The following is a 202,491-nucleotide window of genomic DNA, read 5'->3' as shown; positions in this document are numbered from 1 at the left end:
GGTGGCGGCACGGTGTCGGGCGACGATGCGCCTGCGGCCCGCTGCACGGGGGCTGGCGACGGCGCGGTGACGGGCGACGAAGCAGCGGCGGACGGCGCGGCGCTGGCGCTGGCGGGAGCCGGGTTGGATGGCATCAACTGCCAGGCGGCAGCCGCCGTAATCGCGGCGCCGGTCAGGACGCCAGCGGCTGCAAGGCGCCACGGCCGCGCGCGCGCCGCTGGCGCGCCCTCCCCTGCAAACACCTCCTCCGCCGCGCGCCGCAAGATGGTGGCATTCACCTGCGCGCGATTTTCAACATAAGCCCCCAGCAAGGAGCGGTCGCATAAGAGGTTGATACGGCGTGGCACACCCTTGCTCAATTGATGCACGCGCCGCAGCAGACCGCGCGGGAACAGCTCCACCGCCCCGGCGCCTGCAACTGCCAGGCGGTGCTGGATATAGCTCCCCACCTCAGCCTCCGACAAAGGCCCCAGGTGATAGCGCGCAATCACGCGCTGCGCCAGTTGTTCGAGTTCAGGCCGCGCCAGTATGCCGCGCAACTCCGGCTGCCCGATCAGGATAATCTGCAGCAGCTTGCGTTCACTGGTCTCCAGGTTGGTCAGCAAACGCAGTTGTTCCAGCACATCCGACGACAGGTTCTGCGCCTCATCGATGACCAGCACGTTATTCAAGCCCGCCGCGTGCGACGACAGCAGGTAGGCATTGATCGCATCCACATACGCTTTGACGCTGTGTGCTCCCGCGCCGAGCACAATACGGAACTCATCGCACACCGACTGCAACAGTTCCGCCACCGTCAGTTTCGGATTGAAGATATAGGCTAGCCGGCAATCCGCCGGAATCTGCTCCATGAAGCAGCGGCACACCGTAGTCTTGCCCGCGCCGATCTCGCCGGTGAGCAGCACGAAGCCGCCGCCGCTGCCTACGCCATACAGCAGGTGCGCCAGCGCCTCGCGGTGCCGTTCGCTCATGAACAGGTAGCGCGGGTCCGGGGCAATCGAGAAAGGCAGCTGTTTAAGGTTGAAGTATTGCGTGTACATGGTCGGCGCTTAGCGCAGCGCAGGTGGCAAGGGCTTGAATTTGGCGCAGTATATCTTGGAGCGCGTGTTGAAATAGACGATCCGGCTGCCCGGCTTGGACTCCCGCACCGGATAGCGCGAAGCGTCGATTTTCGCATACGAGAACCCGTCCTGGCGCTGGATCGCCTTCTCCAGTTCCTCCGGCGTGGTGTCGGTCACCGCGCCGACAAAGCGGTAAGGGAAGCTTTCATCGCTGACGATCACCTCCAGCACCGGCACGCCCCACAGAATCGCTTCCTCGGTGCGGAACCAATACGCCCCGCCCTCGCGCTTGTACGGCGGCCCGAAATGCTGGCTCAGGTAATCGAAGTAGTAGCGGTTGGAGGTCTGGTCGCGGCACAGCAAGCCGTTACCCAGCACCACGCCGAAATGGGATGGCGGCGCGGCATGCGTCAGGGTGGTCGCGGCCAGCAGGCCAGCGCAAAGGAGTCGCAGTCCCGGCATCACTTACAGCTTCTGCATCCAGGCGCGGTTGGCACTGATCTTGGCTTTGGCGGCGGGAGGCAACGCTTCGTAACAGCCCGGGTATTGCTTCAAAGAACCTTCGCGGATTTCCTTCTGCAAACCATTGATCAGGAACACGTATACCGTTCCACCCTGGTCGGTCGCCTTGGTTCCTAAGTACTTGATCATAAGTCTCTCTCCTGACGAGCATTATGACATTTCAAGGGGAAAGCACAACTTTTTGGATCAAGCCGTGTGCATTTCGGCCTTGGAAAAATGCAGTTCGTTCCCCGTTTTTGCGCGTCTGTCTTTTTCCCGGCCCGGCCCGGGGCCAATTGCCCTATCGTTGCACCATCCCAACCTGGACAGTGATAATCAAAATGAAAAAGCTGATCACCTACGGCGCCGCCTTCTCCCTGATCGCCCTCGGCGTCTCGAGCCTGCACGCCACGCCCTCGGACACCGAGAAAAAAGCCGACAACACGCCGACCCGCGAAAACCGTCCGGTGACAGCCTTCAGCCGCATCGAAGTGAACGGTCCTTACAAGGTATTGGTCAACGCGCAAGGCGCGCCGGCGGTGGAGGTCAGCGGCCCGAAACGCCAGGTGGAACAGCTGGAAACCGTGGTCCAGGGCGACACCCTGCACATCCGCCCGCTGCGCCGCAACCACTGGGTCTTCAGCTTTGGCAAACAGCGCGAACCGGTGATCGTGAAGATCAGCGCCAGCGGCCTGGCCGCCCTGAGCTCCAGCGGCAGCGGCGACGTGGAACTGGAACGGGTCGACAGCCGCGAGTTCAAGCTGATCAGCACCGGCCCTGGCGACCTGAGCGTGTCGGGCAGCGCGGCCGAGCTGACCGTCAAGGCCAGCGGCAGCGGCGACCTGCACCTGCACCGCATGCGCACCACCAACCTGAACCTGGTGATGACCGGTCCGGGCGACGTGACCGCGCCGGCCATTACCGGCGACTTGAACGCGGTACTGTCCGGCTCGGGCGACCTGGAAGCCAGCGACGTGCGCGCCAACAAGATCAATGCCTCGGTCAGCGGCCCGGGCAATGTGGAGCTGCGCGGCAGCAGCCGCGACATCCGCGTCGACCTGTCCGGTTCGGGCGACCTGGAAGCATGCAGCCTGCAGGTGGAGAACGTGAGCGCCATCCTGAACGGCCCTGGCAGCGCCTGCCTGAGCGGCAATATCAAGAAATTCGACGCCGAAGTGCACGGCTCGGGCGACCTGGAGGCGCGCGGCCTGCAAACGCAGAACACCCGCGTCAGCCTGAGCGGCCCCGGCGGCATGAACCTGTCCGGCAGCAGCGCCACCCTGAATGCCGATGTCAGCGGCTCCGGCGACCTCGACGCCAAGCAGCTCAAAGTGGCCAAGGCAGTCACGCGCAGCAAGGGCCCGGGCAATATCTACCTGAGCAAGGTGAGCGACTCGCTGGATGCCGATGTGCGCGGTTCGGGCGAGCTGCAGGCCGAGCCGGAATGCAAGGAGGTGAAGGTCAGCATGAGCGGCCCCGGCGGCGTGCAACTGCGCGGCTGGACCAGCACCCTGAACGTGCAAATGTCCGGCAGCGGCAGCCTGGATGCGCGCGACATGCTGGCCAAACAGGCCGAAGTCAATGTGCGCGGCCCCGGCAATGCCACCGTGAACGTGCAAGGCAAGGTGGCGGCGCAAGGCCAGCAACTGGTTTCCGATAAACAGCGTGTGGTGACGATCGACCGTCGCGGCGCCCACACCGAATGATTGACGACATCGCTGCTGACGCCTGCGGCGCCGGCAGCGATTAGCTTTTTCCTCCCGCCCGGCCCCTGGCCGGGTTTTTTTCGTCCATACCAAAAAGCATACCATTACCCATCCACACCATGTCCTTTGCAATCAAGGACTTAAGCTCTAGTGGTGTGGTATCAATGCGAACCGAAACAATACCAGTTAAATACCTGTTGACAAGCTGGTGTGCTGCCAATATAGTCGCCACAGTCCTTTTCATCCCGTGAAAAAATGATTGAATTCCTGATAGGCGTCGATGGTGGCGGCAGCGGCACGCGGGTGCGCCTGGCGCGCGCCGATGGGCAATTGCTGGGCGAAGGCCAAGCCGGCCCGTCCGGCCTGCTGCATGGTATTAAGAATGCCTGGGCCGCTGTCGAGGAAGCGATCAGCCGCGCCTTCGCCGCCGCCGGCTTGCCGCCCGCGCCGCGCGAGCGCGTCGCCGTCGGCCTCGGCCTGGCCGGCGTCCACAATAAACAATGGGCTGCCAACTTTGTCGCCGCCAATCCCGGCTATGCCGCCGTGGCGCTGGAGACGGACGCCTTCACCACCGTGCTGGGCGCCCACGAGGGCCGGCCCGGCGCCATCATCGCGCTGGGCACTGGCAGCGTGGGCGAAATCCTGCATGCCGACGGCACCCGCCACGAAGTGGGCGGCTGGGGCTTCCCGGCCGGCGACGAGGCAAGCGGCGCCTGGATCGGGCTCAAAGCCATCAACCATATCCAGCAAGTGCTGGACCGCCGCGTGCCCGGCAGCGCCTTTGCCGACGCCGTGATCGAAGCCTGCGGCGGCAACCGCGAGCGGATCCAGGTCTGGCTGGCGAACGCCTCGCAAACCGCCTACGCCCAGCTGGCGCGCCTGGTCCTGCAGCATGCCGACAGCAACGCCACCGCGCGCGGCATCCTGGTCGAGGCGGGCCAGCAAGTGGCCTTGATCGCGCACGGCCTGGACGCCAGCGGCACCTTGCCGATCGCCCTGTGCGGCGGGCTCGGTGAGCCGATGCGCGCCTACCTGCCGCCGGCCCTGCTGCAACGCATTGTTCCACCCAAGGGCGATTCGGCCGCGGGTGGCTTACGCCTGATCCAACAACACTTGAAGGAGTAGCCCGTGCTATCCCAGTTGAGCGAGTTCCGGCCCGATCCCGACAGCGATACCCCGTTGTATATGCAGTTGGCGAACCAGCTGTCCGACGGCATCGCCAGCGGCGACTGGCGCGCCAACGAAGCGCTGCCGTCCGAACGGGTGCTGTCGGACATGCTCAACATCTCGCGGGTGACGGCGCGCAAGGCGATCGACATGCTGTGCGCACGCGGCATGCTGACGCGGCGGCGCGGTTCGGGCACCTACATCACGCCCAAGCTGGAACAGCCGCTGTCGCGCCTGACCAGTTTTTCCGAGGAGCTGCGCCAGCGCGGCTTTACCGCCGGCTCGCGCTGGCTGCAGCGCGAAATCGGCATGGCGGCGCCGATCGAACTGCTGTCGCTCGGCCTGTCGCCGAGTATGCCGGTGGCGCGCCTGAAGCGCCTGCGCACGGCGGACGAGGTGGTGATGGCGATCGAAACCTCGACCATTCCGGCCCTGTACATGCCCGACCCGGCCAACGTCAGCGGCTCCCTGTACGGCTACCTGGAAGCCACCGGCAATGTGCCGATGCGCGCGCTGCAGCACATCCGCGCCATCAACGCCAATGCCGAACAGGCGCGCCTGGCCAATATCGCGCCCGGCACCGCCATGCTGCACATCACGCGCGTGAGCTACCTGGACAACGGCGCGGCGGTGGAATTGACCCACTCCTACTGCCGCAGTGACTATTATGAATTCGTAGCGGAGTCGCGTCGATGAACGAGGCAATCAAAGGCAATATCCTGACACCGTCGGGCTGGCTGAACGGCACCATCAGCTTCGGCGAGCGCATTGCGGGCGTTGCCGGCAACAGCGCCGACCCGGCGCACAACAGCGACGACTATATCCTGCCGGGCTTTATCGACCTGCACGTGCACGGCGGCGCCGGCAAGGACGTGATGGAAGGCGGCGACAGCGTGCACGCGATTGCCGCCATTCACGCCCGCCACGGCACCACCTCCATGCTGGCCACCACCATGACCGCGCCGCCGGAAGACATCGACCTGGCGCTGGCCGCGATCGGCAAGGCCGTGCGCCAGCGCGGCAAGGGCGAGGCGCGCGTGCTGGGCGCCCACCTGGAAGGCCCGTATATCAATAGCGGCAAGCTGGGCGCGCAGCCGAACTTCGCGCGCGCCGCCTCGCTGGAAGAAGTGCACCGCCTGGAACAACTGGCGCCGCTGCGCGTGATCACCGTGGCGCCGGAGATTTCGGGCCACCTGGACCTGGTGCGCGACCTGGCCGGGCACGGCGTGCGCGTGCAGATCGGCCACACCCTCGGCTCCTACGAGGAAGGCGTGGCCGCGCTGGACCACGGCGCCACCGGCTTCACCCACCTGTTCAACGCCATGAGCGGCCTGCACCACCGCGAGCCCGGCATGGTCGGCGCGGCCCTGGCCCACGCGGAATATGCGGAGCTGATTCCGGACCTGCTGCACGTGCATCCCGGTGCGATCAAAGGCGCGCTGCGCGCCATCCCGCGCCTGTACTGCGTGACCGATTCCACCGCCGCCACCGGCATGCCGGACGGCGAGTACATGCTGGGCCGCCATATCGTGCACAAGTGCATGGGCGGCGTGCGCCTGCCCGACGGCACCCTGGCCGGCTCCACCTTGACGCTGGACCAGGCCCTGCGCAACCTGGTCGGGCTGGGCCTCGACCTGGCCGACGCCTCCCAACGAGTTTCCACCCATGCGGCCGACTACCTCGGCCTGCAGGACCGCGGCCGCCTGGCGCCCGGTGCGTATGCCGACCTGGTCGTGATGGACCGGGACCTGAAACTGAAAGCCGTTTATATCGAAGGAGAACGTTGTGACCTCAATGATGCTTAAAGAAGCCCTGTCGGCCGCCGACTGCGTGGAACAGCAGTTAGCGAACGACAGCGACCGCTACGCGGAGCTGGGCCGCAAACTGAGGAGCACACCGTTCACCTCCGCCCTGACCGTGGCGCGCGGCAGCTCGGACCACGCCTGCAACTACATCGCCTACCTGATCATGTCGCGCCTGGGCCGCGTGGTCGCCTCGCTGCCGATGTCCCTGGTCACGCTGCACAAATCGCCGCTGATCACGCGCGACACGCTGGTGGTCTCGGTCTCGCAATCGGGCCAGAGCCCGGACGTGGTGGAACCGATCCGCTACTTCCGCGACGGCGGCGCCACCACCGTGGCCCTGGTCAACGACGCCGATTCGCCGCTGGCGCACAGCGCCGAATGGGCCATGCCGCTGCGCGCTGGCAAGGAGCAATCGGTCGCCGCGACCAAGAGCTTCATCACCTCGCTGGTGGCCGGCGCACGCATGGTGGCGCACTGGCAGAACGACCCCGAATTGCTGGACGGCCTGGCCGCCCTGCCGCAAGCGCTGCGCGCCGCCTGCCAGGTGGACTGGACGCCCGCCATTGAAGTGCTGGCGCCGGCGCGCAACATCATGGTGGTGGGACGCGGCATCAGCTTCCCGGTGGCGCTGGAAGCGTCGCTGAAGTTCAAGGAAACCTCGGCCCTGCAGGCGGAAGCCTTCTCCGGCGCCGAGATCAAGCACGGCCCCATGGCCCTGATCGAAGAAGGCTACCCGCTGCTGATCTTCGCCACCCGCGGCCCGACCCAGGCCGGCCTACTGGCGTTGGCGGAAGACATGCGCGGACGCGGCGCGCGCGTGCTGCTGGCGGCGCCGGAAGACGTGGCGCAACGCGACCTGACCCTGCCGGTGGCGGCCACCCCGGACCTCGACCCGATCGTGGCGATCCAGGCCTTCTACGTGATGGCGGCCCAACTGTCCGCCGCGCGCGGCCTGGACCCGGACCGTCCACGCCACCTGAACAAAGTCACCAAAACGCATTGACCCACCGGCGCGGCCATCGATGAAGAACAGACTCCTGCTAGCTGCATTGATGGCCGTGGCCAGCGCCGCCGGCGCCGCCGCGCCGCAGCAGCACATCGAGTTCTGGACCTTCAGCATGAAGCCGCGTTTCACGCCGTACTTTGAAGGCGTGGTGCAGCGCTACCAGGCCGCCAATCCCGGCGTGCGCGTGGAATGGGTCGACTTCCCCTGGGACATTATCCAGACCAAGCTGGTGACACGCATCGTCGCCGGCAAGCCGCCCGCCCTGGTCAATCTCAATGTGCCCTGGGCCGAAGAATTCGCCCGCGACGGCTTGCTGACACCGGTCGACAGCCTGCTCGGCGCCGAACGCACGCGCTACCTGCCGAGCGCCCTGCAGGACTTGTCCTTCGGCGGCAAGACCTACGGCTTCCCCATGTACAGCAATGTCGCGGTGATCGCCTACAACCGCGAGATCTTCCAGGCCGCCGGCATTGCCCACGCACCGCGCAACCTCGACGAGCAGCTCGCCTTCGCGCGCCAGATCGCCCAGCGCACCGGCAAGGCCGGCCTGTGCCCCGCCCTGTCCAAGGTCGACGGCCTGATGCTGCAGCAAGGCCTGCCCGTGCTGGCGGGCGGCCGCGCCGTCTTCAACTCCCCCGCCCATGTCGCCTTCGTACGCAAGCTGGCCGACACCTACCGCGTCGGCGGCCTGCTGAAAGACGGCCTGTTCGCCGAAGACAATTTCCCGCCCGCCGTGGAAGCCTACAAAAGCGGCCGGCTGGGCATGCTGCTGGCGCCGCCGACAGCGCTGAAACGCATCCAGGCCGACGCGCGCGAGGTGTACGCCATCACCGGCGTCGCCCCCGCTCCGCTCGGGCCGACCGGCATTGCCGACGGCGGCTGGCTGATCCACTTCGGCGTGCCCGCGCGGGTACCGGCGAAAGACCTGCCTGGCATCGGCAAGTTCGCCCGTTTCCTCACCAGCGACGAGAACCAGCTCGAATTCGCGCGCCAGGCCAGCGTCTTCCCGGCCTCCGCGCGCGCCGCCAACGACCCCTTCTTCACCGCCGTGCCGCCCAACGCCGGCGCCGCCGAAAAAGCCGTCGCCGCCGGCGCCGTCTCCATGCCCCACTCGCGCACCATGTACGTCGCCGGCGTCGAAGACTACGACGAGCTGCGCCGCGCGTTGGTGAAAGCCGTGGAAGCCGGCGTCACCGGCCGCCAGGACATCCAGCAAGCCCTCGACGCCGCGGTGGCCATCTGGAACCGTAAGCTAAAGGCGGCGGAGGCCGCGCCATGAGCCGCGTGCCTGTTAGCCGTACGTTTGCTGCCTGGCTGTTCCTGGCGCCGGCGCTGGTGCTGCTGGCGGTCTTTGCGTTCTGGCCGGTGCTGTTCGGGTCGGTACTGGCGTTTACCGACTTCTCGCTGGTGCGGCCGACGCATTGGGTGGGCTTCGATAATTTCCGCTACATCTTCAATAACGAGATGTTCGTCACCGGGTTGAAAAATTCGCTGGTCTTCCTGCTCATCGTCCCTTGCGTCCAACTGGGCGCGCTGGGGTTGGCGGTGCTGGTGAACACGCAGCTGCCCGGTATCCGTTTGTTCCGCGCCGCCTACTATGTGCCAGTGGTGACCACCGTTTCGGTGGTGGGCATCATGTGGGGCTTCATGTTCCATGAGCATGGCGCGCTCAATTACATCCTCGGCACCCATATCGGCTGGCTGCAGGACGATACCTTTGCGCTGGCGGCCATCATGTTCGTCACGCTGTGGCGCGGACTGGGGTGGTATATGGTGATGTACCTGGCCGCCCTGCAGTCGGTGCCGCAAGAGATGCAGGAAGCGGCGATCCTGGACGGCGCCTCGCGCTGGCAGCGGTTCTGGCACATCACCGTGCCCATGCTGCGCCCGACCATCATGGTCTGCACCATCCTTTCCGTGCTGGGTGCTTTGAAGGCTTACCAGGAGGTGGACGTGCTGACCCAGGGCGGTCCGATGAACTCCACTTTCACTGCCCTGTACTACGCCTACGACCAGGGCCTGAAGCACCTCAAGCTGCCGCGCGCCCTGGCCGCCAGCTTCATCGTCTCCCTGATCTGCATCGGCATCGCCCTGCTTTGCCTGCGCTACCTGAAGCCGAAGCACCGATGAAGAAGGCCGTCCAATACTTTGTGCTGGGGGCCATTGCGCTGCTATGCATCTTCCCTTTCTGGTGGACGCTGGTGACGGCGCTCTCCACCGAGGGCAATATCTTCGCCTTCCCGCCGACGTTCTGGCCGAAAGAGCCGTCGCTGGAGAACTTCGTGGAAGTGTTCCGCGTGATCCCGATCTGGTCCTTCCTCAAGAACTCGATCCTGATCACGCTCTTCACCGTGCTGTGGAAGCTGGTGCTCTGCTCCATGGCCGCCTATCCGCTGGCGCGCCTGCATTTCAAGGGCCGCAAGCTGGTCTTCGGGCTGATCGTGGCCACCATGGTGCTGCCGTCGGAAGTCAATTTCCTGGTCAACTTCATCACGGTGACCGAACTTGGGCTGGTGGACACCTACACCGGCGTGATCCTGCCGAATGTGGTGAACGCGGTCGCCATCCTGCTGCTCAAGCAAGCTTTCGAGGAGGTACCGCAGGACCTGATCGATGCGGCCCGCGTCGATGGCGCGTCCGAGTGGACCATCTTCACCAAAATCATGCTGCCGCTGATCGCGCCCTGGCTGGCCACGGTCGGCATCCTGACCGCGGTCGAGGCATGGAACGAATACATCTGGCCGTCCATCGTCATGAGCAAGCCGGACGAATTCCCGCTGTCGGTGGGCGTGCTGTACCTGCGCGGCACCTTTGGCAGCAGCACGCGCGTCATCGCGGCGGGTACCATCATCACCATCGTGCCGACCCTGGCGGCATTCCTATTCACCCAACGTTACTTCATGCGCGGCATGGACGGAGCAGTTAAATGAGCACACAAGAACTACGAAAAATCGCGGGACAACTGATCATGATCCGCTTCCCTGGCACAGTGCTGGAGCAGGCCACGGTGGACTTCATCCGCGCCAACGGCATCCGCGGCGTGTGCCTGTTCCGCGGCAATATGACCGACTCCGTCCAGCTGGCCAAGCTCACCGCCGACCTGCGCGAAGCGATGGGCCCGAACTCGCTGATCGCCATCGACCAGGAAGGCGGCGCCGTGGTGCGTTCGACCTGGGTGCCGGCGCCGCCGGCCGCCATGGGCCTGGGCGCGGCCGATGATGCCGACCTGGCCTACCGCACCGGCGCCGCCGTGGCGCGCGCCGCCAAGTCGCTCGGCTTTAACTGGAACTTCGCGCCCGTGCTGGACCTGAACAACAATCCGGACAACCCGGTGATCGCCGAGCGCTCCTTCGGCGCCGAGCCGCAGCGCGCGGTGGAACTGGCCATGGCCTGGATGGCGGGCAGCCATGCCGAGGGCGTGGCCTGCTGCGTCAAGCACTTCCCCGGCCACGGCGACACCCACGTCGATTCGCACCGCGATCTGCCGACCGTCGACAAGGCCCTGCCGGAGCTGGACGCGCTGGAGCTGGCGCCGTTCCGCGCCGCCGCCCCGGTGGCGCCGGCCATGATGACGGCCCACATCGTCTATCCGGCCATCGACGCCGAGAATCCGGCCACCATGTCGCCCGCCATCCTGGACGGCATCCTGCGCCAGCAGTGGAACTACAAAGGCGTGATCATCACCGACGGCATGGACATGCACGCCATCGCCGGCCGTTACGGCGTCGGCAATGCCGCCGTGCGCGCGCTGGTCGCCGGCGCCGACATGGTGATGGCCCTGGGCACCACCGAAACCCAGAACGAAACCCTGGACGCGATCGCCGCCGCCCTGGCCGACGGTTCGCTGTCGCAGGCCGCCGTAGAGGAGCGCCTGGCGCGCCTGGACGCGCTGGCGCAAGCCTACCCTTGCCAGCAGCGCTCCTACAAGGAAGACGCGGCCGACCGCGTCATCATGGCCGAAGGCTGGCGCCGCAGCCTGACCGCGCGCGGCAATCCGCAACGCCCGGCCGCAGGCAGCAAGCTGCGCCTGGTGGTGCGGCAGGACGTGGTGAGTGACGGCGTGTCGGAAGCCGGTGTACCGGCAGCCGCCGTCGCCGCCTCGCTCGGCAAACTGTACGACGTGGAACTGGTCACCTTCGCCGACGCCAACACCTTCGACTGGTCGGCGCTGCCGCAGGATGGCCGCTTCACCGTGCTGGCGTCGACCTCGCGCCTGCGCTACGGCGACAACGCCCGCAACAACTGGAAGCCGGACCTGCACCTGGCGCTGTGGAACCCGTACCAGGCGCTCGACATCCAGTCGCCGGCCCTGATGACCTACGGCTTCGCCGCGCCCGCGCTGGAAGCCGTCAACGCCTGGCTGTCGGGCGAACTGGAAGCCACCGGCCGCTGCCCGGTTCCCGGCTTCGCTTAAGGAGAGACGATGGACGCCGTACGCCGCACCCCGCTGAAGTGGATTCCCACGCTGTACCTGGCGCAGGGCCTGCCCTACTTCGCCATTGCCCTGGTCTTCGGCCAGATGATGAAGAGCATGGGAATGAGCAACGCCGAAATCAGCCATTGGGCCGCGCTGCTGGGCGGCGCATGGATCTTCAAGCCGCTCTGGAGTCCCTTCCTGGAACTGGCGCCCAACAAGAAGATCGTGGTGGTTGCCCTGCAGCTGCTGGTCGGCATTTGCCTCGGCCTGGTCGGCCTGGCGCTGCAATTCCCGTTCTGGCTCACCGCCTGCGTGGTGGTGCTGTTCCTGGCGTCCGTCTCCTCCGCCACGCATGACATCTCCTGCGACGGCCTGTACATCTCCAGCCTGACCGAGAAGCAGCAGGCGCAGTACGCCGGCTGGATCGGCACCTTCTTCAACGCCGGCCGTTTCCTGGCGCAAGGCGGCTTGCTGATGCTGGCCGGCTACCTGGAAACGACCCAGGGCATCACGGCTGCCTGGACCATCGTGTTCGGCATCCTCGGCCTGACCATGTGCGCACTGGGCGGCTACAACGCCTGGGCCCTGCCGCTCAGTCCCAACACCAAGCTGGAAGACCACACCTTCGGCGGCGTCGCGCGCACCCTGAAGGAAGTGATCATCGACTACTTCCGCAAGCCCGGCATCTGGGTCTCGATCCTGTTCATCATCCTGTTCCGCGCCGGCGAGGCGCAGGTGCAGACCATCGGCCCGCTGTTCCTGCGCGAAGCGCGCGAGCTGGGCGGCCTGGGACTGAGCACCGCCGAAGTGGGCGCGGTGTACGGCACCACCGGCACCATCGCCTTCATCATCGGCTCCATCCTGGGCGGCTACTTCACCTCCTGGCTGACCCTGCGCCGCGCGATCCTGTTCCTGATCCTGGCCATGAACCTGCCGAATGCGGTGTTCTACTACCTGTCGCACGCCCTGCCGACCGACCTGACCAGCATCGGCATTGCCCTTAGCATCGAGATGTTCGGCTACGGCTTCGGCTTCGTCGGCGTCATCCTGTACATGATGCAGGTGGTCGCGCCGGGCAAGTACACCACCGCGCACTACGCGTTTTCCACCGGCGTGATGCAGCTCGGCTTCGTGCTGTTCCGCTGGGTCAGCGGCGACATCCAGATGGCGCTCGGCTACAAGACCTTCTTCGTCTGGGTCTTGCTGGCCGCCATTCCGGTCGCCATCCTGTCGCAGTTCATCCCGATGGAGTCGCGCGAAAAGAGCAAGGCCGACGCCGTGCCGGAAGCGGCCTGAGATGGCGGCAGTCTCCCTGCGCGGCATCGCCAAGCGTTACGGCGACAACCAGCCCGTCATCCGCGGCATCGACCTCGATATCGCGGATGGCGAGTTCACCGTCTTTGTCGGCCCTTCCGGCTGCGGCAAGTCCACCCTGCTGCGCATGATCGCCGGGCTGGAAGACATCAGTGAAGGCGAGCTGCATATCGGCGGCAAGCTGGCCAACCAGGTGCCGCCCGCCCAGCGCGGCCTGGCCATGGTGTTCCAGTCTTACGCCCTGTACCCGCACATGACGGTGTTTGAAAACATGGCCTTCGGCCTCAAGCTGTCCGGCATGCCGGCCGCCGAGCTGCGCGCGGCCGTCGAACGCGCCGCCGCCACGCTGCAGATCGGCCACCTGCTCGAACGCAAGCCGAAGGAACTGTCCGGCGGCCAGCGCCAGCGCGTCGCCATCGGCCGCGCCATCGTGCGCAAGCCGCAGCTGTTCCTGTTCGACGAACCGCTGTCCAACCTGGATGCCGGGCTGCGCGTGCAAATGCGCCTGGAGATCGGCCGCCTGCAGCAGGAGCTCGGCACCACCACCATCTACGTCACCCACGACCAGGTGGAAGCGATGACCCTGGGCCAGCGCATCGTCGTCTTCAACGGCGGCCGCATCGAGCAGGCGGGCACGCCGCACGCCCTGTACAACGCGCCGGCCAACCTGTTCGTGGCCGGCTTCCTCGGCTCGCCGCGCATGAATTTCATCCCGGCCGAAGTGGTGGCGCTGGGCGCCGCCCATGTGGCCGTGCTGCTGCCGGGCGGCGCGATCGTGGAAGTGGCGGCGCTGCCGGGCGACGTGCAGCGCGGCGCGCGGCTGGCGCTGGGCGTGCGTCCGGAACACCTGCAGTTGCGGCGGGAGGCTTACAATGCCGCCGAGGTCGCGGTCAGCCACGTGGAATACCTGGGCGACCAGTCGATCGTGTACGCCCGCCTGCCCGGCATGGCGGAAGCACTGGCCGCCAAAGTGGCACCGGATGCGGCACCGCCCGCGCCCGGTACCCAGGCCAGCCTGTTCCTGCCGCCCGAGCGCTGCATGCTGTTCGGCGCGGACGGCAGCGCTTTCGCCAGGGCGTGAGAAATCGTTACAATTGGCTACTTCAGAAAACCTGTCCCGTGCCGAAATTATGGGAAAATAGAAGTTTGCCTCAACCCAAACAAGGATCACCTACCATGACCCAATACCGTTTCGCACGTATCGGCTTGCTGCTGGCAGCCATTGGCCTGTCCGCTGGCCCGGCGCTGGTGCAAACCGCCCACGCGCAAGACAAAAAGGAAATCGCCGGCGCGCAGCAGGAAACCGTGCGCAAGGAAATGTACAAATTCCTGGACGGTAAAGTCCTGACCCCGCTGTTGGAAGGGAAAAAGTACGCCGAGGTGACGGCCCTGCTGGACCAGGCCGACGCCATGCAGAATAAGACCCCGTACGAGCAGTACGTCATCAACCGCACCCGCCTGGCGGTTGCATTCGGCACCAACGACCGCCCGAAACTGATCGAAATGCTGGAATACGCCACCGCGTCCGGCCGCATGGAGAAGGCGGAGAACGCGCGTTTCACCCAGGCGCTGGCGGGCTACTACCAGGAAGACAAGAACTACCCGAAAGTCATCGAAAAGCTGAGCAAGTACCATGAGCTGAGCGGCGACCCGAAAGTGCCGCGCCAGATCATGCGCATCCGCTTCGAGTCCGGCGACCACAAGGGCGTGCAGTCCGACCTGCTGAAGCAACTGGACAACGCGATCAAAACCAACCAGCCGATGAGCCGCGATGAGCTGCACATGCTGGCGGACGCGTCGCACCGCCTGAAGGACAAAGCGGCCTACCTGACCGCGCTGGAAGGCCTGGTGCGCTGGCACCCGCGCGACAGCTACTGGTCGGACATGCTGTACCGCACCCGCGGCAAGGAAAACTACTCGACCCGCTTCTCGGCCGACATCGTGCGCCTGCAGAAAGTGGCCACCACCAAGATGGAAGAGCAGGACTACGTCGAGCTGGCGGAAGTCGACCAGCTGGAAGGCCAGTTCATCGAAGGCAAGGCCGTGCTGGACGCCGGCATCGCCAACGGCACCGTCAAGATGAACGACAAGATCAAGAAGCTCAAGGCCCAGCTGGACAAGCAGGCTGCCGACGACACCAAGAGCATTGCCGCTTCCGAAGCCGCAGCGCGCAAGGCCAAGAACGGCATCGGCCTGGTCAACCTGGGCTACGCCTTCGTCACCATGGGCCAGTATGACAAGGGCATCGCCCTGATCCAGGAAGGCATCGCCAAGGGCGGCCTGAAAAACGCCGAAGACGCCAAGCTGCGCCTGGGCTACTCCTACGCCATGGCCGGCAAGAAGGAAGAAGCGATCAAGATCCTGGAAACCGTGCAGGGCGCGGACGGCCGCGCCGACCTGGCACGCTACTGGATCCTGTGGGTCAACCGTCCATACCCAGCGACTGTGGGCGAAGACGACAAGCAGGGTTAATCCTGCCGTCCTGACCGACGCACAAGCGGGAATGGCCCAGGGGCCTTCCCGCTTTTTTTACGACTAGAGGGAGCCGATGCAGCGACTGGCAAGCCTGGATGCGTTCCGGGGTTTCATCATCCTTGCGATGATCTGGGTGAATTACATTGCCGGCATGCGCGGCTCGCCGGCGTGGCTGCAGCACACCGGCCCGCAGGCCGACGGCATTACCGTGCCGGACCTGGTGTTCCCCGGTTTCCTCTTCATCGTGGGCGTGGCGATCCCGCTTGCCCTGCGCCGCGCCGCTGCCGACGGCCTGAGCGCGCGCCTGTTCGGCAAACTGCTATGGCGCTCGGCCAGCCTGATGCTGGCCGGCGTCGTGCTGCTCAATGCGGAGCGCTACGATGCGGCGGCGGCAGCGCTGCCGCGCTCCTGGTACTACCTGCTGTTTTACGCCGCCATGATCCTGGTGTGGCGGCATGACGGCGCTGCGGCTGGCGGCGGCCGTGCCTGGCCGAAATGGCTGGGCGGCGCCCTGATGGCGGCTCTGGTGCTGGTTTTTCCCGGCGGTCTGCAGCACGGCTGGTGGGGCATCCTCGGCATGATCGGCTGGGCCTACCTGGCCTGCAGCCTGGCCTTTGTGCTGGCCGGCGGCGGCAGCGCGCCGCTGGCCGGCGTATTCGCCGCCATGCTCGCGCTCTACCTGGGCGGCACCGCCGGTGCGCTGGACTGGCTGCCCGCCGGCTTGCGCGAATTCGTCAGCATCCCGCAGGTACTCGGCTCCACCGCCGCCAATGTGATGGCGGGCGTCCTGGTCGGCAACCTGTTCCGCGCCGAGCTGCCGCACCGCCTGCGCATGCGGCAGATGGCGTGGATGGCGCTGGCCTTCCTGGCCGCCGGGCTGCTGCTGCGCCCCTACCACGGCATCAACAAGATCCACGCAACGGCATCCTACACGCTGGTGTGCGCCGCCATCATGCTGGCGCTCTTCATCCTGTTCTACTGGCTGATCGATGCGCGCCGGCGCGACACGCAGCCGGTCCCGCGCGCTGCCGCCTGGCTGCTGCCGGCCGGCAGCAACGCCCTGCTGGCCTACATCCTGCCGGACCTGTTCGAGCAGGCGGCTGCCGTGCTGCACATTCCGCGCTTCTGGTGGCCTTTCCTGGACAGCGGCGGCCCGGCCGGCCTGGCCAACGCCGCCGCCATGACAGCGCTGATGCTGGCCCTGGTGACGCTGGCCAACCGCGCCGGGCTGCGCCTGAAGTTCTAGACCTTGATGTAGATGCGCTTGCGGTCGAGCAGGTAGCCGGCCAGCCAGCAGGCCAGCGTGAACAGCAGCGCAAAAGCCAGCGACGCCGCCTGCGGGCTGCCCACCGGCGCCAGCGTCGCCGCCAGCGGCGCGTACCAGCCGCCCTTGTCCAGCGCCACCACGGCCACTTGCGACAGCAGGTAGATGAACAGCGTGTTCTTGCCGAACACTTCGAAGAAGTAGGTCCAGCCGCGCGCCCCGCGCACCTCGATCACCCATGCCAGTGCGGCCAGCACCAGCAGCGCGCTGCCGGTCGACAGCAGCACATAGCTGCCGGTCCATAGCTTCTTATTCACCGGCAGCAGCGGCGCCCAGCACAGCGCCAGCACCGACAGCGCCAGTCCGGCCGCCGCCAGCGTGGCGAGCGAGCGCCCGGTCGCGCCGCGTGCGCGCAGGTAGCAGCCGGCGAAATAGCCCGCGATCACATTCACCGTGGCCGGCAAGGTGCCGAGCAGGCCTTCCGGGTCGAACGGTATGCCCTCGCCCTGGTACAGGTGGTCTGCGCCGAACAGCCACAGGTCGACGGCACGGGCGGCGTTGCCTTGCAGGCTGTAGTCGCCGAATCGCGCCAGCACCAGCCAATGGCCCAACAGCGCTGCGGCACTGAACGCCAGCGCGCCGCGCGCGCCCAGATAGTGCAGCACCAGCGCCGCGATCCCGAAGCACAGACCGATGCGCTGCAATACCCCTGGCAGGCGCACCTCGCTCAAGGAGCCGCCCAGCTTGGGCAGCAGGCATAGCGCCAGCCCCAGCGCCATGATGATGGCGCTGCGCTTGCCGATCTTCGCCAGCACGGCGCGCTCGCCCATGCCCGCGTAGCGCGGCAGCGTGAACGCCAGCGCATTGCCCACCACGAACAGGAAGCTCGGGAACACCCAGTCCGTCGGCGTAAAGCCATGCCAGGGCGCATGCAATAGCGGCGCGTAGACATGGCTCCAGCTGCCCGGCGTGTTCACGATGATCATCAACGCCACCGTCAGGCCGCGCAGCACATCGAGCGACAGGTAGCGCGCCGCCGGCGCAGCGGCAGTGCTCATCGCCCCGCCTCGCGCGCTGGCGGCAACGCTTGCTGCGGCACGGGCACCAGCACGCGCTGGTAGGCGCCGGCCGGCACGTCAGGCATGGTGCTGCAGGCCGGGTCCGCGCCTTGGGTCGGCTTGCTGCACGGCTTATCCCGGTCCAGCGACCAGAAATGCACGCCCGCCATGCCCATCTTGCGCACCGCCGCCACCGTGGCGCGTGCATCGTCCAGCGTGTACACGTTTTCCACCACATCGTTCACGCCGATCATCGGCGTCAGCGCAATCTGCGCGAACGGCACGCCGTACTTGCGGTGTACGTTCTGCGCCGCCTGCAGCGCCGACGCGCCCATATCGCAGCGCCCGCGCCGCACCACGCACACCTTGCGGCTGGCGGGCCCGTAGTCCATCACCATCAGGTTCAGCACATAGTCTTTCACGCCATGCTTGCGCAAGGCCGCCAGCACCTGCTCGCCGGTCGCGTTCAGGCTGCGCCGGCTACCGTCCGATGCGGCATGGGTGGCAATGGTGAAGCTGTAGCGCCACTGTGGATGCGACTTCTGCACATTGGCGATGCGCAGCACCAGCGAATCGATCTGCGCGGCCGTCTGGCCATGCTCGATATCGAAATCAAAGCCGACCAGCTGCGGCGACTTGTAGCGCGAGACAAAAGCGTCCATGCCCTTGTCGCTGGCGCAGGTGAAGGCGTTGCCCTGCCCGCCCGTGGACACGATATAGCCCACGCCGGCCTGCGCAAAGCGCGCCACATTGTCTGCCGCCACTTGCGCGCCATCGAGCTCGCCCCAGCGCTCCTCGCCGCACTCGCCGCTGGCAAAGGCCCAGACCTGGGCGCCATGCGCCGGGTCCCACGGCGACAGGTATTTATAGGGACTGTGCACCACTGCGGGCGCCGCCGCCGCCGTGCCGGAAACGGCGGCCAACACCGCCAGGAAGATATTGCGCATTCACGCTCCAGATACAAAAAAGGCAGGGCCCCGTGGGAACCCTGCCGTAAGTGTTACACCTTTGGGAGTCTTACATCTTACCGCGCACGCCGAAGAAGATCTGCTTGCCGTTCTTATAGAACGCGCGCGGCTGATTCTTGCTGGAGGCGTACGACTTCAGGGTCGGATCGTTCAGGTCCTTGCCTTCCAGCGACAGCGTGATGTTCTCGGTCACGTTGTAGTTGAAGGCTGCGGACAGGGTGCCAACGTCGTCCTGGTAGATCGCGCTGTTGCGGTCCAGGCCATTCAGGAAGGCCGAGCGCCAGCTGTAGTTGACACGCGCGCTGAACTTGCTGGTCTCGTAGTACACGCCAGCGTTGTACGAGTTCTTCGAGGTGCCGATCATGCTGCAGTCGCCCAGGTCCGCGCACGCCGATTTCGGCGCCTTGCCGGTTTCCTTGCCGTCGGCGTAGGTGTAGTTCGCGTTCACGCCGAAGCCGTTGCCGAAGTCCTGCACGTACTGCAGTTCCACGCCGCGCACACGAGCCTTGGTATTCACTGCGGAGCTCATGTTGTAGGTGGCGATCCTGCCGATCGACTGGTTGTAGAAGTCCGCCTTGGAGGAACCGAAGGTCACGTACGAACCCATGTTCATGTTGTAGATGTTCATGCCGATCAGCGACTTCGGCTTGAAGTACCACTCCAGGCCCACATCCACATTGTTCGACATGATCGGACGCAGGGCCGGGTTGCCGCCGGAGCCCGAGAAGGTCAGGTCGTTCAGGCTCAGCGCGCCCAGCGAACCGAAGTCAGGACGGGCCAGGGTGCGGCTGGCAGCGCCGCGCAGTTTCAGGTCCGGCGCCAGGTCGGTATGCAGGTTAATGCTTGGCAGGATGTCGGTGTAGCTGCGCGAGGTGTGGGTCGGGTTCCACACGGTGTTCGGCGAACCGTTGTCGACATCGATCTCGGTCTTCACGAAGCGCACGCCGACGTTGCCGCCGATGCCACCGAAGTCCAGGTCACCCATCACGTAGGCCGCGTGCGCTTTTTCCTTGATCAGGAATTCGCTCTGGTACGCGTGGTTCGGGAAGGTGATGTACTTGTCGCCCCAGGCCTTCATCGATGCCGCATCGAAAGTCCATGCCTTGTTCAGCAGGTTAGGCAGCGGGCTGTCCGGGAAGCTGGTCAGGCCGGTCGGACGGTTCGCCAGTTGCGACGCCGCCGGAGCGATGGTGCCGCCCAGCCAGGTCAGCGAGCGCTCGTGGGAAGCCGAACGCACGCCGAAGTGCAGGGTTGGCACATTGTTCCATTGGGTCTTGTACTGGCCGTCGATCTGGCCGTAGGTTTCCTTGTCCTTCGCGGTCACGTCGGACGCCCAGCCGCCGAAGAAGTCGGCGCCGGTGCGCGGCGAGAAGGTGCCGGCGTTGTCCACGGTCACGGTGGCCGGAGCGTTCAGGCCATAGGTGGTCAGGGTGGCGCCGGAGTATGCCTGCCATGCCTCATAGGCATAGTCGCGGGCGTAGCCGGTGCCGCGGGTGGTGCCGACCTGGCCCTTGAATTTCAGGTCCTGGTTCGGACGGTAGTTGAAGTCGAAGTTGACGAACTTGGAGTCGCTGTAGGAGCCTGGACGGGCGATGATGTCCTGCACCGAGGTGCCCATCTTCGAGCAGTCCGCCACCGGGCAGGTGCTTGGGAAGGTGATCGAGGTGATGGTATCGCCGGTCACGGTCCACTTGGAAGGGATCACGCCGCCCACGCCGGACCAGTTATTGGTCAGCGGCTGGTATGGTGCCAGCATGAAGTTGGCGTTCACGTTGTCCGCATCCAGGCGGGTGTAGAAGGCGTTGATGTCGAAGTCGAACTCTTTGTTCACCTTGACCTGCACGTCGATCATGCCGCCCTTGCGCTCACGTTCCTGGTTGAACATGGCGGTACCGGTCAGCAGCGAGATCCACTTGTCCTTCACTTCCGGATTGGCGGCCACCCACTGCGGCGCGTAGCCCGCGCTCAGCTTGTCCCACCACAGGAATTCCTGGCCGATACGGCGCAGGGTGCGCTTCTCGTCGAACACCTGGACCAGCACGCCCAGGTTGTTCTCTTCGTTTTTCCAGTTACCCAGCACGCTGAACTGCGCATCGGTCTTCTTCGAGCCTTCGCTGTACACGCCGGTCAGCGCGCCCATCACAGTCAGGCGCTCCTTGAAGCTCAGTGGCTTGCGGGTTTCGATATCAACGTTACCGGAGGCGCCGCCTTCGATCAGGTTGGCCTGCGAGGATTTGTTCACGGTCACGCGGCCGATCAGCTCGGACGGGAACATCGAGTAGCTGACCGAACGGCCGCCATTGGTGATGTTGGTGATGTACCAGTCGCCGCTCGAGACGGTATGGCCGTTCAGGGTGGTCAGCGCCAGGTTGGATGGCGTGCCTTTCAGGCTGACGCGGTCGTTCTCGCCGAAGCCGCCTTCGGAACCGCCGGCGGTCGCCACGGATACGCCAGGCACGCGCTGCAGCGAGTCGGCGACGCTCTTGTCCGGCATCTTGCCCACGTCTTCTGCCGTGATCACTTCAACCAGCGAATCGGAATTGCGCTTCTGGTTGATCGATTGCGCGAGTGCGGCGCGCACGCCGGTCACGACCACGACATTCTGCTCAGTGTTCTGGGCAGCTTGCTGCGCTTGCGCCATGCCCGTGGTGGCGATCAGGATGGCGACTGCGGTCGCGATCGGTGTCATATTGCGGTTCATTTACTCCCCCTAAGTATGGGCTCGTCTCAAAGCCCGGTCTGATAGTACCTGTGATGAAACACGTCTAAAACCAATTGGACGCCAATATACCGCGATCAAATACCAGAACACTACCAATTTTCATATTTTTTTCGCATGTTGTACTGAAAAGACATACCACTTTGGCCAGGAAAGCCCGTTGTTAGCGCTATCTCATAGGAGGTGTTGATTTGACGCAATGCGTACCGCTGGGCGGACGGTCTTTTTTGGTATTATCAAGCGCACTATCACGGGAGACGGAATGACAACGCTCGCACAGATCATGCAAGACCTGGTGCAGACCAGTAGCCAACCGCTCTATCAGCTGCTGCAACGCGCCCTGCGCGAAGCCATCAACTCCCAGCTCTACGGTCCCGACGAGGCGCTGCCCGCCGAACGCGTGCTGGCGGCCGACCTGAATATCTCCCGCATCACCGTGCGCAAGGCCATCGACGGCCTGGTGGAGGAAGGCTTGCTGGTGCGCCGCCCGGGCTCGGGCAACTTCATCAACACCCGCATTGAAAAGAACTTCGCCAAGCTGACGTCGTTCTCGGAAGACATGCGCTCGCGCGGGCGCACGCCGCGCAGCGTGTGGCTGAAAAAGGCGGAAGGCACGGTGACGCCGGAGGAAGCGCTGCGCCTGCGTTTAAGCCCGGGCGCGCCGGTGTACCGCTACCACCGCATCCGCTTTGCGGACGACGTGCCGATGTGCGTCGAGTACGCCACCATCGTGGCCAGCGCCCTGCCCTCGCTGGAGTCGGTGGACCTGTCGATGTACGAGGCGCTGGAGGCGGCCGGCCACCGCCCGGTGCGCGCCCTGCAGCGCCTGTCCGCCCTGCTGCTGACGGGCGAGCAGGCGCGCTTGCTGCAAGCCAGGGAAGGCGACGCCGGCCTGGCGGTGGAGCGCCTCGGTTTCCTGCGCGACGGCCGCGCCGTGGAGTTCTGCCGCTCCATCTTCCGCGGCGACATGTACGACTTCGTCGCCGAACTCAGCACGCCTTAGCGTTTCGCTTTCGCCGCGTCGGCGGCGATCACCACCGTCAGCTTGGCGGGGTCGATGTGCTTGCGGAAGGCGGCGCTCACCTGCGGCGCTGTCAGCGCCCTCAGTTTTGCTTCGTACTCCTTGCTCCATACGAAGGTGCGCCCCAAATAGCGCAAGTGCGACCAGGCGCCGGCCACCACATCATCGCGCGAGCGGTTCTGCAAACGCTGCTGCATCAGGCCCGACTTGGCGCCCGCCACCTCGGCCGGGGTGAAGCCCTGTTTCACCGCGCGCTCCAGTTCCTGGCGGATGGCCGCTTCCAGCTTGGCCATATTCTGCGGCGCCGCGATGGCGTCGATGCTGAAGCCGCCCGCGTTATCCAGCTCGCCCGCTTCAAGGCCGGAGCCGCCGCCGTAAGACAGGCCGTCCTTCTGGCGGATGCGGTCCATCAGGCGCGACTTCAGGCCGCCATTGCCGAAGATGTAGTTGGCCAGCTCCAGCGCCGGATAGTCCGGATCATCGGTGCGCAACGCCAGGTTCAGGTGCGCAGAAAACACCCCGTTCTCCTTGTCCGGCGCGTCCAGCATGATGCGGGTCGGCGCCTTCTCCACATGCTTGTCCAGGATCGGCGCATACGACGCCTTGCTCTGCCAGCCGGCCAGCTCCTCGCCCGCCACCTTAAGCAATTCGGCCTTGTCGAAATCGCCCACCACCGACAGCTCGCCTTGCGACGCGCCGTAGAAGGCGCTGTGGTAGGCCTTCAGGTCCTCCAGCTTGAGCGCCTTGATGGCCGCCAGCTGTTCGTCCAGCGTCAGCACGCTGCGCGGGTCGCCTTTCGGCCAGTGGTCGAAATACTCGGACAGCGCGCGTCCCGCCACCGCTTGCGGATCGTTGCGGCCAGCCTCCAGGCCGACGATCCACTGCTGGCGCATCTGCTCGAATTCCGCCTCCGGGAAGGCGGGCTCCTTCAGCACGTGCGCCTGCAGCCGCAAGGCCGCCGCCAGGTGCTCGCGCGTGGTTTCAAAGTGGTACAAGCCGCCCGACATCTTCAGCTTCGACATGGCATCGGCCAATTGCGCGCGCGTATAGCGGCTGGTGCCGCGCGTCAGCATCTGGTCGGTCGCCGCCGCCACTATCTGCTGGCCGAACTGGTTCTTCTCATCGCCCCAGCGCAAGCGCAGGTCCACCACCACCGTCTCGCCCCGGTTGCGCTTGGGCAGCAAGGCCAGTTTCAGGCCGCCCAGCTCCCTCAGCTCGGTGCGCGCCATGATGTTGTCCTGGCTCGGGTCGAACACTTCCGAACTCAGCACGCTGGCCTTGCCCTTGTAATCCTTGAGCAGCTCGGCCGCCGGCGGCGCCGCGCCGATCTCCGCGCGCTGCGGCGCATCGTCCGGAATGAAAGTGCCCACCACGCGGTTATCGCGCTTCAGGTAGCGCCCCGCCGCCGCCGCCACTTGCGCCGGCGTGATCGCGGCCAGGCCGTCGCGTCCCTGGAACAGCAAACGCCAATCGCCCAGCGCAATATGCTCGCTGAGCGCCACCCCCACCTGCTGCGGGTTATTCAGTGCCTTCTCGATCGAATTGGCGTATTCGCGCCGCGTGCGCTCCATCTCCTCTGCGCTCGGCGCCGCCTGCGCAAAGCCCTCCACCGCGGCGATCAGCTCATCGCGCACCGGCTCCACCGGCTGCCCCATCTTCACCACGGCGCCGAACACTTGCAGGCTGGGCGCAAAGCCGGGCTGGCTGAAGGCGAACACCTGCGCCGCCTTGCCGCTCTCCACCAGCTGCTTGTGCAGGCGGCCGTTCGGCGTGTCGCCCAGCACGTGGTTCATGAACGCCAGCGGATCGGCGTCGGCGTGCAGGCCGGATGGAACCTTGTACCCCACCAGCACAATCTGCACGTCGCCCTTGCGCCGCACCACGTACTGGCGCTCGCCGTCCTGGGTCGGCTCCACGGTCCAGAATTTGGGCAGCGCGCGCTTCGGTTTCGGGATGACGCCGAAGGTCTTGCTGATCCAGGCCAGCGTCTGCGAAGGGTCGAATTTGCCCGCCACCAGCAGCACCGCATTATCGGGCTGGTAGTAGGTGCGGTAGAAGGACTGCAGGTTCTCGATCCTGACGTTCTCGATATCGCTGCGGTTGCCGATGGTGGAGCGCCCGTAGCTGTGCCAGTCGTAGGCCACGCTCTCCATACGCTTGTACAGCACGCCGAACGGATCGTTCTCGCCGCTCTCGTACTCATTGCGCACCACGGTCATTTCCGAATCCAGGTCCTTCTTCGCGATGAAGGAGCGCGTCATGCGCTCGGCCTCCATGTCGAGCGCCCACTTCAGGTTGTCGGGCGAGGCCTGGAACACTTCGTAATAATTGGTGCGGTCGAGCGAAGTCGTGCCGTTATAGTCCATGCCGCGATCGGCGAACTGCTGCGGGATATTGCGATGGCGCGGCGTGCCCTTGAACAGCAAGTGCTCCAGCAGGTGGGCCATGCCGGTCTCGCCATAATTCTCATGGCGCGAGCCGACCAGGTACGTCACGTTGACGGTGACCGTCGGCTTGGAGGCATCGGGGAACAGCAGGACTTTCAGTCCATTGGACAGGCGGTATTCGGTGATGCCCTCGACGGCGGGGCCTTTGACTACGCCGGCGGGCAGCGTCTGCGCGCAGGCGGTGGATGCGGTCAGCAGCAGCGCTGCGACATAGCGGATTTGCATGGTGTCCTGCTCATCTTGGCAAAACACCTATGCTACGACATTCAGGCTGGTTCGTCAGGTAGCAGGCAGGCTTCGACCACCTGCAGTTTGTTATCCTTGGCGAATTCCTTGACGAAGTTATAAGCCATCGGTTGCAGGTCGCGCAGGCCTTCGTTGACCACAACGGCTTTGACGCCATTAACCATGGTCGGGGTGACATACGGCGAGAACTGGAGGTGGGCGTGGCGGCCGCCGGAGCCTTCCGGGCGGAAGCACGCCAGCACGCCAGCCAGTCGTTCCGCCCAATCGCTGGGGCGGAATTGCTTGCCGTCGGTGGTAAGCCCAAGAATGAAGAACTCGCTGGCCATATACCTGAAACCAAGTTGCTGTGAGGAACCCCGGTATTATATCTTATAGAAGACCTGAGCGGGGTTCCGGCATCAGGCCATTTTAGCCCAGCCACACAGCCCCGGACAGCAGAAGCAGCAACATCATCCACAGCAACAACGCTCGCCACACCAGGCCGACCGTGCTTTGCAGGGCGCGCACGCCCGGCTCGTCGCCCGGCAGCTGGTCCACTTCCATATCGCTGATATCGACCGTGGCCGCATCCGACGGGATGAGCTTGGCCGCGTTTTCATTCGGGGTACCCAGGCGCACGCCCATGGCGCCGCCGCCGGCCGCGAGGATGATGCCGATGGCCTCGTCCTTCCAGCGGTGGGCGAAGTTGCGCCAGGCGTAGATCGCATCCTCAAAGTTGCCGACCACGGCGAAAGCAATGGCGGTCAGGCGCGCCGGGATCCAGTCGATCCAGTAAAAGGCCTTGGCGGCGAACTCGCCGAACGCTTCCTGCCGCATATGCTCCGGCTCATTCCAGGCGCGCGCCAGGTATTCCGACACGCGGTACAGGATGGCGCCGCAAGGGCCCAGCGGCATCAGGAACCAGAAGAACACACCAAACACATTGCGGTGGGTGGTGACCAGCGCCTTCTCCACGGCGATGCGGGAAATCTCGCTCACTTCCATGCCCACCGTGTCGATCTTGCACCACTCGGCCAGCAGCGCGCGCGCCTGGCTTTCGTCGCCGGCGTTCAGGGCCAGCTGGATCGAGGTGAAGTAATGGCTGTAATGGCGGAAGCCCAAGGTCAGGTAAATGATCAGCACATTCCACGCGAACGCGGCCAGCACCAGGTTGTAGCGCAGCAGCAGCCAGTACACCAGGCCGGCCGGCAGGGTCAGCGCGCCGATCAGCAGGAACCAGCCCAGGCGGCCATGGCTCGCGTGCCCGGCGTTGAACCACTGCTCCATGCGCACGGCCAGGCGCTTGAACTCCGCCCAGACGGGATTGTCGGCACGCAAGGGCTTCAGTTGTTCAAACAATAAGGCCACGAGAATGGAGAGGAAAGTCATCTAAATCCTTTTGAATAGCAATACCGCAATGCCCGCTACGATAGCTTATGCGCGCAAGAAATGAAACAGGTTGCGCAGCATGCCAGCTGTTGCGCCCCAGATAAAATAGTTTTGATAGGGCATGGCGTAGAAATGCCGCCGCCCATTCGGCAGGTCGACTGCCAGCAGCTGGTGGTTGGCGCCATCCATCAGGAAGGGAAACGGCACCTCGAAGATTTCCGCCACCTCGTCCGGGTCCGCCCTCAGCTCGAACGGCGGCGCCACCAGGCCCACCACCGGCGTCACCGCATAACCGGTGCCGGTGTAGTACACCGGCAAGGTGCCGATCACATCGATATGGCGCCGCGCCAGGCCGATCTCCTCCTCCGTCTCGCGCAATGCGGTGTCGACGGCGTCGGCATCGCTCTCCTCCGCCCGGCCGCCGGGGAAGGCAATCTGGCCGGCGTGGTCGTTCAGGTGCGCGGTGCGCATGGTCAGCAGCAAGGAGACGCCCTCCTCCCGCAACACCAGCGGCACCAGCACCGAAGCCGGCGTCGGCGCGCCGCGATGCAGGCCCAGCGGCGGCTCAGACGGCTCGGGCGCCCAGTCCGGCGGCGCCGCAAAGCGCTGGCGCAGCCAATCCGGCGCCAGGCGTTCCAGCAGCACGGCGGCCTCGCCGGCAATCGCGTCAATCGGGAGTTGGGTCGGGTCGAAAAGGGTTTTGGCCATACGCGGCATTGTACCAACTGGCCCTACCCGCACAGTTGTTGCGCTCTCGACAAAGAGTTCTCGCAGGTAGGCTTGGGCGACCGGCCAGAGGGACGACTGGCCGACGAGCTGGTTGCCATCACCCTGCGCGGCGGCCATGAACAATGGGTTCTCGTGCATGTCGAAGTCCAGGCCCAGCACGACGAAGCGCTTGCACGTCGCGTGCTGGCATACAACTACCGCATCTTCGAGCAGTTTCAGCGGCCCGTCGCCAGCCTGGTGGTGCTGGCCGACGAGAGCCCCGGCTGGCGCCCGGACTCTTTTCACACGCACATCCTGGGGACCGAAATGGGCATCCGCTTTGCCACCGCCAAACTGCTGGACTTTGTGGGCCGGGAAAAGGAATTAGGCAGATCCCACAATCCTTTTGCGCTGGTCACGCAAGCCCATCTACGCACCCAGCAAACCCAGCACAACCCGGCCGAACGCTTTGCCGCCAAATGGCAACTGACCAAACTACTCTTGCAGCATGCCTGGAGCAAGAAGCGCATAATAATTCTGTTCAAAGTGATTAACTGGATGATGACCTTGCCGGAGCCACTGCAGTTGCGCTACCGGCGAGCCGTTCGTCAGCTGGAAAGGACAAGCCAAATGGAATGGATTGACCCCTACGATCAAATTCGCATGAACAAGGCGGCGGAGAAGGCAAAGAAAGCTGAGGAAAAAGCCGGACAGCGAGGATTTAAACTTGGCCGGGAAGAAGGCCGAGCAATTGGCCTGGCACAGGGCCGGGAAGAAGGCCGGGAAGAGGGCCGGCAAGAAGGAGCTGCCATTGTATTGGAACGGCAACTCACTCATCGCTTCGGCCCCTTGCCGAAAACGGTCAAGAACAAGCTGGCAAAGGCAAGTATTGAGCAGTTGGCTGCATGGAGTGAATCCATCCTGGAAGCGCAATCACTGCGCCAGGTGTTCAAATAAAAAAAGGACGCCCGAAGGCGCCCTTTTCCGAATCCAATACCGAAGTATCGATTACGCTGCTGGAGCCGCTTTGCGGTTCGGCAGTTTTTCCTTGATACGTGCGGACTTGCCCGAACGCTCGCGCAGGTAGTACAGCTTGGCGCGACGTACGTCACCGCGGCGTTTCACTTCGATCGAAGCGATCAGCGGGGAGTACAGCTGGAAGGTACGCTCAACGCCTTCGCCGGACGAGATCTTACGAACGATGAAGTTCGAGTTCAGGCCACGGTTACGGCGAGCGATCACAACGCCTTCGTATGCCTGGGCGCGCTTGCGGGTGCCTTCGACTACGTTCACGTTAACGACCACGGTGTCACCAGGGGCGAACTCAGGGATGTTCTTGCCCAGGCGAGCGATTTCTTCTTGTTCCAGTTGCTGGATCAGGTTCATTTCATGCTCCTATAACCATCTTGCCGGCGCCATCAAGGATGCCCGGTAGAGGATGGGGTTAAACACGGCAGGCAACATGCCTGCCACGGTACAACAGCGGGTTTACAAACCCGCCAGAAACTTTTCGTCCTTCTTCGAGAGCATGCCCGCCTCGCGTGCCTTGACCAGCAGGTCGGGCCGCTTGCGCGCCGTCGCTTCCAGCATGCGCTCACGGCGCCACTTCTCGATTTCAGCATGGTTGCCGCCCATCAGGACCGGGGGCACGCTCACGCCTTCGTAATTCTCAGGCCGCGTATAGTGCGGCGAATCCAGCAAGCCGTTGACGAACGAGTCCTCGACTGCCGAAGCATCGGTATTCAGCACGCCTGGCAGTTGGCGCACCACGGCATCCATCAGGGCCATGGCAGGCAGCTCGCCGCCGGACAGCACGAAATCGCCGAGGCTGATTTCTTCATCCACGCAACGGTCCAGCAAACGCTGGTCCACTGCTTCATACCGGCCGCACAAGATGACCAGGCCGGGTTCCTGCTTCAACTGCATCACGCGTTCGTGGGTCAGCTGCTTGCCTTGCGGCGACATGTAGACCACGCGCGGCGCCGGCAGGCCGGACACGACCTGGCGCTGTTTCGCAGCCTGGATCGTTTCCTCCAGCGGCTTGGCCAGCATCACCATTCCAGGACCGCCGCCATACGGGCGGTCATCCACGGTGCGGTGGTTATCGGTGGTGAAATCGCGCGGATTCCACAACGACAGGCCCCAGCGCTTCTGCTCGAACGCACGGCGGGTCACGCCGGACTGCGTCAAAGCAGCGAACATCTCGGGAAACAGGGAAATAACGTCGAATTGCATTGTGCGGTTCCGGATTAGTAATCCAGGCCCCAGTCCACGATGATTTTCTTCGCGTCCTTGTCCACCTTGATAACAAACTGGCTTACAAACGGGATCAGGCGCTCCTGCGCCTTACCATCGGCTTCGTACTCGACGCGCAGGATGGACTGAGGTCCATTGCTCATCATGTCGCCCACCGTGCCAAGGCTCTCGCCCTGCTGGTTCTCTACCGCCAGGCCGAGCAAGTCGCCCCAGTAGTATTCATCCTCTTGCAGCTGCGGGAAATCGGCACGCGAAACAAAGACTGCGGCACCTTTCAGTGCTTCCGCCTCATTGCGGTCCGTCATACCGACGATGGTCGTGACAACGTCGCCACCATGCAGCTTAGCCCGCTTGACTTCTACGTCACGCAGGCTTGGCTTATCAAGCCACCATGTGGTGGCATGCAGCAGCGCATCTGCTTCGGAGTTGAAGGGCCGGACACGGACCCCGCCAGTGATGCCATAAGCACCGAAAACAAAGCCGACCTGAACCAGGTCAGCCGGGGCTTGCGCCCCAGATGCGGTCTTGCTGCTCAAAGCTGAAATTAAGCAGCTTTCTGGGTTGCAACCAGCTTGGCAACAGCTGGGGACAGCTGTGCGCCAACGCCTTGCCAGTAAGCCAGACGGTCAGCAGCAACACGGAAGGTTTCTGCTTGGCCGGTAGCCATTGGGTTGAAGAAGCCGATACGTTCTACGAAACGGCCGTCACGACGATTGCGGGAATCGGTTGCAACGATGTTGTAGAAAGGACGCTTCTTGGCGCCACCACGAGCTAAACGAATAACGACCATAATATTTCCAAAAAAGAGTGCTGAGTCGGATAAAGCCGCAAATTATAGCGCGCTTTCACTCCGACCGGCAAGATTAATCAAATTGGTGGGGATTTGGACAGTCCGTGATTATCCCCCGTTCCAGGCTCGGCGGCAACAGCTTTGTTGTGCGATACTGCCGGTTTTTCGGACTTCCCGGCGGCAATCATGTCTGTTTTACACAAAAACAAAACCTTCGCCACCCTGCTCGCCGCCGTCACCGGCGGCCTGGGCCTGCACCGCTTCTACCTGCGCGGCCTGGGCGACAAATGGGGCTGGCTGCACGCCGCCAGCCTACTGGGAGTGGCTGCCGTATTCTCGGTCTGGCCGAAAGCCGATCCCTACTTCCTGCTGCTGCCGCTGATCCTGTCGATCCTGATCGGCTTCCTCGAAGCCCTCGTCCTCGGCCTGATGCCCGATGAAAAATGGGACGCCACCTTCAACCCCGGCAGCGGCAAGCCAAGCAATTCCAAATGGCCGCTGGCCGTGCTCCTGGTCGCCACCCTGATGGTCGGCGCCTTCAGCCTGATCGGCGCCCTCGCCCGCCTGTTCGACCTGCTCTACACTGGCGGCGCCTACGGCTGATCTACCGCAACGTCTTGTCACAATTATGCATTCCATTCGGAAACTGTTGACCTATACTTCCAGTCACCACAACCGTTTTTGGAGCACACAATGAAATTAACTAAATTCCTCTTGCCAGCCATCCTGGCTGTAACGGTTACCGGCGCTCACGCGCAACCGAAAAAAGTATGCGCTGAATGCGGCACCGTGACCGCAGTCAAAGTCGTTGAGAAAGATGGCGAAGGCGGCGCGACCGGCATGATCGCTGGCGGCGTGGCCGGCGCCCTGCTGGGCAACCAGGTCGGCAGCGGCAGCGGCAAGACCATCGCCACCGTGGCCGGCGCTGCCGGCGGCGCCTATGCCGGCAAGCATATCGAAGGCAAGATGAACAAGGTCAAGGAATGGCACGTGACCGTCAAGTATGAAACCGGCAAAACCGGCAACGTCGTACTGAAGCAAGACCCGAACCTGCGCAATGGCGACAAGGTCAAGCGCAGCAACGGTCAGTTGAACCGCATCTAAGTCCTGCGCGACAGTAGCAAACCCATCCCCGCGCCGGCCAGCAGGCCGGCGCAAGTCCGATTGAACACTCGTTTGCCACGCGGCTGCGCGAACCAGCGCTGCATGCGCGCGCCCATCCAGGCATACGCTGCCAACGCCAGCACTTCCAACAGCAAGAACAGTGCGCCCAGCACAAAGAACTGCGCGCCCACCGCGCCAGCGGGGTCGACGAATTGCGGCAAAAAGGCGGTGAAGATGAGAATCGCTTTCGGGTTGCCGGCAGCCACCAGGAACTCCTGTCGCGCCAGCTGCAGCCAGCTTGCCGTCGGCGCTGCGCCGCCTTGCGCGCCCTCAGCCGGTTGCGCGCGCCACAGCTGCCACGCCAGGTAGAACAGGTAAATCGCGCCGGCGGTCTTGATCCCGTAGAACAGCAGTTCCGAAGTGTGCAGCACCGCTGCCAGTCCGGCGGAAGCCAGCGCAATCATGCCCGCGAACGCGAGGAGCCGTCCGGCGCCGGCCAGACAGGAACGGCGAAAGCCGTAGCGCGTGGCATTGCTGACGGAAAGCAGGTTGTTCGGCCCCGGCGCCATATTGAGCGCAAAGCAGGCGAGCACGAACAGCAGCAGCGTGGATGCGTCCATTTATCATCTCCTGAGCGTGAGTTTTTAGTTAATATACAACGCCTCCGGCGCAGCCGCGCATGGATGTACATTTAGGAGATTGAATGAAGTTGATAGCAGCACTGGCCGCCGCGCTGGCGGTATCGCTGGCGCAGGCGCAAACGTTGGCGATCACCATCGATGACGGGCCGAACCTCGCCGCCACGCCGCGCCTGTCCGCACTGGAGCGCAACCAGGCTATGCTGGCCGCATTGGCGAAGCACCGTGTGCAAGCTGCCTTGTTTGTGACCTCCGGCTTTGGCGCCGATACCGCGCCGGGCTTGCCGCTGCTGCAGGCGTGGAGCAAGGCCGGTCATGCCATCGGCAATCATACCGTGACCCACCCTGACCTGGAGAAGGTCAGCCTGGCGGAATATCAGAAAGAAGTACTGGCGTGCGATCGCTTGATCAGCACCTTGCCCGGCTACCAGAAGTGGCTGCGCTTCACCTATCTGCGCGAGGGCAATACGCCGGAAAAAATCGAGGGGATGCGCAGCTTCCTGCGTGAAAAAGGCTATCGCAATGCGCACGTTTCCATCGACACCAGCGACTGGCGCCTGAACGAGGCGCTGGAAGAGGTGCTGACGCAGAACCCCAAGGCGGACGTCAGCGCCATTCGCAGCGCCTACCTGGCCCACATCAAGCAGCGCATGCTGGCCTACCGCGAGCTTTCGCACACCCTGCAAGGCCGCGATATCGCGCAAGTGATGCTGCTGCACCATAACCTGATCAACGCCATGTGGCTGGATGATGTGCTGGCGCAGGCGAAGGACATGGGCTGGAAAATCATCACACCGGCCGAGGCCTATGCCGACCCGGTGTACACGCTGGAGCCGGTGCGCAAGGCGGCCGGGCAAAGCATGCTGCTGTCGCTGGGCCGTACGCTCGGCCGGGGCTGGATGCCAGGCGGCGCGCGCCTGATGGACGATGGCGACTACGAAATCGGGCAGCTGCGCGCCAATGGCACACTGCCCGCGCAGGTGAAAAAATAGTCGTCTGTTTTTCGGTTGTGGCGCGGGCGGGAGCACCGCTAAGCTCCTGCCATCCCCACTCGCAACCGGAATACCACATGTCTCCATTCTTCTCCCCTACCCCGCTCCTGCTGGCGAATGCCTGGGACGTGCCCAGCGCCATCGCGGCCCGTGAGGCGGGCTACCACGCCATCGGCACTTCCAGCGCGGCCATCGCGGCCATGCTGGGCTATGACGACGGCGAACAAATGCCGTTCGAGGAAATGCTGTTGATCGTGCGCCGCATCCGCGCCAGCAGCGCCCTGCCGCTGAGTGTCGATATCGAGGCCGGCTACGGCGCGGACACGGCGCAAGTCGTGGCCAATGTCGCGCGCCTGGTGGAGCTGGGTGTGGCCGGCATCAATATCGAGGACAGCCGCAGCGTCGCCGGGCGGCGCGAACTGCTGCCGGCCGGTGAACTGGCCGGGCGCCTGGCAGCCCTGCGCGGCGCTTTCCCAGGCCTGTTCCTCAACGCGCGCACCGACGCCTATCTGCTGGCCCGCGCCGATGCCCTGCCGGAGACGATCGCGCGCGGCCGCCAATATGCCGCCGCCGGGGCCGATGGGCTCTTCGCGCCGTGCATGACCGCGCCCGGCGATATCCGCGAGGTGGCGGGTACAATCCCATGTGCACTGAACGTGCTATGCATGCCAGGCTTGCCGGATTTCGCCATGCTGGCGCAGTTGGGCGTGCGCCGTATCAGCATGGGCAACTTCGTGCATGGCGCCGCGACGGCGCGCTTGCAGGAAGTGCTCTGCGCCATCCGCAGCCAACACTCTTTTGCGCCATTGTTCTCCGATGAAATTCACTGATCCGGCCGATATCCAACGCTGCTATCAGGCCCTGGTTGTGCGCTCGGCCGCACATGTGGGAGCCTTCTACGCGGCGGTGCGCACCACCGGCATCTTCTGCCTGCCCACCTGCCGGGCGCGCAAGCCGAAAGCGGAAAACGTCGACTTCTTCACCGACATCAAGGAGCCGCTGGCCCTGGGTTTCCGTCCCTGCAAAGTGTGCCGCCCGACTGAGAACGCGCCGGACGTGCCGCCGCAGGTGGCGCGCGCGGTGGCCCTGGTGCGCGAGCAGCCAAAGCGCCGCATCCAGGACGGCGAGCTGCGCGAACTGGGGATCAGCCCGGAGCTGGTGCGGCGTTGGTTCCAGAAGCATCACGGTTTCAGCTTCCAGGCCTACCAGCGCATGCTGCGCATTAACCTGGCGATGGCGGAGTTGAAGGAGGGCCGCAACGCGACCGACGTGGCGCTCGATAGCGGCTACGAGTCCCTGAGCGGCTTCGCCTATACCTACAAAAAGATGACCGGGGCCGCGCCGAGCCAGCCGGCGCGGCAACTGGTGCTGCACCGTTTCCCGACTCCCCTCGGGCCGATGTTCGTCTGCGCCAGCGAGAACGGGGTGTGCCTGCTGGAGTTCACGGACCGGCGCATGCTGGAGACGGAGTTGCGCGACCTGCAGCGCTCCTTCCGGGCGCGCATCCTGGCGGGCGAGAACGCGCATACGCGCCAGGCGGTCGCGGAAATTGGCGAGTACTTCGCGGGCCAGCGCCGCTTGTTCAGCGTGGCGCTTGACGCGCCAGGCAGCGCCTTCCAGCGCGGCGTGTGGGATGCCCTAAGGGCGATGGAGTTTGGGGAGGTGACGCACTATGCCGATCTGGCCTCGCGCATCGGCATGCCGAATTCGGTGCGGGCGGTGGCTGGGGCGAATGGGGCGAACCGGATTGCGATCATCATTCCTTGCCACCGGATCATCGGGAAGGACGGATCGCTGACGGGGTATGGCGGGGGATTGGCGCGCAAGGAGTGGCTTCTGGCGCGTGAGGGGCAAAACCGGCAAACCGGTGTCTGACCCGCTGGGTCAGACACCGCACTACCGGTTTAGAACTGCTCGACTTCCAGGCCCAGCACGCCGGCGCTGCCGTCGACGATGGCGGCGCGCATGCCGCTGGAACCGGACAGGATGTGGTCCGCGAAGAAGCGCGCGGTCACGATCTTGGCGTGGTAGAAGGCTGCGTCGCCTTCGCCAGCAGCCAGTTTCTTCTGCGCTACCAGCGCCGCGCGGCCCATCTGCCAGCCGCCCAGCACAATGCCGGCCAGCTTCAGGTACAGCACGGAACCGGCGAACACGCACTTGATGTCGGACTTGACGTGGTTGACCACGAAGTCGATCACCGCTTCCAGGTCGTCCGCACCCCGCTCCAGGTGCTTGCGGATTGCCGCGAATTCCGGCGAGTTCACTTGCGCCAGTTCGCCTGCGGTGGCGCGCACCTGCGCCACCAGCGACTTGGCCAGCGCGCCGCCGTCGCGCACGGTCTTGCGGCCGATCAGGTCATTGGCCTGGATCGCGGTGGTGCCTTCATAAATGGTCAGGATCTTGGCGTCGCGGTAGTGCTGCGCCGCACCGGTTTCCTCGATGAAGCCCATGCCGCCGTGTACTTGCACGCCGTCGCGCGCGACGTTTTCAGACATCTCGGTCGACCAGCCCTTGACGATCGGCACCAGGTACTCGTACACCGCCTGGTTATGCGCGCGCACCTCGGCGTCGGCGTGGTGATGCGCCACGTCGTGGATGCCGGCCGCCACGTAGGCCAGCGCACGCGCCGCTTCGGTCTGGGCACGCATCGACATCAGCATGCGGCGCACGTCCGGGTGGTGGATGATCGCCACGCCGGCCGGCGAGCCGTTCAGGTCGCGCGACTGCACGCGGTCCTTGGCGAAGGCCACGGCCTGCTGGTAGGCGTTTTCCGCCAGGCCAACGCCCTGCATGCCGACGCCGAAACGGGCCGCGTTCATCATGATGAACATGTACTCCAGGCCGCGGTTCTCTTCGCCCACCAGGTAGCCCACGGCGCCGCCGTTGTCGCCGAACTGCAGCACGGCGGTCGGCGAGGCCTTGATGCCCAGCTTGTGTTCAATCGATACGCAATGCGCGTCGTTGCGCGCACCCAGCGAGCCGTCGGCGTTGACCATGAACTTCGGCACGATAAACAGCGAGATGCCTTTCACGCCCGGCGGCGCGTCGGGAGTACGCGCCAGCACCAGGTGGATGATGTTCTCGGCCATGTCGTGCTCACCGTAGGTGATGAAGATCTTGGTGCCGAATACCTTATAGGTGCCATCGCCCTGCGGCACGGCGCGGCTGCGCACTGCGGCCAGGTCGGAGCCGGCTTGCGGCTCGGTCAGGTTCATGGTGCCGGTCCATTTGCCGGTCACCAGCGGCTCCAGGTAGGTCGCCTTCTGCTCATCGGAACCGGCGGTCATCAGCGCCTCGATGGCGCCGTCGGACAGCAGCGCCACCAGCGCGAACGACAGGTTCGCGCCGTGCAGCATTTCCACGCATGGGGTGCCGATCAGCTTGGGCAGGCCCTGGCCGCCGAAGTCGGTCGGGTGCTGCAGGCCTTGCCAGCCGGCTTCCGCGAACTGTTTGAAGGCTTCCTTGAAGCCTTTCGAGGTAGTGACCTTGCCGTCGTGCCAGAAGCTCGGCTCTTTGTCGCCGGCGTGGTTCAGCGGGGCGATCACGCCGCTCACGAACTTCGCGTTTTCTTCCAGCACGGCTTCCGCGGTTTCCGCGTTTGCATCTTCGCAGCCTGGCAGCGCGGACACGCCTTCCAGGTTGGCCAGTTCGTTCATCACGAACAGCATATCTTTCATTGGGGCTTGATAGCTCATGACACCTCTCCAAGGTAGTAAAAGGGCCACTTGCGTGGCCCCGGTACTCAGTCCTTTTTCAGGACGTTTTTTTGATTAACCCAGTTCTTTAACCAGTTGCGGAACGATCTCGAACAGATCACCCACGATGCCGTAGTCGGCAACGGAGAAGATCGGCGCTTCTGGATCTTTGTTCACAGCGACGATGACCTTGGAGTCCTTCATGCCGGCCAAGTGCTGGATCGCGCCGGAGATACCAACGGCAATGTACAGCGAAGGAGCCACGATCTTGCCGGTCTGGCCAACCTGCCAGTCGTTCGGCACAAAGCCTGCATCCACTGCAGCGCGCGATGCGCCCATGGCGGCGTTCAGCTTGTCAGCCAGCGGTTCCAGGATCTTGAAGGCATCTGCGGAGCCCATGCCGCGGCCACCGGAAACGATGATCTTGGCAGCGGTCAGTTCCGGACGGTCCGACTTGGCCAGTTCACGGCCAACGAAAGCGGACTTGCCGAAATCGGCGGCGGCAGCCACGGTTTCCACGGCAGCGGAACCGCCTTCGGCGGCAGCAGCGTCGAAGCCGGTGGTACGTACGGTGATGACTTTGACTTTGTCCGACGATTGCACGTAGGCGATCGCGTTACCGGCGTAGATCGGGCGCTCGAAGGTATCAGGCGCGTCCACTTTGGTGATTTCGGAGATCTGCGCCACGTCCAGTTTGGCGGCAACGCGCGGCAGGATGTTTTTGCCGTAGGCGGTTGCAGGCGCCAGGATGTGCGAGTAAGAGCCCGCGACAGCCAGGATCTGCTCGGAGACGTTTTCAGCCAGGCCGTCGGCGAAGTGCGCAGCGTCGGCGTGCAGCACTTTGGTGACGCCGGCGATTTTCGCGGCGGCAGCGGCGGCGGCGCCGGCGTTGGAGCCTGCGACCAGCACGTGGACTTCGCCCGCGCACTTGGCGGCGGCGGTTACGGTGTGGTGGGTGCTGCCCTTCAGGCTAGCGTTGTCGTGTTCAGCGATTACGAGTGCGACCATGATGGAAGAATCCTTTGAAAATATTTAGATGACTTTAGCTTCGGTGCGCAGTTTCGACACCAGGGTCGCCACGTCAGGCACTTTGATACCAGCGGAACGCTTGGCTGGCTCGGTCACTTTCAGGGTTTTCAGGCGCGGGGTCACGTCGACGCCCAGTGCTTCCGGGGTCACGGTATCCAGCGGCTTCTTCTTCGCCTTCATGATGTTAGGCAGGGTCACGTAGCGCGGCTCGTTCAGGCGCAGGTCGGTGGTCACAATGGCTGGCAGTTGCAGCGCCACGGTTTCCAGACCGCCGTCCACTTCGCGGGTCACGGTGACTTTGCCGTCGGCCAGTTCAACCTTGGAAGCGAAGGTCGCTTGCGGCCAGCCCAGCAGCGCAGCCAGCATCTGGCCGGTCTGGTTGGAGTCGTCGTCGATCGCCTGTTTGCCCAGGATGATCAGTTGCGGTTGTTCTTTGTCGGCCACGGCCTTCAGCAGCTTGGCCACGCCCAGCGGCTCCAGCTCAACGGCGGTCTCGATCAGGATGCCGCGGTCGGCGCCGATCGCCATACCGGTGCGCAGGGTTTCCTGGCACTGGGCCACACCGGCGGAGACGGCAACCACTTCGGTTACTTTGCCCGCTTCTTTCAGGCGGGTCGCTTCTTCCAGCGCGATTTCGTCGAACGGGTTCATCGACATTTTGACGTTGGCGATATCCACGCCGGTGCCATCGGATTTGACGCGCACTTTCACGTTGTAGTCGACGACGCGCTTGACAGGTACCAGGACTTTCATAGGTGTGCCTTTGAAAAAGTGATAAGTAAATTAGTGGGCTAGATTATATTGGAATTCGATCAGTCTTATCGAATAAAAGCACGGTCGTGCGTTTTTTAAGTACAATCCGGCGCCGAAAAATCAGCAACCGGAAGGATACCGCAAATTTTACTTGCGGCGCATTAGGAAAGTAAATTCCGTGCCCTGCTGCACGTGCGACAGCAATGCATTGCCCGTTTGCTTGGCAAACGCCTGGAAGTCGCGCACGGAGCCGGGGTCGGTGGCCACGATACGCAGGACCTGACCGCTCTCCAGTTCAGCCAATGCTTTCTTGGCCTTCAGGATAGGCAACGGGCAATTCAGCCCACGGGCATCGAGGTCCTTATGAAATTCCATGGTCTCGGACTCGTGAGTAAGAGTTTCGCTCATCAATATCTCGCTTCTGTACTACTGATTTCCGACAGTCTACTCCAATTTTGGGCGTCTGACGCACTGCACCAAAATAGTTAATGTTGCGTTGCAAAATCACAACGACATTTCAATGTCGGCAAGGCCCACCCTAGAGCGAGCGGGCCTCGAGCAGTTGTTAGATACGCGACTCCACCCATGCTGCAACGCCACCGAGCGCACCTGGGAGTGCGTCCGGATTGGTGCCGCCGGCCTGCGCCATGTCTGGGCGGCCGCCGCCCTTGCCGCCCACTTGCTGGGCCACGAAGTTGACCAGCTCGCCCGCCTTGACCTTGCCGATGGAATCGGCGGTCACGCCGGCGATCAGGCTCACCTTGCCGTCGGAGACGGAAGCCAGCACGATGGCGGCGGACTTCAGCTTGTCTTTCAGCTTGTCCATGGTTTCGCGCAGCGCGTTCACGTCGGCGCCTTCCATGGTCGCGGCCAGCACTTTCAGGCCCTTCACGTCGACTGCTTGATTGACCAGCTCATCGCCCTGGCCGGAAGCCAGTTTCGACTTCAGTGCCGCCAGTTCCTTCTCCAGCGATTTCACCTGCTCCTGCACCGCGCCGATCTTGGCGGTCAGTTCTTCCGGGTTGGACTTCAGTGCCGCGGCGGCTTCGTTCAGTTTGCGGGCCATCGACTGCACCAGCGCCAGCGCGCCTTCGCCGGTCACCGCTTCCACGCGGCGGATACCGGCCGCAACGCCGCCTTCCGACACGATCTTGAACAGGCCGATATCGCCGGTGCGGTGCACGTGCACGCCGCCGCACAGCTCTTTGGAGGAGCCGATATCCATCACGCGCACTTCGTCGCCATACTTCTCGCCGAACAGCGCCATGGCGCCGTGCTTCACAGCGTCGTCGAAGGACATATTGTGCGACTGGGTGGCGGCATTGGCCAGGATCTCGGCGTTGACGATCGCTTCCACCTTGGCGATTTCCTCGGCGGTCAGCGGCGCGGTGTGCGAGAAGTCGAAACGCGCCTTGTCCGGATCAACCAGCGAGCCTTTCTGCGCCACATGGGAGCCCAGCACTTCGCGCAGGGCCTTGTGCATCAGGTGGGTCGCAGAGTGGTTGCGGATGGTGCGGCCGCGCGCATGCTGGTCCACTTCCGCGCCGACAGCGTCGCCCACTTTCAGCGCGCCGGAGGCCAGCACGCCGTGGTGGCCGAACACGTCCGGCTGGATTTTCAGGGTGTCTTCCACTGCGAACTTGGCGCCAGCGGACTGGATCAGGCCCTGGTCGCCCACCTGGCCGCCGGATTCGGCGTAGAACGGGGTGGTGTCCAGCACCACGATGCCCTGCTCGCCCGCTTTCAGTTCCTGCACTGGTGCGCCGTTGGCGTACAGTGCCACCACTTTCGAGTTGTGCGCCAGCTGGTCGTAACCGACGAACTTGTTTTTCTCGCCGCTGTATTCAACGTTGGCAGCCATTTTCTTGAACTTGCCGCCTTCGCGCGCCTTCTGCTTCTGCGCTTCCATCGCCACGGCGAAGCCGGCTTCGTCCAGGGTGATCTCGCGTTCGCGGCAGATGTCGGCGGTCAGGTCGAGCGGGAAGCCGTAGGTGTCGTACAGGGTGAAGGCGGTGGCGCCGTCCAGGTTTTTTGGATCCTTGGCCAGCTGCGCTTCCAGGATCTTCATGCCGTTTTCCAGGGTCTCGCCGAAGCGCTCTTCCTCAGCCTTCAGCACCTGTGCCACGCGGTCCTTGGCCTCCGCCAGCTCTGGGTACGCGCCGCCCATTTCCTTGTTCAGGTCTTCCACCAGCTTGTAGAAGAAGGCCTTGGTCTGGCCCAGCTTGTGGCCGTGGCGCAGCGCGCGGCGCACGATGCGGCGCAGCACATAGCCGTGGCCTTCCGAGCCAGGGATGATGCCGTCGACGATCATGAAAGCGGCAGCGCGGATGTGGTCGGCGATCACGCGCAGCGATTTGTTTTCCAGGTCGGTCGCGCCGGTTTCGCGCGCGGCCGCCTTGATCAGGGCCTGGAAGGAATCGATCTCATAGTTCGAGTGCACGTGCTGCAGCACGGCGGCCAGGCGCTCCATGCCCATGCCGGTATCGACGCAAGGCTTCGGCAGCTTGTGCATCACGCCCGCTTCGTCGCGGTTGAACTGCATGAACACCAGGTTCCAGATTTCGATGAAGCGGTCGCCGTCTTCTTCCGCCGAGCCAGGAGGGCCGCCGTAGATGTCGGCGCCGTGGTCGTAGAAGATCTCGGTGCAAGGACCGCACGGGCCGGTGTCGGCCATCTGCCAGAAGTTATCCGACGCGTAGCGCGAACCCTTGTTGTCGCCGATGCGGATGATGCGCTCTTTCGGCACGCCAATCTCGTTGGCCCAGATGTCGTATGCCTCGTCATCCTCGATGTAGACGGTGACGGTCAGCTTTTCCGGCGGCAGGCCGTAGACCTTGGTCAGCAGCTCCCACGCGTACTGGATCGCATCGCGCTTGAAATAGTCGCCGAAGCTGAAGTTACCCAGCATCTCGAAGAAGGTGTGGTGGCGCGCGGTATAACCGACGTTTTCCAGGTCATTGTGCTTGCCGCCGGCGCGCACGCAGCGCTGCACGGTGGTGGCACGGGAATACGGGCGCACGTCCTGGCCCAGGAACACATCCTTGAACTGCACCATGCCGGAATTGGTCAACAGCAGGGTTGGGTCGTTGCCTGGCACCAGCGGGCTGGAACGGACAATCGTGTGACCCTTGGATTCGAAGAATTTCAGGAACTTTTCGCGAATTTCAGCAGATTTCATGTCGTAAAAGGATAGGTTGCAGGCTGAGGCAAAGGGTTGATTATACGTGAAGCGCCCGCCGATGGAAAAAATGGGGACGTACCCTATTTTTCCAAGAAAAATAGGGTACGTCCCCATTTTTTTCCATCGGCTAGGCGAAGTCGGGGCCGATCAGGTCGATGCGGTCGGTGCAGAAACCGTCCACGCCCCAGGGCAGGATTTCCCGCGCGCGCTCCGGCGTATTGACGGTATAGCAGAACAGGCCAAAGCCCTCTGCTTTGACCGCCGCCGCCAGTTCCGGCGTCAGGTGCTTGTGGTTGGTGTGGATCGCCACGGCGCCCAGCGCGCGCGCCGTGTGCGCCCAATTGGCGGGAATTTTGTCAAATAAACAAGCTCGCGGCAGGTCGGGCGCCGCATCGCGCGCCGCTGCCAGGGCGGCCATGCTGAAAGACGACAGCAGCGGCAACTGGGCCGGATCGCCGGCCGCCACTTCCGCCGCGAAACGGGCGCGCGCGGTCTGCGCCACCCAGCGGCCGGTTTCCAGCTCGTGGCCCTCGGCCGGCTTGATCTCGATATTCATCCAGATCTTGTGCTCTTTGCAGTAATCCACCCACTCCAGGAACAGGGGCACCGGCTCGCCACGGAACTCCGGCGCGAACCAGCGGCCGGCATCCATCTTGGCCAACTCCGCCGCGCTGAAATTGGGCACATAGCCATCGCCGTACAGCGTGCGGCCGAAATGCGGGTCATGCATGACCACGCCAATGCCATCGGAAGACAGCATGACGTCGAACTCCACCGCGCGAAAGCCATAAGCCAGCCCGGCGCGCAGGCCGGCAATGGTGTTTTCCGGCGCCAGCGTACCGCCGCCGCGATGCGCAAGGATTTTTGGATAGGACCACATGGAATAAGACACTAACACGGTTGGATGCGTTAAGCTAACGCTCCCTAAAAACAGTAGGAAGCAGACAACATGACCCCGAAGGCTCTTGGACACATCCGCGTACTGGACTTAAGCCGCGTACTGGCCGGCCCCTGGTGCTCGCAGAACCTGGCCGACCTGGGCGCGGACGTGATCAAGATCGAGCGTCCGGGCGCCGGCGACGACACGCGCGCCTGGGGTCCGCCCTACGCCAAGGACGCCTCCGGCGCCGACACCACCGAGGCGGCTTATTACCTGTCCGCCAACCGCGGCAAGCGCTCGGTCACCTGCGACATTTCCAAGCCCGAAGGCCAGGCCCTGATCCGCGACCTCGCGCGCCACGCCGACGTGGTGCTGGAGAACTATAAAGTCGGCCAGCTGAAGAAATACGGCCTGGACTACGAGTCGCTGAAAGCCGTCAAGCCGGACCTGGTGTACTGCTCCGTGACCGGCTTCGGCCAGGACGGCCCCTACGCCCACCGCGCCGGCTACGACTTCCTGATCCAGGGCATGGGCGGATTGATGTCCGTGACCGGCGAGCGCGACGACCTGCCCGGCGGCGGCCCGCAAAAAGCCGGCGTCGCCCTGACCGACCTGATGACCGGCATGTACTCCACCATCGCCATCCTGGCCGCGCTGACCCACCGCGACCGCAGCGGCGAAGGCCAGTACATCGACATGGCCCTGCTCGACGTGCAAGTCGCAATGCTGGCCAATATGGGTTCGAACTACCTGAATAGCGGCAAGGCGCCCAAGCGCTGGGGCAACGCCCACGCCAACATCGTCCCCTACCAGACCTTTGCCTGTGCCGACGGCTACATCATCGTCGCCACCGGCAACGACGGCCAGTACCAGAAGTTTGTCGAAACCGGCGGCCGCGCCGACCTCGCCACGCACGAACGCTACGCCACCAATCCGCTGCGCGTGAAGAACCGCGACGAGCTGGTGCCCATCCTGGCCGAGATGGTGAAGACCCAGGGCCGCGACTGGTGGATTGAACGCCTGGAAGCGGTCGGCGTGCCCTGCGGCCCGATCAACGACCTGCACGACGTGTTCCAGAACCCGCAAGTGCAAGCGCGCGGCCTGGTGATGGAAGCGCCGCACCCGACGGCAGGCAAGGTCAAGCTGGTGCGCAGCCCCATGCGCCTGAGCGCCAGCCCGGCCGCAACCGACATGGCCCCGCCCCTGCTCGGCCAGCACACCGACGAAGTACTGCGCCAGGTCCTCGGCCGCAGCGACGCCGAGATCGCCGACCTCCGCAGCAAAAACATCCTCTAAAAAAATGTCCACCGTGGGGTCAGGAAGAAAAGTGGACATTTTCACGGAAATGTCCACCTTTCTTCCTGACCCCACGGTGGACAATTACCTTAATGCAGGTGTTGCTTGAAGTCGAACAGTTCGCGGTGCATGTGGTTGACGGCGGCTTTCATTTCGGGGGTCACCTGCATGCGTTCGCTGGCGCAGACGCGCCGGGCGCGCGCGCCGAGCAGTTCCATGTCGTGCACCAGCTTGGGGACGTCGGCGTAGTCTTCACTCACCAGCATTTCGCTGATGTCGTCCGAGCGGCGGTCCAGCTTCTGGATCGTGTCGCGCAGCTCGCCAGTCAGGTTGCGCTCGGCCGACAGGTGGTGCGCGGCTTGGCCCACGGCGTGTTGGATGTTGCTGAGCCTGATACGGATTTCGCGGTCGTGCATCATGATCGTCTCCTCCTACAAAACGGCACCCAGCGTGCCGGTGGGACTTGGAGACCGGTTCCTTACTGCAGTTCCGTTACCCTGCCCCGGCTTTGATCTGGCTCAACATTGCTTCGATTGGCGTCAACCGGCGCAGGTGTAGTGCTATGGCAACCGCCGCCAGCAGGCAGGAACCCAGCAGCGCAACCACCCCGCCCCACCCCGCGCGCGCCCACAACACGCCCGCCGCCACGCCAATCACGCTCGATCCGAGATAATAGAAAAATAGATACAGTGCCGAAGCCAGCGCTTGGGCGCCACTGGAGCGTGCGCGGCGGCCAACCCAGCTGCTGGTCATGGAGTGCGCCGCGAAAAACGCGAAAGTGAACAAGGCCATGCCTGCCACCACCAGCGGCAAGGACGCCGATATGGTCAGCAGGATGCCGGCCAGCATCAGCCCCAGCACCAGGTAAAGCACGCCCTTGCGTCCATAGCGGTCGGCCAGCTTGCCAGCCCAGACAGAACTGAAAATCCCCAGCAGGTAAAGCAGCGAAATACCGCCCACCACGCTTTGTCGCAGCTCGAACGGGGCGGCCAGCAGGCGGTAGCCAATATAGTTGTAGGCGCTGACCATGCAACCCATCAACAGGAAGGCAAGTGCGAACAGCCAAGGCAGGCCATCGTCGGCAAAATGACGGCGCATGCCATTTGGCATGGCGCGCCAGCCGGCGGCGGAAGGTCGGAAGCGGCGCGACCCGGGCAGGCTGCGCCAGAATTCGAGCGCGGCAAGCACGCCAGCCACGCCCATGCCCACCAGCGCCACGCGCCAGGAGTAAAAGTCGCTCAACACGGACACCGCCATGCGGCCCATCATGCCGCCGAACGCACTGCCGCTGATATACAAGCCCATGGAGAGGCCCAGCTGCTCGGGCTCGATCTCTTCGCCCAGGTAGGCCATGGCAACCGCTGGCATGCCCCCCAGCGCTACACCGAGCAAGGTGCGCGCCGCCAGCAACTGGCCATAACTGCTGGCCATGGCGCACAACAGGGTCATCAGGGCAGCGATGGCGAGCGCGGCCACCATCAGGGGCTTGCGGCCAATGCGGTCGGACACGGCGCTGGAGGCAAGCAGCGTCAGCGCCATGGCGGCAGTCGAAATCGAGAGCGACAGGCTGCTTTGCGCCGGCGTCAACGCGAACTCGTGGGATAGCAACGGCATCAGCGGTTGCACACAGTACAACAGTGCGAAGCAGGAAAAGCCGCCGAAGAACATGGCGCGGTTGGTGGGGTGGCTAAGGGCTTTCATGATGAATCCATCTTAGGATTGCCCTGTAATACAGTCCAATATATATTTCAGTCGTTATTAATCGCTTTTGAATATTATGGAACTGCGTCACCTGCGCTATTTCGTGGCCGTGGCCGAGGAGCTCAGCTTCACGCGGGCGGCCGAGCGCTTGCACATCGGCCAGCCGCCCCTGTCGCAGCAAATCCAGGCGCTGGAGGCGGAAGTGGGCGCGCGCCTGTTCGAGCGCAGCAAGCGCTGGGTGCGTCTGACTGAGGCGGGCAAGCTGTTCCTGGAGGATGCACGTGCCATCCTGGCGCGTTCGGAAAAGGCGGCGGAGCGGGCGCGCCGCGCGCAGCGCGGCGAGGCGGGCGAACTGCGCGTGGGTTTCACCTTCTCCACGCCGTTCACGCCCTTGTTCGCGCGCGCCATCCGGCGCTACCGCCAGCTCTATCCGGACGTGGCGCTGACCCTGCACGAGATGACCACCCTGCACCAGCTCGATGCGATCGAGGCCCGCAAGCTGGATCTTGGCTTCGTGCGGCCACCGGAAGTGGCGCTGCCGGCGACCCTGGCGCTGACCACGCTGCGGCACGACGCACTGCTGGTGGTGCTGGCCAGCGATTCGCCGCTGGCGCGCAAGCGCAAGGTGAAGGTGGCGGACCTGGCAGCACTGCCGTGGGTGATGTATCCGAAGGAGTCGGGCGTCGGTATCAACCACGCAATCTTCAGCATGTGCCGCGCGGCGGGTTTTGTTCCGCAGGTGGCGATGGAGGCGCGCGAGGCGGCCACTATCATTGGGCTGGTGGCAGCGGGGATCGGCGTATCGGTACTGCCGTCGCCGTTCCAGGGCATGCATATGGAAGGCGTCGCCTACCGCCATCTCGACGATGAGCGCGCGACCACATCCCTGCAACTGGCCCAGCGTAAAAACGAAAAAAGCCTCCTGGTGGAGGCTTTTGTGCGCGAGGCCCTGGCCGGGACTCAGTCGTAATCGGCGTCCAGCTCGGAACCGGCGTAGTTCTCCAGCTCCGTCCACAGCGTCTTCATGGCGAAGCGGCCGGGCAGCTTTTGCAGCACCGTGCAGCTGCGGCGGTACAGGTCGATGCGATGCAGCAGCACGGCGTGGTGCTGCTCCGGCACCGCCGCCACCAGTGCGGCGAAACCGGCCTCGTAGTCCGGCTTGGCCTTGCGCACCGCTTTCACGAAACGCTCGAACTCCTTCTGGCCGGTGCGCGCCACGATGCGGCCGCCGCCCTCCACCGCGAAGATGATGGCCAGCGCGATCACGCCTTCCGCATTCAAGTCCACATCCTTGATGGCGCCTTCGGCGTTATGGCGGCGTAGCCAGTTCGCCAGGCGCACCACGGCTTGCACTTCCTGGCGCTGCTTCAACTGGGTCTGGTACTTGGACGGGCCGTCCCAGTTGGCGCCCGGTTCGGTGTAGCAGATGTCGAAGAACAGGTCGCGCAGGCGGCGTTGGGCGTACATCGGGTCGTTGTCGTATTCGCCGATCAGCGTGTCTTCCGGCATTGCGGCCAAATCCTTCAACTGGCGGAAGCCAGCCTGGAAGGCCAGCTCGGCGCCTTGCTCCACCAGGTAGTCCAGCGCCAGCTCGTCGGAGTCGACGGTCAGCATTTCCTCCAGCCCGAGCGACACGCCACCGATGGTCAGGTTGACCGCGCGCTGGATGCCTTCCGCCGTACGGTTGTTGGTGAATTTGTCCGCCACCATGGCCGTGATGCCGCTCAACTCTTCCGCCAGGATGACGGCCGCGTCTTCGCGGTCGTCGCCCGGCAGCAGTTTGATGGCGCGCGTCAGGCGCGGCAGGCTTTCTTTGACGAGTGCGGGCAGCATCAGCCGAAGATCCCCGTGCCGATCGAGCGGCGCGCGCGTTCGCGGCCGGCGCCACTGCGGGTGGTGGTCGGCACTTGCTTGCGCAGGCGGTACAGCAGCTCTTTGGTGGAGCGCTGCAGGTGCTCCGGCTCCGCGTCCGGATCGTCGCTGAACTCGGCATCGGCCAGGTCGGCGCTGTGGCGGAATTCCGGGAACAGCTCGAACAGGGCGCGGTCCCAGCCGTCCTCGTTGGCCTGCGCCAGCGCCACGGCGACCGGCACGATGTCGTTGTCCGACGAGGTCTGTCCGCTCAGGTAGGAGCCCTTGGAAATCACCTCGCCCGCCACTTCCAGCACCTCTTTCGGCGCCAGCGAGAACAGGATGGCGAAGGCGGTGCAGCCCCAGTCGGTGGCCGAAGCTTCCTTCAGCAGCTCGGCGCGGCGCTCTTCGTCCTCGGTGCCGAAGATCACGCCGTGCATGTGCGCGAACAGCGATTCTGCGATGCGTTCGGGATCGTCTTCGATCATATCGTCCGGCCAGGTGGCGGCGATATAGGCCAGGCTTTCGGCCCATTGCTTGGGCGGCACCAGCAGGGTCGCCAGCGACAGCTTGCCGCCGTCAAAACCGGACATATGCAGCGCGGTCACGTGCGGCGGCAGCTCCTGCAGCACTTCCACCACGGCCAGGTCGCCGTGGGTGTCGGCCGCTTCGGCAAAGGCGCGCTCGGCGTGCTCCAGGGAGCCGGCCAGCACGAGTTCGGTGACCTGCTTGCGAATGGCTGGCAGATTCTTGTCGGTCATGCTCAATCCTCCTGCTGGTCAAAGATGCCGGTGAAGTCGTCGGTCGCGACGTCGTCCGCGTAATCGTCTTCATCATCGCCGTCGTCGCCTTCTGCCAGGCGGTCGAGCGAAGTGTCCTCGTCGTCCCACATGCGCGGGTGCTTGTGCAGCAGCGCCGTGATGATGGCCTGGCGCGCCAGGTCGGGGTGGTTCTCTTCCAGCGCTTCCAGCAGGCCTTCCGCTTTCGGGCAGCTGGCCGCGCCGAACACGCGCGCCGGGTCGCCGTACTCGAAGTCCTCAGCGTCGGCCAGGGCGGCTTTCGGGTCGTGGAATTCGATCACGTCCACCAGCGCAAAGGCCATCATGTTCAAATCGTCGATGCCGCCGCCGTTGATATATTCGGTGCGCAGGGCGTCGACCATCTTCTTGTAGTTCTTGTGGTCAGGCGGATCGCCGAGGATGCCCTCGATCTGCCCTTCCAGTTCGCGCGCCTGGTAGGCGAACTCTGGGTGTACTTTTCTCATTTGCTGCTACTTTCTTGATTCAGGCGGCGGGAATGGTCACGCCGTTGACGCTGAAGATGGAACGCCACTGTTGGTAGGCTTCCTCTTCCGGGTCGATGATGATGCGGTGGTGCACACTCTGGTTGTACTCTTCCCGTTTCTCCGGGTCGGACAACACTTCGTAAGCTTTGACGATGGCCTTGAAGCGGGCGTCGGCGCCCGGTTCCTGGTTGCGGTCCGGGTGGAAGCGCATGGCCAGGGAACGGTAGACCTTCTTGATTTCCTCGTCAGAGGCGTTGGGCGCGACACCGAGCACATTGTACAAATTTTCCATAAAGCAACTCCGGGCCGGTTTTTAAACGCGTAAGGACGAATTATCCTATAAAATGCCCTGTTTACGCTGAACATCACCCCAAAACCGGGAAACCAGGGTACGGCCCCAGGGCCGGCCTCTGCCAAACCTGGGGTCCGGCCCTGGCGGCCGTACCCTGGTTTCCCGGTTTCCTGGTTTAAACCAAGAACATACATGAGCAACGACAAGAAACCTGCTGCCCCGGCCCCTGCGCCGAATTTCCTGCGCAATATCGTTGAAGCCGACCTGGCTGCCGGCACCCATACCCGCGACGGCCTGCCGCCGGTGATCACCCGCTTCCCGCCGGAGCCGAATGGCTACCTGCACGTCGGCCACGCCAAGTCCATCTACACCAATTTCGGCCTGGCGCGCGACTTCGGCGGCCGCTGCCACCTGCGTTTCGACGACACCAACCCTGAAAAAGAAGAACAGGAATACGTCGACTCCATCATCGACAGCGTGCGCTGGCTCGGTTTCGACTGGGACTATAAAGGCCCGGTCGGCGCCGGCAACCACCTGTATTTCGCCTCCGACTACTTCGACAAGCTGTACGAGATGGCCGAATACCTGATCAAGGTCGGCAAGGCTTACGTCGACAGCCAGAGCGCGGAAGAAATGAAGAACACGCGCGGCGGCTTCGGCGTGGCCGGCACCAACTCGCCATTCCGCAACCGCTCGGTGGAAGAAAACCTGCAGCTGTTCCGCGATATGAAGGCGGGCAAGTTCAAGGACGGCGAGCACCTGCTGCGCGCCAAGATCAGCGAAGACGCCATGTCCTCGCCGAACATGAATATGCGCGACCCGGCGATCTACCGTATCCGCCACGCCCACCACCACCGCACGGGCGACGACTGGTGCATCTACCCGATGTACGACTACACCCACCCGATTTCGGACGCGCTGGAGAACATCACCCACTCCATCTGCACCCTGGAATTCCAGGACCACCGCCCGTTCTACGACTGGCTGCTGGAAGTGCTGTCCGAGGGCGGCTTCTTCAAGAAGCCGGTGCCGCACCAGTACGAATTCGCGCGCCTGAACCTGACCTACATCGTCACCTCCAAGCGCAAGCTGCGCCAGATGGTGGAAGAAGGCATCGTGGACGGCTGGGACGACCCGCGCCTGCCGACCATGGCCGGCATGCGCCGCCGCGGCTTCACCCCGGAAGGCATCCAGCTGATGTGCGAGCGCACCGGTGTCACCAAGTCCGACGGCTGGATCGACTTCGGCGTGCTGGAAGGCGCCGTGCGTGAAGACCTTGACCCGAAAGCGCCGCGCGCCATCGCCGTGCTGCGCCCGCTGAAGCTGATCGTCGAGAACTTCCCGCAAGGCCAATCGGTCGAATGCACCTCGCCGGTCCACCCGCACCACCCAGAGCTGGGCCACCGCACCTTCCCGTTCACGCGCGAGCTGTGGATCGAGGAAGAGGACTTCATGGAGACCCCGACCAAGGGCTACTTCCGCTTCACCCCGCCGGTCGGCGACCAGCCGGGGGCGCGCGTGCGCCTGAAATACGGCTTTGTGGCCGAATGCACCGGCTACGACAAGGACGAAAACGGCAAGGTCACCGCCGTGCGCGTGAAGTACTTCGAGGACTCCAAGTCCGGCACCCCGGGCGCCGACACCTACAAGGTCAAGGGCAACATCACCTGGGTCAGCGCCGAAGCCGCGCTGCCAGCCGAAGTACGCCTGTACGACCGCCTGTTCACCGAAGAAAAGCCGGACGCCGGCGGCAAGGACTTCAAGGAGTTCCTGAACCCGAAAGCGCTGGAAATCGTGCAAGCCTACCTGGAGCCGGGCCTGAAGGACGCCGCCGCCGAGCAGCGCTACCAGTTTGAGCGCCACGGCTACTTCGTGGCCGACCGCGTGCTGTCCCAGCCAGGCAAGCCGGTCTTCAACCGCATCGTGACCTTGAAGGACAGCTGGGCCAAGTAAGCCGGTCGAGCGCCACCATTAAAGCCGCCTTTCCAGGCGGCTTTTTTTATGTCTGTCGGGAAGTTTTACAGCAGAGTCAAGCCATCAGGAGAAGTTGCTTAAGAATCAGATAGTTGATACCCCGGCACACAGTTTGCTTCTTGCAAGTTACCTAAACAATTATTCTTGAGGGGACTGATGTCATGAAACGATTGATCAAGCAATGCGCACTGGTTGCCGCCCTTGCCACCGCGTCCCTGGGCCAGGCGCAAGCCGGCGTCATGGATTTCACTGGTATGGCTAGCTTCAACAACTTCTCGCAAAACGGCATGAACATGAGTTCCAACTCGGTCTGGAACTGGCCCGGTGCCGATATGGCGCACATGGATGGCGGCGTGGCCACCTTCGTGCTGGCGAGTGCAGGCGACTTTAACCTGATCAGTATCGATATGGTCAGCAACGGCGGCAGCGGGCCAGCGCGTTTCTCCGCGTATAACAATGGCTCCTTGCTGGGTTCAATCGATATTGCCTCCAACGCCGGCACGTTCGCGTTTGGCGCCCTGTTCAGCGGCATCGACGAGGTCCAGGTGTCGGTCCCCGGTAGCCACTTTACTTTCGATAACGTTACCTGGCGCGAGGGCCAGGCCGCGCAGGACGTACCTGAGCCAAGCAGCGTCGCCTTGCTCGGCCTCGGCCTGCTGGCCGCTTGCAGCCTGCGCCGCCGTCGCAGCTGAAAAGCCACTGCATAGGAACACAAAATGCCCTGGACAAACAGGGCATTTTTTCATATTAGTTTGATTTCAATCAAAGTGGCATTTTCACAACTTGACCAAAGGTTACAAAAATTCTTATAGTCAATGAATGAGCCGCCAACCGCCACGCTTATTCACCCCTTCGCAGCCTTTGTGGTGGCTTGGCATCGCAATCTCGCTCGGGGTCGGAATAGGTCTGTACAGCATTGCCACCCGCTCCGTCGAAAGCAGCGCGCGGGAACGCTTCGACCACCAGGCCCATAACACCCAGTTTAATATCAACACCAGCATCAAGGCCTACACCGACGTGCTGCGCGCCGCCGCCAGCTACTTTCAGGCCGGCGGCCAGGTGACGCGCGAAACCTTCCACCGCTATGTGCGAGGGCTGGACCTGGAGCGCAACTACCCGGCCATCGACAATATCAACTTCGCCGAGTACTACACCGACGCCCTGCGCCCGGCGGCGGAGGCGCGCCAGCAGGGCATCGCCGAGCAGGACTATCCGGCCTTCGCGCGCCACCCGGCCGGCGTGCGGCGCGAATATGCGGTACTGACCATGATCGAGCCGCTGCAAGGTTTCCGCGACCGCTACGGCCTGGATATCGCCGCCCGTCCCGGCGTGGCCGAGGCGCTGTTCCGGGCGCGCGACCAGGGCATCATGAGCAGCTCGGGCCAGCCGATCCCGCTGCGCAGCGCGCCCAGCCACATTGGCATGGCCATGCGCATCCCGATTTACCGCAACGGCATGCCCGCCAGCACGGTCGAGGAACGGCGCGCGGCCTGCCTTGGCTCGGTCGGCCTGGGTTTCAGCGTGCCGCGTCTGGTCGGCAGCGCCCTGGTGGAAATGCCGCTGCGCGCGGTGCGCGTGACGCTGCGCGACAGCAGTGTCGCCTTGCAGCCTGCCACCCTGCTGTTTGACAGCCATCCGGGCCAGCCCGCCGCCGGCAACGGGCATTTCGTCAGCGAGCTGCCGGTGCAATTCCATGGCCGCACCTGGCATGCCCGGTTCAGCGTGCCCAAGCAGGAGCTGTACTCGCGCTTCGACCAGTTCATGCCGCTGCTGGCGGGCAGCCTGGGCTTCGGCGCCAGCATCCTGATTTATGCGCTGTTCGTCACCCTCGCCTCCTCGCGCCGGCGCGCGCTGAAGATGGCGCGCGCCATGACGCGCGAACTGCGCGACAGCCAGGCGCGCCTGCAGTTGTCGCACCACCGCCTGCGCCGCCTGGCCGCGCACGCCGACCATATCAAGGAAGAGGAACGCAAACGCATCGCGCGCGAAATCCACGACGACCTGGGACAGAACCTGCTGGCCCTGCGCATCGAGGCCGACATCCTGGCCACGCGCACCGAGAAAAGCCATCCGCGCCTGCATGCGCGGGCGTGCGCCACCCTGCACCAGATCGACAACACCATCCGCAGCGTGCGCCACATCATCAACGACCTGCGGCCCAATGTGCTGGACCTGGGCCTGTCGGCGGCGGTCGAATGGCAGATCGCGCAATTCCGCCAGCGCTCCGGCATCAAGTGCGAGTTCATTGAAGAGGCCAAGGCCGACCACGGGGTGGATGACCACTGCGCCACCGCCTTCTTCCGCGTGCTGCAGGAATCCCTGAGCAATATCCATCAGCATGCCGGTGCCAGCATGGTGCGGGTCGAGCTGCAGCAATCGCATGGCATGCTGCGCATGACCATAACCGACAACGGCATCGGCATCGAAACGGCGTCCCGGCACAAGGCCGGCTCATTCGGCCTGGTGGGCATCGAGGAGCGCATCAGCCTGCTGGGCGGCAGCTGTTCGATCAACAGCCTGGTTCATGGCGGCACCACGGTCAGCATTGCGGTGCCGATCGGTTTCCGCGTGGCGCCGATGGAGGATATGCGGCTAAGTGCTTAGGCATATTTACCACGCACTAGGAAAAGACCGAACCGATGTTGATGGATATCAAACTCTCTTTCCAACCCTCAGCAAAAATGCAGATGTAACATTTAACAGTGCGACAAGCTATTGATTTGAAAGGGTCATCGCTTGTGTTGTTTAAGGATCGCTCAATTGAATTGTTACTTGCATTAGAGGTTGCGCTGTCTATACTTGAGCTAGTTGATACACATCAACATCGCGTTCCCAGCTCCGAACGCTCAGACGCCCAAGCGACAGCTCCAGCCCCTCAGAACGGCGTCTTTCTCTCTCACTGGTAAATTAGCTCGCTCACTTTTATAGGGAATGTCACTCATGATTTCTGCTGAAAGCTTTAAGGCCATCGCCGACCTCGATCTGGAACCAATCAAAGTGAAACTGATGCACGAGGAGTCCGGCGAAGGCTGGTCGCTGGAAAAAGTTAATGCCGTCGAATTCGAGTATCGCCGCTTCCTGTACCTGATGAAGACCTTCCCCAACGAGCAGACCGCTCCGCTGATGGACGTGGACATCTTCTGGCACTACCACATCCTCGATACGATGAAGTACTTCATCGACTGCGAAAACGTGTTCGGCTACTACCTGCACCACTTCCCATACATCGGCCTGCGCGGCGAGGATGACGAGGCGGCGCACGAGCGCGTGGGCAACCGCATGAAAGAACTGTACGAAGAAACCTTCGGCGAAGCCTACCTGCGCGGCGCTGAACCCGCCGACGCCGCCTACTCCGGCCGCGTGGCCGCCGACGCGCAGACCGCCTACTCGGGCCGCGTCGCCGCCGACGCCAAGACCGCCTACTCGGGCCGCGTCGCCGCCGACGCCAAGACCGCCTACTCGGGCCGCGTGTCCGCCGACGCCAAGACCGCCTACTCGGGCCGTGTCGCCGTCGACGCCAAGACCGCCTACTCGGGCCGTGTCGCCGCCGACGCCAAGACCGCTTACTCGGGTCGTGTCGCCGCCAACACCCAGACCGCCTACTCGGGCCGGGTGGCCGCGGAAACGCAAACCGCCTACTCGGGCCGCGTGGCAGTTGCGGCGCAGACCGCCTACTCCGGGCGCGTCGGCAGCAGCGAAACGCAAGCGGCAGCAGTGAGCAAGTTCTACGGCGAGCGCCCACGCCTGGCAAGCGCATAAACGCAGCGCCGCGTAAACGACAACGGCCGCCCAAGGGCGGCCGTTTTATTTACCCGAAGGCGAGCGATCAGTGAGCCATCAGCTCACGCAGTTCACGGATGGAGAAATCGCTGATTTCGTGCATGCGGATCAGGATCGTCGCGCCGATTGGCAGGGTGTTATGACGGATCTTGCTGATAACAGGTGGAGCAACCTCGAGCGCGCGGGACAGGGCGGCATCATTTTTCAGCTGCAGCTTTTCGATGATGGCATCCAGCACACGGTTCGGATTGTAAGTCGGCGAAGCGGTAATTTCTTTCAGAGAGCTCATGGCTATTACTTTATCAACATGTTGCAACCTAGCAACAAAATAATTGGCGGAATTTTCGACAAAGAGCGCCAGAAAAAGCCGTTATTGACGCAATTTTCGGCACACGGACGGTATGATACACCGTTTTATTGCCGTTCGCTTAACGGACGGCAACTTTTGTGAGATTTTGATAGATTCTAGCGCGCAATGCTGTGCTAGGAAATAAGATAGTTTAATAAAAAACTACTTTTGATCATTTCTTGCCAAAGTAAATGCCATGAGTGGCAGGCAGCACCAGGTAAACGTTATCCAAACCAGGGCGGGCGGCAAATACATCAGGGCGGCCGGCAAGGGCGCCGGGTCTGCGCGCCAGTCCAGGCGGCGCCGGATTTCCTCGGGGGAAGGTGGCGGCAGGTGGGCCTGGCCGCGCTGGGCCAGGTAAACGCGTACTTGCTCCTTGGTGGGATGGCTATACATGGCGCCCTCCTTGGCAGACATTGGCACAAGATAACGCCATTCGTTTCACTGGCGCTTGATGCATCTCAAGGCCGCTGCGACATCCGGATACAGCAGCCGCACCTGCAATTCTTCCTTCAGGCGCCGGTTCGCCAGGCGGCGCGACTCGGACATGAAGGACAACAATGTTGGCGTCACCGCCTGCGCCAGTTCCGCACGTCCCAGGCGCGGGGGGCGCGGCAAGCCGAAATGATCGGCCACCATGTCGAAATAGTCCCCCATTTTGAGCTCCGTGTCATCAACAGCGTGATAGATGCGGTTGCCCACGCCACGCCGCAGCGCCGCCAGCACCACCCGCGCCAGGTCGTCGGCATGGATATGGTTGGTGTAGACATCGTCCTCCGCACGCAAGGCCGGCGTGCCCTGTTCCAGGCGCTTCAACGGCAAGCGGTCGGCGCCATAAATACCCGGCACGCGCAGGATGGCCAGGCGCCCGCGCGCGCGCCGGGCCCAGGCCCGCAGCACCTGCTCCGCGTCGACCCGGCGCAGCGCGCGCGCATTGCGCGGCGCCACCGTCTGCGTTTCATCGGCCCAGCGTCCGCCCAGGTCGCCGTACACGCCGGTGGTGCTGACATAAACCACCTGCGCCCTCTCAGGTAAAATGGCGGTCACATTGCGGGTGCGCCGGTCTTGCTGGCCCTCGCCCGGCGGCGGCGCCAGGTGCACGATATGGTGCGCCAGCCCCGCCAGGCGGCGCAGCGAATCGGGCTGGTCGAGGTTGGCCAGCACGGGCACGGCGCCCGCCGCACGCAGTTCGGCAAAGCGTTCGCGCTGGCTGGTTACGGCAAATACGCGGTAATGCGCGCGCACCAGGGGCAGCAAACGCATGCCCACATCGCCGCAGCCGATGATCAGCAGGCGCGGCTTGTTGAATTTTTTACTGATTTCCATATTTAAGATTGTATGTCTTTCCAAATTACTGTTCAGCCAAGCGGCCACCAATTCAGCTGTGAAGAAGACGAAACCGTCCTGGCGGCTGCCATGCGCGCCGGTGTGGGCCTGCCCTACGGCTGCAAAAATGGCGCCTGCAGCTCCTGCAAAGGCAAGGTGGTATCGGGTTCCGTCAGCCACAAGGCGCACCAGCGCCGCGCCCTGAGCGAGGAAGAGGAAGCCGGCGGCATGTCCCTGTTCTGCTGCGCCGTGCCGCATTCCGACCTGGTGCTGGAAGCGCGCGAAGTAGCCGGCAGCGGCGAGCATCCGATCAAGAAAATGCCGACCCGCGTCAACGCGCTGGAAAAAATGGCGCCGGACGTGATGGTACTGACGCTGCAACTGCCTGCCAACGAGACCTTCCAGTATAAGGCCGGCCAGTACCTTGAATTCCTGCTGCGCGACGGCAAGCGCCGCGCCTACTCGATCGCCACCGCGCCGGAAGGCGGCGCGATCACCCTGCATATCCGCCATATGCCGGGCGGCCTGTTCACCGACCAGGTGTTCAGCACCATGAAGGAGCGCGACATCCTGCGCTTTGAAGGCCCGCTCGGCACCTTCTTCGTGCGCGACGACTCCGACAAGCCGATGGTGCTGCTGGCATCCGGCACCGGCTTCGCGCCGATCAAGGCGATTGTCGAACACGAACGCGCCAGCGGCTCCAAGCGTCCAATGACGTTGTACTGGGGCGGCCGCCGCCCGCAGGACCTGTACATGGACGCGCTGTGCCGCCAGTGGGCGCAGGAAATCCCGAACTTCAGCTACGTGCCGGTGGTGTCGGACGCGCTGCCGGAGGAAAACTGGAGCGGGCGCACCGGCTTCGTGCACCAGGCTGTGATTGATGACCTGCCGGATATGTCGGGCCACCAGGTATATGCCTGCGGCGCGCCGATCGTGGTGGAATCGGCCAAGCGCGATTTCGTCAAGCTGTGCAAGCTGCCGCTGGATGAGTTCTTTGCCGATGCCTTCACTTCCGAAGCCGACCTGCAACAACCATAAGCCTTCACCCCATGCGCTGCGTGCCGTGGGGCGCGCAGCGCACCACAGCACGCAACTATGTCATCTAACGGCTTCTCCGTCCTCCGCCACCGCAACTTTGCTTTCTACCTGTCCGCCCGCCTGCTCGGCACCATCGCCGTGCAAATGCAGAACGTCGCCATCGGCTGGCAAGTCTACGCCCAGACCAAGAACCTGTACTACCTCGGCCTGATCGGCCTGGCGCAGTTCGCGCCCTTCCTGCTGCTGATCCTGTACGCCGGCCACGCCGCCGACCGCTATAACCGCCGCAACATCATCGCCACCTGCCTCGGCGCCCAGCTGCTATGCGGCCTGGGTTTGCTGGCCTACACCAGCAGCGGTTTCGAAGCCGTGTGGCCGATCTTCGCCGTGCTGGTGCTGTACGGCAGCGCGCGCGCCTTCATGAGCCCCGCCACCCAGGCGGTGCTGGTGAACATGGTGCCGACCGAAGACTTCAGCCGCGCCGTGGCGCTCTCCAGCTCCACCTTCCAGGTCGCCGTCATCCTCGGCCCCACCCTGGGCGGCCTGCTGTACATCTACGGCCCCACCGCCGTCTACACCGTCACCTCCCTGATGCTGCTGGCGGCCGTGGTGCTGATGTGCCTGACCCGCCCCGCCCCGCAAGCCACGCGCAAGGAACCGGCCACCTGGCACAGCGTACTGGAAGGCCTGCGCTTCGTCTGGTCGCGCCCCATCATGCTCGGCGCCATTTCGCTCGACCTGTTCGCCGTGCTGTTCGGCGGCGTGACCGCCCTGCTGCCCGCGCTGGCGCACGACGTGCTGCACGTCGGCCCCACCGGCCTCGGACTGCTGCGCACCGCGCCCGGCGCCGGCGCCGCCATCATTTCCATCGCGCTCGCTTTCTGGCCCATCACGCGCCGCGTCGGCGCCTGGATGTTCGGCGGCGTCGCCCTCTACGGCGTATGCACCGTGATCCTCGGCTTCACCAGCAACTTCGGCCTGGCCCTCGCCTGCCTGCTGCTGCTCGGCGCCGGCGACATGATCAGCGTCTACGTGCGCCACCTGCTGGTGCAGTTCGAAACGCCGGACGCCATCCGCGGCCGCGTGAGCGCCGTCAACGCCGTTTTCATCGGCGCCTCCAACGAGCTCGGGGAGTTCGAATCCGGCATCACCGCCGGCTGGCTCGGGCTCACGCGCGCCGTAGTGTTCGGCGGCGCCGCCACGCTGGCCGTCACCGGCATCTGGGCCTGGCGCTTCCCCATCCTGTCGCGCATGGACCGCTTCCCCCACCACAAGGAGTAAGATGGCGCGCATGCGCTACCACCTGTTCCGCAGCCGCCCCCACCTGAGCGCCGCCATCGTGATCGGCGCAGTGGCCGGCGCCTTCCTGCCCGCGCACTGGTCGCCGCTGGTGCGCGCATTGACCGCCTGGGATATCGCGGTCTGGATCTACCTGTTCAGCGTCGGCTGGATGATGCTGCGCGCCGACCATCGCCAGGTGAAGCGCATCGCCGCCAGACAGGACGAGCGCGCCGCCACCATCCTCGCCAGCCTGGTGGTGGCCACGGTCATGAGCATCGTCGCCATCAGCAGCGAGCTGGCAAGCCTGCGCGTCATGCCGGCCAGCGAGCGCGGCCCGCACTACGCCTTCGTGGTGGTGACCCTGATCGGCTCCTGGTTCCTGGTCGGTACCCTGTTTTGCTTCCACTACGCGCACCTGTACTACAACGCGCGCGGCCACCAGCGCCCGTTGGCCTTCCCCGGCGGCGAAACCCAGCCCGACTACTGGGATTTCCTGTATTTCTCATTCACCATCGCGGTCGCCGCCCAAACCTCCGACGTGGCCGTGCAATCGGCCGCCCTGCGCAAGCTGGTGCTGGCGCAATCGGTGCTGAGCTTCTTCTTCAATCTTCTTATCCTGGGTTTATTCGTGAATATGGCAGCCTCGCTCATGTAGGCGTATGATGGAATCGCGTGGAAACACGTTCTAGCTAACAAACGGGAGCAGCATATGCAAATCAATGTGAACACCGACAAAACCATCGAACGTACCGCAGGACTGGACGACCATGTACGCGAAGTCGTCAAAACTGCACTCAACCGGTTCGGCGAGCACATCGGACGCGTCGACGTCCACCTCAGCGCAGGCAATGCCCAGAAGTCCTCGGATGGCGACATCCGCTGCATGATCGAAGCACGCGTCACCGGCTATCAGCCGATCGCCGTCACCGACCACGACGCCACCCTCCACCAATCCATCAACGGCGCGGCAGACAAGCTGCAACGGGCCATCGACAGCGCCCTGGGCCGACTGAGCGACAGCAAGCGCCATAGCGCGCAGCCGAACTTCGAAGAAGCCGAAGAATAAACCTTAACCTGCGGCGGCAGCCAGGCTTTGCAGGTAGCGGATACCAGGCAAGGCACGGCTGCCATACCAGGACATCATCTCCCCATCCACCAGTTGCACCGGCTTGCCGATCTGGCGCTCCAGCGCGTCCACGTGCTCTTCCGTGAAACGGTAAGGCTCGGACGACAGCAGCACCTGGTCGATATCGCGCAGCAGTCCATCGCTCCACTGGAAGCTCGGGTAACGCACACTGCCAATGTCCGGAATCGACCAGCCGATCAGCGCCAGCATGCGCGCGATATAGGTATCGCGCGAAATGGTCATCCACGGATCTTTCCAGATGCAGTACAGCACGCGTTGCGGACGCCCCTTCGGCGCCGTTGCCAGCGCCGCCAGCTCGGCCTCGAACGCGCGGCACCACGCCTCCGCCTTCTCCTGCGCACAGAAGATGCCGCCCATCAGCCGCACCATCTCCAGGTTATCGCGCGGCGCGATTGGATGCGTGACCACGATATGCGGCACGAATTCCGCCAGCAGGTCGACGGTCGGCTTCTCGTTCTCGTCGATATTCACCACCAGGTGGGTCGGCGCCAGCTTGCGGATTTTCTCGATGTTGACATCCTTGGTGCCGCCGATCTTGGGAATGTCGCGTACCACCTGCGCCGGATGGATGCAGAAACCCGTGCGTCCCACCAGTTGCGGCGCCAGGCCCAGCTCGCACAAAAGCTCGGTAATGGACGGCACCAGCGACACAATGCGCGCATTGGGAGCGGCCGCGTGTTGCGTGCCGAGGATATCGGTGTAATTCATGGCCGATATTGAACCACACTTGGGCTATCATTAACACCTGTTACGTCTGCAGCAAGAAAGTACATCGTGAAAGCAATCGGCACCTTCGGCACCTCCGCCTACCAGATCCAGGCCTTGCAACTGTTCCGCGGCGCCGACAGCCTGCGTCTTGCCCCGCTGCTGAAAGATTGCCCGATCATCCAGCTCGAGCAAGGCGACGTGGTCACTGACGCCCAGCGTGCGCGCATGTACGTCGTGCTGCGCGGCGCCCTCTCCGTGGCGGCCGACACGCGCACCGGCATGTCCGACGGCACCATCAGCAAAGTGCTGCCCGGCGAAAGCGTGGGCGAGCAAGCCGTGCTCGACGAAGAAGCCAACCAGGCCAGCATCACCGCCCTCGAACAAAGCGAACTGCTGGTGCTGGAAGCCGAACTTGCCTGGCAGCTGATCGACGCCGCCAACGGCGTCGCCCGCAACCTGCTGCGCCTGCTCTCCTTCCGCATCCGCGCCGCCAACGCCATGATGCGCAAGCGCCAGAAGCTGGGCGAGTTCTATCGGCAAATGTCGATGGTGGACGGCCTGACCAACCTGTACAACCGCGCCTGGCTCAATGACTTTTTGCCGCAGCTGGTCGCCAGCGCCCAGGCCACCGGCCAGCCGCTGTCGCTGATCATGCTCGACATCGACCACTTCAAGAAATTCAACGACAGCCACGGCCACCTGCAAGGCGACCACGCCCTGCGCACCGCCGCGCAAGTGCTGACCGGCGCCTTGCGCCCGACCGATTTCGCCGTGCGCTACGGCGGTGAAGAGATGATGGTGGTGCTGCCCGACACCAATGTGCAGGTAGCCGAAGCCGTCGCCGGCCGTCTGTGCCAGCGCATGCGCGACGCCGTCGTCTTCAGCGACATGCGCCTGCCGCTGCCGCACATCACCAGCTCCTTCGGCGTTGCCGCGCTGGCCGATGGCCAGGACGACATCGCCCTCATCGCCAGCGCCGACGCCGCCCTCTACCGCGCCAAAGAAGCCGGCCGCAACCGCGTCATGGTCGGCTAAATTCGGGGTCAGGTCTGACAATCGGACAATTTGCTGCGCAAATTGTCCGATTGTCAGACCTGACCCCGAATTTAAGCATCGTCTTTCGGACCGCCCTGGTTGGCGACAAAGTCATCCAGCCCCTTCATCACCAGTGCGTAGGTCTTGTCGATGTTGGAGGCAATATCGCCGTTCAGCACTTGCAAGCCCTGCAGGATGTCGCGCGCTTCCTTGAAGCCCTTTTCGATGCCGCCCTTGATCGTGTCCATGAACTTGTTCAGGGCCTGGTCGCCCTCCAGGTCCGAGTTCTGTTTCTGGAAAGCGCTGAAAAAGGCGGTCGAGAGTGATACGATGCGTCCCGCCGTGCCTTCGGGCGAGTTGTCCTGGCTCGTGGCATTCTGGATCGCATCCGGCCCGAAATCGGCCTGCAATTGCTCATTGATCGAGGTAATCGCGGATTTATATACCAGCGCCAGCGGGTCGTTCTCCGAATTCAGCGAAATGGAGGCCGATTCTTGCAGAATCGACACATTCAGCTGCAGCTTGGCACGCGTGGACGCGGAAATGGCCGTATCACTGCTCGCCGTGGCGGGCGTGGCGCGGGTACTAACGGAAATGGAATTTGACACAACAGTCCTCCTTGCCTCAGCATTCGATAACGAGAACCAACAATTGCACCATGAGTAACCATACCTTCCTGTGGCATGACTACGAAACCTTCGGCGCCGTGCCACGCCGTGACCGCCCCGCCCAGTTTGCCGCCATCCGTACCGACGCTGAGTTGAACGAAATCGGCGAGCCGATCATGCTGTTCTGCCAGCCGGCCAACGACTACCTGCCCGACCCGACCGCTTGCCTGATCACCGGCATTACCCCGCAGCAAGCTTTGCAGCAGGGCGTGCCGGAACACAAGTTCGCGGCAACGGTCGAGAAGGCCTTTTCCGAGCCCGGCACCATCGGCGTAGGCTACAACACAATCCGTTTCGACGACGAAGTCACGCGTTTCTTGTTCTGGCGCAACCTGATCGACCCTTATGCGCGCGAATGGCAGAACCAGTGCGGGCGCTGGGACTTGCTGGACGTGGTGCGCATGACTTATGCGCTGCGTCCGGAAGGCATCGAGTGGCCTATCAATGATAACGGCAAGCCAAGCTTTAAACTTGAGCACTTGACCAAAGCTAACGGCCTGGTGCACGAGGCGGCGCACGATGCCTTGTCGGACGTGCGTGCCACCATCGCGCTGGCGCGATTGATCCGCAGCAAGCATCCGAAACTGTTCGACTTCTGCCTGGCGCTGCACAAGAAGGACCGCGTGGCGGAGGAAATCGGCCTGCACCTGGCGCCCAACCTGCGCCAGCCCTTCCTGCACGTGTCGGGCATGTTCCCGGCCGAGCGCGGCTGCCTGGCCCTGGTGTGGCCGCTGGCGGCGCATCCGACCAACAAGAACGAGCTGCTGGTGTGGGATTGCTCGTACGATCCGCAGGAGCTGTTCGCGCTCGATGCGGAAACCATCCGCATCCGCCTGTTCACCCGCAATGACGCCATGCCGGAGGGGATGACGCGCTTGCCGATCAAGAGCATCCACATCAACAAGTCGCCGATGCTGGTGTCGAACCTGAGGACGCTGCGGCCGGAACTGGCTGAGCGCTGGGGCCTGGACCTGGAGACGGCGCGCGCGCATGCGGCGCGCGCGGCGGCGGGGCCGGATATGGCGGCGATCTGGGAGCAGGTGTTCTGGCGTCCCGCCAGCGAGGCGGCGGATGTGGATGAGGATCTGTACGGCGGCTTTGTCGGCAATGGCGATAGGCGTTTGCTGGAGTCGCTGCGGCGGGAGCCGCCCGCCAAGCTGGCGACGGCGGCGCCGCAATTTCAGGATGAGCGCTTGGCTGAGCTGCTGTTCCGCTACCGCGCGCGCAACTTCCCGCAGACCTTGTCCGAGGAAGAGCATGAGCATTGGGAGCAGCACCGCGCGGCGCGTTTGTTCGAGGGCGCTGGCGGGGCGCGTACGGTCGATGAACTGTTCTCGGAGCTGGACCGCCTTGGCGCGGAGACCGCTGAGGATGGGCAGCAGGTGCTGGCCGCCCTTTACGACTATGTGGAGATGATTGCGCCCGAGCGCTACTAAAACCGGTACAGCGGTGTCTGACCCTGAGGGTCAGGCACCGGTTTGCCGGCTTTATCGGTGTTAAGCGCGATGCGCGTTAATCGCGTCGCGCGTCTCCAGCGCCACGCGGCGCGCCGCTGCCGCGAAATCCTCACCGCCCTGCGGCGCCGCGTACAGGATCGCACGCGAAGAATTGATCATCATGCCGGTGCCGTTATAGGTACGGCCAGCCTTGACAGTCGCCTCAATATCCCCGCCCTGCGCGCCGATCCCCGGCACCAGCAGCGGCATATCGCCCACAATCGCTCGCACCTGCGCCAGTTCTTCCGGGAAGGTAGCGCCCACCACCAGCGCGCACTGGCCGTTGGCGTTCCACTTCTCCGCCACCAGCTTCGCCACATGCTGGTACAGCGGCTTGCCGTCCACCTTCAGGAACTGCAGGTCCGAACCGCCCGCGTTCGATGTACGGCACAGGATGATCACACCGCGATCGCTCCACTCCATATACGGCTCAACCGAATCAGAGCCCATATACGGATTCACGGTCACCGCGTCCGCCTGGTAGCGGTCGAAGGCTTCCCGCGCGTATTGCTTGGCGGTAGCGCCGATGTCGCCGCGCTTGGCGTCCAGGATCATCGGGATGTGCGGGTAGTTCGCCTTGGCGTAGGCGCAGATCTTCTCCAGCTGGTCTTCCGCGCCCAGCGCGGCGAAATACGCGATCTGCGGCTTGAACGAGCAGGCCAGGTCGGCGGTGGCGTCGATGATCTCGGTGCAGAACTGGTAGATGCCCTGCGGGTTGTTCTGGAACTGCGCGGGCAGGCGCGCCATGTCCGGGTCCAGGCCAACGCACAGCAGAGAGTCATTGGCTGCCCAGGCAGCGCTTAATTTTTCGATGAATGTCACAGCGGGCCTCTTTCTTTTTTGCGTTGCAAACCCACTATTATAACGGGAGCGCCCAGCGCGCCATTTGCGTGTATATTTCGATAATACGTTCCAGGGAGCGAAGAATGCGAAAATTTCTTGCTGTAGGGCTGCTGGCGGCGGTGTTCCTGTCCGGCTGCGGTTACAACGACTTCCAGGCCAAGGACGAAGCGGTCAAGGCACAGTGGGGCGAAGTGGTCAACCAGTACCAGCGCCGCGCGGACCTGATCCCCAACCTGGTGAATACCGTCAAAGGTTATGCCGCCCATGAGCGGGAAACGCTGGAGGCGGTGACCAAGGCGCGCGCCTCGGCCACCAGCATGCAGGTGACGCCGGAGGTGCTCAACAATCCGGGCGCCTTGCAGAAATTCCAACAGGTGCAGGGCGAGTTGTCTTCCGCCCTGTCGCGGCTGATGGTGGTGGCGGAAAAGTATCCCGACCTGAAGGCGGACGCCAGCTTCCGCGACCTGCAGTCGCAATTGGAGGGCACGGAGAACCGCATCACCGTGGCGCGCCAGCGCTATATCGCCTCGGTGCAGGACTTTAACGTGCTGGCGCGGCGCTTCCCCACCAATCTCACGGCCATGATGTTCGGCTACGAGTTGAAGCCCAGCTTCACCGTCGAAAACGAAAAATCCATTTCAACCGCTCCCACAGTGGACTTCAACAAGAAGTAAGGTGCCACGATGGCTACCCGTCAAACGCGCGGTGGCGGCAAAGGTTCCAGCCGCGATGAGGACCGGTCGATCGATCCCTTGCTCGATCGCGACATGGCGCGCCGCTCCGGGGGACTAGCCGAACACGCGCGGCGCTGGCCGCTTGGCTCGCCGTGGCTGCGGATTGCGCTGGGGCTGGCCCTGGTCGTGCTGCTGGTGCTGGGGGTGGCAGGCGCCTCGGCGTATGCGGCCGATGCGGGCTTCGTCGCGGTTCCGGCCAAGGCGGCGCGCGTGACCGACCAGGCGGGGATGCTGACGGCGCAGCAGCGCTCCTCGCTGGAGGCCGTACTGGCCGACTACGAGCGCAAGTCGGGCAGCCAGATTGCGGTGTTGCTGTTGCCCTCCACCGCACCGGAAGCGATCGAGCAATACAGCATCCGCGTGGCCGATGCGTGGAAGCTGGGGCGGCGCGGGGTCGATGACGGCGTGCTGCTGGTGGTGGCGAAGGATAATCCGTCGTCGTTGCGCCGCCTGCGGATCGAAGCGGGACGCGGGGTGCAGGGGACGCTGACGGACGCGCAGTCCAAACGCGTTCTGCAGGATGTGATTGCGCCGCATTTCCGGCAGAACGACTTTTACGGCGGGCTGGCGGCTGGCGTGAGCGCGATTGCGACTTTATTGGATAAGGAGCGCCTTCCCGCGCCCGCCGGCGGCACGCCCGGCGTCCAAGGCGGCGTGGCCGGGATGGCGGACGCGGCCGGCGCGGGCGCCATCCCGGGCGCTGCGGGCGGCGCGCGCGATGCAGGCGCAGCGCGCGACGGCGCGGATGGCGCTAGCGGCTGGTCGCTGGGCTGGGCCTTGCCGCTACTGCTGTTTGGCGTTTTCGTCCTGCTGCCGATGCTGCGCGGCGGGCGCCGGCGCGGCTTGCGCCGCGGGGGCTGGGGATCGGATGCCACCGGCGTGCTGCTCGGCGCCGCCCTGGGCAACGCCCTGAGTGCGGCCAGCCGTGGCGGCAGCGGCGGCAGTTGGGGCGGCGGCGACTTCGGCGGCGGCGGCTTCGGCGGCGGTGGCGGCACATTTGACGGCGGCGGCGCCTCGGGAGACTGGTGATGACGACAATGCCGACAAGCTTCCTTGGCCGCTGCAAGCGCGCCTGGCGCCACGCCACCAGCGGCACGGCCGCCGGCAAACGCGCCTTCCCGCCCGCAACGCTGGCGGCGATCGAACAAGCCATCGCCCTGGGGGAACAGCGCCACCGCGCGGAAATCCGCCTGATCGTGGAACCGGGTCTGGACCTGAAAGAAGCCTTCAACAACACCACGAACCGTCAGCGCGCCCGCGCCTTGTTCGCGCAATACGGCGTGTGGGACACGGAAGAAAACTGCGGCGTCCTCATTTACATCAACCTCGCCGCGCGCGAAGTCGACATCGTGGCCGACCGCCACGTCGGCAAGCTGGTGGCCGACTCCGAATGGCAAACCATCTGCCGCACCATGACCAGCGGCTACGCCCAGGGCGACTACCACGCCAGCACGCTGTCCGCGCTGGAACAGCTGAACACACTGTTGGCGCGCCACTACCCCGCCAGCGGGGAGCGCCAAAACCAGCTGCCCAACGACGCCGTCATCCTCTAAAATTAGCTTCCTCACCAAAAGTGGAAGCAACAATGAAACTCACGAATAAAGTAGCCATCGTCACCGGCGCCACCCAGGGGATCGGCCTGGCCTGCGCCCAGCGCCTGATCACCGAAGGCGCCAAGGTCATGCTGGTGGACATCAAGCCGGAAGGCGCCCAAGCCGCCGAGGCGCTGGGCGACCAGGCGCGCTTCTTCGCCGCCGACGTCAGCCAGAAGGCCGACGTGGACGCCATGGTGGCCGCCACCCTCGCCGCCTTCGGCCGTGTGGACATCCTGGTCAACAATGCCGGCGTCACCCACAAATGCAGCTTTCTCGACCTGGCGGAGGCAGATTTCGACCGCGTGCTGGGCATCAACCTCAAATCCATGTTCCTGTGCGGCCAGGCGGTCGCGCGCGAAATGGTCAAGCAGCAAAGCGGCTGCATTATCAATATGTCAAGTGTGAATTCGGAGCTGGCGATCCCGGACCAGGTGCCGTATGTGGTGTCGAAGGGTGGCGTCAACCAGCTGACCAAGGTCATGTCGCTCAACCTGGCGCCCTACGGCATCCGCGTCAACGGCATCGGCCCCGGCACCATCCTGACCGAACTGGCGAAACAGGCGGTCCTGGCCAGCCCGGAAGCGAAACGCACCATTTTGTCGCGCACTCCTTTGGGGCGCTGCGGCGAGCCGGAAGAAGTGGCGTCGATCTGCGCCTTCCTCGCCAGCGACGACGCCAGTTACATGACCGGCCAGACCCTGTTTGTGGATGGCGGCCGCATGGCGCTGAACTACGTTGTACCAGTTAAAGAATAGTTAATCGAATAGTTATATCAAATTTGAATAACGATTATCGAAAATGAAAATTGGACTGATATGTGGCGCTGCACCATAATAGCGCATGTCTCCACTATTCTCCTCCAAGAAAATAGTTTAAGCCCGCTTTAACCAGCGGGCTTTTTTTTTGTCAATTTTTGTCCACATCCGTTCCTGACCCCGAAGTGGACATTACAATTGGCTAGCGAGGGGGTGACGGTGGACCGACTGTTGAACCAACTAAAACTGTGGCAGCGCTTTGCGCTACTGGGCCTGATGGGCGTGCTGCTGGTCGCGCCGCCTTTTTATCTCTTCCTGGCTGAGAACAGCCGCAACATCGCATTCTCTTCTACCGAACAAGGCGGGCTGAAACCCGGGGCGCAGGCGCTGGCCTTGCTGCAGATGATGCAGCAGCACCGCGGCTTGTCGGCGGCCTTTGTCGGCGGCGGGCAGCTGGCGCAGGAGCGCAGCGCCAAGGAGGCGGAGGTCAACCGGCTCTTGTTGGGCATGTCCAGCCTGCTGGCCGAGGGCGGCGGCCAGGACCGGCGCATGCTGTCGCGCATCGGCGATGAGTGGGCGCGCCTGGCGCGCGAGGTCAGCACACGCAGCCTGGATACCGTGGAAAGCTATGAGCGCCATACTGCGCTGTGCGAGTACACCCTGCTCTTCATCGAGCAATTGGCCGACCAGTCGGGCCTGTCGCTCGACCCCGATCCCGACTCCTATTACCTGATGCGCGCCGTTTATTTCGATCTGCCGCGCGTGGCGGAAAACCTGGGCCAGATGCGCGCGCGCGGGGCGGGCTTGCTGGCGACGCGCAAGATCGATATCGAGCAGCGCGCCATCATGTATAGCTTGCTCAGCAAGGCGCGCCAGGCCAGCGAGGGCATGCAGCGCACGCTGGGCAAGGCGTATGCGGCCAGTCCGGTCCTGAAGCAGCGGCTCGATGCGCCGGTGTCCGCTGCCGTTGCGGCGGCGGCGGAAGTGACGGAACTGGCGCGCAGCCGCATCGTGCTGGCCGAGAAGCTGGAGTATGCGGCGCCGGACTATATCGCCGCCACCACGCGCGCCATCGACCAGCAATTCAGCGCCGCCGATGCGGCGCACGCGCAACTAGGCGACCATATCGCGCAGCGCCTGCAGCAGCAGCGCGCGACACGCCAGCAGCTGGCGGGCGCGGTGCTCGCCGTGGCGCTGCTGGCGATCCTGGTCGGCTACGCGATCAGCCACCATCTGATCCGCCAGATCGGCGGCGAGCCGGCGCATGTGTGCCAGGTGCTGCAGCAGGTGGCGCAGGGTGAGCTGACGCAGCGCGTGCAGCTGCGCGCACAGGATCGCGGCAGCCTGGCGTATATGGTGCAGGACATGGCGCAGCGCCTGCATGCCACCGTCACCAGCGTGCGTCAGGCGGCCGATGCGCTGGCCAACGCCGCGGCCCAGGCCAGCGCCACCGCGCAGGCCCTCAGCACCAGCTCCACCGAACAGGCGGCCAGCGTGGAGCAGACCAGCGCGTCGATCGAGGAGATGAGCGCATCCATCTTCCAGAACCATGAGAACTCGCGCATCACCGACGAGATGGCGACGCGCGTGGCGGGCTATGCGGTGCAGGGCGGCGAGGCGGTGGCGCGCACGGTGGGCGCCATGCAGCAGATCACGCGCGAGATCGCCATCATCGACGATATCGCTTACCAGACCAACCTGCTGGCCTTGAATGCCGCCATCGAAGCTGCGCGCGCGGGCGAACATGGGCGCGGCTTCGCCGTCGTTGCGGCGGAAGTGCGCAAGCTGGCCGAACGCAGCCAGGCGGCGGCGCAGGAAATCAGCGGGGTGGCGCAGGACAGCGTGGCGGTGGCCGACCAGGCCGGCAAGCTGTTGAAGGAGATCGTGCCCGGCATCGGCCGCACATCCGAGCTGGTGCAGGAAATCACGGCGGCGTCGCGCGAGCAAAGTAGCGGCGCCAGCCAGATCAGCGAGGCCATCAACCAGCTCAGCGAAACCACGCAGCGCAATGCGGCGGCGGCGGAACAGCTGGCCGCGACGGCGGAAGAACTGGCCAGCCAGGCCGAAGTCCTGCTTGATGCGGCGGCCTTCTTCAAGGTCTGAGCAAAACTTGTTCTATGTCATGGCGCCGTCATACAGGCGCCCTATAATGGCTACATCTGACACACACGCAACGGATATGCGTGGTGGCAGAAGGTGCGCCGGCCATGTGCTGGCGCATCGGCTTTTGGGGCCTGTTTTTTTTGCGCCCTGTGGTATCTTCCCACCCATGCAAAAATTCCTGACCCTGCTGTTCCTCAGCGACGCGTACGCGCGCCTGCGCTTCTGGGGCGCCCTCTTCCTGTTCACCCTCAATTGCATCATCGGTTCGATTCCCGGCGCGCGCGCCGAAGCGGCGCAGTATGCGAGCGGGCTGGTGCTGCACAGCTTTGGCTATTCGGTGCTGGCCTTCCTGCTGTTCACCGGCTGCCAGGGCCAGGCGCCGCAGCGCGCGCTCAAAGCTGTGTTCGGCGTGGCCATCCTCGGTGCGATCGATGAGTTCGTGCAGTCCTTCTTCCCTTACCGCCACGGCTCGGTTGACGACTGGCTGGTGGATATGGCTGCGGCCATCATTGCCGCCACCCTGATGTGGGCCTTGTGGAGCTTGCGCAAACGCCCCGCCGCTTGACGTGCGTCAGCCATCGGTCGAACGGCGTACACTTCCCCGGCGCGCAGACCTTACGTGACTTCTCAGGGAGGATGTATGAAACTAACCGCAATTTTGCTGGTCAGCCTGGCTATGGCTGGCTGCACCACGGACAGCAGCAAAAAAACCGCTAGCATGGATGAAGGCAGCACCCTGGCCGCGAGCGAGAACACCGCTTCCGCCGGCTGGGATGGCATCGTGCAGTCGATTGACTCCGCAGGCTCCTTGTCCGCGGGTGGTGCTATGGGGGCCACTGCCGCCGGCGCCGCGGGCGGCTACCGTGTGACCGTGCGCAAGGCCGACGGCACATTGGAAACCGTGACCGTGGACGCCATGCCCGGCTACCGCGTTGGCGATAGCGTGCGTTACTCCAATGGGGCCCTGAACAGCAGCCCGAAATACTAGTAGACCTTGTCGACCTGGTAGCCGTGCTGGCGCAGTAGCGCCGGCACGCCATTGTCGCCCACCAGATGCAACAGGCCGATGCCGATGAAGGCGTCGCCCTTGCGCATGATCGCTTCGATGCTGGCCGCCATTTCGGGATTGCGCTTGCCCAGCAAAGTGCGGTCCATAAAACGGGCCGATACGCTGTCGCCCGTGGTCAGCTCGTGCGTCAGGGCCGCGATGCGCGCCGCGTCCGCCGCGCCCCATGCTTCCACCAGGCCGGCGGATTTGCGCAACGCGCCGCCGCTGTCGATGTCATCGATATTTTCCAGCAGGTAGGCTTCCTGCTGCGCGTCGTCCAGCGCGCCGAACAGGCCTAGCTGGTAATCGGCGTTCTCCAGCTCCAGCAAGGGTTTCTTGCGCGCGTTGGAGAGCAGGAAGCCCTCCACGCCCATGCCGCGATTGAAGCCGCTCTTTTCGATTTCCTGGCCCACCAGGATGTTCGCCACCACCCACGGGCGGTAATGCTCGACGCTTTTCAGCGGCAGCTTGACCTTGGCCAGCGCCGCCTGCAGTTTGCGCAGCGCCTCCGGCGACAAGTGGTCGCGGATGGTTTGGCCCGCCGGGTACTGGCCGTGGCGCGCCAGCGCCTGGAAGTAGTCGTCGCTGGCGCGCACGTCAAGCTCCAGCACCAGCGCACTGGATTTGGCCAGCGCCTCGGTCACTTCGGGTTCAAGCGGGAAGAAGTCCTGTTTGCCGACATGGATAGTGCCGAACAGGTAAGAGATTTTGCCTTCGTGATGCACGCGGTACAGCGCGCCGCGACGCGGCACCTCGCTGGACAGCATGGCATCCGCAGGCGCGGCGACGTGCGCCGGCGGGATACTCATATCCATACTGTGGGCCGACAGGGAAAATGACAATACGGTCAGGAAGGCAAGCTTGCGGAACATGGCATCTGATCTAAAGATGCCTGTAGCGCAGCCAGGCATGGGCTGAGGCTTCCGCGACGAAAGCCTTGTTGCCCATGGTAATGCAGGTTACTGCCGTGCGGCAATCTTTATTTCGCCAACTCCACCAGCACCGCGGTGTACATTTCCAGGTTGAGCAGTAATTGCTTTTCCGTTATGTGCTCATGCTCGGAGTGGCCGGTGTAGACCTTGCCCGGCATGGTGGGACCGAAGCTGACGGCACGCGGGAACAGGCGCGAATTGGTGCCGCCGCCGACTGAAACCGGCTGTGGGTCCTGGATGCCGGTGTAGTGGGAGAACACCTTCATCAGCGTCGGCAAATGCGGTGCGTTGTCCTGCACCCATGGCTCGCCGATTTGCGCCTGCAAGGTGGCGCGCACCTGGTTTTGCTCCCTCCACGCTTCAAATGCGGTGTTGATTTCCGCCGTCAGGTCGGCTGTTGTTTTTCCGCGCGGGCGGCGCAGGTTAATACCCAACACCAGGCCTTGTTCGTTCGCTTTCAGGGTGGTCGGCGAGACCGTCATTGGTCCCATGAAGTCGTCGCTGTAGGCAATCTTGCCGAACTTGTCACCTGTCAGGCCGGTGCCGATCATGTCGTTGACGAAATCCACCATCAGGCCGGCCTGGCTGCCGCGCCAGCGCTGCACGGCCAGCGCGTCGGCCAGCATGGCAATCGCGTTCACACCGTCTTCCGGTTTGGAGGAATGCGCGGACAAGCCTTTGGCGGTGACGCTCAGGCGCTTGCCTTGCCACGCGTACTGGTAGCTCATGCCCGGCTGCTGCGCGGCGCGGGCGCGGATTGCCTGTTCCAGCGCGCCGTCCGCGTTGTCGATATCGGCACGCGCGTCTTCCGGGATCTGGCTGTCGAAGAAGCCGCCGCTGAAGTGGCTCACCAGCGCCGTGCTGCCCGGCGCCGCGCCCATCTCGGGGATGGTGACGCGCACGGCGCCCCAGCCCTTTTCCGCCGTCACGGCAGGGTATTCGGCGTCGATGGTGATATTGGTTTGCGGCGGCGTGTGGGTTTTCAGGAATGCTTGCAGCGGCGCCCAGTCCGATTCCTCCGCCATATAGATGTAAAGCTCGATGCGCTTTTTCAGCGGCACATTGCGGTCCTTGATCGCCTTCATCGCGTACATGGCGGTGGCGATCGGGCCTTTGTCATCCTCGGTGCCGCGTCCCAGCAGCAGGCCCGGTTCGCTGGTGCGATCGAGCTTGAACGGGGACTGCTTCCATTTGCTTGGGTCCACCGGCTGCACGTCGCCGTGCGTGATCACGCCGACCCGCTCCTTGCCCTGCCCCAGGCCCACGATCATGATGTAGCCATGGTCGGCGTAATCCAGGCCCAGGCGCGCGGCTTCCTGCTTGATGAAACGTTTGAAGCCGATGTGCTGCGGGTTCTTTTCAAACGGCACCTTGGGGTCGGCCACAGTGTTGAAGCTGACCATGGCGGCCAGGCTGTCGATCACTTTCGCACTATAGGCCTGGCGCGCGTGGCGCGCCGTGGCGGCGGCGGTGTCGCTGACAGTTGCTGCGGCGTGGGCGGTGGCGTTGGCGTTGGCCAGCATGGCGGCCAGTACTAGTTTCTTGAGCATTGTGCTTACTGATAGTTGGACAGGATTTTGTTGATGGCGCCTTCACGCAGCAGTTGCGAGATGGCGGCGTCGATTTCTTGCAAGGGGATCTTGCTGCGCGCGGACACTGCGCAGCGGGTCAGCTGGTGCATCACCACCAGCGGCGGGTGGGCATTGAGATTCATGCCGAGCCGCCGCTGGTAATCATGGATCGCTTTATCGACCACGATGTGCTGCACCCGGCCAAGCTTGAATTTTTGCAGGTTGGCGACCGAGGATGTCACGTCGGAGCGCACAAATTCCGCGCCCAGCGCCTGGTCAAGCTCCGGGTAGGCAAATCCCAGCACGGTGCCGATTGGCTGGCCACGCACATCGGCCAGGGAGGCCGGCCGTGGAGCGCTGAGTGACGTGAGCAGCAAATCCGATTGCGGGAAGAAGGGCTGCGTCCAGGCGTGCTTGCCTTCCAGCCAATCGGGCTGGTAGGTGCACAGGATGTCGGCGCGCCCCGATGCCAGCGCGCTATCGAGCCGCTTGCGCGGCAGCACCTGCACCACCAGTTTGCGGTGCAGTTTCTGCGCCAGCGCCCTGCCCAGGTCCATGTGCACGCCGCCATGCAGTTTGCCGTCGCGGATATCGGCCATGGGCATATCCACGCTGCTGGCAACCAGTACGACCACAGGCTCCGCAGGGACTGCTGCGGTGGCCAGGAAGCTCAGTAGCAGTGTGCAGAGGACTTTCATTTTACTGGTAGTCGGACAGGATCTTGCTAATTGTGCCCTCGGCGACCAGTTGCGAGATGGCGTGGTCCACGTCGGCCAGCGCAACGCTGCTCTTTGACGACAAGGCGCAACGCGTCAGGTATTGCTTGATCAGCAGCGGCTTGTGCGCATTCAGCTTCTCGCCTTTGCGCAGCTGGTAGTCGTAGAAGGCTTTGATGGTGGCGACGTAGTGGATGCGGCCGACGGCGAGCTTGCGCAGGTTGATGGCATTGGTGGTCACGTCGATACGCTGGAAGCGGCGGCCCAGCGCAGCTTCAAACTCAGGGTAGGTGTAGCCAAGCACGGTGCCGACCGGTTTGCCGGCGAGGTCCGACAGCGATTGCGGCCTGGCTGCGGCCAGCGCGGATACCAGCAATTCCGTTTGCGGGAAAAATGGTTGCGTCCACTGGAAATGCCCGGGCAGCCATTCCGGCAGGTACAGGCATAGCAGGTCGCCCCGTCCCGTTTCCAGTGCTTGGGCAATGCGTTTGCGCGGCAGGACCTGCACCACCAGCTGGCGATTGAGCTTGCGCGCCAAGGCTTGCGCCAGGTCGCGGTGGATGCCGCCGCGCAGCTGGGCATCGTCGATGTCGGCCAGCGGCATCTCCGTGCTGGTGTCGACCAGCACCACCAACTGGCTGGCTTGCGCCGGTCCCATGGTCAACAATGCCAGCAACAGTTGGTAAATAACTTTCATGCCGGAATATTAACTCACCGGCTGTGTTTTTGGCATGCGGGGCGCGCTGCGCCGCATGTGCCCAGCGCCTGAGTTCACCCTGCATTGGCAGGCTGCCTTGGTTACGCGACACCGGCGGAGGAAGAGCGCTGTTACGCAGCTGTTGCAGCCTATTGCGCGCTTTAGCATAAGTTTTCCGGCGCAAGGTAGAGGTGTGCATCTAATCTTTTTACCTCCCCTGCGGCGTGAAACATGCGTAAACTGGGTAATAAAAGAGCAAGGACGAACGTTCGTCCGCATAATCAGGAGACGACAACGATGCATAAAATCGCGGTCACGATCGCGGTCCTGGCCATCGGCACGCGCCGCCACAACGTGCTGGCGCCCTGACCGCACGCCTGGGCCATGAGCTACTCTTCGGCTCTTCACCTGGTACGCGGCGTGAAGTCGCGCTTATCGCATTCCGGCGTACAGGCGGAGGAACTGTTTGCGCAGGCCGGCCTGGATGAAGGCGACGGCCTGGCCTGCGACGCGCTGACCTTGTCGGACAAGTTAAGCCATTTGTGGGAGCTGCTGGCCGAGCATTCGGGCGACCCGCTGATCGGCCTCAAGGTCTCCACCCCGCACCGGCTTGGCTGGCTGGGCGTGATGGGGCACATCATGCTGCTGTCGCCCACCGTGCAAAGCACCATTGAGCGCTGCCACGGCCATACGCGGGTCGGCATCCTGCTGCCTGGCTTGCACCGCAGCGTGCCGCGCCAGCGCTACGACTTTGTGTGGTGCGTGTTGCTGCGCACGTTGCGCTGCGCCTCAGGGCGCGACGATGCGGTGCCGGTGGCGGTGGAGTATGCCTTTCCCGAACCGGCCAATGCGGACTTCTTCCACAGCACCTTCGGCTGTCCGGTGCATTTCAACCGGCCGCACAATGTGATGGAGTTTTCCGACGCCGACATGGTGGCGGCACTGCCCAATGGCGGCATGCCGCAGGCCGGGCCGACGGGCGGCGCGCCGGTGCTGGCGCAGCTGGCGGAGGCGCATCCGCCGGCCTTTACTGCGCGCGTACAGGAGATCCTGGCGTCCCTGCTGCCCAAAGGGCCGCCGCATCGCGAGCACGTGGCGGCTTTGATGGCGATGAGCGAGCGCACCTTGCAGCGGCGCCTGGCGGAAGAAGGCACCAGCTTCTCCGCCCTGGTGGACGAGACGCGCCGGGCGTTGGCGCGGCAGTCGCTCGAGGCGGGCGAGCTGTCTTTGAAGATGCTCAGCTTCCAGCTGGGCTTTTCTGAACCAAGCGCCTTCTACCGGGCCTGCAAGCGCTGGTTCGGCACCACCCCGTCCGAGCTTGCCAATCATGGGGGAAAAGGGCTGGTGTAGGGCCCGCGCCTGGGCCAGGCGCGCGCCGAACGGCAAACTCACTCCACGCAGCGATAGACGCCGCGCATCTTGCTGCGCTGCTCGGGCGTCAACTGCGCATCGGTCGCCTTGTAGATATAGTTCTCCTCCTCCCGCACCAGGAGGAAACTGCCGTCCGCCTGTTCGCTCCACACCAGATAGCCGCAATAGGTATCCGCATTGGCGAAACGGCCCGTGAAATCCACTGCCGCATAAGTCGCCGGCGCACCGCTTTGGGAACTGCGGTAAATGGTCACTTTTTTCAGCTCGCGCTGCTGCACCGGCCCCGCCTTCGCCGCCGCACCAGCCGCGCGGCTGCGCCACGCCTCAAAGCTGGCATCCTGGCGCGCCGCTGGCCCCAGGCGCAGCCACGCCTCGCGGTAGCGCTGCGCATCCTTATCGGCGAAATAGGCCTTGCTCAACTCCTCCACCCGCGCCTTTTGCGAAGCACTGGGCTTCCACGGCGTCGCGGCGGAAGGCTTGGGCGCAGTGAGCGCCTCCTGCAGGGCCGCGTTCACGCGCCGGAACTCATCGGCCAGCGCATCGCACGCCTCGCGGGCGCCCTGGCATAGGGTATTCATCTTGATGAGCGGCTGGCCATCCGCATTGACCACGGTGCGCCGCACCACAGCCGGATAAGCCGGATGCCACTCCGGCGCGAAGGACCACAGGGTGCCATTGGCTTTGTCGTCGGCGATCGTCCAGCCCTCCTGCACCGTGACGGCGACACCCGGGCGCGCTTTCAATGCGTCCAGCGCCGCCGCGACGGACGGGTAGCCAATGCTGTTGGCGCTGGCGGCAACGGCAAGCGACAGGAACATAATTTTCACCATGCGTTGCAATATAGACCACGGCGCGCGCGCAGGTCAATTATGGTAGCATCGCGCGGTCTTACCACTATCCCAATGCCAAGATGCCCTCCGCACCGCGCCTGTCCGATGTCGTCGCCACCGAGCTTGAAACCCGCATCCTCGAAGGATCGCTGAAACCTGGCGACCGCCTGCCGGCGGAACGCGAACTGGCGATAGAACTGGGCGTCTCGCGCCCCTCGCTGCGCGGCGCGCTGCAGTCGCTGGTGGCGAAAGGCTTGCTGGTCACGCGCCATGGCGGCGGCACCTTCGTCACCGACTCGATGCAGGCCGCCTTCACCGACCCGTGGCAGCAGATGCTGAAAGACCATCCCGACATCCACGGCGACATGCTGGAGTTCCGCCACATGCTGGAAGGCCAGGCTGCGCAACTCGCGGCCGAACGCGCCACGGACGAAGACTTCGAACGCATCCGCAGCTGCTACGAGGCGCTGGAGCAGGCGTTTCAAGGGCAGGACATGGAAAAGTGCATCGAAACCGACGTCGCCTTCCACCAGGCGATTGCCGAAGCGTCGCACAATGTGCTGATCGGGCACCTGAGTTCCAGCCTGCACAAGGTGATGCAGGGGCATGTGGAGAGCAACCTGGCCTACCTGAACGAACGCCCGGACCTGTGGGCGCAGTTGCGCGAACAGCACCGCACCATCTGGGAAGCGGTGCGCGAACGGCGCATGGAAGTGGCGGTGCGCGCCGCGCACCAGCACCTGGATTTCGTGCAGCTGACCATGCGCGAAACCATGAAGAATGAAGAACGCCGCAGCGCGGCAACGCGGCGGCTGGGCGCCGCCGCGTAAGCTGCTTTACTTGGCGCGCGCCTTGCCGAAGGCCTCGCCTGCCTTCCACTCCGGCATCTTCGGCGCATCCGCCACCGCGCGGCCCAGGTTCAGGGTGAACTGCGCCATTTGCGTCATGCCCGCCATGCTCCAGGCCGGATCGTATTCATCGCTGACCTGGTGGTAGCTCTTGCGGTAAGCCGCGCGCATCTGCTCCGCCTTCTGCTTGTCGCCCAGGTAGTCGCTGCCCGAAGTGATCGAGAACGCCGGCACGCCCGCCTTGGCAAAGCTGAAGTGGTCGGAGCGGAAGTAGCCGCCCGCCAGGTCCGGCTTCTCCTTGGCGATCACCATCTTCATGCCCTTGGCGGTGGCTTCCGCCATCTTGCCCAGGTCGGTGCGCTCGCTGCCGGCGGTACCGATATCGCGCGTGGTGCCGATCCAGTTCAGCGAATCGAGGTTCAGGTTGGCCGCGGTTTTCGCCAGCGGCCACAGTGGCGCCTCGGCGTAGGCCGCGCTGCCCAGCAGGCCCTGCTCTTCCGCCGCCACCCACAGGAACATCTGGCTGCGCTTGGCGGGCGCCTTCACCGCTTCCTGCGCCATGGCCAGCAAGGCGGCGGTGCCGGAAGCGTTGTCGACGGCGCCGTTGTAGATGGTGTCGCCGCTGCTGCCCTGCTTGCCCAGGTGGTCCCAGTGCGCGGTATAGATCACCACTTCGTCCTTCAGTTTCGGATCGGTGCCCGGCACCACGCCGGCCACGTTGAACTGGTCCACCAGGCGCACTTCCGCCTTCATGTCGCCCACGACCTTCGCTTTCAGCGCCACCGGCTGGAAGTCCTTGCGTTCAGCGGCGGCGCGCAGCTGGTCCAGGTCCAGGCCGGACGCCTTGAACAGGGCCACGGCCGCGTCGTTGGTCAGCCAGCCTTGCAGCTCGGTGCCCGGCGTGCCTTGCGCCAGCTGGAAGCGTTCCACGCCGTCCCAGCTATTTTTTACCACGCTGTAGCCGTAGGAGGCGGAAGCATCGGTGTGAATCAGCAGCGCGCCAATGGCGCCCTTGCGCTTGGCTTCCTCGAACTTATAGGTCCAGCGGCCGTAGTAAGTCAGGGCCTTGCCGCCGAAACGGTTCGGTGCTTCCGCCGTCGGCATCGGGTCGTTCACCATCATCACGATGACCTTGCCCTTCACGTCCTGGCCCTTGTAATCGTCCCAGCCCTCTTCCGACGCGGTGATGCCGTAGCCCACGAACACCAGGTCCGCGTTGAAGCTATGGGCCGCCTTGGCGTCGCCCGGCGCATATACCCAGTCCTTGCCGAAGCTGGCCGGCAGCGCCGCGCCGTTCGCTTCCAGGCGCAGGTTCGAGGCCGCCGCGTCGGTCTTGACGCCCGCGATCTTCACCAGCTGGCGGTAGCTGCTGCCGTTGCCCGGCTTCAGGCCCACGGCCATGGCCTGGTTTTCCAGGTAGGAGACGGTCAGGTCGCCGCCGCGCTGGCCGGTGCCGCGCCCTTCCAGCAGGTCGCTGGAAAGGAAGGCCAGGTGCGCGCGCAAAGGCGCTTCCTGCACGACCGGCTGCACGGCCTTGTTGGCGGCAACGGCAGGCAGCGCCAGCGCAATGCTGGCGGCCAGGGTGAAGTTTGTGAGAGTTTTCATGTCTTTGGCTTTTGTTTGTCCATAGGGTCGGCTGATGGCCGCGCGGGGCATTCTATCGGATTTGCGGCAGGCGCCAAGCTGCAGCGCAGCATGCGGGATGATATGCTACGCGCCGTATGAAGAATTCGCCTTACATCGGCCGCTTTGCGCCCTCCCCGACTGGCCCGCTGCACCTGGGTTCCCTGGTGGCGGCCATGGCCAGCTACCTCGACGCCAGGTTGCATGGCGGCCAATGGCTGGTGCGGGTGGAGGACGTGGACAAGGACCGCAACGTGGCCGGTGCGGACCAGCACATCCTGGCCTCGCTGCAGCGCTGCGGCATGCAATGGGACGGCGACGTCACCTGGCAAACGCAACGCGAGGACTTGTACCAGGCGGCCCTGCGCCAGCTGGGCGACAACATCTATCCCTGCGCCTGCTCACGGCGCGAGATCGCCGACTCGCAGCTGCGCCTGGGCCAGGCCGGCCTGCCCAACCTGGTCTACCCCGGCACCTGCCGCGATGGCCTGGCGCCGGGCCGCACGCCACGCGCGCTGCGCCTGCGCACGCCGCAAGAGCCGCATTGCATCATCCATTTCCACGACCGTTTCGCCGGCGAGGTAAGCCAGGACATTAGCGCCGAAGTGGGCGATTTCGTGGTGCGCCGCGCCGACGGCTTCTGGGCCTACCAGCTGGCGGTGGTGGTGGACGACGGCGCGCAGGGCATCACCGATATCGTGCGTGGCGCCGACCTGCTGGACTCCACGCCGCGCCAGCTGTTCTTGCAGCAGCTGCTTGGCTTGCCGCAGCCGCGCTACCTGCACGTGCCGGTGGTGCTGAATGCCGACGGCGAGAAACTATCGAAACAAACCGGCGCGCAAGCTTTCGATAACGGGGCGCCGGCCGCCAGCCTGCTCGGCAGCGCCCTGCTGCCGGCCGCCCGCTTCCTCGGCCTGCAGGTGCAAGCCGACAGCATCGAGCGCTTCTGGCGCGCCGCCATTCCCGCCTGGGAAGCGCTGCTGCGCGCCCATGGTGAAACGCCGCACAGACCGTAAGCCGCCCGCCGCGCACACTGGCCGCACCGACTTGAAGGAGGTGCGCCATGCCGCCATTCCCGCTTTCCCGCGCCATCGGCACAGTTGGCACCATCTGCGCCCTGTGCGCCGCCATCCCGTCCGCCCAGGCGGAACAGCCCCTGCACCGCTGCTTCGACGCGCAAGGTGTGCTCATGTTGAGCGACCGTCCCTGCGAAACCACGATGGGGGCGGTACGGCGCAGCGTGCCCGAAAAAGAATACTTCGTGCTGCCGCCATCCGAACAAGGACGCGGCCATTGGATCCGCAAGGCGCCGATGCGCGAGGCGCCGAAAATTGATGTGGAAACCCTGCGCCTGGCGCGCCAGGCACTCGAGCTGCGCGACAAAATTGCCAGCGCGCGCTAGCCTAGCCCTCGTCATCCCCCTGCGGCAGCAAGAGCATGCAGCCGGCTGCCGCGCCATGCACGATGGGCAGCAAGAGCAAGGTCAGCTGGGTTGGCGCTTGCGCATCGCTCGCCGCAAAATAAGTGAGCGCCACCGCCATCACGATCGGCGCCAGCGGCAGCACGGCGGCGGACAAAGTCGCCGGGTTCAGGCGGCGCACCGCCAGCAGATTCAACAGCAACGCCACCAGGTAGAAGGTGCGGCACACCCATTCGGCGCGCGACGAAGCGAAGTGCAAGCCCGCAAGCATCCCCTGCATCAGCAAGCCGAGCAGCAACGTCAGCAACAGCGCGGGTAAAGCAGAGCGTTCCATGATCACTTTGAGCCTCCCATTGACACTGGAAATAGCGAAGCAATTTCTGCGCCACATCTATTAGTCAAGGGAAACGCCGTAAACCGACAGATTTCTGTAAGGAATTTCGACATCGAACGGTTGAACCTTGGCGGCACGGTATAATAGCCGGCTTGTCTTTTGGATATCGGTTTGTCAGAGATGAAGATGCACCCTACGCAAGACCCGCGCCCCGCCGTTGTTCTGTTGCACAGCTCGCTCAGCTCACGCAGCCAATGGGCTGCCCTGATGGCCGAACAAGAGTCCAATTACCGCTTCATCGCGATTGATCTGTTGGGCTATGGCAAGTCCGCCTTCCCGACGGAAGCCGCCGCCGCCGGCTACACCCTGGCCCATGAAGCCGACGCGGTGGCCGCCGCCCTCGCCTCGCACCTCGACGCCGGCGAACCCTTCCACCTGGTCGGCCACTCCTACGGCGGCGCCACCGCCCTGCGCCTGGCGCGCCAGATGCGCGAGCGCGTGCTGTCGCTGGCCGTGTTCGAGCCGGTCGCCTTCCACCTGCTGTCGGCGCAAGACGCCGGCCGCCAGGAAATCGAAGCCGTGGTCGCGCGCATCGGCGCCGCCGCCTCGGCGGAAGACGCCACCCGCACCTTCATCGATTACTGGAACCGCGACGGCGCCTTCGACAGCCTGCCGGACGTGCAGCGCGCCCGTTTCACCGCCGGCATTGCCAAGGTCAAGCTGGACTTCGTCGCCCTGCTGGGCGAACCGGCCACCACTGCCGACATGGCGCAACTGGACGTGCCAGCCCTGGTGCTGGCCGGCGCCAAAGGCCCCGCCTCCACGCGCCGCGTGGCCGAGACCCTGGCCGCCGCCCTGCCGCAAGCGCAATTCGCCCTGACTGCGGGCGGCCACATGGCGCCGATCACGCACGCCGCCACCGTCAATGAAGTGCTGATGGGCTTCCTAGAAACCAGTTGCTCCCCCGATAGTATTGTTCGATAATAATCGGATAATTTTTCGGGGGCGGCATCATGAGCGATACACGCTACAACCAGCAACTGGCAATCCAGGTCGACAAGGGCATTGAACTGCTGGCGCAAATGGGCGCCGCCAACGCCTGGATTTACATGCAAAGCAAACAGGTCCCGCGCAGCGTCATCCTGCGCGTGCTGGCCTACCCTGACCAGCGCCGCCAATAAGATTCGGGGTCAGGTCTGACAATCGGACAAAAGCTGCCCTTGGGCAGCTTTTGTCCGATTGTCAGACCTGACCCCGAATCTTGCGCACCGCCTGAATGACCCGCTGCTTGGCCGCATCCGGCCGCTTGCCGCTGCGCCAGGCCACCATCGCTTCCCATTCCCAATGCGGCAAGTCCGCGATCGTCAGCTTGACCAGGTTGCCCAAAGCGAGCTGGCGCGCGGCCGCCATTTCCGGCATGAAGGTCAAAAACCCGTGCTCCAGCGCCAGCTCGATGGCGGCGCTGGCGGGCTGGATGGCGTGGATCGCGCTGTCGCTGCGGCGGTGCGGGCGCAGCATTCGTATCAACTCGTCGCACCCTTCGCCCCAGAACTGCGGCGCCAGGCGCGCATTGGCCACGTCGGCCAGTTTCAGCTGTTTGCGCCGCGTCAGCGGGTGACCGCGCCGCACCACGGCGACAATCGGCGATACCTGCAGCCGCTCCAGCTGGATGCCGGCGATGGCGGGGCACTTCAACACGAAACCCAGTTGCGCGCTGCCAGTCAGCAGCCGGTCCATGATCACGGGCGAGTGGTCGGTGGTGCAGCGCACTTCCAGCGGGGCATCGGCCAGTTCCAGCAGCAAGGGCCCGAACACCAGCGACGTCAGCGAGGGCACGCAGGCCAGCGTGACCTGCGGCAGCGCGGGCGCGCCCTGCACCGCCAGTTTGCCCGCCGCGATCGCGCCCAGCGCCTGCTGCGCCGACGGCAGGAAGGTCAGGCAGGCCGGCGTCGGCGTGGCGCCGCGCCGGTGGCGCGCGAACAGCTGCACGCCGAGTTGATCTTCCAGCGCCGCCACCCGCTGGCTGACCTGCGGCTGCGACCAGCGGCGGTGCGCCGCGGCCAGGCTGAAACTGCCCGATTCCACGATTTCCACCAGCAAGGAAAGGTCGTCGATGCTCATAGCCATAACAAAATCCAATACGAAATATCATGAGATAGCGGCTTCTATTATGTCTTAACCCTGCCTAAACTGTCAGCACTACTCAAGAGGGGGCGGCATGGCGGCAGCACGGGCAAGGCGGTTGGGCAAGCGGTTCCTGATGTTCGACCACATGCTGGTGGTGGCCGGCTTCTACCTGGTGTTCCCCATCATCGGCCTGCATTTCGTCGGCGAACTCGGTTGGGCCGCCGCCGCCGTCGGCCTGGCGCTGGGCGTGCGCCAGGTGTCGCAGCAAGGCCTGGGCCTGTTCGGCGGCTCGCTCTCGGACCGCTTCGGCGCCAAGCCGATGATCATTGCCGGCATGCTGCTGCGCGCGCTCGGTTTCGCGCTGATGGCCTTCGCCGCCAACCCCGCATGGCTGCTCTTGTCCTGCGTGCTGTCCGGCCTGGGCGGCGCCCTGTTCGATCCCGCGCGCGCGGCACTGGTGGTCAAGCTCACGCGCCCGGCCGAACGCCCGCGCTTCTTCTCGCTGCTGATGATGCAGGAAAGCGTGGCCGCCGTATCGGGCGCCCTGCTCGGCACCATGCTGCTGGGACTGGACTTCCGCTGGGTGGCGCTGGGCGGCTGCCTGGTGTTCGTGCTGGCCGCGCTGGCCAACCATCTGCTGCTGCCCGCCTACCGCGCCGCCACGCCGGGCACCTCGGCCCTGACCGCCATGCGCACGCCGCTGCGCGACCGCCCTTACCTGCTGCTGGTGCTGACCTTGAGCGGCTACTACATCCTGACGGTGCAGCTGATGCTGCTGGTGCCGGTCACGCTGACCGAGCTGGCAGGCACGCCGCGCGCCGTGGCCTGGATGTACGCGATGGATGCGCTGCTGGCCCTTGTCCTGCTCTACCCGCTGGCGCGCCTGGGCGAGCGCTACCTGTCGCTCGAGGCGCGCCTGCTGATCGGCATCGGCATCATGTGCTGCGGCGTGCTGGCCATGGCCGTCACGCGCGGCCTGGCGCCGATGTTCGCCTGCGTCGCCGTGTTCTATACCGGTTCGCTGGTGGCCGAACCGGCGCGCGAATCGCTGGTGTCGCGCTACGCCCAGCCTTCGGCGCGCGCCAGCTATATGGGCCTGAGCCGCTTCGGCCTGGCGCTGGGCGGCTTGTTCGGCTACACGGCGGGCGGCTGGCTGCTGGACTGGAGCCGCGCCGTGCGCACGCCGGCCCTGCCCTGGCTGGTGCTGGCCGCCATCGGCCTGGTCACCTTGTGCGCGCTGGCTTTCCGCGCCGCGCCCGTGCGGCAGCCGACATAGATATCTGATAACTCAATACATCGCCGCGTTTTCTTCATACCTCGGGAAAGGCTTTGAAGACTAATCTCCCTGCTCACCAAACCACAAAAAAGGGGAGACACAATGCGGCATCTATTCAGCAGCAGCGTAGCGCTTGGCCTGGGCATGCTGGTCCACGCGGCCCACGCGCAAGACGATATCCAGCGCGTTCACATCACCGGTTCCAGCATCAAGCGCATAGCAGCGGAAGGCGCGCTGCCCGTGCAAACCCTGACGCGGGCGCAGATCGACCAGAGCGGCGTGACCTCGGTGGCCGACCTGGTGGCGATGCTGCCCGCCATGCAGGGCTTCACCACCGCATCATCCTCCGTCAACGGCGGCGGCAGCGGCGTGCAGACCGCATCGCTGCACGGCATCGGCGAAGGCTATACGCTGGTGCTGCTGAATGGCCGCCGCATGGCGCCCGCCACCTCGGGCAGCACCGTCAACCTGGCCGGCATCCCGCTATCCGCCGTGGAGCGGGTGGAAATCCTGGCCGACGGCGCCAGCACCCTGTACGGCTCGGACGCCATAGCCGGCGTGGTCAACTTCATCCTCAAGAAAGACCAGCAGGCGCTGGTGATCGAGGCGGGCTTGAACCGGCCGCAGGACAGCGGCGGACGCTCGCACAACATCAGCATCACCAAAGGCTGGGGCGATTTCGATAAAGACGGCTACAACCTGATGCTGTCCGCCGCGCGCGACGAGCAGCGCGCCCTGCACGTGAGCCAGCGCGAGTTCAGCCAAAGCGGCGTTATCCCCTTCACCCAGGACGGCAAGCGCTATGCCCTGTACCGCCTGAGCACCAACGCCCAGCCGGGCCGCGCCACCGTGCGCTACCTGGATGCGGCGGGCCAGCCGAACTCCGTGGTCTTCACACCCGACTACCTGGCCACCGGCAAGTGCAATGGCATGCGCCTGTACCTGGTCGAGCAAGCCTGCCAGTTCGACTTCACCAGCCTGGTGCAGGCGCTGCCCGAGCACAAGCGCGATAGCCTGTTCGGCTCCGCCAACGTCAAGCTGGGCGAACGCACGACACTGTTCGCGGAGCTGGTCGGCGCGCGCTTCGACAGCATCGCCCAGTACGCGCCGCTGGCGAACGGCTACAGCGTACCGGTGGGCAGCATCATGTACAACAAGTCGGTAGCGCCCTACCTGGAGCGCCTTGGCATCAGCCCGGGCCAGGTCAGTGGCGCCTCCATGAACGTGCGCCTGCTCGACGCCGGCGGCCGCACCAACGACTTCCGCACCGACGTGCGCCACCTCACGCTGGGACTGGATGGCAGCCTGGCCAAGTGGGACTACACGGTCAGCTACACCCACTCGCAAAACAAGGCCAGCGACAGCGCGGTCGGCGGCTACGTCGACAACGCCAAGTTCCAGGCACTGTTGGACAGCGGCGCCTACGATCCCTTCGCCCCGGCAGGCAAAGGCGAGGCGATCCTGGCGCCCATCGTCCTGCACAAGCAAGTCAGCGCCACCGACTCGCGGCTTGATGTATTCAACGCGCGCGGTTCGACCTCGCTATTCGCCCTGCCCGGCGGCAGCGCGCAGCTGGGCGTTGGCGCCGACGCCAGCCGCCAGTCCTACCAGTACGATCCGGACCTGAGCTTCTCCCCCGGCTCCAAGCCGGTGGACGCGCACCGCCGCAACTGGGGCAGCTATGCCGAACTGCTGCTGCCGCTGGCCAAACAGCTCGACCTGACCGCCGCCGCGCGCTACGACAGCTATAGCGCCGTCTCCAATGCCTACAGCGACAGCGGCAGCCAGGGCAACGCCGCCAGCAAAGCCACCTACAAGCTCGCGCTGCGCTACCGGCCGCTGGAATCGCTGCTGCTGCGCGCCTCCTACGGCACCGGTTTCAAGGTGGCCGACCTGACCAGCATCGTCAACCCGTTGCAAGACGGCGGCGCCTCCGGCTTCCACACCTGCCCCATCACCAACCGCAGCGACCCGCGCTTTGCGCTGTGCTTCCCCGGCTCCACCGAATACACCCTGCTCACCGGCGGCAACCCATTCAAAGGCGAGGCTGGCCTGAAGCCGGAGCAATCGAAGCAATCCTCCATCGGCCTGCGCTTCGAACCGGTCAGCCAGCTCTCGCTTGGCCTGGACTGGTGGGACGTGCGCCTGACCAACCAGATCCAGACCCTGTCGGAAGACGTGGTGTTCGATAACCCGGCCCAATACGACGCCCTGTTCCGCACCTACTACAACCCGATCCAGAAGCTGAACGTGCTGGCCGCCGCGCTCACCCCGTTCAACCTGGCCAGCTCGCGCTTCCAGGGTGTCGACTGGGACCACACGCTCAAGCTGCCGACCGCCGTCGGCAAACTGGGCGTGCACTGGAGCGGCACCTATATGCTCAAGTCCGAACAGGAAGCGCCGGACGCCGGCATCGAAGAAAACATTGGCCGCTTCAACTCCTACGCCAACGTCACCTTCCGCGTCATCTCGCGCCTGGCCGCCACCCTGGCCACCAGCGAACGCTGGGCCCACACCGCCGCCCTGCAATACCGCTCCGGCTACACCGACCAGGTGTACAGCGCCGGTGCCGCCACCGTGGTGGAGTTGAAGGACGACGGCAGCGCCGGCTCCTTCGTCGCCATGCGGCGCCGGGTATCCTCGTACACCACACTGGATTTGCAGAGCAAGCTCAACTGGAACGCCACCGCGTCGCTCACGTTCGGCATCCGCAACCTGCTGGACCGCGCGCCGCCATTCACCATCCGCACCGCCGGCGGCGGCAACCAATCCGGCTACGACGGCCGCTATGCTGACGCGCTGGGCCGCCAGTTCTACCTGCGCGGCAGCTACCGTTTCTAAGCAGCGCCCTGAAGAAATCGCCCTTGCCCGTTCCAAAAAAAAGCCCGCTTCGCAGCGGGCACAAAACACTTTGGTTGGGTCATTCCATTGTAGTGCGCGAAAGGGCGTTGGATTCTCTCCAAGTGTCACCCTCCGCGAAGTTGATCTGAGTCATGGAACCGGGCGCCACTGCTGGGTGATCATCGCAGCATGAAAGCCTACCTGCTCCCCATCCTTGCCGCCGCGACATTTGCGGCTCCTGCCGCCCCGGCTGCGGCGCCGCGTCCCTTGCTGGGCAGCTCGGGCGCCTTCGACGCGCAGGGCCGGCTTTGGGTGACGCATGTCGCAAACGGCAATATCCTCCTGCAAGCCAGTGAAGACCAGGGCCGCAGCTGGAGCGCGCCGCGCGCCGTGCTGCCGCAACCGGAAGCGGTGGAGGCGAGCGGGGAAGCGCGGCCGAAAATCGCTTTCGGGCCGCAAGGCCAGTTCTACCTCAGCTACACGCAAGCACTCGCTAAACCGCACACTGGCAACATCCGTTTCGTGCGTTCAACTGACGGTGGCAACACCTTTTCCGCCCCGTTCACCGTGCAGCGCGACCGCGCGCAGATCGGCCACCGCTTCGACGATATCGTGGTGGATGCGCAAGGCCGCATCTTCCTCACCTGGCTCGACAAGCGCGACAAGGAAGCGGCGCAGGCCGCGCAGCGCCCCTATCGCGGCATCGCCATCTACTACGCCGTCTCCAGCGACCAGGGGGCCAGCTTTGGCGAGGACATCAAACTGGCCGACCACACCTGCGAATGCTGCCGCATCGCCACCGCCATCGACGAGCAAGGCCGCGTGCACGCCATGTGGCGCCATGTATTCGAACCGAACATCCGCGACCACGCCACCGCCATCCTGCCCGCCAGCGGCCGCCCGGCGCCGGCCCAACGCGCAACCCATGACGGCTGGAAGATCGACGCCTGTCCGCACCGCGGCCCAGCGCTGGCTTTCGACAGCAGCGGCCAGCGCCACCAGGTCTGGTTCACCGGCGCCAATGACGAAGGCGGCTTGTTCTACTCGGGGAATGGAAAGCTGATGCGCCTGGGCGGACCGCAAGCCGAATACGGCGAGGTCGTTGCCATCGGCAAGCGCGTCTTCGTGGCCTGGAAGGAGTTCGACGGCACGGCTACCGGCATCACCGCCAAGGTATCGCAGGATGGCGGCGCCACCTGGAGCGAGCGCACGCTGGCCACCACGCAAGGCAACTCCGACCACCCGCACCTGCTGCGCCATGACGGCGCCGCCTGGCTGCTCTGGCACACCGCCGATGAAGGCTTTGTCGTGCGCAAAATCGAGGAATAAGCATGGACCTGCTGCGCACCTTCTCCATCGTGGCCCTGGCCGCCGCCGCACTGGCTGCGACCAGCATGGCCCGCGCCGGGGGATTGAAACCGTTTGAGCCGCAAAGCCCCGAGCAGATCGCCGCCAGCCACAAAGGCAAACCCTTCGTGGTGCTGGTATGGTCGATGGATTGCGAGTTCTGCCAGCACAGCCTGGACGTGCTGGCCAAGGCGCGCGCCGCCCAGCCCGGCCTGGGCTTTGACATCGTCACCATCACCACCGACCCGCTGGCCGATGCAGCCCTGGCCGGCATGGTGAAAAAGCGCCTCTCGTCCATCGACATGATGGGTGATGCCTGGAGCTTTGGCGCCCTGCCGCCGGAGCGCCTGCGCTACGCGATCGACCCGCGCTGGCGCGGCGAAAAACCGCGCAGCTACTGGTACGACGCGCAGGGCCAGCGCGTGGCCTATTCCGGCGTGATCACCAACGCCGTCATCGACAAGATGCGCGCAAATCCTTGACCTCGTTCATGGATTGATGCTCCCGGCATCGCTACGATAGCCACATGGTCTCGCAACGCTTCACTCGCCGCTTCATTACCTTGCTGTTGCTGCTCTACGTAGCACTGCAAGGCTATGCCGCGGCAGCGCAAGCAGCCATGCCGCAGATGAACCACGCGGCCTGCAGCGAGCACGACCACCACGACGCGCAGGACGAACATGGGATGGCGGACTGCCTGGCCCAGTGCCAGCTTTGCAGCGGTCCGGCCCTGGCGCCGGGCTTCAGCAAGCCTTCCGCTCCCGCACCGCATGACCTCACAGGTCCTCGGACCGCCATCATCGCGGCGAACCACGATGGCGAATCCCATCTGCCGCAACAGGCGCGCGCGCCTCCTCCAGCTGTGTGACACCTGCTCTTATTCCAATGCGCCGCGCCCCCGCGGCGCACATCAAGTCACACCGGAGAAAAATAATGAAACCGCAGTTACGCAAGCACCTGCTTGCAATGTCTGTTGCTACCGCCCTTCCCTGCTACGCGCAAACCACCCTCCCTACCGTTGTCATCACCGGCTCCAATCCAGACGTCATGCAAGTGGACGTCAGCAAAAAAGGCTTCCCCAGCGATACCGCAGCCCTGCTGCAATCCGTGCCCGGCGTGAGCATGGTCAGCGGCGGCGGCGTCTCCGCCCTGCCCTCGATCCGCGGCCTGTCCGACGACCGCCTGCGCATCCAGGTCGACGGTATGGACCTGGTCTCGGCCTGCGCCAACCATATGAATCCCGCGCTGTCGTACATCGCGCCATCGCAAGTTGAATCGATCCAGGTCCTGCCAGGCATTACGCCGGTGAGCGTGGGCGGCGACAGCATCGGCGGCACCATCCGCGTGCGCTCCGCCGATCCGAAATTCGCCGAAGCCGGCGGCCTGCTGCACGAAGGGCAAGCCACTTTCGTCTACCGCGACAACGGCAACGTGCGCGACGCCAGCCTGGCCGCCACCGTGGCCAGCGAGACCTTCTCCGCCAGCTATCGCGGCGCATCGATCAAGTCGGACAATTACGAGGACGGCAACGGCCGTGCTGTCGGCTCCTCCGCCTACGAGTCGCGCAACCACTCGCTGACCCTGGCCATGCGCGCCGAATCGCGCCTGCTGGAACTCAAGCTTGGCCTGCAGCGCATGCCCTACCAGGGCTTCCCCAACCAGCGCATGGACCTGACCCGCAACGACAGTGAGCAAATCAACCTGCGCTACCTGGAGCGCTTCGACTGGGGCACGCTGGAAGGCCGCGTCTACCGCGAGCACACCCGCCACGCCATGAACTTTGGCCCGGACAAGCAGTTCTGGTACGGCGCGTTGAAGAACATCCCCGGCATGCCGATGGATACCGAAGGCGAGAACACCGGCCTCTCCATCAAAGGCACCACCAAACTGTCCGAGCGCGACACCCTGCGCATCGGCGCCGACTACCGCCGCTACCGCCTGGACGACTGGTGGGAACCTTCCGGCGGCGGCATGGCGCCCGACACCTTCTGGAACATCCGCGACGGCCAGCGCGACCGCCTGGCCGGCTTCGCCGAATGGGACCGCCGCTGGAACCCGCAGTGGTTCACCCAGTTCGGCGTGCGCGGCGAACTGGTCACCAGCAACACCGGCACGGTGCAAGGCTATAACGCCGGCTACATCAAGGACGCCAGCGCCTTCAATGCCCTCGACCGCAAGCGCGACGACCACAACCTGGACCTGACCGCGCAGGCGCGCTATGTGCCTTCGCCGGAAGCGACCATCAAGTTCGGCTACGCCCGCAAGACCCGCTCGCCCAACCTGTATGAGCGCTACACCTGGTCCACCGGCGGCATGGCAATGGCCATGGTGAATATCGCCGGCGACGGCAACGGCTATGTCGGCGACCCGTCGTTGCGGCCGGAAGTGGCGCACATGGCCACCGGCAGCATCGAATGGCACGACGCCGCGCAGGAAAAATGGTCGCTCGCCTTTTCGCCTTACTACACCCGCGTGAACGACTACATAGATGCGCGCTGCCTGACGACCTGCAAGCCGAACGTCTTCGTCAACCTGCGCTTCGCCAACGTGGACGCCACGCTGTACGGCGCCGAGATTGCCGGCCACGCCGCGCTGGCGAACGGCGCCTACGGTTCGCTGTCCGGCGACATGCTGGTGAACTATGTGCACGGCGAGAACCGCAGCACCGGCGACAACTTGTACAACATGATGCCGCTCAATACCCGCCTGGCGCTGAACCACCGCCTGGGCGCCATGAGCAGCACACTGGAAGTGCAAGCCGTGTCGCACAAGGAGCGCACCTCGCAGCTGCACAACGAACGCCGTACCGCCGGCTACGCTCTGGCCGCCCTGCGCACCAGCTATGCGTGGAAGAAGGTGCAGCTTGATTTCGGCGTGGAGAACCTGTTCGACCGCCGCTACGACTTGCCTTTGGGTGGCGCCTACGTCGGCCAGGGCATGACCATGTCGCTGAACGGCGTGCCGTACGGGATCGGCGTGGCAGGCATGGGCCGCTCGGTCTACGCCGGCCTGACCTTCAAGCTGTAAGCAGCCTGGCCAGTCGCGCGCGCCCCATTACCGGGGCGCTGTAGCATACGGCCATGGCTACCGATGGTAAACAGAAGCTCGACCATGCGGTCGACAAGCTGGAACGTGAGGTGCCGGGCAAGGCCCGGCGCTTCCTTGAATGGGCGCGCTCCGACAAGGCGCGCTGGGTACGCATTCCCCTCGCCCTGCTGCTGATCGCGGTGGGGCTGTTCCTGCCCTACCTGCCGATATTGGGCGTGGAAGACATCATCATCGGCCTTCTCCTGCTGTCCTACGACATTCCCTTCCTGCGCAAACCCATGGCAGCATTCGTCGAATGGGCCGTCAAGCTCTGGCGACGCATTCGCCGTTAAGCGCTGCCGCCATCGCCACCGTACGCTGCGGCCATGCGCAACGCGGTTTGCTTGAGTTCCTCGCGCAGTTCGGCCGGTTCGTGCACCACCACGCCGTCGCCGAAGCCCAGCAGCCACCACGACAAGGCGCGGGTGCGCGGCACGGTGGCGATCAGGCGCACGGTCTCGGGCGATTCGTTGAACAGCACCTGATCCTTGCTGAGAGGCGTTTCCGCCAGATGCTCGCCGGCGGCACGTTTGAACACGGCCTGCAGGCGGATGGCGCCGCCGGCGGCAATGCCGAACTGGCCCTGGGCGATGAAGGCGTCGATATCAAAGCCCTCGCTGCGGCGCGCCGGCAGGTGCAGCATCTCGGCCTGCTTGACACGGTGCAGCGCGATGGTGCGCGCGTCGTCGTAGTCCGCGAACAGGCAGACCAGGTAGACCGTGCCGCCCTTTTGCACGATGGCCAGCGGATGCACCGATTCGTAGACCGCTAGCGTGCTGCCGTCGCGCTTGAGGTAATGCAGCTTGAGCTGGCAGTCCTTCATCAGCGCGTCGTAAATCGTGCGCTGGCAGCCCTCGTCCAGCTCCGCCGGCAGCAAGGGCTGGGCGGCCGGTATGCTGCGCACCTTGCCCAGCCAGGCTTTGGTGTGCGCCTTGTCGTCGGTGGCGGCCAGGGTGTGCGCGGCGGCGGAGAAGTGCGGCTGCAGGGCATCCAGCGTCGATGGCGGCAGCTGGTGCCGCAGGTGCTGCTCCACCATGGTCAGGGTCAGCGCTTCCGGCACGCTCATGCCGGGCAGGCTGAAGGCGGCGCCGGCGCGCTGCCAGCTCCAGCGGAACGGCTTGCTGGAGTCGTCCACCTGCAGCGGGAACAGGCCGGCCAGCGCGTTCAGGTCGCGTTCGACCGTGCGTTTATCGACCGGGAACTCGGCTTGCGCCAGCCGCTCCGTGATATCCGCTGCCGTTATGCTCTGCGGCGCGCGCGGCACCAGGCGCAGCATATTCCATTGGCGCAGCATGGAGTCTTTGGAAGCCATCGAGCTTAAACTTTAGTTATTGAAGTTTCATTGTAGCAATTATTTCAGCCGTGCGCCGCGCAGCCCGCTCGGCGTCACGACGATTTCCCAGAAGCCTTGCGCCTCCAGCGCCGCCGCCAGCCTGCAGGCGTGCTGGTAGCCCAGGCGAAAGCGCACCTGCAGGCGCGACACCGGGCACGCCAGCAAGGCGCCGTGCGCCACCCGCAGGCCACGCACAAACTCGATTGCCGCCGCGATCTCCGCTACCGAAATCATTCCAACCAAACCTTGCCTCCCTGGCCCATTGCGAACCAGCGAAGTATTGACTGCGGCTGCGACGGAACATGTCGCACGGGCTGCGACACATTTTGTCGCAGCATCCTGCGACAATGCTGCTTAAGGAGGATTCATGAAACTCGTTATCGCTATTTCTTCACGCGCCCTGTTCCAGCTGGACGAGAGCCACGCCATCTACGAAAGCGAGGGCGTGGAGGCGTATTGCGCCCACCAGCGCGCCAACGAGCATGTGGTGCTGGAGCCCGGCCCCGCCTTCACGTTGGTGAAAAAGCTGCTCGCTTTGAACAAGGGGGTGGAAGTGGTGCTCCTGTCGCGCAACAGCGCCGACACCGGCCTGCGCATCTTCAACTCGATTGAGCACTACCAGCTGGATATCAAACGCGCCGCCTTCTGCTCCGGCGCCAGCACGCACCGATATGTGGCGGCGTTCGGCGCGCAGCTGTTCCTGTCCACCAATCCGGACGATGTGCGCGAATCGCTGGCCCATGGCCTCGCCGCCGCCACCATCCTGCCCTCCCACCGCGAGAACGACAGCGGCCAGCTGCGCATTGCCTTCGACGGCGATGCCGTGCTGTTTTCCGACGACTCTGAGCGCATCTACAAGCAGCTTGGCCTGGACGCCTTTGCCCGCAACGAAAAGGAAGCAGCGCGCGACCCGATGCCTGGCGGCCCGTTCAAGAACTTCCTGGCCGCCCTGCACGCCATCCAGGCCGCCTACGGCCCGGACGATTCGCCGATCCGCACCGCCCTGGTGACCGCGCGCTCGGCGCCCGCGCACGAACGCGTGATCCGCACCTTGCGCGCATGGGATATCCGGATTGACGAAGCCCTGTTCCTGGGCGGTATGCCGAAGGGTGTTTTCCTCAAGGCCTTTGGCGCCGACATCTTCTTCGACGACCAGCCGGTGCACTGCGACTCAGCGCGCGAGTTCGTCCCCACCGGGCACGTCCCCTACGGCATCGCGAATGCCACTGTCGGCGGGGAAGATTGACAGCACCTGCAGGAAGCTGGCTTCCGGCGCGACGGCCAGCTCCAGCAGCTCGCCCGTCTCCGGATGTTTGAACGACATGCCGACCGCCGCCAGCATCAGCCGGCCAAAACCAAAGCGCTCGGCAAAGTAGCGGTTATGCCGCCCGCGCCCGTGATTCGCATCGCCGATGATCGGGTGGCTGATGTGCTTCATATGGCGCCGCAGCTGGTGGCGGCGGCCCGTTTCCGGGAATAGCTCCACCAGGCTGTAACGGCTGCTGCTATAGCCCTCCAGCGCCACCGGGATCTCCGTCGTCGCCAGCCGGCGGTAGCGGGTCAGCGCCTCGCGCACCGGCGCCTCCTCGTCCTTGCAGCGCCGGTCCTCCGGCTCCTCGCGCAGAGGGTGGTCGATCACCCCTTCCTGCGGCGCCCAGCCGCGCACCATGGCCAGGTAGCGCTTGCGCACCTCGCCCGCCATGAAGGCCTTACCCAGCACGCTGGCCGTCTGCGAGTCGCGCGCAAACACCAGCAAACCGGACGTGGGCCGGTCCAGCCGGTGCACGGCATACACGTACTCGCCGCCATTCAGCTCGCGCGCATACTGCAGCGCGAACTCCGTTTCGTGCGGGTCGATCGGGCTGCGGTGCACCAGCAAGCCGGCCGGCTTGTGCACCACCAGCAGCCACTGGTCGCGATAGATTTCAGTCAGGGGATTGGTTTTCATTGCGGGCGCTATTCTCCCATTCCGGGACATTTTGATCCAGATCATGCATCAAACCGGCCCTCCCCCCCTATGATCGGCCTGAGTCATCAAGAATATACGAGATCATGCGACCCGTTCACAGCTTCCTCCGCCGTTCCCCGCTCGCCTGCGCGCTCGCAGCCGCATTTTCGCTGCCCGCGCTGCCCACCCTGGCGCAGGAGACAGCCAACGCCGACATGCCCGCCCTGACGGTCGGCCGCGTCATCATTGTCGGCCATGCAACGGGGCCGCTGGCGACCCGTAATGTCATGACTTCCGTCGACATGGTGCGCGAGGACCAAATCGCGCAGCAAGCCATCTCGCACAACTGGCAGCTGTTCGGCCAGGTGCCGGGGGTGATGCTCACCCAGTTCGGCCAGGGCACCACCTCCGGCAAGTTCTCCATGCGCGGCTTCAACGGCGAAGGCGAGATCAACGCCGTCAAGCTGCTGCTGGACGGCATACCAAGCAATAGCAACGACGGCAATATGCCGTATATCGACCTGGCGCCGCTGCTGGATATCGGCTCGGTGGAAGTGGTGCGCGGCACCAACGACCCGCGCTATGGAATGCACAACATTGCCGGCAATGCCAATATCGTCACCAAATCCGGCGGCAACTACAGCAACGCGCGCCTGGGCGCCGGCAGCAAGAACACGCGCGACGCACAGGCCGCACTGGGCCGCGAAGCAGGCGGCTGGTCGCAGAACTACGCCCTGACATGGCAGGAAACCGACGGCTACCGAGACCATGCCCAGGCCGACAAGAAAGGCTTCTCCGGCAAATGGTTCTACTCGCCGGACCAGGGCAACAGCCGCTACGGCCTGGTACTACGCCACCACGAAGCCAGCGCCGACGAAGCAGGCTACCTGACCAGCGCCGAAGCGCAACGCAAACCATCCATGTCCCCGGCGCACAACGCCTATGATCACGACCAGCGCCGCATGACCCAAGTGGCGCTGCAGGCGGAAACCACCCTGGCCAACCGCCTGTTCTGGACCGCCCAGGCCTACCAGAACCGGCTCGACGACAGCCGCTACGTCACCTTCTCCGCCAACGTGTCGCAGCAAGAGCGCATCGTCTCCGAACGCCACACCGGCGCCAGCACCAACCTGACCTGGCGCGCCGGCAAGACCGCGCTGGGCGACCTGACCCTGGTGGGCGGCCTGGATAGCGAGCGCCAGGACAATCGCAGCGAACGCTATAACACCGTGCGCCAGGCGCGCAGCGCACAAACGCGCAACCAGCAATTCGACCTGAACACCAGCGGCGGTTTCGCGCAAGCCGTGCTCAAACCAAGTTCCGACCTGACCGTCACGCCGGCCTGGCGCGTCGACAAAGTCAGCGGCCAGTACACCAACCTGCTCAACGGCCGCGTGTACGACGTGAACGATTACGGCTGGATCAGCCAGCCCAAGATCAGCGCCGTCTACAAGCTGGCGCCCGGCTACTCCGCCTACGGCAACTGGGGCCGCAGCTTCCAGGTCGGGGTCGGCACCGCCGCCTACAAGGTGAACCAGTCGCAGGACCTGGCCCCATCCATCAACCAGGGCTGGGAAACTGGCGTCAAACTGCGCCCGCTGGACTGGGTGGAAGGCCGCATCGCCGTATGGCAGCAGAACGCCTCCAACGAAACCCGGCGCAAGCTGAACGACCCGGCCAACGACGCCGAAAACATTGGCGCCACCCGCCGCCGCGGCCTGGACGTGCAATTCAACCTGCAGCCCACGCCTGAGTGGGGAGCGTGGATCGGCGCCGCGCTGCAACGCTCGCGCATCATGCACGCCGACGCCGCCGCCATCGCCACGGTGGGCAACGAGATCGATCACGTACCGCGCGTGCTGTACAACCTGGGCACCGACTACCGGCCGAGCGACATGCTGCGCTTCTCCGCCACCGTGAGCGGCCAAAGCAGCTACTACCTGGAGCGCAGCAACAAGACCGGCAAGTATGGCAGCTACGCTTTGCTCAACCTCTCCGCCACCTGGTGCGTGCAGCAGAACTTCGACGTCGAACTGCAACTGCGCAACGCCACCAACCGTTACAGCGAGTACGTGTGGCACGACGGCGTTCAGGCGCTGCATGCGCCGGGCAATCCGCGCAGCGTGCACCTGATGGTGACGGCGCACTTCTGACGCCATGGGCAGCAGCCGCTTGCGCCGCCTGGCACTAGCCTTCCACTTGTGGAGCGGACTGCTGCTCGGCAGCTGGCTGGTGCTGCTCGGGCTGACCGGCAGCGTCCTGGTGTTCTACGTAGATATCGAGCAGTCGCTGGCGCCAGCCCCGGTCGTCCAGCAGGACGCGCGCCCCGCCAGCGCGAGCGCAATTGAAGCCGCGCTGCGCCTGCACTTCCCGCGCTACGACGGCCCATGGCGCATCGAACTGCCCATGTCGCCCGCAGCGCCGGTCAACGCGCGCTACTACGGCGCGCCGGAGCGCAAAGGCCAGCATTTCGCGCCCTTCCTGGTCAGCCTTGAACCGTCCACGCTGGCCCTGCGCGAAGCGCGCTTCTGGGGCGACACGCCGCTGACGTGGATCTACAACCTGCACTTCACCCTCTTGCTCGGCAAAGGCGGCGCCACTGCGGTGGGGATGATCGGCCTGCTCAACGTGGCAGTCCTGCTGGCCGGCATCTACCTGTGGTGGCCCAGCCCGCAACGCTGGTGGTCCGGCCTGCGCATCCTGCCGCGCTCCGGCACGGTGAAGCGCGCCTACGACCTGCACTGTACCGGCGGCGTCTATGGCCTCCTGCTCCTGCTGGCACTCCTGCTGACCGGCAGCGCACTCGCCTTCCCCGACCAGACCCGCGTGCTGCTCGGCGCAACGCCGGCAACCACCGCGCCCGCCCTGCCTGCTGCGCCGCCGGCGCCGCAAGCGCTGGACGAAGCCGTGCGCCAGGCGCAGCGGGCCTTCCCGCAGGCCGACCTGCGCTGGATAGAAACCTCGGGCGCGCGCGGCACGCCGATCATGCTGCGCATGCACCAGCCCTTCGAGCCAAGCCGGCGCTTTCCGCAGACGCGTGCCTGGCACGACCCGCGCAACGGAAACCTGCTGCGCAGCAGCGACCCGGCCCACGCCGGCCTGGCCCAGCAGTTCACCCACTGGATGCACCCTTTACATAACGGCGAAGCCTTCGGCCAGGCCGGACGCTGGATCGTCTTCGCCTGCGGCTTCCTGCCCTTGCTGCTGCTGGTCACCGGCGTGATCCGCTGGCGCCACAAGCTCACCGCCCGCGCTACTGTGCAGCACCAACGGCAGAAATCGCCTCCGCCACCAGCCGCACCGATGGCAGTTGGCCGCGCCGGTGCGGCATAAGCAACGTGGTCGTGACAGAACCTGCCCGCCAGGCCGGCAGCACGCGCCGCACCAGCCCCGCGTCCAACGCCGCGCGGCACATGCGCAATGGCAGGCAGGCAATGCCAAGACCAGCCTGCGCCGCCTGCACCAGCATTGACGATTCGTTGGCATGCATACGCGCCTGCGGCAGCACCTCCACCCTGGCGCCAGCGTCGTCCTCGAGCTGCCACGCCGCGCTGCCCATCACGCTGACCAGGCCCGCATGCTGCGCCAGGTCTTGCGGGGATTGCGGTTCGCCGCGCGCGGCCAGATAGGACGGCGCCGCCACCAGCACGATAGGCTCGCTCCCTACTCGTCGCTGCACCAGCCCAGAATCCGGCAGCGGCGCGAAATGGTCGCGCACCGCGATATCAAAGCCCTCCTGCACAATATCGACAAAACGGTCGCTGACATGCACCGAGACAAACACCTTGGGGTGCGCCACCGCCACCTGCGCCAGCACCTTGGACAGGATGGTCTGTGCCGTGGGCACCGAGGCCGTAATACGCACCGTGCCGCTCGGCTCCGCCAGGCGGCCTTTCACCACATCCTCCGCCGCGTCGGCCTCGATCAGCATGGCCGATGCGTGGCGATAAAAATCCTGGCCAAGTTCCGTCACCGTAAAGCGGCGCGAAGTGCGCTGGATCAGCCGCACGCCCAGCTCCGCCTCCAGTGCCGCCACGCGCTTGGCCAGCGTTGATTTGGGCGTGCCGGTATGGCGCGCAGCCTGGGCAAAGCCACCATGCTCCACCACTTGAACAAAGAAGTAGTAGTCGTTCAGGTTCCGCATACATCATCCACAAATAGAGACTTTCCTTCCATTCTAGACCATCTTTTCGAGCATCGTTCACGCACGTATATTTCCCCTACCAACTCACCACATGGAGAAAACGAATGAAACCAGTAATCTTTTACGGCGTACCTAGCGGCTGCTCCCTGGCATCGGTTATCGCCTCCGAATGGCTCGGCCAGCCCTACCACCTGGTGCGCATTGAAATGATGGACAAATGGCCCGAGCAATTCGCCCGCATCAATCCGCGCATGAAAACGCCCGCCATGCTGACCGCCAACGGCGACAGCCTGACCGAAAGCCTGGCTATCCTGCAGCACATCGGCCAACGCGGCGTAGCGCAAGGCCTGGGCTTCGAACCTGGCACGCCCGATGCCGACCGCCTGGCCTCCATGCTGTCCTACCTGGTCACCGACTTGTTCGCAGCCTTCGCCCCGCTGTGGAAGCTGTATGACGCCGGCATTGACGACCCGACCGTGAAGAGCGTGCTGCGCAAATACGGCGAGGACGCGGTGCGCGTGGAATACGCCTACCTCGAGTCCCTGTTGTCCGAACGCGAATGGCTGCTGGGTGGCGACAAACCGACCGTCGCCGACGCCTACCTGTACGCGATTGGCCGCTGGGCTGAGTACCACAAGGTGTTCACGCTGGAAGAGAATTACCCGAACGTGGCGCGCTACATGCGCAAGCTGGCCGACGACCCGGCCGTGCGCTTTGCGCTGCAGATCGAAAAGAACGGCGATGCGCGCGGCAACGGCAGCTTCCTGGGCCATCTGAATATTGCGCAGTTGGATATGCCGAAAGCTTCGTTCACTTTGCAGGGGGCCGCAGCATAGACTGAGTCTCCACGCACTCCAAGGAGCCGACATGCGCTACCCAGCCCTGCAAGCCTATATTGAACGCCTCGCAAACGGCCAGACGCCTCCAGGCAGCCTGCGCCTGGGCGAAGATGGCCACGTGGAAGGCCACATCTTCAACTGCTGGCTGGGTAGCGCATTCCACACCATCCGCGAACTGGAAAGCGGCGTCACCACCGCCTACGCCGGCCGCGTACGCGGCATCAGCGAGGAAGACCAGGGCTTGCCGCTCTGGTCCTACCTGGACGGGGCCGCCAGCGACGACGAATCGGTGGCGCTGGACCGCCTGTGCCGCACACTCCACGCCATCAACTTCTTCCACCGCGACGACGCCGGCACGCTGCACCTGAATGTGCACGACAGGTTGCTCAGTGCTGTCAGCAGCAACCATGGCATGGCCTTCCGCCGCATCCTCGACTCGCTCGGATTGCCGCTGGAACGCATCGTGCTGCAACTGCCCTCCGTGAACGCGCGCCAGAACTGGATGCTGAACTACGTGGCTGACAATTACCGCCGCAACGGCTTCCGTGTGTCGGTGAAGGTGGCCAGCGCCACGCAGCTGCCCTCCATCCTCGGCCACGCCCGCGTGGACAACGTGCGCATCGCCAGCCTGCACGGCGCAGGCGCCGCCGAACTAACGCAAGTGCTGGCGCAAGCGGCCGCGCTGAATGTGGAGGTGCTGGTCAAAGACGATACACCGGCCCTGCGCGAGGCGGTGGCCCGCACTGGCGCCTGGGTGCTGCTGCAGGAACGCGCACGCCGCACCGCGCATGAACGTCTTGCGGCGTAGATTGCGGCGCAGGCGCGGGCGTAGGCAGTGCCATCTGATTACACGCGGCAACAATGCTAATATAGAAATACTTTCTATAAACATTGCTTTCTATGCACAACGCACTTCTCGCCGCGGCGATTGTGTCCACGCTCTACGCGACAACCGTCACTGCCGCCGCACCCTCCACCTGCGAATACATCCGCGGCGAACCGATACCGCTGCAGATTCAGGGCTGGTACTCACGCCCTGTTCTCGAAGGCAAGATCAACAGTCTTACGGTTCCGATGCTGGTAGACACTGGCGCAGCCTATACACTCATCAAAGCACGCAGTATCGAGTTGCTTCAGCTCCCTGCCAGGCTGCAACGAGGCGGCGCCGCTGGCTTGGGCGGACTGACACGCCGAAGCTTCACAACCGCCGTGAGTGAATTTTCAGTAGGAAATACCAAGCCAATCAGAGCCAACTTTCCCGTAGCCGCGATGAGCCAACACGACGTGTTCGGCGCCGTACTTGGCGTGGATTTCTTGCTGCAGGCAGACCTTGAAATTGACTTCGCCGCCCATCGGCTGCAGTTCAACCGTCTGGGTAACTGCAGCAAAGACACGGTCCTCCTACCGAATGCCGCCGTCCTCGATGCCCCTGTCGACGCCAGTGATCCCCGCCCCCATTTTTACGTCAACGTCAATGCCGTTCCAGTGCGAACCCTGATCGACACTGGGGCACCTTACTCATTAATCGACATCCACGCTGCGCGCCGGGCGGGCATCACCCCAAGCATGCCAGGAGCGATGGAGAGGACGCCTGTTACAGGAGCAGGCGAAGGCTCACTGGCAGCGTGGATTGTGCCGGTCTCGGAAATGGGGATTGGCAAAGACACGCACAAGAACCTGAAAATCACGCTGACCACAGTCAACCACAATACCGCCGACCCACGCGGCACAGAGATGATCCTTGGCACAGACTTTCTGGCCAGCCACCGCGTGCTGTTTTCTCGCAGCCAGGGCAAGGTCTACCTTGAAAACAAGGCGCCGCTTAAACTCATCACTTCCATCGCCGACCGCGTGGAATGGCTAGAGATCGATGCAGCACAAGGCAACCCCGGCGCAATGGCCCACTTGGCAATGAGGCTGGAAAATGGCGAAGGCATCGCCCAAGATACCGCGCGCGCAGCCAAACTTCGCGAAACAGCGGGCGCCAAGGGTGATTTCAAGACGCGCCTCCAGAAAGCCAACCAACAATTGAGCGACGGCGAGTTTGCAATTGCGGCACCCGCCTTGCGCCAGCTGGCACAAAGCGTTTCATCCTCTCGATACACGGAACTGGAAGCCTACATCGCAACTGCCCTGAATGGCGAGACCCATACGGCCCAAGAAGAGCTAAAGATATTCCTCAAGCGGGCCAACGATGAAAGCTGGCCAACGCCCATCATGGAGTTTCTGGCGGGAGAAAGCAGCGCGAGCAGCCTGTTGAAAACCGCACGCAAAGATGAAGGACGGGCGAATAGCCGCGAATGTGAAGCGCACTACTACATCGCCCAGGCTGCGCGCCTGAAAGGCGACCGGGGTGCAGCCCGCCAATCGTTCGAATCTGCACTGGCCATTTGCCCGGCGAGCGGCTTCGAGCACCGCGCAAGCACCACCGCCCTCAAGCAAACTGAACTATAAGGACTTCGATGCAAAGGGTTCATTTCACTGACACGGAGATCGTGGACAAGCTAACGACGAGCAATCAGTTCGAAGATCCGCCAATCAGTCGCACAACGCGCATGCCGGATGAGGTCACCGTCTTCATTGCCTCGCCCGACCCAAAATTCCCAAAGCAAAAAGCGCTGCATGCGTACACCATGGGCGCAATCAGGGACATTAACAAAAAAGTGGGCGTACGTTTAACGCAGGCGAACGAGGATGACGCTATCATCCACGTCTCGTTTGGCACATCGTTTTTAAACGACACAACCGATTACCAGAACTACGTCGCAAACGTCACCTCAGTATCAGGCAATGGAAACGAAATCAAAGCGGATGGCTGCGGCCATATCAGCACAAAGCCGGTGTACATTCAGATCGGCCACAACATGCACGGCAGCGAAGAATGCGACTGTTGGATTTCCCAGGATACCGTCGTTCACGAATTCGGCCATGCATTGGGCTTGCAAAATCACTTCACAGGATTTAGCGGCGAGATAGCCATCTCGTACGCGTTCTGGGACGTGCTGGCAACCCTCTACAAATATCCTGCTGGCACTGACTTCGAAAAAATCAAAGCACACCGCGCCGCAATTTCACGCTTTAAGAGGCTATGGAACCAAGTACTTGCGCCATGAACCTGGAATGGCCGCCATCCCCGAGCAATCGCTTGCCATGCCAGACCCGAAGTGAGGCGGCCACGTAAAAGTGCGCCAGGAGAGAACGGTGCTAATTCTTATCCCCAAGCAGCCGGATCATTGCATTCGCCACACCAATGGAAGACTCCCAATTCATGCCAGTAACCAAGCGCCCATCGACGGCGACATGACTGCCATCCCTGGGGCCATGCACGAACTTACCGCCGTTGCGCTTGATACTGCCTTCCGCTGAGAACGGATAGGCCTTGAAAACAGCAGATTCCCGGTTGATGAAGGCATCCGGGAAACTGGTCATCACCTTACCTTGGCCTAGGAAAGAGCCATCGCTGAGTTTGAGCTGCGAGATCCCTTCGGTTCCATGACAGATTGCCGCAATCACCCCGCCCTGCTCTTCATAGATCTGCTTTGCCAGCTTCTGGATCGCGCCGTTTTCGGAGATGCCCACAACTGCCGAACCGCCGCCCACATAAACAATGGCGACGTAATCGGCCGCTTTAAGGTCAGCGGCAGCGCGGGTATTCGCCAGGCCCCACATAAAGTCGCTGTCATACACATAGCGCCGCTGCATAGGGTCTGAGGTAATCACCATCTCCAGCGGTACAGCACCGCCATCGGGGCTGGTGAAATCCACCGCGTAACCGGCTTTGACCAAGGCATCGTAGGTGTAGGCGATCTCCGGAAAGTTATTGCCTGCATTGACCTTGGTTCCCGGATATTGCGCCACGTTCGACAGCACGAACAGCACCTTGCGCCCATGCTGCGGACCATCGGCTCGCACCGCCGATTTGCTCATGATTTTCCACTCGCCCTCCACTTTCCGGAGCAGGAAGACATCGACATAGCGCCGGCCCTGCTTCGGCATCAGGATTTCCGCCTTGGCCGTGGCAAGCTGGCCCGTGATATCGATGCTGATTAAACGCCCGATGCGGCCATTGAACTGGGATTGCTTCTCGGACGGGAATAGCTTTGCGTACTCCTGCGGCGACATTTCCCGCACCGCATTGTCCGGCCCATCCAGATATAGGCGGGCGCTCGGGTAGAACGCCTTATGCAAGTCCGCCTGAACGTTGAAACTGCTGCCCGTCAAATACAGACCCACCGCCCGGGCAACAGCGGCCTGTTCATCTCCGTTTGCCGCCGCACGGCTTTGGGTGGTGCAAACGAAGAGCGCAAATAAAAGAAAAACGCGAATAAAAAATCCCTTGTTCATGAAGTCATCCTCTCGTGATCCCAAATTGATTAGCGCTGGGAGGTGAAATCATCACGTCCTAGCACGTCAATCATCGGGCGAAGCATGCTCAAAAACACTGGAATATCGCGAATTCGAACTCCGGAAACGCGATTCCGGAGTATTTTTCAGGCCGCAGGGCGCGATTCGGCGCGATATCGTGCCGGCGTTAGGCCAACGACTTTCTTGAAGGCGGTGAAAAAGGTGGAGCTGGAATTGAAGCCGCAGCGCTCCGCCACGGACTCCAGATTGAGCTGAGGTTCGGCGAGCAGCAACTTCTTCGCGTCCGCAATGCGGAACTCGTTGACGTACACGCTGAAGCTCTTGTTCAACCTTGCGTTCAGGGCTTGCGACACTTCCGCCGGCAGGTGTCCAGTTTTCCGGGCGAGCTGGGCCAAGGTCAGGTTGGGATTCAAATGCAGTTCCTGCTCCAGCATCTGCTGACCGACAGCCGCCAGGATCTGCTGCGCATCCTCGTCGCTCAATTTGCGGTTCTGGTACTTCTCCTTCATCTCGGCTTCGCTCTTGCGGAGCAGGAAGACCAGCACAGCGATATGCAGCAAGAAAGTAAATGACAGCGCCCCAACGATGTAGGAGGTGAGCGGCGTAGTGGCATAGGCGACGAGAATAAGGAAGCTGCCGGCAAACACACTAAGCGGCATCCATGCCTGACCGCCCGCCTCCCTCAACTGCGCGCGCGCCTGCCACAATGCCCATGCTGCGGCCAGCAAGTAACCGAGCCAGTAAATGTGAATCACATCACTGGACTTGCTCCAGATGCTGCGATAACTGGCATAGGGAAATAGCACGCCCAAGCCGATGATCAGGAACGCCAGGCCAAGATGCCAGCGCCAGCGCTGGTCCGCTGGAACCTGTTGGCGCTCGATCAGGTAGTAGCGCACATACAAATAGGTCAAGGGCCCGATCAGCAGGCAGGCAGACAAGCCTAACTGCCTGAACTCGAGGGCGATGGTGGGATCGAAGAACAGGACCGTGGATTTCGCCGTACGGACGGCGATCGCCAACAGTAGCGCGCCAAGCATCCAATCGGAAAGGCGTTTCGGCTGGCGCCTGAAAAAGTAGATGGCCAAGAAGATGCCATTGATGGCACCAAGGGCGCTGAACAGGAACAGGAGTTGTCGGGTGAGCATGCCGGCAAGTATAAACCGGGGGCGCCAGTAGTACAGCTTTGCCCCCCCCCTGCACTCCCTTCGGTGTCACCGGTGTTTCCTTGATACTGGCCAGCACAATTTACAATTCAAAGGCTGTAAAAGTAAAATACATTCTGAGCACTGTAATTTCTTCACTTTACATGTCTTGCATTGTAATCGCGATTTACAGGCCATATACTGTAAATGGAAGCGCATTTACGGAGGTAAAACTATGGACTTCACAATCCAGACGCTGGATCACCTGAAGCCGCTCATCCAGGGTTTCAGGAAGAAGGCAAATCTCACCCAGGCGGCAATGGCTGAAAAACTAGGTATTAGCCAACAGAGCTACGCCCAGATCGAATCGAACCTGGCGTCGACGAGCGTCGACCGCCTCTTCACCATTTTGCGGCTGATGAACGTCAAGCTTCAGGTGAGCGACAGCGACCCGGATACGTTGCCAGTCTTTCAGGTGAAGTCCAAATCGAGTACTCGACGAAGGTCCATAGAAGCGAAGGCGAAGGTCGAAGGCCGAGGATCTCAGGCCGGCAAGGTTTTACCGACGAACACAAAACCTGGCATGGCGGCAGCCCCTGCAAAAGTAGTAAAAGCCGGCGACACAACCGAGTGGTGAACCATGGCCCAACGTGGAATCCAGCGCAGTCTCAACGTTTGGCTCAATGGCACCCCGGTAGGCCAATGGACAATCAAACGAAACACCTCGACGTTCGCGTACTTCCAAGAATGGCTGGAAGACGAGAACCGGCGCCCTCTGTCTTTGTCGATGCCCTTCACGGCGGCAAACGCTCCGTATTCGGGCGACGTGGTTACGAACTATTTCGACAACCTACTGCCTGATAGCGATCGCATTCGCCGGCGCCTGGCGCAGAAGCACAACACAGGAAGCACCTCCCCTTTCGCCTTGCTGCAGGCGCTGGGACGAGACTGCGTAGGTGCAGCCCAACTTCTGCCGCCGGACGAAACACCGGACGATCTGTTCTCCATTCAAGGCGACTTGCTGGACGAGCATGAGATCGCGGAGTTGCTGCGCGCGACGACGGCGCCTGCGGGCCTGGGCCGCCAAGACCACAGGGATGACCTACGCTTGTCCATTGCCGGCGCCCAGGAGAAGAACGCCCTTCTGTGGCACGACGGACAATGGTTCCGCCCGATCGGAAGTACCCCGACCACCCATATCCTGAAACTGCCACTTGGCCTTGTGGGCAACAGCCGTGCGGACATGCGCACCTCGGTCGAAAACGAGTGGCTCTGCTCGCAAATCATGGACAAATTTGGCCTACCTGTTGCCGAAAGTGAGATTCTGACTTTCGAGGATCAAAAGGCGCTGTCCGTAAAGCGGTTTGACCGTAAATTATCCAACGATCGCACCTGGATTGCCCGATTACCGCAAGAGGATATGTGCCAGGCGCTGGGCTGCTCTCCCCTTCTGAAGTACCAGGCCGACGGCGGGCCGGGGATTCAGCGCATCATGCAGATACTGCTCTCATCGGAGAAGGCGGATTTTGACCGCCGCAACTTCTTCAAGACTCAGCTCATTTTCTGGCTTCTGATGGCCACCGATGGGCACGCCAAGAATTTCAGCATCATGGTCGGACGTGGGGGACAATACCAAGCTTCCCCGCTGTACGACGTGCTCTCGGCGCATCCAGTCATTGGGCACGGCGAGAATTTGATCGCGCGCCAGGAAGCCAAGCTGGCAATGGCCATCCGGGGCAGTGAAAATTACTACTTCATTGATCGAATCATGCGTCGCCACTGGTCCGCTATGGCCCGCCAGGTGGGACTTGGCGGCCGCGTCGCCGAGGAGCTCATTGAGGAGGTCTTGGCCCAAGCGCCACTGGTTGCAGAAGCGGTTGGGGACATGCTCCCTCCAGGGTACCCAGGAGATGTTGCAGATAGCATTCTTTCCGGGATGCTGGCCCAGTGCGGTCGACTCGCCGATATGCCACCTGGCTAAACGTGCTGGCGCAGGTGCGGGAATAGTAGAAATGAAAAGGGCCGCTTGAAAGCGGCCCTTACTGTATCTGAGAGGGGAAGCCTAATCATGCCTCGGAACCCGCATGAACACTACAATCATTGGTTTGCGATTTCAAAAATACCGTCATAGATACCGTCAAAATTTACAGCTCAGGTTCGTCGCTTCAAGCTCCGTTCTAGGCCCTATTCTCGCCCCCTGCTGTTAGTGCAAATTTCTCGAGGTCGTTGTATACCGACAACGCCTCATCACCAGTATAACCAGCGCGACCTTGCAGTGTCGTGACCTCCGCAGGTCTTACAAGTCTTCCTTTTATACAGATCGCTAGGAGGTACAGGGAATGCGACTTTGCAGTCACAGCAATAGTATCGGTGCATCACTGAAGTCCAGGTAAGCGGCTTCTTGAACAGGACATAGCCGATGCCGAAAATGGCCAAGACCATGCCCACCGGGCCAAACAAAAATCCAATGCAACAGCAACACAGCTGAATCAGGCGTAAAGCCACATCGACTAGTCTTATCAATTTATTATTCCGGTAAAGAAAAATGTCACGATTAGAGCGTGGTGAATTAGTATACATTGCTCGACAGTATCGGCGTGGAAACGCTGAGAAAATCATTTGGCGAACGGGTGCGTCAATTACGCCGTGACGCAGGGGTCTCGCAAGAAGACTTCGCGGACAAGTGCGGGTTCGCACGTAGCTACATGAGTAGAATTGAGCGAGGCACGTCAAACCTGTCTCTTGATGGCATTGAACGACTAGCTCAAGCATTTGGCCTGTCGATCGAAGACTTATTTAAAGGCCTGAAATAGCGCCGCTGAACGTATCCGAACTCTTGTGAATAGGGCTGCAAATGGAAATTATTGAATCAATCGACAAGCGAATCGGCGAGGTTCGCACTGATAGCGTAGATATGTCGATTGGGGAACTGGTGGGCTTGCACTCCTCCCGAGAACTTATCATTCAACCTGACTTCCAACGTCTGTTCCGCTGGAGCGACGCACAGCGCTCCCGCCTGGTTGAGTCCGTTCTAATTCAGCTTCCGATTCCCTCGATCTTCGTTATCGAAAACGACGATGGTCGCCTTGAACTTGTAGATGGTTTACAGCGCGTAAGTTCGTTGATCCAGTTCATTAACAACGAAGCTATTGAACTGCCCCTCCTCACTTTGGAAGGCTGCGATCTCGTGCCTGAGTTGAATGGCACCACTTTTGAAGACTTACCTCTCACACTAAAGCTCAAGCTCAAGCGGTCGGCAATCCGAACCGTGATCATCAAGCGACAAAGCAATCAGTTCTTGCGTTACGAAATGTTCAAGCGCCTCAATACCGGTGGCTCCAAGCTTTCCGATCAAGACATCCGAAACGTCAACGCACGAATCTTGGGGGGCGCAGATTTTTACGCGTTCATCAATAAATGTGCGCAATACGGTGCATTCCGCACCACGATGGAACTTCTCTCGCCAGTCGCGATTGAGGCGCGAGGCGACGAAGAACTCGTTTTGCGATTCTTCGCGGTTAAGAACTACCGAGATAAATTCAAAGGCAGTATTAGCGACTGGCTCGACACCTTCATGGAAGATGTCTTGTTGGGGAAACAGCCTTTCGATATGGATGCTGAGTGGTTGGCATTCACGACCCTGTTCGACGTCCTGGCGGACAAATTCGGCCCTTATGCATTCGTGAAATATCGCAATGGATTGCCGATCGGCAGCGTCGCTCCAGCCTACTATGAAGCAGTGACGTGCGGTAGCATCCAGGCCCTCGCGAATTTGCAAGGCCTGCCCACCGCTGATGCGACTGCGCGCTTGGCAGCAACTGTGGAATCTATCGATTTCAGGAACGTGACCGGCCCAGGCGCAAACTCGCTCCCTAAAATGAACGAACGTATCAACCTTATTGGACGCGCATTTTCAGCATGAGCACAAGCGCGTTTGCAGAACTGTTCGTCAAGGAAATTGTGAATGATCTAGTTTGGCGAGAAGCGGAACTTGCGATCATGCGCAAGCAGCTTCTACAAACCACGGTCAGCTCCCCTCAAGAGCAAACTTTATTGCGCGCAAATGTGGCACTCCTTTACGCGCACTATGAAGGCTTTTGCAAATTTTGCGTCGGCGTCTACATCGAGGCATTGAAGAAGCGAAAACTGAAGCGAAAGGACTTGAAATGGAAGATTGCAGCGCATTCCATGAAGCAGTTCTTTTTAGAGTTGAAACGACATGAGCACCATGATGAATTCTTCACTCAATTCATGGACGAATTGAATGACCGGCTAGACGAAACGGCTGAATTCGACAACATCGGTGAAACTTCTAACTTATGGCCCGACCTCTTATTGTCGTGGTTAAACCGCCTGGACTTGAAGTCGAAGAACGTTGAAGAGCAAACTCACTACCTCCATGAGCTTGTCTATAGCCGAAATAAAATTGCTCACGGGCAGCGCTTAACAATCGCGACGAGAGAGGCTTTCGACTCCTATTTCAAAGCTGCGATGCTCGCAATGCACGAGGTCGCATTGGGGGTTGCCGATGCGTTGGAACAAAGAAGCTATCAGCGCTTCAGCGTCGTGAGCACAATCCTGAACCACGCCACTCCGGTCGGGGCATGACTCCAAAAGTATAAGGTTTGTCGGTTTGCGGGCCAAAGTTTTCACACACACTCCCCTGCACGGAGCAATTTTTTTCTAGGACTTCGACGCTATGGCTCAATGCCGCTGTCGATAAAATCCTCAAGTTCAGAAAGGTCGGGAGCGGTAGATGGGGCTGAAAGGTGATTTTAGTGAGGTCACGACCCTTTGGGCTAAGTCGCCGTGGCGTGTGAAGGCTTTCCTCGGACTATCGTTTTTCCTCGCATCCGGCTCAATTGCCAGTCTTTCGGACACAGTGTTTCGATGGAAGGGCTTTGTTAGCGACGCAATCACGTTTTATAAGACATACGTATCAGGCCAGTTGCTGGGCTTACTCCATTATTGCTTTGATCAAGTGCCAACAGGTGTCCCACACTTGCTCATTTTGTCCGCACTTTTTCTTGGGGCAAACCTGAGGGTCGCATATTTCGCCCTTCCCACTTCGCAGACTCGCTCGTTGGCATCGCAGGTAGCTGCCCGCTACCTTGGCGTAACAGTCGCTCTGCTCTACGGAACTCACAGCGCTGGACATGAACTGGAGGGAGAAAACGTTTTGGGACTATTCAGCAGTAGTGCCCTTTGGGCCTCGATTTCATATTGGCGAATTGGCGGTGCAGCTAGAATTCTATGGTTCGCGAACCTCCTCGTCCCATTCATCCTCGTTGGCATAGCTGCCGCATTTGTAAGTGGCTGGGTACGAGTCGCATAATATTTTGATGCTGACGTCGTCACCAAGGTTAGCTCGTAAGACTCAATTGTTTTAGCCTAGCCCTATGCAGGCGAACGTAAAGCAGAAACAATCGCCGGAGTAATCTGTTATGCCATTTTCGCATCAAAGCTTCGGCGTCCAAGTTCTCCGCGCGAACCTGATTGCCGCTCGCATCGGTATATTCAATCACGTCAAAATGTAGACTCGTGCGATGGTTCAGTATTCTTGGCAAATACTGATGCTTACACTGATTCACCAATCCCCGTAGCAGCAAGAACGTTTTCTCAGACCCGAAGCGCCGTATCTGTCCCAAAAATTCAGTAAGCTGAGGATGAGTTTCTTCAACGGATTTGAAGAATACGTCGTTCCACCCGCACTGCTTCTTCGTAAGCGGCATCCGCCCCTTTTTTCCGCTGTATTCAAGAGGGCCAAGCACACGCAGTGTCACGAAAGGAAAGGAATCGCACAGTGCATGCAGGTTTTGCACGAAAGCGAAGATATTCGCTTCGTAATGAACCCGGTTGTTGTGCCTCTTTCCGGCGTCGGTGAACACGATCCCATCTCGCTCCATTTCCAAGAGATGCCCATCCTCACCAAAGCAATTTATGAATTCGTAGTAGTGCAGTTCGCTGAAATCCTTACGTTTGTCAATCGTGTTGAAAATCATGCGAGCCTCGGCGTCGATTTCCGATGAAGGCAAGTACGTGGACAGCAGAAGATCGCGATCTAGCGTAAATTTCATTGTTCCTCCCTCAGCCCAAATTTTTCGCAACGAGTTAACATAAGAAATTCTAGCCCATCCGCAAATGGGCCAGGCCATTACTGCATCACAAAGCAATCACCGTCACCATTGCAGGTTGAGATGGCGATGGTAGGCCTTCCACCGACCTCGCCGACATGGGTAATTGCGATTCCACTGTCGATGGAGTGTGCAATGGCCATAACTTCCAAAATTTCCGCGAACTGTTCGAGGGTAATATGACGCATAGTCGTGCTTTCTAAAGTGTCGGCTCGTGAAACCCGGAGCCGATGACGGGACTGGCCATTTTTCATGAAATCGTTACGCATCACTTACGCGTTAGTTCTCACAATGCGGAATGATGGGTGACGGCCCGTATAAGGTTGGCGGGTGACAGAGGCCGTAATCTGTCACCGCTCAAAGTCATCTAATTCCGTCACCCCACAAAGACACCAAATTCAAGGGCGTGACAAAGTGTTTGACGGGTGACGAAAGCAATCGAGAACTTCGTTCTCGAAAAGGGATACGCCCCCTCCCCCCTCGCGTCGTTTTTAATCCATAAAGTCATCTCCGCGTTCGCGCAGCACAGCGCGCACTTTAACAAGTTGCTTTGCTGCTGCTTGCCTGGAAATCTGCACGCCGGTCATCTGGTAGAACCGAGCGGCGATATCAGTTGGACTAGCGCTCTTTACCATGCGCGAGCAGCACCAGAGTGCATGCCTTCGCGCGAGCGCCTCCTGGGCTTCCGGTTCTCCGAACGTTGCCGTCCGCCGAGTTGTTTGCAGGTCGGCCCATAGCGTCTGCCTGATGCGCTTGCCAAATACCCTCGTCAAATCAGCTTGCTTCTTGATCGGTGCTGAGCGGAGGTAAGCGCAATCCCATTGCTGGCGTTCCGTGAGACTGAGCGAGCCGACTATTTTCCAAGCAGGACGCTTACCTTCGTTAAAGGCGAAGTTTGCCTCACGGTGAAAGACTGCCTCGCTACCAGTCAACAACGCTTTGCCCCGGAGGTATCTCACGACACTAGCGTGCTCACGGTTCCAGCGTCGCATCCAGGCAAGATCAAATAGCAGCAAGTCTGCGCGCTGATTTACCGTAACTCTATCCAGCGCCAGTTCCTCATGCCAAAAGCAAGGAGGTATTCCGCGCTCAATTAGGGCTTCGGCCAAGATGTATGCCACAAGCCGCTTCCCAGCTGCAAAGGCAATACGAAATCTCACGAGCAAGTTTTCTCTATCAAGCCCTTGCACGCGCCGTCTTGCCTCACACAGCACCTCCGGTTCAGAGGCGCGCAGCAGCGATACAATTGGCGTAAAGCTCTCTTTTGAGCATGCTGCGCTCACCCCGCTCATTACGACCTGGTTGGCGTTTTGCCGATGGCATCTGCCAAGGCGCGCTCAAAACGAACCGCCAGCGTGTGGTAGTCCGGCGCGATCCGTGAAATTCCCTCGATGATGGATTCCGGGCCATAGGACTGCACTAGGTTGAGTCCATGTTCATGGAGAGATCCAGCGCCAGCTGGATGCGCGTCCAAGAAAGTGTCGATCTCATAGAATTCGGCGGCGTGTGATGCCAGAACCTTGTTGGCAATTGCGCCAACGCTAATTCCTGAGCGCGAAGCCAGCCGCCCCAGGATTACGGCCATATCGCCGTCCAGGGTAATACGTTTCGTCATGGGTCTTTCCTTAGGTATCTACAAAGGCGAAGTGTGGGGTGTGCGCGTTCTTGATCACAATCAGACGCTGCAACCAATCATCGCCAAGTACGAGAATAGTTTGTTCGTTAAGATGATGGCGATCCACTTCGCGCCCACAGACAAGCAATTGCGAAATTTGTTGATCGTCCAGACTTGCCGCGCGGGCGCTACCAGTAAGACGATAGAACTCGCGAAGCAGATTGGAGAACGGCTCAAGCTTCAAATCTACCGCGTCATCATGGCTCGCCGTCGTAGGTGCGAATTCGCTCATGCTGCGGAACGCATGCGGGCAGCCTGCGCGCGGCTTGCGATAAAGTCGTCCGTGTCAGTGGACAACCAACCGACCGACCTTGGGCCGAGCTTCAGAGGAGCTTTGAACTGTCCTTGTTGGATCAATTTGTAGAGACTGCTGCGGCTTACGCCGAGACGGCTCAAAACAGCGGGAAGACGTTCAATGTGTGGCTGGGTCATGCAGTGAAACTCCATAAAGGGTTAGAAGATGTATAGAGGCCTCCAACCCATTATAGTCAGCGCATCGGTAACTTCTTTCGGCTATTTTTCAGACTCCCAAGTAAAAATTCTCAGGCAACCTTTCGACCAAAAGCTCCGACCACTACTTTCCCACTAGCAATGCCGTCAATGAAATCCGCCCAATCTTGCATCATCACGCGGCGCTCCGCCAAGAACTGCGCTCGATCGTAAGCTGCGGCCACTTTGTCCTTTTGTGCGTGGGCCAACTGGCGATCAACCACCTCATGCCGGTAACCCAATCGCTCTTTGATTGTGGACATAGCCAGGGCGCGGAAGCCGTGGCCTGTCATGCGATTCTGGTAGCCCATGCGCTTTAGGGCCATCAAGATCGCTCCATTGCTCATGGGCTTTTCGTGATCGCGCTGGTTTGGGAACAAATACTTTCCGCCACCGGTCAGCGTATGTAACTCTCGCAACAGGTCGAGCGCCTGTAAGGACAAGCATACGTGGTGGTCGGTCGTATCAGGATTAACCGTCAACTTGCCTCGCTTCATGCGATGCCACGGAATGATCCATTCCCCTTTTTCCAGGTCGATTTCGCTCCACGGCGTCTCGATCAACTCGGAGGTGCGCACGAAGATAAGCATCATCAATCGCAAGGCAATGCGGGTCGGTTTGAACAGACGCGCATCGTTCTTGTCCATTGCAGCAAGAAAAGCGGGCAATTCGTCAGCCGTGATTGCAGCAAAGTGACCGGCCTTGACGGGTTTCAGCACGTCCTTCATTTCCGCCGCTGGGTTTCGATTTTCGATCCCATGCTGGCTGGCGTAGGTGAAAACGCGGGCACAGGTAGCCTTAACACGGTGCGCAATCTCGTGTGCGCCTCGGCTTTCGATTTTGCGAAGCGCCGCGATCATGTGCTGGTGCTTGATTGCACCGATTGGCATCGACCCGATTTGCGGGAAGATGTCGATCTCCAGACGACGGATGGTGTCGCTGGCGGTTGCGGGACTCCAAGTCGGCAGCTTGTTGGCATGCCACTCGCGGGCCAACTTTTCGAACGTATTGCTGTTGGTTTCATTTAGTTCGCGTTGGCGATCCTTCTTGTCCTGGCTTGGGTCGATCCCTTGATCGAGTAGCTTACGTGCAGCCAAGCGCTTTTCGCGGGCCTCTGCCAAGGTGACCTCGGGGTATTTGCCAAAGGCCATAGTCTTCCGGGCCTCACCGTACCGGTAATCCATGCGCCAATACTTTGCGCCGTCCGTATTAATCAAAAGATAAAGGCCGCCACCATCGGTCAGCTTGTATGGCTTGTCTTTGGGCTTTGCTGTGCGTGGCTGGAGGTCTGTGAGGGGAACTGCGAGTTTAGGCATGTGACGGTATCAGTTTTGACGGTATTTCAAGATACCTTCAAAGATACTGTCAAAGGTGCTGGATTTCAATGGACGCTAATAACGTTCCAGAAACAAAAAACCCGCGTACTCACTGGGAGTATCGCGGGTTCGTGGACATCTTTGGACATCCTACTACTTGTTCTTGGCGGAGAGAGGGGGATTCGAACCCCCGATAGGCTATGAACCTATACACGCTTTCCAGGCGTGCGACTTCAACCACTCATCCATCTCTCCTGCATCTCTCACTCATCGCGAGAGGCCCGAATTATAGCAGCGTTTTGCGGGATGGCAAAGGTTTTCTGTTGAAACCCGGTAAACCAGGGTCTGACCCAAGGGTCAGACCCTGTCTGAGCTACTTTAGGAGGTTTCTTTCAGTTGCTCGAGGATGGCGGGGTTTTCCAGCGTGGAGACGTCTTGCGTGATCGTTTCGCCTTTCGCCAACACGCGCAGCAGGCGGCGCATGATCTTGCCGCTGCGGGTCTTCGGCAGGTTGTCGCCGAAGCGGATCTCTTTCGGCTTGGCGATCGGGCCGATCTCTTTACCTACCCAGTTGCGCAGCTCGGCGGCGATCTGTTTGGCTTCGTCGCCGGTCGGGCGGGCGCGCTTCAGTACGACAAAGGCGCAGATCGATTCGCCGGTGGTTTCGTCTGGCTTGCCCACTACGGCTGCTTCGGCGACCAGCGGGTTGGCGACCAGGGCGGATTCAATCTCCATCGTGCCCATCCGGTGGCCGGAGACGTTCAGCACGTCGTCGATGCGGCCGGTGATGGTGAAGTAGCCGGTTTCGGCGTTGCGGATCGCGCCGTCGCCTGCCAGGTAGTATTTGCCGCCCAGTTCTTCCGGGAAGTAGCCGGCTTTGAAGCGGTCGGGGTTGCCCCAGATGGTGCGGATCATCGACGGCCATGGGCGTTTGACGACCAGGATGCCGCCGCTGCCGTTCGGTACGTCGTGCCCTGCTTCGTCCACAATCGCGGCCATGATGCCTGGCAGCGGCAGGGTGCAGGAGCCTGGCACCATTGGCGTGGCGCCCGGCAGCGGGGTGATCATGTGGCCGCCGGTTTCGGTCTGCCAGAAGGTGTCGACGATCGGGCATTTCTCGCCGCCCACGTTCTTGTAGTACCACATCCAGGCTTCCGGATTGATCGGCTCACCCACGGTGCCCAGCAGGCGCAGCGAGGAAATGTCGAAGTTCTTGGGATGCACTTTCGGATCGACGTCGGACGCTTTGATCAGCGAGCGGATCGCGGTCGGTGCGGTGTAGAAGATGTTGACCTTGTGCTTGGCGATGGTTTCCCAGAAGCGGCCGGCGTGCGGGAAGGTCGGGATGCCTTCGAACACCACCTGGGTGGCGCCGACTGCGGTCGGGCCGTAGGCGATGTAGGTGTGGCCGGTGACCCAGCCGATATCGGCGGTGCACCAGTAGGTGTCTTCCGGCTTCAGGTCGAAGGACCACTTCATGGTCAGCGCGGCCCACAGCAGGTAGCCGCCGGTCGAGTGCTGCACGCCTTTCGGAGTGCCGGTGGAGCCGGAGGTGTACAGGATGAACAGCGGATGCTCTGCTTCCACCCATTCAGGTTCACAGGTGGTGGCCTGGCCTTCCACCAGGTCGTGCAGCCAGATGTCGCGGCCTTCGGTCCAGGCGATATTGCCGCCGGTGCGTTTGTACACCACCACGTTCTTGATGGTGTCGCAGCCGCCCATCGCCAGCGCTTCGTCGACGATGACTTTCAGCGGCAGCTGTTTGCCGCCGCGCAGTTGTTCGTCGCAGGTCAGCACGGCTACGGCGCCAGCATCGATGATGCGCTCTTGCAGCGACTTGGCGGAGAAGCCGCCGAACACCACGGAGTGGGTGGCGCCGATGCGGGCGCAAGCCTGCATGGCGGCCACGCCTTCCACGGACATGGACATGTAAATGACGACGCGGTCGCCCTTCTTGATGCCACGCGCCTTCAGGCCGTTGGCGATCTTGCAGACCTTGTCGTGCAATTGCTGGTAGCTGACGCGGGTCACTTCACCGTCGTCGGCTTCGAAAATAATGGCGGTCTTGTCGCCCAGGCCGTTCTTGATATTGCGGTCCAGGCAGTTGTACGACACGTTCAGCTTGCCGTCTTCAAACCATTTGTAGAACGGTGCGTTGTCTTCGTTCAGCGTGCGGGTGAATGGGGTCTGCCATTCAACGTGCTCGCGGGCCAGGCGGGCCCAGAAGCCTTCGTAGTCGCGCTCGGCTTCATCGCACAGCGCCTGGTAGGCGGCCATGCCGGACACGGCGGCTTTTTCCACGAATGCAGCCGGCGGCGCAAAAATGCGCGATTCGGTTGGTCCTTGTTGATCTGCGCCTTGGTTCGTCATGCTTGTCTCCGGTTAGTGATGGTTTGCTAGCAACGATAGTGCTTGTCGCTTACTACCCCCTTACATGATCAGGAGGTTATTTTTGCCATTTTAATCACTTCTTGGGGCTCCGGTACAGCGGGCGCTGGCAGCCAGCGGTCAACCAGCAATACCAATTTTTCCCTCAGACACTCGCCCAGGCCGCGTTCCAGCAGGCGGTGCGAAATGGCGGCGAGCGGAATCGCCAGCAACAGCGCGAGGAAGACCTCATTCCAGCTTTGCGTGTGCAGGCCATGCTTCTCCAGCCAGCGGGTCAAGACCACTTGGCCAAGATAATGGGTCAGGTACATGGAGTAGGAAACGGCGCCCACCCACACCAGACAGCGCGGCATGGTCAGCGTAACGGTTTTGCTGGCGATGGCCAGCGCCAGCAGCATCAGCGCCAGCGGCCAGCCCCACCCTGCCGGGCCGTGGAAGCCGCCCACACCGGACCAGCCCCACCACAGCACAAAGCCGCTGCTGCAAACCACGGCCTGCCAGGCCACGGCGGCGCTGCCGAAGCGGATGCGCGGCTGGTGGTACAGCAGGCCAATTGCCACGCCGGCGAGGAACTCGTATATGAGCGGGTTGGTGGCCAGCTGCATATAGCCCCAGCTGAACGACAGGTACTGCCGGATATTAAGCGTGGCGCCGCCGTGGGTGGCGGGCAGCAGCACAAGGGTCAGCAACATCCAACTCGCGAACACGAACCAGCGCAGGCGGCCGGCCAGCATGCTGATGCCGAACACCAGATAGAAGTACATTTCGAAGGCCAGTGTCCATGCCAGCGGGAACACCAGACCGAAGAAAGGCGCCTCGCCCGGCACCTGCGGCAGGAAGGCCAGCGAGCCGGCAAGGTGCCACAGGCGATCAGCATCCTGGAAGAACCACAGGCCGCCACGGTCGATAAAGATCCACAACAGGGTCACCACCGCGTACGCCGGCCACACGCGGGCGAAGCGGCGCACGGCGAACAGTGCGGTGTCGCGCAGGCCACCGGCGCCGCGCGTGGTGTGGACCATGATAAAGCCGCTGATCAGGAAGAACAGGTCGACGCCCATGGCGCCCGGCAGGAACAGCGTCTTCCCCAGTTCGCCGTGCGGCGTACCGACCAGGAAGTAGCGCGCGTGCGCCAGCACCACGCCCAGCACGGCCAAGCCGCGCAAACCTTGCAACCATTCCAGCGTCATCGTCACTTGCCAGGAAAACAAAGTTTGCAATGTAGCATATCGCCGCCGCTGCCGTAGGCCTGCTGCCGCGTGTAGAATATCGGCTGTTTTTCCAAACGCCTTTTCGCAGAAACCAAATGACCGACCCGCTGAACACCAATGGCAAGCGCCTAAGCCCTATTCCTGCCTTCATCTTCATGTCCCGTTGGCTGCAGCTGCCGCTGTACCTGGGCCTGATCCTGGCGCAGTGCGTTTACGTATTCCATTTCTGGGTCGAGCTGAAAGACCTGATTGGCGCGGCATTCGGCAATGCCGCCTCGCTGGAACACATCCTGCATGCCGTGACCGTGCCTGGCGCCGAGGCACCGAAGAAGCTGACCGAAACCACCATCATGCTGGTTGTATTGGGCCTGATCGACGTGGTCATGATCTCCAATCTGCTGATCATGGTGATCGTGGGCGGTTACGAAACCTTCGTCTCGCGCATGCACCTGGAAGGCCACCCGGACCAGCCTGAGTGGCTGTCGCACGTGAACGCCTCCGTGCTGAAGACCAAGCTGGCTACCGCGATCATCGGCATTTCGTCGATCCACCTGCTGAAGACCTTTATCAACGCGCAGCTGTACACCGAGAAAGCGTTGATCGCGCAAACCGGCATTCACTGCGTGTTCCTGCTGTCGGCGATCGCGATCGCCTATACCGACCGCATCACCACCACGACTCACGCATCGAAACACCACTAATACCTGTCAGCCAAAGAGCCAACCATGACCATCATCAAGCAAGACGACCTGATCGAATCCGTCGCAGCGGCGCTGCAGTACATCAGCTACTATCACCCTGCCGACTACATCCAGCACCTGGCACGCGCCTACGACGCCGAGCAAAGCCCGGCCGCCAAGGATGCCATCGCCCAGATCCTGACCAACTCCCGCATGTGCGCGGAAGGCAAGCGTCCGATCTGCCAGGACACCGGCATGGTGAACGTCTTCCTGAAGATTGGTATGGGTGTACGCTTTGAAGGCTTCACCGGCACCGTGACCGACGCCGTGAACGAAGGCGTGCGCCGCGCATACAACTTCTCCGACAACAAGCTGCGCGCCTCCATCGTGGCCGACCCGCACTTCGAGCGCAAGAACACCAAGGACAACACGCCAGCCGTGGTGCACATGGAACTGGTGGAAGGCAATACCGTCGACGTGGGCGTTGCAGCCAAAGGCGGCGGCTCAGAGAACAAGACCAAGTTCGTCATGCTGAATCCATCCGACTCGCTGGTGGACTGGGTGCTGAAGACTGTGCCGCTGATGGGCGCTGGCTGGTGCCCGCCTGGCATGCTGGGTATCGGTATCGGCGGCTCCGCGGAAAAAGCCATGATGATGGCTAAAGAGTCGCTGATGGAAGACATCGATATGTACGAGCTGAAAAAGCGCGGCCCGCAGAACAAGCTGGAAGAACTGCGCATCGAACTGTGCGACAAGATCAATGCCCTGGGCATCGGCGCGCAAGGCCTGGGCGGCCTGACCACCGTGCTGGACGTGAAGATCAATATGTACCCGACCCACGCTGCCTCCAAGCCAGTCGCCATGATCCCGAACTGCGCGGCCACCCGCCACGCCCACTTCGTGCTGGATGGTTCCGGCCCGGCCTACATCGAGCCGCCAAAGCTGTCCGACTGGCCGGACGTCACCTGGGCCGCCGACACCGAAAAGTCCAAGCGCGTTGATCTGAATACCCTGACCAAGGAAGAAGTGGCGTCCTGGAAGCCGGGCCAGACCCTGCTCCTGAACGGCAAAATGCTGACCGGCCGCGACGCCGCGCACAAGCGCATCCAGGACATGCTGTCCAAGGGCGAGAAACTGCCGGTGGACTTTACCAACCGCGTGATCTACTACGTCGGCCCGGTCGATCCGGTGCGCGAAGAAGTCGTCGGCCCAGCCGGCCCGACCACCGCGACCCGCATGGACAAATTCACCGACATGATGCTGGAGAAAACCGGCCTGATCTCCATGGTCGGCAAGGCGGAACGCGGCCCGACCGCGATCGAATCGATCCAGAAGCACAAGTCAGCCTACCTGATGGCGGTTGGCGGCGCGGCTTACCTGGTGTCGAAAGCGATCAAGGGCGCCAAGGTCGTCGGCTTCGAAGACCTGGGCATGGAAGCGATCTATGAATTCGATGTGGTCGACATGCCTGTCACCGTGGCCGTCGATTCCTCCGGCACCTCGGTGCACAACACCGGCCCGAAAGAGTGGCAGGTGAAGATCGAAGCCCTGAAAGCAGCTCAACCTGCCTAACCCGCCAGCCTGATGACACACGCTGTTCCCTCCTCCGCCGATGCGCCCATCGGCGTCTTTGATTCAGGCGTGGGAGGGCTCTCCGTGCTGCGCCATATCCACGCGCAGCTGCCGCACGAGCACGTGATGTACTTTGCCGATTCCGCCTTCGCACCCTACGGTGCAAAGACGGATGAATGGCTGGTGCAGCGCGCGCTCGATGTCACCGCATTCCTCATTTCGCAAGGCGCCAAGGCGCTGGTCGTGGCCTGCAATACCGCCACCGTGGCCGCCATCAAGGCGGTGCGTACCGCCTACCCTGCCCTGCCGGTGGTCGGCGTGGAGCCCGGCCTCAAGCCCGGCGCCGCCGCCACCCGCAATGGCACGGTCGGCGTGCTGGCTACCGCCAGCACCCTGCGCGGCGAGAAATTCCTTGCCCTGCGCGAGCAGATCTCCACCACCAACGGCACCCGCTTCCTGCTGCAGCCTTGCGGCGGACTGGTGGAGCGCATCGAACAGGGCGACCTGTCGGGCGCGGAAACGGCCGCCATGCTGCATGGCTTTGTCGATCCGTTGCTGGACCAGGGCGCGGATACCCTGGTACTGGGCTGCACCCACTACCCCTTCGTGCAAGAAGCCATCGCCCAGGTAGTGGCGGCACGCGGCGCGAACGTGGCCCCGGTCACGCTGATCGACACCGGCGACGCCGTGGCGCGCCAGCTGGCCCGCCTGCTGGAAGGCGCCGGCCTGCAACGCCCGGGCGGCACCCCGGCCCACCTGCGCGGCTACACCAGCGGCAACGCGGCAGCCTTGCAAACGGCGTTTGCCAACCTGCTGGGACTGCATCCCCAGGTCGAAACGGTGCAGGTTTGAAATATATTTGCCAGTTTCGGGGAGACCCTATATAATCTCGGCTCTGTCGCGCTACGGGGCGATAGAAAGAAGTTTCAGTGGTGGCTGTAGCTCAGTTGGTAGAGTCCAGGATTGTGATTCCTGTTGTCGTGGGTTCGAGCCCCATCAGCCACCCCACCGAATTCACGAAGAAGGCCTGATCGAAAGATCAGGCCTTTTTTGTTTGCGCCACGCCTCCAGAATCCGTCAGTAGTGCTAGCGGCAGGAAATGATCGCCAACTCGTTGCCATGCACTTCGTATGCGAGGCGATTGGTTTCGTCGATTCTCCTGGACACTCGATCTGACGCTACGGAACTCATTTCGCTCGAGCTAGCGCATACTTCTCGCCCCAGCGCGCCACCGGACCCAGGGCGGCATTCAGCTCCCTCCCCAGTTCCGTGGTCGAATATTCGACGCGCGGCGGCACTTCGGGGAACATCTCGCGCCGCACCAGGCCGTCGGCTTCCATCTCCCGCAGTTGCTGAATCAACATTTTTTCCGTGATATCGCCCAACACGCGGCGCAAGCCGCCTGGCCGCACCGGACCTGACTGCAGCTCGTACAGGATCAGCGCCTTCCATTTGCCGCCGATGACTTCGAAAGCGGGGCCGATGCCGCAGTTATAGGGTTTGCTCGCAGCCATTGAAACTCCACAAAACTTACCAAATGGGTAGTACCACACAGAAAAGTAGGTACTTGCTGGATCTTATGGTACCCCAAGATTCAGTACTCCCACCCACAAAGGAGTATGAAAATGAAAAGCATCGCAGTGATCGGCCTTGGCCAAATGGGCTCCACCCTCGCCCGTCTCCTGCTTGACGCAGGCTTTGAGGTACACGTTTGGAACCGCACGCCGGGCAAGGCAGCGGCACTGGCGGAAGCCGGCGCCAAAGTTGCCGCATCGGCAGCGGAGGCACTGTCGCGGGCGGAGTTTGCCGTGATGTGCGTGCACGACCACGGCGCCGCAGCGGAAATCATGACGCCGAACGCGTGGCGGGCACTGGAAGGCAAGGCCCTGCTGCAATTCACCACCTTCAGCCCGCAGGAAGCCGCCGCAGCAGCGGAGACCGCGCAACGCCACGGCGCCGTCTACCTGTCCGGCGCCATCCAGGTGGCGCCGGAGCAGATGGGCAAGCCGGACACCACCATCCTGCTGTCCGGCCCGCGCGCCACGGTCGATCGTGCGCAGACCGTGCTGGCGGCCTTTGGCGGCAACATCGCCTGGCTGGGCGAGCGCGCGACCGCAGCACCCACCATGGACCTGGCCACGCTGTCGTTCGTGTATGGCGCGACAAGCGGCTTCCTGCAAGGCGCCGCGCTACTGCAGCAGGAAGGGCTGGACGTGCAGCGCTACGGCGCCATCGTGCAGGCCATGTCGCCCTCCTTCGGCGAATTCCTGCAGCACGAGGCGAACGTGGTTGCCGGCGGCGACTACAGCATCTCGCAAAGCCCGCTCTCGATCTCGGTCGACGCCACGCGCCGCATCCATCACGCCATGCGCGCCGCCGGCCTGGATGCCAGCCTCACCGGCGCCATTGCCCAGCTACTGGAGCGTGCCAACGCAGCCGGCTATAGCGGCGAAGAACTCGCCGCTGTGACGAAGGTGATCCGCAATCAAGGGTGATCCTGCTGGTAGCGCTTGTAGGCTGGGCTGTTGCGGGCTTCCTGCACGGCCTGCCACAGGCGCTGCGCCAGCTCGGGGTGCCGGGCGTGGAATTGGCGCGACAGGATCAGGTACATGGGCGACAAGTCGAAGGCGCCGCCGGCGCGTTCAATGCGGCCGGCGTGGCGGCTGGCGACCAGCCGGTCCGCTTCCAGACCCATGCCGATCACCACGTCCACGCGGTCGGCGCGCAGCTTGTCCATATTCTGCTCCAGCGTCTTGGCGCCATCGTCGTAGGGCACGCCAAGCACGCGCAGGCGGTCGGTGACGAAAACAAAGGCCGACTCCACGCCCACACTGCTCTCCAGCCCGTGGAAGCGTTGCCCATCCCAACTCACAACATCGCCCGCCCTCCGGTACGGGTAATAGCGCACCGTGCCGAACGACCGCGTCACGTCCGGCGCACCGCCCACCATCGGGAATGCAGCGGTGGCCAGGCGTTCCTGCGTGAATGCGCCGATCATGGCGTCGCTCAAACCGCTGCGCATCTCGTCCAGGCAACGGCGGCGCGGCGCCACCTTGCGCTCGATCCGCACGTTGGCCTTGCGCGCCGCCAGTTGCAGCAGGTATTGGTAATGGCCGCTGAAGTCGACCCGCGCCACCGGCGCGAAATCGATATCGAGCGAACACAGTCGCAAGACCGGCGTAGCATCCGCCGCCCGCAGGCAGCTCGCGGCGGTCAGGATCAAAAGGGGGAACAGGCGCAGGGTCTTCACACAGCAAGCGTAGCACAGCAATCAGGGCGGGAACTGACCGCATTTGCCCCCATGCTGCACACCATGGACACTTACCCGATCATCGAATTCCGCCGCTACACCACAGTAGAAGGCGGCCAGGCAGCGTTTGCGCGCTATTTCGAAACCTTGTTCCCGGAGGCGTTCCAGCAACTGGGCGCTATGGCGCTGGGCCAGTTCACCGAGCCCGAACGGCGCAACAGCTTCCTCTGGCTGCGCGGCTTCGCCAGCTGGGAGCAGCGCGCCGTGGCCAATGCCGCCTTCTACTACGGCCCGGTATGGCAGGAGCACAAGGCCACGCTGAACGGTTTGATGACGGACAGCGACAACGTGCTGTTGCTGCGACCACTGCAGGCCGGCAGCGGCGTGCCGGTGCTGCCGGCCGTCGATCCGCTGCGCGAGCCGTCCGGCGCGCAGGGCGCGGCCGTGGCCATGCTGTTTGCCGTGCAGCCCGGCGCTGTGGAACGCTTCGCCGAGCTGGCCGCGCCCGCCTTTGCCGCCTGGCGCGATGAAGGCTGGCGCCAGGCCGGCTTGCTGGCCACGCTGGACATGCCGAACAACTTCCCGCAGCTGCCGGTGCGCGGCGATGGCCCGCATCTGGTGTGGCTCGGCATTGCGGCGCAAGGCAGCGCGGCCCCGGCCATGCAAGCGCTTGGCGAGCGCGCGCTGGCCTTATTGCGCCAGCCGCCCGAGCGCCTCCTGCTGCGTCCCACCCAGCGCTCGCGCCTGCGTGTTGTGCCGCAAAATTAAACCGGCATGGCTTTGCCCGGTGGCATTAGTTTGGCGCTAAAATAATGGCTGAAAAAATTTTGCGCAAATGGAAGAAGCCATGTCGGAGTTGAAAGATTTAACTACTTACAGCAAGGACACGCCCATCGGCCTGCCCTCGGTGGGCGGTCGCGCCGGCGTGTTCGTACCAACGGCGGAGTTTGATGTCAGCACTTCCACCACCATCCGCCACGGCGCCGGCATCGTCGGTTTCGGCAACCCGGACGGGACGCTGACTATCTACTACGAAGCCAATCGCTTCGACGACTCCAGCCTGCACAAATGGGAGAATAAGGCCCGCAAGGCCTACGACCGCATGGTCATGGTGGCACCGACCGTGTCCAAGGCCAAGCTGAATGCCAAGTACCTGGAATTCGTCGGCTACATCGACGGCTCGGGCATCACCCTGAAGGAACCCGAGCGGGTGACCGAATGGCTGACCCAGTCGAATGCGCAGGATACGGCGCCGGCCGGCCCAGTGGTACTTTGGGGTAAAAAATAAACACGAGCAATAGTCCTACAAAGGCATCGGCAACCATCCGATGCCTTTTTTGTTTGCTCTTGGATAAGATGATGGTAAATCTTAGGCAGGAGCGTAACCATGTCCCACCATCCCTACACAAGCAGTGCCGTGCTGCTCAGCCTGGTGGCCTCTGCAACTTGGCTGCTGTGCTCGGCGGACGTGCTGATGCACGTCGCGCCCGTCTTCCACTAATCAGCGGTGGCGGTGGCCCCGGCCACGCCAATGCCGGTTGGTGAAGAGGAAGTCGAAACCGATCGTCACCGGCGGATAGACATAGGCCGGCGCCGGCGCATAGAACGGCTGCGGCACATACACCGGCTGCGGCGCCGCATACACGGGCTGCTGCTGTACATACACCGGCTCGCTTGAATACGTCACCGGGGCCCCGGAACGCGCCGCCGTGCCATACGGCACCGGCGTCACCGACACGGTTTGCCACTCATACGGATTGCCCGACGCATAGCGCGCAGGCTGTTGTACAGCGCAACCGGTCAGGCCCAGGGCCAGCAGCGGCAAGATCATCAAAGTTTTCATCGCAGTTTCTCCCTCACAGTATTCAACTATAGGGAATATTCGCGCTGGCGCCGCCGCTTTTACAAACGCTTACAGCGGCCAGCTCAGATGGGCGGAATGTCGCACTTGTCGAGCGGTCGGCCCGACGCATCCATGCGCTGCGCGCACAGCTGGTACTTGATGCCGTAGTCCATCTCCACGCTGTACACCTTGCCATACGGCAGGGAGACCGTTTCCTGCACCACGCGCTGGTAGCTCATGGCCGGCACATCGGCCGGAATCGCGATCGAGGTATGGGAATTGCGGCGGCGGTCCTGCTGGCGGCGGTGCACATCGACATTCATGCCCAGGTCCAGCGTGACGCCGCCCGCTTCGTACTGATAGCGCGTCACATTGCGCGAAGCGCTCAGCACGCCCCAGGCGCAGGGCAAGGCAGGCGGGCAGTGTTTGAGCTGGGCCAGCGGGAACAGCTCCTCGTGGTTGCCCAGTTGCTCCAGCGGCCAGACGGTGCGCTTACCCTGCATTTGGCCCGAGGCGGAGTCCGGCCAGGTCATGGCGTTGATCACCACCACGTACTGCTTGTTGCGGGCCGGATCGTTCGGATTGCGCCACATGGCGCAACCGGAAAACAGCATGCCGGCTAGTGGGACGAGAAACAGTAATTTCATGGAAGCTAGATTAACAAAAAAACGGCCCGCGAGGGGCCGTTTTCTTGTACAGGGCGACTGGTTTAGTCCAGTTTCCAGGCGTAGTCCACCTTGGTCCAGGTTTCGGCCGGTGCGCCGTCCTTGGTGCCCGGCTTGAACTTGCAGGCGCTCAATGCTTTCAGCGCTGCTTTGTCCAGGTTTTTGAAGCCGGACGACTTGTCCAGCTTGGAATCCTTGACGTCGCCGTTGGCGGCCACCAGGAAGGACATGCTGACGGTGCCCTGCTCCTCGTTCATCAGGGAGGCCTTCGGATACTCAGCCTTGCAATTCTTGGCATCGAAAGATGCCGGTACGTCGGCGGCGAAAGCCGATGCGCCCATTGCGAGCGCTACTGCCATAACACTCAACTTCGTGATCATGATGTTCCCCTACTGAATGAGAGTGAAATGAATTACAGCGACCAAACGTAATCGACTTTGGTCCAGGTCTGGGCTACAGCGCCGTCCTTGGTGCCTGGCTTGAATTTGCAAGCGCTGATGGCTTTGACCGCAGCCTTGTCCAGGTTCTTGAAACCGCTGGACTTGTCGACTTTGGAATCCAGCACTTCGCCTCCGGCGGACACCAGGAAGGACATGGTCACGGAACCTTGCTCTTCATTCAGCAGCGAAGCCTTTGGGTATTCGGCCTTGCAATTCTTGGCATCGAATACTGCTGGGGTATCAGCCGCGAAAGCGGAAGCGGAAACGATGGATGCTGCGATGAAGCCGATCAGACGCTTGTTCATTTTTATCCCAATCAAAATTTAAAAAACTGCGGGTCTATGCCCAATTATTAAAATTCTTCCCACTCGTCGCTACCGGCGGTAGCGGCGACAACTTTCTTTGGCGCAGCTGCCGGCTTGGCAGCGGCAGGACGCTTGGCCGCTGCCTTGGGCACCACGGCGACTGCGGTTTGCTTGGCGACTGGCTTGTGTGCGGTCAGCGCGTATTCAGCTTCCGCATCCAGCTTGAAGATCGATACCACGCGGGCCAGTTCGCCAGCCTGGTCTTGCAGCGACTGCGCCGCGGCGGCAGCTTCTTCCACCAGGGCAGCATTCTGCTGGGTCATGGCGTCCATCTCGATGATCGACACGTTGACCTGCTCGATGCCGGCGCTCTGCTCCTGCGAAGCGGAAGCGATCTCGCTCATGATGTCGGTCACGCGGCGCACCGACGCCACCACTTCATCCATGGTCACGCCAGCCTGGCCCACCAGTTTCGAACCGCGCTCCACTTTCTCGACGGAGTCGCCGATCAGGGACTTGATCTCTTTCGCCGCGCCAGCGGAACGCTGGGCCAGGTTACGCACTTCGGATGCCACCACCGCGAAGCCACGGCCTTGTTCACCGGCACGGGCCGCTTCCACCGCAGCGTTCAGCGCCAGGATGTTGGTCTGGAAGGCGATGCCATCGATGACGCCGATGATGTCCACGATCTTGTTGGCGGACTCATTGATCGAGCTCATGGTCTCAACCACTTGCGATACCACCTGGCCACCCTTCAGGGCCACGTCCGACGCCGAAGCGGCCAACTGGTTCGCTTCACGGGCGTTGTCGGCATTCTGCTTCACGGTGGAAGTCAGTTCTTCCATCGCGGAAGCGGTCTTCTCCAGCGAGGAAGCCTGCATTTCAGTACGCGACGACAGGTCGATGTTACCGGCGGCGATTTCGCGCGAAGCGGTGCCGATGGTTTCGGTGCCCTGGCGTACCTGGCCAACGATTTCAACCAGGCTGTTGCGCATTTCCTTGATTTCGACCAGCAGGGAGTCCTTGTCGGTCGAGGTGGTGTCGATGTTCACCGACAGGTCGCCGTTGGCGATGGCGCCAGCGATCGATGCGGTGTAGTCAGGCTCGCCGCCCAGCTGCTTGAGCAGGCCACGGGTGATCATCCACGCCGCACCCACCGAGATCACCACGGCAGCGATGCCGGCAACGATCATGAACAGGCGGGCCGAAGCGAAGCCTTCCGCCGCTTCCACCTTCATCTCTTCGTTCAGTTTGTCTTCCAGGGTGGCCAGCTGTTCCAGCGCGTCCATCCACTTCTTCTGCGCCGGACGGATTTCCTTGATCAGGATACGGGTCGCGCCCACGGCATCATTGGCCAGCCACAGTTCGGATGCTTTCTTGATTGCCGGCAGAGCCACCGCTTCGTGCTCTTTCACCTGGGCCAGCAGAGACTTCTCTTCCGGCGTGGCGTTGGCCGCGTACAGCGCGCTCAGCTTCTTGCTCAGTTCATCGTACTTGGCGCCTTGGTCGGACAGGCGTTTCATTTCCGGTTCCATATCGGCCGGATCGGACATCAGGGTCAGGACCTTCAGGCCGTTGATGCGTTCATTGACGTTATTGCGCATGTCCACTACCAGACGGGTAGCGACAGAGTTGACACTTACTACGTGATCCAGGCGGTCCTGAATCTGAGCCATGCGCCAGATACCGACGATGGTGATAATGACGAGGAACGCCAGTACCAGTGCAAAACCGAGACCAAGACGGGTCCCTACCTTCATTTTACTCAAATTCATTTCGGCTCTTATTTATAGAAGTGACACGGTTGTTGACTGCCTAAGATGCAGCAAAGAAATATTTACTGCATCCACTGACACTTGCTGCTACGCAAGTAGCGACAGTAGCAAACTATGACTGCGAATGCAAAGATCGCTGTCGCCGCGGGACGAAACCTGTCGTATTTCATCCCTAAAACACACGGTAGGAACCGTAAATAGCATGTGTGTATCAGCGAAATTATAGTCTTGAGGTTTCCGCACGGCAAGCAAATTTTGCTCAAAATGTGGGCATGCGAACTTTCTTTTGAGAAAGAGCTCTGCCGCAGCGGCAAACGGAAGTGAATGCGCAGGATTTCTTGTGTTTACGCGGTTCGGGCGAACGCGTCCAGCAAAATGCGGGGATTGCCAGCCGCCAACTGCTTCGCATCGGACAAAGTCTGGCGATATTGGCGCGCCCCCTTCAAGCCCTGGGCGATGCCCAGCAGGTGGCGCGTGATGGTATTGATCTTCAGGCCGCGCGCGCCCTCCTTCGCCAGCTGCTCCTCGATATACGGGATCATCGCCTCCAGCACTTGCTGGCGGCTGCGCGGCTCGCTGGTGGCGCCGTAATAGCGCTGGTCGAAAGCAGCCATCAGGTAAGGGTTGTGGTAAGCCTCGCGGCCCAGCATGACGCCGTCCACGTGCTCCAGGTGGCTATCGATCTCCTCCAGCGTCTTGATGCCGCCATTGATCAGGATCTCGAATTGCGGGAAGTCTTTTTTCAGCTGGTAGGCGTACTCATACTTCAGCGGCGGGATTTCGCGGTTTTCCTTGGGCGACAAGCCCTTCAGGATCGCGTTACGGGCATGCACGATAAAGGTGGTGCAACCGGCTTCCGCCACCGTGCCCACGAAATCGCGCACGAAATCGTAGCTCTCCTCGTAATCGATGCCGATCCGGTGCTTGACCGTGACATCAATCTGCACCGCATCCTTCATCGCCTTGACGCAATCGCGCACCAGTTCCGGCTCCGACATCAGGCAAGCGCCGAAGGCCCCCTTCTGCACCCGCTCCGACGGGCAGCCGCAGTTAAGGTTGATTTCATCGTAGCCCCACTTCTCGCCCAGTTTGGCGGAAATGGCCAGGTCCTTAGGATCCGAGCCGCCCAGCTGCAGCGCCACCGGATGCTCCTCCTCATTGAAGCGCAGATGGCGCTCCACATCGCCGTAGACAAGCGCCCCGGTCGTCACCATCTCCGTATACAGCCAGGTGTACTGCGAGATCAAGCGATGGAAATGACGGCAATGGCGATCCGTCCAATCCATCATCGGCGCCACGGACAAACGGCGGGAAGCTTTCGGCATGATCGAAGAGGACATAATGGCAAGCAAAAAATCGAGGGCTGCACATTATACAGGCAGAAATGTCCACCTTGGGGTCAGGAAGAAAAGTGGACATTCCTTAGGGAATGTCCACTTTTCTTCCTGACCCCAAGGTGGACATTTTTAAAGCTAGCTGTTGAAGAGCTGTTCGACGCGGGTGAGGCGGCGGAGGGCTTCGCCTTCGAGCTTGCCGGAGGCGGTCATGATCTGGCGGACGCCTTCCAAAGCGCGCTTGCGGTCAACCTCGGCCAGCAGCTTGGGCAGGGCGGCCATGGCGCGCTCTTCGTCCAGCTGCAGGATCATGTTCTGCTCCTGCACTATTTCCTTGAAGCGGGCCAGCGACATGCGCTCCTTGGCCGGCAGGCGCATGCGCAGCTCGCGCAGCGTGGCGAAGGCGCGTTCGTCGGCGGCGCGCATCTCGGGGCTGCGGGCGATATACAGGATGGCGCGCATCACGGCTTCGCGCTCGCCGCCGCTGGCCAGGCGCTTGGCAGCTTCGGTGCGGCGCGCGGCCACCACCGATTCGCGCGCGATATCGCGTCCGATGCGGCGCCGGATATTGGCCGAATCGGCGCGCAAGCCAACCAGCGTTTGCAGCAGCGGGTGCCCATAAGCAGACAGGAAAAACTGCTCCACCGCCTGGTCGCGCATCACCTGGTAGCGGTCCAGCGCGGCCACGATCTGCTGCGAGGCGGCCTCCTGCATCTGCAGGAAGGGATTATCGGGCGAAGCCGGCTTGCGCTGCGCCCGCACCTGCTCCGCCAGCGTGCTGATCCCGCTCAGGAAGGGGTTCATGTCGGAGAACAGCTCGTAGCGCAGGCGGTAGGGATGCATGCGCCGCATCCACTCCGCCGAATGCTCGTTGGTCATCGCCTGCACCAAGGGGCTCATGAAGGTGCGGTACAGGCCCTGGTTGATTTCCGACAGCCGTGCCACCGTGGCGAAACGGCGCTCGTCCTCGTCGTCATTGCCGCCCAGCGCGCGCAGCTCGTTCAGGTCGCGCCGCTCGAAACGCACCACGTAATTGCCTTCCGCCAGCTCGGGGCTGTGCACGCCCTCGTCGCCCTTGTCGATGAAGACCGCCTCGTACAGGCCTGGCGGCAGCACATCGATCAAATCCATGGTGCGCGTGAATTCGTCATGCTCCTTGTTCGCCACCGAGGCCGAAACGAAAATCCCCAGGTGCCCGATCGACTCGTGCAAGGTGTAGACCACGGTCTGCCCGCCCGCCACCATGGCGGCGTCGTTCTCATACAGGTCGAGCAGCCAGCCCAGCGCCTGCTGCGGCGGCGTGATATCGTCGCCCCACGAGCAGAACACCACCACCGGCGAACGGATATTGCGCAAGTCGATGCGGCGCCCGTCCGAATCATGAATGGTGCCGTTGCTCAGGCGATTGCCGACAAACAGGTTATCGGTGATGAACTGAATCTCCTCCGCATTCAGCAGCACCGGGTTGCCCCACCAGCGCTCGAACTCCAGGAAGCGCTTCTCCTCCGTGTCGACATTGGCATACACGTGGTAACCCTTCTTCCAATAGGTATTGGCAGGATTCATGCTCTCGAAATTGCTGACCAGGTGGGCGCCGTCGAACTTGCCGTGTCCCAGGTCGCCCGCCAGGGAGGTCATCCAGGTGCCGCCGGTCAGCCCGCCCAGGTAGCGCAAGGGATTCTTGCCGCGCACCCCGGCCCAATACGACAGCGGCGCGCCGGCCAGCACCAGGGGCCCGGACAGCTCCGGATGCAGGGCGGCCGTCATCATGATCTGCCAGCCCGCCTGGCAATTGCCGATCAGGGCCGGCTTGCCCTCCGCGTCCGGATGCAGGTAAGCCACCTGCTCGATGAACTGGGCTTCGGCATGGCACACATCCTCGATGGTCTGCCCCGGCACCGGCGCCGGCAGGAAGCCGATGAAATAACAGGGATTGCCGGCCTTGAGCACGACGCCGATTTCGCTGTCCTGCTTCATGCCGCCGATGCCCGGGCCGTGCCCGGCGCGCGGGTCGACCACGATGAAGGGCCGCTTGCTGTCGTCAATCTCCATGCCATCCGGCGGGATGATGCGCATCAGCGAGTAATTCACCGGCCGCGCCAGGGTGCGGCCGTCGATCACGGTCTCGAACTCGAAATTCAGCACATGCGGCGCGGTTTCCCGCTCGCGCGCATTGCGCTCGGTGCCGCGCCGATACAGCACGTCCATGAACAGGACGGAACGCTGCCAGGCGTCGGTCCAGTATTCCATGGCCTGGGTGGCCAGATTGGTGGGTTGGGCCATGCTGGTTCTCCTCGTCGGTTCCGGCTAGGACAACCAGCTTACCACGCCGGAATAAAAAAACCCGCCAGGCGGCGGGTTTTTCAGCATTACGCGTTTTCTTTGGAAGCGCGCTTACGCTCATGTTCCTTCAGGTGGCGCTTACGCAGACGGATCGATTTCGGGGTGATTTCCACCAGTTCGTCGTCGTCGATGAATTCCACAGCGTACTCCAGCGACATCTGGATCGGCGGCACCAGGCGCACCGCTTCGTCGGTACCCGACGAACGCACGTTGGTCAGCTGCTTGCCCTTGATCGGGTTCACCACCAGGTCGTTGTCGCGCGAGTGGATACCGATGATCATGCCTTCGTACACCGGGTCGTTGTGGACCACGAACATACGGCCGCGATCTTGCAGCTTCCAGATCGCGTAGGCCACGGCAGCGCCGTCGTCCTGCGAAATCAGCACGCCGTTGCGACGGCCGCCCAGTTCACCTTTGGAGGTATCGACTGGCGCGTAAGCGTCGAACACGTGCGACATCAGGCCGGTACCACGGGTCAGGGTCATGAACTCGCCCTGGAAGCCGATCAGGCCGCGCGCAGGAATGCGGTATTCCAGGCGCACACGGCCCTTGCCGTCCGATTCCATGTTCTGCAGGTCGCCGCGACGACGGCCCAGTTCTTCCATCACGCCGCCCTGGTTGGCTTCTTCCACGTCAACGCTCAGTTGCTCGTACGGCTCGTGGCGCACGCCATCCACCATCTTGAACACAACGCGCGGACGGGACACGGCCAGCTCAAAACCTTCGCGACGCATGTTTTCGATCAGGATGGTCAGGTGCAGCTCACCACGGCCCGACACTTCAAACACGGTGTCGTCGTCGGTTGGGGCTACGCGCAGTGCCACGTTGGCCTTCAGTTCCTTGTCCAGACGGTCGCGCAGCTGGCGCGAGGTCACGAACTTGCCTTCGCGGCCGGCCAGCGGCGAGTTGTTGACCATGAAGTTCATGGTCAGGGTCGGCTCGTCGACGGTCAGCATTGGCAGCGCTTCCGGGGTGTCCGGTGCACACACGGTGGAGCCGATGCCGATTTCTTCGATACCGTTGATCAGGATAATGTCGCCGGCAACCGCCTCGTCCACCAGCACGCGCTCCAGGCCCTTGAAGTTCAGCACCTGGTTGATGCGGCCCTTGATCGGGGTCGAGTCAGGACCGTTCAGAACGATCACGTCCTGGCCGGTCTTCACGCGGCCACGGGAAACGCGGCCGATACCGATTTTACCCACGTAGGACGAGTAGTCCAGCGAGGTGATTTGCATCTGCAGCGGGCCGTCCGGATTGTCGTCGCGCACGGGCACGTATTTCAGGATCGCTTCGAACAGCGGCTTCATGTCGCCGCCGCGCACGGTTTCGTCCAGGCCGGCGTAGCCGTTCAGGCCCGACGCGTACACGATCGGGAAGTCCAGCTGCTCATCGGTCGCGCCCAGCTTGTCGAACAGTTCGAAAGTCTGGTTGATCGCCCAGTCAGCGCGCGCGCCCGGACGGTCGATCTTGTTCACCACCACGATCGGCTTCAGGCCCAGGGCCAGCGCCTTACGGGTCACGAAACGGGTCTGTGGCATTGGGCCTTCCTGCGCATCGATCAGCAGCAGGACCGAATCCACCATCGACAGCACACGCTCCACTTCGCCGCCGAAGTCGGCGTGGCCTGGAGTGTCAACGATGTTGATGTGGGTGCCTTCGTACTCAACCGCGCAATTCTTCGACAGAATGGTAATGCCGCGTTCTTTCTCCAGGTCATTGGAGTCCATCACGCGGGTATCAACCTGCTGGTTTTCACGGAAGGTACCGGACTGGCGCAGCAGTTGGTCCACGAGGGTGGTTTTGCCATGGTCAACGTGGGCGATGATGGCGATGTTGCGAATTGCGCGTTTAGTATTAGACATGATGTATGTATTGACAGGAATTCTGCACGTGCGGAAGCACTGAACCCACTAGTATAGCATGCTGCGCCGCAACCAACCAGTTCGGGGTCAGGTCTGACAATCGGACAGCCACAACGCACCTTTGATCTGGCTCAATACCCTTTCGCGCCGCCGTGGGCCGGTTTCGTCGCAACCCCATGGCCCAGCCTGCTGCCGTGCCGCATAGTCGCTGCATCGACACCCGCTACGGAGCGCACGAAATGCTGCAACAGATCCTGAACCACACGCCACACTACGTCTGGGCCATCCTGGCCTTCCTGGTCTATCGCGGGCTTGCCGCCAGCCGCGCGCGGGTGCTTGGCCTGCGTGCCGCGTTCGTCATGCCGGGGCTGATGCTGGCGTTGGGCTTGCACAGTGTCGCGGCCAACTTTGGCCTGCTGTCGCTGGCGGGGGCTGCGTGGCTGGCGGGTCTGGCGGCGGGAGCGGCGCTGGCGTGGCGCGGCGCTGGCGTGCATGCGCTGGCGTTGGACCGGGCGGCGCGGACGGTGCGGGTGCGCGGCAGTTGGGCGCCGCTAGTGCTGATGCTGTTGGTCTTTGCGGGGAAGTTCGCCTTTGCCGTGGCGCTGGCGGTGCAGCCAAGCCTGGGCGGCCAGCTGGCCTTCGCCTTGCCTGCTTGCGCAGCGTTTGGCGCGCTGGCCGGTGGCTTCATGGGGGTGCCATTGCGGCTGCTGGCTGCGCTATGCGCCGCGCCCGCAAGCGCAGCGCCGGCAGCTGTTTAGCCCTGGGCGCTGGCGACCAGGCGCTCCGGCGCCAGGATGGCGTATTCACCGAAAATACCGGTGCCAAGCAGGCGGCCGGTGTCGTCGTAAATACGCACGCGCCCTTCATACGGTGCGGGCACGGCGATTGATGGCTCCTTGCCCAGCGGCAGACGCTGGCCGTGCAGGAAGCGTTTGGCCAGCTCGGCGTTCAGCACGATGCGCGGGAAAGACGATAGCAGCGCGTCCACCGGCGCCAGCAGCTCGCGCGGTGCGGCGTGGGCGGCCAGGTCTTCCAGCGTGACCATCTTGTCGGTGGTCAGCGCACCGACTTGCGTGCGGCGCAGCGCGTTCAGGTGCGCGCCGCAGCCGAGCGCGGCGCCAATGTCTTCGCCCAGCACGCGGATATAGGTGCCTTTGCTGCAGGTGACTTCGATCTTCAGGAACGGTGCCTCGTAGGACACCAGTTCCAGCTTGTGGATCACCACGTCGCGCGCTTCGCGTTCCAGCGTGATGCCTTCGCGCGCATATTCATACAGCGGCTTGCCGTCGCGCTTGAGCGCGGAGTACATCGGCGGCACTTGCTTGATCGGGCCGCGGAAGCGGGCCAGCACGGCTTCGATCTCGGCCTGGGTGGCATTCACGGCGCGCGTTTCCAGCACCTGGCCTTCGGTGTCGCCGGTGTCGGTGCGCTGGCCCAGGTGCACGGTGGCGAGGTAGGTCTTGTCGGCTTCCAGCAGGTCTTGCGAGAACTTGGTCGCTTCGCCGAAGCACAGCGGCAGCAGGCCAGTGGCGAACGGGTCGAGCGTGCCGGTGTGGCCCGCCTTTTTCGCGTTCATGAAGCGCTTGGCCTTGATCAGGGCGTCGTTGCTGGACAGGCCAACCGGCTTATCGAGCAGCAGCACGCCGTCCACGGCATCGCGCACGCGCTTTACACTTACTGAAGTCATACTGCGTCGGTCACTCTTCTTCTTTGTTCTCGTCGAAATCGGCGGCGCGGCTGGCATTGGCCTTGTCGATCAGGGCGGACATCGCCATGCCGCGCGAGGCCGACATGTCGTGCACGAAGTGCAGCTGCGGCAGCGTGTGGATGTGCAGGCGCTTGCCCAGCATATTGCGCAGGTAGCCGGCGGCGGCGCTCAGGCCGGCCAGCACGTTCTTGATCGATTCCGGGTCGTCCTTCAAGGTAGTGAAGAACACCTTGGCGTGGGCGTAGTCGGGGGTCAGCTGCACTTCGGACAGCGTGATCATGCCGACGCGCGGGTCTTTCAGTTCGAAGGCGATCAGCTCGGACAGGTCCTTCTGGATTTGATCCGCCACGCGCACGCCGCGCTGGGGAATGGATTTGCTATGTTTGGCCATAATGCGTGGTCCTAAAAATGAAGACGGGCGCCTGGCCTCGCCGAAGCGAGGCGGGAGGCACCCGCCGTGTTTCGCGCCGTCCTGCTGTTACAGGGTACGGGCGACTTCCTGCACTTCGAATACTTCGAGTACATCGCCAACGACGATGTCGTTGTAGCCCTTCAGGTTCAGACCGCACTCCAGACCGGCGCGCACTTCTTTCGCGTCGTCCTTGAAGCGCTTGAGCGAGTCGATCTCGCCAGTCCACACCACGATATTGTTGCGCAGCAGGCGGACCGAGGAGGAACGCTTGACCACACCGTCGGTAACCAGACAGCCCGCAATCGCGCCAACCTTGGACACCAGGATGACCTGGCGAATCTCGACCTGGCCGGTAACGTGTTCGCGCTTCTCCGGCGCCAGCATGCCCGACAGCGCCGCTTTGACCTCTTCGATCGCATCGTAAATGATGTTGTAGTAGCGGATGTCGACGCCGTTGGTCTCGGCCAGCTTGCGCGCCTGTGCATCGGCACGGGCGTTGAAGCCGATGATGACCGCCTTGGAAGCGGTCGCCAGGTTGACGTCCGATTCCGAGATGCCGCCCACCGCCGCGTGCACGATCTGCACCCGCACTTCGGAGGTCGACAGTTTCTGCAGCGAGCCAACCAGCGCTTCCTGCGAACCTTGCACGTCGGTCTTGATGATCAGCGGCAGGTTCTTCACCTCGCCCTCGGCCATCTGGTCGAACATGTTTTCCAGCTTCGCCGCCTGCTGCTTGGCCAGTTTCACGTCGCGGAACTTACCTTGACGGAACAGGCCGATCTCGCGGGCTTTACGCTCGTCCGCCATGACCATGGCTTCTTCGCCAGCGGCCGGGACTTCGGTCAGGCCCTGGATTTCAACCGGGATCGACGGGCCGGCTTCGGCAATCGACTTGCCGTTTTCGTCCAGCATCGCACGCACACGGCCGAAGGAGGAGCCTGCCAGCACGACGTCGCCGCGCTTCAGGGTACCCGACTGCACCAGGATGGTGGCCACAGGACCACGGCCCTTGTCCAGGCGCGCTTCCACCACCAGGCCGCGCGCAGGCGCTTCGACCGGGGCTTTCAGTTCCAGCACTTCGGCTTGCAGCAGCACTTGCTCCAGCAGGTCGTCGATGCCCTGGCCGGTTTTCGCCGACACCGGCACGAATGGCGAATCGCCACCGTATTCTTCCGGCACCACTTGCTCGGCCACCAGTTCCTGGGTCACGCGGTCAACGTTGCCGCCTGGTTTGTCGATCTTGTTGATCGCCACCACCAGCGGCACGCCGGCTGCTTTGGCGTGGGCAATCGCTTCCTTCGTTTGCGGCATCACGCCGTCGTCGGCAGCCACCACCAGAATAACGATGTCGGTTGCTTTCGCGCCGCGGGCACGCATTGCCGTGAAGGCCTCGTGACCCGGGGTGTCCAGGAAGGTGATGGTGCCGCGCGGGGTGTCCACGTGGTACGCACCGATGTGCTGGGTAATGCCGCCGGCTTCGCCCGACGCTACCTTGGCGCGGCGGATGTAGTCCAGCAGGGAGGTTTTACCGTGGTCGACGTGGCCCATCACGGTCACCACTGGTGCGCGCGGGGTTGCTTCGTACTCGGCGTGTTCGCCCTGGTCGGCCAGCAGTGCTTCCGGATCATCTTCAGCGGCAGCGAAGGCTTTGTGGCCCATCTCTTCCACCACGATCATCGCGGTTTCCTGGTCCAGCACCTGGTTGATGGTGCACATCTGGCCCAGCTTCATCAGCTGCTTAATGACTTCGGATGCCTTGACCGCCATCTTGTGCGCCAGTTCGGCTACGGTGATGGTTTCCGGCACGTGCACGTCATGGATGATCGCTTCGGTCGGCTGCTGGAAGTTGGTTTCACGGTCGTCATGATGACCACCGCGACGGCCACCCTTGCCGCCTGCGCGCCAGCCGTCACGGCTGCCCGCGCCGCCGCCGGCATTGCCGCGGCCCTTGCCTGCGCCACCGCCAGGAGCGCCACGGCGCTTGGCGTCGTCGTTCCAGGTCGATGCCACGTTGGCCGATTTGATCGATTTCTTGTCGCCCGGCTTGGCATTCTTGTCGGCCGCCGGTGCAGCGGCACCAGCCGCCGGCTTCTTGTCCGCTGGCTTGTGCAGGGTGCCTTCCGCGACTTTCGGCTTGGCCACCACTGGGGCCGGCTCAGGCGCCTTCATCACGCGGCGCGGCTGGCTCATCATCAGCTTGATCTGGGCCACTTCGTCGGCCACGGCCTTGCGCGCACGCTCGGTCGCTTCGGCGCGCTCGGCGGCTTCCTTGGCGGCAGCTTCGTGCTTGCGCTTGGATTCTTCCGCGTCGGCCAGGCGTTTCTTTTCTTCTTCGTCGACGGCAGCCTTCTGGGCGGCGCCGGCGGCCGCAGCGGCGGCAGCCTTCTCAGCGGCGGCCTTGTCGGCGGCGGCTTTCTTGGCCTGCTCTTCGGCTACGCGCTTGGCTTCCTCTTCCGCGGCTTTGGCTTGGGCAGCCTTTTCCTCGTCCAGCTTGGCCAGGCGCTCCTGCTTTTCTTTCAGCTCCGCTTCCTGGCGCGCAATCAGCTCGGCCTGACGGCGTGCTTCTTCATCGCGGCGCGCTTGTTCAGCGGCGTCGATCACCGGCGCGGCCGGCTTGGCGGCGGCGGTGGTCACCACGTCGTCGCGCTGGACGAAGGTGCGCTTCTTGCGCACTTCGACCTGGATAGTGCGGGCCTTGCCGGAGGCGTCGGCCTGCTTGATCTCCGTGGTCTCTTTACGAGTCAGGGTGATCTTTTTCTTCTCGCCCGGCTCGGAGGCTGCACCGTGGGTACGGCGCAGGTGCTCCAGCAGCTTGTCCTTATCATCCTTTGACAATGGATCTGACGCCGAACTCTTTTCGACGCCAGCAGACTTCAGCTGCGACAGCAGCAAATCTGCAGGCATCTTCAGTTCGGTGGCAAATTGGGCTACGTTGTTACTCGCCATTCAGTCCTCTTTTCTATGTGTCTCGGTGATAAATAAAGCTGCTACTTGATTAGGCCTTGGCGGCTTCGGACGACGCCCACGCCTTGGCTTGCAGCGCCTTGGCACGATCATCGTACTTACCGTCGACCAGCTTCATTTCATCGTCGGTCACATTCTCAAACTCATTCGAAATCAATTCACGCGCGCGGTCGCTCGACAGCGCCAGGATGGCGCCGAACTCGTCATAGGCCAGACCGGCAAATTGCGCCAGCGTCTTGATGCCTGCCAGGCCCAGCTTGCCCGCGGTGATGCGGTCCATGCCTTCCAGGCCAACCAGCGTTTCTTCCATGCCTTCCAGGCCTTCTTCCGAAGCGATCGCCTCGGTTACCAGGGCGTCGCGGGCACGGGTACGCAGTTCGTTGACGGTGTCTTCGTCGAACGCTTCGATGTCCAGCATCTCGGAGATCGGCACGTAAGCGATTTCTTCCAGGCTGCTGAAGCCTTCTTCCACGAGGATGTCGGCCACTTCCTGGTCCACATCCAGTTTTTCCATGAACAGCGCGCGCACTGCCGCGGTTTCGGTCGCCAGCTTGTCGGCCGATTCTTCCGCCGTCATGATGTTGATCTTCCAGCCGGTCAGCTCGGAAGCCAGGCGCACGTTCTGGCCGGAGCGGCCGATCGCGATTGCCAGGTTTTCCTCGTCCACCACCACGTCCATGGCGTGCTTGTCTTCGTCCACCATGATCGAGGACACGTTGGCCGGAGCCAGCGCGCCGATCACGAATTGCGCCGGGTCTTCCGACCACAGCACGATGTCGACGCGTTCGCCGCCCAGTTCACCGGTCACGGCCTGCACGCGCGAACCGCGCATGCCGACGCAGGTACCGATCGGGTCGATGCGCTTGTCGTTGGTGTGCACGGCGATCTTGGCGCGTACGCCGGCATCGCGTGCAGCGGATTTAATCTCCAGCATGCCTTGTTCGATCTCTGGCACTTCCAGTTCGAACAGCTTCATGATGAATTCCGGCGCGGTGCGCGACAGGATCACTTGCGGGCCGCGCATATTGCGGTCGACGCGCAGGATGAAAGCGCGCACGCGGTCGCCGATACGCAGGTTCTCTTTCGGGATCATCTGGTCGCGTGGCAGGCGGGCTTCGATCTTGCCCGATTCGACGATCGCATCGCCGCGTTCCATACGCTTGATGGTACCGGTCACCAGCGCGTCGCCGCGCTCCAGGAAGTCTTGCAGGATCTGTTCGCGCTCGGCATCGCGCACGCGCTGCAGCACCACTTGCTTGGTGTCCTGAGCGAAGCGGCGGCCGAATTCCACGGACTCGATCGGTTCTTCAATGTACTCGTCGACTTCGATGTCGGCGATCTGCTCTTTTGCTTCGAACAGCAGCACTTCCTGGTCTGGCAGCTGCAGGCCGGCTTCGTCAGGCACCACGTGCCAACGACGGAAGGACTCGAACTCGCCGCTTTCACGGTCGATCGAGACGCGGATATCCACTTCGCCTTCGTAGCGCTTCTTCGTGGCTTGCGCCAGTGCGAACTCGAGCGCGCCGAACACGACTTCCTTATCGACGTTCTTTTCGCGCGCCAGCGCATCAACCAATAACAATACTTCGCGACTCATGCTTTGCGGCTCCCAAAATTCACCTGCGGCACCAAACGTGCCTTATCAATGTCCGCGAGCGTGAAATTCAGCACCGCCGGACCTTCTTTACCTTCAAATTCAATACCCAGTTGATCGCCTTCAGGCACCGTCAGCACGCCCTCGTAGGACTTGCGGTTGGCAGTGCCGGGAATGGCCATGCGCAGCTTGACGATGGCTTCGCAGCCGGCAAAACGGACGAAATCGCTGAACTTGCGCAGCGGACGGTCCAGGCCGGGCGACGAAATTTCGAGGCGTTCGTAAGGAACGTTCTCGACCGTCAGCACGTGCGACAGCTGATGGCTGACAGTGGCGCAGTCTTCCACCGTGATCGGGCCTTTTTCGTCTGCTTCTTCCGCCGTGAAATCGATATAGACGCGCAGCAGGCCACGTTCGGCACGCTCGAAGTCGACCAGGTCGTAGCCGAGGCCAGCGACGGTTTTCTCAATCAATTCAGGCAGTTGCAAAGAAAATCTCCAGATACTTAAAACGGTTCAACCAAAAAAAAATGGGCAACTGCCCATCTTTCGTTACTGCAGCCAGATGAAAGTCACGAAGAACTTTAACTAGGCTGCTCATTATAGCGTGTTCTTGATTTCGCTGCAATGCCACATACCACATTGGACACGGGTGTAACAATAGTATTGGGCTTAAATCCAACAACCGGAAAACCAGGAAACCAGGGGCCGCCCCTCAGGGCCGCACCCGGGTTTTCCGGGTTCCCGGCTTAGCCTTTACGGCGGCGCGGCATGCCATGGTCGGACGCGCCGCCGCGCGGCTGGTGGCCGCCACGGCGCTGCTGGCCCTGGCCATGGCCGCTGCCCGCAAAGCCAAACGTGGTCATCAGCGGATCCGGCTGGCGCGGGCCGCCCTGGCCTTTGCCCTTGCCCTTGCCCTTGCCTTTGCCCGCGCCAGCATTGCCACGGCCATGGCCGCCCGCCTGCTGGTCGCTAAAGCCGGCACCGCCGCCATGGCGCGCCGCACCAAAGAACGCGCCCTGGCCCTGCCCCTGGCCGCCACGGCCGCCGCGCGGCGCCTGCGGGAATGGATCGGCATTCTTATTGCTCACATCCATACGGTTGCCGTTCGGCTCGCGCTCGCGTTCACGCTGGCCGCCCTGCGGCTTCTTGCCGTCGACCGCGCCGGCGCCGCCTTCTTTCTTGAAGCCGACCGCCGCCAACAGGTCGCGCACGGTGTTCTCTTCCATTTCTTCCCAACGGCCGCGCTTCAGGTTGCTTGGCAGGGTCAGCGCACCGTAACGGGTACGGATCAGGCGCGACACGGTCAGGCCGATCGCCTCGAACATGCGGCGCACCTCGCGGTTGCGGCCCTCGCCGATCACCACGCGGTACCACTTGTTCACGCCTTCGCCGCCGCCGTCGGCGATCTTGGAGAACTGCGCCATGCCGTCTTCCAGCTCAACGCCGGCCAGCAGCTTCTGGCGCATGCCCTCTTCCAGCTCGCCCAGGGTACGCACCGCGTACTCGCGGTCGATGTTGTAGCGCGGGTGCATCAGGCGGTTCGCCAGGTCACCGGACGTCGTAAACAGCAGCAGGCCTTCGGTATTGAAGTCCAGGCGGCCCACGGCCAGCCATTTGCCGGTCTTCATGGTCGGCAGGCGGTCGAACACCGATGGGCGGCCGTCCGGATCGTCGTGCGACACGATTTCGCCCGCCGGCTTGTGGTAGACCAGCACGCGCGGCGGCTTCTTGGACACCTTGCGCTGCACCAGCTTGCCATTGATGCGCACCGCATCGGTCGGCAGGATGCGCTGGCCGATGTGGGCCGGCTCGCCATTCACCGACACGCGGCCGGCGATGATCAGTTCTTCCATATCGCGGCGCGAACCCATGCCCGCCTCCGCCAGCACCTTGTGCAGCTTCGGCGCATCGTCGTCCGCCGTCAGGTCGCGGCGCGCCTTGACCGGCTTGCCAGAACCGCCTTCCTCGCGGTCGAACGCATCCGAGGTCACGAAGGAGAACACGGCGTCGGCGTCGGAGGCCTTGTCCTTGGCCTTCATCTTGTAGCCGAAGGCGCCGGCCACGCGCGGCTTCTGGCCCTGGCCGCCCTTGCCCTGGCCGCCGGCCTGGGCACCCTCGCCGCCCTGCGCGCCCTGGCCTTCGCCATGCGCCGGCTTACCGTGCTTGCCCTTCTTGCCTTTGTGCTTGCCATGCTTGTCGTGGCGCTTCTCCGCCGGCACAGCGGCTGGCCATGGGCTGCCGCCTTCGGCCGCACCCTCGGCGGCCGCCGGCGCGTCGCCGCCCGCCTCTTCCGCTACCGCCTTCTCCGCCTGGCGCAGTGCGCGCTGTTCGCGCATCTGGCGCGGGCCGCGCGGCGCACGGCCACGCTCCTTACCCTGACCCTCGGCGGATTCAGCGCCGGCAGCCGCCGATGCCGATGCCGGCGCCGAAACGGCGACCGGCGCCGCTTCCGCAGCCAGCACTTCCGCCACCGCGGCAGCCTTTTTAGCGCGCGCCTTCTTGGCAGGCGTCGCTTCGGCACTCACCGCCGGCTGCTCGCCGGCTGGAGCTTCCGCCGCCACAGCGGCTTTGGTACGGCGCTTCGGCTTCGCCTCGACGCCCGCCGCCTCGGCGGCAGCCTTGTCGGCTTCGATCTGCGCTTTGGTACGGCGTTTAGGCTTGGCTGGTGCGGCGTCGGCGGTTGCCGGGACGCCGGTCTCTGGGGTGTTATCAGGGTTGTTCATTATTCGTTTCTGCTAAGGGCTCGACGTTATCGGGCGCCGGGTCGTCAATTACCGACGGCGCCTCAACCGGCGTCGCCTCATTCTCTTCTTCTATTGCTTGTGCTTCCTGCGCCGCCTTCTCGAAATTCTCCGTCAGGCGCGCCTCCAGTACTTCCAGCGGATTCTCGTTTTGCGTATCGCTAATCTGCTGCAAGGGCGGCAGTTGCGACAAGGACTCCAGTCCCAGGTCATCCAGGAACTGCTTGGTGGTGCCCAGCAAAGCCGGCCGCCCCAAAACATCGCGGTAGCCGACCGTATCGACCCAGCCGCGGTCTTCCAGCATCTTGATCGTCTGCGAGTTCACCGCCACGCCGCGGATTTCCTCGATATCGCCGCGGGTGACCGGCTGGCGATACGCGATGATGGCCAGCGTTTCCAGCGTGGCCCGCGAGTATTTCTGCGGCTTTTCCGGATTCAGGCGATCCAGGTAGAGCTTCATTTCGGGCCGGCTCTGGAAGCGCCAGCCACTCGACAGGCTGACCACTTCAATGCCGCGCCCCTGCCATTCCAGGCGCAATTCTTCCAACAATTCCTTGATCGTATCGCCGCCGACACCCACGCCGAGCGGATTGCCCTGGTCGTCGGTTTCGACGTACAGCTTTTTCAGGCTGTGGATCGATAAGGGTTCGCGAGCGCATAGCAGCGCGGTTTCGAGGACTTTCTTAGCCTCTACAGTATCCATACTCTACAAGTTGGTTAACTATGCAAGAAGATGCGCCGGACCGCTGCGCGCCGGGGCGAGAGTCTCAGGTGGAGAGCGTTTTCGGGGCGAAAACAAGGCAGGCGACAGGCGCCGCTTCATCCAACTCAGGCAATTGTACCTGATAAAACTGCGGAGAAGTGTAAAAGCCTGTATTCGCTCAGGCGGCGAGCTTTTCCGCCAGGATTGCGGAAACGCCAACGAAAGCCGGGTATTCGGCGGTAATCACATAGGTCGGGATCGCCGCCAGGTAGTCATGGAACCGGCCCTTTTCCTCGAAGCGCGCGCGGAAACCGGAACGGTCGAAGCGCTCGCCCAGACGCGGCACGATGCCGCCGCCTATATAAATACCCCCGGTCGCGCCCAGGGTCACGCCCAGGTTGCCGGCGATGGTGCCGAGCATGGTGCAGAAATGCTCGATCACCTCATCGCACAGTGGGCACTCACCTTCCAGCGCCCGGCGCGCAATCTCGGGCGCGGACAGGGCCGGCTCACGCGCACCACGCCCCGCGGCCAGCGCGCGGTAAATCAGTTCGATGCCCACGCCCGACAACAGGCGCTCGGCCGACACGTGCTGGAATTCGGTCCAGGCGTACTGCAGGATCGCCACCTCTGCCGCATTCATGGGCGGGAAGCTGACGTGGCCGCCCTCGCTCAGCAGCGCAGTCCAGCCCGCCGCCGACGGGATCAGGCCCGACACGCCCAGGCCGGTGCCGGCCCCGATCAGGCCCAGCGGCGCGCCCGCCTGCGCCGCGCCGCCACCGACCTGGCGCTTCTGGTCGTCCGCCAGCAGCGGCAGCGAGCGCGCCAGCGCGGTGAAGTCATTTGCCACCACCAGCACCTCGAAGCCAACCGCCAGGCGCAGCGCCTCGATCGAGAATTCCCAGTGGTGGTTGGTCATTTTCACGAAATCGCCGTTGACCGGATTGGCAATCGCAATCGCGCCATGGCGGATGCCCGGGCCCGCCACCGCCGCCACATCGGGCAGGGCCAGGTAGGCCTTCAAGGCAGCGGCCAGGGTCGGATAGGCGGCGCAGGCCAGCACATGAATATGAGCAATCGCGCCGCCAGCCAATTCCAGCGCAAAGCGCGCATTGGTACCGCCCACATCGGCCAGCAGGCGCGGGCTTGGGGTAGCGGTTGGCGATGCAGTGTGGGTCGGGAAGGTCATGGGCGCAAACGGTTAGGTGGAAGCCTAATCCTAAGGGATTAATTAGCCGAAGCGCAAGGATTTCTTTGTAGTTTGGGTACAGAAACCAGCTAACTTAGCTTCAAATACTACATTGCGGGATGTTGCGGCGGTAGTATAACTACGTGAAATTCGGGGTCAGGTCTGACAATCGGACATCGGATAGGAGTATGGCGCAACCGGGCTCGACTGCCTCGGCTGCCAAATGTCCGATTGACCGACCTGCCCCTCTATTGGCGGAAGGCGTTGTTCCAGGCGTCGAGGCCGCCGTGCAGGGGTTTGGCGCGTTTGTAGCCGTGGGCGTGCAGCTGTTTGGCAAGCTTGGCGGCGGTGACGTCGTTGGGGCAGCTGCAGTAGACGATGATGTGGCGGTCTTTCGGGAGGGCTTTGATTACAGCCAGGGGGTCGGGGCCGGCGAGCAAGGCGCCGGGTACCGGGGCTTCCAGTTGCTGGGCGGTGGCGCTGCGGGCGTCGACCAGCACGGGATCGTGACCGCCCTCCAGCAGCTCTTTCAGCTCTTCGATGCTGATGCGTTCGGTCTGCATGGCTTTCTGGAAGCGGCGGCGCTCGATGAACTTGGCCGCGACGAACAGGCCCAGCAGCACGCCGAGCACCGTCAGCGCGGTGGAACCCATGGTCGAGAGCACATCCAATACCTTGTCGACGTCGGCGTGGAAATAGGCGCCGATCGCCAGCCCGGTAGCGCTCCACAGCAGGCCGCCCAGCAGGCTGAAGGTGAGGAAGGTCGGGATGCCGGTGCCCAGCGCGCCCGCCATCGGCGGCGCGATGGTGTTGAAGCCGGGGATGAACTTGGCCACCACCATCGACTTCGGGCCCCATTTGCGGAACGTGTCTTCGGTCTGGCTGACGCAGTAGTCGGGCGAGAGCGAGATCTTGCACAGGAGCTTGAGGATGCGCTTGCCGTAATGGCGGCCGGCGCGGAACCAGAACACGTCGCTGATCAGGCAGGCGGCCATGGCCACCGCCAGCACGACCGGGAACGGGGTGCCGCCATCGGCTGCCAGAGCGCCGGCGACGATCAGGATGGGATACGCGGGAATTGGCAACCCCATCTGCTCGACCAGCACCACGGCAAAGACGATCAGGACACCATACTGCTGAAGAAGGGTAATCAGGTTAGCCATAATCCGCCTATGTTAGCGTAAAACTTCACTTATGGCAGTGCCCCTTCCGCCTCCTCCAGCATCTGGCACAGCTCGCGGTAAGCGTGGCGGCCCACCATGTGCTCGATGGCGGCCGCCAGTTCGGGCCGGCTGGCGCGGCAGCCGCCCAATGCGCCTTCGATGCGTGCCGGGTTCAGCTCCTGCAGCGCGGCGTGCAGCTCGCTGCGCAAGGCCGCCGGCAGCTGCGCCAGGGTGGCGGCGTTCAGCGCGGGCTGGGCCGGGACTGCCATGGCGGGCGCCGGCGGCGCGGTGTATTCCACATCGAGCTGCTGCGCCAGCACGCGGAACAGCTTGTCCTGCTCCACCGGCTTGCGCAGGAAATCGTCGGCGCCGGCGGCCAGCGCCTGCTGCCGTTCCTCCTCAAAGGCGGAGGCGGTCAGCATCACCACGCGCGGCTGCGCCAGACTGGGGTCGGCGCGCAGGCGGCGCGTGGTTTGCAGGCCGTCCAGCACGGGCATGCGCCAGTCCAGCAGCACCAGCTCCGGCTGCTGGCGGGCGATCGCGTCCAGCGCCTCCGCGCCGTCCGAAGCTTCCAGCACCTCAAAGCCGGCCGGCACCAGCAGGCTGCGCAACAGGTGACGTCCATCCACACCGTCGTCCACCACCAGCACGCGGCGGCCCTGGTGTGCGGGCGTCAGTTGCGGCAGGCTGGCCAGCGGCGCCACGTCCAGCACCGCGTCGGCCGCTTCCGCCTCCAGCGTGAACCGGAAGGTCGAGCCCTGCCCCGGCACCGACTCCACTTCCAGCTCGCCGCCCATGATGCGCACGTACTGGCGCGAGATCGCCAGCCCCAGGCCGGTGCCTTCGCTGGCGCCGGCCTGGGGTCCTTGCACGAAGGGCTCGAAGATGCGCTGCTGTTCCTCGGGCGCGATGCCGATGCCGGTATCGCGCACGGCAAACGCCAGGCCATGGCGGCCGCCCGCCAGGGCTGTGGCGCGCAGGGACAGCTGCACGCTGCCGCTGCGCACAAACTTGAGCGCGTTGGAAGCCAGGTTGAGCAGCACCTGGCGCAGCTTGGCGCCGTCCAGCAGCAAGGCGCGCGGCAGCGGGTCGCAGGTGAGCAGCAAGGCGATACCGCCCTGCGTCGCGCGCGTGCTGACCATATCGCACACATCGCTCAGCAGCTGCGCCACGTCGACCGCCTCGCGGTGCACGCTGACGCCGCCCGCCTCGATCTTGGACAGTTCCAGGATATCGTTGATCAGCGTGAGCAGGTGCTGGCCGGAGCGGTGGATGATGGCCATATTGCGCTTTTCGTCCGGCGCCATGGTGGTCGAATGGGCCATCAGGCGCGAGAAACCGATCACGGAATTGAGCGGCGTGCGCAGCTCGTGGCTCATGGTGGACAGGAACACGCTCTTGGCGCGGCTGGCCGCCTGCGCCTCGGTCACCGCCACCGACAAGGCGGCGGTGCGCTCGGCCACCAGTTCCTCCAGGTGGCTGCGGTGGCGCCGCAATTCCTGCTCGCTCTCGGTGGCCTCGGTGACATCCAGGCTCACCCCCACCAGCCGCACCACTTTGCCCTCCGGGTCGCGGAAGGAGCGCGCCATCGAACGCAGGTAGCGGATCGAACCGTCGCCGCGGCGCACCCGGTACTGCAGCGAGAATTCGTGCTCGCCGCGCAAGGCGGCCGTCACTTCGGCGCGCGCGCGCTCGCGGTCGTCCGGCACCACGCGGTCCAGCCAGGCCTTGAAGTTGCCGCCGCCCAGCCGCGTGGCCAGGCCGTACTGGCGCAGGATTTCATCGTCCTGCACCAGCTCATCATGCACCACGTCCCAGTCCCAGATACCGATGCGCGCCGCGCGCGTGGCAATCGTCAGGCGCTCCTCGCTTTCGCGCAGGGCGCGGTAGCGGCTGTCGAGCAGGGCCCACATCTTGTGAATCGATTCATTCAGCACGCGCAGCTCGCCGAAGAACCAGGCGCGCTGCGGCTGCTGGCCGTCCACATACTGGCCGATGGCGCGCAGCGGGCGCAGGATCAGGAACCAGAGCAGCCCGTACACGCTGGCCACCAGCACCGCCGCCAGCGCCAGGATGGCGATGGCATTGGTGCGCTGGTGGCGCCGCAGTTCTGCCTGCACGTGGGCCGGCGAGGCGAATACCTTGAGGGTGGCGATGCGGGCGCCTTCGGCCATGATCGGGCGCTGCGCCACCAGCATGTCGGGCGCGGTGCGCAGCGGCTGGCCGATTTCCAGCTTGTCGCCGGCGCCGCGCTGCACCACGAACTCGCGCTTGGCGCCGGTGCCGTAGATGACAATGGCATGCAGGTCGCGCTGGTTCATGCTGGCGCGCATGATGGATTCGACCTGGTTGTCGTCGAAGTTCCAGGCGGCCAGCGACACGCCCAGCGCCAGCTGGTCGGCACTGACATTCAATACCCGCTCCAGCTCCTGCCAGCGCTTATCGTGCTCGGAAGAGTGCGAGTAGGCGGCAAACACCAGCAGCACGGCGGTGACGATGGCCGTCAACGCCACACTGGCCAATAGTGCGATGGAGGCAACCTTATTCGAACGCAAAGACCTGCTCCCGTCCTGGCGCCACGGCGTGCGGCGCGCGCAAGGCCAGTGTGCCAGTTTTGCCTGACGGTATCAAGCCGCCCGGGGAATCGCCGCCAGCAGCGCGCGGGTATACGGGTGCTGCGGGTTGCGGTACAGCTCATCGGCGTCGGCCATCTCCACTACCTCGCCCTGGTGCATCACCATCACCTGGTCGGAGATATATTTGACCACCGACAGGTCGTGCGAGATGAAGATATACGATAGGCCGTATTCGTCCTGCAGGTCCTGCAGCAGGTTCAGTACCTGCGCCTGCACCGACACGTCCAGCGCCGATACCGATTCGTCGCACACCAGGATCTCCGGCTTCATGGTCAGGCAGCGTGCAATGGCGATGCGCTGCCGCTGCCCGCCGGAGAATTCGTGCGGGTAGCGCTGGTAGGCCTGCGGCGGCAGCCCTACCCGCTCCAGCAGGGCCAGCGCCAGCTGCGTGCGCTCGGCGTCGCTGGCGCCGATGCCGTGCAGGCGCATCGGCTCCAGCAGGATCTGGCCCACGGTGAAGCGCGGGTTGAGCGAGGCATACGGGTTCTGGAAGATGATCTGGATGCGCCGCTTATAAGGCTGGAACGCCTTCGCATCCATGGCCAGCAAGTCGCGTCCTTCGAAAAAGGCGCTGCCGCCGCTGGCCTGGTGCAGGCGCAGCAAAGTCAGGCCGACGGTGGATTTGCCACTGCCCGACTCGCCCACCACGCCCAGCGTCTTGCCGCGCGCCAGCTGGAAGGAGACGCCCTTCACCGCCGCGAATTCGCGCTTGCCGAACAGGCCTGCGCGCAGCCAGAAACTTTTTTTCAGCCCGCGCACGTCGAGCACAATCTCGTCGCCGGGCGCCCTGCCGCGCACGCGCTCCGGCTGCACCGGCAAGGCGCCGTCGTCCATATAGTCGGCGATCACCGGCAGGCGGCGCGGGCGGGTGTCGAGCGAGGGCCGGCAATGCAGCAGCGCGCGCGTGTAGCGGTCCTGCGGGTTGGCGAAGACGGCGCGCGCATCGCCCGCCTCGCGCACTTCGCCTTGGCGCATGACGATCACCTCGTCCGCGATCTCGGCCACCAGGCCCAGGTCGTGCGTGATGAACAGCACCGCCATCTGGTGCTTCTTCTGCAGGCTGGCGATCAGCTCCATGATCTGCTTCTGGATCGTGACGTCAAGCGCAGTGGTCGGCTCGTCGGCGATCAGCAATTTGGGGGCGCAGGCGATGGCCATGGCGATCATCACGCGCTGCTGCTGGCCGCCCGACATCTGGCTCGGATAGGCATCGATCTTGGCTGCCGGCTCGGGAATGCCGACTTCCTCCAGCAGCTCCAGGGTGCGGGCGCGCGCGGCGCGCCGTCCCATGCCCATATGCTGGCGCAGCACTTCGCCGATCTGGAAGCCGACCGTGAACACCGGGTTGAGCGAGGACATCGGCTCCTGGAAAATCATGGCAATGTCCTTGCCGCACATGGCGCGCCGCGCCGCCGCCGTCTGGTGCAGCACTTCGCGCCCTTCGAACAGCACGCTGCTGCGCGGGTCGATGACGGTGCTGTGCGGCGGCAGCAGGCCCATCACGGCCAGCGAGCTGACCGACTTGCCGCTGCCCGATTCGCCCACCAGGGCCACGGTGCGGTTGTGCGGAATGTCGAAGGAGATACCCTTCACCGCTTCCACGGTGGTGTGCTTGTCGGCGCGGAAGGCGACGCGCAAATTGCTTACCTTGAGCAGCATGTCATTTCACCTTGGGGTCGAGCGCGTCGCGCAGGGCGTCGGCAAACAGCGAGAAGGCGGTCACCAGCAGGGCCATGGCGCTGGCGGCGGCGGCCAACTGCCACCATTTACCCAGGATCAGCTCGGTCTGCGCCTCGTTCAGCATCGAGCCCCAGCTCACCACGCCGACCGGCACGCCGAAGCCGAGGAAGGACAGGATCACTTCGGCCTTGATGAAGCCCACCACCAGGATCGACACCTGCACCAGCGCCACGTGGCTGACATTGGGGAAGATATGGCCGAACATCTTGCGCCAGGCCGAGGCGCCGATGGCGTCCGCCGCCATCACGTACTCGCGCGCCTTGTGCTTGATGTATTCGGCCCGGATCAGGCGGTACGGCCCGGTCCAGCCGGTCAGGCCCAGGATCAGCACAATCGTCAGCACACCCTTCTGCTGCAGCACGGCGGCCACGGTCAGGATCATCAGGATCGATGGGATGGCGGTGAAGATGTTGTAGAACCAGTTGAAGAAGTCGTCCACCACCCCGCCGAAAAAGCCGGAGGCAGCACCGAACAAAGTGCCCAGCCCCACCGCCAGCGCGGCCGCCGCCAGGCCGACCACGATGGAAGTCTCGCCGCCCTTGATGGTCTTCAGGATGATGTCGTGGCCCCATTTGTCCGCGCCAAACGGCAGGCTGGCCGCGCGTTCGGTCGCCGGCTCGGCCACCGCCTTGCCCAAGGTGGCGCGCAACGCGCGGAGGTCTTCCGCCAGCGGATCGAACTCGTTGGCCGGCGGCGGCCCCGCCACGGCGCCCGCGCCATGCCCTGCGCCGCGCGCATCGGCGGCCGGGACGCTAGGCTCCGGCGCGGCGAACGTCGGCGGCGCGTAATTGACGGCCACCTCCTCCTCCCAGTCGGCCGCCACCAGGCCGCACGCGGAAGCGGCCAGCAGCAGCAGGAAGGCCGCCACCACGGCCAACGCCCCCATGGCCAGCCGGTCGGCCCGCAAGCGGCGCCAGGCCAGGGTCCACAGGCCTGCGGAATCATGAACAGGATACATGCGCCACCTTACTTGAGCTGTACGCGCGGATCGACAGCCTGGTACAGCACATCGGTCAGCAGATTGAACACCATGGTCGCCACGGCGACATAGACGGTAATGGCCTTAATCACCGGGAAGTCCGAGCGCTCCACCGCCAGGATCACCTCGCGCCCGATACCCGGGATGCCGAAAAAGCGCTCCAGCAAGAAGGCCCCGATCAGCATGGCCGGCAGGCTCGCCATCACATGCGTGATGATGGGAATCGCCGCATTGCGCAGCACATGCACCCACATCACGCGCCGTTCGGACAGTCCCTTGGCGCGCGCCGTGCGCACATAATCCTGCCCCACCTCGTCCAGCACAAAGCTGCGGTACAGGCGCAAGGTCGGCGCCAGCGACACGGCCAGCCCGATCAGGATCGGCAGCGCGGCAAAGCGCAAATTCTCCAGCAGTCCCGTGCCCCAACCCTGCACCGGGAACAGGCCGGCCTGGTAGGCCAGCCAGTACTGGAACACGATGATGTAGACCAGGATCGAGACCGACATGCCCACCGTGCACGCCACCATCAGCAGGCGATCAGTCAGCGAGCCGCGCAGGAACGCCACCGCCAGCGCCAGCGCAATGCCGAGCACCGTCTCCAGCACGGTCAACGGCAGCAGCACCGTGAGCGAAGGCCCGAGCCGCGTGGCGATGATGTCGGATACCGCCTCGCCGGTGACCCAGCTCTGGCCGAAATCGAAGGTCGCCACCTGCTTCACAAAAATCCACAACTGCACATGCCAGGGCTGGTCGACACCCAACTGGCGCCGGATGTTCTCGATGCTGGCCGCATCCGACATCTTGCCCGCCAGCAGGTACGCCGGATCGCCGCCCACCCAATTAAAGAGCACAAATACCAGCAGCACCACGCCCAGCAGCGTCGGCAGCATCTGCCACGCGCGGCGTATTAAGTAGGCAAACATGCGTTGTAAATTTTCATAGGTGATTCACTTATCGATGTTTCGCAAATGAGACGGATCGTCCGAAAATTGTATCGTCATCTAGTTTTCATTTGACGCAATCTTAGCCGAAATGATCTCATGTTTTTCGGAAGAAACTATAAGGAAATGGTTTCTCCAAAGGGAGCACTGAAGCAGTAGTCAAAAGCTGTCGCTCGTTCTTGGTACTAATTTGGAGAAGAAACATGATGGAAAAAATCATGGCTCGTTCCGTGCGCCTGGTGTTTGCCGGCGGCATGGTGGCCAGCCTTGCTGTACCGGCCTTTGCGCAAGAAGCAAGCGCCCCGTTGCAACGTGTTGAAATCACCGGCTCGAGCATCAAGCGCGCCACCCAGGAAACCGCCTCGCCAATCCAGGTCATCAGCAAAGAAGACCTGATGAAGTCCGGCAAATCGACGGTTGCCGAATACCTGCAAACCCTGACCGTCGACGGCGCCGGCTCGCTGCCAACCGGCTTCGGCAACGGCTTCGCCGCCGGCTCCACCGCGATCTCGCTGCGCGGCCTGGGCGCCACCTCCACCCTGGTGCTGCTGAATGGCCGCCGCATGGCGCCGTTCGCGCGCGCCGACGACGGCCAGAAGAGCTTTACCGACCTGTCCACCGTGCCGATGCAGATCGTTGAGCGCATCGAGATCCTGAAAGACGGGGCCTCCTCCACCTACGGCGCGGACGCGATTGCCGGCGTGGTCAACATCATCCTGCGCAAGGACTTCGAAGGCCTGCAGCTGAAAGGCGATACCGGCATCTCGCGCTACAGCGACGGCAAGCAGCATAAAGCCTCCCTGACCTACGGCCAGGGCAACCTGGACGACGACAAGTACAACTGGGTCGCCAATGCCGAATTCTTTAAATCGGACCGCCTGAAAAACAGCGACCGCAAAGAGCGCGCCTACATCGGCCAGGGCGACCTGCGTCCATGGGGCTATCCGGTCGGCACCCAGTTCGCCGGCGGCTTCATCTCCGGCAACAACAATGCCAACGCCAACAATCCGGCCGGCGCCATCCGCAACCCGGCCACCAATGACTACGTGACCCTGCCGGGCTGCGAAACGCTGAGCGCCACCAAGGACCAGACCGGCGCCAAGGGCGGCTGCCTGTGGCACCACGACCAGTTCCGCGACATGCAGCCGGAAATCGAGTCGATGAACCTGTACACGCGCGGCACCTGGCAGCTGAATGCCGACACCCAGGTGTATGCGGAAGCGGGCTTCTCCAAGCGCGACACCTCGTTCACCATGATCCCGCCGAACGTGAGCCCGACCGTTGCCTTCCCGCCCAACGCGGCCAACCCGCTCGGCTACGTCAACTATGGCAACCTGGCGATCCTGGGCGCGACCCACCCGCAAAACCCGTACGGCGTGGCGACCCGCCTGCGCTACGCCGCCTTCGACATTGGCCCGCAGGTGCGTACCGCCAACAATGAATTCCAGCGCTACGTGGCCGGCATCAAGGGCTCGGTCGCCGGCTGGGAATACGACGCCGGCTTCACCCACTCCAAATCCAAGCTGCACCTGGACTACAGCAATATGCTGAACATGAAGGTGCTGACCGCGGCGCTGGGCGACCCGACTTCGAAGTACTTCCCGTACTACATCGGTTCGCAGGCGTCGAAGAACCCGGCATCCCTGTATCAGGCCCTGGTCACCAATGCCGTGTCGGACTCGACCACCCAGCTGAACGTGCTGGACGCGCATGCTTCGCGTGAACTGATGCAACTGCCAGGCGGCGCCCTGGGCCTGGCGCTGGGCGCCGAGCATCGCCGCGAGAAAGTCGACAACCCATCCCTGTCCGGCACCAGCGACGGCTCGATCAACGCTTCCTACGTGGCCGCCTTTGGCGACAGCAAGGTCAGCGCCGTGTTCGCCGAGTTGCTGGCACCGGTATGGCAAGGGGTGGAACTGAGCGCTGCCGTGCGTTACGACAAGTACGACAACTTCAACTCCACCACGCCAAAAGCCGGCTTCAAGTGGACCCCGGCCAAGAACTTCGCGCTGCGCGGCACCTACACCGAAGGCTTCCGCGCCCCAGGCCCGGCCGAAGGCAGCCCGCTGTCGCAATCGACCGGCACCTCGACCGTGATCGACCCGATCCGCTGCCCGGGCGGCAAGCCAGCGGCCGGCGGCGCCACGTCCACCGACTGCGGCATCCCGGTGGCGGCCGTGAAAGTCGGCAGCACCGCGCTCAAGCCGGAAACCTCCAAGGGCTCGACCTTGGGCATCGTCTGGGATCCGTTCGACGGCACCAGCCTGGCGGTGGACGCCTGGAAGATCAAGCGCTCCAACGAGATCAACCCGCTGCCGTATAACGAAGCGGCGGCCCTGCCGACCGCCATCCGTAACGACAACAACCTGGTGGTAAACGGCGTGGTGGTTCCGAACTCGGGCACCCTGGTGCTGACCCAGGCGCCCTACCGCAACTCCAGCTTCACCGAAGTGAGCGGCATCGACTTCGACATCAAGCAGCGCGTGCGCCTGGGCGACTACGGCCGCCTGAACCTGGGCCTGATGTGGACCCACACCAACTCCTGGAAGCGTCACGAGTCGGCCACCACCGTCTACCAGTACGCCGGCACCCACGGCAACTGCGACACCTCGAACTGCGCCGGCACGCCGAAGAACAAGGGCACCGTCAACGCTTCGTGGGATATCGGCAGCCTGAACCTGACCGGTAACGTCAACTACCGCGACAGCATGGCCAACACCTACTTCGCAGGCGGCCTGTGCGCCTCGACCCTGGCCAACGGCAATGGCGCACCGGGCAACTGCAAGGTGGCCTCGTTCACCACCATGGACCTGTCGGCCCGCTATGGCTGGAACAAACAGCTGACCCTGTTTGCCTCCATCAATAACGTGACCGACAAGATCGCACCGCTCGATCCGCTGACTTATGGCGGCCTGAGCTACAACCCGATGGATGCCACGGGCGCGATTGGCCGCTACTTCAAAGTGGGCGCCCAGTACAAATTCTTCTAACCCTATAACCTGGGGTTCTGGCAAAAACGGCACTTCGGTGCCGTTTTTGCTTTTTTATTGTTTCGGTTTGTTTCAACTTAGCAAGTTCGTATTGATTTGAAAGCTCATCGATGGTTTGATACACGTCCCATTAATTTAGTAATGAGATTTTCAGCAATGATGATTGAGAAAGCCCTGTCTCGCTCGCTGCGCGTGATGTGTGCCGGTAGCCTGGCACTCAGCAGCATCAACGCCTTCGCCCAGAATGCGGCCCCGGAAGCACCAATGCAGCGCGTGGAAATCACTGGTTCGAGCATCAAGCGCATCGCCGCCGAGTCCTCGCTGCCAGTGCAATCGTTTAGCCAGAAGGACATCCAGAAGACCGGTGTCTCCACCGTCACCGACTTCATCCAGCAAATTCCCGCCATGCAGGGCTTCTCCGTGGCGGCCGACTCGGTCGGCGGCGGCGGCGGCGGCGTGACCACGGCCTCCATCCACGACATCGGCGCCGCCTACACCCTGGTGCTGCTGAACGGCCGCCGCATCGCGCCGGCCAACTCCGGCACCACCATCGACCTGAACTCGATCCCGCTGTCGGCCATCGAGCGCGTGGAAGTGCTGACCGACGGCGCCTCCGCCCTGTACGGCGCGGACGCGATTGCCGGCGTGGTCAACTTCATCCTGAAAAAAGGCGCCAGCGACTGGGAAATCAAGGCCAAGTACGCGCGCCCTGAGGCGAGCGGCGGCGCCAGCAACTCGGTCTCCCTGAGCAAAGGCTTCGGCGACATCGACGAGGACGGCTACAGCATGTTCTTCTCCGTCAGCCACGACGAGCAGAAGCAGCTGAAAGCGTCGCAGCGCGACTTCGCCAAGAGCGGCATCATCAACTTCAACGACCCGGCCACCGGCAAGGCGCTGCAATTCATCAACGGTTCGCCGCGCGCGCTGCCAGCCAATGCCGGCGTCAGCTACGAGACCGTCGACCCGGCCACCGGCAAGCCGGTTGAAAAAACCCTCAACCTGAATCCGTACGCGCTGGCCCACGGCGGCAAGTGCGCCCCGTTCAACGCCGACTTCTACGGCGACGGCAACTGCTACTTCGACAACGCCTCGACCATCGAGATCAACCCGAAATCGGAGCGCAACGGCCTGTTCTCCTCCGGTAAGCTGAAGCTGGGCCAGACCGGCCTGCAAGGCTTCTACGACCTGGCCTACACCGAAGCGAAGATCGTCGCCTCGATCGCCCCTTACCCGGCCGACTTCTCGATCGCCAAGGGTTCCGCGCTGTACAACAAGCACATCAAACCACACCTGAGCGCCGAGCAGGACGCCGGCGTCACCTCCGTCGTGGCCAAGTACCGCCTGTACGAAATGGGCAACCGCACCTATGACTACGGCACCAAGGCCACCCACCTGGTGGCAGGCGTGGAAGGCCCTGTCGCCGGCTGGGAAGTGAACTCGGCCCTGACCTATTCCAAGAACAAGCAGACCCAGAAGTACGTGGGCGGCTTCCCGCTGGCGGACAAGTTCCAGGCTGCAATCGACGCCGGCACCATCGACCCGTTCGCCTACGGCCTGGGCGAAATGCCGCAAGCCATGCGCGACACCCTGCTGGGCACCGGCTTCTCCGGCACCTACAACACCCAGACCGTGGAAATGAAGGGCTGGGACGCGCGTGCCTCGCGCGAAGTGTTCAAGCTGCCTGGCGGCGCCGCGCAAATCGGCGTGGGCGCGGACTTCCGCAACACCGCCTACAAGGTCAACCAGGCTGACGTGGCGAAAAACGCCCAGATCCTGTTCGACAATCCGCAAGTGGACAGCGGCTACGAACGCGACAACTTCGGCGCGTACACCGAGCTGAACCTGCCAGTGACCAAGGAACTGGAAGTGACCGGCTCCGCGCGCTACGACCAGATCGGCGCGATCGACAACAACCTGACCGGCAAGAAGGTCGGCAGCAAGGAAAACGCCGCCACCTGGAAACTGAGCGCCAAGTACGCCGCCGCCAAGAACCTGCTGTTCCGCGCTGCCGCCGGCACCGGCTTCCGCGCCGCCTCGATGCAGGAAATCGCCGGCCCGCTGGAAGACTGGGGCGTCACTGGCGGTAACTACCAGTGCCCGCTGACCGGCGCCATGTCGGGCCACCCGCTGGCCTCCTACTGCAACGGCGTGGGCCGCCAGCAGTTCGAAGCCTTCCAGGGCGGCAACCCGAACCTGAAGCCGGAGAAATCCAAGCAATGGAGCCTGGGCACCGTCTTTGAGCCGACCAGCAAGCTGTCGATGTCCTTCGACCTGTGGAATGTGGAAATCCGCGACCAGGTGACCGCCGTCTCCGAAGGCCTGATCTTCGACAACCCGGCCAAGTACGCCGACCTGTTCACCACCAAGCACATCAGCTCGACCGGCAAGGACGTGCTGGCGATCAAACTGCTGCCGATCAATATCGGCAAGGTGGAAAACCGCGGTATCGACTACGACCTGACCTTCAAGGACAAGCTGTACGGCGGCAAGCTGACCAGCCGCCTGGCCGGTACCTACCTGATGCGTTCGCGTTACACCACCCCGGGTACCGACGACCAGTGGGAGACCAGCCTGAACCGCTACGGTTCGAACGACAAGGTCAGCTTCCGCCACGTGGTGCGCGCCACCACCAGCTTCGAGAAGGACAAGTGGACCCACACCCTGATCGCCGCTTACCGCAACGGTTACACCGACAAGGAACAGTCGGCGGACGACTGCTCGGTGATCGTGGCCGGCCAGCCGGGCGAGTGCTTCGGCGTTACCCTGCAGGTGCCAAGCTACACCACCTTTGACTTCCAGACCGCCTACCGCGCGTCGGCACAGCTGGAAATCACCGGCGGCATCACCAACCTGTTCGACCGCGACCCGCCGTTCACCCTGCGTAACACCGGTTCGCACCAGGTGGGCTACAACCCGTCCTACTCGTCGGCCCTGGGGCGCCAGTTCTACCTGAGCGCATCCTACAAGTTCTAAGCGCACTGCCCCTGCCCGAACCGGGCCCGGTCCCCGCCAGCAATGCTGGCGGGGATTTCTTTTGCCACTTGAATGGCGGCAATTGTGTGGTGAAATTATCACACTTCATTCGCGGGCAAGATGCTGCATTTATGAAAGTGTCATTTATGCATTTTCCCTTCAACACTACTCCTACGTCGTCCATCTCCAATTAATTCACCGCCAAAACACCAATCAAGTGCGCATGCCTGAGCGCCTGGAGCGAAGCGGTTGGCAGCCGTTGGCAGCCAGTTAATGGTTGACACTCTTCATATACCGATGCTTTGATGAACGCGGGCGAAATCTGGTCATCACAAATGAACTAAATTCGCCAGATAAAAAAGACGGTCCCCTACCGGGCCTTAAACTGCAGTGTAATTCTTGGGAGTAACAAAGATATGTTGAAGGAAACCATCCTGTCGCGCTCGGTCCGTGTGATCTGCGCTGGTGGCCTGGCGCTCGGCATGACCGTGGCAAGCGCGCAGGAAATCCAACGAGTGGAAATTACCGGCTCCTCGCTGAAGCGCGTGGATTCTGAAACCGCCCTGCCTGTCCAAGTACTGGGCAAAGCTGAAATTAGCCGCACCGGCGCAACCAGCACCCAGGAACTGTTGAACAGCGTTTCTGCCCTGTCGTCCGCTGGCGGCACCTCGAACGCGACCGGCGCCGGCAGCTCGACCTACGGCCTGTCCTCCGTCTCCCTGCGCGGCCTGGGCGCCGAGCGCACCCTGGTGCTGGTCAATGGCCGTCGCCTGGCCGCCTTCGCCGGCGGTGGCGGCGCCACCGTCAACGTCAACGTGATCCCATTGGCCGCTATCGAGCGCGTGGAAGTGCTGAAAGACGGCGCATCCGGCGTGTACGGTTCCGACGCGGTTGCCGGCGTGGTCAACTTCATCCTGAGCAAGAGCTTCGAAGGCGTCGAAGTGGGCGCTGGTTACGGCACCCCAACCGAAGACGGCGGCGGCCAGAACAACAAGTTCACCATCACCGCTGGTTTCGGCAACCTGGCCGAGAAAAACTTCTCGGCTGTGATTTCCGCATCCGTCGAAAACGAGAAAGCCCTGTACGGTTCCGAGCGCGATTTCGCCAAGAGCGGCGTGCGCCCACCATACTTCGTCAACGGTGCAACCGGCCACGGCAACATCGAAGGCGGTATCGACCTGAGCAAGCCATACCCGAACGAGCGTATCCCTGGCTTCGGCAACAGCCCGGGCACCGGCTACGGCAACCCGCTGGCCGCGTCCGGCAAGTGCGCCGACATCAATATGTTCAAGAACCCGACCAACACCACCAAGAACGCGCCGTATTGCACGTTCGACAGTGCCCCGTTCGTCGGCCTGATCCCTAAGCGTGAACTGAAAAACCTGACCGGTAACTTCGCTCTGAAACTGAACGAAGACCACCAGTTGTTCGCCGACGTGCTGTACTCGGAAAGCAATGTGACCCAGCGCTTCCAGGGTTCGCCGCTGCGTCGCTCCTTCCTGGAAACCGACGGTGAGTTCGCCAAGCAAGGCGTACAGCCAGCACTGCTGCTGTTCCCAAGCAACCCAGCGTACCAGTCGATCGCCGTGCCTTACCTGCAGAGCCTGGGTGGCGCTGCTGCCGCCCTGATCGGCCAGCCACTGGCCATCACCAGCCGCGTGTTTGACTTCGGCCCACGTACCAGCCTGGACGAAGCCAAGCAGTCGCGCTTTGTTGTCGGCGCCAAAGGCACCGTCGCCGGCCAGGACTACGAAGTCGCCCTGACCAAAAACACCTCCAAGCTGCACGGTTCGGTACCTGACGGTTACTTCTCGCAAGTGAAGTACGCCAAGATCATCAACGACCCGGCCAACAACTGGAACCCATGGGCACCAGGCGCGGTACAGACCGGCGCCCTGGCAACCAAGCTGCAAGAGGCCAAGTACGCTGGCGACACCCTGAACGCGAAGTCGGAATCGACCCTGCTCGACGCCAAAGTCACCGGCGACCTGCCACAGTTCGCCGGCATCACCGGCCAGTACGCAGTCGGCGGCCAGTACCGCGACGAGAAGTACAAAACCACCCCAAGCCCAGCACTGGAAACCGGTGACATCGCCGGCCTGGGTGGCAGCGTGCCGCCAGTGGACCGTTCCCGCAAGATCAAGTCCCTGTTCGGTGAAACCAACTTCCCGATCCTGTCGAACCTGGACGTGGGCGCAGCTGTCCGTTACGACGACTACAATGACGTCGGCAACAGCACCAACTACAAGGCCACCGTTCGTTGGCAGCCTGTGAAGTCCGTGCTGGTACGCGCTTCGGCCGGCTCCGGCTTCCGCGCACCGACCCTGACCGACCTGTGGACCCCACAGAGCCTGGGCACCTCGGCATCCTTCGACGATCCGGCAACCGGCCAGACCGACCTGCAGGTTAACGCGCTGTCCGGCGGTAACCCAGGCCTGAAGCCAGAGAAATCGCGCCAGCAGTCCGTTGGCCTGGTGCTGTCGCCGTTCAGCGCGCTGACCGTCGGCATCGACTGGTTCCACGTCAAGGTCACCAACATCCTGGCCACCCCGTCGGCACAGGAAGTGGTTTCCAAGTTCCGCTCCGGCGACCCAGCGTATAAAAACCTGGTTACCCTGTCCGGCAACGACATCGACCGCATCGTCACCACCCTGGCCAACACCGGCAATGCCGATGTCAAGGGTATGGACATCTTCGCCCAGTACCGCCAGAACACCTCCGTCGGCCGCTTCGACGTAGCGATGAACGGCACCTACATGGACAAGTATGACCAGACCAGCCCAGGCGGCACTCTGTCGCACAAGGTAGGTACCCTGGTTGACGCAGACGGCAACCCAGTGCTGGGCGCCGACAACGGCGGCGTGGTACTGCGCTGGAAGCACGCTCTGTCGACCACCTGGAGCCAAGGCCCATGGGCTGTCACCCTGACCCAGAACTTCACCAAGCGTTACCAAGCTGGCAATGACACCGAAGGCAGCCGCACCTTCATCCCGTCCTACGCTCTGTACGACCTGAACGTGAACTGGAAGGCCTGGAAGGCGCTGACCCTGAACGCCGGCGTGCGTAACCTGTTCAACAAAGAACCTGCGATCTTCGTACCAGTGTCGAACCAGTTCCAGAACGGCTACGACATCAACCAGTACGACCCACGCGGCCGCTTCGTATACGTATCGGCAAACTACACCTTCAAGTAATCCCTCGCGGGGCCTGAAGCAAAAAACCGCCGGCGCAAGCCGGCGGTTTTTTTTTGGCGCGATGAGCAGCGACTGCAACATTTCAGCATTAAGACCTTCGAAAGTGTAACTTTTGTTACAATAATACCGCCAACAAGCATGGCATCACCAGCATCAACATCTGTTAATTAGCGCTCATAAACCAGCAAATTCCCTCATTTTCATCAAAAACACCCCATCCAGACGTGATACATGCCAAACATGCCATGTGGCGCATATGTAACACATTGCATCGTAATTTATCCAAAGTTATTGCAGGTTCGTCACTCTTAAAAGAAAGTACGAGGCAGCCTAACTTAGGTTTCGAGAGTTGCCGTTGTCGGCAACCCAATCAGCATTCGTTTACGGGAGATGTAGAAGAATTATGATGAAAGAAAATACCCTATCCTATGCGATCCGCCTGGCCTGCGCCGGTGGCCTGCTTGCTGCTGGCGTAAGTATCCCCGCGTTCGCGCAAACCGAACCTTCGATCCAGCGCGTGGAAATCACCGGTTCCTCCTTGCGCCGCACTGCGAATGAAACCGCGCTGCCGGTAACTGTGCTCGGCCGCGCCGACATCGAAAAATCGGGGGTGCAGACAACCGAAGAACTGCTGGGTCAGATCAGCACCGTCTCGTCCGCCGGCGGCCAGGTCAATGGCGGCCAGTCCGGCCTGACCACCTACGGTAAATCCGCGGTGTCGCTGCGCGGCCTGGGTTCTGACAAGACCCTGGTACTGGTGAACGGTCGCCGCCTGGCCAACTTCGCCGGCGGCGCCACCTCGGGTGCCGACGTGAACATCAACGCCATCCCGCTGTCGGCCATCGAGCGTGTTGAGGTGCTGCAGGATGGCGCCTCGGGCGTGTACGGCTCCGACGCCATTGCCGGCGTGGTCAACTTCATCCTGCGGAAGGACTTCAAGGGTATCGAGCTGAGCGGCCTGCATGGCCAGCCAACCGAAGGCGGCGGCGCCAAACAGAACAAGATCGGCCTGGTGGCTGGTTTCGGCGACTACGACAATGACCGCTTCTCCGTGGTGGTATCGGCCGCCTTTGAAAAAGAAGGCAACCTGCTCGGCGCGGCACGCGACTACGCCAAGTCCGACACCAACCTGCCTTACTACGCCGGGGGCGCCACCGAAACCGGCCGTATCGAAGGTACCTGGGACTTCCCGGGCACGGCCACGGCCTTCGATGCAGGCAAGAACACCCGTTCGGCGACCAACCCATACGGCATTTCCGGCACCGGTTACGGCAACCCGTCCGCCAAACTCGGCCAATGTGCCGAGATCGGCATGGCCCCGCGTAGCGGCCTGGGCTTCGGCTCCGGCGCACCTAACAACGCACTCAGCACCCCGAACTGCACCTTCGACACCGGCCCATTCGTGTCGCTGGTTCCGAACCGCAAGTTCACCGGCGGCACCATGTCCGGGCGCTTCAAGGTCAACGAAAACAACGAGCTGTACGCATCAGGTCTGTTCTCCAAGAATGAGTTCACCAACCCGATCCAGCCGGCACCGCTGCGCCAGGCATTCTACGCAGGGAACACCCGCTTCATCGGCAGCGGCGTCGAACCGGCCCTGCTGATCCATCCATCCAACCCGAATTACAAGATCGCGGCCGACTACCTGAATTCGGTGGGCCTGGGCGCCATGGTCGGCCACACCCTGGCCGTGTCGCAGCGCACCTTCCTGCTCGGCTCGCGCACCACGAACGACATCGCCAAGCAACACCAGCTGGTCTTGGGCGGCAAAGGCATGATTGGCAACCTGAACTATGATGTTGCCTATGTCCACAATAAATCCAAAACCGACGGCAACGTGATCGACGGCTTTGCCTCGATCTTCGAATTGTCCAAGGTGCTGAACAACCCTGCCACCCATTGGAATCCATGGGCGCCGCTGGGCCAACAGTCGCCAGAGGTGGCCAAGCTGATCGACGCCACCAAATACTCCGGTCCGACCATTGCCGCCAAATCGAAGAATGAAGGTATCGATGCCAAGGTCGACGGCACCCTGATGACCCTGCCGGCAGGTGAGGTCGGCATCGCGGCCGGCCTGCAGGCGCGCGACGAATCGTTCGACCTGACCCCGGCGCCGGCCACCCTGACCGGCGACGTGATTGGTCTCGGCGGCGCCATCACCAGCGTGCACGCCAAGCGTTCCGTCTGGGCACTGTTCGCTGAAACCGAAGTGCCGTTCACCAAACAACTGACCGGTAACCTGGCCGTGCGCCGCGACAGCTATAGCGATTTCGGCAAGACCACCAACTACAAGGCCAGCGTGCGCTACCAGCCGATGGAAAGCGTCGTCGCCCGCGCCTCCGTGGGCAGCGGTTTCCGCGCACCATCGCTGACGGCCCTGTATGCACCGCAGCAGGTCAACACGTCCGAGCAGTTCACCGATCCGCAGTTCCCGGGTAACGGCCAGATCCAGGTCACCTCGATCGCGGGCGGCAATCCGAACCTGAAACCGGAAGAGTCCGACCAGTACTCGATCGGCTTGGTGCTGGCGCCGTCCAAGTCCTTCACCGCGTCGTTCGACTGGTACAACATCAAAGTCGATGGCCTGATCGCTGCACCGTCCGCGCAGCAGATCGTGTCCGGCTACCGTCGTGGCGCGGCCGGCTTCGACCAGTTGGTGGAAGTGCTGCCAAGCGGCGAAATCTCGAAGATCTTCCAGTTCAACGCCAATGTGAACTCGGTCAAGACCCAGGGCATGGACGTCGACTTGCGCTTCCGCGAGAACCTGATGGGCGGCAAGTTCACGGCCAACTTGAACGGTACCTGGGTCAAGAAATTCGACCTGGTGAACACCGACGGCGAGATCGAAGATAGCGTCGGCACCATCGTGCGACCAGACGGCAACCCACTGGTGGCATCGCCGACCGGGGTTATCCTGAAGTGGAAGCACAACCTGTCCGTCGGCTACCAGACCGGCCCATGGACCGCGACCCTGACCCAGCGCTACTACAAGGGCTATCGCACCGCCAATGACCTGGATGGCAACCCGCACCACGTCAAGGGCCAGGACCAATACGACCTGGTGGCATCCTGGTCCGGCTGGCGCAGCCTGAAGCTGTCGGTGGGCGTGCGCAACCTGTTCGACAAGCAACCGCCATTGTTCATCCACAACGGTTCGCAGTTCCAGTCGGGCTACGACGTCTACCAGTATGACCCGCGCGGCCGCTTCGCCTACGTGAGCGCCAGCTACAAGTTCTGATCCGCAAAGGCAGAATGAAAAACCGCCGGATTTTTCCGGCGGTTTTTTTTTGCGTGCTTAGTCGCCCTTCAAGCGGCGCTGGCGCACCGCAGCAGCCAGGTTCTCCAGCACCTGCACGCTGGCGTCCCAGTCGATGCAGCCGTCGGTGATCGATTGGCCGTAGGTCAGCTCCTTGCCCGGCACCAGGTCCTGGCGCCCTGCCACCAGGTGCGATTCCACCATCACGCCCACGATACGGGTGTCGCCGCCCGCCACCTGGCCGGCGATGTCGGCGCACACCGGCACCTGGTTCTCCGGCTTCTTGGACGAGTTGGCGTGCGAGGCGTCGATCATCAGGCGCGCGGCCAGGCCTTGCGCGGCGATCGCCTTGCAGGCCTCTTCCACGCTGGCGGCGTCGTAGTTCGGCGTCTTGCCGCCGCGCAGGATGATGTGGCAGTCTTCGTTGCCGTTGGTGGACACAATGGCCGAGTGGCCGCCCTTGGTCACCGACAGGAAGTGGTGCGGCTGCGAGGCGGCCTTGATCGCTTCGACCGCGATTCTGGTATTGCCGTCGGTGCCGTTCTTGAAGCCGACCGGGCAGGACAGGCCGGAGGCCAGCTCGCGGTGCACCTGGGATTCAGTGGTGCGGGCCCCGATCGCGCCCCAGGCGATCAGGTCGGCGATGTACTGCGGGCTGATCACGTCCAGGAATTCGGTGCCGGCCGGCAAGCCCAGTTCATTGATGTCGCGCAGCAGTTCGCGCGCCATGCGCAGGCCGTCGTTGATGCGGAAGCTGTTGTCCATGTAAGGGTCGTTGATCATGCCCTTCCAGCCCACGGTGGTGCGCGGCTTTTCGAAATAGACGCGCATCACGATCTCCAGGTCGCCCTTCAGGCGCTCGCGCAGCGGCGCCAAGCGGCGCGCGTACTCCATGGCCGCTTTCGGGTCGTGGATCGAGCACGGGCCCACCACCACCATCAGGCGGTCATCCTGGCCGTGCAGGATGCGGTGCAGGGCGACGCGCGCGTCGGAAGCGGTGTTGGAGGCCGCTTCGGTGCAGGGAAATTCGCGGATCAGGTGCGACGGTGGCGTCAGCTCCTTCATTTCGCGAATGCGCAGGTCGTCGGTACGTTGCATGATGGTTTCTCCTGGTTAAAAAAAAACCGCCATTGCTGGCGGTTTGTTTTGGTATCTGCTGGGATCTCGTTTTTTGCTGCTACGTGAACCGGCCGCTACTCCACCGCCTTTGGGTTGGAATTGCTAAAGTAAAAAAAGCCGGTAAAGAAGTGCAGGTGCATTGTCGAGTTCCGATGAATTCGAATCACTATAGCAACAGTTACCGCCTAATGCAAGCGAGGCGTTAAGCGCGCTGCTGGCGGGCGCGTGCCAGCCCCAGCAAGCCCAGGCCGAACAGCGCCAGAGTGCCCGGCAACGGGATCTCGGCCGGCGGCGTGCCGCCCAGGGCGCTGATGTACACCGTGGTGTCCAGCGACGAATCGCCACGGTCGCCAATGATGAATTTCAGGGTGTGGGAAATGCTGGTATCCAGGCCGGACAGGGAGAAGGTCTGGACTGGCGAGCATTGGTTGGCAGCGCCTGGGCACAGGACACCATCCAGCTCGGTACCAGCGATTGCCGCCATCGATGGGTGGTCGATGTTGACCGGCTTGCCGCCGACGAAGGCGATATTCTGGCCATCGATCAGCAAGCCAAAGGCATCCACAAACTTGCCCACGTATTCCGGGAACTCTTCCGAACCAAACACCGTGTTGAAGAAAACACTGCCCGTGGTGGTGGTGAAGTTGATGGTGAGCTCAGTCACATCAAAGTAGTCGGCAGCGCCACCAATCTGGGACAAGGTCGCCGTCTGCGCTGCAGTTGCCGATACGCCATAGTTGGTCGAATTGCCGGTGGAGTTATTGGCGCCATCGCCGTAATGCAGCACATTGCCGGTCGACAGCACGATGCCGCTGCCGATGCCGTAGGTGTTGCTGGCATTGGTAAAGGTGCCGGTGGAGGTGCTGTGGCCGCTCAGGGTGACGCTGTTGATGGTGAAACCGGTCGAGCCGGCCGCAGCAGCGGCTGCCAGCGAATTCGCGTTGGTGTTCAGGCTGGCGACAATTGCGTGCGCCGGGGTGGCGGCGACCAGGCCGCCCAGCGACAGGACCAGGCTGGAGATCAGGTGAGACAACTTCATGTGTTCCCTTTCAGTTTAAATTTCACTGAAGGGAGCAAAATACATGCCAGTTTGCTAAGTAACTGTTTTAATTATCATTAACAAGGTGCCAATAGTGCCGGGTGTATAAGATCCCGACATTTACTTGCATATTGCTTGTTACACTCACTCGCCCTTGATCAGGCTGGCCACCTTGGTGGTGATGATGTCCACCGCCGGTCCATTCGCGCCGTGCGGCAGGATTACGTGCGCATGGCGTTTGGTCGGCTCGATGAACTGCTTGTACATCGGGCGCACGGTTTCCAGGTACTGGTTGATGACGCTGTCGGTGCTGCGCCCGCGTTCGGCGATATCCCGCTGCAGGCGGCGGATAAAGCGCACGTCGGCCGCCGTGTCGACGAAGATCTTGAGCGACATCTGCTTGCGCAGGTCGGCGTCGTACAGGGCGAACAAGCCCTCGATCACGATCACCGGCGCCGGCTTGACGGTAATCGTCTGGGTGGTGCGGTTATCCTGCGCAAAGTCGTACACCGGCATCTCGATCGATTCGCCCGCGCGCAGCTTTTGCACGTGCTCCACCATCAGCGGCCAGTCGAAGGCGTCCGGGTGGTCGTAATTGACTTTGCGCCGCTCCTCGGGCGCCATATGGGTCTGGTCCAGGTAGTAATCGTCCTGCAAGACCACGGATACCACTTCCGAGCCAAAGGATTTCAGCACCTCGCGCGTGACCGTCGATTTGCCGCTGCCGCTGCCGCCTGCGACGCCAATCACAAAGGGTTTGTTGCGCGAATTATTCATGTGATTTTCCATCCCAGGCAAAAAAAACCGGGTATTTTACCCGGTCTTTGCACTACACCTGCTTAAGCGGTGCCGCCCACTGTCACGCCGTCCAGGCGCAAGGTCGGCTGGCCCACGCCCACCGGCACGCTCTGGCCCTCCTTGCCGCACACGCCCACGCCCGGGTCGAGCTTCATATCGTTGCCGATCATGGTGATGCGATTCATCACGTCCGGGCCGTTGCCGATCAGGGTGGCGCCCTTCACCGGGTACGTCACCTTGCCGTCTTCGATCATGTAAGCCTCACTGGCCGAGAACACGAACTTGCCGTTGGTGATATCGACCTGGCCGCCGCCGAAGTTGACCGCGTAGATGCCGTTCTTGACCGAGGCCAGGATCTCGCCCGGGTCCTTGTCGCCGCCCAGCATATAGGTGTTGGTCATGCGCGGCATCGGCAGGTGCGCGAACGATTCGCGGCGCGCGTTGCCGGTCACGTTCATCTTCATCAGGCGCGCGTTCATGGTGTCCTGGATATAGCCCTTCAGCACGCCGTCCTCGATCAGGGTGGTGCACTGGGTCGGGTTGCCCTCGTCGTCGATATTCAGCGAGCCGCGGCGGTTGGCCAGGGTACCGTCGTCGACCACGGTGACGCCCTTGGCCGCCACGCGGTCGCCGATGCGGCCGGAGAAGGTGGACGAGCCCTTGCGGTTGAAGTCGCCCTCCAGGCCGTGGCCGATCGCCTCGTGCAGCAGGATGCCCGGCCAGCCAGGGCCCAGCACCACGGTCATCGGGCCGGCCGGCGCCGGGCGCGCGTCCAGGTTCACCAGCGCCGACTTGACGGCGTCGGTGGCGTACTGGTCCAGCAGCGCGTCGTTGAAGTAGCCGTAGTCGTAGCGGCCGCCGCCGCCGGAGGAGCCGACTTCGCGCCGGCCATCCTGCTCCACGATCACGGTCACCGACACGCGCACCAGCGGGCGGATATCAGCCGCCAGCACGCCGTCGCTGCGCACCACCAGCACCACGTCGTATTCGCCGGCCAGGCCGGCCATCACCTGCACCACGCGCGGGTCCTTGGCGCGCGCCATCTTCTCCACGCGCTCCAGCAGCTTGACCTTGGCCGCCGCGTCGAGCGACACCAGCGGGTCGTGCGGCATGTACAGGGAACGGCCGCCGACCGGGGTCATCTTGCCGGCCACCTTGATCTTGCCGGCGCCGGCGCGCGCGATGGTGCGCGTGGCGGCCGCCGCGTCCAGCAGCGCGGCTTCGGAAATCTCGTCGGAATAGGAGAAGGCAGTCTTGTCACCCGATACCGCGCGCACGCCGACGCCCTGGTCGATCGAGAAGGAACCGGTTTTCACGATGCCCTCTTCCAGGCTCCAGCCCTCGTTCTTGGTGAACTGGAAATACAGGTCGGCATAGTCGACCTTGTGGGTGAACATGCTGCCCAGTGCTTTCAGCAGCTTGCCTTCGTCCAGGCCGAACGGCGTCAGCAGGATGTCTTTCGCTGCGGCCATGGCAGACAGGTTGGGGTCGAATGGTTTCATATTAGAAAAATTCTTTTGAAGTGTACTTAGCCGGATTTTAGAGGATTCGGTGCTTCAGCGCTGGCAGGCTTTCACGCACGCCGTGCACGAATTGCGGGTCCAGCTCGCCGCTCACGACGCCTGCGCCCTCCGCCAGCACGGCCTTGACCTCGCCCCAGGGGTCGATCAGCATGGAATGGCCCCAGGTGCGGCGGCCGTTGACGTGGCTGCCGCCCTGCGCCGCCGCCAGCACATAGCACTGGTTTTCAATGGCGCGCGCGCGCAGCAGGATTTCCCAGTGCGCCTTGCCGGTGGTGTAGGTAAAGGCGGCCGGCACCACGATCAGGTCGAGCGGGCCCATGGCGCGGTACAGCTCGGGGAAGCGCAGGTCGTAGCAGACCGACAGGCCGACCTTGCCCACCGCCGTTTCCACCGTGCCAACGGTTTTGCCCGGCACGATGGTGCGCGCCTCGTCGTAGGACTCGCTCCCTTTGGTGAAGCCGAACAGGTGGATCTTGTCGTAACGGCCAACATGCTTGCCCTGCGGATCGTAGACCAGCGTGGTATTAATCACACGCTCGGGGTCGTCCGACGCCAGCGGCAGGGTGCCGCCCAGCAGCCAGATGCCGTGCTCGCGCGCCATGGCCGACATGCAGTCCTGGATCGGCCCGCTGCCCAGCGGCTCGGCCCTGGCCACCTTGTCGCTGTCGCTCATGCCCATGATGGCCCAGTATTCGGGCAGCAGCACCAGCTGCGCGCCGCCGGCGGCGGCCTGGCCCACCAGGCGGCGGGCGGTGGCGATATTCTCTTCCACCAGCGGGGTGGACACCATCTGGATGGCGGCGACCTTGTGCGCTGCATTCGTCATTGCGTCGGCTCCTTCGGATTCTCGATCTTGGTAATGACCGGCGCCTTCCACGGCCCCGTCACCTGCATCTGGTAGGTCAGCGCCTTCATCATCGGCGCGCTCAGGAACAATTGCGCCAGGTAGCTGCCCAGGCCGATCACCGGGTTCACCGCCAGCGCATACACCAGCGGCGCCGTGCCCAGGTTGACCTGCGGGATCACCACCACGCGCAGGTTGGTCGATTCGTTGGCGATGTCGGCGGTGCCGTCCATTAGCACGGTGGCCTGCACGCCGTGCATTTTCAAATTGTCGGTCTTGACGATGCCGCGGTTGATGGTGGCGTTGGCGGTGATGCCGTCGAACTGCAAGCCTTCCGAGAAGACGTCGGTGAATTCCAGTTTCAGCAGGCGCGGCAGGGCCTGCAGGCTCAGCACGCCGAGCAGCTTGGCGGCGCCCGGGTCCTGCTTCAGGAACTGGCCCTTCTCGACGTTCAGCGCCAGGGTGCCGGACAGGCTCGGGATGTCCAGGCCGTAGGGCATGCCCTTCCAGTTGATGTCGCCGCTCAGCTTGCCCTTGCCGTTGCGCAGGGTGTCGGCAAAGCCGAAGCGTTCCAGCAGCTTGCCGGCGTTATGGATGTCCATATTGAAGTTGAGCGCGGTGTTGTGCTGGCCGTCCTTGGTCTGCCAGCGGCCGGTGCCGCTCAACTCGCCGTCCGCATTGGCCAGCGTGAGCTTGCTGATGCGCCATTCGCGGGCCGAGGTGACCAGGGCGTTGTAGGCGTGCAGCTCGAGCTGGCCAAGCGGGCGGTTGAACCATTCCAGGCGCTCCACCTCAATGTCCAGCGCCGGGATGGTGGGCGACGTGGTCGAGCTTTCCAGCAAGTCCTTGACCTCGGCCGCCTGCGATTCCGGGATGGTGAGCGAGGACAGGCGCGCCGTGACCTTGCCCACGCCCTTGCCGCTCGGCGACTCGTTCCAGGTGACATAGCCGACCGCCTGCTGCGAATCAATGCTGGCCTGCCACACGCCCTTGCTGTGGGTGGTGCCGACCACGACATTGTCCAGCTTGCGTTCGCCAACGATCAGCTCGCTGGCGCGCGCGGCCATGGTTTCCGGCACCACGTACTGCGAGATGTCGGCGCCCTCCGCTGCGGCGGCGCCGGGCACGGCCGGGGCGCGCGGCTCGTTGCCGGCGATTTCGCCGGCCAGGTCAATCCAGTGGTCGACGTTGAGCGATTTCAGGCTGGCGTTGATCATCAGGCCGCTGTCCGGCTCCGGCGCCGGCAGATTGACGCCGATGCCGCCGTTCACCAGCTTCCACGGGCCCTTGTTGACGCGCTGGCGATGGTAGCGCGCGGCATAGGACTGGCCCAGGGTGATGTTGATTTCGTCGCGCGCCACGCCCTGCTCGTTGGCCGCGCCGCCGTTCAGCTGGAAATGCAGCGGCAAATTGTCCGCCGCCGCCTTCTTGAGCGGGGCCGGGAAGTCCAGGCTGGCGCCCTGCAGCGTGGAATCGATGGCCACCTCGTACTTGTGGTCGCGCGCCGTGATCAGGCCGCTGAATTTGGCGCTGCCGCCCAAGTGGTTGGCCAGGCGCTGCACGGCGGCCGACGGGTACTGCTTGCGCAAGCCGTCCACACTGGCGCTGCCGCCCAGGCGTACCTGGATGCTGCCATCCTTCTGGCTGCCGCCGGTGACCGACAGCGGGCCGCCCAGCAAGGTGCCGCCCAGGTTGTTCAGGTTGACGCCTTTTTCATTGAATTCGATCTTGCCGGTGGCGCCGGCCACGGTCGGCATATCGTGCCACAGCACCACGTCGTTGCCCTGCAGCTGCAGGCTGCCCTGCACTTTCGATTCGATCAGGCGCGCCAGCGGCAGGTGCAGCTTGAGGCCCAGTTTCGCGTTGCCGGTGCCGGTGGTCTCGTCGGTGAAGTGGCCGATCCAGTCGATCACCGGGCTGGCGAGCACATACCTGAGGAAGTCCTGCATCGGGCCGGCGGCGCTGCCGTCGATCTCGAGCACGCTGTCGTGGTGGTACAGGTCGGCGATCACCGCCTTCACATTGCTCAGCGCCAGGCCGCCGGTGCGGGCCGTGTCGGCCTTGATCACCATGCCGGCGCGCTCGAAGGCGATGCTGCCGCGCACCTTGTCGAGCAGCGGCCAGACCGGGCTCTTGCCATCCTTGGCGAAGTAGCCCGGTTCGTAATTGAGGCGGCCATCAACGATGCGACCGGCAATGCGGAACTCGCCGCGCGCCTTGTCCGGCGTGCCGTCCTGGAACGGGAAGTGCGCCAGGTCGCCGCGCAGGCGCAGCGTGGTGTCGTGCAGCATGCCGTCTTCCAGCGCGCCCACCAGCCAATGGCGCGTGTGTTCCGGCGTTTGCTTGGGCAGGTAGCGGCCGATGCGGTTGATGGTGAAGTTATGAATGCTGCCGCTGAAGTCCGCCGTGCCGGGCCCCTTGGCGCCCGGACCGCGCGGCAGCAGGTGGCTGCCGGCCAGCTTGAGCTGCATGCCCTCCTGCACCAGGTCCAGCTGCTCCAGTTTGAGCGCCAGCTGCTTGGGGTCGGCCAGCGTCCAGCTGCCCTTCAGCGCCAGCTGCTCGAACTGCAGCGGCGCGTCGTCGAACCAGGCCGGCATGGCCAGGGTGAAGCCGGGCGCGTCGAGCGCCACGCTGCCGCCCTGCTGGCCGGCTTCCACATGGCCGCTCAGCTTGTCGAAGCCCGGCAGGTCGGGCAATGCCGGCATGGGCAAGGCCTTGGCCGAGCGCGCCACCGCCGGGCGCGCGGCCAGCGGCTCCATGCCCAGCGCGTCCAGGTCGGCGCGCAGCTTGTAATCCTTGGCGGCGGAAAGCGGGCCGCGCCACTCGGCCACCAGGTTGCGCACGCGCCCGCGCGGCGCCGCCTCGGCCAGCAAATCGCGCTGCGCCTGCGGCAACGGCAGCCGGGTCGCCAGCTCGGACAGGATCTTCAAATCCAGCGCGGCCGCCTTCACCTCGGTCCAGGTGGCGGCATTCGCGGCCACCACATGGCGCGCCGAGGCGGTGGTCGGCGCCAGCTCGACGCCGTCGCGCGTGCGCAGGGCAAAGTCCCTCACTTCCAGCGCGCGCGTCATGGCGGCCGGCGCGCCGGGCCGGCTCACCAGGGTGGCGGCGCGGTCCTCGCTGGCGGACACGCGGCCGCGCAGGGCCGCCACGTCCAGCTGCGGCAAATCGTGTCCCAGGGTGGCCACCACATTGTCCAGCGCCACGTCGGCGGTCACGGCGGTCGGGCGCGCCTGGTCGAGGGCGAGCCAGGCGCGCACGCCGCCGCTGGCCGATTTGATGTCCAGTGTGCCCGGCAGGTAGGGCTTCCAGGCGGCCAGGTCGGCGCGCCGCAGTTCAGCGTAGACCTCGCCTTTCCACAGCTTGACTTCCGACACGCGGGTAAACGGCTGGTGGCTGAAATCGGCGCGCACGTCGATCGGTGCCGCCAGCGCCGCCGGCGGCGTGGCCTTGAAGGCGAATTGATGGCGGCGCCACCTGTTCTGCATCAGGGCGGTGACGTTCTCCAGCAGCAAGGGCGGGCTGCCGCGCTGCAGGTCGGTCCAGGTGATGCGCCCTTCGCGCACCACCACCTCGCGCTGCGACAGCAGCCAGTCGGCGCTGCGGCCATCGCCGTTGCGGTCGAGGTCGATATACATGCCGGCCGCGTACAGCTTGCCGTCCGCATCACGCCGCACTTCGACATCGGGACGGTTGAATTCCAGCGATTCGAAACGCAGCCCGGCCGCCGGTACGCTCCACCACGACAGGGTGGCCGCCACGCTGGGCAGGTGCAGGGCTTGCTGGCCGCGCGCGTCGCGCATGACCACGTCGCCCAGGATCAGCTGCGGCCGCAAGCCCTTCCACGAAGCATAGATGCGCGCCACCGTGACCGGCTTGCCGACCGCCTGGGTGGCCAGGCGCTCGATATCGGGCTTATAGTGGTCGATGTTGGGCAGGATCACCCAGCGCAGGGCCAGGAACAGCACGGCGAAGGCAAAATACAGCAGCAGCGCCAGCTTGAGGGTGAAGCCGAGCACATGGTGGGAGGCGATATTCCAGACCCGATAGGCGGCCTGCAGCCGATGCCAGCGCCGTTTCAGCGGGGCCTCGACTGCCTCGATTTGCTCTACCAGATTGTCCTTCAATACACTCAAGCCAGGCCCTTATCAATACAGCATTTTACCGCAACGGCCCGGCAAACTATGTTCCAATAGGAACAGTTTTACACACTCTCACACCTGTCAATGAGCCCTATCGACCTCGTTTCCGCATCCCGCTTCTACCAGCGCTGGCTGGCCGCCGACCCTTCCCGCCAGGCCAAGGTCGATTCCCTGGCGCAATTATCGCTTGCCACGCTGGATTTCGCTGATATTTTGGCAAGCGAACAGGGTGACCTGCCGCTGCAGCGCGGCATGCGCCGCCTGCGCAACCTGCTGCTGGCCGCCCTGCTCCGGCGCGACCTGGAAGGCAAGGCCGACCTGGACGAGGTGGTCACTACCATGACGCGCCTGGCCGACTTCGCCATTACGCGCCACCTGGCCGAACTGGACGCAGCCATGCGCGCCAACCACGGCACGCCGATCGGCCACGAATCGGGCGCGGAACAGCAGCTGATCGTGCTCTCGATGGGCAAGGGCGGCGGTGGCGAACTGAACGTCTCATCCGATATCGACCTGATCTTCGTCTACCCGGAGGATGGCGAAACCGCCGCCGGCCCGGGCCAGCGCCAGCTCTCCAACCACGAGTACTTTGTGCGCCTGGGCAAGCAGTTGATCGCCGCCATCGCCGAAATCACGGAAGACGGCTTCACCTTCCGCGTCGACATGGCGCTGCGCCCGAATGGCGCCTCCGGGCCGCTGGCGGCCAGCCTGGGCATGGTGGAAAACTACCTGATCGTGCAGGGCCGCGAATGGGAGCGCTACGCCTGGGTCAAGGCGCGCGCCGTGACCGGCCGCGCCGAGGACATTGCCGCCCTGGACGCCATTGTGCGCCCCTTCTGCTTCCGCCGCTACCTGGACTTTGGCGTGATCGACGCCATCCGCTCCATGCACGCCCAGATCCGCGCCGAAGTGGCGCGCCAGGAGCGCCTGCATCCCGAACGCAGCCACAACGTCAAGCTGGGCCGTGGCGGCATCCGCGAAATCGAATTCCTGGCGCAAGTCTTCCAGCTGATCCGCGGCGGGCGCGACCCGCAGCTGCGCGGCCGCTCCACGCGCGGCACCCTGCGCCTGCTGCCGGAAAAAGGCTTGCTGGGCGCCGACGTGGTGGCGCGCCTGATGGATGCCTACACCTTCCTGCGCAAGCTGGAGCACCGCCTGCAGTACATCGAGGACGCCCAGACCCATACCCTGCCCCCGAACGAGGCCGACCGCCTGGCCGTGGCACGGATGATGGGCCTGCCCGACGTGGCCACCCTGATGGCGGAAATGGACGCGCACCGCCAGTATGTGGCCGAACAATTCGACGCCATCTTCGCCGACAAGCAGGGCAATGGCAGCGAGGATGTCGATCCCGCCACCAGCAACGAATGCGCCGACCCCGACAACCGCGAAGCGATCGAGGCGCGCTTCGCCAGTCTGGGCTACGACGACCCGGCCGCCGCCGCCCAGCGCCTGATCGCCACCTGGCAGGCGCCCAAGCTGGCCAGCCTGCCGGACGCCAGCCGCCAGCGCCTGGTGGCCCTGGTCAACGCCGCCCTGCCGCAGATCGCGCGCGCCGCCGAACGCAATAGCGCGGGCAGCAAGCTCGGCACGCTGGGCCGCCTGCTCGACTTCCTGGAAGCGATTTCGCGCCGCTCCTCCTACCTGTCGCTGCTGACCGAGTACCCGCACACCCTGGAACGCGTGATCACCATGATGCACGCCAGCGGCTGGGCCGCCAAGTTCCTGACCCAGCACCCGATCCTGCTCGACGAGCTGCTGGACGACCGCATCCTGAGCGCGGTGTTCGACCCGGCCGCGGCGGCGGCCGAGCTGGAACGTCAGCTGGCCACCGCGCCCGGCGACACCGAGCGCCAGCTCGACATCCTGCGCGAAGTCCACCACGCCCAGCTATTCCACCTGCTGGCGCAGGACCTGGCCGGCTCGCTGACCGTGGAAAAGCTGGCCGACCATTTGAGCGCGCTGGCCGACGTGATCGTGGCCGCCGTGGTGAAGGCGGCCTGGCAGACGGTGGCCAAGCGCCATGTCGAGGTGCCGAAATTCGCCGTCATCGCCTATGGCAAGCTGGGCGGCAAGGAGCTGGGCTATGTCTCCGACCTGGACGTGATTTTCCTGTTCGACGACGAGGACCAGGACGCGCCCGGCCTGTACGCCAAGCTGGCGCAGCGCTTCATCACCTGGATGACCTCGCACACCTCGGCCGGCATCCTGTTCGACATCGACACCGCGTTGCGGCCGGACGGCGCCAGCGGCATGCTGGTGTCCAGCGTGGCCTCCTTCGAAAAATACCAGCACGGCTCGGCCTGGCTGTGGGAACACCAGGCCCTGACACGCGCCCGCTTCTGCGCCGGCGACGCCGCCATCGGCCAGCGCTTCGAGCAAATCCGCTGCCAGGTGCTGCGCAAGGAACGGCCGGATGCCGCCGCGCTGAAGCAGGAAGTGCTGGCCATGCGCCAGAAAATGCGCGACGCCCGCCCCAACCGCAGCGCACTGTTCGACCTCAAGCAGGACGAGGGCGGCATGATCGACATCGAGTTCATCGTGCAATACCTGGTGCTGCAGCATGCGGCCCGCTACCCGGAACTGACCGGCAATATCGGCAATATCGCCCTCTTGCACCTGGCCGGCCAGCTGGGCCTGGTCGATGCCGTGCTGGCCGGCGCGGTGGCCGACGCCTACCGCGACATGCGGCGCTGGCAGCACCAGTTGCGCCTGCAGGGTCAGGACCAATCACGCGTGGCGCCGGAGAAAGCGGCACAACATGCGGAAAACGTGCGCGCCCTTTGGAGATGTATATTTTTTACAACGGAACAATGACTAGTTTCGCTAATTTTTGCGCAAACTTATTGAATTTGTAATCGCCTCATTTAGATTGATAGCTTACAGGCCGTGCCTTATGCGCCCGACCTTATTTTCGTCATATCTGAATGGGAGAACCATAGTGAAGCGAATCGTGCTGAAACGCAGCGTCATCGCAGTTGCCTTGACGCTGCCAGTATCCCCCCTTGTGCTCGCGCAAGAAGCCACCGAAAAACCCATCCCCAAAGTCGTCGTCACCGGCTCCAATATTGCCCGCATCGAAAGCGAAACCTCGTCGCCGGTGCAAACCATCCGGGCGCAGGACATCAAACGCCTGGGCGTGAGCTCGGTCAAGGAACTGATGGACACCCTGACCTCTTCCGACCGCTCGGCCCTGTCCGACGCCGGCGGCAGCAATTCCTTCGCCGGCGGCGCCTCCTCGGTGTCGCTGCGCGCGCTTGGCAAGCAATCGACCCTGGTGCTGCTCAATTCGCGCCGCGTCGCGCCCTACCCGCTGGCCGACTATAACGAAGTATTCACCAACCTCGACACGCTGCCGCTGGATGCGGTGGAGCGGGTCGAGATCCTGCGCAACGGCGGCTCCTCGATTTACGGTTCCGATGCCGTAGCCGGCGTCATCAACGTCATCACCCGTTCCGACTACCGCGGCCTGACGGTCAGCGGCAGCTTCAACCGCTCGGTCGAGCAGCAAAGCATCCGCAATGGCACCGTCAGCGTCACCGGTGGCTTCGGCGACCTCGACAACGACCGTTTCAACGTGCTGGCCAACGTCGAGTACTTCAAGCGCAACGACCTGTTCTGGCGTGAAGTGGTGGACGACATCAACCCGACCTACGGCGAGTACTTCGGCACCGTCGCCCCAGGTAGCGGCCTGATGTTCGGCAACCGCGGCACCCCATCGACCTTCAGCTTCCCCGGCAACCTGATCGGCCAGGGCGCGCTGCCCGGCTGCACCACCAAGAATGCCGGCGGCCTGTGCGTGCACGACCGCTTCAGCCGCTTCCAGGCCACCCCAGCCGCCGAGCGCGTGAACAGCCTGGTCTCGGCCCGCTTCAAGGTCAACGAAAGCATGGAGGCATTCGCCGAACTGCTGTACTCGCACACCACCACCGACTACAGCGGTGCCTTCGCCACCTACGGTTCGGCCAACCCCAACGCGGTATGGGGCGACCCGAGCACCGGCCAGGGGCGCACCTTCATCTATCGCGGCCTGCCAGCCACCCACCCGCTGAACACCAGCGGCGAAGAGCTGGAACTGCGCTACCGTTTCCTGGATGACCCGTCCTATCGCAAATCGACCAGCGACCAATACCGCGCCCTGGCTGGCGTGAAAGGGACGCTGACCAACAAGTGGGACTGGGAAGCCGCGCTCGGCATCATGGGCGGCAAGACCAAGGACCGTAGCCGCGGCGGCTTCTTCAGCGACAGCGGCTTCAAGGAGGTGATCGGCGACTACAACGTCGACGATCCGAACTTCTTCAACCGCGCCTACAAGCTGGGCCAGATCAACTCGGCCGAGGTGATCAACAAGCTGTTCCCTGAGAATGGCTACGACGGCAAGATCACACAAACCTTCATCGACCTGAAGGCCAGCGGCCAGGTGGGCAGCATCGGCGGCCGTCCGGTCATGGCAGCGGTGGGCGGCGACGTGCGCCACGAGAAGATCCGCATCCGGCCAACCGCCAATCTGCTGGCCGGCGACATCGTCAGCAACGGCGCCTCCTCTGCCGACGCCAGCCGCACCAATGAATCGCTGTTCGCCGAGATCAACGCGCCAGTGATGGAAAAACTGGAACTGGTGGGCGCCGCTCGCTTCGACAAATTCCCGGGCTTCGATGGCCGGGTATCGCCGAAGGTTGCCGCGCGCTGGAAAGCGACCGAGAACTTCCTGCTGCGTGCCACGCTCGAATCCGGCTTCCGCGCACCGAACCTGACCGAAAGCGCCCCGTCCAGCAAGTTCGCCTTCGATAACGGCGTAGTCGATCCGAAACGCTGCGACCAGGCGCAAGCGCTGGCCAGCGACCTGCGCGACCAGGCCGACGCCCTGCCGGGCAGCGACCCGAATGTGGCCCTGCTGCTGGCGCGTGCCGACATTGTGGAAGGCAATGAATGCGCCGGCGGCGTCGCCTCGATCGTGCGCAACAACCCGGACCTGAAACCGGAAACCTCGCGCAGCGGCACTGTCGGTTTCGTGATCGAACCAGTCAAAGGCACCTCGTTTGCGATGGACTACTTCCGTATTGAGCGGAAGAACGAAATCAACACGAAGAGCACCTCCGAGCTGCTGTCGGCGGAAGACTCGCTGATGCCTGGCATCATCAACCGCCTGCCGCTCGCCCAGGACAAGACCTTCACTGCCGCCGAGCGCGCGCAGTACGGTGTAACGGCCGGTCCGCTGTCGTCAACCTCGGGCATGTTCGAGAACGTGTCGAAGACCCGCACCAGCGGCGTCGATCTTGCCCTCGCGTCGCGCTTCTCGCTGCCGTTTGGCCGGCTGGATGTGAACGGCAACGGCACCTACCTGCTCGACCTGCGCAACTTCGCGCCGACCCGCAACGGCGGCAGCTGGGGCGACAACCTGGCCGGGCGTTATGGCTACTCCAAGTTCACCGCCAATGTGCTGGGCGCGCTGACCACCGGCGCCTTCACCAACAGCATGCGCCTGGTGTACTTCAGCCCGCAAAAGCTGCAAGGCGACTACTTCGACGAGGAGTACACCAAGGAAGGCTGCGCCGCCAACGACTGGGGCCCGGGTGTGTGCCGCGTGGGTTCGGAAGTGCGCTGGGACTACAACCTCAGCTACACCGGCATCAAGAACCTGACGCTCTCGCTGAACGTGCGCAACCTGTTCGACCAGCGCCCACCGCTTGACCTGAAATCATTCAACCGCGACGGCGGTGGCGTGATCCCACAGAACCTGGACGACGTCGCTGGCCGCCGTATCCGCGTCACTGCCGAGTACCGCTTCCAGTAATATAAGTTCGGAGCGCGGAAAAATGGGGACGTACCCCATTTTTCCGCCCCAGTTCCTCTACGCTGCCTTCCCCAAGTAGCGCCCGCTGCTCACCGCGGGCCGCTGCATCTCAATCGCATCCGCAAAGAACACCGCCGGGTCGCCGTGCAGCTCGCCCACATGGCGCTGCAAGGCCGGGTAGGCGTTCAGCTCCAGCCCCGCTTCGCGCTGCGCCCAGCGCACCACCGCCACCAGGCAGGCATCGGCCACGGTGCGCTTATTGCCATCCACCCACTCCTGCCCGCCTAGCACCTCATCCAGCGCGCTGCACGCCAGCGCCATGCGCGCCGGGCCGGCTTCAAAGCCTTCGTGCAGGTAATCAAGCAAGGTCTCGAGCTTGCGCGCTTCCGCCGTGCCGCTGCGGTAACCCAGCAGGCAACGGCGTTGCTGGCCGATATGGCGCAAGATGGCGCGGCAATCGCGCACCAGCTTGCCGCCAGTCTGCAGCGCCGGCACCGGTATTCCTGGCAGATCGACCTGCACCAGGCGGTAGGGCCGGCATAACCATTCGAGGGCGACGATGATGCCGAACGCGCAGCCGTTCGGTGCGCCGTGGTACAGGATGGTTTCCATGTTTGCCTCTTGTTTTTGTTGGGGATGAAGCATTGTGAACGCGATATAGGACAATATCCGCCCTGTTTTCATGCAAAAATGGCAGCATCATGTCAAAACCCGCCATCAAAGCCCTCGCCATTCTCGAACTGCTGCAAAGCCAGCGCCAGATTTCGGGCGCCGAGATGTCGGACCGCCTGGGCATCGACCGCCGCACCCTGCGCCGCTACATCGCCATGCTGGAGGAACTGGGCATCCCGATCACGGCCGAGCGCGGCCGCTATGGCGGCTATATGCTGGTGCCCGGCTTTAAGCTGCCGCCGCTGATGTTCACCAACGACGAAGCGTCCGCCGTGGCATTGGGCCTGATGGCGGTGCGCTCGCTGCGCCTGGCCGACACCGCGCCCGCCGTGGCCAGCGCGCAGGCCAAGCTGGAGCGCGTGATGCCGCCCGCCCTGCAAGGCAGCGTGCAGGCGCTGCGCGAGACGGCGGTACTCGACACGCCCGAGCAGCGCTGGAGCTACGCCGGTGCAGGACGCCCTGCCCTGACCGGCGAATTGACCGCCTTGGCGCTGGCGGCGCAAACGCAGCACCGCGTGCGCTTTCGCTACACGCCGCAGGATGGTGCATCGATGCAGCGCGAGTTCGACCCCTATGGCCTGGTCTTCAGCCATACGCGCTGGTATGTGGTGGGGATGTGCCGCCTGCGGCTGGCGATCCGCTCGTTCCGCCTGGATCGGATTGCCGAGGTGGCGGAAACCGGCATGGTCTTCGACAAGCCGGACAGCTTCGACGCCGCCGCGCAACTGCAGCACGCGCTGGCCACTTTGCCCCGGCCTTTGCCGGTGCGCGTGCTGTTGCACACCGACCTGGCCAGCGCCGCGCGCGAAGTGGGCCGCTACATCGGCCCGTTGGTGGAAACCGACGGCGGCGTGCGCCTGGCCACGACCACGACCAGCTATAGCTGGTTCGCGCGCCTGCTGGCGTCGTTCAATTTCGATTTTACGATTGAAGGCCCGGAAGAACTCCGGGCCGCAGTGCAGGAAGAGGCGCGCCGCCTGGCGCGCCTTGCTGCAAGCTAAACAGGATCAGAAGTCCCCGCGCCAGCAGCGGTACAGTGCTCACCCTATTAGAAAGGGTACACGTAGCGGCTGCAGCGGCTGGCGTTGAACAGGTCGCATGCTTCCTCATCGCCATTGAAGACGCACGCTTCACGGTAACCGTAGCAAGTCTCGTAGCTTGGGATTGCCATGGCAGTCACCGAGGCGCCGGCACCGATACCAAACAGAGCTACGGCGATCATTTTCTTCAGTTTCAGCATTTTTTGTCCTTTTCAAATTAGAAGTGCCACCACCAGCAGTCCAGGCGCTCAAAGTCGGCGCAAGCATTTTCATTACCAGCCTCACATTGAGCCAGCCACTTGCGGCAGGTCTCGAACATCGTCGCTTCCCTTCATTGGGGATGGAATCAGATGTCCCAGCGTCAGCAGCTATAGCGGTCCAAATTCTTGCATGCCACGGTATCGGCTTCCCAGCATGCCTACTGGAATGCAATGCACTCTTCGTAGCTTCCTTTAAACGAGCACGCCACCGCGCTGATCGAGGCGCCCGCGCCAATTCCGAACAATGCTACTGCAATCGCTTTTTTAACCTCAACATTAATAGTCTCTTCCAACTTAATATTATCTAGGAGAGTCTCCGCGAATAAATCTCGCGTGAGCGATTCTCATAATAATATACTAATTTGTCAACATTATTTTAACGTGAATATTTGTGACTATTTAATTAATAAAACAGTATGCCGCACGAATCGCGTCTGCTAGCCTGAGGACTCCCTCAACCAGAAAGTGAGTTAGCAAATGACGAAACTGAAGAAAGCGTGGATGGTTCTGGCCTTCGGTCTGGCAGCTGGCACTAGCTTCTCGACCTTCGCTGCGCCTGATCCCCGCACCTGCTACAAGCTGATCGTGGCCTGCAACGATGGCGACTTTAACGCCTGCGTGTACGGCAAGCGCATCGGCTGCGATATGTAAAATCGGCTGCGATATGTAAAAGAAGGCGCGCCACCTGGCGCGCCTCGCTGGAACCCTGTCGATTACACGTGTTACCACCAGCTCGCATGCGGCCACAACGCCTTCCCAGCACGCCTGCCGGAAGGCCACGCACTCTTCATAACTGACCTTGAACGGGCCAGCCACGGCCGAGATCGACGCACCGAATTCGATTCCGAACAGCGCCACAGCAAAGCTTGAGGTCGGCGACGGCATAGGAATGAAGGGGGTGACGCCCTCTTTAAATAACTCGACGGCAGAGTTAAGCCCCCCGCCCCCACACGCCTTTTTCCTGCACCATTAGAGACACACGGCTATCGCACGCTCGACTCAATTTTGAAACCAATGGCGTTTCTGGGGCCGGGTGGAAGCATTCCTTCTTCTAAATCACACATTTTTTTCCCGCAAAATATTCTATTGACAACGTTAATAAATTCACTATACTAAGAATGCCAAATAGGCAATATAGCTAATATTATAGGAGGTGCTATGTTTGAACTGACGCAGCAACAACTGGCCTACGTAAGCGGTGGCGAAGATATTCCTCAAGTCGATGTGCCAGGCCAACGCCCGGACTATTATGACGACACCTATGTCGGTGGTAAGCGCGGGGAAAAACTTGATTTTCGTGATACCTCGTCCGATAACTACTAACCAAAGCAAAACCGTTCAGCGAAAGCTGAACGGTTTTTTTTTGCGTCGACACCAACTGCCCTGCAGTAAATGAAGGTATGCAGGTCCGCTCCCTTCGGGGCTTGCTTGTTCCCGCGTATCAATTGCTGGAAGCGGTACTCGGCGTTGACGCAGATGCGGCGGATTGCAATGTTGGGGTCCGCTAACGCTGGCGTACGGCGGTTCCGATAATCCGGTGCCGATCGTGCACGGCAGCAATTTCTACTTCCCAATGAAGAGCCACAATCTCGACGTGCAATGGATCGAGTACATCGACAGGGCTAAGGCTGGCGCAGCATGTAAACCAATGTCGTTTTACGAGGCCGTGTGGGAGCATTCCTTCTTTTCGCAATCATGCGTTTCCGCTCGCAAAAATTCCTAGGGACAAAGTGACACTGCTCGAGAGTATAAGCACGTCGTTAGAACTTTCGATTCAATGAGCACAAAGCCTAGTGTAACGGCGGGCAACACACCGCCAACCTCACCATCCCCTAAAAAGCTCCCGCTGTTCCGCCCGGAAGTAGGGGAAGCGCTCACCTCCAACTGGCTGGGATCGATCCGGCTGAAGCACACCATGTCCGGCACAGTGGTGGCAGCCGTGGCCCTGAGCATTGCCGGCGCCTTGGTCGCCTTTGTCGCGCTCGGCAGCTTCACCCAGAAAGCCCGGGTCGGCGGGCTGGTGGTGCCGGTCAACGGCGCCCTGGCCGTGACCACGCCGCAGGCCGGCACCCTGGTGCGCGCCCTGGTGGCGGAAGGCAGCACCGTCAAGGCCGGCGATCTGCTGTTTGAACTGTCGTCCGAGCGGCAGCAAAGCGGCGGCGAGCTGGGCACGCTGATTGCCCAGCAGCTCACCATCCGCCGCGAAGCCTTGCAGTTGGAGCGCACCGCGCGCATCGCCATGGCGCGCGAAAAGCAGCGCGCCATCGAAGCGCGCATCGCCAATGCGGAAGCCGAGCAAGTCCAGCTTGGCAACGAGATCAAGCTGGCAACGCGCCGCAAGGGCCTGGCGCAGCAAAGCGTCAGCAAGTACGAAACACTGCAGGCGAGTGGCTTTGTCTCGCAGGCGCAAACCCAGCAAAAACAGGAAGACCTGATTGATATCGAAGCGCGCCTGAGCGCCCTGGCGCGCAGCCAGAGCCAGCTCGCCAGCACCCTGGTCAACCTGCGCGCCGAACGCGAACAACTGGGGCAGGACCTGGACGGCGAGCTGGCCCAGTTCAGGCGCGCCGAGGCCACCCTGGAGCAGGAGGCGGTGCAAAACCGCGACCGCCGCCGCACCCTGGTGGTGGCGCCGCAAGCAGGCACGCTCACCGCCCTCAACTACCATATAGGCCAGGCCTTGAGCGCCGGGCAATCGCTGGCCACCCTGGTGCCCGGCGCGGCCGATGGCGCCGCCCTGGAAGCCAACTTGTACGCGCCCAGCCGCACCGCCGGCTTCGTCAAGCCGGGGCAGAAAGTGCTGATTCGCTACCAAGCCTTCCCCTATCAGAAATTCGGCTTGCACGGCGGCGAGATCGTCGATGTCAGCCGCACCCCGTTCGCGCCGAGTGAGCTGCCGGCCAATATCGCCGGCACCATCCTCGGCACCGTCTCGCGCGGCGCCAGCAACGAGGCGCTGTACCGCATCCGCGTCAAGCTCGACCGGCAGGCGATCCAGGTCTACGGCGACAGCCTGGCGGTCAAACCCGGCATGACCCTGGAAGCCGACATCGTGCAAGACCAGCGCAAGATCTGGGAATGGATCGCGGAACCGCTGATCGCCATCGCCCCGCGCCAGAAGAGCAACGAATGAAGACCATCCTGCAAACCGAATCCAGCGAATGCGGCCTGGCCTGCATCGCCATGGTGGCCGCCCACCACGGCCACCAGACCGACCTGGCGGAACTGCGCCGCAGGTTTTCCATCAGCCTGAAAGGCGCCACCCTCAACCAGCTGATGCGCCACGCCGCCAGCCTGCACCTGTCCTCGCGGCCGCTGCGCCTGGAGCTGGAGCACCTGGAGCAGCTGCAGCTGCCGGCCATCCTGCATTGGAACCTGAACCACTTTGTGGTGCTGTCCGCCATCAGGCGCGACTTGCGCGGCAATGTGCTGGCCACCATCCACGATCCCGCCACCGGCGCGCGCGACTATTCCATGCCCGAGCTGTCGCGCCACTTCACTGGCGTCGCGCTCGAGCTGAGCCCGACGGCGGAGTTCGAGGAAAAGAAGGCCGTGCGCAAAGTCTCGCTCACCGAGCTGACCGGCAAGGTGATCGGCCTGCGCTGGGCCATCGCCAAGGTCATCATGCTGGCGGTGGCGCTGGAAGTGTTCGCCCTCGCCTCACCCCTGTTCAACCAGTTCGTGATCGACGAGGTGGTGGTGAATGGCGACCGCGAATTGCTCAAGGTCCTGGTCCTGTGCTTCGCCCTGATGCTGGTGACGCAATCGGCCATCAGCCTGGCGCGCAGCTGGGTGCTGATGCGCTGGGGCACCGACGTGGCTCTGCAATGGTCCACCCGCGTCTTCACCCACCTGATCCGCCTGCCGGTCAGCTACTTCGAAAAGCGCCACCTGGGCGACGTGGTTTCGCGTTTTGGCAGCATGAATGCGATCCAGACCACCCTGACCAGCCTGTTTGTCGAAAGCATGCTGGACGGCCTGATGGCCCTGCTCGCCTTCGGCATGATGCTGGCCTACAGCCCCAAACTGACCTGCATCGTGCTGGGCGGCCTGGCCGCCTATATCGCGCTGCGCGCGCTGGCCTACCACCCGCTGCGGGCCGCCTCGCAGGAGCGCCTGGTGCTGTCGGCCAAGGAGAACAGCCATTTCCTGGAAACCGTGCGCGCCATCGTGCCGCTGAAACTGTTCGGGCGCGAAGTGGAACGGCGCGCGCGCTGGCTCAACCTGAAGCAGGATGTCGTCAACCGCGACATCCAGACGCAGAAACTGGGCATCCTGTTCAAGCTGGGCAGCTCGACCCTGAGCAGCGGCCAGGCCCTGCTGCTGTTCTACGTGGGCGCCCTGCTGGTCATGGACAACGCGCTGACCATCGGCATGCTGATGGCCTTCACCAGCTATTCCACCACCTTCACCGGCCGTGTCTTCGGCCTGGTCGACCTGTACATCGACGTCAAGATGCTGGGCATGCACGCCGAGCGCCTGGCCGATATCGTCAAGGAGCCGGCCGAGCCGGAGGATGCGTTTGAGGCGGACGTGAGCCGCATCGCGCCCGCCATCACCCTGCGCAATGTACGCTTCCGCTACGCCGAGGGCGAACCGTAGATCCTGGACGGCATCGACCTGCATATCCCCGCCGGCCAGAGCCTGGCCCTGGTCGGCCCCAGCGGCTGCGGCAAGACCACCTTGTGCAAGCTGGTGCTGGGCCTGCTGCAGCCGACCGAGGGCGAAATCCTGGTCGACGACATCCCGCTGCGCCAGCTCGGCTTGCGCGCCTACCGCAGCATGATCGGCACCGTCATGCAGGACGATGTGCTGCTGGCCGGCTCCATCCTGGACAACATCAGCTTCTTCGACAACGGCGCCGACCCGGAGAAGGTCAAGCACTACGCGCGCCTGGCCGCCATCCACGACGATATCGCCGCCATGCCGATGGCCTACCAGACCCTGGTGGGCGATATGGGCAGCAGCCTGTCGGGCGGCCAGAAACAGCGCGTGCTGCTGGCGCGCGCGCTGTACAAGGAGCCGAAGATCCTGGCCCTGGACGAAGCCACCAGCCACCTCGACGTGCGCAACGAGGCGCGCGTCAACCACGCGCTGGCCGAGCTCAACCTGACCCGCATCATGGTGGCGCACCGCCCCGAAACCATCAACGCCGCCGAGCGCGTGATCGGCATCCAGCACGGCAAGGCGCTGGAAGTGCGCAACGGCCGCGCGGCCGCCGCTTAAAATCTACATGCAATGCAGCGACATTTGAGAGTCGCCATATTAACGTCAGAAAGATGGGGGAGTTTTCACGAACCAAAATTTCCTTTAAGAGTCACAATGGCCGCCCCATCACACGCCCTCATAATCACCAATTGCGGCGCAGCCTTCCCCCCTTCGTGAGACGCCATCCGGCGTCTGGCAACTAAAAATATAAAAGAAGCCGCTCTACTCCAACTGAGCGGCCTCTTGCCATTCACCAGCTGGGAGAGCTTACTCAGGCTTGCCGATGTGCTTATTCAGGAAGGTTTCCACCCTGCCCCAGAAATCCACATTGGTCTTCACGCTACGCCAGCCATGGCCTTCGTCGACGTATTCGATCCATTCGACATCCGGGTTATGACTCTTCACAGCAGAATAAAACTTAGTACCGTGCACAATCGGCACGCGGTCGTCGGCGCCACCGTAGGCCACGATCAGCGGACGCTTGATGCGCGCCGCCTGCTCGATCGGGGAAGTTGCCTTCAACTGGGCCGCGTCCTTCTCACGGTCGCCAATCCACAGGGGCAGCTGGTACTTGCGCGCCTCTTCCGACATGTCCCCCCAGGTCACCGAATACAGCAGGTTGATGTCGGTCACGCCGACCCAGCTCACGCCGCATTTGAAAATATCCGGATCATTGACCAGCCCCATCAAGGCCGCATAGCCGCCATAACTGGCGCCGGCAACACAGATGCGCTTCGGATCGGCAAAGCCTTTGGCGGCCGCCCACTTGGCACCGTCCGCTACATCGTTCTGCATGGCCAGGCCCCATTGGCGCCAGCCTGCGGACTCATGCTTGCGGCCAAAACCCGTGCTGCCGCGGAAGTCCGGTTCTAGCACAGCATAGCCACGCGAAGCCAGGAACTGCACTTGCGGGTCGAACCCCCAATAGCCGCCGCGCACCGACGGGCCGCCGTGCACCAGCACCACCAGCGGCAGGTTCTTCGGCGCCACGCCTTTCGGCAGGGTCAGGTAGGCCGGAATCGGCAATCCGTCGCGCGCGGTGTATTTCACCGGGTGCTTATACGACATGCGCGTCGGGTCCAGGCGCGGCGCGGACTTGCCGAACAGGACCAGTTCCTTGCTTTGCAAGTTGTATAGATAGAGCGCACCGAGCGATGTGTCCGAATAGGACTGCACCAGGATGATGCCCTCTTTCGAACGACGCGCCGGGCGCACCAGGTTGACCGCATCCGGCAAACGCGCATCGATATCGGCCTGCGCTGCCTGCATCTGCGGATCGAACCAGTGGCTGGACGCCGTCTCGCCCTGCACCATCACGCCCAGCACCTTGTCATCGTTCATGATCAGCGCGCCCTCGAAGTCATGCTCAGGCAACACCACCAACGGTTCCGCCGACAGCTTGCCGGTCTTCACGTTATACGTGTACAGCGCGCGCTTATCCTGGCCATTTTCGGTACTGACGTACAGTGTGCCGTCGGGGCCGAATGCCTGCGGCTCGAAACTACCCTTACCGCTCCAGCTGTCGAAGCGGGTCAGTGGACGCCATTTCCCGGTTTCCGGGTCTAGATAGTTCATCACAGTTTCCGCGCCATCCTGGCTGGCGGCCATGCGCGGCTCGCCATTCTGGTCCAGATACCACTGCAGAACGCGCGGTGGACGCGTCACAGCGACAGAGCGACCGGTGCGCGTATTCAAGCGCAGCAGGTTGATGGCTTCCAGGTCATCGTTGCGATAGGACGCCTGCAGCACGAACACATCGTCGGTGTCGCGCTTGCCCGCCACCGCGAAGAAGCTAGTATTCGGCGGCAACAGGTTCTTATTCTTTTCGTTGGTCAGCCATTTGCGACTAACCAGCTCGCGCAGTTCACTGCCGTCGCGGTTAACGGCGTACAGGCCGGCGCCAAGGCGTTGCTGGCCAGCGCCGATCGTGCGGTCGCCCAAGCTAAACGTCAGTCGGTTCTCGTTGACCCAGTTAAAGCTGACGATGTCGGCATCGCTCGGCGCCACAATCACGTCGATCTTATGGGTCTTCACATCCATCACGGCCAGGCGCACGCGGCTACCGTTTGGCGCGTAGCGCATGGCGACGGTGCGGCCATCGGGCGATAGGCCGGCATCGCTAAAGGCGGCGTGCTCAAAGAAAGCCGATACCGGAATGTCGGCTGCTGGGGCCTTGATCACGACGACAGGTGTCTCGGCGGCGCCAGCATTCGGGCCCATCAGCATGGCGATGGCAGTCAAGCTTGGCAGGAAAGATTTTCTCAACATTTTTCTATGAATCCCTTCCATCAAGAAAAAATCCCCGCTCGAAAGCGGGGATTCGTTACCACAGGTTCGTCAGGATCAGAACTTGTGTTCGATTGCGATACGCGCGGTGCGGCCACGCAGTGGCAGAACCGTGGTGCGTACATTGACGGTCGATGCGCGGTTGAACACGTTGTCCACGTTCAGGCTGAGCGAGGTGTTCTTGAACAGGTCGTAACCGATGTTCGCGTCAACCACGATGTCCTGCTTGATTTTGCAATAGTCGGTCGGAATCGAACGATCCTTGCAACCCTGTGCCGTGTAGCTGGTGTCGTACTTGTCGGAGATCAGTTTGGTCTCTGGGCTGTAAGTGAACGCTACACCAGCACGATACGGACCTTGGTTCCACTGCGACGTAGCACGCACAGCGTATTTCGGATTGCCGTACAGGCCAGCCAGGTTTTCGGTGTAGTTATTGTCCACCGAATCCCAGCCGCGGTAGTCCAGCTGGTAATTGGCGCGCAGGGTATTACGGATCTTGCCGCTGGAACCCATGTTGATCTGGTGGTTGATCTCCAGATCCAGGCCTTCAACGCGGGTGCGGTTCAGGTTCTGGTACGCCATCGAAATCGCGGCGATCGGACCGGCGGTGTGATCGATACGCTTGCCCGACAGTTCGAACACGCGCTGCGACAGGTTGCGGTCGTCATCGGTCACGCCCAGACGATCCACCGAGCCAGGAACTTTGTCTTCCTGCGACAGGATTTCATCGATGTCGCGGGTACCGATCTCGTTACGGCGCTCGATGCGGTAGTAGTCCAGGCTCATGGACAGGTCCTTGGTCGGTTGCCATACCACGCCGCCGTTCACGCTACGCGATTTCTCCGGATCCAGGGACGGGTTACCAGCGATATCCACTGCGGCGCTGGCCGAGCAACCTGCGTCACGGGCACGCACTGCATCGGCGCGGTCAATTGCAGTACCCTTCAGCAGTTCGTTATACAGCTGGGTGGCGATGGCGCAACGCTTCGGATCTTGCAGGCCGTTCTGGAATGCGGACAGGGCCACATCGCCGGTTTCCGCAGCATTTGGTGCACGGAAGCCCTGCGAAACGGTAGCACGTACCATCAGGCTTGGGTGCAGCTGGTAACGCGCGCTCAGCTTAGGTACCACGTTGGCATCGGTCTTGCCGACTTTGTCGACACGTACCGCACCGTTCAGCTCCAGGTCCTTGGTGACTGGAGCTGCCAGTTCAGCATAAGCGGCATACATATTACGGCCGCCGTTCACGTTGATCGAACCGTAGCCCACCAGTTCGGCGTTCGCCACGTTGTCGCTGACCCACGACTCGAAGCTGTCGCGACGGTACTCTGCGCCGACTGCCAGCGACAGCGGGCCGCCGGACAGTTGCATCAGCTCGCGCGAAGCACGGATGTCGGCGAAGTGCTGCTTGGCTTTACCATCGAAGCTATAGTGCGGGAACATGCGGTTCAGCAGTTCGTCGCTGTTCTTTTGGCCAAACTTGTACTCGCCGGTCAGGACGGCAGCCAGGTAGTTCTTGGCATGCTTAGGACCACGGCCGCCCGCGTCGGACGAGTTAGCCATAGTGCCGATCGCGCTGTTCCAGTCCCAACCGAAATGGGTACCTTCCAGGCCGACCATCACGCGGTGCTGGCGAGCGTGTGCTTCCTGCTTGTACATATCCACATTGTCTGCGTAGCGGTAACGCAGCTGGATCGGGAAGCTGTACGGGTTGTATGGGTGGCCGACTGGCAGCATCGGTTCGGTGAAGAACTCCAGCTTGCGGGTCTGGGCGTTGAACCAGCGGGTCGGGGTGCCGGTGTACTGCATGATCGACGGCGCGTTGTAGAACGAGGTCTTGGTGTCCGACAGGGTAATTTCTGCGAACGCGGTCAGGTTCTCGTTGATCTTCAGGCGGCCGGAGGACATGAAGTTGGCACGGTCCGCTTCAGCGTAGCCGCCCACGCGATCCCACTGGTCGAATTTGCACAGGCCGTCTTCCAGCAGTGTAGGGGCGCAACCTGGCGCAGCCACACCGATGGTTTTACCAGCCAGCGCTGGGTTGGCAGGGTACACCGCCGGGTAGCGACCGAAGTAGTTACCTGGAGTGGAGTAAGTCGATTTCACGCCGAAGGTCGGGCTGACGTGGTCGATGTACCACTGTGGCAGCACGTTCTGGATGGCGCGGTTCGAGTATGGCGAACGGTGGAACAGTTCCAGGTGGTTGAACACATTCCAGCCTTGCGCATTGAAGTCGCCCAAGCCCCAAGTAACGGAGGCGGTCTGGTCACGGTTCAGGTCGCTCTTGACCAGGGACTGACGCGCACCGGCGCGCAGGGTCAAGCCATTGAATTCTTTACGGGTGATGATGTTGACCACACCGGCCACGGCGTCGGAGCCGTAAATTGCCGATGCACCGTCCAGCAGCACCTCAACACGTTCGATCACATCGGATGGAATCGAGTCGATGTTGACGAAGGTTTGCTGGCCACCATCGGCGGTACCGAAGTTCGATACGCGGCGGCCGTTCAGCAGGGTCAGGGTCGAGCCCTTGCCCAGATTACGCAGGGACAGGCCGGTAGCGCCGGACGAGAACGAATTGCTGCTGTTCAGGTCGGACAGGGCCCCGGTGTTCGAGGTCAGGGTATCCACGATATCCTTGACGGTGGACGCACCCATCGCCTTGATTTCTTCGCGGCCCAGAACCTGGATTGGCGACGAGGTTTGCTCGTCGATGCCGCGCTTAATGTTAGAGCCGGTCACTACAACTTTCTGAACGGCAGGCTGGTTTGCCTCGGTTTGTGCCAGCGCAACAGGGCCCGCCAGGGTCATAGCAACAGCGACAACGCAAGGTTTCAATACGTATTTCTTTTTCAACACATTCTCCCTAGAACGATTATCAGGCTGCCCCGTGTCAATTAGTTTCGTTGAGCAGCAGCTTGCGAGTTTTACATATCGTTACCTTTTTCAAAAGAGAATATTTGGCATATGAACAATCTTGCAAGGGTGCGTTGACAAATTACAACAGTAGTTCAATAAATGAAAGATTCTCCCCGGCATGGCTTTCGCGGCGGGGCGCCAGCGGATAACTGCCCAGCTACGGGTGGCAGGCAACCTTATTCGGGCAATACCAATACAAGCATTAATTAATTAATATTTGTTACAATTTGCGACATTTGAAAAGCATATATCCTTATTTAAATGTCGCCACAAATAAAAAAGCGCCCCGCAGGGCGCTTTTGGTCGGCAATGCCGGGAATTACTTGGCGTTCATCAGGGCCACGGTAGTGTCCAGCATGCGGTTGCTGAAGCCCCACTCGTTGTCGTACCAGGACGACACCTTGACCAGCTTGCCCGACACTTTGGTCAGGGTGGCGTCGAAGTTCGACGAGGCTGGGTTGTGGTTGAAGTCGACGGAGACCAGCGGCTCGGTTTGGTAAGTCAGCACGCCTTTCAGTGCGCCTTCCGAGGCTTCCTTCATGATCTTGTTGATTTCTTCCACCGTGGTGTCGCGCTTGGCGATGAAGGACAGGTCAACGATCGACACGTTGATGGTCGGCACGCGGATCGCGTAGCCGTCCAGCTTGCCGTTCAGCTCTGGCAGCACCAGGCCAACCGCAGCGGCGGCGCCGGTCTTGGTCGGGATCATGGACTGGGTGGCGGAACGGGCGCGGCGCAGGTCTTCGTGCATCACGTCGGTCAGCACCTGGTCGTTGGTGTAAGCGTGCACGGTGGTCATCAGGCCGGTTTCCAGGCCGATGGCGTCGTTCAGTGGCTTGACCAGCGGGGCCAGGCAGTTGGTGGTGCAGGAAGCGTTCGAGATCACGGTGTCCGAAGCCTTCAGCACGCCGTGGTTCACGCCGTACACGACGGTCGCGTCAACGTCTTTGCCGCCTGGAGCGGAGATGATCACTTTCTTGGCGCCGCCTTTCAGGTGGGCCGACGCTTTTTCTTTGGTGGTGAAGAAGCCGGTGCACTCCAGCACCACGTCCACGCCCAGCTCGCCCCAAGGGATTTCTGCCGGATTGCGTTGTGCGAACACGCGGATCGAGTCGCCGTTCACGATCATGTTGTCGCCTTCCACCGTGACGGTGCCAGGGAACTTGCCGTGGGCGGTGTCGTAGCGGGTCAGGTGGGCGTTCGACTCAGCATTGCCCAGGTCGTTGATGGCCACGATCTGGATGTCTTGCTTTTTGCCGCCTTCGTAGAAAGCACGCAGGACATTGCGGCCGATACGGCCATAACCGTTAATTGCTACTTTGATCGTCATACTCGTTACTCCTGATGATAGAAATTAGATGACTGCCTTGACTTTGGCTACGACGTTTTCCACGGTGAAGCCGAAATGCTTGAACAGCACGCCAGCCGGTGCGGATTCGCCGAAGGTGTCGATACCTACAACTGCGCCTTCCAGGCCCACATACTTGTACCAGAAGGCGGTGACGCCTGCTTCAATCGCCACGCGTGGCAGGCCCTTGGTCAGCACGGATGCCTTGTAGGCAGCGTCCTGGCGGTCGAACACGTCGGTCGATGGCATGGACACCACGCGCACCGGGGTGCCGGCGGCCTTCAGTTCGGCGGCGGCTTTCATGGCCAGTTCCACTTCGGAACCGGTGGCGATCAGGATGGCCTTGGCGCCGGCTTCGTCGGACAGCACATAGCCGCCCTTGGCGACGTTGGCCAGCACCTCGGCCGAACGCTCGATGAACGGCAGGTTCTGGCGCGAGAAGATCAGGGTCGACGGGCCGTCGGCGCGTTTCACCGATTCGCCCCAGGCGACCATGGATTCCACGGTGTCGGCAGGACGCCAGTTGTCCAGGTTAGGGATCAGGCGCAGCGAGGACACGTGTTCCACCGACTGGTGGGTCGGGCCGTCTTCGCCCAGGCCGATCGAGTCGTGGGTGAACACGAACAGGGAACGCTGCTTCATCAATGCAGCCATACGCAGGGCGTTGCGGCTGTAGTCGGCGAAGGTCAGGAAGGTGGCGCCGAACGGAATGTAGCCGCCGTGCAGGGCGACGCCGTTCATGATCGCGGCCATGCCGAACTCACGCACGCCGTAGTTGATGTGGTTGCCTGGCACGCCGGAACGCACGGCGACGCACTCTTTCCAGTTGGTCAGGTTGGAGCCGGTCAGGTCGGCCGAGCCGCCCAGGAATTCCGGCAGCACTGGCGCCAGCGCCTGGATCGCGTTCTGCGATGCCTTGCGGGTGGCGATGGTTTCTTTCTTCTCGACGCAGGCGGCGATGGCGGCGTCCAGGGTTGCCTGGAAGTTGCCTGGCAGTTCGCCTTTCATGCGGCGGGTCAGTTCAGCCGCTTCCGCCGGGTACTGTGCCGAGTACTTGGCGAACATCTCGTTCCAGCTGGCTTCGAATTGCGCGCCTTGCGCCTTGAAGTCCCAAGCCTGCGCCACGTCGGCCGGCACGTCGAACGGCTCGGCGCCCCAGGAGATGTACTCGCGCACGGCGGCGATCTCTTTGTCGCCCAGCGGTGCACCGTGCACTTTGTCGCCGCCCTGCAGGTTTGGCGAGCCCTTGCCGATGATGGTCTTGCAGCAAACCAGGGTTGGCTTGTCGGATTTCTTGGCGGCCTCAATGGCTGCGGCAACGGCGGCAACATCGTGGCCGTCCACATTCTTGATCACGTTCCAGCCGTAGGACTCGAAACGCTTCGGGGTGTCGTCGGTGAACCAGCCTTCGACTTTACCGTCAATGGAGATGCCGTTGTCGTCGTACAGGGCAATCAGTTTTTTCAGGCCCAGGGTGCCGGCCAGCGAGCACACTTCGTGCGAGATGCCTTCCATCAGGCAGCCGTCGCCCAGGAAGGCGTAGGTGTAGTGGTCGACCACGTCGAAGCCAGGCTTGTTGAATTCGGAAGCCAGCAGCCATTCAGCCAGCGCCATGCCGACCGCGTTGGCGATACCCTGGCCCAGCGGGCCGGTGGTGGTTTCCACGCCTGGGGTGTAGCCCACTTCCGGGTGGCCCGGGGTCTTGGAATGCAGTTGGCGGAAGGCCTTCAGGTCGTCCATCGACACGTCGTAACCCGACAGGTGCAGCAGCGCGTAGTGCAGCATGGAGCCGTGGCCGTTGGACAGCAGGAAGCGGTCGCGGTTGACCCAGGCTGGGTTGGTCGGGTTGTGGCGGTGATGACCGCTCCACAGTGCTACAGCGATCTCAGCCATGCCCATTGGCATGCCTGGGTGGCCGGAATTGGCCTTCTGTACAGCGTCCATTGCCAGCGCGCGGATCGCGTTGGCCATTTTGGTGAAGGGGAGCGAAGTTTTCATCGTGTATCGAGGAAGGTTGGAATTTGGTGCACTGCGGCGAAGGCCGCGTTTGGAACCCGATATTTTACCAGAGCGTGACACCTACGCTTAAAATTGGTGCATTCCAACCTTTCCTGAGAGCTTTATGCCCCGTTTTCACGTGCCCCAACCCCTTGCCGCCGGTCAGCAACTGGAGTTGCCGCCCGAGGTGGCCCACCACATCAATGTGGTGCGCATGGAGCCGGGCGACACACTGACCCTGTTCAACGGCGATGGCGGTGAGTATACGGCAGTGTTGACAGATGTGCAAAAGAAAAAGGCTTGGGCGGAGGTCAAACTGTTCACCCAGCGTGAGGTGGAATTGCCGTTTGCCGTGACCCTGGCACAAGCCCTGCCGGAGGGCACCAAGATGGATTGGATTATCGAAAAGGCGGTGGAACTGGGCGTGGCGGCGATCCAGCCGCTGGCGGCGCGGCGCTGCGTGGTGCGATTGTCGGCGGAACGGGCGGAAAAGAAGCTGGAGCATTGGAATGGCGTGGTGATCTCAGCCGCCGAGCAATGCGGACGCAACCGCCTGGCCGCTGTGGCGCCGCCGCTGGAATTCCGCGACTGGATCGGCCAGCAGGATCTGCACAAGCGCGTGATCCTGACGCCGCGCGCCACTGAATCGCTGGCGGATTGGGCGCGCCACCAGCCGGCGCAGGCACTGACCATCATGGTCGGGCCGGAAGGCGGCTTCTCCGACGAAGAGGAGGCGGAAGCCCTGAAACGCGGCGCCCTGCCCCTCTCCATCGGGCCGAGGGTGTTGCGTACGGAGACGGCGGCATTGGCGGCGGTATCGATCTTGTCGGCGGCTTGGGGCGGGATTTAAACCCGGCCAACCAGGGTCTGACCCAAGGGTCAGACCCTGTCTGTTCGGCTGTAAGCGGTTGGGGTAAGGCCTTTGACTTTTTGCGAACGTCAAACGCCTTAAACCCTAGCAGCAGACCCCAAAACCGTTGGGGGCCTGACCCTGCCGGGTTTAGAACTTATACCCCGCCACCAGATAAAGCTGCCTACCCAACGGATCCGCATACCGTCCGTCATACCCCAGCTGATTGCCGCCGCCGGCAATGCGCTGCGAGAACGGCGGTTCACGGTCAAACAGGTTTTTCACGCCACCGGTCAACGTCAGGTTGGCATTGAACTTGAACCGCGTCTGCCAATCCCACACCAGGGAATCCTCTACCTTCCGGCTCAGCGACACAAAGTTACCCGCCTCATCGCGAATCGCCTGGCTGCTGGCGGCGATCGACATATCCTGGTAGCCCGACTTGTAGACCCCGGTCAGCGAATGCGACAGGCGGTCCGACTGCTTCCAGCCCACCTGCAGCTTGCTGATCCAGCGGAACGTCACCGCGTTATACGAATCGAAGCGCCCCACGCTGTGCTCCACCGGATCGGTCGGCAGCGTTTGGAAATCCGCCTTCAGCATATAAGTACCGGTCCAGTTGAAGTTCCACTTACCCATGCGGTAGGTGTGGTCCCAATCGATCCCCCGGTAATGCGACTGCGCCAGGTTGAACGGCGTCAGCGACGCCGCCAGCACATTCTCCTTCTGGATCGGATCGTAATAGGAAACGAACAGCCCCATATACTTGGCTGGATTACCGAACACCTCGTTTTCCGGCAGCTTGGAGATCTGGTCCTTGATCTTCACGTCCCACACATCCATGCCCAGCGACAGGCTCTTGCTCGGCTCCACACGCAAGCCCAACGATGCCTGCTTCGACGTTTCCGGCTTCAAACCCGCCGCGCCGGTGAAGGGATTACCGCCATTCAGCAGGTTGTACTCCTTGGTGCCATCGCACAGCGCCAGCAGCGGGCCGGACGTGATCGGGCACGGGTGGGCATTCGCCACGCCGCCGCCCTGCAGCGGATTGGTGATATCGGTCAGGATCGGGGCCTTGAAGCCGGTGCCGTAGGAGCCGCGCAGCAGCAGGCTGTCAGACGGACGCCATGCCGCCGCCAGCTTGTAGGTGCTCTTGCTGGCCTCGTTGCCCTTGATGGCCGGCGCCACCAGCTTGCCGGCGGAATCGAAATTCATCTTGTCTCTGACCGCATCATAGCTGTCGTAACGCAGGTCGGCCGTGAGCTCCAGGCCCTTCACCACCGGCACCACCAGTTCGGCAAAGGCGCCCCAGCTCTTGCGCGTGGCATCGGTCGGGAACGAACCCTGGATGCCGCCGATCGGGCTGTCGGTATAGTTCGGCTGCAGGCTGTTGGCGCCCATGGCGATCGCGCTCGGATCGTAGACATACTTCTGGCGCATGAAGTCGCCGCCCAGCGCCAGCATGGCCGCGCCGCCCGGGGCCTGGAACACTTCGCGCGAGCCGCGCAGGTTCAGGGCATTGATGCGCGAGCGGGTTTCGTCCAGCTGCTGGTGCAGCACGGCCGAGGCCAGCGCCGCGCGCGTTTCCGCGGTCGGCACGATGAACGGGTTGTAGGTGCCGGCCGCCATCAGCGCGTCCAGCTTGTCGCTCGATGTGTAGCCCGCCACCGCATGGTCGGCTGCCGTGGTTTCCGAATGGGTGAAGGCCGCTTCCATATCCCAGCCCCACTGCGCGCCGCGCACGCCGAAGGCCAGATGCTTGGCATCGGTCTTCCAGTCGTCGGTACGGCCGCCGGCATCGACCAGGCGCAGCGCCATGGTGGCCGAATTGACGGAGGCCGGATCGATGCCGAGCTTGCCCAGCGCCGGCACCACGTGCGCCTTGTACAGCGGCGAATTGATGTTCAGCGACAGCGGCTGGGCCGGCGGCGCATAGCGCGCGGTGCTGGTGAACTTGGAATACAGGCCTTCGGCAAAGAAGGTCCAGTCGTTGCCCAGCTTGATATTGGTGGAGCCGAACAGGCCGTCGCGCTTCATCTCCGGCAGCAGTTCGACCACGGCGCCATAGTTGTACAGGCAGCGGTTGCCGACCTGGAAGGTATTGGCGGCGCCGCACTTGCCGGTGGTGATCAGGCTTGGGTTGAAGGCGGGGTTGCCGTTGGCCGTGCGCACGGTGACGTTGCCGGGAATCGAGTTGCCGGACAACTGGTACAGCGAGTAGCGCTTGCCGCCTTCCTCGAAATCGTGCACGCCGCCCGGCGCGGCAAAGCGGCGCTCGCTGGCATTCAGTTCCTTCTGCGTGTCGTGGCTATACGCCAGCAGCACATTGAAGCCGTCGTTGTCGAGGTCGCCGAAGCCCTTGGAGATGGCAACATTGGTGGTGGCGCCGGCACTGCCCTTGGTCGGGCGGTTATAGGTCAGCTCGATGTTGGCGTCGGTCTGGTTTTTCTTCAGGATGAAGTTGACCACGCCGGCAATCGCGTCCGAGCCGTACAGGGCGGAGGCGCCATCGGTCAGGATTTCCACCCGCTCCACCGCCGCCAGCGGGATTGATGCCAGGTTGACGGCAGAGCCCGAGCTGTAAGGCGCCATGCGGCGGCCATTCAACAGCACCAGGGTGTAGCTCGATCCAATCGCGTGCACCGACGCGGTCTGCACGCCGCCGCCGCCGCCGTTGATCGACGTCGACGAGGTCACAAAACCCTGCATCGACGGCAGCGTGGCCACCAGGTCGGCCACGGTATTGGCGCCGGTCTGCTCGATCTGCGCCTTGGACAGGGTTTGCACCGGCAGCGCGCCCTCGATGGCCACGCGCTTGACGGCGGAGCCGGTAATCTCAACCCGCTGGATATTGTCTTGCGCCACGGCCTGCTGGGCGGCCAGGCCCAGGCCGACCGTGAACATCAGCCGCACGGAGCGCGACAGTATGGTTTCTTTCATCGTCATTTCCTCTTTGACTCTCTGATTTTTTAGAGCCGCGATGTGCGGCCTTGCCATCAGAGCATGTCAATACTGCAAGGAACAACGACAGATTGGAGGTTGTGCCGGAGTCGTCGCGCAGCCATGGCGGATCTGCCTATCCGCTATGGCGCGCGCGCCACGAAGAATAAACGGCGCGCGCCTGCATCTTTCGCTTAAGGCTTACCGCCCAGCACGCTGCGCCCGATACTAGCATTGGCACGGCGTAGCTGCTCGACCGCCAGATCGGTCTCCGCCTTACTCTCTGCATTACGCGCCGCGACAAACTGCTCGGTCGTCTTGCGCCAATCCTGGTAGCGCGCCACTGTGGCCCTCGCCGCTGCGCCAGCCTGTTCCGACAAGGCGGCGTACACCTTGCCGAGGTGAGCCATGGACTGGTCGTATTCAATCTGGTTCATCAGTCGTGCTATGTCTGGAGGTATGCGTTTGCCGGGTGGTAAGGCATCACTCAGGTTCTGCACGAAGCCGTTGTAGCAGGCTTGCCAGGCGGCATAGTCAGCCTCGACGCGGACGATATCGGCATTGCTCTTGGAAAGCTGCGGGATGGCCGGCGGCACGCAATTGAAGGCGCCGCTTGCCATATCCTTGGCATCATAGGTGTTAACCCAGTAATCGATATCTTGGCGCCGCGCTTCGCGCTGCGCCATCACATCCAGCGCAGCCGCCGCCTCTCTATTGCCGCCAGCGGCGGACTGGGAAAACCAATGCCGGGCCTGCTCCAGGTCGATGCGACCCGCCTCGCCATACCAGTACATCTCACCCAGATGGAGTTGTGCGGTCGGGTGGCCTGCCTTAGCCAGCTTGGTAAAAAGTACCAGCGCTTGTGGATAGGACTTGTCCGCCAGCAGCTTGCTGGCATCGGCCAACTCGTCAGCTACGGCTGGCGCGGCGATCAGCAACGCCAGGCAAAAGGCCCCAGATCTGACTTTCAACATGCTTTATACCTCCATAAAGAAAAACCGCGGCCGAAGCCGCGGTTGATTTGCGCAAGTCCGATCAGAACTTGTGGTTGTACTCGACAGTGAACTTGACCGAGCGTGCATCCTGCAGGCTGCGCGCTTCGCCGTAGTTGGCCAGGATGCCGTGACCGGAGCCATCATCATAGGTCTCGCGACGGGCCGTCACTTTCTGCGAGTTGAACACGTTGAACACGTCCATCTTGAACGCCAGGCCCTTCATGTAGTTTGGCGCGTAAGTCATGCTCAGGTCCAGACGACGTTCGGTCGGCAGACGTCCCAGCGATCCACGTGGCGCCGGCTTGCCACCGCACCAGAAGTACTCGGCACCATAGCCCGGACCGCCGTACTCTTCGGACAACGGCGGGAACAGTTCGCCGTTCTCCGCGGCCTCATTGGTACCAAGGCAAGTTTTCGGGCGACCGGACTGGATCAGGGCGTTACCACCTACAGAGATCTCAGGCGTCAGCTGGTAGAAACCGAACAGCTTCAACTGGTGCTTACGGTCGTTCGGCAGCAAGCCTTCCGAGTTAGCCGCGAACTCTGGGTAGTCCCAGCCGGCCGACGTGCCGACGTCGGTC

The 202,491-nt window shown here is 63.0% G+C and carries 180 protein-coding genes and 2 tRNA genes (1 of these 182 only partly in view); 86 read left to right on the top strand and 96 right to left on the bottom strand.

Annotation, left to right across the window (positions count from 1 at the left end):
- The 3 genes from GTP41_RS06070 to GTP41_RS06060 form a co-directional block, all read right to left on the bottom strand.
- Window positions 1-1,040 (bottom strand): ExeA family protein (locus tag GTP41_RS06070; RefSeq protein WP_161024666.1); only part of this gene is annotated, 1,040 nt, incomplete at its 3' end.
- Between the two features lie 9 nt (window positions 1,041-1,049).
- Window positions 1,050-1,523, bottom strand: a complete 474-nt coding sequence (locus GTP41_RS06065) for a hypothetical protein (RefSeq protein WP_161024665.1) — start codon at window positions 1,521-1,523, stop codon at window positions 1,050-1,052.
- 3 nt (window positions 1,524-1,526) lie between these two features.
- Complete coding sequence (locus GTP41_RS06060) at window positions 1,527-1,712, bottom strand: hypothetical protein (protein WP_161024664.1); 186 nt, start codon at window positions 1,710-1,712, stop codon at window positions 1,527-1,529.
- A 191-nt stretch (window positions 1,713-1,903) separates the two neighbouring features.
- Between GTP41_RS06060 and GTP41_RS06055 the strand changes: the two genes are divergently transcribed.
- Window positions 1,904-3,268, top strand: coding sequence for a head GIN domain-containing protein (locus GTP41_RS06055; protein WP_161024663.1), 1,365 nt, complete (start codon window positions 1,904-1,906; stop codon window positions 3,266-3,268).
- A 40-nt stretch (window positions 3,269-3,308) separates the two neighbouring features.
- On the opposite strand, the gene GTP41_RS06050 is transcribed toward GTP41_RS06055, so the two are convergent.
- Window positions 3,309-3,488, bottom strand: coding sequence for a hypothetical protein (locus GTP41_RS06050; RefSeq protein WP_161024662.1), 180 nt, complete (start codon window positions 3,486-3,488; stop codon window positions 3,309-3,311).
- 35 nt (window positions 3,489-3,523) lie between these two features.
- On the opposite strand from GTP41_RS06050, the gene GTP41_RS06045 reads away from it, so the two are divergent.
- The 12 genes from GTP41_RS06045 to GTP41_RS05990 all read left to right on the top strand — a co-directional run bounded on the left by GTP41_RS06045 (window position 3,524) and on the right by GTP41_RS05990 (window position 16,698).
- Window positions 3,524-4,393 carry a glucosamine kinase nucleotide-binding domain-containing protein gene (locus GTP41_RS06045; protein WP_161024661.1) on the top strand — a complete coding sequence of 290 codons (870 nt, stop codon included), beginning with the start codon at window positions 3,524-3,526 and terminating at the stop codon, window positions 4,391-4,393.
- Window positions 4,394-4,453: 60 nt separating this feature from the next.
- Window positions 4,454-5,131: a GntR family transcriptional regulator gene (locus GTP41_RS06040; RefSeq protein ID WP_161024685.1), complete on the top strand. Its 678-nt coding sequence runs from the start codon at window positions 4,454-4,456 to the stop codon at window positions 5,129-5,131.
- On the top strand, window positions 5,128-6,240 hold the full coding sequence (nagA, locus tag GTP41_RS06035) for an N-acetylglucosamine-6-phosphate deacetylase (protein WP_161024660.1): 1,113 nt from the start codon (window positions 5,128-5,130) through the stop codon (window positions 6,238-6,240). Before GTP41_RS06040 ends, nagA begins: the two co-directional genes overlap by 4 nt.
- The gene (locus GTP41_RS06030; protein WP_161024659.1) at window positions 6,230-7,243 is read left to right on the top strand and encodes an SIS domain-containing protein; all 1,014 of its coding nucleotides are present in this window, start codon (window positions 6,230-6,232) and stop codon (window positions 7,241-7,243) included. Before nagA ends, GTP41_RS06030 begins: the two co-directional genes overlap by 11 nt.
- Before the next feature lie 19 nt (window positions 7,244-7,262).
- Window positions 7,263-8,525: an ABC transporter substrate-binding protein gene (locus GTP41_RS06025; RefSeq protein WP_161024658.1), complete on the top strand. Its 1,263-nt coding sequence runs from the start codon at window positions 7,263-7,265 to the stop codon at window positions 8,523-8,525.
- Window positions 8,522-9,376, top strand: coding sequence for a carbohydrate ABC transporter permease (locus tag GTP41_RS06020; RefSeq protein ID WP_161024657.1), 855 nt, complete (start codon window positions 8,522-8,524; stop codon window positions 9,374-9,376). Before GTP41_RS06025 ends, GTP41_RS06020 begins: the two co-directional genes overlap by 4 nt.
- Window positions 9,373-10,176: a carbohydrate ABC transporter permease gene (locus GTP41_RS06015; RefSeq protein WP_161024656.1), complete on the top strand. Its 804-nt coding sequence runs from the start codon at window positions 9,373-9,375 to the stop codon at window positions 10,174-10,176. Before GTP41_RS06020 ends, GTP41_RS06015 begins: the two co-directional genes overlap by 4 nt.
- The gene (nagZ, locus tag GTP41_RS06010) at window positions 10,173-11,660 is read left to right on the top strand and encodes a beta-N-acetylhexosaminidase (RefSeq protein WP_161024655.1); all 1,488 of its coding nucleotides are present in this window, start codon (window positions 10,173-10,175) and stop codon (window positions 11,658-11,660) included. Before GTP41_RS06015 ends, nagZ begins: the two co-directional genes overlap by 4 nt.
- Before the next feature lie 9 nt (window positions 11,661-11,669).
- Window positions 11,670-12,959, top strand: a complete 1,290-nt coding sequence (locus tag GTP41_RS06005) for an MFS transporter (protein WP_161024654.1) — start codon at window positions 11,670-11,672, stop codon at window positions 12,957-12,959.
- 1 nt (window position 12,960) lies between these two features.
- Window positions 12,961-14,058 (top strand): ABC transporter ATP-binding protein, encoded by a 1,098-nt coding sequence (locus GTP41_RS06000; protein ID WP_161024653.1) that lies wholly within the window; start codon window positions 12,961-12,963, stop codon window positions 14,056-14,058.
- 95 nt (window positions 14,059-14,153) lie between these two features.
- Window positions 14,154-15,449: a tetratricopeptide repeat protein gene (locus GTP41_RS05995; RefSeq protein WP_161024652.1), complete on the top strand. Its 1,296-nt coding sequence runs from the start codon at window positions 14,154-14,156 to the stop codon at window positions 15,447-15,449.
- A 76-nt stretch (window positions 15,450-15,525) separates the two neighbouring features.
- Window positions 15,526-16,698: a DUF5009 domain-containing protein gene (locus tag GTP41_RS05990; RefSeq protein ID WP_161024651.1), complete on the top strand. Its 1,173-nt coding sequence runs from the start codon at window positions 15,526-15,528 to the stop codon at window positions 16,696-16,698.
- On the opposite strand, the gene GTP41_RS05985 is transcribed toward GTP41_RS05990, so the two are convergent.
- From GTP41_RS05985 to GTP41_RS05975, 3 genes are all read right to left on the bottom strand, one after another.
- The gene (locus GTP41_RS05985) at window positions 16,695-17,774 is read right to left on the bottom strand and encodes an acyltransferase family protein (RefSeq protein WP_161024650.1); all 1,080 of its coding nucleotides are present in this window, start codon (window positions 17,772-17,774) and stop codon (window positions 16,695-16,697) included. The genes GTP41_RS05990 and GTP41_RS05985 overlap by 4 nt on opposite strands.
- Window positions 17,771-18,721: a glycoside hydrolase family 18 protein gene (locus tag GTP41_RS05980; protein ID WP_161024649.1), complete on the bottom strand. Its 951-nt coding sequence runs from the start codon at window positions 18,719-18,721 to the stop codon at window positions 17,771-17,773. Before GTP41_RS05980 ends, GTP41_RS05985 begins: the two co-directional genes overlap by 4 nt.
- Window positions 18,722-18,791: 70 nt before the next feature.
- Window positions 18,792-21,443: a TonB-dependent receptor gene (locus GTP41_RS05975; RefSeq protein WP_161024648.1), complete on the bottom strand. Its 2,652-nt coding sequence runs from the start codon at window positions 21,441-21,443 to the stop codon at window positions 18,792-18,794.
- Between the two features lie 280 nt (window positions 21,444-21,723).
- Between GTP41_RS05975 and GTP41_RS05970 the strand changes: the two genes are divergently transcribed.
- Window positions 21,724-22,464 (top strand): GntR family transcriptional regulator, encoded by a 741-nt coding sequence (locus GTP41_RS05970; protein WP_161024647.1) that lies wholly within the window; start codon window positions 21,724-21,726, stop codon window positions 22,462-22,464.
- Here the strand turns inward: GTP41_RS05970 and GTP41_RS05965 are convergent.
- The 4 genes from GTP41_RS05965 to GTP41_RS05950 all read right to left on the bottom strand — a co-directional run bounded on the left by GTP41_RS05965 (window position 22,461) and on the right by GTP41_RS05950 (window position 27,251).
- Window positions 22,461-25,154, bottom strand: a complete 2,694-nt coding sequence (locus tag GTP41_RS05965) for a M16 family metallopeptidase (protein ID WP_161024646.1) — start codon at window positions 25,152-25,154, stop codon at window positions 22,461-22,463. The genes GTP41_RS05970 and GTP41_RS05965 overlap by 4 nt on opposite strands.
- A 41-nt stretch (window positions 25,155-25,195) precedes the next feature.
- On the bottom strand, window positions 25,196-25,501 hold the full coding sequence (locus tag GTP41_RS05960; protein ID WP_161024645.1) for a DUF3579 domain-containing protein: 306 nt from the start codon (window positions 25,499-25,501) through the stop codon (window positions 25,196-25,198).
- Between the two features lie 82 nt (window positions 25,502-25,583).
- A complete protein-coding gene (locus GTP41_RS05955) occupies window positions 25,584-26,543 on the bottom strand; it encodes a CobD/CbiB family protein (protein ID WP_161024644.1) in 960 nt (319 codons plus the stop codon).
- A 45-nt stretch (window positions 26,544-26,588) separates the two neighbouring features.
- Window positions 26,589-27,251: a CoA pyrophosphatase gene (locus GTP41_RS05950; protein ID WP_161024643.1), complete on the bottom strand. Its 663-nt coding sequence runs from the start codon at window positions 27,249-27,251 to the stop codon at window positions 26,589-26,591.
- A gap of 72 nt (window positions 27,252-27,323) precedes the next feature.
- Here GTP41_RS05950 and GTP41_RS05945 point away from each other — a divergent pair, with 72 nt between their 5' ends.
- The gene (locus GTP41_RS05945; protein WP_161024642.1) at window positions 27,324-28,208 is read left to right on the top strand and encodes a DUF4351 domain-containing protein; all 885 of its coding nucleotides are present in this window, start codon (window positions 27,324-27,326) and stop codon (window positions 28,206-28,208) included.
- A gap of 51 nt (window positions 28,209-28,259) precedes the next feature.
- Here the strand turns inward: GTP41_RS05945 and rplS are convergent, their stop codons facing one another.
- From rplS to rpsP, 4 genes are all read right to left on the bottom strand, one after another.
- A complete protein-coding gene (rplS, locus tag GTP41_RS05940) occupies window positions 28,260-28,637 on the bottom strand; it encodes a 50S ribosomal protein L19 (RefSeq protein WP_161024641.1) in 378 nt (125 codons plus the stop codon).
- Between the two features lie 102 nt (window positions 28,638-28,739).
- Complete coding sequence (trmD, locus tag GTP41_RS05935) at window positions 28,740-29,486, bottom strand: tRNA (guanosine(37)-N1)-methyltransferase TrmD (protein ID WP_161024640.1); 747 nt, start codon at window positions 29,484-29,486, stop codon at window positions 28,740-28,742.
- Window positions 29,487-29,500: 14 nt separating this feature from the next.
- Window positions 29,501-30,043 carry a ribosome maturation factor RimM gene (rimM, locus tag GTP41_RS05930; protein WP_161024639.1) on the bottom strand — a complete coding sequence of 181 codons (543 nt, stop codon included), beginning with the start codon at window positions 30,041-30,043 and terminating at the stop codon, window positions 29,501-29,503.
- Window positions 30,044-30,051: 8 nt separating this feature from the next.
- Window positions 30,052-30,297 carry a 30S ribosomal protein S16 gene (rpsP, locus tag GTP41_RS05925; RefSeq protein WP_055936763.1) on the bottom strand — a complete coding sequence of 82 codons (246 nt, stop codon included), beginning with the start codon at window positions 30,295-30,297 and terminating at the stop codon, window positions 30,052-30,054.
- A gap of 186 nt (window positions 30,298-30,483) precedes the next feature.
- Here rpsP and GTP41_RS05920 point away from each other — a divergent pair, with 186 nt between their 5' ends.
- Window positions 30,484-30,900, top strand: a complete 417-nt coding sequence (locus GTP41_RS05920) for an NINE protein (RefSeq protein ID WP_161024638.1) — start codon at window positions 30,484-30,486, stop codon at window positions 30,898-30,900.
- Window positions 30,901-30,990: 90 nt separating this feature from the next.
- Window positions 30,991-31,401, top strand: a complete 411-nt coding sequence (locus GTP41_RS05915) for an outer membrane lipoprotein (protein WP_161024637.1) — start codon at window positions 30,991-30,993, stop codon at window positions 31,399-31,401.
- Here the strand turns inward: GTP41_RS05915 and GTP41_RS05910 are convergent.
- Entirely contained in the window at window positions 31,398-32,021 is a 624-nt protein-coding gene (locus GTP41_RS05910) for a LysE family translocator (protein WP_161024636.1), read from the bottom strand. The two genes, GTP41_RS05915 and GTP41_RS05910, sit on opposite strands and share 4 nt — an antisense overlap.
- A gap of 83 nt (window positions 32,022-32,104) precedes the next feature.
- Between GTP41_RS05910 and GTP41_RS05905 the strand changes: the two genes are divergently transcribed.
- The 3 genes from GTP41_RS05905 to GTP41_RS05895 all read left to right on the top strand — a co-directional run bounded on the left by GTP41_RS05905 (window position 32,105) and on the right by GTP41_RS05895 (window position 34,906).
- Entirely contained in the window at window positions 32,105-33,031 is a 927-nt protein-coding gene (locus tag GTP41_RS05905) for a polysaccharide deacetylase family protein (RefSeq protein ID WP_161024635.1), read from the top strand.
- 77 nt (window positions 33,032-33,108) lie between these two features.
- Window positions 33,109-33,861 (top strand): isocitrate lyase/PEP mutase family protein, encoded by a 753-nt coding sequence (locus GTP41_RS05900; protein WP_161024634.1) that lies wholly within the window; start codon window positions 33,109-33,111, stop codon window positions 33,859-33,861.
- Window positions 33,848-34,906, top strand: coding sequence for a bifunctional transcriptional activator/DNA repair enzyme AdaA (locus GTP41_RS05895; protein ID WP_161024633.1), 1,059 nt, complete (start codon window positions 33,848-33,850; stop codon window positions 34,904-34,906). Before GTP41_RS05900 ends, GTP41_RS05895 begins: the two co-directional genes overlap by 14 nt.
- Before the next feature lie 29 nt (window positions 34,907-34,935).
- Here GTP41_RS05895 and GTP41_RS05890 read toward each other — a convergent pair whose 3' ends face one another.
- From GTP41_RS05890 to ugpQ, 6 genes are all read right to left on the bottom strand, one after another.
- Window positions 34,936-36,726 carry an acyl-CoA dehydrogenase gene (locus GTP41_RS05890; protein ID WP_161024632.1) on the bottom strand — a complete coding sequence of 597 codons (1,791 nt, stop codon included), beginning with the start codon at window positions 36,724-36,726 and terminating at the stop codon, window positions 34,936-34,938.
- A gap of 75 nt (window positions 36,727-36,801) precedes the next feature.
- Window positions 36,802-37,734 carry an electron transfer flavoprotein subunit alpha/FixB family protein gene (locus GTP41_RS05885; protein ID WP_161024631.1) on the bottom strand — a complete coding sequence of 311 codons (933 nt, stop codon included), beginning with the start codon at window positions 37,732-37,734 and terminating at the stop codon, window positions 36,802-36,804.
- A gap of 24 nt (window positions 37,735-37,758) precedes the next feature.
- Entirely contained in the window at window positions 37,759-38,508 is a 750-nt protein-coding gene (locus tag GTP41_RS05880) for an electron transfer flavoprotein subunit beta/FixA family protein (protein ID WP_161024630.1), read from the bottom strand.
- Between the two features lie 147 nt (window positions 38,509-38,655).
- Entirely contained in the window at window positions 38,656-38,883 is a 228-nt protein-coding gene (locus tag GTP41_RS05875) for a sulfurtransferase TusA family protein (protein ID WP_090443023.1), read from the bottom strand.
- A 190-nt stretch (window positions 38,884-39,073) separates the two neighbouring features.
- A complete protein-coding gene (gene alaS, locus GTP41_RS05870) occupies window positions 39,074-41,686 on the bottom strand; it encodes an alanine--tRNA ligase (protein WP_161024629.1) in 2,613 nt (870 codons plus the stop codon).
- 130 nt (window positions 41,687-41,816) lie between these two features.
- The gene (gene ugpQ, locus GTP41_RS05865; RefSeq protein WP_161024628.1) at window positions 41,817-42,569 is read right to left on the bottom strand and encodes a glycerophosphodiester phosphodiesterase; all 753 of its coding nucleotides are present in this window, start codon (window positions 42,567-42,569) and stop codon (window positions 41,817-41,819) included.
- A gap of 69 nt (window positions 42,570-42,638) precedes the next feature.
- Between ugpQ and GTP41_RS05860 the strand changes: the two genes are divergently transcribed.
- A complete protein-coding gene (locus tag GTP41_RS05860; RefSeq protein WP_161024627.1) occupies window positions 42,639-43,865 on the top strand; it encodes a CaiB/BaiF CoA transferase family protein in 1,227 nt (408 codons plus the stop codon).
- 89 nt (window positions 43,866-43,954) lie between these two features.
- Here the strand turns inward: GTP41_RS05860 and GTP41_RS05855 are convergent, their stop codons facing one another.
- Window positions 43,955-44,284 carry a hypothetical protein gene (locus GTP41_RS05855; protein ID WP_161024626.1) on the bottom strand — a complete coding sequence of 110 codons (330 nt, stop codon included), beginning with the start codon at window positions 44,282-44,284 and terminating at the stop codon, window positions 43,955-43,957.
- Between the two features lie 73 nt (window positions 44,285-44,357).
- A complete protein-coding gene (locus GTP41_RS05850; RefSeq protein WP_161024625.1) occupies window positions 44,358-45,566 on the bottom strand; it encodes an MFS transporter in 1,209 nt (402 codons plus the stop codon).
- A gap of 76 nt (window positions 45,567-45,642) precedes the next feature.
- On the opposite strand from GTP41_RS05850, the gene GTP41_RS05845 reads away from it, so the two are divergent.
- Entirely contained in the window at window positions 45,643-46,536 is an 894-nt protein-coding gene (locus tag GTP41_RS05845) for a LysR family transcriptional regulator (RefSeq protein WP_161024624.1), read from the top strand.
- Here the strand turns inward: GTP41_RS05845 and GTP41_RS05840 are convergent.
- Genes GTP41_RS05840 through GTP41_RS05825 form a run of 4 tightly spaced genes read right to left on the bottom strand, consistent with a single transcriptional unit; the run spans window position 46,527 to window position 48,994 of the window.
- Window positions 46,527-47,399, bottom strand: coding sequence for a hypothetical protein (locus tag GTP41_RS05840; protein ID WP_161024623.1), 873 nt, complete (start codon window positions 47,397-47,399; stop codon window positions 46,527-46,529). The genes GTP41_RS05845 and GTP41_RS05840 overlap by 10 nt on opposite strands.
- The gene (locus GTP41_RS05835) at window positions 47,399-48,178 is read right to left on the bottom strand and encodes a hypothetical protein (protein WP_161024622.1); all 780 of its coding nucleotides are present in this window, start codon (window positions 48,176-48,178) and stop codon (window positions 47,399-47,401) included. The genes GTP41_RS05840 and GTP41_RS05835 overlap by 1 nt, the downstream gene beginning before the upstream one ends.
- A gap of 2 nt (window positions 48,179-48,180) precedes the next feature.
- The gene (locus GTP41_RS05830; protein ID WP_161024621.1) at window positions 48,181-48,681 is read right to left on the bottom strand and encodes a hypothetical protein; all 501 of its coding nucleotides are present in this window, start codon (window positions 48,679-48,681) and stop codon (window positions 48,181-48,183) included.
- Between the two features lie 19 nt (window positions 48,682-48,700).
- Complete coding sequence (locus tag GTP41_RS05825) at window positions 48,701-48,994, bottom strand: DnaJ domain-containing protein (RefSeq protein WP_161024620.1); 294 nt, start codon at window positions 48,992-48,994, stop codon at window positions 48,701-48,703.
- A 192-nt stretch (window positions 48,995-49,186) separates the two neighbouring features.
- On the opposite strand from GTP41_RS05825, the gene GTP41_RS05820 reads away from it, so the two are divergent.
- The 4 genes from GTP41_RS05820 to GTP41_RS05805 all read left to right on the top strand — a co-directional run bounded on the left by GTP41_RS05820 (window position 49,187) and on the right by GTP41_RS05805 (window position 54,727).
- On the top strand, window positions 49,187-50,947 hold the full coding sequence (locus GTP41_RS05820; protein WP_161024619.1) for a glutamine--tRNA ligase/YqeY domain fusion protein: 1,761 nt from the start codon (window positions 49,187-49,189) through the stop codon (window positions 50,945-50,947).
- A 182-nt stretch (window positions 50,948-51,129) separates the two neighbouring features.
- Window positions 51,130-51,660, top strand: a complete 531-nt coding sequence (locus GTP41_RS05815) for a PEP-CTERM sorting domain-containing protein (protein ID WP_161024618.1) — start codon at window positions 51,130-51,132, stop codon at window positions 51,658-51,660.
- 127 nt (window positions 51,661-51,787) lie between these two features.
- Window positions 51,788-53,572 (top strand): CHASE domain-containing protein, encoded by a 1,785-nt coding sequence (locus tag GTP41_RS05810; RefSeq protein WP_161024617.1) that lies wholly within the window; start codon window positions 51,788-51,790, stop codon window positions 53,570-53,572.
- Window positions 53,573-53,908: 336 nt separating this feature from the next.
- A complete protein-coding gene (locus GTP41_RS05805; protein ID WP_161024616.1) occupies window positions 53,909-54,727 on the top strand; it encodes a glycine-rich domain-containing protein in 819 nt (272 codons plus the stop codon).
- A gap of 67 nt (window positions 54,728-54,794) precedes the next feature.
- Here the strand turns inward: GTP41_RS05805 and GTP41_RS05800 are convergent, their stop codons facing one another.
- The 3 genes from GTP41_RS05800 to GTP41_RS05795 all read right to left on the bottom strand — a co-directional run bounded on the left by GTP41_RS05800 (window position 54,795) and on the right by GTP41_RS05795 (window position 56,423).
- Complete coding sequence (locus tag GTP41_RS05800) at window positions 54,795-55,037, bottom strand: hypothetical protein (RefSeq protein ID WP_161024615.1); 243 nt, start codon at window positions 55,035-55,037, stop codon at window positions 54,795-54,797.
- Between the two features lie 222 nt (window positions 55,038-55,259).
- On the bottom strand, window positions 55,260-55,493 hold the full coding sequence (locus GTP41_RS27060) for a hypothetical protein (protein ID WP_202419634.1): 234 nt from the start codon (window positions 55,491-55,493) through the stop codon (window positions 55,260-55,262).
- A 45-nt stretch (window positions 55,494-55,538) separates the two neighbouring features.
- Window positions 55,539-56,423, bottom strand: a complete 885-nt coding sequence (locus GTP41_RS05795; RefSeq protein WP_229502751.1) for an SDR family oxidoreductase — start codon at window positions 56,421-56,423, stop codon at window positions 55,539-55,541.
- A 12-nt stretch (window positions 56,424-56,435) separates the two neighbouring features.
- Here GTP41_RS05795 and GTP41_RS05790 point away from each other — a divergent pair, with 12 nt between their 5' ends.
- Genes GTP41_RS05790 through GTP41_RS05775 form a run of 4 tightly spaced genes read left to right on the top strand, consistent with a single transcriptional unit; the run spans window position 56,436 to window position 59,808 of the window.
- Window positions 56,436-57,461 (top strand): CDP-6-deoxy-delta-3,4-glucoseen reductase, encoded by a 1,026-nt coding sequence (locus GTP41_RS05790; RefSeq protein ID WP_229502750.1) that lies wholly within the window; start codon window positions 56,436-56,438, stop codon window positions 57,459-57,461.
- A gap of 57 nt (window positions 57,462-57,518) precedes the next feature.
- The gene (locus GTP41_RS05785; protein WP_161024612.1) at window positions 57,519-58,742 is read left to right on the top strand and encodes an MFS transporter; all 1,224 of its coding nucleotides are present in this window, start codon (window positions 57,519-57,521) and stop codon (window positions 58,740-58,742) included.
- A gap of 1 nt (window position 58,743) precedes the next feature.
- On the top strand, window positions 58,744-59,397 hold the full coding sequence (locus tag GTP41_RS05780; protein ID WP_161024611.1) for a DUF1345 domain-containing protein: 654 nt from the start codon (window positions 58,744-58,746) through the stop codon (window positions 59,395-59,397).
- A 54-nt stretch (window positions 59,398-59,451) separates the two neighbouring features.
- Window positions 59,452-59,808 carry an HPF/RaiA family ribosome-associated protein gene (locus tag GTP41_RS05775; RefSeq protein WP_161024610.1) on the top strand — a complete coding sequence of 119 codons (357 nt, stop codon included), beginning with the start codon at window positions 59,452-59,454 and terminating at the stop codon, window positions 59,806-59,808.
- A gap of 3 nt (window positions 59,809-59,811) precedes the next feature.
- On the opposite strand, the gene GTP41_RS05770 is transcribed toward GTP41_RS05775, so the two are convergent.
- Window positions 59,812-60,597: a helical backbone metal receptor gene (locus tag GTP41_RS05770; protein ID WP_161024609.1), complete on the bottom strand. Its 786-nt coding sequence runs from the start codon at window positions 60,595-60,597 to the stop codon at window positions 59,812-59,814.
- A gap of 66 nt (window positions 60,598-60,663) precedes the next feature.
- On the opposite strand from GTP41_RS05770, the gene GTP41_RS05765 reads away from it, so the two are divergent.
- The gene (locus GTP41_RS05765; RefSeq protein ID WP_161024608.1) at window positions 60,664-61,632 is read left to right on the top strand and encodes a GGDEF domain-containing protein; all 969 of its coding nucleotides are present in this window, start codon (window positions 60,664-60,666) and stop codon (window positions 61,630-61,632) included.
- Window positions 61,633-61,703: 71 nt separating this feature from the next.
- On the opposite strand, the gene GTP41_RS05760 is transcribed toward GTP41_RS05765, so the two are convergent.
- Window positions 61,704-62,240, bottom strand: a complete 537-nt coding sequence (locus GTP41_RS05760; RefSeq protein ID WP_161024607.1) for a DUF5610 domain-containing protein — start codon at window positions 62,238-62,240, stop codon at window positions 61,704-61,706.
- Between the two features lie 50 nt (window positions 62,241-62,290).
- Between GTP41_RS05760 and sbcB the strand changes: the two genes are divergently transcribed.
- Window positions 62,291-63,736 (top strand): exodeoxyribonuclease I, encoded by a 1,446-nt coding sequence (gene sbcB, locus GTP41_RS05755; protein WP_161024606.1) that lies wholly within the window; start codon window positions 62,291-62,293, stop codon window positions 63,734-63,736.
- A 60-nt stretch (window positions 63,737-63,796) separates the two neighbouring features.
- On the opposite strand, the gene pyrF is transcribed toward sbcB, so the two are convergent.
- Window positions 63,797-64,618, bottom strand: a complete 822-nt coding sequence (pyrF, locus tag GTP41_RS05750) for an orotidine-5'-phosphate decarboxylase (RefSeq protein WP_161024605.1) — start codon at window positions 64,616-64,618, stop codon at window positions 63,797-63,799.
- A gap of 104 nt (window positions 64,619-64,722) precedes the next feature.
- Here pyrF and GTP41_RS05745 point away from each other — a divergent pair, with 104 nt between their 5' ends.
- The 7 genes from GTP41_RS05745 (at window position 64,723) to GTP41_RS05715 (ending at window position 70,814) form a co-directional block, all read left to right on the top strand.
- Window positions 64,723-65,313 carry a LemA family protein gene (locus GTP41_RS05745; protein WP_161024604.1) on the top strand — a complete coding sequence of 197 codons (591 nt, stop codon included), beginning with the start codon at window positions 64,723-64,725 and terminating at the stop codon, window positions 65,311-65,313.
- 9 nt (window positions 65,314-65,322) lie between these two features.
- Window positions 65,323-66,402 (top strand): TPM domain-containing protein, encoded by a 1,080-nt coding sequence (locus tag GTP41_RS05740; RefSeq protein ID WP_229502749.1) that lies wholly within the window; start codon window positions 65,323-65,325, stop codon window positions 66,400-66,402.
- The gene (locus GTP41_RS05735; RefSeq protein ID WP_229502748.1) at window positions 66,402-66,926 is read left to right on the top strand and encodes a TPM domain-containing protein; all 525 of its coding nucleotides are present in this window, start codon (window positions 66,402-66,404) and stop codon (window positions 66,924-66,926) included. Before GTP41_RS05740 ends, GTP41_RS05735 begins: the two co-directional genes overlap by 1 nt.
- 32 nt (window positions 66,927-66,958) lie before the next feature.
- Window positions 66,959-67,723, top strand: a complete 765-nt coding sequence (locus GTP41_RS05730) for an SDR family NAD(P)-dependent oxidoreductase (RefSeq protein ID WP_161024603.1) — start codon at window positions 66,959-66,961, stop codon at window positions 67,721-67,723.
- 231 nt (window positions 67,724-67,954) lie between these two features.
- A complete protein-coding gene (locus GTP41_RS05725) occupies window positions 67,955-69,826 on the top strand; it encodes a methyl-accepting chemotaxis protein (RefSeq protein ID WP_161024602.1) in 1,872 nt (623 codons plus the stop codon).
- A 166-nt stretch (window positions 69,827-69,992) separates the two neighbouring features.
- Complete coding sequence (locus GTP41_RS05720) at window positions 69,993-70,391, top strand: VanZ family protein (protein WP_161024601.1); 399 nt, start codon at window positions 69,993-69,995, stop codon at window positions 70,389-70,391.
- Window positions 70,392-70,466: 75 nt separating this feature from the next.
- Window positions 70,467-70,814 carry a hypothetical protein gene (locus tag GTP41_RS05715; RefSeq protein ID WP_161024600.1) on the top strand — a complete coding sequence of 116 codons (348 nt, stop codon included), beginning with the start codon at window positions 70,467-70,469 and terminating at the stop codon, window positions 70,812-70,814.
- Here the strand turns inward: GTP41_RS05715 and GTP41_RS05710 are convergent.
- The 4 genes from GTP41_RS05710 to GTP41_RS05695 form a co-directional block, all read right to left on the bottom strand.
- Window positions 70,811-71,746, bottom strand: coding sequence for a TraB/GumN family protein (locus GTP41_RS05710; protein WP_229502747.1), 936 nt, complete (start codon window positions 71,744-71,746; stop codon window positions 70,811-70,813). The two genes, GTP41_RS05715 and GTP41_RS05710, sit on opposite strands and share 4 nt — an antisense overlap.
- A 107-nt stretch (window positions 71,747-71,853) precedes the next feature.
- Window positions 71,854-73,356 (bottom strand): dipeptidase, encoded by a 1,503-nt coding sequence (locus GTP41_RS05705; protein WP_161024599.1) that lies wholly within the window; start codon window positions 73,354-73,356, stop codon window positions 71,854-71,856.
- Between the two features lie 5 nt (window positions 73,357-73,361).
- Window positions 73,362-74,075, bottom strand: a complete 714-nt coding sequence (locus GTP41_RS05700) for a substrate-binding periplasmic protein (protein WP_161024598.1) — start codon at window positions 74,073-74,075, stop codon at window positions 73,362-73,364.
- Between the two features lies 1 nt (window position 74,076).
- Entirely contained in the window at window positions 74,077-74,790 is a 714-nt protein-coding gene (locus GTP41_RS05695; protein WP_161024597.1) for a substrate-binding periplasmic protein, read from the bottom strand.
- A gap of 231 nt (window positions 74,791-75,021) precedes the next feature.
- Between GTP41_RS05695 and GTP41_RS05690 the strand changes: the two genes are divergently transcribed.
- Window positions 75,022-75,159, top strand: coding sequence for a hypothetical protein (locus GTP41_RS05690; protein WP_161024596.1), 138 nt, complete (start codon window positions 75,022-75,024; stop codon window positions 75,157-75,159).
- 15 nt (window positions 75,160-75,174) lie between these two features.
- Window positions 75,175-76,140 carry an AraC family transcriptional regulator gene (locus tag GTP41_RS05685; protein ID WP_161024595.1) on the top strand — a complete coding sequence of 322 codons (966 nt, stop codon included), beginning with the start codon at window positions 75,175-75,177 and terminating at the stop codon, window positions 76,138-76,140.
- Window positions 76,141-76,178: 38 nt separating this feature from the next.
- Here the strand turns inward: GTP41_RS05685 and GTP41_RS05680 are convergent, their stop codons facing one another.
- Window positions 76,179-76,979 (bottom strand): DUF4019 domain-containing protein, encoded by an 801-nt coding sequence (locus tag GTP41_RS05680; RefSeq protein ID WP_161024594.1) that lies wholly within the window; start codon window positions 76,977-76,979, stop codon window positions 76,179-76,181.
- A 92-nt stretch (window positions 76,980-77,071) separates the two neighbouring features.
- On the opposite strand from GTP41_RS05680, the gene GTP41_RS05675 reads away from it, so the two are divergent.
- The gene (locus GTP41_RS05675; protein ID WP_161024593.1) at window positions 77,072-77,821 is read left to right on the top strand and encodes an FCD domain-containing protein; all 750 of its coding nucleotides are present in this window, start codon (window positions 77,072-77,074) and stop codon (window positions 77,819-77,821) included.
- Between the two features lie 6 nt (window positions 77,822-77,827).
- Here GTP41_RS05675 and GTP41_RS05670 read toward each other — a convergent pair whose 3' ends face one another.
- Window positions 77,828-79,444 carry a M28 family peptidase gene (locus GTP41_RS05670; RefSeq protein WP_161024592.1) on the bottom strand — a complete coding sequence of 539 codons (1,617 nt, stop codon included), beginning with the start codon at window positions 79,442-79,444 and terminating at the stop codon, window positions 77,828-77,830.
- A gap of 116 nt (window positions 79,445-79,560) precedes the next feature.
- Between GTP41_RS05670 and gluQRS the strand changes: the two genes are divergently transcribed.
- Window positions 79,561-80,478: a tRNA glutamyl-Q(34) synthetase GluQRS gene (gluQRS, locus tag GTP41_RS05665; protein WP_161024591.1), complete on the top strand. Its 918-nt coding sequence runs from the start codon at window positions 79,561-79,563 to the stop codon at window positions 80,476-80,478.
- Between the two features lie 47 nt (window positions 80,479-80,525).
- Window positions 80,526-80,864, top strand: a complete 339-nt coding sequence (locus tag GTP41_RS05660; protein ID WP_161024590.1) for a hypothetical protein — start codon at window positions 80,526-80,528, stop codon at window positions 80,862-80,864.
- A 1-nt stretch (window position 80,865) separates the two neighbouring features.
- On the opposite strand, the gene GTP41_RS05655 is transcribed toward GTP41_RS05660, so the two are convergent.
- A complete protein-coding gene (locus GTP41_RS05655; protein WP_161024589.1) occupies window positions 80,866-81,216 on the bottom strand; it encodes a hypothetical protein in 351 nt (116 codons plus the stop codon).
- 186 nt (window positions 81,217-81,402) lie between these two features.
- Between GTP41_RS05655 and GTP41_RS05650 the strand changes: the two genes are divergently transcribed.
- A complete protein-coding gene (locus GTP41_RS05650) occupies window positions 81,403-82,200 on the top strand; it encodes an alpha/beta fold hydrolase (protein WP_202419633.1) in 798 nt (265 codons plus the stop codon).
- 29 nt (window positions 82,201-82,229) lie between these two features.
- A complete protein-coding gene (locus tag GTP41_RS05645; protein WP_161024587.1) occupies window positions 82,230-82,397 on the top strand; it encodes a hypothetical protein in 168 nt (55 codons plus the stop codon).
- A gap of 61 nt (window positions 82,398-82,458) precedes the next feature.
- Here GTP41_RS05645 and GTP41_RS05640 read toward each other — a convergent pair whose 3' ends face one another.
- Window positions 82,459-83,343, bottom strand: a complete 885-nt coding sequence (locus GTP41_RS05640) for a LysR family transcriptional regulator (RefSeq protein ID WP_161024586.1) — start codon at window positions 83,341-83,343, stop codon at window positions 82,459-82,461.
- Window positions 83,344-83,434: 91 nt separating this feature from the next.
- On the opposite strand from GTP41_RS05640, the gene mdtH reads away from it, so the two are divergent.
- The 7 genes from mdtH to GTP41_RS05605 all read left to right on the top strand — a co-directional run bounded on the left by mdtH (window position 83,435) and on the right by GTP41_RS05605 (window position 92,187).
- The gene (gene mdtH, locus GTP41_RS05635) at window positions 83,435-84,619 is read left to right on the top strand and encodes a multidrug efflux MFS transporter MdtH (protein WP_161024585.1); all 1,185 of its coding nucleotides are present in this window, start codon (window positions 83,435-83,437) and stop codon (window positions 84,617-84,619) included.
- A gap of 102 nt (window positions 84,620-84,721) precedes the next feature.
- The gene (locus GTP41_RS05630; protein WP_161024584.1) at window positions 84,722-87,460 is read left to right on the top strand and encodes a TonB-dependent receptor; all 2,739 of its coding nucleotides are present in this window, start codon (window positions 84,722-84,724) and stop codon (window positions 87,458-87,460) included.
- A 189-nt stretch (window positions 87,461-87,649) separates the two neighbouring features.
- The gene (locus GTP41_RS05625) at window positions 87,650-88,789 is read left to right on the top strand and encodes a sialidase/neuraminidase family protein (protein WP_161024583.1); all 1,140 of its coding nucleotides are present in this window, start codon (window positions 87,650-87,652) and stop codon (window positions 88,787-88,789) included.
- Between the two features lie 2 nt (window positions 88,790-88,791).
- Window positions 88,792-89,289 carry a thioredoxin domain-containing protein gene (locus tag GTP41_RS05620; RefSeq protein ID WP_161024582.1) on the top strand — a complete coding sequence of 166 codons (498 nt, stop codon included), beginning with the start codon at window positions 88,792-88,794 and terminating at the stop codon, window positions 89,287-89,289.
- Between the two features lie 44 nt (window positions 89,290-89,333).
- Window positions 89,334-89,675, top strand: coding sequence for a DUF2946 family protein (locus GTP41_RS05615; protein ID WP_161024581.1), 342 nt, complete (start codon window positions 89,334-89,336; stop codon window positions 89,673-89,675).
- Window positions 89,676-89,740: 65 nt separating this feature from the next.
- Window positions 89,741-91,834 (top strand): TonB-dependent receptor plug domain-containing protein, encoded by a 2,094-nt coding sequence (locus tag GTP41_RS05610; protein WP_161024580.1) that lies wholly within the window; start codon window positions 89,741-89,743, stop codon window positions 91,832-91,834.
- A 53-nt stretch (window positions 91,835-91,887) separates the two neighbouring features.
- On the top strand, window positions 91,888-92,187 hold the full coding sequence (locus tag GTP41_RS05605) for a hypothetical protein (RefSeq protein ID WP_161024579.1): 300 nt from the start codon (window positions 91,888-91,890) through the stop codon (window positions 92,185-92,187).
- On the opposite strand, the gene GTP41_RS05600 is transcribed toward GTP41_RS05605, so the two are convergent.
- Together GTP41_RS05600 and GTP41_RS05595 are read right to left on the bottom strand one after the other, a co-directional pair.
- Entirely contained in the window at window positions 92,184-93,206 is a 1,023-nt protein-coding gene (locus tag GTP41_RS05600; protein WP_161024578.1) for a helix-turn-helix transcriptional regulator, read from the bottom strand. The genes GTP41_RS05605 and GTP41_RS05600 overlap by 4 nt on opposite strands.
- A gap of 39 nt (window positions 93,207-93,245) precedes the next feature.
- A complete protein-coding gene (locus GTP41_RS05595; protein WP_161024577.1) occupies window positions 93,246-93,461 on the bottom strand; it encodes a hypothetical protein in 216 nt (71 codons plus the stop codon).
- A gap of 133 nt (window positions 93,462-93,594) precedes the next feature.
- Between GTP41_RS05595 and GTP41_RS05590 the strand changes: the two genes are divergently transcribed.
- Complete coding sequence (locus GTP41_RS05590) at window positions 93,595-94,473, top strand: 5'-nucleotidase (RefSeq protein ID WP_161024576.1); 879 nt, start codon at window positions 93,595-93,597, stop codon at window positions 94,471-94,473.
- Here the strand turns inward: GTP41_RS05590 and GTP41_RS05585 are convergent.
- Window positions 94,399-95,175 carry a pseudouridine synthase gene (locus tag GTP41_RS05585; protein ID WP_161024575.1) on the bottom strand — a complete coding sequence of 259 codons (777 nt, stop codon included), beginning with the start codon at window positions 95,173-95,175 and terminating at the stop codon, window positions 94,399-94,401. The two genes, GTP41_RS05590 and GTP41_RS05585, sit on opposite strands and share 75 nt — an antisense overlap.
- A 104-nt stretch (window positions 95,176-95,279) precedes the next feature.
- Between GTP41_RS05585 and GTP41_RS05580 the strand changes: the two genes are divergently transcribed.
- Both GTP41_RS05580 and GTP41_RS05575 read left to right on the top strand, forming a co-directional pair.
- Window positions 95,280-97,328, top strand: coding sequence for a TonB-dependent receptor (locus tag GTP41_RS05580; protein ID WP_161024574.1), 2,049 nt, complete (start codon window positions 95,280-95,282; stop codon window positions 97,326-97,328).
- A 4-nt stretch (window positions 97,329-97,332) separates the two neighbouring features.
- Window positions 97,333-98,508 carry a PepSY-associated TM helix domain-containing protein gene (locus tag GTP41_RS05575; protein WP_161024573.1) on the top strand — a complete coding sequence of 392 codons (1,176 nt, stop codon included), beginning with the start codon at window positions 97,333-97,335 and terminating at the stop codon, window positions 98,506-98,508.
- Here the strand turns inward: GTP41_RS05575 and GTP41_RS05570 are convergent.
- On the bottom strand, window positions 98,429-99,319 hold the full coding sequence (locus GTP41_RS05570) for a LysR substrate-binding domain-containing protein (protein ID WP_161024572.1): 891 nt from the start codon (window positions 99,317-99,319) through the stop codon (window positions 98,429-98,431). The two genes, GTP41_RS05575 and GTP41_RS05570, sit on opposite strands and share 80 nt — an antisense overlap.
- A 104-nt stretch (window positions 99,320-99,423) precedes the next feature.
- On the opposite strand from GTP41_RS05570, the gene GTP41_RS05565 reads away from it, so the two are divergent.
- The 4 genes from GTP41_RS05565 to GTP41_RS05550 all read left to right on the top strand — a co-directional run bounded on the left by GTP41_RS05565 (window position 99,424) and on the right by GTP41_RS05550 (window position 103,271).
- Window positions 99,424-100,155, top strand: coding sequence for a glutathione S-transferase family protein (locus tag GTP41_RS05565; protein ID WP_161024571.1), 732 nt, complete (start codon window positions 99,424-99,426; stop codon window positions 100,153-100,155).
- 31 nt (window positions 100,156-100,186) lie between these two features.
- Complete coding sequence (locus GTP41_RS05560) at window positions 100,187-100,966, top strand: EAL domain-containing protein (RefSeq protein ID WP_161024570.1); 780 nt, start codon at window positions 100,187-100,189, stop codon at window positions 100,964-100,966.
- 92 nt (window positions 100,967-101,058) lie between these two features.
- Window positions 101,059-102,612: a retroviral-like aspartic protease family protein gene (locus tag GTP41_RS05555; RefSeq protein WP_161024569.1), complete on the top strand. Its 1,554-nt coding sequence runs from the start codon at window positions 101,059-101,061 to the stop codon at window positions 102,610-102,612.
- Between the two features lie 41 nt (window positions 102,613-102,653).
- On the top strand, window positions 102,654-103,271 hold the full coding sequence (locus GTP41_RS05550; protein ID WP_161024568.1) for a hypothetical protein: 618 nt from the start codon (window positions 102,654-102,656) through the stop codon (window positions 103,269-103,271).
- Between the two features lie 91 nt (window positions 103,272-103,362).
- On the opposite strand, the gene GTP41_RS05545 is transcribed toward GTP41_RS05550, so the two are convergent.
- A complete protein-coding gene (locus GTP41_RS05545) occupies window positions 103,363-104,502 on the bottom strand; it encodes a nuclear transport factor 2 family protein (RefSeq protein WP_161024567.1) in 1,140 nt (379 codons plus the stop codon).
- A 146-nt stretch (window positions 104,503-104,648) separates the two neighbouring features.
- On the bottom strand, window positions 104,649-105,671 hold the full coding sequence (locus GTP41_RS05540; protein ID WP_161024566.1) for a helix-turn-helix domain-containing protein: 1,023 nt from the start codon (window positions 105,669-105,671) through the stop codon (window positions 104,649-104,651).
- 232 nt (window positions 105,672-105,903) lie between these two features.
- Between GTP41_RS05540 and GTP41_RS05535 the strand changes: the two genes are divergently transcribed.
- The 5 genes from GTP41_RS05535 (at window position 105,904) to GTP41_RS05515 (ending at window position 110,276) form a co-directional block, all read left to right on the top strand.
- Entirely contained in the window at window positions 105,904-106,305 is a 402-nt protein-coding gene (locus GTP41_RS05535) for a helix-turn-helix transcriptional regulator (RefSeq protein WP_161024565.1), read from the top strand.
- A gap of 3 nt (window positions 106,306-106,308) precedes the next feature.
- A complete protein-coding gene (locus GTP41_RS05530) occupies window positions 106,309-107,649 on the top strand; it encodes a type II toxin-antitoxin system HipA family toxin (protein WP_161024564.1) in 1,341 nt (446 codons plus the stop codon).
- Window positions 107,650-108,265: 616 nt separating this feature from the next.
- The gene (locus GTP41_RS05525; protein ID WP_161024681.1) at window positions 108,266-108,481 is read left to right on the top strand and encodes a helix-turn-helix domain-containing protein; all 216 of its coding nucleotides are present in this window, start codon (window positions 108,266-108,268) and stop codon (window positions 108,479-108,481) included.
- A 41-nt stretch (window positions 108,482-108,522) separates the two neighbouring features.
- Complete coding sequence (locus tag GTP41_RS05520; protein WP_202419629.1) at window positions 108,523-109,590, top strand: DUF262 domain-containing protein; 1,068 nt, start codon at window positions 108,523-108,525, stop codon at window positions 109,588-109,590.
- Window positions 109,587-110,276, top strand: coding sequence for an MAE_28990/MAE_18760 family HEPN-like nuclease (locus GTP41_RS05515; protein WP_161024563.1), 690 nt, complete (start codon window positions 109,587-109,589; stop codon window positions 110,274-110,276). Before GTP41_RS05520 ends, GTP41_RS05515 begins: the two co-directional genes overlap by 4 nt.
- A 755-nt stretch (window positions 110,277-111,031) precedes the next feature.
- Here the strand turns inward: GTP41_RS05515 and GTP41_RS05510 are convergent.
- The 10 genes from GTP41_RS05510 to GTP41_RS05465 form a co-directional block, all read right to left on the bottom strand.
- On the bottom strand, window positions 111,032-111,745 hold the full coding sequence (locus tag GTP41_RS05510) for a hypothetical protein (protein WP_161024562.1): 714 nt from the start codon (window positions 111,743-111,745) through the stop codon (window positions 111,032-111,034).
- 77 nt (window positions 111,746-111,822) lie between these two features.
- On the bottom strand, window positions 111,823-112,071 hold the full coding sequence (locus GTP41_RS05505) for a hypothetical protein (protein ID WP_161024561.1): 249 nt from the start codon (window positions 112,069-112,071) through the stop codon (window positions 111,823-111,825).
- 222 nt (window positions 112,072-112,293) lie between these two features.
- Window positions 112,294-113,094: a hypothetical protein gene (locus tag GTP41_RS05500; RefSeq protein ID WP_161024560.1), complete on the bottom strand. Its 801-nt coding sequence runs from the start codon at window positions 113,092-113,094 to the stop codon at window positions 112,294-112,296.
- Entirely contained in the window at window positions 113,094-113,417 is a 324-nt protein-coding gene (locus GTP41_RS05495) for a hypothetical protein (RefSeq protein ID WP_161024559.1), read from the bottom strand. Before GTP41_RS05495 ends, GTP41_RS05500 begins: the two co-directional genes overlap by 1 nt.
- A 10-nt stretch (window positions 113,418-113,427) precedes the next feature.
- Window positions 113,428-113,709 carry a hypothetical protein gene (locus GTP41_RS05490; protein ID WP_161024558.1) on the bottom strand — a complete coding sequence of 94 codons (282 nt, stop codon included), beginning with the start codon at window positions 113,707-113,709 and terminating at the stop codon, window positions 113,428-113,430.
- Window positions 113,706-113,909, bottom strand: coding sequence for a helix-turn-helix transcriptional regulator (locus GTP41_RS27955; RefSeq protein ID WP_202419628.1), 204 nt, complete (start codon window positions 113,907-113,909; stop codon window positions 113,706-113,708). The genes GTP41_RS05490 and GTP41_RS27955 overlap by 4 nt, the downstream gene beginning before the upstream one ends.
- Before the next feature lie 110 nt (window positions 113,910-114,019).
- Entirely contained in the window at window positions 114,020-115,282 is a 1,263-nt protein-coding gene (locus tag GTP41_RS05480) for a tyrosine-type recombinase/integrase (RefSeq protein WP_161024556.1), read from the bottom strand.
- A 164-nt stretch (window positions 115,283-115,446) separates the two neighbouring features.
- A tRNA-Ser gene (locus tag GTP41_RS05475) sits at window positions 115,447-115,537 on the bottom strand.
- Window positions 115,538-115,660: 123 nt separating this feature from the next.
- A complete protein-coding gene (acs, locus tag GTP41_RS05470; protein WP_161024555.1) occupies window positions 115,661-117,652 on the bottom strand; it encodes an acetate--CoA ligase in 1,992 nt (663 codons plus the stop codon).
- 68 nt (window positions 117,653-117,720) lie between these two features.
- On the bottom strand, window positions 117,721-118,860 hold the full coding sequence (locus GTP41_RS05465; RefSeq protein ID WP_161024554.1) for an acyltransferase family protein: 1,140 nt from the start codon (window positions 118,858-118,860) through the stop codon (window positions 117,721-117,723).
- Between the two features lie 116 nt (window positions 118,861-118,976).
- Between GTP41_RS05465 and GTP41_RS05460 the strand changes: the two genes are divergently transcribed.
- From GTP41_RS05460 to GTP41_RS05445, 4 genes are all read left to right on the top strand, one after another.
- Window positions 118,977-119,582 (top strand): YqhA family protein, encoded by a 606-nt coding sequence (locus GTP41_RS05460; protein ID WP_161024553.1) that lies wholly within the window; start codon window positions 118,977-118,979, stop codon window positions 119,580-119,582.
- 24 nt (window positions 119,583-119,606) lie between these two features.
- On the top strand, window positions 119,607-121,133 hold the full coding sequence (locus GTP41_RS05455) for a fumarate hydratase (RefSeq protein ID WP_161024552.1): 1,527 nt from the start codon (window positions 119,607-119,609) through the stop codon (window positions 121,131-121,133).
- Between the two features lie 12 nt (window positions 121,134-121,145).
- A complete protein-coding gene (murI, locus tag GTP41_RS05450) occupies window positions 121,146-121,985 on the top strand; it encodes a glutamate racemase (RefSeq protein WP_161024551.1) in 840 nt (279 codons plus the stop codon).
- Window positions 121,986-122,065: 80 nt separating this feature from the next.
- Window positions 122,066-122,141: transfer RNA gene (locus tag GTP41_RS05445), tRNA-His, on the top strand.
- Window positions 122,142-122,320: 179 nt separating this feature from the next.
- Here GTP41_RS05445 and GTP41_RS05435 read toward each other — a convergent pair.
- Window positions 122,321-122,647, bottom strand: coding sequence for a winged helix-turn-helix transcriptional regulator (locus GTP41_RS05435; RefSeq protein ID WP_161024549.1), 327 nt, complete (start codon window positions 122,645-122,647; stop codon window positions 122,321-122,323).
- Window positions 122,648-122,707: 60 nt separating this feature from the next.
- Between GTP41_RS05435 and GTP41_RS05430 the strand changes: the two genes are divergently transcribed.
- Window positions 122,708-123,628, top strand: a complete 921-nt coding sequence (locus GTP41_RS05430) for an NAD(P)-dependent oxidoreductase (protein WP_371867285.1) — start codon at window positions 122,708-122,710, stop codon at window positions 123,626-123,628.
- Here the strand turns inward: GTP41_RS05430 and GTP41_RS05425 are convergent.
- Entirely contained in the window at window positions 123,619-124,383 is a 765-nt protein-coding gene (locus tag GTP41_RS05425) for a substrate-binding periplasmic protein (RefSeq protein WP_161024547.1), read from the bottom strand. The genes GTP41_RS05430 and GTP41_RS05425 overlap by 10 nt on opposite strands.
- A 51-nt stretch (window positions 124,384-124,434) precedes the next feature.
- Here GTP41_RS05425 and GTP41_RS05420 point away from each other — a divergent pair, with 51 nt between their 5' ends.
- Window positions 124,435-125,151 (top strand): NIPSNAP family protein, encoded by a 717-nt coding sequence (locus GTP41_RS05420; RefSeq protein ID WP_161024546.1) that lies wholly within the window; start codon window positions 124,435-124,437, stop codon window positions 125,149-125,151.
- Between the two features lie 79 nt (window positions 125,152-125,230).
- Entirely contained in the window at window positions 125,231-125,671 is a 441-nt protein-coding gene (locus GTP41_RS05415) for a hypothetical protein (RefSeq protein WP_229502745.1), read from the top strand.
- A 213-nt stretch (window positions 125,672-125,884) separates the two neighbouring features.
- Here the strand turns inward: GTP41_RS05415 and GTP41_RS05410 are convergent, their stop codons facing one another.
- The 8 genes from GTP41_RS05410 to typA all read right to left on the bottom strand — a co-directional run bounded on the left by GTP41_RS05410 (window position 125,885) and on the right by typA (window position 134,950).
- The gene (locus GTP41_RS05410) at window positions 125,885-126,226 is read right to left on the bottom strand and encodes a DUF3300 domain-containing protein (protein ID WP_161024544.1); all 342 of its coding nucleotides are present in this window, start codon (window positions 126,224-126,226) and stop codon (window positions 125,885-125,887) included.
- A gap of 83 nt (window positions 126,227-126,309) precedes the next feature.
- Entirely contained in the window at window positions 126,310-126,873 is a 564-nt protein-coding gene (locus GTP41_RS05405; protein WP_161024543.1) for a hypothetical protein, read from the bottom strand.
- A 62-nt stretch (window positions 126,874-126,935) separates the two neighbouring features.
- The gene (locus tag GTP41_RS05400; protein ID WP_161024542.1) at window positions 126,936-127,271 is read right to left on the bottom strand and encodes an energy transducer TonB; all 336 of its coding nucleotides are present in this window, start codon (window positions 127,269-127,271) and stop codon (window positions 126,936-126,938) included.
- 32 nt (window positions 127,272-127,303) lie between these two features.
- Complete coding sequence (locus GTP41_RS05395) at window positions 127,304-127,636, bottom strand: energy transducer TonB (protein ID WP_161024541.1); 333 nt, start codon at window positions 127,634-127,636, stop codon at window positions 127,304-127,306.
- A 47-nt stretch (window positions 127,637-127,683) separates the two neighbouring features.
- Window positions 127,684-129,411 (bottom strand): methyl-accepting chemotaxis protein, encoded by a 1,728-nt coding sequence (locus GTP41_RS05390; RefSeq protein ID WP_229502744.1) that lies wholly within the window; start codon window positions 129,409-129,411, stop codon window positions 127,684-127,686.
- A gap of 344 nt (window positions 129,412-129,755) precedes the next feature.
- On the bottom strand, window positions 129,756-130,751 hold the full coding sequence (gene dusA / locus GTP41_RS05385; RefSeq protein WP_161024540.1) for a tRNA dihydrouridine(20/20a) synthase DusA: 996 nt from the start codon (window positions 130,749-130,751) through the stop codon (window positions 129,756-129,758).
- Between the two features lie 132 nt (window positions 130,752-130,883).
- Window positions 130,884-133,028 carry a DUF3141 domain-containing protein gene (locus tag GTP41_RS05380; protein ID WP_161024539.1) on the bottom strand — a complete coding sequence of 715 codons (2,145 nt, stop codon included), beginning with the start codon at window positions 133,026-133,028 and terminating at the stop codon, window positions 130,884-130,886.
- Between the two features lie 86 nt (window positions 133,029-133,114).
- Complete coding sequence (gene typA, locus GTP41_RS05375; RefSeq protein ID WP_161024538.1) at window positions 133,115-134,950, bottom strand: translational GTPase TypA; 1,836 nt, start codon at window positions 134,948-134,950, stop codon at window positions 133,115-133,117.
- A 239-nt stretch (window positions 134,951-135,189) separates the two neighbouring features.
- Between typA and GTP41_RS05370 the strand changes: the two genes are divergently transcribed.
- Window positions 135,190-135,708, top strand: coding sequence for a DUF6622 family protein (locus GTP41_RS05370; RefSeq protein WP_161024537.1), 519 nt, complete (start codon window positions 135,190-135,192; stop codon window positions 135,706-135,708).
- Here the strand turns inward: GTP41_RS05370 and truB are convergent.
- The 13 genes from truB to GTP41_RS05305 form a co-directional block, all read right to left on the bottom strand.
- Window positions 135,705-136,637, bottom strand: coding sequence for a tRNA pseudouridine(55) synthase TruB (truB, locus tag GTP41_RS05365; RefSeq protein ID WP_161024536.1), 933 nt, complete (start codon window positions 136,635-136,637; stop codon window positions 135,705-135,707). The two genes, GTP41_RS05370 and truB, sit on opposite strands and share 4 nt — an antisense overlap.
- Before the next feature lie 10 nt (window positions 136,638-136,647).
- Window positions 136,648-137,049: a 30S ribosome-binding factor RbfA gene (rbfA, locus tag GTP41_RS05360; protein ID WP_161024535.1), complete on the bottom strand. Its 402-nt coding sequence runs from the start codon at window positions 137,047-137,049 to the stop codon at window positions 136,648-136,650.
- 87 nt (window positions 137,050-137,136) lie between these two features.
- On the bottom strand, window positions 137,137-140,016 hold the full coding sequence (gene infB / locus GTP41_RS05355) for a translation initiation factor IF-2 (RefSeq protein WP_161024534.1): 2,880 nt from the start codon (window positions 140,014-140,016) through the stop codon (window positions 137,137-137,139).
- A gap of 49 nt (window positions 140,017-140,065) precedes the next feature.
- Window positions 140,066-141,631 carry a transcription termination factor NusA gene (gene nusA / locus GTP41_RS05350; RefSeq protein ID WP_161024533.1) on the bottom strand — a complete coding sequence of 522 codons (1,566 nt, stop codon included), beginning with the start codon at window positions 141,629-141,631 and terminating at the stop codon, window positions 140,066-140,068.
- The gene (gene rimP, locus GTP41_RS05345) at window positions 141,628-142,116 is read right to left on the bottom strand and encodes a ribosome maturation factor RimP (protein ID WP_161024532.1); all 489 of its coding nucleotides are present in this window, start codon (window positions 142,114-142,116) and stop codon (window positions 141,628-141,630) included. Before rimP ends, nusA begins: the two co-directional genes overlap by 4 nt.
- 260 nt (window positions 142,117-142,376) lie before the next feature.
- Window positions 142,377-144,353 carry a 23S rRNA pseudouridine(2605) synthase RluB gene (gene rluB, locus GTP41_RS05340; protein ID WP_161024531.1) on the bottom strand — a complete coding sequence of 659 codons (1,977 nt, stop codon included), beginning with the start codon at window positions 144,351-144,353 and terminating at the stop codon, window positions 142,377-142,379.
- Window positions 144,340-145,074: an SMC-Scp complex subunit ScpB gene (gene scpB, locus GTP41_RS05335; RefSeq protein ID WP_161024530.1), complete on the bottom strand. Its 735-nt coding sequence runs from the start codon at window positions 145,072-145,074 to the stop codon at window positions 144,340-144,342. The genes rluB and scpB overlap by 14 nt, the downstream gene beginning before the upstream one ends.
- A gap of 178 nt (window positions 145,075-145,252) precedes the next feature.
- Window positions 145,253-146,263: a glucokinase gene (locus GTP41_RS05330; protein ID WP_161024529.1), complete on the bottom strand. Its 1,011-nt coding sequence runs from the start codon at window positions 146,261-146,263 to the stop codon at window positions 145,253-145,255.
- 248 nt (window positions 146,264-146,511) lie between these two features.
- Entirely contained in the window at window positions 146,512-147,426 is a 915-nt protein-coding gene (locus tag GTP41_RS05325) for a VTT domain-containing protein (RefSeq protein WP_161024528.1), read from the bottom strand.
- A 29-nt stretch (window positions 147,427-147,455) separates the two neighbouring features.
- A complete protein-coding gene (locus tag GTP41_RS05320; protein WP_161024527.1) occupies window positions 147,456-149,981 on the bottom strand; it encodes an ATP-binding protein in 2,526 nt (841 codons plus the stop codon).
- Between the two features lie 72 nt (window positions 149,982-150,053).
- Window positions 150,054-151,721, bottom strand: coding sequence for an ABC transporter ATP-binding protein (locus tag GTP41_RS05315; protein ID WP_161024526.1), 1,668 nt, complete (start codon window positions 151,719-151,721; stop codon window positions 150,054-150,056).
- A gap of 1 nt (window position 151,722) precedes the next feature.
- Window positions 151,723-152,760 (bottom strand): ABC transporter permease, encoded by a 1,038-nt coding sequence (locus GTP41_RS05310; RefSeq protein WP_161024525.1) that lies wholly within the window; start codon window positions 152,758-152,760, stop codon window positions 151,723-151,725.
- Window positions 152,761-152,768: 8 nt separating this feature from the next.
- Window positions 152,769-153,704 carry an ABC transporter permease gene (locus GTP41_RS05305; protein WP_161024524.1) on the bottom strand — a complete coding sequence of 312 codons (936 nt, stop codon included), beginning with the start codon at window positions 153,702-153,704 and terminating at the stop codon, window positions 152,769-152,771.
- Window positions 153,705-153,925: 221 nt separating this feature from the next.
- On the opposite strand from GTP41_RS05305, the gene GTP41_RS05300 reads away from it, so the two are divergent.
- The 4 genes from GTP41_RS05300 to GTP41_RS05285 all read left to right on the top strand — a co-directional run bounded on the left by GTP41_RS05300 (window position 153,926) and on the right by GTP41_RS05285 (window position 166,117).
- Window positions 153,926-156,712 (top strand): TonB-dependent receptor, encoded by a 2,787-nt coding sequence (locus tag GTP41_RS05300; protein WP_229502743.1) that lies wholly within the window; start codon window positions 153,926-153,928, stop codon window positions 156,710-156,712.
- A 156-nt stretch (window positions 156,713-156,868) separates the two neighbouring features.
- The gene (locus tag GTP41_RS05295) at window positions 156,869-159,685 is read left to right on the top strand and encodes a TonB-dependent receptor (RefSeq protein WP_161024523.1); all 2,817 of its coding nucleotides are present in this window, start codon (window positions 156,869-156,871) and stop codon (window positions 159,683-159,685) included.
- 416 nt (window positions 159,686-160,101) lie between these two features.
- A complete protein-coding gene (locus tag GTP41_RS05290) occupies window positions 160,102-162,879 on the top strand; it encodes a TonB-dependent receptor (protein ID WP_161024522.1) in 2,778 nt (925 codons plus the stop codon).
- A gap of 403 nt (window positions 162,880-163,282) precedes the next feature.
- Window positions 163,283-166,117: a TonB-dependent receptor gene (locus tag GTP41_RS05285; RefSeq protein WP_161024521.1), complete on the top strand. Its 2,835-nt coding sequence runs from the start codon at window positions 163,283-163,285 to the stop codon at window positions 166,115-166,117.
- 57 nt (window positions 166,118-166,174) lie between these two features.
- On the opposite strand, the gene aroG is transcribed toward GTP41_RS05285, so the two are convergent.
- The 6 genes from aroG to GTP41_RS05255 form a co-directional block, all read right to left on the bottom strand.
- A complete protein-coding gene (gene aroG / locus GTP41_RS05280) occupies window positions 166,175-167,233 on the bottom strand; it encodes a 3-deoxy-7-phosphoheptulonate synthase AroG (RefSeq protein ID WP_161024520.1) in 1,059 nt (352 codons plus the stop codon).
- A 223-nt stretch (window positions 167,234-167,456) separates the two neighbouring features.
- Window positions 167,457-168,293 (bottom strand): choice-of-anchor L domain-containing protein, encoded by an 837-nt coding sequence (locus GTP41_RS05275; protein WP_161024519.1) that lies wholly within the window; start codon window positions 168,291-168,293, stop codon window positions 167,457-167,459.
- A gap of 144 nt (window positions 168,294-168,437) precedes the next feature.
- Window positions 168,438-169,070 carry a uridine kinase gene (gene udk, locus GTP41_RS05270; protein WP_161024518.1) on the bottom strand — a complete coding sequence of 211 codons (633 nt, stop codon included), beginning with the start codon at window positions 169,068-169,070 and terminating at the stop codon, window positions 168,438-168,440.
- Between the two features lie 62 nt (window positions 169,071-169,132).
- On the bottom strand, window positions 169,133-170,593 hold the full coding sequence (gene tldD / locus GTP41_RS05265; protein WP_161024517.1) for a metalloprotease TldD: 1,461 nt from the start codon (window positions 170,591-170,593) through the stop codon (window positions 169,133-169,135).
- A 37-nt stretch (window positions 170,594-170,630) separates the two neighbouring features.
- A complete protein-coding gene (locus GTP41_RS05260) occupies window positions 170,631-171,440 on the bottom strand; it encodes a carbon-nitrogen hydrolase family protein (protein WP_161024516.1) in 810 nt (269 codons plus the stop codon).
- Window positions 171,437-175,585 (bottom strand): YhdP family protein, encoded by a 4,149-nt coding sequence (locus GTP41_RS05255; protein WP_229502742.1) that lies wholly within the window; start codon window positions 175,583-175,585, stop codon window positions 171,437-171,439. Before GTP41_RS05255 ends, GTP41_RS05260 begins: the two co-directional genes overlap by 4 nt.
- 99 nt (window positions 175,586-175,684) lie before the next feature.
- Here GTP41_RS05255 and glnE point away from each other — a divergent pair, with 99 nt between their 5' ends.
- Window positions 175,685-178,417, top strand: a complete 2,733-nt coding sequence (gene glnE, locus GTP41_RS05250) for a bifunctional [glutamate--ammonia ligase]-adenylyl-L-tyrosine phosphorylase/[glutamate--ammonia-ligase] adenylyltransferase (RefSeq protein ID WP_161024515.1) — start codon at window positions 175,685-175,687, stop codon at window positions 178,415-178,417.
- 124 nt (window positions 178,418-178,541) lie between these two features.
- Window positions 178,542-181,394 (top strand): TonB-dependent receptor plug domain-containing protein, encoded by a 2,853-nt coding sequence (locus tag GTP41_RS05245; RefSeq protein ID WP_161024514.1) that lies wholly within the window; start codon window positions 178,542-178,544, stop codon window positions 181,392-181,394.
- Between the two features lie 57 nt (window positions 181,395-181,451).
- Here GTP41_RS05245 and GTP41_RS27780 read toward each other — a convergent pair whose 3' ends face one another.
- Window positions 181,452-182,006: a glutathione S-transferase family protein gene (locus tag GTP41_RS27780; RefSeq protein ID WP_161024513.1), complete on the bottom strand. Its 555-nt coding sequence runs from the start codon at window positions 182,004-182,006 to the stop codon at window positions 181,452-181,454.
- A gap of 89 nt (window positions 182,007-182,095) precedes the next feature.
- Between GTP41_RS27780 and GTP41_RS05235 the strand changes: the two genes are divergently transcribed.
- Entirely contained in the window at window positions 182,096-183,067 is a 972-nt protein-coding gene (locus GTP41_RS05235) for a helix-turn-helix transcriptional regulator (RefSeq protein ID WP_161024512.1), read from the top strand.
- A 47-nt stretch (window positions 183,068-183,114) separates the two neighbouring features.
- On the opposite strand, the gene GTP41_RS05230 is transcribed toward GTP41_RS05235, so the two are convergent.
- Window positions 183,115-183,306: a hypothetical protein gene (locus tag GTP41_RS05230; RefSeq protein ID WP_161024511.1), complete on the bottom strand. Its 192-nt coding sequence runs from the start codon at window positions 183,304-183,306 to the stop codon at window positions 183,115-183,117.
- Window positions 183,307-183,843: 537 nt separating this feature from the next.
- Here GTP41_RS05230 and GTP41_RS05225 point away from each other — a divergent pair.
- The 5 genes from GTP41_RS05225 (at window position 183,844) to GTP41_RS27340 (ending at window position 188,592) form a co-directional block, all read left to right on the top strand.
- Window positions 183,844-184,017, top strand: a complete 174-nt coding sequence (locus GTP41_RS05225) for a hypothetical protein (RefSeq protein WP_161024510.1) — start codon at window positions 183,844-183,846, stop codon at window positions 184,015-184,017.
- Between the two features lie 507 nt (window positions 184,018-184,524).
- Window positions 184,525-184,689, top strand: a complete 165-nt coding sequence (locus tag GTP41_RS05220) for a hypothetical protein (RefSeq protein WP_161024509.1) — start codon at window positions 184,525-184,527, stop codon at window positions 184,687-184,689.
- A 454-nt stretch (window positions 184,690-185,143) separates the two neighbouring features.
- Window positions 185,144-186,499: an HlyD family secretion protein gene (locus tag GTP41_RS05215; protein WP_161024508.1), complete on the top strand. Its 1,356-nt coding sequence runs from the start codon at window positions 185,144-185,146 to the stop codon at window positions 186,497-186,499.
- A complete protein-coding gene (locus GTP41_RS05210; RefSeq protein WP_229502740.1) occupies window positions 186,496-187,968 on the top strand; it encodes a peptidase domain-containing ABC transporter in 1,473 nt (490 codons plus the stop codon). Before GTP41_RS05215 ends, GTP41_RS05210 begins: the two co-directional genes overlap by 4 nt.
- A complete protein-coding gene (locus tag GTP41_RS27340) occupies window positions 187,969-188,592 on the top strand; it encodes an ATP-binding cassette domain-containing protein (protein ID WP_371867284.1) in 624 nt (207 codons plus the stop codon).
- A 249-nt stretch (window positions 188,593-188,841) separates the two neighbouring features.
- Here the strand turns inward: GTP41_RS27340 and GTP41_RS05205 are convergent, their stop codons facing one another.
- The 4 genes from GTP41_RS05205 to tkt form a co-directional block, all read right to left on the bottom strand.
- The gene (locus GTP41_RS05205) at window positions 188,842-190,842 is read right to left on the bottom strand and encodes an alpha/beta hydrolase family protein (protein ID WP_161024507.1); all 2,001 of its coding nucleotides are present in this window, start codon (window positions 190,840-190,842) and stop codon (window positions 188,842-188,844) included.
- 75 nt (window positions 190,843-190,917) lie between these two features.
- A complete protein-coding gene (locus GTP41_RS05200; protein ID WP_161024506.1) occupies window positions 190,918-193,602 on the bottom strand; it encodes a TonB-dependent receptor domain-containing protein in 2,685 nt (894 codons plus the stop codon).
- Between the two features lie 496 nt (window positions 193,603-194,098).
- A complete protein-coding gene (gap, locus tag GTP41_RS05195; RefSeq protein ID WP_028100703.1) occupies window positions 194,099-195,109 on the bottom strand; it encodes a type I glyceraldehyde-3-phosphate dehydrogenase in 1,011 nt (336 codons plus the stop codon).
- Window positions 195,110-195,133: 24 nt separating this feature from the next.
- On the bottom strand, window positions 195,134-197,125 hold the full coding sequence (gene tkt / locus GTP41_RS05190; protein WP_161024505.1) for a transketolase: 1,992 nt from the start codon (window positions 197,123-197,125) through the stop codon (window positions 195,134-195,136).
- A 124-nt stretch (window positions 197,126-197,249) separates the two neighbouring features.
- Between tkt and GTP41_RS05185 the strand changes: the two genes are divergently transcribed.
- Window positions 197,250-197,975: a 16S rRNA (uracil(1498)-N(3))-methyltransferase gene (locus GTP41_RS05185; protein WP_161024504.1), complete on the top strand. Its 726-nt coding sequence runs from the start codon at window positions 197,250-197,252 to the stop codon at window positions 197,973-197,975.
- Window positions 197,976-198,125: 150 nt separating this feature from the next.
- Here the strand turns inward: GTP41_RS05185 and GTP41_RS05180 are convergent, their stop codons facing one another.
- From GTP41_RS05180 to GTP41_RS05170, 3 genes are all read right to left on the bottom strand, one after another.
- On the bottom strand, window positions 198,126-200,915 hold the full coding sequence (locus GTP41_RS05180) for a TonB-dependent receptor (protein WP_229502739.1): 2,790 nt from the start codon (window positions 200,913-200,915) through the stop codon (window positions 198,126-198,128).
- Between the two features lie 194 nt (window positions 200,916-201,109).
- Entirely contained in the window at window positions 201,110-201,889 is a 780-nt protein-coding gene (locus tag GTP41_RS05175) for a tetratricopeptide repeat protein (protein WP_161024502.1), read from the bottom strand.
- 61 nt (window positions 201,890-201,950) lie between these two features.
- Window positions 201,951-202,491: the final stretch of a TonB-dependent receptor gene (locus GTP41_RS05170; protein ID WP_161024501.1), read on the bottom strand. It continues 2,558 nt past the right edge of the window; 541 of the gene's 3,099 nt are visible here — the last part of the coding sequence; its start codon lies off the right edge, out of view; the stop codon is at window positions 201,951-201,953.

Origin of the sequence: Pseudoduganella guangdongensis (assembly GCF_009857475.1) — a bacterium.
Lineage (GTDB): Bacteria > Pseudomonadota > Gammaproteobacteria > Burkholderiales > Burkholderiaceae_D > Rugamonas > Rugamonas guangdongensis.
Note: the sequence above shows the minus strand (reverse complement) of the source record. Positions and strands in the feature narration are given on the sequence as shown.

What these genes read in the sequence shown, in the direction of transcription:
- GTP41_RS06005 (WP_161024654.1), top strand. Translation starts at nt 11,670, where the DNA reads ATGGACGCCGTACGCCGCACCCCGCTGAAGTGGATTCCCACGCTGTAC.
- GTP41_RS05700 (WP_161024598.1), bottom strand. Translation starts at nt 74,075, where the DNA reads ATGAAAGTCCTCTGCACACTGCTACTGAGCTTCCTGGCCACCGCAGCA.
- GTP41_RS05800 (WP_161024615.1), bottom strand. Translation starts at nt 55,037, where the DNA reads ATGAGCTCTCTGAAAGAAATTACCGCTTCGCCGACTTACAATCCGAAC.
- rbfA (WP_161024535.1), bottom strand. Translation starts at nt 137,049, where the DNA reads ATGGCCAAACATAGCAAATCCATTCCCCAGCGCGGCGTGCGCGTGGCG.
- GTP41_RS05650 (WP_202419633.1), top strand. Translation starts at nt 81,403, where the DNA reads ATGCACCCTACGCAAGACCCGCGCCCCGCCGTTGTTCTGTTGCACAGC.
- GTP41_RS05880 (WP_161024630.1), bottom strand. Translation starts at nt 38,508, where the DNA reads ATGAAAGTCCTGGTACCTGTCAAGCGCGTCGTCGACTACAACGTGAAA.
- GTP41_RS05380 (WP_161024539.1), bottom strand. Translation starts at nt 133,028, where the DNA reads ATGGCCCAACCCACCAATCTGGCCACCCAGGCCATGGAATACTGGACC.
- nagZ (WP_161024655.1), top strand. Translation starts at nt 10,173, where the DNA reads ATGAGCACACAAGAACTACGAAAAATCGCGGGACAACTGATCATGATC.
- alaS (WP_161024629.1), bottom strand. Translation starts at nt 41,686, where the DNA reads ATGAAATCTGCTGAAATTCGCGAAAAGTTCCTGAAATTCTTCGAATCC.
- GTP41_RS05770 (WP_161024609.1), bottom strand. Translation starts at nt 60,597, where the DNA reads ATGAATTACACCGATATCCTCGGCACGCAACACGCGGCCGCTCCCAAT.
- GTP41_RS05600 (WP_161024578.1), bottom strand. Translation starts at nt 93,206, where the DNA reads ATGGCTTCCAAAGACTCCATGCTGCGCCAATGGAATATGCTGCGCCTG.
- GTP41_RS05965 (WP_161024646.1), bottom strand. Translation starts at nt 25,154, where the DNA reads ATGCAAATCCGCTATGTCGCAGCGCTGCTGCTGACCGCATCCACCGCC.
- GTP41_RS05835 (WP_161024622.1), bottom strand. Translation starts at nt 48,178, where the DNA reads ATGACCGACAAGAATCTGCCAGCCATTCGCAAGCAGGTCACCGAACTC.
- GTP41_RS05225 (WP_161024510.1), top strand. Translation starts at nt 183,844, where the DNA reads ATGACGAAACTGAAGAAAGCGTGGATGGTTCTGGCCTTCGGTCTGGCA.
- GTP41_RS05410 (WP_161024544.1), bottom strand. Translation starts at nt 126,226, where the DNA reads ATGAAAACTTTGATGATCTTGCCGCTGCTGGCCCTGGGCCTGACCGGT.
- glnE (WP_161024515.1), top strand. Translation starts at nt 175,685, where the DNA reads ATGAGCCCTATCGACCTCGTTTCCGCATCCCGCTTCTACCAGCGCTGG.
- ugpQ (WP_161024628.1), bottom strand. Translation starts at nt 42,569, where the DNA reads ATGTGGTCCTATCCAAAAATCCTTGCGCATCGCGGCGGCGGTACGCTG.
- GTP41_RS06060 (WP_161024664.1), bottom strand. Translation starts at nt 1,712, where the DNA reads ATGATCAAGTACTTAGGAACCAAGGCGACCGACCAGGGTGGAACGGTA.
- GTP41_RS05990 (WP_161024651.1), top strand. Translation starts at nt 15,526, where the DNA reads ATGCAGCGACTGGCAAGCCTGGATGCGTTCCGGGGTTTCATCATCCTT.
- rluB (WP_161024531.1), bottom strand. Translation starts at nt 144,353, where the DNA reads ATGAACAACCCTGATAACACCCCAGAGACCGGCGTCCCGGCAACCGCC.
- GTP41_RS05825 (WP_161024620.1), bottom strand. Translation starts at nt 48,994, where the DNA reads ATGGAAAATTTGTACAATGTGCTCGGTGTCGCGCCCAACGCCTCTGAC.
- GTP41_RS05890 (WP_161024632.1), bottom strand. Translation starts at nt 36,726, where the DNA reads ATGAGCTATCAAGCCCCAATGAAAGATATGCTGTTCGTGATGAACGAA.
- GTP41_RS05235 (WP_161024512.1), top strand. Translation starts at nt 182,096, where the DNA reads ATGTCAAAACCCGCCATCAAAGCCCTCGCCATTCTCGAACTGCTGCAA.
- GTP41_RS05775 (WP_161024610.1), top strand. Translation starts at nt 59,452, where the DNA reads ATGCAAATCAATGTGAACACCGACAAAACCATCGAACGTACCGCAGGA.
- GTP41_RS05530 (WP_161024564.1), top strand. Translation starts at nt 106,309, where the DNA reads ATGGCCCAACGTGGAATCCAGCGCAGTCTCAACGTTTGGCTCAATGGC.
- GTP41_RS05465 (WP_161024554.1), bottom strand. Translation starts at nt 118,860, where the DNA reads ATGACGCTGGAATGGTTGCAAGGTTTGCGCGGCTTGGCCGTGCTGGGC.
- GTP41_RS05610 (WP_161024580.1), top strand. Translation starts at nt 89,741, where the DNA reads ATGAAACCGCAGTTACGCAAGCACCTGCTTGCAATGTCTGTTGCTACC.
- GTP41_RS05950 (WP_161024643.1), bottom strand. Translation starts at nt 27,251, where the DNA reads ATGGCCAAAACCCTTTTCGACCCGACCCAACTCCCGATTGACGCGATT.
- GTP41_RS27060 (WP_202419634.1), bottom strand. Translation starts at nt 55,493, where the DNA reads ATGTATAGCCATCCCACCAAGGAGCAAGTACGCGTTTACCTGGCCCAG.
- GTP41_RS05655 (WP_161024589.1), bottom strand. Translation starts at nt 81,216, where the DNA reads ATGGAACGCTCTGCTTTACCCGCGCTGTTGCTGACGTTGCTGCTCGGC.
- GTP41_RS05905 (WP_161024635.1), top strand. Translation starts at nt 32,105, where the DNA reads ATGAAGTTGATAGCAGCACTGGCCGCCGCGCTGGCGGTATCGCTGGCG.
- GTP41_RS05580 (WP_161024574.1), top strand. Translation starts at nt 95,280, where the DNA reads ATGCGACCCGTTCACAGCTTCCTCCGCCGTTCCCCGCTCGCCTGCGCG.
- GTP41_RS05420 (WP_161024546.1), top strand. Translation starts at nt 124,435, where the DNA reads ATGCTGCACACCATGGACACTTACCCGATCATCGAATTCCGCCGCTAC.
- GTP41_RS05810 (WP_161024617.1), top strand. Translation starts at nt 51,788, where the DNA reads ATGAGCCGCCAACCGCCACGCTTATTCACCCCTTCGCAGCCTTTGTGG.
- GTP41_RS05860 (WP_161024627.1), top strand. Translation starts at nt 42,639, where the DNA reads ATGACCCCGAAGGCTCTTGGACACATCCGCGTACTGGACTTAAGCCGC.
- GTP41_RS05325 (WP_161024528.1), bottom strand. Translation starts at nt 147,426, where the DNA reads ATGGCTAACCTGATTACCCTTCTTCAGCAGTATGGTGTCCTGATCGTC.
- GTP41_RS05535 (WP_161024565.1), top strand. Translation starts at nt 105,904, where the DNA reads ATGGACTTCACAATCCAGACGCTGGATCACCTGAAGCCGCTCATCCAG.
- GTP41_RS05510 (WP_161024562.1), bottom strand. Translation starts at nt 111,745, where the DNA reads ATGAAATTTACGCTAGATCGCGATCTTCTGCTGTCCACGTACTTGCCT.
- GTP41_RS05670 (WP_161024592.1), bottom strand. Translation starts at nt 79,444, where the DNA reads ATGAAAACTCTCACAAACTTCACCCTGGCCGCCAGCATTGCGCTGGCG.
- GTP41_RS05220 (WP_161024509.1), top strand. Translation starts at nt 184,525, where the DNA reads ATGTTTGAACTGACGCAGCAACAACTGGCCTACGTAAGCGGTGGCGAA.
- GTP41_RS05330 (WP_161024529.1), bottom strand. Translation starts at nt 146,263, where the DNA reads ATGACCTTCCCGACCCACACTGCATCGCCAACCGCTACCCCAAGCCCG.
- acs (WP_161024555.1), bottom strand. Translation starts at nt 117,652, where the DNA reads ATGACGAACCAAGGCGCAGATCAACAAGGACCAACCGAATCGCGCATT.
- udk (WP_161024518.1), bottom strand. Translation starts at nt 169,070, where the DNA reads ATGAATAATTCGCGCAACAAACCCTTTGTGATTGGCGTCGCAGGCGGC.
- GTP41_RS06040 (WP_161024685.1), top strand. Translation starts at nt 4,454, where the DNA reads ATGCAGTTGGCGAACCAGCTGTCCGACGGCATCGCCAGCGGCGACTGG.
- GTP41_RS05205 (WP_161024507.1), bottom strand. Translation starts at nt 190,842, where the DNA reads ATGTTGAGAAAATCTTTCCTGCCAAGCTTGACTGCCATCGCCATGCTG.
- GTP41_RS05455 (WP_161024552.1), top strand. Translation starts at nt 119,607, where the DNA reads ATGACCATCATCAAGCAAGACGACCTGATCGAATCCGTCGCAGCGGCG.
- GTP41_RS05850 (WP_161024625.1), bottom strand. Translation starts at nt 45,566, where the DNA reads ATGAAAGCCCTTAGCCACCCCACCAACCGCGCCATGTTCTTCGGCGGC.
- GTP41_RS05515 (WP_161024563.1), top strand. Translation starts at nt 109,587, where the DNA reads ATGAGCACAAGCGCGTTTGCAGAACTGTTCGTCAAGGAAATTGTGAAT.
- GTP41_RS05435 (WP_161024549.1), bottom strand. Translation starts at nt 122,647, where the DNA reads ATGGCTGCGAGCAAACCCTATAACTGCGGCATCGGCCCCGCTTTCGAA.
- GTP41_RS05745 (WP_161024604.1), top strand. Translation starts at nt 64,723, where the DNA reads ATGCGAAAATTTCTTGCTGTAGGGCTGCTGGCGGCGGTGTTCCTGTCC.
- murI (WP_161024551.1), top strand. Translation starts at nt 121,146, where the DNA reads ATGACACACGCTGTTCCCTCCTCCGCCGATGCGCCCATCGGCGTCTTT.
- GTP41_RS06025 (WP_161024658.1), top strand. Translation starts at nt 7,263, where the DNA reads ATGAAGAACAGACTCCTGCTAGCTGCATTGATGGCCGTGGCCAGCGCC.
- GTP41_RS05605 (WP_161024579.1), top strand. Translation starts at nt 91,888, where the DNA reads ATGGCTACCGATGGTAAACAGAAGCTCGACCATGCGGTCGACAAGCTG.
- GTP41_RS05315 (WP_161024526.1), bottom strand. Translation starts at nt 151,721, where the DNA reads ATGCTGCTCAAGGTAAGCAATTTGCGCGTCGCCTTCCGCGCCGACAAG.
- GTP41_RS05705 (WP_161024599.1), bottom strand. Translation starts at nt 73,356, where the DNA reads ATGCTCAAGAAACTAGTACTGGCCGCCATGCTGGCCAACGCCAACGCC.
- GTP41_RS05565 (WP_161024571.1), top strand. Translation starts at nt 99,424, where the DNA reads ATGAAACCAGTAATCTTTTACGGCGTACCTAGCGGCTGCTCCCTGGCA.
- GTP41_RS05620 (WP_161024582.1), top strand. Translation starts at nt 88,792, where the DNA reads ATGGACCTGCTGCGCACCTTCTCCATCGTGGCCCTGGCCGCCGCCGCA.
- GTP41_RS05370 (WP_161024537.1), top strand. Translation starts at nt 135,190, where the DNA reads ATGCTGCAACAGATCCTGAACCACACGCCACACTACGTCTGGGCCATC.
- GTP41_RS05715 (WP_161024600.1), top strand. Translation starts at nt 70,467, where the DNA reads ATGAAACTAACCGCAATTTTGCTGGTCAGCCTGGCTATGGCTGGCTGC.
- GTP41_RS05625 (WP_161024583.1), top strand. Translation starts at nt 87,650, where the DNA reads ATGAAAGCCTACCTGCTCCCCATCCTTGCCGCCGCGACATTTGCGGCT.
- GTP41_RS05845 (WP_161024624.1), top strand. Translation starts at nt 45,643, where the DNA reads ATGGAACTGCGTCACCTGCGCTATTTCGTGGCCGTGGCCGAGGAGCTC.
- scpB (WP_161024530.1), bottom strand. Translation starts at nt 145,074, where the DNA reads ATGGATACTGTAGAGGCTAAGAAAGTCCTCGAAACCGCGCTGCTATGC.
- tldD (WP_161024517.1), bottom strand. Translation starts at nt 170,593, where the DNA reads ATGAAACCATTCGACCCCAACCTGTCTGCCATGGCCGCAGCGAAAGAC.
- GTP41_RS05490 (WP_161024558.1), bottom strand. Translation starts at nt 113,709, where the DNA reads ATGAGCGAATTCGCACCTACGACGGCGAGCCATGATGACGCGGTAGAT.
- sbcB (WP_161024606.1), top strand. Translation starts at nt 62,291, where the DNA reads ATGAGTAACCATACCTTCCTGTGGCATGACTACGAAACCTTCGGCGCC.
- GTP41_RS05460 (WP_161024553.1), top strand. Translation starts at nt 118,977, where the DNA reads ATGACCGACCCGCTGAACACCAATGGCAAGCGCCTAAGCCCTATTCCT.
- GTP41_RS05495 (WP_161024559.1), bottom strand. Translation starts at nt 113,417, where the DNA reads ATGACGAAACGTATTACCCTGGACGGCGATATGGCCGTAATCCTGGGG.
- truB (WP_161024536.1), bottom strand. Translation starts at nt 136,637, where the DNA reads ATGACTTCAGTAAGTGTAAAGCGCGTGCGCGATGCCGTGGACGGCGTG.
- gluQRS (WP_161024591.1), top strand. Translation starts at nt 79,561, where the DNA reads ATGAAGAATTCGCCTTACATCGGCCGCTTTGCGCCCTCCCCGACTGGC.
- GTP41_RS05275 (WP_161024519.1), bottom strand. Translation starts at nt 168,293, where the DNA reads ATGAAGTTGTCTCACCTGATCTCCAGCCTGGTCCTGTCGCTGGGCGGC.
- GTP41_RS05310 (WP_161024525.1), bottom strand. Translation starts at nt 152,760, where the DNA reads ATGTATCCTGTTCATGATTCCGCAGGCCTGTGGACCCTGGCCTGGCGC.
- GTP41_RS05645 (WP_161024587.1), top strand. Translation starts at nt 82,230, where the DNA reads ATGAGCGATACACGCTACAACCAGCAACTGGCAATCCAGGTCGACAAG.
- GTP41_RS06055 (WP_161024663.1), top strand. Translation starts at nt 1,904, where the DNA reads ATGAAAAAGCTGATCACCTACGGCGCCGCCTTCTCCCTGATCGCCCTC.
- GTP41_RS05995 (WP_161024652.1), top strand. Translation starts at nt 14,154, where the DNA reads ATGACCCAATACCGTTTCGCACGTATCGGCTTGCTGCTGGCAGCCATT.
- GTP41_RS05585 (WP_161024575.1), bottom strand. Translation starts at nt 95,175, where the DNA reads ATGAAAACCAATCCCCTGACTGAAATCTATCGCGACCAGTGGCTGCTG.
- GTP41_RS05295 (WP_161024523.1), top strand. Translation starts at nt 156,869, where the DNA reads ATGATGATTGAGAAAGCCCTGTCTCGCTCGCTGCGCGTGATGTGTGCC.
- GTP41_RS05575 (WP_161024573.1), top strand. Translation starts at nt 97,333, where the DNA reads ATGGGCAGCAGCCGCTTGCGCCGCCTGGCACTAGCCTTCCACTTGTGG.
- GTP41_RS06020 (WP_161024657.1), top strand. Translation starts at nt 8,522, where the DNA reads ATGAGCCGCGTGCCTGTTAGCCGTACGTTTGCTGCCTGGCTGTTCCTG.
- GTP41_RS05555 (WP_161024569.1), top strand. Translation starts at nt 101,059, where the DNA reads ATGCACAACGCACTTCTCGCCGCGGCGATTGTGTCCACGCTCTACGCG.
- GTP41_RS05900 (WP_161024634.1), top strand. Translation starts at nt 33,109, where the DNA reads ATGTCTCCATTCTTCTCCCCTACCCCGCTCCTGCTGGCGAATGCCTGG.
- GTP41_RS05785 (WP_161024612.1), top strand. Translation starts at nt 57,519, where the DNA reads ATGTCATCTAACGGCTTCTCCGTCCTCCGCCACCGCAACTTTGCTTTC.
- GTP41_RS06065 (WP_161024665.1), bottom strand. Translation starts at nt 1,523, where the DNA reads ATGCCGGGACTGCGACTCCTTTGCGCTGGCCTGCTGGCCGCGACCACC.
- GTP41_RS05720 (WP_161024601.1), top strand. Translation starts at nt 69,993, where the DNA reads ATGCAAAAATTCCTGACCCTGCTGTTCCTCAGCGACGCGTACGCGCGC.
- GTP41_RS05920 (WP_161024638.1), top strand. Translation starts at nt 30,484, where the DNA reads ATGTCTGTTTTACACAAAAACAAAACCTTCGCCACCCTGCTCGCCGCC.
- GTP41_RS05680 (WP_161024594.1), bottom strand. Translation starts at nt 76,979, where the DNA reads ATGTTCCTGTCGCTTGCCGTTGCCGCCAGCGCCAACAGCATTGGCTAC.
- GTP41_RS05210 (WP_229502740.1), top strand. Translation starts at nt 186,496, where the DNA reads ATGAAGACCATCCTGCAAACCGAATCCAGCGAATGCGGCCTGGCCTGC.
- GTP41_RS05830 (WP_161024621.1), bottom strand. Translation starts at nt 48,681, where the DNA reads ATGAGAAAAGTACACCCAGAGTTCGCCTACCAGGCGCGCGAACTGGAA.
- GTP41_RS05740 (WP_229502749.1), top strand. Translation starts at nt 65,323, where the DNA reads ATGGCTACCCGTCAAACGCGCGGTGGCGGCAAAGGTTCCAGCCGCGAT.
- GTP41_RS05790 (WP_229502750.1), top strand. Translation starts at nt 56,436, where the DNA reads ATGTCTTTCCAAATTACTGTTCAGCCAAGCGGCCACCAATTCAGCTGT.
- GTP41_RS05615 (WP_161024581.1), top strand. Translation starts at nt 89,334, where the DNA reads ATGGTCTCGCAACGCTTCACTCGCCGCTTCATTACCTTGCTGTTGCTG.
- GTP41_RS05570 (WP_161024572.1), bottom strand. Translation starts at nt 99,319, where the DNA reads ATGCGGAACCTGAACGACTACTACTTCTTTGTTCAAGTGGTGGAGCAT.
- GTP41_RS05915 (WP_161024637.1), top strand. Translation starts at nt 30,991, where the DNA reads ATGAAATTAACTAAATTCCTCTTGCCAGCCATCCTGGCTGTAACGGTT.
- GTP41_RS05260 (WP_161024516.1), bottom strand. Translation starts at nt 171,440, where the DNA reads ATGACGAATGCAGCGCACAAGGTCGCCGCCATCCAGATGGTGTCCACC.
- GTP41_RS05505 (WP_161024561.1), bottom strand. Translation starts at nt 112,071, where the DNA reads ATGCGTAACGATTTCATGAAAAATGGCCAGTCCCGTCATCGGCTCCGG.
- GTP41_RS05290 (WP_161024522.1), top strand. Translation starts at nt 160,102, where the DNA reads ATGTTGAAGGAAACCATCCTGTCGCGCTCGGTCCGTGTGATCTGCGCT.
- rplS (WP_161024641.1), bottom strand. Translation starts at nt 28,637, where the DNA reads ATGAACCTGATCCAGCAACTGGAACAAGAAGAAATCGCTCGCCTGGGC.
- GTP41_RS05875 (WP_090443023.1), bottom strand. Translation starts at nt 38,883, where the DNA reads ATGGAATTTCATAAGGACCTCGATGCCCGTGGGCTGAATTGCCCGTTG.
- GTP41_RS05885 (WP_161024631.1), bottom strand. Translation starts at nt 37,734, where the DNA reads ATGGTCGCACTCGTAATCGCTGAACACGACAACGCTAGCCTGAAGGGC.
- mdtH (WP_161024585.1), top strand. Translation starts at nt 83,435, where the DNA reads ATGGCGGCAGCACGGGCAAGGCGGTTGGGCAAGCGGTTCCTGATGTTC.
- infB (WP_161024534.1), bottom strand. Translation starts at nt 140,016, where the DNA reads ATGGCGAGTAACAACGTAGCCCAATTTGCCACCGAACTGAAGATGCCT.
- GTP41_RS05955 (WP_161024644.1), bottom strand. Translation starts at nt 26,543, where the DNA reads ATGACTTTCCTCTCCATTCTCGTGGCCTTATTGTTTGAACAACTGAAG.
- GTP41_RS05695 (WP_161024597.1), bottom strand. Translation starts at nt 74,790, where the DNA reads ATGAAAGTTATTTACCAACTGTTGCTGGCATTGTTGACCATGGGACCG.
- GTP41_RS05960 (WP_161024645.1), bottom strand. Translation starts at nt 25,501, where the DNA reads ATGGCCAGCGAGTTCTTCATTCTTGGGCTTACCACCGACGGCAAGCAA.
- GTP41_RS05730 (WP_161024603.1), top strand. Translation starts at nt 66,959, where the DNA reads ATGAAACTCACGAATAAAGTAGCCATCGTCACCGGCGCCACCCAGGGG.
- GTP41_RS05175 (WP_161024502.1), bottom strand. Translation starts at nt 201,889, where the DNA reads ATGTTGAAAGTCAGATCTGGGGCCTTTTGCCTGGCGTTGCTGATCGCC.
- GTP41_RS05520 (WP_202419629.1), top strand. Translation starts at nt 108,523, where the DNA reads ATGGAAATTATTGAATCAATCGACAAGCGAATCGGCGAGGTTCGCACT.
- gap (WP_028100703.1), bottom strand. Translation starts at nt 195,109, where the DNA reads ATGACGATCAAAGTAGCAATTAACGGTTATGGCCGTATCGGCCGCAAT.
- GTP41_RS05805 (WP_161024616.1), top strand. Translation starts at nt 53,909, where the DNA reads ATGATTTCTGCTGAAAGCTTTAAGGCCATCGCCGACCTCGATCTGGAA.
- GTP41_RS05185 (WP_161024504.1), top strand. Translation starts at nt 197,250, where the DNA reads ATGCCCCGTTTTCACGTGCCCCAACCCCTTGCCGCCGGTCAGCAACTG.
- GTP41_RS05480 (WP_161024556.1), bottom strand. Translation starts at nt 115,282, where the DNA reads ATGCCTAAACTCGCAGTTCCCCTCACAGACCTCCAGCCACGCACAGCA.
- GTP41_RS05545 (WP_161024567.1), bottom strand. Translation starts at nt 104,502, where the DNA reads ATGAACAAGGGATTTTTTATTCGCGTTTTTCTTTTATTTGCGCTCTTC.
- GTP41_RS05780 (WP_161024611.1), top strand. Translation starts at nt 58,744, where the DNA reads ATGGCGCGCATGCGCTACCACCTGTTCCGCAGCCGCCCCCACCTGAGC.
- GTP41_RS05560 (WP_161024570.1), top strand. Translation starts at nt 100,187, where the DNA reads ATGCGCTACCCAGCCCTGCAAGCCTATATTGAACGCCTCGCAAACGGC.
- GTP41_RS05590 (WP_161024576.1), top strand. Translation starts at nt 93,595, where the DNA reads ATGAAACTCGTTATCGCTATTTCTTCACGCGCCCTGTTCCAGCTGGAC.
- GTP41_RS05630 (WP_161024584.1), top strand. Translation starts at nt 84,722, where the DNA reads ATGCGGCATCTATTCAGCAGCAGCGTAGCGCTTGGCCTGGGCATGCTG.
- GTP41_RS05855 (WP_161024626.1), bottom strand. Translation starts at nt 44,284, where the DNA reads ATGATGCACGACCGCGAAATCCGTATCAGGCTCAGCAACATCCAACAC.
- GTP41_RS05895 (WP_161024633.1), top strand. Translation starts at nt 33,848, where the DNA reads ATGAAATTCACTGATCCGGCCGATATCCAACGCTGCTATCAGGCCCTG.
- GTP41_RS05390 (WP_229502744.1), bottom strand. Translation starts at nt 129,411, where the DNA reads ATGAATTTGAGTAAAATGAAGGTAGGGACCCGTCTTGGTCTCGGTTTT.
- GTP41_RS05685 (WP_161024595.1), top strand. Translation starts at nt 75,175, where the DNA reads ATGAGCTACTCTTCGGCTCTTCACCTGGTACGCGGCGTGAAGTCGCGC.
- trmD (WP_161024640.1), bottom strand. Translation starts at nt 29,486, where the DNA reads ATGCAATTCGACGTTATTTCCCTGTTTCCCGAGATGTTCGCTGCTTTG.
- GTP41_RS05405 (WP_161024543.1), bottom strand. Translation starts at nt 126,873, where the DNA reads ATGAAATTACTGTTTCTCGTCCCACTAGCCGGCATGCTGTTTTCCGGT.
- rpsP (WP_055936763.1), bottom strand. Translation starts at nt 30,297, where the DNA reads ATGGTCGTTATTCGTTTAGCTCGTGGTGGCGCCAAGAAGCGTCCTTTC.
- GTP41_RS05395 (WP_161024541.1), bottom strand. Translation starts at nt 127,636, where the DNA reads ATGAACAAGCGTCTGATCGGCTTCATCGCAGCATCCATCGTTTCCGCT.
- aroG (WP_161024520.1), bottom strand. Translation starts at nt 167,233, where the DNA reads ATGCAACGTACCGACGACCTGCGCATTCGCGAAATGAAGGAGCTGACG.
- GTP41_RS05660 (WP_161024590.1), top strand. Translation starts at nt 80,526, where the DNA reads ATGCCGCCATTCCCGCTTTCCCGCGCCATCGGCACAGTTGGCACCATC.
- GTP41_RS05415 (WP_229502745.1), top strand. Translation starts at nt 125,231, where the DNA reads ATGTCGGAGTTGAAAGATTTAACTACTTACAGCAAGGACACGCCCATC.
- GTP41_RS05910 (WP_161024636.1), bottom strand. Translation starts at nt 32,021, where the DNA reads ATGGACGCATCCACGCTGCTGCTGTTCGTGCTCGCCTGCTTTGCGCTC.
- GTP41_RS05215 (WP_161024508.1), top strand. Translation starts at nt 185,144, where the DNA reads ATGAGCACAAAGCCTAGTGTAACGGCGGGCAACACACCGCCAACCTCA.
- GTP41_RS27955 (WP_202419628.1), bottom strand. Translation starts at nt 113,909, where the DNA reads ATGACCCAGCCACACATTGAACGTCTTCCCGCTGTTTTGAGCCGTCTC.
- GTP41_RS27780 (WP_161024513.1), bottom strand. Translation starts at nt 182,006, where the DNA reads ATGGAAACCATCCTGTACCACGGCGCACCGAACGGCTGCGCGTTCGGC.
- GTP41_RS06030 (WP_161024659.1), top strand. Translation starts at nt 6,230, where the DNA reads ATGATGCTTAAAGAAGCCCTGTCGGCCGCCGACTGCGTGGAACAGCAG.
- GTP41_RS05180 (WP_229502739.1), bottom strand. Translation starts at nt 200,915, where the DNA reads ATGAAAGAAACCATACTGTCGCGCTCCGTGCGGCTGATGTTCACGGTC.
- nagA (WP_161024660.1), top strand. Translation starts at nt 5,128, where the DNA reads ATGAACGAGGCAATCAAAGGCAATATCCTGACACCGTCGGGCTGGCTG.
- nusA (WP_161024533.1), bottom strand. Translation starts at nt 141,631, where the DNA reads ATGAGTCGCGAAGTATTGTTATTGGTTGATGCGCTGGCGCGCGAAAAG.
- GTP41_RS05735 (WP_229502748.1), top strand. Translation starts at nt 66,402, where the DNA reads ATGACGACAATGCCGACAAGCTTCCTTGGCCGCTGCAAGCGCGCCTGG.
- GTP41_RS05970 (WP_161024647.1), top strand. Translation starts at nt 21,724, where the DNA reads ATGACAACGCTCGCACAGATCATGCAAGACCTGGTGCAGACCAGTAGC.
- GTP41_RS05840 (WP_161024623.1), bottom strand. Translation starts at nt 47,399, where the DNA reads ATGCTGCCCGCACTCGTCAAAGAAAGCCTGCCGCGCCTGACGCGCGCC.
- GTP41_RS05305 (WP_161024524.1), bottom strand. Translation starts at nt 153,704, where the DNA reads ATGTTTGCCTACTTAATACGCCGCGCGTGGCAGATGCTGCCGACGCTG.
- GTP41_RS05500 (WP_161024560.1), bottom strand. Translation starts at nt 113,094, where the DNA reads ATGAGCGGGGTGAGCGCAGCATGCTCAAAAGAGAGCTTTACGCCAATT.
- GTP41_RS05400 (WP_161024542.1), bottom strand. Translation starts at nt 127,271, where the DNA reads ATGATCACGAAGTTGAGTGTTATGGCAGTAGCGCTCGCAATGGGCGCA.
- GTP41_RS05975 (WP_161024648.1), bottom strand. Translation starts at nt 21,443, where the DNA reads ATGAACCGCAATATGACACCGATCGCGACCGCAGTCGCCATCCTGATC.
- GTP41_RS05640 (WP_161024586.1), bottom strand. Translation starts at nt 83,343, where the DNA reads ATGGCTATGAGCATCGACGACCTTTCCTTGCTGGTGGAAATCGTGGAA.
- GTP41_RS05815 (WP_161024618.1), top strand. Translation starts at nt 51,130, where the DNA reads ATGAAACGATTGATCAAGCAATGCGCACTGGTTGCCGCCCTTGCCACC.
- typA (WP_161024538.1), bottom strand. Translation starts at nt 134,950, where the DNA reads ATGTCTAATACTAAACGCGCAATTCGCAACATCGCCATCATCGCCCAC.
- GTP41_RS05300 (WP_229502743.1), top strand. Translation starts at nt 153,926, where the DNA reads ATGATGGAAAAAATCATGGCTCGTTCCGTGCGCCTGGTGTTTGCCGGC.
- GTP41_RS05795 (WP_229502751.1), bottom strand. Translation starts at nt 56,423, where the DNA reads ATGGAAATCAGTAAAAAATTCAACAAGCCGCGCCTGCTGATCATCGGC.
- tkt (WP_161024505.1), bottom strand. Translation starts at nt 197,125, where the DNA reads ATGAAAACTTCGCTCCCCTTCACCAAAATGGCCAACGCGATCCGCGCG.
- GTP41_RS05690 (WP_161024596.1), top strand. Translation starts at nt 75,022, where the DNA reads ATGCGTAAACTGGGTAATAAAAGAGCAAGGACGAACGTTCGTCCGCAT.
- GTP41_RS06045 (WP_161024661.1), top strand. Translation starts at nt 3,524, where the DNA reads ATGATTGAATTCCTGATAGGCGTCGATGGTGGCGGCAGCGGCACGCGG.
- GTP41_RS05540 (WP_161024566.1), bottom strand. Translation starts at nt 105,671, where the DNA reads ATGCTCACCCGACAACTCCTGTTCCTGTTCAGCGCCCTTGGTGCCATC.
- GTP41_RS05985 (WP_161024650.1), bottom strand. Translation starts at nt 17,774, where the DNA reads ATGAGCACTGCCGCTGCGCCGGCGGCGCGCTACCTGTCGCTCGATGTG.
- GTP41_RS05980 (WP_161024649.1), bottom strand. Translation starts at nt 18,721, where the DNA reads ATGCGCAATATCTTCCTGGCGGTGTTGGCCGCCGTTTCCGGCACGGCG.
- dusA (WP_161024540.1), bottom strand. Translation starts at nt 130,751, where the DNA reads ATGTCCTCTTCGATCATGCCGAAAGCTTCCCGCCGTTTGTCCGTGGCG.
- GTP41_RS05820 (WP_161024619.1), top strand. Translation starts at nt 49,187, where the DNA reads ATGAGCAACGACAAGAAACCTGCTGCCCCGGCCCCTGCGCCGAATTTC.
- GTP41_RS05595 (WP_161024577.1), bottom strand. Translation starts at nt 93,461, where the DNA reads ATGATTTCGGTAGCGGAGATCGCGGCGGCAATCGAGTTTGTGCGTGGC.
- GTP41_RS06015 (WP_161024656.1), top strand. Translation starts at nt 9,373, where the DNA reads ATGAAGAAGGCCGTCCAATACTTTGTGCTGGGGGCCATTGCGCTGCTA.
- GTP41_RS05285 (WP_161024521.1), top strand. Translation starts at nt 163,283, where the DNA reads ATGATGAAAGAAAATACCCTATCCTATGCGATCCGCCTGGCCTGCGCC.
- GTP41_RS05230 (WP_161024511.1), bottom strand. Translation starts at nt 183,306, where the DNA reads ATGCTGAAACTGAAGAAAATGATCGCCGTAGCTCTGTTTGGTATCGGT.
- GTP41_RS06000 (WP_161024653.1), top strand. Translation starts at nt 12,961, where the DNA reads ATGGCGGCAGTCTCCCTGCGCGGCATCGCCAAGCGTTACGGCGACAAC.
- GTP41_RS05710 (WP_229502747.1), bottom strand. Translation starts at nt 71,746, where the DNA reads ATGTTCCGCAAGCTTGCCTTCCTGACCGTATTGTCATTTTCCCTGTCG.
- GTP41_RS05675 (WP_161024593.1), top strand. Translation starts at nt 77,072, where the DNA reads ATGCCCTCCGCACCGCGCCTGTCCGATGTCGTCGCCACCGAGCTTGAA.